This window comes from Sedimentisphaera salicampi (assembly GCF_002117005.1).
In the GTDB taxonomy this organism is placed as follows: Bacteria; Planctomycetota; Phycisphaerae; order Sedimentisphaerales; family Sedimentisphaeraceae; genus Sedimentisphaera; species Sedimentisphaera salicampi.
In genome coordinates this window covers 2652885-2883570 of sequence record NZ_CP021023.1, presented here as the reverse complement: position 1 = coordinate 2883570, position 230686 = coordinate 2652885, and the positions used below count along the sequence as shown (strand labels likewise).

At 46.9% G+C, this 230686-nt stretch carries 202 protein-coding genes, 8 tRNA genes, 2 rRNA genes and 2 pseudogenes (2 of these 214 only partly in view); 68 read left to right on the top strand and 146 right to left on the bottom strand.

What is annotated here, in order from left to right:
- Together STSP1_RS11155 and STSP1_RS11150 are read left to right on the top strand one after the other, a co-directional pair.
- Window positions 1–683, top strand: partial view of a CPBP family intramembrane glutamic endopeptidase gene (locus STSP1_RS11155; RefSeq protein ID WP_085756402.1) — the 3' portion only. 151 nt of this gene lie to the left of the window's left edge; only the last 683 of its 834 coding nucleotides appear in the window; its start codon lies off the left edge, out of view; the stop codon is at window positions 681–683.
- Window positions 684–836: 153 nt separating this feature from the next.
- Window positions 837–3962, top strand: coding sequence for an AsmA-like C-terminal region-containing protein (locus tag STSP1_RS11150; RefSeq protein WP_161491718.1), 3126 nt, complete (start codon window positions 837–839; stop codon window positions 3960–3962).
- Between the two features lie 71 nt (window positions 3963–4033).
- Here the strand turns inward: STSP1_RS11150 and STSP1_RS11145 are convergent, their stop codons facing one another.
- Together STSP1_RS11145 and STSP1_RS11140 are read right to left on the bottom strand one after the other, a co-directional pair.
- A complete protein-coding gene (locus STSP1_RS11145) occupies window positions 4034–4807 on the bottom strand; it encodes an OmpA family protein (protein WP_085756400.1) in 774 nt (257 codons plus the stop codon).
- A gap of 73 nt (window positions 4808–4880) precedes the next feature.
- Complete coding sequence (locus tag STSP1_RS11140; RefSeq protein ID WP_085756399.1) at window positions 4881–6077, bottom strand: helix-turn-helix domain-containing protein; 1197 nt, start codon at window positions 6075–6077, stop codon at window positions 4881–4883.
- Window positions 6078–6389: 312 nt separating this feature from the next.
- On the opposite strand from STSP1_RS11140, the gene STSP1_RS11135 reads away from it, so the two are divergent.
- Entirely contained in the window at window positions 6390–8333 is a 1944-nt protein-coding gene (locus tag STSP1_RS11135; RefSeq protein ID WP_085756398.1) for a sulfatase family protein, read from the top strand.
- 22 nt (window positions 8334–8355) lie between these two features.
- Here STSP1_RS11135 and STSP1_RS11130 read toward each other — a convergent pair whose 3' ends face one another.
- From STSP1_RS11130 to STSP1_RS11115, 4 genes are all read right to left on the bottom strand, one after another.
- Entirely contained in the window at window positions 8356–9147 is a 792-nt protein-coding gene (locus STSP1_RS11130; protein WP_085756397.1) for a class I SAM-dependent methyltransferase, read from the bottom strand.
- Between the two features lie 66 nt (window positions 9148–9213).
- Window positions 9214–11124: an ArnT family glycosyltransferase gene (locus tag STSP1_RS11125; protein WP_161491717.1), complete on the bottom strand. Its 1911-nt coding sequence runs from the start codon at window positions 11122–11124 to the stop codon at window positions 9214–9216.
- Between the two features lie 122 nt (window positions 11125–11246).
- A complete protein-coding gene (ltrA, locus tag STSP1_RS11120) occupies window positions 11247–12551 on the bottom strand; it encodes a group II intron reverse transcriptase/maturase (protein ID WP_226997484.1) in 1305 nt (434 codons plus the stop codon).
- 29 nt (window positions 12552–12580) lie between these two features.
- Complete coding sequence (locus STSP1_RS11115; protein WP_085755847.1) at window positions 12581–12955, bottom strand: hypothetical protein; 375 nt, start codon at window positions 12953–12955, stop codon at window positions 12581–12583.
- A 514-nt stretch (window positions 12956–13469) separates the two neighbouring features.
- Here STSP1_RS11115 and STSP1_RS11110 point away from each other — a divergent pair.
- From STSP1_RS11110 to rnhA, 4 genes are all read left to right on the top strand, one after another.
- On the top strand, window positions 13470–14090 hold the full coding sequence (locus tag STSP1_RS11110) for a PEP-CTERM sorting domain-containing protein (RefSeq protein WP_085756394.1): 621 nt from the start codon (window positions 13470–13472) through the stop codon (window positions 14088–14090).
- Window positions 14091–14347: 257 nt separating this feature from the next.
- The gene (lacZ, locus tag STSP1_RS11105; protein ID WP_123807043.1) at window positions 14348–17452 is read left to right on the top strand and encodes a beta-galactosidase, LacZ type; all 3105 of its coding nucleotides are present in this window, start codon (window positions 14348–14350) and stop codon (window positions 17450–17452) included.
- Window positions 17453–17653: 201 nt separating this feature from the next.
- The gene (murA, locus tag STSP1_RS11100; RefSeq protein WP_085756392.1) at window positions 17654–18922 is read left to right on the top strand and encodes a UDP-N-acetylglucosamine 1-carboxyvinyltransferase; all 1269 of its coding nucleotides are present in this window, start codon (window positions 17654–17656) and stop codon (window positions 18920–18922) included.
- 2 nt (window positions 18923–18924) lie between these two features.
- Entirely contained in the window at window positions 18925–19374 is a 450-nt protein-coding gene (rnhA, locus tag STSP1_RS11095) for a ribonuclease HI (RefSeq protein ID WP_085756391.1), read from the top strand.
- A gap of 280 nt (window positions 19375–19654) precedes the next feature.
- On the opposite strand, the gene STSP1_RS11090 is transcribed toward rnhA, so the two are convergent.
- The gene (locus STSP1_RS11090; RefSeq protein ID WP_085756390.1) at window positions 19655–20512 is read right to left on the bottom strand and encodes a type II secretion system protein; all 858 of its coding nucleotides are present in this window, start codon (window positions 20510–20512) and stop codon (window positions 19655–19657) included.
- 465 nt (window positions 20513–20977) lie between these two features.
- Between STSP1_RS11090 and STSP1_RS11085 the strand changes: the two genes are divergently transcribed.
- Window positions 20978–21949, top strand: coding sequence for an IS30 family transposase (locus STSP1_RS11085; RefSeq protein ID WP_085756389.1), 972 nt, complete (start codon window positions 20978–20980; stop codon window positions 21947–21949).
- Window positions 21950–22501: 552 nt separating this feature from the next.
- On the opposite strand, the gene STSP1_RS11080 is transcribed toward STSP1_RS11085, so the two are convergent.
- From STSP1_RS11080 to STSP1_RS12410, 4 genes are all read right to left on the bottom strand, one after another.
- Window positions 22502–22574, bottom strand: a tRNA-Glu gene (locus tag STSP1_RS11080).
- A gap of 4 nt (window positions 22575–22578) precedes the next feature.
- A tRNA-Met gene (locus STSP1_RS11075) sits at window positions 22579–22652 on the bottom strand.
- Between the two features lie 360 nt (window positions 22653–23012).
- Window positions 23013–25937 carry a vitamin B12-dependent ribonucleotide reductase gene (locus STSP1_RS11070; protein WP_085756388.1) on the bottom strand — a complete coding sequence of 975 codons (2925 nt, stop codon included), beginning with the start codon at window positions 25935–25937 and terminating at the stop codon, window positions 23013–23015.
- A 906-nt stretch (window positions 25938–26843) separates the two neighbouring features.
- Window positions 26844–27104, bottom strand: coding sequence for a hypothetical protein (locus tag STSP1_RS12410; RefSeq protein ID WP_123807042.1), 261 nt, complete (start codon window positions 27102–27104; stop codon window positions 26844–26846).
- 112 nt (window positions 27105–27216) lie between these two features.
- Here STSP1_RS12410 and STSP1_RS11065 point away from each other — a divergent pair, with 112 nt between their 5' ends.
- Window positions 27217–28839, top strand: a complete 1623-nt coding sequence (locus STSP1_RS11065; RefSeq protein WP_085755470.1) for an IS1634 family transposase — start codon at window positions 27217–27219, stop codon at window positions 28837–28839.
- Between the two features lie 231 nt (window positions 28840–29070).
- Here the strand turns inward: STSP1_RS11065 and STSP1_RS11060 are convergent, their stop codons facing one another.
- From STSP1_RS11060 to STSP1_RS11040, 5 genes are all read right to left on the bottom strand, one after another.
- Complete coding sequence (locus STSP1_RS11060; protein ID WP_085756387.1) at window positions 29071–29328, bottom strand: hypothetical protein; 258 nt, start codon at window positions 29326–29328, stop codon at window positions 29071–29073.
- Window positions 29329–29606: 278 nt separating this feature from the next.
- Window positions 29607–30782: a Rid family hydrolase gene (locus STSP1_RS11055; protein ID WP_085756386.1), complete on the bottom strand. Its 1176-nt coding sequence runs from the start codon at window positions 30780–30782 to the stop codon at window positions 29607–29609.
- Between the two features lie 20 nt (window positions 30783–30802).
- The gene (locus STSP1_RS11050; protein WP_085756385.1) at window positions 30803–33061 is read right to left on the bottom strand and encodes a hypothetical protein; all 2259 of its coding nucleotides are present in this window, start codon (window positions 33059–33061) and stop codon (window positions 30803–30805) included.
- A gap of 10 nt (window positions 33062–33071) precedes the next feature.
- Window positions 33072–34367, bottom strand: a complete 1296-nt coding sequence (locus STSP1_RS11045; protein ID WP_085756384.1) for a DUF1501 domain-containing protein — start codon at window positions 34365–34367, stop codon at window positions 33072–33074.
- A 24-nt stretch (window positions 34368–34391) separates the two neighbouring features.
- Window positions 34392–35942 carry a DUF1553 domain-containing protein gene (locus tag STSP1_RS11040; RefSeq protein WP_085756383.1) on the bottom strand — a complete coding sequence of 517 codons (1551 nt, stop codon included), beginning with the start codon at window positions 35940–35942 and terminating at the stop codon, window positions 34392–34394.
- Window positions 35943–36333: 391 nt separating this feature from the next.
- Here STSP1_RS11040 and gpmI point away from each other — a divergent pair, with 391 nt between their 5' ends.
- Both gpmI and mutL read left to right on the top strand, forming a co-directional pair.
- Entirely contained in the window at window positions 36334–37914 is a 1581-nt protein-coding gene (gpmI, locus tag STSP1_RS11035) for a 2,3-bisphosphoglycerate-independent phosphoglycerate mutase (protein ID WP_226997483.1), read from the top strand.
- On the top strand, window positions 37904–39862 hold the full coding sequence (gene mutL, locus STSP1_RS11030) for a DNA mismatch repair endonuclease MutL (RefSeq protein WP_085756382.1): 1959 nt from the start codon (window positions 37904–37906) through the stop codon (window positions 39860–39862). Before gpmI ends, mutL begins: the two co-directional genes overlap by 11 nt.
- A 7-nt stretch (window positions 39863–39869) precedes the next feature.
- Here the strand turns inward: mutL and STSP1_RS11025 are convergent, their stop codons facing one another.
- The 3 genes from STSP1_RS11025 to rpsT form a co-directional block, all read right to left on the bottom strand.
- On the bottom strand, window positions 39870–40985 hold the full coding sequence (locus tag STSP1_RS11025; RefSeq protein WP_161491716.1) for a phosphotransferase enzyme family protein: 1116 nt from the start codon (window positions 40983–40985) through the stop codon (window positions 39870–39872).
- A gap of 72 nt (window positions 40986–41057) precedes the next feature.
- Entirely contained in the window at window positions 41058–41303 is a 246-nt protein-coding gene (rpmA, locus tag STSP1_RS11020; protein WP_085756380.1) for a 50S ribosomal protein L27, read from the bottom strand.
- A 174-nt stretch (window positions 41304–41477) separates the two neighbouring features.
- A complete protein-coding gene (rpsT, locus tag STSP1_RS11015) occupies window positions 41478–41759 on the bottom strand; it encodes a 30S ribosomal protein S20 (protein WP_085756379.1) in 282 nt (93 codons plus the stop codon).
- A gap of 358 nt (window positions 41760–42117) precedes the next feature.
- Here rpsT and panD point away from each other — a divergent pair, with 358 nt between their 5' ends.
- Genes panD through STSP1_RS11000 form a run of 3 tightly spaced genes read left to right on the top strand, consistent with a single transcriptional unit; the run spans window position 42118 to window position 44332 of the window.
- On the top strand, window positions 42118–42474 hold the full coding sequence (gene panD / locus STSP1_RS11010; protein ID WP_085756378.1) for an aspartate 1-decarboxylase: 357 nt from the start codon (window positions 42118–42120) through the stop codon (window positions 42472–42474).
- A gap of 12 nt (window positions 42475–42486) precedes the next feature.
- The gene (lgt, locus tag STSP1_RS11005; RefSeq protein ID WP_085756377.1) at window positions 42487–43491 is read left to right on the top strand and encodes a prolipoprotein diacylglyceryl transferase; all 1005 of its coding nucleotides are present in this window, start codon (window positions 42487–42489) and stop codon (window positions 43489–43491) included.
- Window positions 43475–44332: a rhomboid family protein gene (locus STSP1_RS11000; RefSeq protein WP_085756376.1), complete on the top strand. Its 858-nt coding sequence runs from the start codon at window positions 43475–43477 to the stop codon at window positions 44330–44332. The genes lgt and STSP1_RS11000 overlap by 17 nt, the downstream gene beginning before the upstream one ends.
- A 46-nt stretch (window positions 44333–44378) precedes the next feature.
- On the opposite strand, the gene STSP1_RS10995 is transcribed toward STSP1_RS11000, so the two are convergent.
- The 6 genes from STSP1_RS10995 to STSP1_RS10970 form a co-directional block, all read right to left on the bottom strand.
- Window positions 44379–46112: a M3 family oligoendopeptidase gene (locus tag STSP1_RS10995; RefSeq protein WP_123807041.1), complete on the bottom strand. Its 1734-nt coding sequence runs from the start codon at window positions 46110–46112 to the stop codon at window positions 44379–44381.
- Window positions 46109–47086 (bottom strand): 3'-5' exoribonuclease YhaM family protein, encoded by a 978-nt coding sequence (locus tag STSP1_RS10990; RefSeq protein WP_085756374.1) that lies wholly within the window; start codon window positions 47084–47086, stop codon window positions 46109–46111. Before STSP1_RS10990 ends, STSP1_RS10995 begins: the two co-directional genes overlap by 4 nt.
- Window positions 47087–47090: 4 nt before the next feature.
- Window positions 47091–49364: a phosphoenolpyruvate--protein phosphotransferase gene (ptsP, locus tag STSP1_RS10985; RefSeq protein WP_085756373.1), complete on the bottom strand. Its 2274-nt coding sequence runs from the start codon at window positions 49362–49364 to the stop codon at window positions 47091–47093.
- A 164-nt stretch (window positions 49365–49528) separates the two neighbouring features.
- Window positions 49529–49795: a type II toxin-antitoxin system RelE/ParE family toxin gene (locus STSP1_RS10980; protein ID WP_085756372.1), complete on the bottom strand. Its 267-nt coding sequence runs from the start codon at window positions 49793–49795 to the stop codon at window positions 49529–49531.
- Window positions 49795–50055, bottom strand: a complete 261-nt coding sequence (locus tag STSP1_RS10975; protein ID WP_085756371.1) for a type II toxin-antitoxin system RelB/DinJ family antitoxin — start codon at window positions 50053–50055, stop codon at window positions 49795–49797. The genes STSP1_RS10980 and STSP1_RS10975 overlap by 1 nt, the downstream gene beginning before the upstream one ends.
- Before the next feature lie 60 nt (window positions 50056–50115).
- Window positions 50116–53211: a glycoside hydrolase family 2 TIM barrel-domain containing protein gene (locus tag STSP1_RS10970; protein ID WP_085756370.1), complete on the bottom strand. Its 3096-nt coding sequence runs from the start codon at window positions 53209–53211 to the stop codon at window positions 50116–50118.
- Window positions 53212–53512: 301 nt separating this feature from the next.
- On the opposite strand from STSP1_RS10970, the gene STSP1_RS10965 reads away from it, so the two are divergent.
- Genes STSP1_RS10965 through STSP1_RS10955 form a run of 3 tightly spaced genes read left to right on the top strand, consistent with a single transcriptional unit; the run spans window position 53513 to window position 57331 of the window.
- Window positions 53513–55114 carry a S8 family serine peptidase gene (locus STSP1_RS10965; protein ID WP_085756369.1) on the top strand — a complete coding sequence of 534 codons (1602 nt, stop codon included), beginning with the start codon at window positions 53513–53515 and terminating at the stop codon, window positions 55112–55114.
- An 18-nt stretch (window positions 55115–55132) separates the two neighbouring features.
- Window positions 55133–56548, top strand: a complete 1416-nt coding sequence (lepB, locus tag STSP1_RS10960) for a signal peptidase I (RefSeq protein WP_094760314.1) — start codon at window positions 55133–55135, stop codon at window positions 56546–56548.
- A gap of 6 nt (window positions 56549–56554) precedes the next feature.
- On the top strand, window positions 56555–57331 hold the full coding sequence (locus STSP1_RS10955) for an inositol monophosphatase family protein (RefSeq protein ID WP_085756368.1): 777 nt from the start codon (window positions 56555–56557) through the stop codon (window positions 57329–57331).
- 126 nt (window positions 57332–57457) lie between these two features.
- Here the strand turns inward: STSP1_RS10955 and STSP1_RS10950 are convergent, their stop codons facing one another.
- From STSP1_RS10950 to STSP1_RS10910, 9 genes are all read right to left on the bottom strand, one after another.
- A complete protein-coding gene (locus tag STSP1_RS10950; protein ID WP_085756367.1) occupies window positions 57458–57997 on the bottom strand; it encodes a PEP-CTERM sorting domain-containing protein in 540 nt (179 codons plus the stop codon).
- Between the two features lie 146 nt (window positions 57998–58143).
- Window positions 58144–59358 (bottom strand): CCA tRNA nucleotidyltransferase, encoded by a 1215-nt coding sequence (locus STSP1_RS10945; RefSeq protein ID WP_085756366.1) that lies wholly within the window; start codon window positions 59356–59358, stop codon window positions 58144–58146.
- Window positions 59359–59958 (bottom strand): 16S rRNA (guanine(966)-N(2))-methyltransferase RsmD, encoded by a 600-nt coding sequence (rsmD, locus tag STSP1_RS10940; protein ID WP_085756365.1) that lies wholly within the window; start codon window positions 59956–59958, stop codon window positions 59359–59361.
- A gap of 41 nt (window positions 59959–59999) precedes the next feature.
- On the bottom strand, window positions 60000–60917 hold the full coding sequence (gene argF, locus STSP1_RS10935; RefSeq protein WP_085756364.1) for an ornithine carbamoyltransferase: 918 nt from the start codon (window positions 60915–60917) through the stop codon (window positions 60000–60002).
- A 54-nt stretch (window positions 60918–60971) separates the two neighbouring features.
- Window positions 60972–62174 carry an aspartate aminotransferase family protein gene (locus tag STSP1_RS10930; protein ID WP_085756363.1) on the bottom strand — a complete coding sequence of 401 codons (1203 nt, stop codon included), beginning with the start codon at window positions 62172–62174 and terminating at the stop codon, window positions 60972–60974.
- Window positions 62175–62182: 8 nt separating this feature from the next.
- The gene (argB, locus tag STSP1_RS10925; RefSeq protein ID WP_085756714.1) at window positions 62183–63055 is read right to left on the bottom strand and encodes an acetylglutamate kinase; all 873 of its coding nucleotides are present in this window, start codon (window positions 63053–63055) and stop codon (window positions 62183–62185) included.
- A 74-nt stretch (window positions 63056–63129) separates the two neighbouring features.
- Window positions 63130–63201 (bottom strand) — tRNA-Thr (locus tag STSP1_RS10920).
- A gap of 140 nt (window positions 63202–63341) precedes the next feature.
- On the bottom strand, window positions 63342–65069 hold the full coding sequence (locus STSP1_RS10915; RefSeq protein WP_085756362.1) for a peptide-binding protein: 1728 nt from the start codon (window positions 65067–65069) through the stop codon (window positions 63342–63344).
- A 37-nt stretch (window positions 65070–65106) separates the two neighbouring features.
- Window positions 65107–66150: a hypothetical protein gene (locus tag STSP1_RS10910; protein ID WP_085756361.1), complete on the bottom strand. Its 1044-nt coding sequence runs from the start codon at window positions 66148–66150 to the stop codon at window positions 65107–65109.
- A 267-nt stretch (window positions 66151–66417) separates the two neighbouring features.
- Here STSP1_RS10910 and rpsO point away from each other — a divergent pair, with 267 nt between their 5' ends.
- The 3 genes from rpsO (at window position 66418) to STSP1_RS10895 (ending at window position 71010) form a co-directional block, all read left to right on the top strand.
- Window positions 66418–66684: a 30S ribosomal protein S15 gene (rpsO, locus tag STSP1_RS10905; protein ID WP_085756360.1), complete on the top strand. Its 267-nt coding sequence runs from the start codon at window positions 66418–66420 to the stop codon at window positions 66682–66684.
- 135 nt (window positions 66685–66819) lie between these two features.
- Complete coding sequence (locus STSP1_RS10900; RefSeq protein WP_085756359.1) at window positions 66820–68934, top strand: polyribonucleotide nucleotidyltransferase; 2115 nt, start codon at window positions 66820–66822, stop codon at window positions 68932–68934.
- Window positions 68935–69204: 270 nt separating this feature from the next.
- A complete protein-coding gene (locus STSP1_RS10895) occupies window positions 69205–71010 on the top strand; it encodes a WD40 repeat domain-containing protein (RefSeq protein WP_085756358.1) in 1806 nt (601 codons plus the stop codon).
- 81 nt (window positions 71011–71091) lie between these two features.
- Here the strand turns inward: STSP1_RS10895 and STSP1_RS10890 are convergent, their stop codons facing one another.
- Window positions 71092–71505 (bottom strand): acyl-CoA thioesterase, encoded by a 414-nt coding sequence (locus tag STSP1_RS10890; protein WP_085756357.1) that lies wholly within the window; start codon window positions 71503–71505, stop codon window positions 71092–71094.
- A gap of 76 nt (window positions 71506–71581) precedes the next feature.
- On the opposite strand from STSP1_RS10890, the gene STSP1_RS10885 reads away from it, so the two are divergent.
- Both STSP1_RS10885 and STSP1_RS10880 read left to right on the top strand, forming a co-directional pair.
- The gene (locus STSP1_RS10885) at window positions 71582–71770 is read left to right on the top strand and encodes a DNA gyrase inhibitor YacG (protein WP_085756356.1); all 189 of its coding nucleotides are present in this window, start codon (window positions 71582–71584) and stop codon (window positions 71768–71770) included.
- Window positions 71767–73086, top strand: a complete 1320-nt coding sequence (locus STSP1_RS10880) for a hypothetical protein (RefSeq protein ID WP_085756355.1) — start codon at window positions 71767–71769, stop codon at window positions 73084–73086. The genes STSP1_RS10885 and STSP1_RS10880 overlap by 4 nt, the downstream gene beginning before the upstream one ends.
- Before the next feature lies 1 nt (window position 73087).
- Here the strand turns inward: STSP1_RS10880 and STSP1_RS10875 are convergent, their stop codons facing one another.
- Both STSP1_RS10875 and STSP1_RS10870 read right to left on the bottom strand, forming a co-directional pair.
- Window positions 73088–74164, bottom strand: a complete 1077-nt coding sequence (locus STSP1_RS10875) for an RluA family pseudouridine synthase (protein ID WP_085756354.1) — start codon at window positions 74162–74164, stop codon at window positions 73088–73090.
- A gap of 82 nt (window positions 74165–74246) precedes the next feature.
- Complete coding sequence (locus STSP1_RS10870; RefSeq protein ID WP_085756353.1) at window positions 74247–74954, bottom strand: tetratricopeptide repeat protein; 708 nt, start codon at window positions 74952–74954, stop codon at window positions 74247–74249.
- 201 nt (window positions 74955–75155) lie between these two features.
- Between STSP1_RS10870 and STSP1_RS10865 the strand changes: the two genes are divergently transcribed.
- From STSP1_RS10865 to STSP1_RS10855, 3 genes are read left to right on the top strand one after another with little or no spacing between them, the layout of a single operon-like run.
- Window positions 75156–76946, top strand: a complete 1791-nt coding sequence (locus STSP1_RS10865; protein ID WP_085756352.1) for a SpoIVB peptidase S55 domain-containing protein — start codon at window positions 75156–75158, stop codon at window positions 76944–76946.
- A gap of 12 nt (window positions 76947–76958) precedes the next feature.
- Window positions 76959–79175 (top strand): SMP-30/gluconolactonase/LRE family protein, encoded by a 2217-nt coding sequence (locus tag STSP1_RS10860; protein WP_085756351.1) that lies wholly within the window; start codon window positions 76959–76961, stop codon window positions 79173–79175.
- Window positions 79172–80038 (top strand): fumarate hydratase, encoded by an 867-nt coding sequence (locus STSP1_RS10855; protein ID WP_085756350.1) that lies wholly within the window; start codon window positions 79172–79174, stop codon window positions 80036–80038. Before STSP1_RS10860 ends, STSP1_RS10855 begins: the two co-directional genes overlap by 4 nt.
- 6 nt (window positions 80039–80044) lie before the next feature.
- Here STSP1_RS10855 and holA read toward each other — a convergent pair whose 3' ends face one another.
- The 17 genes from holA to STSP1_RS10770 form a co-directional block, all read right to left on the bottom strand.
- Window positions 80045–81037: a DNA polymerase III subunit delta gene (holA, locus tag STSP1_RS10850; protein ID WP_085756349.1), complete on the bottom strand. Its 993-nt coding sequence runs from the start codon at window positions 81035–81037 to the stop codon at window positions 80045–80047.
- A 79-nt stretch (window positions 81038–81116) separates the two neighbouring features.
- Window positions 81117–82376: a M48 family metallopeptidase gene (locus tag STSP1_RS10845; protein ID WP_085756348.1), complete on the bottom strand. Its 1260-nt coding sequence runs from the start codon at window positions 82374–82376 to the stop codon at window positions 81117–81119.
- A gap of 54 nt (window positions 82377–82430) precedes the next feature.
- Window positions 82431–82736: a HigA family addiction module antitoxin gene (locus STSP1_RS10840; RefSeq protein ID WP_085756347.1), complete on the bottom strand. Its 306-nt coding sequence runs from the start codon at window positions 82734–82736 to the stop codon at window positions 82431–82433.
- A gap of 20 nt (window positions 82737–82756) precedes the next feature.
- On the bottom strand, window positions 82757–83038 hold the full coding sequence (locus STSP1_RS10835; protein ID WP_085756346.1) for a type II toxin-antitoxin system RelE/ParE family toxin: 282 nt from the start codon (window positions 83036–83038) through the stop codon (window positions 82757–82759).
- Window positions 83039–83082: 44 nt separating this feature from the next.
- Window positions 83083–83649, bottom strand: coding sequence for a LemA family protein (locus tag STSP1_RS10830; protein WP_085756345.1), 567 nt, complete (start codon window positions 83647–83649; stop codon window positions 83083–83085).
- A 31-nt stretch (window positions 83650–83680) separates the two neighbouring features.
- Complete coding sequence (locus tag STSP1_RS12595; RefSeq protein ID WP_085756344.1) at window positions 83681–84058, bottom strand: TFIIB-type zinc ribbon-containing protein; 378 nt, start codon at window positions 84056–84058, stop codon at window positions 83681–83683.
- 76 nt (window positions 84059–84134) lie between these two features.
- Window positions 84135–85100 carry an ATP-grasp domain-containing protein gene (locus STSP1_RS10820; protein WP_085756343.1) on the bottom strand — a complete coding sequence of 322 codons (966 nt, stop codon included), beginning with the start codon at window positions 85098–85100 and terminating at the stop codon, window positions 84135–84137.
- Between the two features lie 76 nt (window positions 85101–85176).
- Window positions 85177–86445 (bottom strand): ABC transporter permease, encoded by a 1269-nt coding sequence (locus STSP1_RS10815; protein WP_085756342.1) that lies wholly within the window; start codon window positions 86443–86445, stop codon window positions 85177–85179.
- The gene (locus STSP1_RS10810; RefSeq protein WP_085756713.1) at window positions 86432–87121 is read right to left on the bottom strand and encodes an ABC transporter ATP-binding protein; all 690 of its coding nucleotides are present in this window, start codon (window positions 87119–87121) and stop codon (window positions 86432–86434) included. Before STSP1_RS10810 ends, STSP1_RS10815 begins: the two co-directional genes overlap by 14 nt.
- A gap of 23 nt (window positions 87122–87144) precedes the next feature.
- Complete coding sequence (locus STSP1_RS10805) at window positions 87145–88623, bottom strand: efflux RND transporter periplasmic adaptor subunit (protein ID WP_085756341.1); 1479 nt, start codon at window positions 88621–88623, stop codon at window positions 87145–87147.
- A complete protein-coding gene (locus STSP1_RS10800; protein WP_085756340.1) occupies window positions 88620–89843 on the bottom strand; it encodes a type II secretion system protein GspD in 1224 nt (407 codons plus the stop codon). The genes STSP1_RS10805 and STSP1_RS10800 overlap by 4 nt, the downstream gene beginning before the upstream one ends.
- A 130-nt stretch (window positions 89844–89973) precedes the next feature.
- The gene (locus STSP1_RS10795; protein ID WP_085756339.1) at window positions 89974–90915 is read right to left on the bottom strand and encodes a DUF362 domain-containing protein; all 942 of its coding nucleotides are present in this window, start codon (window positions 90913–90915) and stop codon (window positions 89974–89976) included.
- The gene (locus STSP1_RS10790; RefSeq protein ID WP_085756338.1) at window positions 90912–91739 is read right to left on the bottom strand and encodes a hypothetical protein; all 828 of its coding nucleotides are present in this window, start codon (window positions 91737–91739) and stop codon (window positions 90912–90914) included. The genes STSP1_RS10795 and STSP1_RS10790 overlap by 4 nt, the downstream gene beginning before the upstream one ends.
- A gap of 27 nt (window positions 91740–91766) precedes the next feature.
- Window positions 91767–92573 carry a segregation and condensation protein A gene (locus STSP1_RS10785; RefSeq protein WP_085756337.1) on the bottom strand — a complete coding sequence of 269 codons (807 nt, stop codon included), beginning with the start codon at window positions 92571–92573 and terminating at the stop codon, window positions 91767–91769.
- A gap of 13 nt (window positions 92574–92586) precedes the next feature.
- Window positions 92587–93693 (bottom strand): Gfo/Idh/MocA family protein, encoded by a 1107-nt coding sequence (locus tag STSP1_RS10780; RefSeq protein ID WP_085756336.1) that lies wholly within the window; start codon window positions 93691–93693, stop codon window positions 92587–92589.
- Window positions 93694–93707: 14 nt separating this feature from the next.
- Window positions 93708–94118, bottom strand: a complete 411-nt coding sequence (locus tag STSP1_RS10775) for a dUTPase (RefSeq protein ID WP_161491715.1) — start codon at window positions 94116–94118, stop codon at window positions 93708–93710.
- A 52-nt stretch (window positions 94119–94170) separates the two neighbouring features.
- Entirely contained in the window at window positions 94171–95421 is a 1251-nt protein-coding gene (locus tag STSP1_RS10770; protein WP_085756334.1) for a serine hydroxymethyltransferase, read from the bottom strand.
- Window positions 95422–95695: 274 nt separating this feature from the next.
- Here STSP1_RS10770 and STSP1_RS10765 point away from each other — a divergent pair, with 274 nt between their 5' ends.
- From STSP1_RS10765 to STSP1_RS10750, 5 genes are all read left to right on the top strand, one after another.
- On the top strand, window positions 95696–97090 hold the full coding sequence (locus tag STSP1_RS10765; RefSeq protein ID WP_085756333.1) for a tetratricopeptide repeat protein: 1395 nt from the start codon (window positions 95696–95698) through the stop codon (window positions 97088–97090).
- Window positions 97091–97671: 581 nt separating this feature from the next.
- Window positions 97672–98094, top strand: a complete 423-nt coding sequence (locus STSP1_RS10760; protein WP_085756332.1) for a helix-turn-helix domain-containing protein — start codon at window positions 97672–97674, stop codon at window positions 98092–98094.
- A complete protein-coding gene (locus STSP1_RS12555) occupies window positions 98091–98261 on the top strand; it encodes a hypothetical protein (RefSeq protein ID WP_161491579.1) in 171 nt (56 codons plus the stop codon). The genes STSP1_RS10760 and STSP1_RS12555 overlap by 4 nt, the downstream gene beginning before the upstream one ends.
- Window positions 98251–99111: a helix-turn-helix domain-containing protein gene (locus STSP1_RS10755; RefSeq protein WP_085756331.1), complete on the top strand. Its 861-nt coding sequence runs from the start codon at window positions 98251–98253 to the stop codon at window positions 99109–99111. Before STSP1_RS12555 ends, STSP1_RS10755 begins: the two co-directional genes overlap by 11 nt.
- Entirely contained in the window at window positions 99111–100886 is a 1776-nt protein-coding gene (locus tag STSP1_RS10750; RefSeq protein ID WP_085756330.1) for an AAA family ATPase, read from the top strand. The genes STSP1_RS10755 and STSP1_RS10750 overlap by 1 nt, the downstream gene beginning before the upstream one ends.
- A 146-nt stretch (window positions 100887–101032) precedes the next feature.
- Here the strand turns inward: STSP1_RS10750 and STSP1_RS10745 are convergent.
- Window positions 101033–101106: transfer RNA gene (locus STSP1_RS10745), tRNA-Arg, on the bottom strand.
- A 622-nt stretch (window positions 101107–101728) separates the two neighbouring features.
- Window positions 101729–102709, bottom strand: a complete 981-nt coding sequence (locus STSP1_RS10740; RefSeq protein ID WP_085755790.1) for an IS110 family RNA-guided transposase — start codon at window positions 102707–102709, stop codon at window positions 101729–101731.
- A 432-nt stretch (window positions 102710–103141) separates the two neighbouring features.
- Between STSP1_RS10740 and STSP1_RS10735 the strand changes: the two genes are divergently transcribed.
- The 4 genes from STSP1_RS10735 (at window position 103142) to STSP1_RS10720 (ending at window position 106530) form a co-directional block, all read left to right on the top strand.
- A complete protein-coding gene (locus STSP1_RS10735) occupies window positions 103142–103762 on the top strand; it encodes a PEP-CTERM sorting domain-containing protein (protein ID WP_085756329.1) in 621 nt (206 codons plus the stop codon).
- A 538-nt stretch (window positions 103763–104300) separates the two neighbouring features.
- On the top strand, window positions 104301–104912 hold the full coding sequence (locus STSP1_RS10730; protein WP_085756328.1) for a PEP-CTERM sorting domain-containing protein: 612 nt from the start codon (window positions 104301–104303) through the stop codon (window positions 104910–104912).
- A gap of 387 nt (window positions 104913–105299) precedes the next feature.
- A complete protein-coding gene (locus STSP1_RS10725) occupies window positions 105300–105929 on the top strand; it encodes a PEP-CTERM sorting domain-containing protein (protein WP_085756327.1) in 630 nt (209 codons plus the stop codon).
- Window positions 105930–106149: 220 nt separating this feature from the next.
- Window positions 106150–106530, top strand: coding sequence for a GxxExxY protein (locus STSP1_RS10720; protein ID WP_085756326.1), 381 nt, complete (start codon window positions 106150–106152; stop codon window positions 106528–106530).
- A 653-nt stretch (window positions 106531–107183) separates the two neighbouring features.
- On the opposite strand, the gene STSP1_RS10710 is transcribed toward STSP1_RS10720, so the two are convergent.
- Entirely contained in the window at window positions 107184–108164 is a 981-nt protein-coding gene (locus STSP1_RS10710) for an IS110 family RNA-guided transposase (RefSeq protein WP_085755790.1), read from the bottom strand.
- An 815-nt stretch (window positions 108165–108979) separates the two neighbouring features.
- On the opposite strand from STSP1_RS10710, the gene STSP1_RS10705 reads away from it, so the two are divergent.
- The 8 genes from STSP1_RS10705 to rpoN all read left to right on the top strand — a co-directional run bounded on the left by STSP1_RS10705 (window position 108980) and on the right by rpoN (window position 117657).
- Window positions 108980–110365 carry a phage portal protein gene (locus tag STSP1_RS10705; RefSeq protein ID WP_085756324.1) on the top strand — a complete coding sequence of 462 codons (1386 nt, stop codon included), beginning with the start codon at window positions 108980–108982 and terminating at the stop codon, window positions 110363–110365.
- A 48-nt stretch (window positions 110366–110413) separates the two neighbouring features.
- A complete protein-coding gene (locus STSP1_RS10700) occupies window positions 110414–110815 on the top strand; it encodes a hypothetical protein (RefSeq protein WP_085756323.1) in 402 nt (133 codons plus the stop codon).
- A gap of 16 nt (window positions 110816–110831) precedes the next feature.
- Window positions 110832–111980, top strand: a complete 1149-nt coding sequence (locus STSP1_RS10695; RefSeq protein WP_085756322.1) for an SU10 major capsid protein — start codon at window positions 110832–110834, stop codon at window positions 111978–111980.
- A gap of 60 nt (window positions 111981–112040) precedes the next feature.
- Window positions 112041–112697, top strand: a complete 657-nt coding sequence (locus STSP1_RS10690; protein ID WP_085756321.1) for a hypothetical protein — start codon at window positions 112041–112043, stop codon at window positions 112695–112697.
- Window positions 112698–112708: 11 nt separating this feature from the next.
- On the top strand, window positions 112709–112957 hold the full coding sequence (locus STSP1_RS10685) for a hypothetical protein (RefSeq protein ID WP_123807040.1): 249 nt from the start codon (window positions 112709–112711) through the stop codon (window positions 112955–112957).
- Entirely contained in the window at window positions 112954–113535 is a 582-nt protein-coding gene (locus STSP1_RS10680) for a hypothetical protein (RefSeq protein ID WP_085756319.1), read from the top strand. Before STSP1_RS10685 ends, STSP1_RS10680 begins: the two co-directional genes overlap by 4 nt.
- 162 nt (window positions 113536–113697) lie before the next feature.
- Window positions 113698–116019, top strand: a complete 2322-nt coding sequence (locus STSP1_RS10675; RefSeq protein WP_085756318.1) for a glycoside hydrolase family 2 protein — start codon at window positions 113698–113700, stop codon at window positions 116017–116019.
- A gap of 168 nt (window positions 116020–116187) precedes the next feature.
- The gene (rpoN, locus tag STSP1_RS10670; RefSeq protein WP_085756317.1) at window positions 116188–117657 is read left to right on the top strand and encodes an RNA polymerase factor sigma-54; all 1470 of its coding nucleotides are present in this window, start codon (window positions 116188–116190) and stop codon (window positions 117655–117657) included.
- Window positions 117658–118120: 463 nt separating this feature from the next.
- Here the strand turns inward: rpoN and STSP1_RS12550 are convergent, their stop codons facing one another.
- On the bottom strand, window positions 118121–118261 hold the full coding sequence (locus tag STSP1_RS12550) for a hypothetical protein (protein ID WP_161491714.1): 141 nt from the start codon (window positions 118259–118261) through the stop codon (window positions 118121–118123).
- Between the two features lie 120 nt (window positions 118262–118381).
- On the opposite strand from STSP1_RS12550, the gene STSP1_RS10660 reads away from it, so the two are divergent.
- From STSP1_RS10660 to STSP1_RS10640, 5 genes are all read left to right on the top strand, one after another.
- Window positions 118382–119737, top strand: coding sequence for a TolC family protein (locus tag STSP1_RS10660; RefSeq protein ID WP_085756315.1), 1356 nt, complete (start codon window positions 118382–118384; stop codon window positions 119735–119737).
- A 91-nt stretch (window positions 119738–119828) separates the two neighbouring features.
- The gene (locus tag STSP1_RS10655) at window positions 119829–121004 is read left to right on the top strand and encodes an efflux RND transporter periplasmic adaptor subunit (RefSeq protein WP_161491713.1); all 1176 of its coding nucleotides are present in this window, start codon (window positions 119829–119831) and stop codon (window positions 121002–121004) included.
- Window positions 121005–121020: 16 nt separating this feature from the next.
- Window positions 121021–124134, top strand: a complete 3114-nt coding sequence (locus STSP1_RS10650) for an efflux RND transporter permease subunit (RefSeq protein ID WP_085756313.1) — start codon at window positions 121021–121023, stop codon at window positions 124132–124134.
- 14 nt (window positions 124135–124148) lie between these two features.
- Window positions 124149–124478 carry a P-II family nitrogen regulator gene (locus STSP1_RS10645; protein WP_085756312.1) on the top strand — a complete coding sequence of 110 codons (330 nt, stop codon included), beginning with the start codon at window positions 124149–124151 and terminating at the stop codon, window positions 124476–124478.
- 31 nt (window positions 124479–124509) lie between these two features.
- Window positions 124510–124659: an RNA polymerase factor sigma-54 gene (locus STSP1_RS10640; protein ID WP_117625030.1), complete on the top strand. Its 150-nt coding sequence runs from the start codon at window positions 124510–124512 to the stop codon at window positions 124657–124659.
- A gap of 158 nt (window positions 124660–124817) precedes the next feature.
- Here STSP1_RS10640 and STSP1_RS10635 read toward each other — a convergent pair whose 3' ends face one another.
- The 6 genes from STSP1_RS10635 to STSP1_RS10610 all read right to left on the bottom strand — a co-directional run bounded on the left by STSP1_RS10635 (window position 124818) and on the right by STSP1_RS10610 (window position 134618).
- Entirely contained in the window at window positions 124818–125732 is a 915-nt protein-coding gene (locus STSP1_RS10635) for a formylglycine-generating enzyme family protein (protein WP_085756310.1), read from the bottom strand.
- A 667-nt stretch (window positions 125733–126399) separates the two neighbouring features.
- On the bottom strand, window positions 126400–128631 hold the full coding sequence (locus STSP1_RS10630; RefSeq protein WP_085756309.1) for an alpha-L-rhamnosidase-related protein: 2232 nt from the start codon (window positions 128629–128631) through the stop codon (window positions 126400–126402).
- 251 nt (window positions 128632–128882) lie between these two features.
- The gene (locus STSP1_RS10625; RefSeq protein ID WP_085756308.1) at window positions 128883–129575 is read right to left on the bottom strand and encodes a type II secretion system protein; all 693 of its coding nucleotides are present in this window, start codon (window positions 129573–129575) and stop codon (window positions 128883–128885) included.
- 94 nt (window positions 129576–129669) lie between these two features.
- On the bottom strand, window positions 129670–132912 hold the full coding sequence (mfd, locus tag STSP1_RS10620; protein ID WP_085756307.1) for a transcription-repair coupling factor: 3243 nt from the start codon (window positions 132910–132912) through the stop codon (window positions 129670–129672).
- Window positions 132913–132971: 59 nt separating this feature from the next.
- On the bottom strand, window positions 132972–133832 hold the full coding sequence (locus STSP1_RS10615) for a CPBP family intramembrane glutamic endopeptidase (RefSeq protein WP_085756306.1): 861 nt from the start codon (window positions 133830–133832) through the stop codon (window positions 132972–132974).
- Between the two features lie 180 nt (window positions 133833–134012).
- The gene (locus tag STSP1_RS10610; protein WP_085756305.1) at window positions 134013–134618 is read right to left on the bottom strand and encodes a DUF2617 family protein; all 606 of its coding nucleotides are present in this window, start codon (window positions 134616–134618) and stop codon (window positions 134013–134015) included.
- Between the two features lie 691 nt (window positions 134619–135309).
- Here STSP1_RS10610 and STSP1_RS10600 point away from each other — a divergent pair.
- On the top strand, window positions 135310–136362 hold the full coding sequence (locus STSP1_RS10600) for a right-handed parallel beta-helix repeat-containing protein (RefSeq protein ID WP_085756303.1): 1053 nt from the start codon (window positions 135310–135312) through the stop codon (window positions 136360–136362).
- A gap of 34 nt (window positions 136363–136396) precedes the next feature.
- Window positions 136397–136999, top strand: a complete 603-nt coding sequence (locus tag STSP1_RS10595; RefSeq protein WP_085756302.1) for a hypothetical protein — start codon at window positions 136397–136399, stop codon at window positions 136997–136999.
- 207 nt (window positions 137000–137206) lie between these two features.
- Here the strand turns inward: STSP1_RS10595 and STSP1_RS10590 are convergent, their stop codons facing one another.
- From STSP1_RS10590 to STSP1_RS10440, 31 genes are all read right to left on the bottom strand, one after another.
- On the bottom strand, window positions 137207–137623 hold the full coding sequence (locus STSP1_RS10590) for an HIT family protein (RefSeq protein ID WP_085756301.1): 417 nt from the start codon (window positions 137621–137623) through the stop codon (window positions 137207–137209).
- A 9-nt stretch (window positions 137624–137632) separates the two neighbouring features.
- Window positions 137633–138211 carry a 50S ribosomal protein L17 gene (gene rplQ, locus STSP1_RS10585; RefSeq protein WP_085756300.1) on the bottom strand — a complete coding sequence of 193 codons (579 nt, stop codon included), beginning with the start codon at window positions 138209–138211 and terminating at the stop codon, window positions 137633–137635.
- Between the two features lie 66 nt (window positions 138212–138277).
- The gene (locus STSP1_RS10580; protein WP_085756299.1) at window positions 138278–139273 is read right to left on the bottom strand and encodes a DNA-directed RNA polymerase subunit alpha; all 996 of its coding nucleotides are present in this window, start codon (window positions 139271–139273) and stop codon (window positions 138278–138280) included.
- A gap of 106 nt (window positions 139274–139379) precedes the next feature.
- A complete protein-coding gene (gene rpsK, locus STSP1_RS10575) occupies window positions 139380–139760 on the bottom strand; it encodes a 30S ribosomal protein S11 (protein WP_085756298.1) in 381 nt (126 codons plus the stop codon).
- Between the two features lie 32 nt (window positions 139761–139792).
- On the bottom strand, window positions 139793–140176 hold the full coding sequence (gene rpsM / locus STSP1_RS10570) for a 30S ribosomal protein S13 (protein ID WP_085756297.1): 384 nt from the start codon (window positions 140174–140176) through the stop codon (window positions 139793–139795).
- A 25-nt stretch (window positions 140177–140201) separates the two neighbouring features.
- A complete protein-coding gene (gene rpmJ / locus STSP1_RS10565) occupies window positions 140202–140318 on the bottom strand; it encodes a 50S ribosomal protein L36 (protein ID WP_077540006.1) in 117 nt (38 codons plus the stop codon).
- Between the two features lie 39 nt (window positions 140319–140357).
- Window positions 140358–140573, bottom strand: a complete 216-nt coding sequence (infA, locus tag STSP1_RS10560; RefSeq protein WP_085756296.1) for a translation initiation factor IF-1 — start codon at window positions 140571–140573, stop codon at window positions 140358–140360.
- A 14-nt stretch (window positions 140574–140587) separates the two neighbouring features.
- The gene (gene map / locus STSP1_RS10555) at window positions 140588–141364 is read right to left on the bottom strand and encodes a type I methionyl aminopeptidase (protein ID WP_085756295.1); all 777 of its coding nucleotides are present in this window, start codon (window positions 141362–141364) and stop codon (window positions 140588–140590) included.
- A gap of 3 nt (window positions 141365–141367) precedes the next feature.
- Window positions 141368–142012, bottom strand: coding sequence for an adenylate kinase (locus STSP1_RS10550; RefSeq protein WP_085756294.1), 645 nt, complete (start codon window positions 142010–142012; stop codon window positions 141368–141370).
- Window positions 142009–143370, bottom strand: coding sequence for a preprotein translocase subunit SecY (gene secY / locus STSP1_RS10545; protein ID WP_085756293.1), 1362 nt, complete (start codon window positions 143368–143370; stop codon window positions 142009–142011). The genes STSP1_RS10550 and secY overlap by 4 nt, the downstream gene beginning before the upstream one ends.
- A gap of 22 nt (window positions 143371–143392) precedes the next feature.
- Window positions 143393–143842, bottom strand: a complete 450-nt coding sequence (rplO, locus tag STSP1_RS10540; RefSeq protein ID WP_085756292.1) for a 50S ribosomal protein L15 — start codon at window positions 143840–143842, stop codon at window positions 143393–143395.
- Between the two features lie 20 nt (window positions 143843–143862).
- The gene (rpsE, locus tag STSP1_RS10535) at window positions 143863–144369 is read right to left on the bottom strand and encodes a 30S ribosomal protein S5 (protein ID WP_085756291.1); all 507 of its coding nucleotides are present in this window, start codon (window positions 144367–144369) and stop codon (window positions 143863–143865) included.
- Window positions 144370–144393: 24 nt separating this feature from the next.
- On the bottom strand, window positions 144394–144759 hold the full coding sequence (rplR, locus tag STSP1_RS10530) for a 50S ribosomal protein L18 (protein ID WP_085756290.1): 366 nt from the start codon (window positions 144757–144759) through the stop codon (window positions 144394–144396).
- 36 nt (window positions 144760–144795) lie between these two features.
- Complete coding sequence (rplF, locus tag STSP1_RS10525; RefSeq protein WP_085756289.1) at window positions 144796–145362, bottom strand: 50S ribosomal protein L6; 567 nt, start codon at window positions 145360–145362, stop codon at window positions 144796–144798.
- 3 nt (window positions 145363–145365) lie between these two features.
- Window positions 145366–145764: a 30S ribosomal protein S8 gene (gene rpsH / locus STSP1_RS10520; protein ID WP_085756288.1), complete on the bottom strand. Its 399-nt coding sequence runs from the start codon at window positions 145762–145764 to the stop codon at window positions 145366–145368.
- Window positions 145765–145795: 31 nt separating this feature from the next.
- Entirely contained in the window at window positions 145796–145981 is a 186-nt protein-coding gene (locus STSP1_RS10515; protein ID WP_085756287.1) for a type Z 30S ribosomal protein S14, read from the bottom strand.
- Window positions 145982–145998: 17 nt separating this feature from the next.
- Window positions 145999–146538 carry a 50S ribosomal protein L5 gene (gene rplE / locus STSP1_RS10510; protein ID WP_085756286.1) on the bottom strand — a complete coding sequence of 180 codons (540 nt, stop codon included), beginning with the start codon at window positions 146536–146538 and terminating at the stop codon, window positions 145999–146001.
- 14 nt (window positions 146539–146552) lie between these two features.
- Entirely contained in the window at window positions 146553–146882 is a 330-nt protein-coding gene (gene rplX / locus STSP1_RS10505; RefSeq protein ID WP_085756285.1) for a 50S ribosomal protein L24, read from the bottom strand.
- An 11-nt stretch (window positions 146883–146893) separates the two neighbouring features.
- Window positions 146894–147283: a 50S ribosomal protein L14 gene (rplN, locus tag STSP1_RS10500; RefSeq protein WP_085756284.1), complete on the bottom strand. Its 390-nt coding sequence runs from the start codon at window positions 147281–147283 to the stop codon at window positions 146894–146896.
- Between the two features lie 17 nt (window positions 147284–147300).
- Window positions 147301–147561 (bottom strand): 30S ribosomal protein S17, encoded by a 261-nt coding sequence (rpsQ, locus tag STSP1_RS10495; protein ID WP_085756283.1) that lies wholly within the window; start codon window positions 147559–147561, stop codon window positions 147301–147303.
- Window positions 147561–147758, bottom strand: coding sequence for a 50S ribosomal protein L29 (gene rpmC / locus STSP1_RS10490; protein ID WP_085756282.1), 198 nt, complete (start codon window positions 147756–147758; stop codon window positions 147561–147563). The genes rpsQ and rpmC overlap by 1 nt, the downstream gene beginning before the upstream one ends.
- A 12-nt stretch (window positions 147759–147770) precedes the next feature.
- Window positions 147771–148193 (bottom strand): 50S ribosomal protein L16, encoded by a 423-nt coding sequence (rplP, locus tag STSP1_RS10485; protein WP_085756281.1) that lies wholly within the window; start codon window positions 148191–148193, stop codon window positions 147771–147773.
- A 44-nt stretch (window positions 148194–148237) separates the two neighbouring features.
- The gene (gene rpsC, locus STSP1_RS10480; protein ID WP_085756280.1) at window positions 148238–148960 is read right to left on the bottom strand and encodes a 30S ribosomal protein S3; all 723 of its coding nucleotides are present in this window, start codon (window positions 148958–148960) and stop codon (window positions 148238–148240) included.
- Between the two features lie 6 nt (window positions 148961–148966).
- Window positions 148967–149518 (bottom strand): 50S ribosomal protein L22, encoded by a 552-nt coding sequence (rplV, locus tag STSP1_RS12700; protein WP_226997481.1) that lies wholly within the window; start codon window positions 149516–149518, stop codon window positions 148967–148969.
- A gap of 38 nt (window positions 149519–149556) precedes the next feature.
- The gene (gene rpsS / locus STSP1_RS10470; protein ID WP_085756279.1) at window positions 149557–149820 is read right to left on the bottom strand and encodes a 30S ribosomal protein S19; all 264 of its coding nucleotides are present in this window, start codon (window positions 149818–149820) and stop codon (window positions 149557–149559) included.
- Between the two features lie 28 nt (window positions 149821–149848).
- Entirely contained in the window at window positions 149849–150703 is an 855-nt protein-coding gene (gene rplB / locus STSP1_RS10465; protein WP_085756278.1) for a 50S ribosomal protein L2, read from the bottom strand.
- Between the two features lie 22 nt (window positions 150704–150725).
- Window positions 150726–151004 carry a 50S ribosomal protein L23 gene (gene rplW / locus STSP1_RS10460; protein WP_085756277.1) on the bottom strand — a complete coding sequence of 93 codons (279 nt, stop codon included), beginning with the start codon at window positions 151002–151004 and terminating at the stop codon, window positions 150726–150728.
- Window positions 151005–151050: 46 nt separating this feature from the next.
- Window positions 151051–151668 (bottom strand): 50S ribosomal protein L4, encoded by a 618-nt coding sequence (gene rplD / locus STSP1_RS10455; protein WP_085756276.1) that lies wholly within the window; start codon window positions 151666–151668, stop codon window positions 151051–151053.
- Window positions 151669–151685: 17 nt separating this feature from the next.
- Window positions 151686–152345: a 50S ribosomal protein L3 gene (gene rplC, locus STSP1_RS10450; protein WP_085756275.1), complete on the bottom strand. Its 660-nt coding sequence runs from the start codon at window positions 152343–152345 to the stop codon at window positions 151686–151688.
- A gap of 47 nt (window positions 152346–152392) precedes the next feature.
- Window positions 152393–152707: a 30S ribosomal protein S10 gene (gene rpsJ / locus STSP1_RS10445; protein WP_077540027.1), complete on the bottom strand. Its 315-nt coding sequence runs from the start codon at window positions 152705–152707 to the stop codon at window positions 152393–152395.
- Between the two features lie 436 nt (window positions 152708–153143).
- Window positions 153144–153812 carry a glycoside hydrolase family 127 protein gene (locus tag STSP1_RS10440; RefSeq protein ID WP_085756274.1) on the bottom strand — a complete coding sequence of 223 codons (669 nt, stop codon included), beginning with the start codon at window positions 153810–153812 and terminating at the stop codon, window positions 153144–153146.
- A gap of 121 nt (window positions 153813–153933) precedes the next feature.
- Here STSP1_RS10440 and STSP1_RS10435 point away from each other — a divergent pair, with 121 nt between their 5' ends.
- Together STSP1_RS10435 and STSP1_RS10430 are read left to right on the top strand one after the other, a co-directional pair.
- Complete coding sequence (locus STSP1_RS10435) at window positions 153934–154350, top strand: hypothetical protein (RefSeq protein WP_085754961.1); 417 nt, start codon at window positions 153934–153936, stop codon at window positions 154348–154350.
- Window positions 154338–155165 (top strand): annotated as a pseudogene (locus STSP1_RS10430) (IS3 family transposase); the annotation flags it as partial. The gene STSP1_RS10435 and the pseudogene STSP1_RS10430, both read left to right, overlap by 13 nt.
- Here STSP1_RS10430 and STSP1_RS10425 read toward each other — a convergent pair.
- The 25 genes from STSP1_RS10425 to accB all read right to left on the bottom strand — a co-directional run bounded on the left by STSP1_RS10425 (window position 155129) and on the right by accB (window position 185465).
- On the bottom strand, window positions 155129–156427 hold the full coding sequence (locus tag STSP1_RS10425; RefSeq protein WP_085756273.1) for a beta-L-arabinofuranosidase domain-containing protein: 1299 nt from the start codon (window positions 156425–156427) through the stop codon (window positions 155129–155131). The pseudogene STSP1_RS10430 and the gene STSP1_RS10425 sit on opposite strands and share 37 nt — an antisense overlap.
- 213 nt (window positions 156428–156640) lie before the next feature.
- Window positions 156641–158812: a LamG-like jellyroll fold domain-containing protein gene (locus STSP1_RS10420; RefSeq protein ID WP_085756272.1), complete on the bottom strand. Its 2172-nt coding sequence runs from the start codon at window positions 158810–158812 to the stop codon at window positions 156641–156643.
- A 47-nt stretch (window positions 158813–158859) separates the two neighbouring features.
- Window positions 158860–160992: a LamG-like jellyroll fold domain-containing protein gene (locus tag STSP1_RS10415; protein WP_085756271.1), complete on the bottom strand. Its 2133-nt coding sequence runs from the start codon at window positions 160990–160992 to the stop codon at window positions 158860–158862.
- Window positions 160993–161333: 341 nt separating this feature from the next.
- Window positions 161334–162134, bottom strand: a complete 801-nt coding sequence (locus STSP1_RS10410; RefSeq protein ID WP_085756270.1) for a family 1 encapsulin nanocompartment shell protein — start codon at window positions 162132–162134, stop codon at window positions 161334–161336.
- Window positions 162135–162136: 2 nt separating this feature from the next.
- On the bottom strand, window positions 162137–162508 hold the full coding sequence (locus tag STSP1_RS10405) for an encapsulin-associated ferritin-like protein (RefSeq protein ID WP_085756269.1): 372 nt from the start codon (window positions 162506–162508) through the stop codon (window positions 162137–162139).
- Window positions 162509–162636: 128 nt separating this feature from the next.
- Window positions 162637–163857 (bottom strand): glycosyltransferase family 2 protein, encoded by a 1221-nt coding sequence (locus STSP1_RS10400; RefSeq protein WP_085756268.1) that lies wholly within the window; start codon window positions 163855–163857, stop codon window positions 162637–162639.
- Between the two features lie 12 nt (window positions 163858–163869).
- A complete protein-coding gene (locus STSP1_RS10395; protein WP_085756267.1) occupies window positions 163870–164724 on the bottom strand; it encodes a metallophosphoesterase in 855 nt (284 codons plus the stop codon).
- Entirely contained in the window at window positions 164717–165559 is an 843-nt protein-coding gene (locus STSP1_RS10390) for a serine/threonine-protein kinase (RefSeq protein ID WP_085756266.1), read from the bottom strand. Before STSP1_RS10390 ends, STSP1_RS10395 begins: the two co-directional genes overlap by 8 nt.
- A gap of 71 nt (window positions 165560–165630) precedes the next feature.
- The gene (locus STSP1_RS10385; RefSeq protein ID WP_085756265.1) at window positions 165631–168690 is read right to left on the bottom strand and encodes a ComEA family DNA-binding protein; all 3060 of its coding nucleotides are present in this window, start codon (window positions 168688–168690) and stop codon (window positions 165631–165633) included.
- Between the two features lie 22 nt (window positions 168691–168712).
- Entirely contained in the window at window positions 168713–169744 is a 1032-nt protein-coding gene (locus STSP1_RS10380) for a hypothetical protein (RefSeq protein WP_085756264.1), read from the bottom strand.
- Window positions 169745–169748: 4 nt separating this feature from the next.
- Window positions 169749–170519: a type IV pilus modification PilV family protein gene (locus tag STSP1_RS10375; protein WP_085756263.1), complete on the bottom strand. Its 771-nt coding sequence runs from the start codon at window positions 170517–170519 to the stop codon at window positions 169749–169751.
- Window positions 170519–171313, bottom strand: coding sequence for a hypothetical protein (locus tag STSP1_RS10370; RefSeq protein WP_085756262.1), 795 nt, complete (start codon window positions 171311–171313; stop codon window positions 170519–170521). The genes STSP1_RS10375 and STSP1_RS10370 overlap by 1 nt, the downstream gene beginning before the upstream one ends.
- A gap of 52 nt (window positions 171314–171365) precedes the next feature.
- On the bottom strand, window positions 171366–172217 hold the full coding sequence (locus tag STSP1_RS10365; RefSeq protein ID WP_085756261.1) for a type II secretion system protein: 852 nt from the start codon (window positions 172215–172217) through the stop codon (window positions 171366–171368).
- Between the two features lie 36 nt (window positions 172218–172253).
- On the bottom strand, window positions 172254–173213 hold the full coding sequence (locus STSP1_RS10360; protein ID WP_085756260.1) for a prepilin-type N-terminal cleavage/methylation domain-containing protein: 960 nt from the start codon (window positions 173211–173213) through the stop codon (window positions 172254–172256).
- Window positions 173214–173231: 18 nt separating this feature from the next.
- Window positions 173232–173849 (bottom strand): type II secretion system protein, encoded by a 618-nt coding sequence (locus STSP1_RS10355; RefSeq protein WP_085756259.1) that lies wholly within the window; start codon window positions 173847–173849, stop codon window positions 173232–173234.
- A 66-nt stretch (window positions 173850–173915) separates the two neighbouring features.
- Window positions 173916–174887, bottom strand: a complete 972-nt coding sequence (locus STSP1_RS10350) for a type II secretion system protein (RefSeq protein WP_085756258.1) — start codon at window positions 174885–174887, stop codon at window positions 173916–173918.
- 93 nt (window positions 174888–174980) lie between these two features.
- Window positions 174981–176234 (bottom strand): type II secretion system F family protein, encoded by a 1254-nt coding sequence (locus tag STSP1_RS10345; protein ID WP_085756257.1) that lies wholly within the window; start codon window positions 176232–176234, stop codon window positions 174981–174983.
- A gap of 10 nt (window positions 176235–176244) precedes the next feature.
- Window positions 176245–177993: a GspE/PulE family protein gene (locus STSP1_RS10340; RefSeq protein WP_085756256.1), complete on the bottom strand. Its 1749-nt coding sequence runs from the start codon at window positions 177991–177993 to the stop codon at window positions 176245–176247.
- 176 nt (window positions 177994–178169) lie between these two features.
- A complete protein-coding gene (locus STSP1_RS10335) occupies window positions 178170–179306 on the bottom strand; it encodes a type IV pilus twitching motility protein PilT (RefSeq protein ID WP_085756255.1) in 1137 nt (378 codons plus the stop codon).
- 47 nt (window positions 179307–179353) lie between these two features.
- Window positions 179354–181066, bottom strand: coding sequence for a GspE/PulE family protein (locus STSP1_RS10330; protein ID WP_085756254.1), 1713 nt, complete (start codon window positions 181064–181066; stop codon window positions 179354–179356).
- An 87-nt stretch (window positions 181067–181153) separates the two neighbouring features.
- A complete protein-coding gene (locus STSP1_RS10325; RefSeq protein ID WP_085756253.1) occupies window positions 181154–182377 on the bottom strand; it encodes a competence/damage-inducible protein A in 1224 nt (407 codons plus the stop codon).
- 64 nt (window positions 182378–182441) lie between these two features.
- The gene (locus STSP1_RS10320; protein ID WP_085756252.1) at window positions 182442–182729 is read right to left on the bottom strand and encodes an HU family DNA-binding protein; all 288 of its coding nucleotides are present in this window, start codon (window positions 182727–182729) and stop codon (window positions 182442–182444) included.
- 283 nt (window positions 182730–183012) lie between these two features.
- Window positions 183013–183447 (bottom strand): DUF6941 family protein, encoded by a 435-nt coding sequence (locus tag STSP1_RS10315; RefSeq protein WP_123807039.1) that lies wholly within the window; start codon window positions 183445–183447, stop codon window positions 183013–183015.
- Between the two features lie 150 nt (window positions 183448–183597).
- On the bottom strand, window positions 183598–184941 hold the full coding sequence (accC, locus tag STSP1_RS10310; RefSeq protein WP_085756250.1) for an acetyl-CoA carboxylase biotin carboxylase subunit: 1344 nt from the start codon (window positions 184939–184941) through the stop codon (window positions 183598–183600).
- Between the two features lie 14 nt (window positions 184942–184955).
- Window positions 184956–185465 carry an acetyl-CoA carboxylase biotin carboxyl carrier protein gene (gene accB / locus STSP1_RS10305; RefSeq protein ID WP_085756249.1) on the bottom strand — a complete coding sequence of 170 codons (510 nt, stop codon included), beginning with the start codon at window positions 185463–185465 and terminating at the stop codon, window positions 184956–184958.
- A gap of 230 nt (window positions 185466–185695) precedes the next feature.
- Between accB and rfaD the strand changes: the two genes are divergently transcribed.
- The 3 genes from rfaD (at window position 185696) to STSP1_RS10290 (ending at window position 188064) form a co-directional block, all read left to right on the top strand.
- Entirely contained in the window at window positions 185696–186676 is a 981-nt protein-coding gene (rfaD, locus tag STSP1_RS10300) for an ADP-glyceromanno-heptose 6-epimerase (protein WP_085756248.1), read from the top strand.
- Between the two features lie 97 nt (window positions 186677–186773).
- The gene (locus tag STSP1_RS10295) at window positions 186774–187181 is read left to right on the top strand and encodes a hypothetical protein (protein WP_123807038.1); all 408 of its coding nucleotides are present in this window, start codon (window positions 186774–186776) and stop codon (window positions 187179–187181) included.
- A gap of 37 nt (window positions 187182–187218) precedes the next feature.
- On the top strand, window positions 187219–188064 hold the full coding sequence (locus STSP1_RS10290; RefSeq protein WP_085756246.1) for a DNA-methyltransferase: 846 nt from the start codon (window positions 187219–187221) through the stop codon (window positions 188062–188064).
- Between the two features lie 506 nt (window positions 188065–188570).
- Here the strand turns inward: STSP1_RS10290 and STSP1_RS10285 are convergent.
- The 7 genes and pseudogenes from STSP1_RS10285 to STSP1_RS12860 form a co-directional block, all read right to left on the bottom strand.
- Window positions 188571–189071, bottom strand: coding sequence for a hypothetical protein (locus tag STSP1_RS10285; protein ID WP_085756245.1), 501 nt, complete (start codon window positions 189069–189071; stop codon window positions 188571–188573).
- Between the two features lie 408 nt (window positions 189072–189479).
- Window positions 189480–189851 (bottom strand): GxxExxY protein, encoded by a 372-nt coding sequence (locus STSP1_RS10280; protein WP_085756244.1) that lies wholly within the window; start codon window positions 189849–189851, stop codon window positions 189480–189482.
- Between the two features lie 204 nt (window positions 189852–190055).
- Window positions 190056–192653, bottom strand: a complete 2598-nt coding sequence (locus tag STSP1_RS10275; RefSeq protein WP_085756243.1) for a GLUG motif-containing protein — start codon at window positions 192651–192653, stop codon at window positions 190056–190058.
- 881 nt (window positions 192654–193534) lie between these two features.
- Entirely contained in the window at window positions 193535–194098 is a 564-nt protein-coding gene (locus tag STSP1_RS10265) for a phosphoribosyltransferase (RefSeq protein ID WP_085756241.1), read from the bottom strand.
- The gene (locus tag STSP1_RS10260) at window positions 194095–195069 is read right to left on the bottom strand and encodes an acetyl-CoA carboxylase carboxyltransferase subunit alpha (RefSeq protein ID WP_085756240.1); all 975 of its coding nucleotides are present in this window, start codon (window positions 195067–195069) and stop codon (window positions 194095–194097) included. The genes STSP1_RS10265 and STSP1_RS10260 overlap by 4 nt, the downstream gene beginning before the upstream one ends.
- A 181-nt stretch (window positions 195070–195250) precedes the next feature.
- Window positions 195251–196093 carry a bifunctional methionine sulfoxide reductase B/A protein gene (locus STSP1_RS12865; protein ID WP_418314536.1) on the bottom strand — a complete coding sequence of 281 codons (843 nt, stop codon included), beginning with the start codon at window positions 196091–196093 and terminating at the stop codon, window positions 195251–195253.
- A gap of 129 nt (window positions 196094–196222) precedes the next feature.
- Window positions 196223–196678: pseudogene (locus STSP1_RS12860) on the bottom strand (CIA30 family protein); the annotation flags it as partial.
- A 396-nt stretch (window positions 196679–197074) separates the two neighbouring features.
- Here STSP1_RS12860 and STSP1_RS10250 point away from each other — a divergent pair.
- The 4 genes from STSP1_RS10250 to rrf all read left to right on the top strand — a co-directional run bounded on the left by STSP1_RS10250 (window position 197075) and on the right by rrf (window position 200382).
- Window positions 197075–197148 (top strand) — tRNA-Ile (locus STSP1_RS10250).
- 11 nt (window positions 197149–197159) lie between these two features.
- Window positions 197160–197232 (top strand) — tRNA-Ala (locus tag STSP1_RS10245).
- Between the two features lie 146 nt (window positions 197233–197378).
- Window positions 197379–200187, top strand: a 23S ribosomal RNA gene (locus STSP1_RS10240).
- Window positions 200188–200278: 91 nt separating this feature from the next.
- Window positions 200279–200382 (top strand): 5S ribosomal RNA (gene rrf, locus STSP1_RS10235).
- Window positions 200383–200797: 415 nt separating this feature from the next.
- Here the strand turns inward: rrf and STSP1_RS10230 are convergent.
- From STSP1_RS10230 to pilM, 3 genes are read right to left on the bottom strand one after another with little or no spacing between them, the layout of a single operon-like run.
- Window positions 200798–202717: a hypothetical protein gene (locus STSP1_RS10230; protein WP_085756238.1), complete on the bottom strand. Its 1920-nt coding sequence runs from the start codon at window positions 202715–202717 to the stop codon at window positions 200798–200800.
- Window positions 202718–202753: 36 nt separating this feature from the next.
- On the bottom strand, window positions 202754–203941 hold the full coding sequence (locus tag STSP1_RS10225; RefSeq protein WP_085756237.1) for a hypothetical protein: 1188 nt from the start codon (window positions 203939–203941) through the stop codon (window positions 202754–202756).
- Between the two features lie 23 nt (window positions 203942–203964).
- On the bottom strand, window positions 203965–206214 hold the full coding sequence (pilM, locus tag STSP1_RS12645) for a type IV pilus assembly protein PilM (protein ID WP_085756236.1): 2250 nt from the start codon (window positions 206212–206214) through the stop codon (window positions 203965–203967).
- On the opposite strand from pilM, the gene mtaB reads away from it, so the two are divergent.
- From mtaB to STSP1_RS10200, 4 genes are all read left to right on the top strand, one after another.
- Complete coding sequence (mtaB, locus tag STSP1_RS10215; protein WP_085756711.1) at window positions 206102–207562, top strand: tRNA (N(6)-L-threonylcarbamoyladenosine(37)-C(2))-methylthiotransferase MtaB; 1461 nt, start codon at window positions 206102–206104, stop codon at window positions 207560–207562. The genes pilM and mtaB overlap by 113 nt on opposite strands.
- Window positions 207563–207594: 32 nt before the next feature.
- A complete protein-coding gene (locus STSP1_RS10210; RefSeq protein WP_123807037.1) occupies window positions 207595–207867 on the top strand; it encodes a hypothetical protein in 273 nt (90 codons plus the stop codon).
- Window positions 207868–208063: 196 nt separating this feature from the next.
- Window positions 208064–208426: a type II toxin-antitoxin system RelE/ParE family toxin gene (locus STSP1_RS10205; protein ID WP_085756234.1), complete on the top strand. Its 363-nt coding sequence runs from the start codon at window positions 208064–208066 to the stop codon at window positions 208424–208426.
- 2 nt (window positions 208427–208428) lie between these two features.
- Window positions 208429–208722: a helix-turn-helix domain-containing protein gene (locus STSP1_RS10200; RefSeq protein ID WP_085756233.1), complete on the top strand. Its 294-nt coding sequence runs from the start codon at window positions 208429–208431 to the stop codon at window positions 208720–208722.
- Between the two features lie 316 nt (window positions 208723–209038).
- Here STSP1_RS10200 and STSP1_RS10195 read toward each other — a convergent pair.
- The 13 genes from STSP1_RS10195 to STSP1_RS10135 all read right to left on the bottom strand — a co-directional run bounded on the left by STSP1_RS10195 (window position 209039) and on the right by STSP1_RS10135 (window position 222615).
- Window positions 209039–209112: transfer RNA gene (locus tag STSP1_RS10195), tRNA-Asp, on the bottom strand.
- A 26-nt stretch (window positions 209113–209138) separates the two neighbouring features.
- Window positions 209139–209212: transfer RNA gene (locus STSP1_RS10190), tRNA-Asp, on the bottom strand.
- Between the two features lie 88 nt (window positions 209213–209300).
- Window positions 209301–209798: a rod shape-determining protein MreD gene (gene mreD, locus STSP1_RS10185; RefSeq protein WP_085756232.1), complete on the bottom strand. Its 498-nt coding sequence runs from the start codon at window positions 209796–209798 to the stop codon at window positions 209301–209303.
- Window positions 209795–210622 (bottom strand): rod shape-determining protein MreC, encoded by an 828-nt coding sequence (mreC, locus tag STSP1_RS10180; protein WP_085756231.1) that lies wholly within the window; start codon window positions 210620–210622, stop codon window positions 209795–209797. The genes mreD and mreC overlap by 4 nt, the downstream gene beginning before the upstream one ends.
- A 49-nt stretch (window positions 210623–210671) precedes the next feature.
- Window positions 210672–211724 carry a rod shape-determining protein gene (mreB, locus tag STSP1_RS10175; protein WP_204845145.1) on the bottom strand — a complete coding sequence of 351 codons (1053 nt, stop codon included), beginning with the start codon at window positions 211722–211724 and terminating at the stop codon, window positions 210672–210674.
- Between the two features lie 92 nt (window positions 211725–211816).
- On the bottom strand, window positions 211817–211966 hold the full coding sequence (locus STSP1_RS12540) for a hypothetical protein (RefSeq protein ID WP_161491711.1): 150 nt from the start codon (window positions 211964–211966) through the stop codon (window positions 211817–211819).
- Window positions 211967–211987: 21 nt separating this feature from the next.
- Complete coding sequence (locus STSP1_RS10170; protein ID WP_123807036.1) at window positions 211988–212839, bottom strand: hypothetical protein; 852 nt, start codon at window positions 212837–212839, stop codon at window positions 211988–211990.
- 224 nt (window positions 212840–213063) lie between these two features.
- Window positions 213064–213324, bottom strand: a complete 261-nt coding sequence (gene rpmB, locus STSP1_RS10165; RefSeq protein ID WP_085756229.1) for a 50S ribosomal protein L28 — start codon at window positions 213322–213324, stop codon at window positions 213064–213066.
- Between the two features lie 120 nt (window positions 213325–213444).
- A complete protein-coding gene (gene lysS, locus STSP1_RS10160) occupies window positions 213445–214899 on the bottom strand; it encodes a lysine--tRNA ligase (protein WP_085756228.1) in 1455 nt (484 codons plus the stop codon).
- Window positions 214900–214945: 46 nt separating this feature from the next.
- Complete coding sequence (locus tag STSP1_RS10155; protein ID WP_085756227.1) at window positions 214946–216409, bottom strand: glycine--tRNA ligase; 1464 nt, start codon at window positions 216407–216409, stop codon at window positions 214946–214948.
- Window positions 216410–217350: 941 nt separating this feature from the next.
- On the bottom strand, window positions 217351–218694 hold the full coding sequence (thrC, locus tag STSP1_RS10150) for a threonine synthase (RefSeq protein WP_085756226.1): 1344 nt from the start codon (window positions 218692–218694) through the stop codon (window positions 217351–217353).
- A 203-nt stretch (window positions 218695–218897) separates the two neighbouring features.
- Window positions 218898–220358 carry a cryptochrome/photolyase family protein gene (locus tag STSP1_RS10145; protein WP_085756225.1) on the bottom strand — a complete coding sequence of 487 codons (1461 nt, stop codon included), beginning with the start codon at window positions 220356–220358 and terminating at the stop codon, window positions 218898–218900.
- Between the two features lie 1276 nt (window positions 220359–221634).
- Window positions 221635–222615, bottom strand: coding sequence for an IS110 family RNA-guided transposase (locus tag STSP1_RS10135; RefSeq protein WP_085755960.1), 981 nt, complete (start codon window positions 222613–222615; stop codon window positions 221635–221637).
- A gap of 734 nt (window positions 222616–223349) precedes the next feature.
- Here STSP1_RS10135 and STSP1_RS10130 point away from each other — a divergent pair.
- The 4 genes from STSP1_RS10130 (at window position 223350) to aroE (ending at window position 228225) form a co-directional block, all read left to right on the top strand.
- On the top strand, window positions 223350–224465 hold the full coding sequence (locus tag STSP1_RS10130) for an outer membrane protein assembly factor BamB family protein (RefSeq protein ID WP_085756223.1): 1116 nt from the start codon (window positions 223350–223352) through the stop codon (window positions 224463–224465).
- 107 nt (window positions 224466–224572) lie between these two features.
- Complete coding sequence (purH, locus tag STSP1_RS10125) at window positions 224573–226186, top strand: bifunctional phosphoribosylaminoimidazolecarboxamide formyltransferase/IMP cyclohydrolase (protein WP_085756222.1); 1614 nt, start codon at window positions 224573–224575, stop codon at window positions 226184–226186.
- A gap of 123 nt (window positions 226187–226309) precedes the next feature.
- Complete coding sequence (locus tag STSP1_RS10120) at window positions 226310–226705, top strand: hypothetical protein (RefSeq protein ID WP_123807035.1); 396 nt, start codon at window positions 226310–226312, stop codon at window positions 226703–226705.
- Window positions 226702–228225 (top strand): shikimate dehydrogenase, encoded by a 1524-nt coding sequence (aroE, locus tag STSP1_RS10115; protein WP_085756220.1) that lies wholly within the window; start codon window positions 226702–226704, stop codon window positions 228223–228225. Before STSP1_RS10120 ends, aroE begins: the two co-directional genes overlap by 4 nt.
- A gap of 5 nt (window positions 228226–228230) precedes the next feature.
- Here aroE and STSP1_RS10110 read toward each other — a convergent pair whose 3' ends face one another.
- Genes STSP1_RS10110 through STSP1_RS12695 form a run of 3 tightly spaced genes read right to left on the bottom strand, consistent with a single transcriptional unit; the run spans window position 228231 to window position 229725 of the window.
- Entirely contained in the window at window positions 228231–228611 is a 381-nt protein-coding gene (locus tag STSP1_RS10110) for a PH domain-containing protein (protein WP_085756219.1), read from the bottom strand.
- A gap of 34 nt (window positions 228612–228645) precedes the next feature.
- Entirely contained in the window at window positions 228646–229377 is a 732-nt protein-coding gene (ispD, locus tag STSP1_RS10105; RefSeq protein WP_085756218.1) for a 2-C-methyl-D-erythritol 4-phosphate cytidylyltransferase, read from the bottom strand.
- 30 nt (window positions 229378–229407) lie between these two features.
- The gene (locus tag STSP1_RS12695) at window positions 229408–229725 is read right to left on the bottom strand and encodes a hypothetical protein (RefSeq protein ID WP_204845142.1); all 318 of its coding nucleotides are present in this window, start codon (window positions 229723–229725) and stop codon (window positions 229408–229410) included.
- A 185-nt stretch (window positions 229726–229910) separates the two neighbouring features.
- Here STSP1_RS12695 and STSP1_RS10095 point away from each other — a divergent pair, with 185 nt between their 5' ends.
- Together STSP1_RS10095 and STSP1_RS10090 are read left to right on the top strand one after the other, a co-directional pair.
- Window positions 229911–230519, top strand: coding sequence for an RNA polymerase sigma factor (locus tag STSP1_RS10095; protein WP_085756217.1), 609 nt, complete (start codon window positions 229911–229913; stop codon window positions 230517–230519).
- A 122-nt stretch (window positions 230520–230641) separates the two neighbouring features.
- Window positions 230642–230686 carry the start of a hypothetical protein gene (locus STSP1_RS10090; RefSeq protein ID WP_123807034.1) on the top strand. It continues 840 nt past the right edge of the window, so 45 of the gene's 885 nt are visible here — the first part of the coding sequence; its start codon is at window positions 230642–230644; the stop codon falls past the right edge of the window.

Here is a 230686-nt window from a genome sequence, read left to right as displayed (position 1 = left end):
AAACTGAACACATCCCTGGAATTGTGGTTTCCTTTGAATGGGTGCGTAAATTTCTGCTCTGGCTGAATTTTTCTGAGATGCAGGCGTGGGTTGGCACTCCGCTTGTGGTAATAGCTGCTCTTGGGATAGTGCAGATAAAATCACGGGAGAAGATTGAGGTAGAATGGAGCGATCTTCCCATAATCTTTGCAGAGGCTACTATACTCACAATCCCCCTGCTTGTATGCAGTTCCTGCATAACCTACATTGCCGGCCAGCACGGCCCGGGATACTCGCCTGTACCTGCGGTGCCGGATATGTCTGCCGCCTTAGACTGGCAAACCCCGGGAGGTATGTTCGCTGTGAATATAGTATCGGGGATTGGCGCAGGGATTTTCGAGGAACTTGTTTTCCGGCTTCTTCTGATTTCCTTTGCCACACTGATCTTCGAAAAGCTTTTCGGTATGCCCCGTATTCGCTCCACTATAACAGCGGTAATTGTTTCGAGCCTTCTTTTCAGCCTCCATCACTACTTCTATATAATGGACTGGAGATTTGTTGCGGGCGAGCCTTTCCGAATATCCACGTTTACATTCAGGTTTCTTGCAGGGATATACCTTTCAATAATATTCGGAATAAGGGGTTTCGGGATTGTGGCCTCAACCCACGCAGCGCATAACCTGATAGCTGCCTGCCTGATGTAATGGATGAGCATAATGCCTTACACAGCAAAGAATCCATTAAGTATTCCATTGTGAACTGAGGAATTCATCTTGATATTAAAAAGCGGGTAATTATTATTCTCAGCGATGAAAAAATTAACTAAAACAGCTATAATCCTTCTTGCAGCAGCCGGCTTGGCGGCTGCACTGTACAGCTTCAGAGGCAGCTTAATCGACATATTAGAGGCAAGGATCACCCAAGGACTTGAAAACGCCTTCGGGGCAGAACTTGAGTATGAGGCAGTTGAGAAGCGGGAAAACAGCCTGATTGTAAGCGGGCTGGAAGGATCGGCTTCACAGTTCAATTTCTCGGCGGGGAAGGCAGTCGTTGATTACTCCCTTTTTGAAAATGGGTTCCTTTCTCCTTCAATTGAGAAAATAACAGCAGAAAAGGTGATGATTTATAAACCGGGTTCAGCAGAAACTGACCCGCAGAACGCTTATCCAAGATTTGTAAACTTCATTGAAAATATAAGCTCGCACCCTTTTTACAGCATATTCAAGTCTGGCAGTTTTCCTGATTTGGAGACTGGGAGGGTGGCAATCAAAAGTCCTGATAAAGGGGATATTATCCTGAGCAGCCTTAAGCTTTCTTCAAAAGGCAGTGATAATACATATAAGATTATGCTCAATACACCTGCCGGCGCCGCTTTCGGGGCATCATTTCTAAACGCAGAAATTAAAGCGGGAAAAAGAGGATTTATTCGCGTGGCTGGGAACTTGAACGCCAGCCTGTTCGGCAGCGAATGGATGACCAAAGATCTAAGCCTTGATGCCAGCTGGAAGCCCAGCAGACCTGTTAGATTCAAATTTAATGCCTCAACCAGCAAAACTGAGATCGAAGCAGAAGGTTCTGCTGATCTTTCAAAGAAGAACGCTCCTTACAGATTATCTTTGAAGACTGAAAATATTCTGCTTTCCTCCATCACAAAAGTGAATGCGGTTTACGAGAATGAAAAACTCTACAGCTTTATAGGCAAGGGTACAACAACTTTCCTGAAAGAATTCAATCCGGAAGGTAGAATGGATTCGGAGGTTAAGCTTTGGGGAAGCCTTTCACAAAAACCGAAAATGAGAGGCGAAATAAGACCGCAGAAAATGACTGCAAGCTACGTTTTTTTCCCTTATGAGGTTAAGGTGAGCGGTAAGATAGACTTAAGCTCAGAAAAATACCGATTCGACTTGAAATGCACGCATAAAGATCAGGAAGCAAAAATCACTGGCTGGCACGATATTAAATGCACAAGTCTGCCGGATTATCCAAACTGCGATATAATAATTCATTCCAATGAGGCTTATATAAACCACGATGTTTACAAAAGCCTTGACGCCAGGCTCAAGAAAATCTGGAATATGATAAATCCTTCAGGAGAAATGGCCTTTACATATCAGTATCTGCGGAACGAAAAAGGCAAGAGATACCTTATCGATATAAACCTAAAAAATGCTCAGGCTGAGCTGAGCAAGTTCCCGCTGCCTGCAAGTTCTATCACAGGGGATATAAATGTAAATCCCGAAGAAATAACGCTAACCGATATAAGAGGGACTGCCGGCGATTCCAACTTCAACATCAGCGGCACAATTGAAAATGCTCTTTTGAACGAACCTGATTACGACCTTGAAGTTTTCGCCAAGGGGCTCACCTTGGACAGCGTACTAATCAGCTCTCTGCCCAAAGACCCAGCCCGAATGCTGGATGATTTCTACATAGATGCTCAAAGCACACTTACGCTTGAGCTCAGCAAGGAAAACAGAGAAAATGATTGGAATCTTGATGCTGATATATCAGGAAATGAGATCGTTTACAAACCAAGTATGCTCACAATCACTGACCCGCAAATGAAGATAAGAGCCGGGAAAGGAAGCTGGAGAGCAGAGATGATCAAAGCCGAGATTGCAGGCGGAAGCTTCACTGCCAAAGCAGGCGGGGAAATAGTGAACAAAAGCCTCGGCGGCTTTGAGGGAGAGCTTTCGTGCGAGAATTTGGAGGCAGGGAGGTGTCTGGAGCTGCTTGGCGAAGATTATAAAAGCTTTCTTAAAGGCAAGCTCGGGATTGATGCAGATTTTTCCTCCGGGCAGGATAAGCCGCTCCAGATCACAGCTCTGGCAGAGCTGCAGAATAACACGGCCGAAATAGACGGGCTGAAGCTTGAAGATGTTTCAGGAACGGTTGATATAAAGGCAGGTACGAATAAACCCGCTGCTTTCAACTACTCGGTAAGCGGGAAAAGCGTGGATTTGCCTGAAGCATCAATCAAAGCAGACGGCAGAGTGAAATATGAAGAGGGGAAACTTGATTCCTTAAATAATATTACAGCAGAATCAGTTAATCTGAGCAATGCCGAATTTAAAGATTTATCAGGATTCAGCGGGAAAGCTGATTTTAGGCTTGAAGGGCTTGAATTCAGCAGCGAGAAGGAAGACATAGACATCGAAAACTTCCGCTTAGAATTTAAGGATTTATCAACCGGCTGGATCAAAGAAGCCCATTCTGCTGAAGGAAATCTAACGGGAAGCTGCAATCTAAGCAAAAACCTTGAGCTCCAAAAGGCTCAAGCAGATCTTTACTGCAGCCGCCTGCTCTACAAAGGAGCTGCCTTCAAAGAAGTATCTCAAAGCTTTAACTACTCCCTCGGGGCAATTTCCTCTCCGGAGAAGGGTTCGGCAAGCCTTTACGGCGGGGCAGCAAGCTTTAATTACCGCCTTATGCCTTCCGGAGATGCCCCGCCTGCATATGATTTCTCCCTCGATCTGAACAATGTTAATATCAGTGAGCTTCTCAATGACACCGTTGAGGAGAAAAACGGACGGCTCGCACTTTCCGGTATGCTCTCATCGCAGCTCAGCGTGGAAGGTGTAGCAGGCAGGCAAGAATTCAGAAAAGGACGGCTCGATATAGTTCTCAAGAACAGCCAGATCACATCAAAGAATCTTATCTCAAGGATTGTTTCTGCGGTGTTTTCAAGACAGCCGGCAGAGAAGAGAATCAAAACCGGGCTAATCAGCGGCTATATAATCAAAGACAGGCTGGTTATATCTGATGCTGTGATTCAGCTTGAAAGTCTCAAGCTCCAAGGGGCGGGTGAAATGAATCTTGAAAACCAGAAGCTTGATTTGAGTCTTCAGGTGTTTATGTTTGAAGATGAAACGCTTCGGGGAAAGCTGCTCAACACCATCGGGAAGCTAATAGCCGAGGTGCAGGTTAAAGGGCCTTTATCTGAACCCTCCATAAAGACTCGAACCTTTGGAATACCCCATTAAAAAACCCTTCCCGTTTATCTGAAGGAAGGGTTGGACAATCGAATATTCGTCTCAGCTGAGCTTTTCGCTTATCAGCCTTGGGGCACTATATAGATTTCCACACGCCTGTTCTTAACATTTCCGCCATTATTGGGCTTATTAGGTGCGACAGGCCTGTATTCGCCATAACCTCGCACACTGAGCCTCTCCGGGCTTACGCTCTCATTAAGCATACTCTGAAGAACAGAGATTGCCCTGTGAGCCGAAAGATGCCAGTTTGTAGGATGCTCACGCTTGGTAGAAGGCTTTGAAATCTTCATATCGTCGGTATGGCCGGCGATAACTATATCAAACTTCTCAGCCTGATCGGACTTAACAATCCCGCAGAATTTAGCGATAGCATTTTTAGCCTCAGAATTTATGTTATCACTGCCGGGAGAGAAGGTAAGATCGCTCTTGAATTTAACAACGCCTCGCTCGGAGTCGAAAGTAACGAGATCAGGATTGGCCGAAGCAAACTCCTCAAGCATCACATTCAGCTCTGCCGGGAGCTTAACCCCGCCTTCGAGAAGCTGTTTCTGAAGCTTTTTAACAAGCTCATTTTTCTCTTTGAGGGCTTCTTCAAGAAGTTTTATTTCTTCCTGAGCGGCCTGCTCACCTGCGTTTTCAAGCTCTCTTGCAGTTTCGAGCTTCTCCCTGAGCTGCTTGAGCTCGAGCTTGGCAGAATTATATTTGGATTCAAGCTCTGAGATCCTCTGGCTCTGGGTCTCATTCTTCATTTTAAGGCTGTCGTACGCCCCTTGTGATACGCATCCGCTAAGCATAAAAGCAAACGCAGCTAAAACCGTTATTATACCATACTTCATTGAGCAACCTCTCTTATCTACAAATTCAGAAGACGAAAGCTTCGCAATCAATTCCGAAGCAAACTTTCGCTAATTATTTCTTTTTCTTCTTCTTGCTCTTGGCTTTCTTTTCTTTCTTAGAAGACTTCTTGCCGCTGGATTTTTTACCGCTTGACGAGCCTCCGGAGAAAGCACCAGAAATACCTATTATAAAAGTAACCAAGGCAAGGCCGCCTGCAATATATACAAAGTACTGCTGAACGAAGGGGACAAAGAGCGGCTCTGAGCCATTAACAGCTACACCTGCAAGTATCACAAGCGTCATAACCACTGCGATGAAAGGCAGAAGCATTGCAAAACCGAAGCTGGTGCCTTCTTCTGCTGATGAGGCTGCCGCAGCGGCGGCTGGAGCACTTGCAGCGGCCGGTTCCGGCTCCGGCTCTACTTCCGGATAGCTCAAATCATCCTGTGCGGGGGTCTGCTCTGTCTCTGCCTCTTCCGGCTGAGGGGGCTGTTCTTGTTCGGTCTGCTGCTGATCCTGCTGTTCTGCTTCCTCAAGAGAGCCTACATCGAAATCGTCGAAATCGTCGTCTCCTCCGCCGCCTTCGGCTCCCGGGAGAATATCATCAAGAACAGCACCAAGCTGGGAATCATCCGCCTGAAGGGACAAGTCTAAAATTCCTGAACCCTCCTCATCTGAGCCCATATCCGCATCTGCATCTATCTGCTGCTCGCCCTGCTGGTCTTGCGAACTCTGCTGCTGTTCCTGCCCTTCTTCCTCAGAACCCTGCTGCTTAGAGCTTTCTTCATCCTGCTGCGCAGAGCCCTTGCTTTCCTCCTCGCTGGAGATCGTATCAGCCAGAGAGAGCAGGCTGTCGTCGGAGAAGCTTGCATCATCTTCCTTTTCCTTACCCTCAGATTCATCAGAATCCGAATCAGGAGAGTCCATACCCACTGCTGTATCGGCATCAGAAAGCTCGATCATCTGCTCCATATCTTCATCAATATTAACTTCCTCACCTTGATCTTCGTCAGATTTCTCATCATCAAGCGAATCAATCCCGCCAAGCGAGCTTTCTTCATCAAGACCAATTACGGAATCTTCAACATTGAGATTATCATCATCAACCTGCTGCTTGGCAAGTGAATCAATATCTTCTTTTTTATAGAAAATCTTGGAGCCGTCCCTCATTTCGCTGATGTCGTTAACCTTAGCTAACTCTTTAAGCTGCTCCTGGGTTTTTCCGAGTTTTTCAGCGGCTTGTTCAAGAGTATAATAATTTTCGGACATTGCAAATCCTTATCTTAACTACGTAGTTCGAATTACTGGCCAAACACAAAATAGCAATTATATAAATCGATTATAACTTTACAAATATATCTTGCAAGCTTTTAACAAGGCTTATTTTTCGCTTAGGCTGTTTTTGGTGTTCAAGTAAAGAATTATTCCTCTATCCTTAAAGATTCTGCCCCTAAAAGGCGAACAAAAAATCGCAGACAAACAGGAAATTAAAAAAAACGTAAATAATAATCTTGACAACCCGCAGCATTTTAAATTTAATCTGTTTGAGGCTAATTAGATTAACATATAGGAGCATTTACAATGAACAGGCGTTTATTTTTGAAATCCACCGGCAGCCTTGCTTTATCATTAGCTGCCGTAAATCCCGTTTCGTCTTTCGCAGACAATCATTCAAAGCAAAAACCAAACGTTCTATGGATAACTATTGAAGACACTTCCCTGTTTTTCGGATGTTACGGCGATGAAGTTGCCAAAACCCCAAACGTTGACAAGCTTGCAGAGGAAGGCACGCTTTTCACAAACGCCTTTGCCAACTCGCCTGTATGCTCGCCGGCGAGAACCGCTCTTATCACCGGTATGCATGTAGGCCAGCTCGGCGGAGGGAATCACAGAAGCGCAGCTGCTATCCCTGATTCAGTGAAAGGTTTTCCCACATACCTGCGTAAAAACGGCTACTACTGCACCAACAACAAGAAAAAAGACTACAACTTCAAAGACGCATGGCACTGGGCAAAACGCACTTGGGATGAAACAAGCGGAAAAGCGACTTGGCGAAACAGAAAGCCCGGACAGCCGTTTTTCCACGTACAAAACTTTCTGGACAGCCATCAGTCCCGAGTTTCGGTAAATTCTTATGAAAGATTCAAGAAAAATATTCAATCTCAGCTTTCGCCTGAAGAAATAACAAAACCTGAAGAAGTTAAGGTTCCGCCATTCTATCACGATACGCCTGAAGTGCGAAAAGCCTATGCGAGAATGTACGACTGCATAACCCTCGTTGACCGGCAGATAGGCGAGCTGCTTGATAAGCTGAAAGAAGACGGACTTTACGAAGAAACAATAATATTTTTCTTCGCAGACCACGGCGAAGGTATGCCGAGATTCAAGACAAATCCGCTTGGGCTCGGCCTGAGAGTGCCTCTGGTTGTGCGGGTTCCGAAGAAATACAGGGATCTTGTGAAGCTCAAGCCCGGAACCAAAACCGACAAGCTTATAAGCTTTGTGGATCTCGGGCCGACAGTGCTCAATATAACCGGCTCCAAGATTGGCGATAATATGTCCGGCGCGCCAGTGCTCGGGCCTGGGAAGATAGATAAAGAGTTCATTTTCGGAAGCACGAATATTGTAGGCACTGCCGAGCAGCACAGCAGAACGGTATCTGACGGAAGATACACCTATGTGCGGAATTATATGCCGCATCTCGGGTATGCCCAGCCTCAGAGATACTGCGACGGGGCAGAAATAATGCACCTGCTGCGAGATTACTACAAAGCAGGAGAGCTTGAAGAAGCAGCTGAGGAGTATATGTCTCCAGGAAGGCCGGCAGAAGCTCTTTACGACTATAAATTCGACCCATGGAATGTGCATAACCTCGCTGAAAAAACAGGGTATGAATCAATCCTTGAGAAAATGCGGTCTATAAACCAAAATAAAATCCTTGAAATTCGCGATCTGCACTTCCTTCATCCGTGGGAAATTGAAACCAGAGGCGGGAAGTTCACGCCTTTCGAATTTAAAGACTACAGCCGCGTTTATCCCCTTGAAAAGATAATGAGCGTTGCAGAGCTGGTAGGCAAGGGCAGGAAGGTATTGAGCAAACAGATAAAAGCTCTCGAAGATGAGGAGCCGGCAGTTAGGTACTGGGGGCTTATCGGGTTAGAATCGCAAAACTGGAAAAAAGATGATATCTTCCAGCACATTGAACCCCTGCTTGAAGACTCCGCTCCATACATAAGATATGAAGCAGCAAAGCTTACGCTTAAGAAAAAAGATTCGAAGAAAGCGAAGGATATCCTGATATCAGGGCTCAAGGAAGAACACTGCATCCTCGTTTTGAGCGCAATGAGAAATATTCGCCTGCTTGACAGAGAGACTGTCAAAGAGCTTCTGCCGGAAGTTAGAAAGCTGAAAAAACGAATCAGCGAGCTGAAAGGTGAGAGGCTCAGCGGAACTGTGGGCTCAGTGATAGCAAGCACAGAGGCCTTTGCAGCGGGCAAATATCCGCCGCCTGTGGACAGCTTCTAATGTGGAAACAGCTTAGATAGGATTAAGGAATCTCACCTAAATCAGTAACGTTTTCTTCACCGAGGCGGGTTTTCTGTGCGAATATAAAGAGCCCCTTATAGCCGGCGTGGTTTGTGTATCGCGAATAGAAATGCCGGCAGCCGGCTTCTCTTAAGTCTGCTGCTACTGAGTTTAACGGATAATTATTAAGCTGCATCATCGGGGCGTTCCAGGGCTTTCTTCTAAGAAGATTCAAGATTTTTTTAACCCCCGGGATATTTACCCGCAGCCAGTAAGAGACACGTTTCACGCAGGAGAGTTCATTGGCATATAGAACCTGCAGGGCTATAACTCCGCCGTCCTCGAGCTTATCGAGCAATTGGCCTATTATCTTTCGCCCCTCACTTGCGGGGATATGCTGGAATACGTAAAGCGAATGTACAAAATCGAATCTGCCAGGAATATTCGAAATATCGCTGCCGGTCTGCATAAGCTTTAGATTATCCGCCCCGCGAAGGGCCTTATTATTCTCAGCCTCCTTGAGCATATTCTCGGAAATATCCGCCGCCACAACTTCTTCGGCAATCTCTGAAAACGGTATTGAAGTTCTGCCCACTCCGCAGCCGAAATCCAGAATCCGCTTCGGCGCAAAATCTTTCACTAAATGGTCTCTGATTACAGCAAGCAGTCTTTCAGTGTACTGCTTTGCCTCAATGAAAAAATCATCTTTAACCTCATCGCTGAGGTTCTCATTCCTGTACTTGTAGTTTGTTGTAACTGAGTAATAAGCCTCTTTAACAGCCAACTTTTCCCAGTCGATTTTAACGTTTTTCATAAAATCCCCAAAGCCGAATAATTACTTATGCCCTTTTAAGAGGTAAAAAGCAAATTACCGCAAAATTTACTCTCTCCTGAAAACAACCATCTGCCCGAAACGTTTGCTTCGTGGGCCTGCTTTTGTGAATTGATAGCCGTCTTTATCTACGATTTGATAGTTTTCTCTTATATATTCTCTCAGCTCAGCGAACGCCTTAAACCGCTCAGCCTCTTCGGGCTCTATTCTCTCTGCCAGGATGTTTGAATAAGCTTTTTCGTAGCCTTGAACCGCCCTTTCGTTTGCAGGGAGGAAGCCGTTAGGGGTGGAAGGCCAGAATTCCAGCGGCGGGCGGTCGTGCGGGAAGTGCCTCTTGCGGGAATCCACTATATATTTGGGCTTGTGCTTTTCAAACTGGCGGATGAAATTCTCAGCCATCTTTTCAAGAGTTGAGGGGGGCAGTGTGTGCATATCGCTCTGGAAGGCCTTTTTGCATACTGAAAGCCTCTGGGCCTTGACATAAATCCCGGGATACCAGCCCCAAACGTAGGTGCGCTGGTCTGGGGAGGTGTTGTTTTTTATAAACAGCCCGACAATCTCCCAAGGTGCAATCCTGCCTTGGCGGTGCATACTTGCCTGCTCGATTCGCTGTACATATCCTTTTCGTTTAACGCCTTCGCCGTAGGATTTGCCGCTGTATGGGCTTTTGCTTATCCCTGCAAATATCGGCGAGCAGAATATCCAGAAGAGAACTGCCGAGAAAGCAAAGCCGCCGAGAGTAAACCGCATTCCTTTGCTTCTGCACCAGCCGAAGAGGCGATAAAGCACATATGCCCCAGCGAAAGCTCCGGAGGCAGTCAGCGGTATGTAATACTGCTCATAGGGGCGCGTGCTCACCCAAACAAGAGCCATATCCAGAACCCACCAGAAAACAAGCAGAACGGTAACCCTATCGGGGAGTGTGAGACGGATTTTGCTCTTTTTTGCAAGCCACGTCCTGAGAAACCGGATTTTTGCCAAAATCAGCGCCGCTATCGCCAAGCCGACAGGCAGGATAAGCAGGCGGTAGTATCGCAGCACAACGGGGGCATGTTCACTGTAGCTCCGGGCCTTTCTGGTTCGCTCTACATAGCTGCCGGCAGATTCCTCTTTTTTCTCAGAATCAGCCTTCTTCTGCGTCTCTCCTGAATGCTTCTGATTCTCCGGCACAGGGCTGTCTTTAGAGCTGAAATCCGGCATAACTCGAACTAATGCTGATTTATACGGCGTGCTGATTTGTGCGCCGGAGGCATTTATCCATATCCATACCGGGCCTGCAAATATCAGAAACCCCGCCAGCAGAAGCCCCGCCTTTATCAAAAGCTCCTTGAATGTTTTCCATTTGAAAATCAGACTGCACGCGAAAAACACTGCTAATGCCCCAATCGCCGAGAAGCCTGTAATCTTGAAAAGAGGAGCCCATGCAAGAAAGCCCCCTGCCAATACTGCAAAAATTCGTTTATCTGTTTTCAGATGAAGGACAAACAGGGCAATTCCAGCGAGCATAAAGGCCGTCATAAACTGCTCTTTTACGTTGCCGTATTTTGCTATAAGCGGGGCTGAGAGGAAAAAGGCGGCAGCGAAGGCGGAAAAGAATGCCGGCAAAACGCCGAAAACTCGCCTGATGCTGTAATACATTAACCCGAGGCCGATAAGCTGAAAGAAACCCTGCACTATCTTAGGGCCTAAATCATTGAAGCCGAAAAGCTTTACCCCCAGCATATTCATAAGCAGCGTACCCACCTGAGCGCTTGGGTCTTCTTCAACGCCGATCTGAGCCCCTTCAAGGATGTGCTTCGCTGAATACACGTTTGAACCGCTGTCAAATGGCCCGGGGATATTGAATTCGCAGTATTTACCGAGAATAAACGGTATAAGAATAATGATAATAAAAACTATATCCCTCAGCGGGATGGCCATAAATTTATCTATACTTTTCAGATTTTGTCGAGTAGACATAATATAGTTCCTTTCATCCATAAACTTAATTTTTTCATTTATTAAATGTGAGGAAACGTCAATGCCCCTCACAGAACCGGACTTGTGGATTTCCCACATCCGGCTCTTCGGTTTAACTCACTTTACACTTGCCGATTGTAAAAGCTATGCACTATTTCGGGTTTTGGCAAAGGATAGTGTTCAAGGTAATTACTAAACCGTTCCCAACTCATCTTTCGCTTTTGGCTACGCCTGTTCAGCCATTTCCGTACCATCCTTATCGTGAGTTTGTAAAAACTCCTGATACCGGCGTAGTTCTCACTTACGCCGTAATACTGATAATGGCCTCGCAGTTTGGCAACAAGAACTTTCCACCAGTCTTTAGTCTTGACGTGGTTTCGTATCGCCTTGAGCCAGTCATTCATCTCCCTGCACTTGGCAGAGAATTTCTTTCCGCTTGTCTTACGCCCGAGCTTAAATTTGCCTCGGCGTGAGATGTCGCAGTAATGCGTAAATCCTAAAAAGTCAAACGTGTTAGGCTTTCGGCTCTCTTTTACGGCGTTTTCCTTCTCAAAGCGACCAAATGTTATCCGGCGGCTCTTTGTAGGATGTATTTCCAATCCGTATTTATTGAACCTATTCTTCAACGCCTGCTCAATGCGTTCGGCATCGTCTGCGTAGCGAACTACGCATACAAAATCATCCGCATATCTCACAAGCTCACAGTAACCGGTCGTATGGCTTTTAACCGTAGCCTCAAACCACTCGTCCAGTACATAGTGCAGGAATATATTCGCCAGTATCGGGCTTAGAATACTTCCTTGCGGAGTACCCTTTTGCGATACTATTAGTTGACCATCGTCAACATAACCGGCTTTGAGAAACTTACCAATCAGCCCTAATAATGCCGTGTCATTTATCCTTATTCGAATAAACTCCAGCAGCTTATCGTGGTCAACATTATCGAAGAAGCCTTTAATATCGGCTTCGACAATATGGTTTACCGGCTGGTATGTTATCAGGTCGTTAAGTGTCTTTAACGCCTGATGACAGTTCCTGTTCGGGCGAAAACCGTAAGAACAATCCAGAAAATCCTGCTCATATATGCAGTTTAGTATGCGGGCAATCCCGCTTTCTACTATCTTGCTTTCTATCGCAGATATACCCAGTGGACGGGTTTCTTTATCGTCCTTGGGTATATATACCCGCCTTGCCGGTTTAGGCTTATACTTTTTACGTTTGAGCCTATCGACAAGCCGCCGGAGATTTTCATCCAGATTTATACCATATTCCTGCCAGCTTACATTGTCAATTCCTACCGCCTTATTCCGGTTAAGGTTCTGGTAGCAATCCCGAAGGTATTCTTCATCAAGTAGATGAGCAAGGCTCGTAAACTTGAATCCTCGTTCCCTTCGGGCGCGAGCGGATATGAGAAGCAACTTCTCCAAAGTTTTTCCAATCTCAGGGTATTGCATTGTTAAAATTCACCTCTCTGCGTTAAACCGCTAACCCCTTCGAGTAAGCTTATAGCCCCACAGGGCATTACCCCTGCTACACCTCTACTATGGGTTAGTCCGACTACCGAAACGCCATACCGCCTCATCACTTTTTCGGCTATTTGGCGGCTTCCTTTCGGAACGCTTCGGTTCTCCCAAGTTCCAATATGTACAGTTTGTTTGCCCGCTGCGGACTTAGACCCCGCCACGTCGATTACGCACTCACCTTTAACGTGCGCATCGATACTGGTTTCCAAGAAATGAAACCCTTGACCCAGTGAAATAAGGATTATTTCGGGGCTCGATACCTTCACTTGCGTTACGGCTGACAAACTGCCCTTACCGAAGCTTCGCATTACTCGTTACCTCGCAATACGTCCGGTTCAGTCCCGGGCTGGTGGTTAGCCTTTACCCGTGCCGGATTGTCCGGCTTGCACATATTAGCTTTGCTTGGCGCACTCATTATTCACCATAAATATTATTGATTGATTTACAGAAATCTTAATTCATTATCGTTAATTGAATGGAAATTTAAAGCATTTGAAAATACAAGTTTTAAAGCGGGGGAAATTATTACTAATCAAACGGCATTATTAAAAGCTGCGGTACTGAATGGCAGAAAACACAGCTGCTATCGCAAAAACAGCAATTTTACTTGAAATATGTGTTAGTATAAAAAAAATTTATATAACTTACAAACAGTCTTAGCCATAAACTACTAATAAATAAGAATTTACACTGACCTTCTGTTTTTAACACACCCACTATCATAAAATCTGTTTGTTTTTGGTGTTTGTTTTTATTAGGATGCATTTAGTTAGAAATATATCACGAAATTGCTTATGAGTTATTATATAGAAAGGGAAACTTATGAGAAAATGTATTATGTTAATGGCTGTGTTGGCCATTGCCGGTTTAGCGAGTGCTTTTGCGGTTTCCTACACTGAAGTTATTAACGATGGTGTAGACGCAGGCCTACAGCCAGGCCAGGATATCGATAAAATATCCATGGGAGAAGATGCGTTTAATTATTATTTCAAAATGGAAATGGTTGGTGCTATGAGTCTTACCGGCAATAATTTTGCTGGATACAACGGGCTATACTTTGACCTGGACCAAAACGCGGGAACTGGCTTTGACGGCAACGCCTACGACTATTTCCACAGCAGCCTTGACGGGTTTGAATTAGTAGCAGATGCTCACTTCGGCGGAACTGTAAGCCTCAGCAACACCGTTAATCACTATCATACTCTAACCAAGCCGAACGGGCTGTTTGCTGGCAGCAACATAACATGGGACGGTTCTTATACTATCGAATACAAGATAGCAAAAGGATTTTTTACCGGCGATTTCTGCCTCGCAGGAGCAACTGTAGAGGAAGGTTCAGAACCTGAAAACTATGACACTACCAGTTCATACTGTGTACCTGAACCGGCCACTATGGCATTATTAGGAGCCTTCGGATTCGTTTTAAGAAAACGCAAAAGCTAATTAATTGACAGATTAGTAAACAGCTCACAAAAGCCTTAATCTTGCCGATTGAGGCTTTTTTTTGGTTTAAATTCAGTTCTCAAAAAACACTTAAATTTAAGCTCCGCTTAAAAATTTATTTAAATCGTAAAAAAATTGACCGGCGGGGATATATACTTAGAATTTTTAACTGCATAAAAGAAACCGTAACTTTATCAAGGGAGCTTAAAGTGCTTAAACAAAAAACAGCAACACTTTTTCTATTAGGAGCAATCGCTTTGTGTTTTGGTCAGGACCGTCCGGAATGGGACAATCCGGAAATTATTCAGGTAAACACGGTTGAGCCGCACTGCTCGATGAGAGTTTACGACTCGTTCAAGGCCGCTAAAGAAGGCGGGGAATCCAGCCTCCGCAAAAGCCTCAGCGGCAAGTGGAAATTTCACATCACAGACAAACCCTCCGAAGCCCCGAAAGACTGCTTCGGCGCTGATTATGATGATTCAGGCTGGGATGATATAAGCGTTCCCTCGTGCTGGCAGATGGAGGGCTTCGATTTCCCTATCTACTCGAATGCAAAATACCCCTTCAAGAAGGATAAATTCCGCGCTCCCAGAGATTTCAACCCAGTTGGCACATACCGCAGGGAATTCACTCTCCCGGAAGGCTGGGATGAAAGAAAAGTTTATATTCATTTTGAAGGCGTTGAATCTGCGTTTTATCTTTACGTAAACGGGAAACAGGTTGGATACAGCCAAGGCAGCAGAACGCCGGCAGAATTCGATATATCCTCTTTCGCCAAAGATGGCAAAAATTCGATAGCCGTGCAGGTTTACCGCTGGTCGGACGGGTCTTATCTGGAAGATCAGGATTTCTGGCGTCTGAGCGGTATTTATCGCGATGTTTATCTCTACAGCACAGAGTCTGTTCACATTCGTGATTTCACTGTCCGCACCGATCTGGACAAAAACTACGAGGATGCAAAGCTCGAGCTTGCAGCAGAGGTTACAAATAGCGGGAGCAAGGAAAGAGAGCTTCGAGTCAGCGTTGATTTATTCGATGCCGATGGCAAATCGGTTACCTACCCAACTTCAAGAGACGCGGAAGTAAAGAAAAGTGAAACGGTGAGCTTTGATATCAGCGTAAACAGCCCTGAGAAATGGTCTGCCGAGAATCCATACCTTTACAAGCTCGTAATCTCTCTTCTGGACGAAAAAGGCAGAACAGTTGAGGCGATTCCTTGGCATATCGGCTTTAGAGAAATAGAAATCAGGGACAGCCGAATTCTTGTTAACGGCAAGCCGGTAATCTTCAAGGGCGTAAATCGTCATGAACACAACGCCGAACGAGGCCATACCATCACAACCGATGATATGCTAAAGGATATATTCACAATGAAGCGTTTCAACGTGAATGCCGTAAGAACATCGCATTACCCGAATATGCCGGAATGGTATAAGCTTTGCGATAAATATGGGCTTTATGTTATGGATGAGGCAAACATAGAAAGCCACGGCTTCGGCGTTGGTATGGACAGCAAGATAGCAAAGAATCCGGATTTCGATCAAGCCCATTTCGACCGCGTTGAGAGAATGGTAAAACGGGATAAAAACCACGCAAGCATATTCTCTTGGTCTATGGGAAATGAATTCGGCGAAGGACCCGGAATCATCAAAGCCGCCAACTGGGCACGCAAATACGACCCTACCCGGCCAATTCACTGCGAAAGCTCTTCAGCTCACGGTACAGGACAGGCGGCGGATATAAACAGCAGGATGTATGCAAGGCCTTGGGATCTTGAACGTATTGCTCAAAGCACGCCGGAAAAGCCTTTCCTTCTTTGCGAATATTCGCACGCTATGGGCAACAGCAACGGAACTCTGAAAGAATACTGGGCTAAGTTCTACAAAAACAACCGAGTTCAGGGCGGGTTCGTTTGGGACTGGATGGACCAGGGACTCACTCAGCCCGTACCCGAGGAATACCGCAACAGCTCCGGACTTGAAGAATTCTACGCATACGGCGGCTGGTGGGAAGATGAGCGGGACGTACATACGAACCGCGATTTCTGCATGAACGGACTTGTAGATTCAGGCTGCGAACCTAAGCCCGGGCTTCATCACCTGAAATACTGGCAGCAGAATGTTAAAGTTGAACCGGTGAATACAGCGGAAGGCGAGTTCAGCGTGAAAAACCGCTTCTACTTTACAAACCTCAATGAGATATATCAGGGCCAGTGGTCTCTTACAATCAACGGCGAGGAGCTTGCTGCAGGAGAGTTTGATATTGACATCCCTGCCCAGCAGACAAAGGAAATAAGCCTGAAAGTACCTAATATTGAACCGGACTACGGCAAGGAATATTTTGTAAATGTGGGTTTTGTGCTCAAGGAAGATAAACCCTACGCTCCCGCAGGCACAGAAATGGCTCTCGAGCAGTTCAGGCTGGATGAATACCTCAAACCTGAAACAATAGATTCAGGAGAATTCCCCGAGCTCAAATATCAAACCAAGGGTGATACAATACTTGTGGGCAACGAAGATTTCTTCCTTAAAATCAGCCAGAAAACAGGGCTTATTGAAGATTACACTTACGGAAGTCTCAAGCTCCTTGAACAAGGGCCGAGGCCATACTTCTGGCGTGCGCCTACAAACAACGACAGAGGCGCAGGCCTGCAGAACAAACTGAAAAAATGGAAAGACGCCGGCAAGAGCTTCAAGGCTGAAGAAGTTCGGGAAAATTTAAGCAGCAACGTTATGCAGATTGTCGTAAACGGAAAAATTGAGAAGGTGGAAGCAGACTGCAACATCCGCTACCAGATCTACGGCAGCGGAGATATAGCCGTTGATATAAAATACACCCCGCAAAACGAAAAAGGCAAGCTTATGTTCAGATTTGGAACGAGAATGGAAGCAGCCAAAGGGCTCGAGAGATTTTCTTGGTTCGGACGCGGCCCAGAGCCGAGCTACCCGGGCAAAACCGCTCAGCCTATCGGTCTTTTCTACTCCAAAGTAAGTGAGGAATGGGTGGAATACGCCCGACCTCAGGAAAACGGCAATAAGACAGCCGTACGCTGGGCAGCTCTTACTAACGAAGAGGGCTCAGGGATAATGTTCGCTGCAGGCGAAGATCTGCTGAGTGTAAACGCAAAACACTTCACCGACGAAGAGATGCAGAGCAATGAATACACCTTCCAGATGCAAGAGGCTGAGAATATTATTGTAAATGTTGACAGCAAACAGCTCGGTGTTGGCGGTATGAACAGCTGGGGAGCGATGCCGGCAGAGCCCTATAAACTCTACAACAAACCAAGGAGCTTCAGCTACCGGATATCACCGGTAGAAGGGGCTCAATTCGAACAAACCTACAACTACAGACTCGATTAAGCCTCGAGCCGAAAAAAAACTTGTTGAGGGCGCAGCTGAAAAGCGGCGCCCTTTTTTATTGAACAAATCTGAAGCCAATAAAAAAATGAGATATATTTTCAGAAAACTTTTATTAAAACGCAAAAATAGATTTGAACAGCCGGCTTAAATTTTGTAAAATACTTTTAAAGGATTTAATCTTTATACGAAAGGATTTGTATAATGGATGTTTTTAAGGTTCACGGCGGAACCTCTCTTTCAGGAAAGATTCGTGTAAGCGGGTCTAAAAACTCAGCTCTTCCACTAATGTCAGCCTCGCTTCTGGCTTCGGGGACTACAACAATCAAAGATGTTCCTGTGCTTTCGGATGTTTTGTTTATGCAGAAGCTCCTCGGCGAGATTGGAGCAGAATGCAGCAGAAACGAGCCGCATACTCTCAGCATTGATGCCGCCCGCATATACAAGCCCTACGGCGACTACGAGATAGTGCGAAAGATGAGGGCGAGCATTTGCGTCCTCGGGCCGCTTCTCGCCCGCTGCGGACGTGCTGAGGTTTCAATGCCCGGAGGCTGCTCTATCGGCACAAGGCCGGTTGACCTGCATATCAGAGGGCTCAGAGAGCTTGGAGCTGACATACGCATATCCAAAGGATACATCATCGCAAAAGCATCCAAAGGGCTTAAGGGCAAAAAGATATTCCTCGGAGGACCATTCGGCTCAAGCGTGCTGGCAACAGCAAATGTTATGATGGCTGCAACACTTGCAGAAGGGGAAACGATAATCGAATCCGCAGCTTGCGAACCGGAAGTGGTGGATCTTGCGAACTTTCTGAAAACGATGGGGGCAAGGATCTACAACGCAGGCTCGCCGGAGATGCGAATTGAAGGAGTGCCTGAGCTTCGGCCTACGAACTACCGCGTTATACCGGACAGGATAGAGGCGGGTACGTATATGGTAGCAGCGGGGATTACAGGAGGAGAGCTCGAGATAGACAACTGCCGGCTCGACCATCTCGGAGCAGTGAGCGACGCACTTGAGAAGATGGGGATGGTAATCGAAAAAACAACTGAAGGCTGCAGAATTAGCTCAGGGAAAGTGATAAGGCCGGTTGATATTACAACCCAGCCTTACCCGGGCTTCCCAACAGACCTTCAGGCACAGTTTATGGCGATGCTTTCAATAGCTCAGGGCAACAGCGTGGTTACAGAAAAAATCTTCCCGGACAGATTTATGCACGTACCGGAGATGACAAGAATGGGAGCCCTGCTCCGAAAAGAGGGGCAATGCACGATAGTTAATGGTGTGCCCGGGCTAACATCCGCTCCGATTATGGCATCTGATCTCAGGGCAAGCGCTGCTCTTGTTTTGGCTGGACTCGCTGCTGAAGGCGAAACTACCATAAACCGCGTTTATCATATCGACAGAGGGTATGAGAAAATAGAGGAAAAGCTTAACAAAGTGGGTGCGGAAATCGTAAGGGAAAGCGCTTAAATATGGATGAAGTGATTATCTATAGTGATGGGGGATGCAGTCCTAATCCCGGCCCGGGAGGCTGGGGGGCGGTTCTTATTTCTTCAAAAAAACCGGACAAAACCAAAGAACTCTGCGGCGGAGAAAAAGACACCACAAACAACCGTATGGAGCTCACAGCCGCTATCAAGGCTCTGGAAGCCCTCAAACGCCCGTGCAAAGTGCATTTCCACACAGATTCGCAGTATCTGCAGAAGGCGTTCGTAAACGGCTGGCTCGAGAAATGGCAGAAAAAGGGCTGGAAAACCGCCGGCAAGAAGCCCGTGAAGAATAAAGACCTCTGGGTAAAGCTGCTTGAACTTACACAGACGCATGATGTACACTGGACATGGGTCCGCGGCCACTGCGGAGTTGAGTACAACGAACTCTGCGACAGACTTGCTGCAAAGGGCAGGGAAAAACTGAACGGTTGAACTTGCCCCCGGAAACTGGACAGCAGTTTGCGGCAGGATTTAAGACCTAGCGTATCGGGCGGTAATTCGTGAAGACAAACACTGGATGCAAAAAAATTACGAGAGCTTTATGATACTTGGATCTTATTTTATGAGGTTCAGGTAAATCTTAAACGTATTCACTGCTCTTTTAAAAAGATTGTTGTTATCCACCTGCCTCCGTTTTATTCCAAAGCATAAAAACAGCCGCCTGAATCGCTAAAACTCAGACGGCTTATTGTCAACTGAAAAAGTTAATATTTTAGTTTGTAGTGTCTTCAATCCATTCTGGCCAGTCAATTTCATTGTCCTCTTCTGAGTAGCGGCCGTGCAGATCGAATCTTCTGTGCCATTTCTGGTGGTAGAGATCTTTAATGCTTAACTTGTTTACAGACCCATCCATAAACAAGAGATTCGTTCCCTTCGGATGCCTTCTTACTGTAAAGTGAGCCATTTCATAGCCAACATTAAAGTTATACACCTCTTGCGGAGCCTGACTGCCGTTGTAAGGCGTTGGCTGGATTGCGGTTTCGCCCGCTTCATAGTGAGGCCCGCCGCCACGCCATACAGCATCTGCAAAAAGCGGCACCATATTGGCACGTGATACTCTTGTTATATTACGCCAGTAATACTTTTGCTCTCTGCCTTGATATACCTCTGGAGGTGCTCCAGGCGGTTCGTCAAACGCCCAGCAGTTCATACCGTAGCTGGCATATTCCTGCACTTCGAGATCCTCTTCCTCATCCACATTGGTGTTGCCCATCCAGTATGCCTCGTCTAAATCTCCATAAGCGCCGTCTTCATTTGGAGTCTCGGCTTCAGGACATCTGAGGATATCAGTATTTGTTTCCCATTCATGGCGAAGCGGAATGATCCATGCGCCTCGAGGCCAATTGATATTGTATCTCTGCCGCATATCATATGCGCTTGGGAAATCGCCGCCGTATTTGCCTGTATAGACATTCCAGATAACGCCCCACTGCTTAAGACGAGTCTGGCAGACCGTGGACTTGGCCTGTTTTCTTGCTTTGCCGAGAGCCGGCATAAGAACCGCCATCAACAGAGCAATTATAGAAATCACGACGAGCAATTCGATAAGTGTAAAAGCCTTCTTTTTCATAACTTTTTCCTAATTAATAAAACCTTTCTTCAGGCCGCATTGATTGACAGCCTTATACTTAAAAACGAAAATTTTTACTTAAATTAAGACAGAACAAACCTGCCTCTATTGTATAAATGCCTCAAATTTAAGATTTTTACAAAAATTCTTAAAAAAAACAAACAAACTTGAATTTTAATTTGAAGCGCAACGCTTTGCTAATTTAATCAGCCCGCCTGAGGCGGGCAGGAGTTTATCGCTTTAGGCAAACCTGGGAATTAAATAGGCAAGGCGGTTTTTAGGCCGCCTTTTCCCAAGTTTGACAGTTGCAGCGCTCGGGTTGCTCTCCAGCAGAGCCCTATCCCCTGCATCAGCGATTTAATTATAACAGCAGAGCAAGCATAGAAAAGTAAAAAAAAGAGTGCCCATTACGGGTGTTTCCGATAGAATGTTTTTTACGAAAAATACTCTATTTAAGGAACCGCAATGGGCTACAAACATCTTAACATCAACGAAAGAGAATGCATACTAAAAATGCAGGCAAAAGGAAAAAATTTATCTCAGATTGCCGAATATCTCGGCAGAAACAAGGGCACGATAAGTCGAGAATTGAGTCGCAATGTCTCTTCAACCGGGGATTACAAACCACACCTTGCCTCTCGATATTATAACAAACGCAGAACCGCATCCAAACAGCCTTATCGCTTGGAGCAGAACGGCCGATTGTGCCGGCTTGTAATCAATAAACTTGAGCAATATCACTCGCCCGAGCAGATAGCCGCTCGCCTTAAAATTGATTATCCCTACGAGCAGGAAATGCGCGTAAGTCATTTAACTATATATAGTTGGATAAAGAGAGATAAAGCTGCTGGCGGCGATTATTATAAGTATTTGAGGCAAGGGCATCGTAAAAGGAGAAAGAAACACGGCAGCAGCGACAAACGTGGCCGGATACCGGAGAGAGCTCCGATCAGTGAACGTCCGGCTGTTGTTGATAAACGCAGCCGCATTGGCGACTGGGAAGGTGATACCGTAAGTGGCAAGGGGCACGGTTCGTTTGTTGCCACCCATGTAGAGCGGAAAACCCGCTACCTGCTGGTCGGTAAAATGGATGACAAGAGTGCAGCCAGTATGAACGTTACTACCAAGAGAATATTCAGGAAAATTCCTAAGTTCAAACGAAAGACGCTAACGGTTGATAACGGCAAGGAATTTGGCGGATTTAAGGAGATGGAAAGAATGGTCGGTCTATGCTGCTGCTTTGCTGATCCGTACAGCTCATATCAGCGTGGTACGAACGAAAATACCAACGGACTGCTGCGTCAGTTTTTTCCAAAAGGTACTGATTTTAAGAAAGTAAGCAAAGCAGAAATTGACAAAGCAGTCTCCTTAATCAATAATAGACCAAGGAAATGCTTAAACTATCGGACGCCCAATGAGGTACTCTGGAGCGGATAAAAATGTTGCGCTTCAGATTTTATTCTAAGCAAATTATATAAAAGGTTTCTTTGCCAGACCGCTGCAGCCGAAAGCTGGGAAGCAGTTCAAGGCGGAATGGATTCTTGTCAGAGCAGGGGTATATCAAAAAAGATTTCAGGCATACCGGAAACCTACGCAGTCAATCCGAAGCTTTAACTTTCTCCCACACTTCCCGCGAATACCCGAAGAGTGTGGGAAACTTTTAAAGTAAACCCCAAGGAAGACTTGAAAACAATTCCCTAAAGTTTCCGAATTAGGGGAATTAAAGGAAATTCTTCAGGGTAAAAACCGCAGGAAGAGAAGGAATTAGACATTATGCCCAGCTCACGGAAGCAGACCTCAGAGAGTCAGCCAAATTATCAGTCTTGAAGCCGGCTGAAAAGGCGGTGCAAAAAAGTCTGCACAAATCCGCTGTAAGCAGTTGTAAGGAAATGCAGGAAGGCAGGGCAAGCAGTGATGTAAACCCTTGTGATTGCAAGAGTTTGCAAAAGAAAAGCCCTTCCTTGCATAACCAGATAAAGAAGGGCTTATTACCCCCTAGGAGAATCGAACTCCTGTTTCCGGGATGAGAACCCGACGTCCTGGGCCACTAGACGAAGGGGGCATAATAGCGATGGGTGGAATTGAACCACCGACCTTAGGTTTATGAATCCTACGCTCTAACCATCTGAGCTACATCGCCTCAGGAAAAGAATTGAGAATTCTACAAAAAATCCGGCCGAGTTCAAGTGCAATTTAAATAAAATTCCCGCTCTGCTGCGGAGCAACGCCATAGAAGGACAGTCGCAGAGGAAATATATAATCCACAGATTACACAGATTACACAGATTGCACAGAGGTTTTCTTTGACAGGATTTACAGCCCCGAACCGCTTTGACTGCGGGGCAAGGATCTACAGGATTTTTGAATATGAGAGGCAGCCGCTAATCTGCGTTGATTTTTCGCTGATGATTATACTTCTTGCAATCCGCCGCTTGCCGCAAAAAAGAAGGGGCGTCCGTGCCCCGAACGCCCCAGAGAGATTGTCTTCTCTATTCAGTCTTTATGAACATCCCATAGAGTTTCCGCAGTTGTGGCATCTGTAGCAGGTTCCGTTTCTCACCGTGATAGACCCGCATATATCGCAGGCTGGTGCGTCGTCCTGGAAGTGGTCGAACTGTTTGTTGAACTGCCCTATAATGCTCAGCTTCTCTGCCGCCCCGTCAGTAGAGCTGGTTTCTGTAACAGAAAATGCGGGCTGCCGAGCGGTTTTCTCAGATGTTTTCGGATTCTCTCTGCCGGCCTGAGTGCTGCCGGCGCTGGGCTTTTTTTCCTGATTCTCCTCCGGCTGCTCAGTAAACGGCTTTGACAGGTCGATCGTACTGCTGCTTTTCTTGTGCGGCGTATTCTTTTCGGCGTATCCCGGGAGGAACTGGCATCCCAGCCAGCAGAAAATGTAGTCTATAAGGCTCTTTGCGAACGGCATATCCTTGTTTGACGTCATACCGGCCGGCTCAAATCTTGCGTGGCGGAATTTATCCACCAGCGTAACCAGCGGCACCCCATACTGCAGAGCCATCGATGTGCACGTTCCTATCACATCCATCAGCCCGCCTACGGTGCTGCCTTCCTTGGCCATCGTTATAAACAGCTCGCCGGGCTGGCCGTCGTCGTAGAGTCCAACGGTGAGATAGCCCTCGTGCCCTGCCACGCTGAATTTGTGCGTTATGCTGCACCGAGTTTCGGGGAGCCTTCTGCGGTAGGGCTTTTTCACAAGCACTTCCTTGACCTTCGTTTCTTCCTGCTTCTCTTCCTGCAGTCCAGTGTTGAGCGGCTGAGTGCGTTTAGACCCGTCCCTGTACACGGCAACCGCCTTGAGCCCCATCTTCCAGCCTTCGGTGTATGCCTGCATAATGTCCTCGTTGGAGCTTTCATTCGGCATATTGATGGTTTTGCTGATTGCCCCAGAGAGGAACGGCTGAGCGGCTGCCATCATCTTCAGATGCGCCTCCCACGGTATGCTCCTCTTCCCCTTTCGGGCTTTGAATGCGCAGTCGAAAACGGGCAGGTGCTCTTTCTTCAGTATTTCAGAGGTTTCGATGGTATCGTCTCTGTCGATTTCTTCTTTTATCTTCTCAATCTGCTCTTCGCTGTATCCAAGCTCATTGAGCGCCATAGGCACGGTTTGATTAACGTATTTGATCATCCCCCCGCCTGCGAGCATCTTGTATTTCACAAGGGCAATATCCGGCTCGATTCCCGTTGTGTCGCAGTCCATCATAAACCCGATCGTGCCCGTTGGGGCGAGAACGGTGGTCTGTGCGTTCCGGTAGCCGAATTTCGTGCCCATATCGTATGCCCTGTCCCAGGCGTTTTTTGCCTCTTCCACCAGATACCTCGGGCAGAGCGTTTCCTTCAGCTGGTATGCCTTGTCTCTGTGCATACCGATAACGTTCAGCATAGGCTCCCTGTTTGGCTCGTAGCCTTCGAATGCGCCTTTCTGCACGGCAAGCTCTGCGCTGACCTCGTATGCAGTGCCTGTCATTATCGCAGTGATGGCGCCGGCGAGCTCACGGGCGGGGTCTGAGTCGTACGGATGGGCGAGGCTCATCATCAAACAGCCCAGATTTGCGTATCCAAGCCCGAGCGGGCGGAATTTGTGGCTGTTGTCTGAGATCTTTTTCTCCGGGTAGCTGCCGTTGTCAACGAGGATCTCCTGAGCGATTATGAAGATCTTCACGGCCTTCTTGAAAGACTCCACATCAAAGCTGCCGTCTTCATTGCGGAATTTCATCAGGTTCAGCGACGCGAGGTTGCAGGCCGAATTGTTTACAAACATATACTCGCTGCACGGGTTGGAGGCGTTTATCGGCGCCTCGTTCGGGCAGGTGTGCCATTTGTTGATTGTGCTGTGGTACTGAAGTCCCGGGTCGCCGCACACCCTCGTGCCCTCGCAGATCTCGTTCATAAGCTCACGTGCGCTGTAAGTGTCGAGCTGTTCGCCTGAAGTAACCGCTTTGGTCGTCCATGTGCTGTCGGATTCGGCGGCCTTCATAAACTCATCGCTTACGCGTACCGAGAGATTGGCATTCTGGAACATAACGCTGCCGTAGGCCTCGCCGTTGAAATCGCCGGAATAGCCCTGCTCTATGAGTGCCCAGGCCTTCTTCTCCTCGCGGAGCTTGGCGTTGATGAAATCCTTGATGTCTGGATGGTCAACCATAAGAGACTGCATCTTTGCAGCGCGCCTTGTTTTTCCGCCGGACTTGATAACACCTGCAATCTGATCGAACACCTTCATAAAGCTAAGCGGCCCAGAAGGCACTCCGCCCCCAGATAGCTTCTCTCGAGAGCTTCTAAGCGTAGAAAGGTCGGTGCCTGTTCCAGAGCCGTGCTTAAACAGCATCGCCTCGCTGTTGGCAAGACGCATAATGTCTTCCATTGTGTCCTCAACGCTCTGGATAAAGCACGCTGAACACTGCGGGTAGGTGTATGTGTCCTCGCAGGGCACTGATTCGCCCTTCTCGGGGTCGTAATGGAAGTTGTGCGCGCTGCCGGCAACGCCGTACTGGTCTTTGAGCCCTAAATTGAACCATACCGGCGAGTTGAACGCTCCGTACTGATTTACGCAGAGATAGGCGAGTTCGTCGTAGAAAACCTCACGCTGCTTTTCGCTTGTGAAATACCCGTCTTTATAGCCGCGGTCCGCTACCGTTCGTGCCACGCGGTGGATAAGCTGCTTGATGGATTTCTCCCTCTGCTCTGTGCCTGCCTCCCCGTAGAAGTATTTGCTTACTACGATTTTAGCTGCAAGCTGGCTCCAGCTCTTCGGGGTTTCAATGTCCTCCTGCTTGAAGATTACATTGCCCTTTTCGTCTGTGATTACTGCCTCTCTGTTTTCCCATTCGATTTGGTCAAAGGGGTGTTTTCCTTCCGTGGAAAAGTATCTCTTAACGCTGATGTTTTTCGGCTGAGCCTTGCCTGCCATGATATAACTCCTTTATTAGTTCTCGAAAATATTAACTCTTTATAATACTATATGTAGTGCTTGTTTCTCCTGTCAGCACAATATAGCGGGCTTATTTACTAATTTAAAGTTTGAGGGCCTGATTTCAAGAAAGAAATTGCTGCAAAAATTTCGCAATCCTGTAAACCTTTTAATGACACGTCTCTACAAAGAAAAATTTTTTAATATTCTTAGAGGCAGGCTGTAGTTAGTGCCCTCTGAGCAAGGCTCATACTATATGTAGTTGCTGGATAGTCCGCCTGCGGCGGAATGCCCGTGGCAAAATCATCAGCGAAAAATTAGTGCTGATTAGCGGCTAAAAATCCCTCCTCTCCGTTTCCTCCGATAACTCTCCGCCACAGGCGGACTGGCTCTGTAAAAATCAATTTAAACATCAGAGCAGGATTATGTATTGCGTTTAAGCGTCCTTCCGGCAGAGAGCTTTCCCTCATTTATGAAAATGTTTTCTCTGATGTAAAAGAGAGTTAAACCGAGCCTGTCCGCCGGAGGCGGAGAGGAATCGGAGCAATCGGAGGAAGAAAATGATATATTTATTTAATAACCTATGTGTGCCTCTGACTCAGTCCGTAAATGCTGCGGCCAGTCTGTGATGAACGTCTGCTGTCCACTTATTTCGCCCCGCCTGCGGCGGGTCTTCATGCGTGGCTCGGTTTAAATATCTCGTTTTGTTAAGTTGCTGCGTATTACTAACGACAATCAGAGCCGTGCGTGGAGTCCGCCGGAGGCGGACGGAGCAAGCGGATAGATTCGTAGCTCGTAGCTCGTGGCAGAGTGGCTGAGCTGCAAGTCCGCCTGCGGCGGATGGCTCGTTGCAAAATCATTAGTGAAAAATCAGTGTTGATTAGCGGTTAGTTTAAATAGGGACAGTTACCCATTTATTAGTTTGGCTTTTGGAAGTGAGTAATCTTTCCCTCCCTTCAGCACAAAAGTATATCCGGAAGGCTCGTCCACATTACTCTTTTCTTTTCTTATTCTTTTATGGTCTAATTTTTGAACCGGTTTCGGTCTAATTTTTAGACCACTGCCGGTACAGTTTTTAGACCGGTCTAATTTTTGAACCGGTCTATTTTTTAGACCACTACTGGTGCAGTTTTCCTGACTTCGGCGGTTGTATTGCGGAAAACTCATCGAAAAGTGCGTTTTGAGGCTGTTACGGGTGGTGTTTTGGGCTGGCTTCCTTGTAGTGCCTAATTTTATTTTTATATTGACATAATATTTTTATTTCGTATAATCTGTGTTTATGTTTATACGAGTAAAAAAATCAAAAAACAGCCCAAAGAGATCTGTTCAGATTGTTGCGAGCTATCGCAACGAGAAGAATCAGCCTCGCCAGCGTATAGTACGTCATATGGGCACTGCCTTCACAGAAGAGGATGTTACCCGTCTCAAAGATCTCGCCGAATTCGAGAAGGCTAAACTTGAGGCGGAGATAACGCCGGCACTTTTCAAGCCTGAGCAGCTTGCAGAGGCTGCTATAGAAGCCCGCAAAAAGATCGATGATGAGCCTATAAACGTAAATCTGAAGGATATTAAGGAGCAGGCACGCATCACCACCGGCATCCATGAGGTGTTCGGAAGCATCTATGACGAGCTCGGATTTAACAATCTTTTTGATAAACGCAAAGAGGCTGCTCGCAGAAACCTTCGCCACATTACCATGGCAAGGCTTGCAAATCCGGTCAGTAAGCGAGGCAGTGTTCAGGATCTATCTAAAGACTTCGGCATCAGTCTCTCTCTTGACAGCGTTTACAGGATGATGGACAACATCACAGATGATATTATCAGCAAGGCTCAAAACCACGCTCACAAGGCTGCTAAAGGGCTTTTAGGCGAAGAGATAAACCTTCTGTTTTACGACTGCACCACCCTCTATTTTGAATCATTTACAGAAGATGAGCTCAAAAAGAACGGCTACAGCAAGGATATGAAGTTCAATCAGCCGCAGGTTGTGCTTGGCCTTCTCTCAACATCAGAGGGGCTTCCAGTTGGTTATGAGGTGTTCCCCGGCAATCAGTATGAAGGGCATACTCTGCACACTGTTATTCCTAAGATCAAAGAGAAATACAACCTCAAGCGTGTTATATTTACCGCAGACAGCGCAATGCTGAGCAAGGCTAATCTGGATTACCTTGAAGAGCAGAAAGTGGAATATATCGTAGCAGCGAGGCTAAAAAGCCTCACTGATCAATGGAAAGCAAAGATTACAGAATCCGTTGCTCCTCTCAGAAGCTTTGATTACGGCAAGAACAGAAGGCTAATTGTTACCTACAGCGACAAGCTCGCCAAAAAGAATAAACACGACAGGGACGAAGCTATAAGAAAACTTCGTGAGAAGCTTGAAAAGAGCAGTAACCCCAAATCCCTTATAAGCAACTACGGCTACAAGAAATTTATGCGAGTTACCGGCGAGGTAAACTGCGAGATAAATGAAGAGAAATATGCTCAGGCAGCGAAATTTGATGGCCTTCACGGCGTTATAACGAATGTTAAGGATATGGATGATTCGGCAGTAGTAGAGCATTACAAGCAGCTCTGGCTAATTGAGGAGTGCTTCAGGATCAGCAAGCACGAGCTGAAGATACGGCCGATATATCACTGGACACCGAAACGAATCAAAGCCCATATACTGATATGCTTTATCGCTCTAACCTGCGCGAGGAATCTGGCATACAGGGTTAGGCTAAGATTCGAGGCGATGTCTGTGGCAAGAATGGTAAATGCGCTAAACCACGTGCAGCTTAGCATCCTCTGGGATAAGAAAAGCGAATGCAAATATGTGCTGCCATCAAAGATTAACGAGGACGCAAGGAAACTCTACAAAACAGTTAATCTGAGCGCAGATACCACACCCTATAAGATGTAACACAGACCCTGAAAAAACTCAAAAAAACAGGGTTGTAGTGCCTGCGCAAAAAATCGAGTCCTTTATTGACAGGCACTTATGAAAATTTACCGCCGAAGTCAGGGGATAGATTCGTAGCTCGTAGCTCGTGGCAGAGTGGCTGAGCTGCAAGTCCGCCTGCGGCGGATGGCTCGTTGCAAAATCATTAGTGAAAAATCAGTGTTGATTAGCGGTTAGTTTAAATAGGGACAGTTACCCATTTATTAGTTTGGCTTTTGGAAGTGAGTAATCTTTCCCTCCCTTCAGCACAAAAGTATATCCGGAAGGCTCGTCCACATTACTCTTTTCTTTTCTTATTCTTTTATGGTCTAATTTTTGAACCGGTTTCGGTCTAATTTTTAGACCACTGCCGGTACAGTTTTTAGACCGGTCTAATTTTTGAACCGGTCTATTTTTTAGACCACTACTGGTGCAGTTTTTAGACCAGTCTGGTTTTTGAACCGGTCTCATTTTTGTACCGGTTTTATATGTGTTAGATTTGCCTCTGCCCGTTCGATTAACTTCCAAGTTTAAATAGGGACAGTTACCTATTTATTGATGCGTGGCGAGTGGCAGAGCTGCAAGTCCGCCTGCGGCGGATGGCAGAGTAGCCTGTGGCAGAGTAGCAAGTAGCAAAATCATTAGTGAAAAATTAGTGCTGATTAGTGGCTCATATATCTCAGCGGGGATTAGCGGCTGAAATATCTCAGCGGCTGTGCGAAGCGGGCTGGGTCATCCAAACTATGGCATCAAAAATCGGGCATATCCGGCTGATCTGCAGGAGTAACGGCAACTCCTTCAATCTCGACAAGCCATCCTGGCCGGCATACCGGAGCAACCACCAGCAGAGACGGAACTCCCGGGAAGCAGCTTTCAATGAGCCTTTCTGCGGGCACGCTGTCGGAGGGGTCGCGCAGGTATGCGGTAATTGCTGCGAGGTTCTGCCTTGAGCTGCCCGCTGCCTTCAGGAGTGCATCGATATTCTCGGCGGTTCTGTCAAACTGTCCTTCAAAATCGCCCGGGTGAACAATCTCGCCTTCTTTATCAATGCTTGCCGTTCCTGAGATAAGCGTATGGATCCTGTCTGCGTAGTTTATTGATGCTGCCCGTTCGAATGTAACGCCGTAGATATGCGTTGGGCTTAAATGTTCAGGGGCTGAGATATACTGCACCTGCCCCTCCGCGAGCTTGTCTATAGCATAGTAATCCAGAAGCACCTTGCAGGCGGGATCAGTCCAAGCCCCCTCAATTCCCGTACTTGCGATGAAGTGGGTGTCTTTGGTTAGGCCTTCCTTCTCGAAGATCTCCCTTCTTGCATCTACGAGCCCTTTATAATTTCCGTCCACGTTCTGAACATAGAACCACGTTCTCACTACATTGTCTTTGAGCGTCATAGAGTTTGCCTCCAGCCTGCCGGCGAGATCATCGAAAACTGCATAAGTCTGCAAATAAGAGCTTTCGGCCTCGGTGCTGCTGAGTGAGGCGCAGAAAAGGTGCTTCTGCTTATCGGGGGTAAAGCTTACGCAGGAACTGCCGAGCTGCTTAGCCGCAGGCGAGCCGTGCTTAACTGCGTGGTACGCCCAGAGGCACACCTTCGCCTCGCCGCAAGGAGGCTGGCAAACCTTTGATACCGCGCACCCAGCCCGGGCTGTATCACTGCTGGAAAAATCGAAACCTTCAAGCAGATCAGCCTGATTCACAAGATCACTGCATAAAAAACGCCTGAACAAAGCGCTTTGATTATCCAGCCCAAGCTCCCTCAGGGCGTCTTTGTAGGCAGCGTGAATCCAGGAGAGCTGCCGGCCTGCAGAGGCATAATTGAGCGGCTGAAAGGTGAGGTGGTATTCTTCAGTGCCGGATTTGTTTTTGAATTTTGAAACAGATATTCTGATGTTACTGCTGAAATCAAAGGTGATATATTCCATATTTCTCTCTTAAACAGTTTCTAAGCTCCCGAAACAACTTCGTATCTTATCGCCGGCAGGCAGCCGAGATTCCAAGTATTCACTTTTCCATCTTTTTTGCGGGGCTTGATTCTGGCCTTTGCCTCAAGGATAATATTGCCCTTATCGCCGGCCTTAATCCCTTCTCTTGCCCTGAACTTTATATCGTAGCCGTTTTTCTTCGGAATGATGTTTGCATAATCGATCGCCTCAGGGCCTTCTTTCTTGGACAGGATAATACTGCCGTATTTGCCCCGCAGGTGGCCGGCGGTTTTAATGCTCACCGTCCCTCCCCTGCCTTCAACAATCTTCACAGGCTCTTTCGATTCAACAGAAACAGGAAACACCCTTCTGCCCTTCCCGCGAAGCTCTGCAAGAAATGCCTCAGCGGGAACGAGATGATGAAGCACAAACGCCTGCGTGGTGTCGTCTGCTGGGGTTACGCTGCGGACAATTTTTCTGCCTCCGGCAGCGGCTTCAGCGATAAACTCAAGCTCTGCGAGCCTTTCCGCAGGCTTGGCGGGAGCGTGGAGAGTTGCGAAAACGCAGTCTTTCCCTTGCGGTATCACGGCGCCTTCAAGCGAATAGCCTGATTTTTCGTTTGAAACGCTTATCTCAATCGCCCCATCGAAACCATCCTTGCGAAGTGCGGAGAATTTGAGCATCTGGTAATCGCCGAGATTGTGTCTTGACGAGGAGCGGTCTGTAAACACCTTGAAATCGGGCATCGGCTCGGAGATCCTCAGGCGGTAGCAGTGCGAGCTGGAGCCCTCGCCCCGGGCATCTGTTATCTCGGCGAAAAGTGTGCCGCTCTGCTTGGCTTTATAGACCAAATACGAATCAGCGAAATGTGTAATCATTCCGGTTCGGGTCTTTTCGCTGTCGTCGTTGAAGGCAAGGATTTTGCCCTCTTTGTTTTTGATCCGCAAAAACGAATCGAGCGGGGAATTGAGCCTCGCTGCCCAAACCTCGAATACGTATGACCTGCCCTTTTCGGCATTGAAAGAGAACGAATCAACATCCCCGCCGGCTGCAATCTTGCCGTTTGCTGTTATCGGAAGCTCAACCGCCTGCGGGCTGTTTTTCGGGGTTTCTTTCTCGACCATCTCGGGCAGCCGGCCAACGCAGTATTTGAACTGATTCGAGATTAAGCCGGCCTTTCTGATGTAATCAGCCTTAACCCCGCACTCGTCGGTGCTATTGAAAGCTGCGCTCTTTGCAGGCAGATTCCAGCCTTCCAGCTTTGCTCGAACCTTCCCGCCCTTCTCGGCCCCGAGCGGGAAAACAGACTGCACAAAAGGGCTCTTATCTATTGAGATCCTGTAAACAAAATCCTCTCTGCCGCGGTAAATCGCATCCCTTATCTCGAGGGTGTATTTACCTGTGCTCGGGACATCAAAGAGGATTACCGGATCCGGCTGATTCCTGAAATCATCACAGAATGCTGCCTCCCTGCCGGCCTGATCTCTCACAGAGACAACCGCCTGAAACCACCCGGGAACAGAATCAGCGAGATAAGGAACGAGCGTTCGTGCCTGAGTTTTTATAACAAGCTTCTCACCCTTGCTCGCATTAAAGTAAAACTTGTCAACATCGCCCGGAGTAATCTGGCCGTTAATCACCGCCGGATGCTGGAGAACATCCCCCTTGCGGGGCTCTCTGGTATTGGGCTCGTATTCCCTGAATTCCTTATTAACGCCCACCATAAAGACCACCGGATTTGTTATCCCGTTTCTGCCCCTCAGGCGAAGCTGGTATCTGCCCGGGGCGGCATCCTCTGAAACCTTGATCTTCGCTATCACCTTCTGGTCTATCTGGTTTGTGCGCTGGAGTCTGTTCAGCCTTACAGCCGCCTCAACGAAGTGCTGGAATTGCTTTTTATTCATCTTTTCGATGCGGTTTATATACCAGTCGCCCTCTTTGCGGCCTTCCTTCTTGAGCATTTCCTTGCGTAGCTTTTGGATATGCTCATCGCTCTTGCCCTTATGCCTTGCCCTTACAAGCGGCATATAAACCCTTCTGCTCCTCGGGCTTCGGTGGTTTGCCTTGTCAACAAACTCCGCCTCAATATCCTCACAGCTCGAGAGCACCTCGTTCACGCTCCAGAGGGCCTGCCCGCCGAAAACTGCGGTAACCGTATCGCCTCTGCACGCACCTGCAGGATAAACATATCCAATCTGCGGGTCTGCAGAAAACCCGCTCAGGCAGATAAGCGAGACGGAAAAAAGCAGACACAATCTGAGCCTCAAAGTTTTATTCATTGAACCGCTCCTACATTATCTCTTTCAGGATGCCCTCGCCTTTTGCAAGAGGCATAACAATTTCATCAAGCCCTCTGTTGTTTGGCATCTTTGCGGATGGATCTATCCCGAGCAGCGTGTACATACTCGCAAGAAGCTGCTGAGGGCGCACGGGATTTTCTTCTACGGCAACGGCCTTTTTATCGGATTTGCCGACAACCTTTCCGCCCTGAAATCCGCCTCCGCCTACTACAACCGAGAAACATTTTCCGTGGTGTGATCTGCCGCCGTTCCATGGAGCCTGCCACTGCACCTTCGGTCCCCTTCCGAATTCCCCGCCCCACCAGACGATTGTCGAATCGAGAAGGCCGCGGTCTGAGAGGTCTGCAAAGAGAGTGGAAAGGCCGGCATCGAGCTCGGGGAGCTTTTGCTTCATCGTTTCAAAATGGCGTTTGTGCGTGTCCCATCCCTTGTAGTTTATCGTGATATACGGAACTCCATATTCAGCGAGCCGCCTTGCCATAAGGCACGACTGCCCGAAGGTGTTCATCCCGTACATCTGGCGGATTTCTCTTTTCTCGGTGGAAAGGTCGAAGATGTTCTTTGTATCCCCGAGAATCATATCGTATGCCTCTTGGCGGGCGTTTTGGGCTAACTTAAAGATATCCAGATTCGAAGCAGCCTTACCGAAGGTATCGAGCCTGCCGAGAAGCTGCCTGCGGGACTGCTGGCGTTTCTCGCTGATGCCTTTGGCGATGATCCCCGAAACCTCGAACGGGTCTTTGGCGGGATCTCCCCCCGTTGCAAAGGGCTTGTAATCGAGCCCGAGAAATCCGCACTCAGAGAACCTGCCCTGAGGCTCGGTGAGCACGATGTATGGCGGGAGCTTTTTCTCATAGCCCTTTCCCCTGCCCTTGAACAGCGATACTACCGCCCCTGCGCACGGATGCACGATCCCGGGCGTAGGCTGACGGCCGGTCTGGACGAGATAGGATGCGGTCTCGTGGGCGTTAGTGCCGTGGGTCATACTGCGGATGATGGAGTATTTGTCTGCCTGCTTGGCGAGCTTGGGAAGAGCTGCATTTATCCTGATTCCGTCAACGTTTGTATCTATCGCCTTGTCCAGAGGCCCGCAGTAGTCCTGGCCTGCTTGAGGCTTTGGGTCGAAGGTGTCTATCTGCGAGGGGCCTCCCCACATCCATATCTGTATCACAGACTTCGCCTTAGGCTTTGAGGCCAAGGCCTGCGAGTTAAGTAGATGCGGAGCGGCTAAACCTGCTGCACCAGCCTTTATCAAATCTCTTCTTGTAAATTCAAATCTGCTCATAATGATAATCTTTCACAATGAAAGTTAATGTTTATAGGAAAATTCCCTGCTGTTCGTGAGAGCCCATGCAATGTCCTGAGAGGCGTTAAGCAAATTAAGCCCGCTGCTGCGATAATAACCCAGAGCCTTCTTTGTCTCGCTTTCGCTCGGGGCTCTGCTGAGGATGGAAAGATAGATACCGGAAAGTATCCTCTTTCTGTTTTTCCTGTTATCTCGAACCAGCTTCTTGAGCTTCCAGCTTCTCGAAATTTTGTTGTTGATATAGTTGGAATTGAGCAAATACCTGCTCTGTGCTGCGGATGGCTCGGAATTCCGCTCAGCAAGGAAGCCTGTATCCCGTGAGGGCTTGCCGAAAAGGGCAAGGAACGGGCTTGTAATGCTGCCGTCCTGTATGGAAACAGCAGTTTTGTAGGCGGGGAAAAAGGTAAAGGGCTCGGGGATTCTGCTTATATAATTCCCGCTGCTGCCTCCGAATGTCTTGTCGAGGATATCAGAGAGCACTTCCGCCTCAACGCGCCTTACTTTGTAGCAGCCGAAATGCTTCAGGGTTTCTGCGGGCTTCTTGTCAGGGATCGAAGACTGCTGGTAGGTCTGCGAGGATGCTATAAACTTAATCAGATGGGCAACATCCCAGCCGGATGAAACGAATTCCTTCTTCAAGCAGCTCATAAGCCTCGGATTTACAGGCGTGCTTTGAGGCCTGCGGTCGTCGAGTTCAGTATAAATCCCGCTTCCCATAAGCCAGTACCACACGCGGTTGATCATATTTTCTGCAAAATAATCATTATCCTCTGAAATGAGCCAACTCACAAAGGGCTTTCTGGGGTCTTCTCCCGCTTCAATGGTTACCTCCCTGCCCCCGAAAGGCAGCGAGGCGGTAAGATTTGTCTCTGCGGCGGGGTCGTTGTATATGATCTGCTCTTTCCATTCCTTCGTGCCCTTATAGCAAAGCCTTGAGAAGAAGGGAGTTATGCACTCAGCGGTTTTTTCCGGCCAGTTTTCCAGCCTTATGCCCATAAATGTAAGCGCTGCTGCTGAGGCTATTGTTTGCGGCTCATTGCCCTGAATCGCCCTGTAGAAATTTACCGGCGGGGATCTGAAGTTGCTCCCGCTGGATAAGAGTATATCCTCTGCGAACTTATCGTACGGTTTGTTGTTCACAACGCTGCTGTGAACCCACTTGTAGTAGGCTTGAACGCCGTTCGGCCATAAATTAACCGGAAATTCAGCTTTAACCCTGAGCGTATCACAGAGCTTCATACTCCAGTAATCTGCATATTCAGGGCTGCCCAGAAGCTTATTGACAAGCTTCCGGCGTTTATCCCCGCTCTTATCGTTCAGGAAATCCCTCGCCTGCCAAAGATGTGGAGTTGTGCCGGTAAGGTCTAAATATATCCGTCTTAAGAATACAGAATCTGAACATTTTTCGGACGGCTTGAGCCCATTTGCCTTGAGCCCGCTTAAAACCGCCCTGTCAATGGGATTATCGGAATCGGATAAACAAGCAGAACCAGATTCATACAAGCCGGCAAAGCTTGATGAGACAAACAAAACAATAAAAACAAAAAGCCTCATTGGCTAACCCTTTCTGTTCCGCCTTGGGCGGGCGCCTTAGAATATTTTTTAATATAGACGTTTTATCTTCTTGGAATATTTCATTTTTCGAAATATTTACGGTCAAAATATTTTTCTGTTTCAAGCCGGCTCTCGCTCTGGTTTGAATAAACTTCTCTTATAAATGTATATGTACTCAAGCCGCCATTTTTTACTCAAAACAAAAGAAAAACTGAATATTTTTCTCAAAGCGGGAATTTTCAGACAAGCAAGCAAACATAACAGACCCGCTTTTAAGCCTGAATTAAACCCTTCACAGCAGCGTGAGTGTTTGACCTTGCCGGCTTTTTACTTAAAATCCAGTTTTCAACAAACCTTGAGAATTTTTAGCTTATTATGAAAGGTTAAATTGATGAGCTCTAAAAGTACGATAAGAAAAAGACCTTGCGTGATGATTATACGCGACGGCTGGGGACACAACCCCAACAGCGAAGATGATAAATTCAACGCTATAAAAATCGCCAACACACCAACAGACGATATGCTTATGAGCGAATATCCAAATACGCTTATGCATACCAGCGGGGAGATGGTAGGACTGCCGGACGGGACGATGGGCAACAGCGAAGTTGGCCATCAGAATATCGGAGCAGGACGAGTGGTTTATCAGGATTCAGTTCGAATCACACTGAAAATCAGGAATGAGTCTTTCTATGAAAATGAAGTTCTGCTTGAGGCGATGAACAGAGTTAAGCGGAATTCAAGCAAACTGCACATAATGGGGCTCTGCAGTGATATCGGCGTTCATTCACTGCTCGGCCATCTCTACGGCGTGCTCGAGATGGCAAAGCGCAGCGGCGTTGAGCAAGTGTATCTGCACGCCCTAACCGACGGACGCGACAGCTCCCCCACCAGCGGGCTTGGCTTTCTGAAGGATATTCAGGCAAAGATGAACGAACTCGGCGTAGGCAAAATTGCCAGCATCAGCGGCAGGTTCTACGCGATGGACAGAGACAACAGGTGGGAGAGGGTCTCCAAGGCCTACAACTGCCTGACCAAGGGCGAAGGCGGAAAGGCCTCATCATTTGAAGAGGCTATGCAGGAATGCTACGCAAGGGAAGAAACAGACGAATTCATCAAGCCCTTAAATATAACAGATGAGAACGGTGAGCCTCTGAGCCTTATAGAAGACGGCGATTCAGTAGTGTTCTTTAATTTCCGCGGCGACAGGCCGAGAGAGATTACAAGGGCATTTGTAGATGATGAGTTCTCAGGTTTTAAGCGGGACAAAAAGCTCGATCTTTACTTTGTCTGTATGACCCAGTACGACAAAACCATAAACGCACCTGTGGCATTCCCAAAACCCCCAAAGATGAAAAACATACTCGGACAGTATTTCAGCGAGCTCGGGCTCAAACAGTTCAGGTGCGCAGAAACGGAGAAATATGCCCATGTAACGTTCTTCTTCAACGACTACCGCGAGGAGCCTTTCGACAAGGAAGACCGGCAGATTATCCCCTCGCCCAAAGTGGAAACCTACGATTTACAGCCGGAAATGAGCGCATATAAGGTGTGCGATGCGGTAATGGAAAGGCTCGAAAAGAATGAGTTTGATGCGATTATCGTAAATTTCGCAAACCCCGATATGGTAGGTCATACCGGCGTTATTGAGGCGGCTGTTAAGGCCTGCCAGACGGTTGACGAGTGCGTTGGCAGAATTCTTACGAAAGTGAAGGATATGGGCGGAGCAGCCATAGTGTTCGCAGACCACGGCAACTCAGAGAAAATGGCTGAGGGAAACGCAGACAATCCGTTTACCTCTCATACCACAGGCGATGTGCCTTTTATAGTGTTCGACGAAGAGCTTAAAAATACCAAACTGGCAAGCGGAGGATGCCTCGCTGACGCAGCACCGACAATGCTCGATCTGATGGGAATAGAAAAGCCGAAAGAAATGACCGGAAGGAGCCTGATCCAGAAAAATGGCGGATAATACCACCAGCCGCCGGATACATATTCTCGATAAGAATATGGTAAATATGATCGCTGCCGGCGAGGTTATCGAAAGGCCGGCGAGCGTGGTAAAGGAGCTTCTTGAAAACAGCATAGATGCCTCGGCAGACAGGGTTCATCTGCACATTGAGGACGGCGGCAAAAAGCTCATCCAGATTACAGATAACGGCACGGGGATATCCGCTGAAGATATCCCCGACGCCTTCGAACCCCACGCAACGAGCAAAATCCGCACTGTGGAAGACCTCACCTCAATCCGCTCGATGGGTTTCAGGGGCGAAGCGCTTGCGAGCATAGGCTCTATTGCGAGCGTTAAGCTGACAAGCAGAACCAAGGATTCGATACAGGCCAACAGCATCAATATAGACTGCGGCGAAAAAGGCGAGGTAGTTCCGGACAGCTCCGATTACGGCACAACCATCGAGGTTCGCAATATCTTCTACAAACTCCCCGCCAGGCGAAAATTCCTCAGGACGGCCAACACAGAGATGGGGCACATTTCCGAACAGTTTACGAGGCTCGCCCTTGCCAACCCTCAGCTCGAAATGAAGCTCTCGCACAATAGAAGGGTTTTGCATAATCTGCCCAAAGGCCAAAGCATAGAACAGCGAATCGGAGAGCTCATCTCAAAGGAGATTAGGGATAATCTTATAAGCATTGAGAATCAGGAAAGAGGGATTATGGTGCGTGCTCAGATCTGCACCCCTTCAATCTCAAGGGGCACGAACAAATTCCAGTACACCTTCCTCAACGGCAGGTATATCAGGGACAAGTTCATCTCGCACGCCATTAAAGAGGCGTATCGGGGGCTTCTGGAGCCGGGCAAACACCCTGTTACTTTTATCTTCCTCGAAATGCCCTATGAGAGCTACGATGTAAACGTACACCCAACCAAAACAGAAATCAGATTCGATAATCCCAATCTTGTTCATTCTCAAGTGCTCGCCTCGCTCAGGGAGAAGCTCCTGAACGTTAAAACGGAAGTTCAGGGCAGCATCAGCTCAGCAGAATTTGACCGCTTCCCTTCGGGCGGAGAAAGCGGAAAATCAAATGCCGGAGCAGCCTTCCAGACAAGCGAGGGACTCGATGAGGCGATGAACAGAAACAGCAGTGAATATGCTGAGCGAATCAGAGAATCCATGCAGAATTTCTTCGAAAACAGCGGCAGCGGGGCAAGGAAAGACCTCCCCGGTTTCTGGAATCAAAGGCCGTCCGGCGGAGCAGGAATCCAATCCCCGAGAAGGCCTTTCGCCCCAGACGAGCCTTCAGGAAGGCGATTTGAGCGTGCAGCAGAGGATTTCAGCCTTCCGCCCATCGAAAATCGCCCCGAAACAGAGCTTCCGCTAAAGAAATGGCTCCAAGTTCACAACAGCTACATACTCAACGAAACAGAGGACGGTTTTGAGATAATAGACCAGCATGCACTCCACGAGAGAATCATCTATGAAAAGATGTATGCAAGGATCAAAGACCAGAGCACTGGGGCACTTGAATCCCAGAAGCTTCTGATCCCCGAAACATTTGAGGTTAGAGAGAAGGACAGGGAGATTCTGGAATCCAGTATTGAGCTGCTGGAAAAGCTCGGGATACACATCGAGCCATTCGGACCGGAAACTTGGGCAGTGCAGTCTTTCCCTACTCTCCTGCGAAAGGCCTCGCCCTCGGAGTTTATGTCTGATTTCGTTGAAAGGCTCTCAGACACCCAGATTCAGCCCGGCAGGGAGGAGCTTGTGCACTGCGTATTGGACACCGCCTCGTGCAAGGCGGCGATAAAGGCCGGACAGAAGCTCGGTGATGAGGAAATTCAGCACCTCTTGGAAGAGGCCGAACAAACAGAAAGAAGCTCAAGATGCCCGCACGGAAGGCCTTCTCGAATCCGCTTTTCGATAAAAGACCTTGAAAAGCAGTTCAAGAGAACTGGATTTTAGCCTGTATTCAAGCTAAACGGCAGGCAGGAGCGTATTTTCTAATCAGCTTATCTATCTGATCGCTCTGATTCTTTATAGACTTGTAAAGATGGAGATTATTGAGGGCTCTTGTGAGGTTGTGGTCTTCCCAGCGGATCTTGAAATAGACATCACCGTTGAGGTAGTCTGTGAGAAAACGCGTGCCTATCATAAGAGACAGAAGGCGAGTGGCCTGATTTATATGCTCTATCTCCGAGCTTACAAGAACATCCGAACCTGCCTGCATAAAACCTTCAAGCAGAGACTCGAATCTCTTGATATCCAGCGAAGCCGAACAGCTCAGTTCAGGGCTCTCCTCAGATACAGTATTCGCCGCTGAGCGTATCATATCCCCGAAATCAAACAGAACCGAACCCTTCATCACGGTATCAAGATCAATCACGCAAAGCGGCCTCCCCGTATCCCTGTCGAGAATAACATTATTAATTTTTGCATCGTTATGTGTGATTCGAATGGGGATAATACCTGAATCGATTTTCTCCTGCAGAGAAATCAAATCAGAGCTGTTTTCGAATATAAAATCAACCCAGTCCTGCACAGAAGCCAGCCTGTCTGCCCTGTCTTCTCTGCTCGCCTGCTCAAGCTGCCTGAGACGCCATCTTCCGTCGTGGAAATTCGGGATGGTTTCGTGCAGATCTTCCTCGAAATCTTCCATATGGGAGATGAAGCTGCCGTATGCATAGGCAACGTTGAAAAGTTTCTCAGGGTCATCAAGGCTTTCGTGAGTTTTTCCATCTATAAATAGATGACACCTCCAGCAGTTCCCGCTGCTGTCTGTATAGAAATAATCTCCCCTGCGGGTAGTGAAAACCGTGAGCACGCGCTTATGCAGATCTTCCACCCCGCACTTGGCCAACGCTCCGCGGTGGTGGTTTACAACACGCACCAGATTGTGCATAAGCTTATCCGGCTCAGTGAAAACTGAGGTGTTTATCCGCTGAAATATATAATTGTGTAAAACGCCTTCTTCCCGTGCAGTGATGTGATAGGTATTGTTTATATTACCATTCCCGCACCTTTTCGCACAGTCAAACTCACCCCTTATATCAAAAGCTTCGAAGGCCTCTTTAATTGTCTTCTGCACTTTTCCTCCGAAAACCAAAAGAGACGGCTCTGTTGAAGCCGCCTCTTGTTATTTGTTATTATGAACAGCCTTTCAGGCTTCAGGGCAGTCTATATGAACTCTCTTGCCCTGAAATCTCACCTTACCCTCTTTCAAGGCGAAAAGTGTATAGTCTTTTCCGAGACCTACATTAAATCCAGGGTGAAATTTCGTGCCGCACTGGCGAACAAGTATAGACCCTGCTTTTGCCTGCTGGCCTCCGTAGAGCTTAATCCCGCGATACTGGGGATTGCTGTCTCTGCCGTTTCTCGATGAGCCCTGACCTTTCTTATGTGCCATTGATAAATCCTCTTACCAAAAAAATTAGCAAATTATTTAGTTTATTTTCGTCTCAGCGAAAAGTGAATTTTATTACAATAATTGTAAATGTCCAGCATATTCTGCCGTAAAAAGAAGAAAACCTGCAATTTCAGAAGAGAAATGCAGGTTCACAGCTCGAAATTTTAAGAAACCTCAGCCGGCCTGCTCCTTCACCCGAAGGTCCTGAAGCTTTTTAGCCATACGAGCCTTGGTTCTGGAGGCAGTATTCTTGTGCATAGTTCCTTTAGCTGCCACCTTGTCAAGGCGTTTCTGCACTGAAAGGAAATACTGCTCTGCTTCTTGAACTTCGTGATTTCTCACAGCAAGCTCGAATTTCTTGATTGCAGTACGAACCATGCTCTTGCGGGCGCGGTTGAGCTGCCTGCGTTTGGCATTCTGCCGAACTCTTTTTTTGGCCGATAAAGAATGTGCCACTTATAAATCTCCCTGATATTCTATTTCTCAAAATCTTTCGACTGAGAGGTTATTCAATCTGTAATCTTTGAAACGTGGAATTATATGAGCTGCGGGGCTGATATCAAGAGAAAAACAAAAAAATTTTCAGGTTTCACAATAGCCGGAAATCAGCCTGATGATTCTGGTTCAGCCGATTCGGGCAGCAGAGCGGTGAAGACCCGGCCTCCCGGCAAGGCCGGATTCGGAGAATGAACATATTATGATATTTTTCGAAATAAAGATTGCTGGATTTTTTGTTTCGATTTTTTAAAATATACTCCTGAGTGTATAATCAGTTGAATAAAATGAAGCCGCAAAGCTTCTCAGGACAGATAAAATGTTTGTAAAAGCCTTAAAAGCAAAAATTCACAGAGCAAAAATTACCGATTCGCAGCTCACATACCCGGGGAGCATCGGAATAGACTCCGATCTGCTTGAAGCCTCCGGCATAGCGGCGAACGAGGCCGTTCTCGTGGCTAACGTAAATAACGGCGAGAGGATAGAGACCTACGTAGTTCCCGAGCCCGCAGGCAGCGGGAAGATTACAATCCTCGGCGCTGCTGCAAGGAAATTTGAACCTGAAGACGTAGTAATAATAATAAGCTTCGGGTTCTACAGCCCGGAAGAAATGAGAACCCATAACCCCAGAGTTGTCTTGGCAGACCAGAACAACGGCATCAAAGAAACTCGATAACTCAAGGAAATTATGTTCCCGGAACTGTTTAGAATACCTTTCACCGATCTGACGGTAAAAAGCTACGGAACTATGCTGGTTCTGGGTCTTTTCGCCGGCTTCTGGCTGATCAGGAAGATGTGTGCCAAGACGGGCAGAGGGGCGAATGCGGAAACGCTCATAAATGCAGGAATGTACTCGCTGATAGCTGGGATTATCGGTGCAAGGGCAATGTATGTCTTGCACTACAGGGTGTATGAAGAAGGGTTTATGGAGATATTCGCAGTATGGAACGGCGGGCTCGAACTGCTCGGCGGAGTAATACTGGCGATTGCATTTATTCTGTACTACCTCTGGAAGAAAAAATGCGATATGCTCACAAGCCTTGATATACTGTCCGTGGCTCTGCTTATAGGGATAGCGATCGGCCGGATAGGCTGCTTCCTGAACGGCTGCTGCTACGGGCAGGTTACAGAGCTGCCTGTGGGTGTGGTTTTCCCGTATGGGTCTATAGTTTACAACGCTCAGGCCCATCCAGACCCTCTTAGAGAAAGAGAAGAACCGTATATTGATCTGCCGGCCAACTTTTACGGGCTTAACACGCAGAAGGGATGGGTGCCGGCAGGCGAGGAAAACAAAGAAAAATACCCTCTAAAGCCAAAAGATATGCTTACTGAGGCAGAGAGAAAGCTGGTCAGCAGAGGCGGGCCTTATCAGGCAAAGCCCGTACACCCTACCCAGCTTTATTCAAGCGCTGCAAATGCTGTTAACTGCCTGCTGGCCTTTATCTTCTGGCGACGATACGGCTCAGGCAGAGAAAATAATGATAAAATGAGATGCAAAGGCTGCACGTTCAGCCTTGTTTTTATACTGTATTCAATATCCCGCTTTCTGGTGGAGTCTCTCAGAGACGACAACCCATACGAAGTTGGTATGCTGACGATCTCACAGCTTATCAGCATCGGGCTGTTCGCCGCCGGGGTTGCGGGACTGATCTACTACACGAAAAGGAATAAAGCTAATGGGCTTATACGATAGAGATTACGTGCAATACAATTACCGGCCGAGGCATTCAAGCCCGACAGGCTTTCCCTCGATTACGCCGATAGTGAAGATACTGCTGATTGCAAACATTGCGGCTTTCGCAGCAGACCAGCTAATGGGCGGGCAGATCAGTATGCTCTGCGCGCTGATAAACGAGCCGCTCACCAGATCGCTTGAGCTCTGGCGGTTTGCAACGTTTCAGTTTATGCACGCAAGCGTCGGCCATATACTGATGAATATGATCGGTCTTTATTTCCTCGGCACGCATTTCGAGAGCAAATGGGGCTCCCAGCGGTTTCTCGCCTTTTATCTCACCTGCGGAGTCGTGGGAGGGATATTTTTCTTCCTGTTTAAGATGGCAGGGATTATCGGCCCTGGCGTCCTTGTGGGCGCATCCGGAGGCGTGCTGGGCCTGCTTGCTGCTGCTGCAATACTATCCCCGCAGTTTGTTGTGTTTATATTCGTTTTCCCCGTACCGATAAGGATGGCGGCTATAGTAATTACGATAATGTATGGTCTGAACGTTTTATCAGGCGGACAGAACGCAGGCGGAGATGCAGCTCACCTTGGCGGTATGCTCGCTGGCGCACTTTACTGCTGGTGGCCGAAGATAAGGCGAACCAGATTCGGGCAGTTTGTAAGATCGAGCACGAAGGAATTTTCCTCGCATAAGCCCTTCCACTCGCACCCGGAACACCCAAATACGGTTACTCAGGCCGAGATTGACAGGATCCTCAAGAAGATACACGAGGAAGGGATTCATAAGCTGTCTCAGAGGGAGCGGAATATCCTCAAAAACGCCACAAAAAAAGAGCGTGAAAAAAACAGACATTAGTAAGCCCGGCCTCTCGGCAGGCCTTAAAAACAGAAAACGGAAGCGGTTAGCTCTTCCATAGCTCTTTTCGCACTGTCTCCACCAGCGGAGCTATATGATCTCTGGACATATCAAACCTCACCCCTGCTGTTTCAAAGAGCTCGGGCAAAGGCCTGGATCCGCCAAGGCTGAGGGCATTCCAGTAGTGTGAGAGGGCTTTTTCGGTGTCCTGAAAGCTGTTTTGCCATATTCCAAGAGCTCCGAGCTGGGCGATCCCGTATTCGATATAATACAGCGGCACCTTGAAGAAGTGCAGAATCCTCTGCCACTGCCTCGCAACAAGCTGCTCACAGCAGGAAATATCCAGCGGAGCTGGACGGAATCTTTTGTTCAAATCGAGCCAAATCTCAGCAAGCTCCTCGGGATCGGTGATTCGCTGTTCGTAAATTTTGTGCTGGAAGGCATCCACCATCGCAACGCTTGCAAGGATCTGGAGGGTTTTCTCGAGCTGAACCCGCTCTGCCCTGCTTCGCTCCTGCGGGTTTTCGTAAATCAATGAAAGATGCGGCATTACCAGCAGCTCCATACTCATCGAAGCAACCTCGCAGAATTCCATCGGCGCGTGGCGGTATTCGAAGATCTGCTCGTCTCGGCAGGCGAATGTATGAAATGCATGTCCGCTTTCGTGGAAGATTATCCGCAGATCATCATTCACGCCCACAAGATTGGCAAATATAAACGGTACTCCCGAATCGAACAGAGTTGACTGATACCCTCCCGGGGCCTTGTTCTTTCTGCTTTCAAGGTCGAACAGGTTTTCCATTCGCATCATATCAAATATCCCTGCGAGCCTGCCGTCAAGCTGATGGAACACGCTGGAAACCTTCGAGAGAAGCTCTTCTGTGTTCTCGAAAGGCCTCAGGGGCGGATTGCCCTCCGGATCTGCTGCAAGATCCCACGGGCGGAGATTATCCACTCCGAGCCGAAGCTTTCTGTCCTCATAAATCTCCGAAAGAGCCGGAACCACCACCTCTTCAACTGCCTCGTGGAATTCTTTGCAGTTTTCGGGGGTGTAATCAAAGCGGTGCTTCTGCTGAAACACGTATTCAAGATAATTTGAAAAGCCGGCGTTTTCTGCAATTTTCGAGCGAAGTTCAACCATCTCCGCAAAGAGCGATTCGAAGCTTTGCCTGTCTGTAAATCTCTTGCCCGCGCAGGCCCTCCAAGCAGACTCCCGAATATTCCTCTCAGGCCTGAGCTGATATTTAGCCATCTGCTGGAAGGTTTGCTGCTTTCCTCCAAACTCCACAAGCTGCGAGCCTGCGAGCTTTTCGTACTTCTGCACAAGAAGAGACTCCTCTGTAAAAAGAGGAACATTCTTCTCGGTGTATATCTGCAAATCTGTTTCCAAAGCCCTGCTGAGAACTTCAGATGCGCGTTTATCAAGCGGGTACTGTTTCAGCAGTCTGCTCGTTTTTTTGTCTATCTCATTGCTGAAGGCTATCACGAGCGGGCGGATTGCAGTTGTGAAATGCCTGTAAAGCTTTTCCACTTCCTTATCGCTTGTATCGCAGGTGAGCTTGATATGCAGCTTTGAGCCGTATTGATCCAAAGCGCTGAACAGCTCTGCCTTAAACCGCAGAAACCCCCAAACATCCTCCCCGCTTTCGGCGGGATAGTCAAGGAGCTTTTTGAATAGATTTTCAGTTTCTTCTTTGCTTGAAAAATCAGGGCTGTTTGGTATAAATTCCCTTTTTCGATACAAACCGAGTTTGCTGAAATCAGGCATTCTTCTGCTCACTTTCCAATGGCCTTTTTCTTGTAGAATTTAGTACCCGCAGACATATTGAATGATTTCCATGTGGTCCAGTCGTCCGGGGTTTGTTCGTTTTGGATAGCATCGTTGGCAAAGTTCAGCTTGGCGTCTAAATCGTCCAGATAGCTCACCATAAGCGCTTCAAGAGTTGAGGGCAGCTTAGGCGATCCGAATTCGTATTTTCCGTGATGCGATAAAAGGATGTGCATCAGGCTGTCAACAATTTCCTTATCCGGCTCAACGCCCTTCTCGAGCAGCACGTCTGCTTTCTGATCGAGCCATATAGCAGACTGCACAATATGCCCGACAAGCTGTCCGGTATTTGTATAGCCGAATCCGAGGGCGTACCTGAGCTCCTCTGTTTTGGCTAAGTCGTGCAGGAATATCCCCGCCACTACCAGCTCGCCCTGCACCTGCGGATAATAGGGAAGAATCCCTACAGCAGATTTGAGCATATTATTTGTATGCTCCAGCAGTCCGCCGAGATAGGCGTGGTGCATCTTCACAGCCGCAGGGGCCTTGCGGAAATTGTCCATAAGCTGCTCATCTGCGAGATACTCATCCATCAAAGCCTTCAAATAAGGCTCTTTAATCCTCGAGATAATCTCGCATACCTCATTAAACATTTTATCGATATCTTTCTCCGTGGCAGGGAGAAAATCTGCAACGTTCACCTCAGAGGCATCGATCACCTCCACCCTGTTAACAACTATCTGCAGGGCATCCTTGTAGAGCTCTGTTTTACCGTTAACTCGGATAAAACCCTCTTTAGGCAGGGAGTTGTAAGTTTCCTCAGATGCGTTCCACATCCTGCAGTTTACCTTTCCGGTTTTATCGGAGAGAAACATCGCTATGTATAAATCGCCTCTCGATGTATTTCGAAGCACAGGCTGGGTAACCATGAAGATGTCGTTCAGGGTTCGGCCTGGTTTCAGTTCTTTTATAAACTCGTGGGGCATTAAATCATATTCCTTTCTCAAGCATTTTGTCTATTTCGCTTGCCCTTGATTTGCTCAGAATTTCTTCTGCAAATTTTCTGCACTTTTCGCTGTCGAGCTGGGCTATCCTGCGTTTGAGCGGCGGGAGGGAAGCCGGCGTTACGCTCATATCAGTAAGACCTATGCCCACCAGAAACGCCGTCAGGGTTGGTTCTGCGGCCATCATCCCGCAAATGCTCACAGGCTTATCCGCCCTGCGGCAGGCATCGATAATCCTCTTCAATGCCCTGAGAACAGATGGGTGATGCGGGATGTAGAAATTTTCCACCATCTCATTTGTCCTGTCAACTCCGAGCATAAACTGCACGAAATCATTAGTTCCGATGGAGAAGAAGTCTGCCTCTTGGGCAAATTCATCAATCTGCTCAACAACACTTGGAAGCTCAACCATTATCCCAACCTTCGGGTTTGGATTATGCTCCAGCCCCTCAGCCTCCAGCTTTTCCCTGCATTCATTCACAATACTGCGGGACATATCAAACTCATCCAGCGAACTTATCATCGGAAACATAATCCCGACATCAGCTCTCGCCCCTGCGCGGAGGATAGCCCTGATCTGCTGAATAAATATATCCTTCTCTCTGAGAGAAAAGCGAATGCTTCTAAGCCCGATTGCAGGATTTTTCTCCGCTGCATCGTGGTAGTAGGAAAGCATCTTATCGCCCCCAACATCAAGCGTTCTGAATGTTACCTGCCTTCCCTTCATCTGGTCAACGAGCTTTTTGTAAACCACGAACTGCTCCTGCTCTGTGGGGAAGCTGCTGCGGACGATGAACGGGAATTCAGTTCTGTACAGACCTACCCCCGCACAGTTCATCTTTGCTGCAAGCTTAACATCGCTGAGCAGGTTTATGTTTGCGTAGAGGTTGATCCTCTTGCCGTCGAGGGTTTCAGCCCCGCGTCCGAGGTCTATCCTGCCCTCTTCTACAGCCTTTCTCGCAGAGATGCTCTTATTAAACTCCTCCAGCACTTCCTTATCAGGGTTTACGTAGAGATTCCCCGCATCAGCATCAAGGAGGATGTCGGTTCCGTCGGGAAGTTCGGTAAGTTCTGAGCGATTTGCGATAACCACCGGCATACCAAGCGAATTGGCGAGGATCGAAAGATGGCTTGTAACCCCCCCGCTCACCAGCACCACGCCGGCAGCATTCTCGCCGCTGAGACGAAGAAGATCGGAGGGGAAAAGATCCCTCGCTATAACGATACGACCGCTCAGATTGCTCTCATACTCCGAATCACTGAGCATATTGTCTATAATGCGAAGAGCTATATCCTCCACATCATTTGCCTTCTCGCGAATGAAGATGTTCTCTGAGCCGGAGAATATTTCGATATAGCTTTTTGATACCTCGACAACCGCTTCCGGAGCGTTTTGGCCGTCCTCGCTTATCAGCCTTTCAACCTTGCTTATAAAAGACTTGTCTTTCAGGATTAAAAGATGCGAGGAGAAAATCAGAGAGGCCGCATCATCGAGCCTGTCTTCAACCTTTTTCTGAAGCGTTTCAAGCTGCTGACTTGTGGCCTGAATGGCCTGACGAAAATCATCAACGGTAAAATTCTTAGCATAGTCTTTGGTTTTGAGGCTCTTAAAGCTTCTTTTCTTGTCAATAAGCTTAGACTTAGACCTGGCAAGCCCCTTGGATGCAGATTTTCCCTTTATGAAATGCTGTTTGCCGGAATCTTCAAGCCTCGGGGCGGCCTCCACAGAATTCAGGCTGCTGTCTGCTCCGCTGTCCATTGCCATAAGGAAGCGGGCATTTTCAATCATATTTCCAATCTGTGATGCAACAGCTGTGCAGGCGATCTGGTCTGCCTCGTCGAATATGCAGTCGGGCTTTCTCTGCAGGGTTAAAACACCGATCCGCTCTATGCCCCTGAGCACTGGAACTGCGAGAAAGCAGTCGAAGAACTCTTCGTTTATCCCCTCAAATGAACGAAAATCAGGGTGCTCTGAGGCCTTTGATACGTTTATAAGCTCCTTTTGCTCCAGGGCCTTGCCGGCAATCCCCTCGCCCAGAGAGAGCTTAACGGAGTTTATAGAGCTTTCCTTGAGCCCCACAGTAGCTTTGAGGGTGAGCACCTTCTCTGCATCATCATACAAATAGATGGAGCATACGTCGGTTTGGAGGTGCTTCTGCACAAGACTTACTATCTTCTGAAGGAAATTCTGCACACTCACGCTGTCCCTGAACAGGTGGTTCAATTCGCCTATGTCGCACAGAAGCTTTTTGTGATGCATTGATATACCCTGCCTTATGCAGCTATTGCTGCCAAGAAAAATAATACATAATATTCATAAGAAAAGCCCCGAGATTATACTCCCAGAGGCCTTTTTGTGCAATAGTATTCCTGTTTGCGATGCTATTGAATAGCTATGGAAAATCCTATAGACTCAAGCAAAGTTTATTCGAACAGATCGCTATGTGAACCGGTTCTTACTAAAAACAAAGTGTCTTTAGTCTTCTTGTATATTAGCAGCCAGTCGGGCTGTATATGTAATTCTCGGAATTCACCCCAGCTGCCTTTTAAACTGTGGTCTTTGTAATTATCAGGCAAAACGGCTTCACTGCAAATTAACTCAATTACATTCTCAAGCTTTCGAGGATCTTTACCATGCTTTGAAACTTTTCTAAAATCATTTTTAAACTGATTATGAAATGAAATTTTCATTAATCATTGATATCTTTCATAAGCCCTGAAACAGAATCTGAAGCAGTAAGCCCTTTGCCGGAATTAACTTCGTTCATAGCGTCTATTGTAGTCTGATTAGGTATCCTAACTTCAAAAGGCATACCCTTATGAAGCGTAACCTGCTTTAGAAAGAGGCCGACAGCCTCCGAAATAGACATATTCAGCTCTCCCAGCACCTCTCTGGCATCCTGCTTGATTTGCGAATCTATTCTGACTTGTATTGTTGAATTTTTGCTCATAATGCACCCTTTCAATGTAATTACATTGTAATGCACATTTTGTTCGCCTGCAAGCCGAAATTATTCGCAGGGCTGGATAACGAAGCCGTAATCTACACTCTGCGGCTTGAGGCGGTATTTCTCCAGAGGGAGCACATTCCCGCAGCTCTGATTGCCCACTGGAGCGTTTGCATAATCAACATTCACAAAGCATCTGTCCTGCTTCTCAAGCTCGTAAAGATGGCTTGCGGAGGTTAGATCCTCATCTGAGAAATGCGAAACGGTAACATTAAGTGCCTGCCTGCCCGCAACTTTGAAGCCTTGGCCTGCATCGTTTTTGAGCGTAAACCACCTCACAAGAGACTTATTCCCGAATTCCTGCGGTCGGGGATACGGGACAAACTGCTCCGAAACACTGCCTGAATATATCCCGAGCTTCTGACCTTCCTTTCTGTCCGGATAGCTGTGCATGGGGCCTTTGCCGTACCACTGGAAATTATCAAATCCCTTCGGGGCAATCATCAGACTGCCTAAACGGGGCAGGTTTTCGGGCATTTTGCCAAACGGCCTCATCTGCATATCCACCTGAATGCTTCCGCAGGGGTAAACGGTGTATTGCTCTTGGGTTTCCCAGCCAATTGGCTCTTTAATCTGAAGGTCTTCGCTGTACATAGCCTTCACAGTAACCACGGCCATCTTATCCGAAGGCACATAATCCACATCCAGCACTGTTCTCCTGAGCTTGTCGAGCCCTGCCTCTCGCCACTGCTTCTTGAACCCCTTATTATCATTATCTGTGGGCGCCCGCCAGAAATGGCCTTTCGGGCCTGTCTGAATCACCTCAGCGCCCTCGTAGCTCAGACTGCTCAAAATGCCCTCTGCTATATCAAAGCTCGCAGTGAAGCCCTCGCCTGACACATCAAACTCCTTGTCCAGAGCGCTGCATTCAAGCTCGCCCTGTTTTCCCAATCTGGGCTTAAAATCAGACCGCTGAACAACAAACTGCCCGAATGCGATCTCAAAGCCCTTATCCGCCCAGTTCATATCCTTCGCAGTGCGGGCTGAGAGCTCTAAAACATACTCACTGCCCTGCTTGAAGCCGGATGAATCAAAGCCCACCTTCAAAGGGCTTGTCTTTGTGTTCGGCTCTGCCTCAACGCCTTCAAGGATGCCGGCCTGAATCTGCCTGCCGTCTTCAAGGATGCGCCACCAGAAATCAAGCTCGCTTAAGTTTGTAAAGTCGTATCTGTTTTCGATCCTTATGAGCTTATCGCCAAGGTTCACTCCTTCAAAGATAATCGGCTGGAAGGCCTTCTTCACCTCCATCAGTTTGCCCGTTACGGAAAGGTCGGGCAGGATAACGCCGTTGATGCAGAAATTGCCTGAATTCGGCTTATCGCCGAAATCGCCTCCGTATGCCCAGTATTCCCGGCCGTTCTTCTCACGTGCTATGCCCTGATCTATCCAATCCCAGATGCAGCCGCCGATGAGGCGTTTGTGCTTTTCGAACATCTCGGTGTATTCTGTGAGACTGCCCATTGCATTGCCCATGGCGTGGGCGAATTCGTTGAGCAGGAACGGGCGTGAATCGCCGTTGAGGGCGATTTTCTTGAGCTCCTCGAGGGAGCGGTATCTCGGGCCTCCCAGCGTATCAAATACCTTCTGCTTGGCCTCAATATGGTAATGGGTAGGTCTTGAAGGATCGAGCCTGCGGGCGAGCTTGTCCATCTCGATGAGATTTCTGTTTGTACCCGCTTCGTTCCCGTGAGACCAGAATATAACGCTGGGATGATTTCTGTCTCGGTAGATAAGGCTTCGGATCCTGTCTAAATGTGCTTCTTCCCAGCTTGGATCAAGGGCGAGCTTGTTGTTGTGGAAGCCGTATTCATGGCTCTCAAGATTCGCCTCATCCACTACGTAAATCCCGTATTCATCGCAAAGCTCGCAGAGCTCTTCATTTGCAGGATAATGGGCGGTTCGAACAACGTTGATGTTATTGCGCTTCATAAGGAGGATTTCCTTTTTGAGCTGCTCATAAGAAACTTTCTTACCGCCTGTCTCGCTGTGCTCAACCCTGTTGACACCCTTAAATATCACAGGCTCGCCGTTAACGAAAACCTGCTGGTCTTTGATTTCAATCTCCCTGAAACCAATCTTAAGCCCAGCAAACTCCTTATCCTGCTGGGAGTTCAAAGAAGCAGTGAAGCTGTAGAGATTTGGCGTTTCGGCGGTCCATTTCTTCGGAGCCTCAACGCGGATGTATGTTTTTACCTCGCCTCTCTCTCCGGGCTTTATTGCAGGAACTGCAACCTTCGCCTCTGCGGCGGCCTCACCTTTTTCCCCGGTGATTTGAGCTTTTATCTCAGCGGGGCTGGAAGCCTTCTCGCCTGCGTTGAGTACTGTAAAAGACGCCTTTACCACTGCATCTTTGTAGAGCTTGTCCAGATCGGTTACAATGTTCATATCGGTTATGCTGAGCCTGTTCTGGGCGATAAGATATACCTTGCGGAAAATCCCGCTCATCCGCCAGCCGTCCTGATCTTCAAGGTATGAACCATCTGACCAGCGGAAAACCTTCGCTGATATTGTATTCCCGCCGGCTTGGACATAATCGGTGATATCGAATTCAGCGGGCGTCCAGCTGCCCTGACTGTAGCCAACCTTTTCGCCGTTTACCCAGAGGTAAAACGCTGAGTTTACACCGCCGAAATGCACAACAATCCTCTTGCCGGTCCAGCTTTCCGGCAGAGTGAATTCCCTGCGGTATGAGCCTACGGTGTTAGTATTATCGTATCTCGGTTCAATAAACGGGGGCTTCTTTTCGAATGGATAGCGGACGTTCGTGTATATAGGCTTGCCGAAACCCTGCATCTGCCAGCAAGAGGGAACTTCTATCTCATCCCAGCCTCCAACATCAAACTCGGGCTTAAAGAAATCCTTCGGGCTCGATTCGAAGGTTTCTGAAAGCTTAAACTTCCAGACCCCGTTGAGCGAGAGATACCTTTCGGACTTTTCCTCCTCAAGCTCTTGTGCATCCTGCAAGCTTGTGAACGGCACAATACCCGCCCTAGGGGCAAGCTTGTTAATTGAAATTACATTCTGGTTTTCCCAGTCGTTCTGAGCAAGACAAAGAAATGATACAAAAAGAACGGTGATTAAAGAAATCTTAAAACGCATAATTACCTCTAATTTTTTCTATAATTTAAATTTCCGCTTCGTAAGGTAATGTCGCATGAGGGATTATTTTGACATAAAAAATGTTTTTAGAAAGCATTTCGCTTTATGAAATTATATTGCCGGTTTCTTTAGTTTTTCCAAATTCAATTTGGGATTCAGTTGTTTTGAAAAAATCACGGCGACCATTTAACGGTTACAGGTCGTAATCAGATTTTAACGAAACTGCGGCTTATATAGTTTGACATATCCCTGCGGCGGGATAGAATTAGGTTTTACGAATCTTTAATTTAATTCGGCATAAATGCTCAAAATATTCGGCTATACAATTTTATCCGCTGCACTTGCCGCAGCGTTATTCGGAGAGAGTATTGAGCCTCGTTCATACGGGCTGATGGGCTTTGAAAGGTCCCGCTCGCCTGAGGATGTTAGGATGCTCCTTGTAGGCAGGTGCGCAGATATAAACAGCGGGCAGTCTAAGGATGATTTCATCCCGAACACCACGCTCGATATCTTCAGCACCTCAAACTTGAGCTGGTCTGACAGTATAGAGCCAACGGGCTTTTCAGAGCATATGAATTCAATCTGCTCATTAACAGCAGGCGAGGGGAGCTTTTTGGAGAACGGGGAGTTTATAGAATACAACGCCCCGCTGAGCAGCACATCGATTTTTATACAGGAATACTGGGATTTCCTTGCGGAGAATGTGGTAGAGCAGGAAATGAAAAAGCCGCCGGACGTGCTGAGCATAAGCTTTGGTACAACAGTTGAAAACTGGTGGACAAAGGGAGCGGAAAGGCTCCTGCAAAAATATGATATTGCGGGTTTTGCGAGCATTGGCAACGGCGAAAAAATGGGCAACAACTGCTTGTACCCCGCCGCATCGCAGAATTTTATCGGCGTTGGGGCAGCATCCGCTGAAGACTTCCCGAACTTTGATTCAAGGTTTCTGGGCAAGGCGGAATATTCCTCCTACAGCAGCGATAAGCGGGTAGTGAAGCCGGACTTCGTTGCTCCCGGGAATTTCCTCGTTTCCAACCTCCATGGGGAATTCGTTCATACCGGCAGCTATTCGAGCTTTGCCGCACCGGCGGCAGCTTCTGCGGCCTGCATACTCCTTGATAGCCTCCAGGATTATGAATATGCCCGAATTAAGGGAAATAAAAGCAATCTGATACGTGCCCTGCTCACAGACACAGCCCTGAAAGGCAGCTACTGGCACAAAGGCCAATGGGACACCTCCGACGACAGTACGGCTGTTTTCGACTGGCAGCAGGGAGCAGGGATGATAAATCTGGCCGGCGCCGAAACAAGGCTTGCAGCGGGCGGGCAGCGCCCGGGCGAGGTGTCTTCGGCGGGCTGGGATGCCGGAGTGATATCGGGCAAAAGAGAAAATCTTTATATATTCGAACCTGAAAAGAAAAACGGGTATATCTCAGGGAGCCTTTGCTGGAAGAGGTTTTTCAACGAAACATTCCCCTTCGATCCGAACGAAGCCCGCAACGCAAACCTGAAACTCGAGCTCTGGGGAATTAAACACAGCGGAGAGAAGGTGTTGGCGGCCAAGAGCGACAGCAGACATTCCAACGTTGAACATATATTCCACCCTATAAGCCAAAATTACAAATCCTACCGGTTTGCTGTGGTTTTCAGCGATGAAGAATCCGTTGAATCCGCTGATAAGAAGGTAAATTTCGCATTCAGCTGGGCAGAGCGGGAAGTTCCGGCAAACTGGAAAGGCTGGCTGGATGTTAATTCAGACGGTCTGCTTGATTTCGGCGATATAGAGCTGATGCTCTCGCGGCTCACCAGCGAGGAAGGCGGGCTCGATCTAAACAACGACGGCAGCGGGAATCTCATCGATATTATGCCCGCTATGGCAGAAATAATGAAGAAATATGAATAGTTCTGCGGAGCAGTAATCTTGAAAAAAACACCATTAGCAGCATTTGCAGGCGCCATTGAATGGATAGTAGTGGCTCTGGTATTTGCCCTTATTTTCAGGGGATTCGTTGTAGAGGCGTTCAAAATCCCTACCGGCAGTATGGCACCGACCCTCCGCGGCGACCACTTCCACCTCACCTGCCATCAATGCGGAAAGCAGTTTGACGTGGGCTTTCAGGCGGGGAGAAACAGAAACCCCAATATAGCAAAATTCACCAAGTGTCCGGTATGCGGGTATCTGCAGCGGGTAGCAGCACGGAGAACAGGCGGAGACAGGATTCTCGTACTCAAGAGCCTTTATCAATTCCGCGAGCCGGAGAGATGGGACGTATTCGTATTCAAAAATCCCACAGAGCCGAATATAAACTATATCAAAAGGCTTGTTGGCCTTCCCGGGGAAACCATACACCTCTACGACGGGGATCTGTTCATTGACGGGGAGATAGCAAGAAAGCCCGAGAGGGTTTTAGAGGAGATGTGGATGCCGGTTTACAGCAGCGATTTTCTCCCCGCAAGACCTGATCAGCCGAAATTCAGCAAGGACGGAGCCAAATGGGAAAGGCCGCTTAAAGAGGAAGGCGGAAATTGGAGCTATTCGCGGCAAGGCAGAATAATATCCTGCTCCAGCGAAGGCATCTCTGAGCTCCAATATGATTCAGATACGGGCAACGGCTTCGGCGCATACTACGCATATAACGCTTCACCCGCCTACCCGGGGGAAATATGCAGCGATTTGAAGATGGAATATCAGGCTCAAGTGAGCGGGGATACGCTCAAAGTTGGAGCGAGCATCAGGAAATACGGACGGGTTTACAGGGGGCTGGTGGATTTAGAGAAGCAGAAAATGTTTCTCATTAAGAGCTACAGCGGCAAGGAACAGGTGCTTGCGAGCAGAGACATACCGGAGCTTGAAGGGGAAAGATCAGTGCCTCTGAGCTTCAACAATGCGGACTACCGTTTGAGCCTCAGTTTTGGCGAATGCAGCCTTGAGCATATACTCGGCAGCAAAATCGGCGACATAGGCAAAGCAAGGGACAACAGAAAACCCCAGATATCACTGCTGAGCTCGGGAGATGCAGTATTCAGGCATATAAACATCTGGCGGGATATGCATTATATTACGTACGGCGTTAAGCGCGGGGATGAGCCCTTTGAGCTTGGCGAGGATGAATTTTTCGCTTGCGGGGATAACAGCCCCAGCAGCGCAGACTCAAGGCTCTGGGACATTGAAGGAATAGGCAACAACGGAGACAGATTCCCCATAGGCGTTGTGCCGAGGGAGTATGTATCGGGCAGGGCATTTATGGTTTACTGGCCGGGGAGCCTGAAATTCAAACCTGAAGGCAAATTGCCGATTCCCAATATCGGACAGATGCGTCTCATCTACGGCGGATAAAACAGATTGGAGAAAAGAGCTTTGCAGGATTTTCTGGAAGATTTATGTTTTGGGGCAGGCAGGCTCACGCTCAAGGCAAGAGAAAGCCTTTCCGGGCTGAAGATCAACGCCAAAAGGGATAAAGACTACGTTACTGAAACAGACGTTGCTGCAGAGGAGTATATAACCAGCAGAATAAAGGCTGAATTCCCTGAACACAGCATCCTCGGCGAGGAAATGGGACTCACAGAAGGCTCAGGCGAACGCTGGATAATAGACCCGATAGACGGAACAAACAGCTTTATGCACGGGCTTCCTTTCTACTGCATTTCCGTGGCCTTTGAGAGGGATGGAGAAGTTCAGCTTGGCGGGGTTTATGCACCTGTGCTGGATGAATTTTTCATAGGGATTAAGGGTGCCGGGGCATTTCTCAACGATAAGAAAATCAGCGTTTCCTCCACGAAAGATATCGGGATGTCTATGGCTGTTACGGGATTTGCCTGCCTTAGAGAAGGGAAAACCGAATACGGGCTGAGGCTTTTCAACAATGTTGTGCCGAATGTACGTGATATAAGAAGGCACGGGTCTGCTGCAATTGACACCTGCTACCTTGCAGCGGGCAGATTCGACTTGTACTGGGAGAACTTTCTGAATATCTACGACCTCGCAGCAGCAAAACTGATACTGGAAGAGGCCGGCGGGATACTGACAGATTTTTCAGGCACGGAGGAAAACCTGTACTCAGAGGTTGCTGCATCCAACAACCGCCTCCACAGCAAAGTTCTGGAACTTTTGAATAAATAAAACACTCACTTAACCAGCTTATCCACATGCAGCAAGCCCCATTTTCTTTACTTCTGCGCACGAAAAAGGCCTGCTTTCTAAATCTGAAAGCAAGCCTTTTCTGGTTTTAAAAGCAAACCAAGTGTCTTATTTTTTTCTCCGGATAAGACCTAAAGCTCCAAAACCAAGCAAGCCCATAGTGGCCGGCTCTGGAACAACTGTGATCTCTGTAGGCATTGAGGTATCAAGTGCCTGATCATACTGGGTTTCTGTGCCGGTGTAAAGCGTAGCGTCCTGTCCGATAGTACCGTATAGATACTTGTCATCAGGGGAATGGCCGTCGCTGCCGAAATCAAAGTCTGAATCGTCAACGAAAGACATTGACTCAATATCATAATCGATAGTGAACCAGTTGTACTGCTTTACCCCTCCGGTAACCTGTTCAAAGGTACCAAGATGGACATCAGAAGGGTCATAGAAACTGACCGTCATACTTTCCAGTGCTGAAAAGTCGTTGGTGGTTATGCTGGAAGCGCTGTCATCATAGACCATAGTTCCAAGCATATAAAATTCCTGATCGCCTTCCCATGAAAGGTCAACCTCAATTTGTGCGGCTGCAGCCTGCCCTGTAAAAACAGTCAACGTAAATGCAATAACTGCTGCAAACCTCAAAACACTTTTCGTCATTTGAAAACTCCCTCGAGATCAAACCCAAAATCGTTCAAGGCAACGCGCCTCGAACATCTAAATCATAATACGATTATAAAACTCAAAATTACTATTACAAGCTTTTTTTAAAATTTCGGCTCATTTTTAATTGTTTTAAAGGTAAATTAAAGCTCTATAAGGCTTTTTGCAAGTTTCAATGCCTGTTCTGGGCTTGAAACTTCAAAATCGAGCTGGGCGTTATACACTTTTTCGAGGACATCCCCGATTTCAGGCCCCGGATTAGCCCCGAGATTTATGACATCTCTGCCGTTTATGAAGGGTTTGGGGAGGATTTCTTTGCCTGCAAAACCCGCCTGCCTTTCTTTTATGATTTGCAGATTATCATCAGGCTCGCCGATAAAGGCCTGATAAGCCCTTCTTAACTCGAAAAGAAATCCAAACCTCTCATCAGCAATCAGCTTGCGGAATTTGTGCAGAGCCATATCCGGACAGTCCAGCTTGCTGTAGTTATCCCTGCACCACTCAATCAGCCCAAGGCTTTTGCTGCTCAGTTTGAGCCTGCGTGCAAATTGCTCTGCCTCCTGCCAATCGCTTATAAAAAGCAGCAGAATCCCCATCTCAAGGCTGACAGACCGGCCGTAAAAATCGAGCAGGCTTAAGCCATGGCTCTTTTCATTGAAATTATGCTGGAATATCCCGACTGAAAGACCTGTCTGGATAAGAAGCCTTATGCCTAAAGCAGGGCTCGGGCTTAAAAATATCTTCTCCAGCTCCACAGCGATCCTCTCACTGCTTATTCTGCTTATCCTTTCAGAAAATTCTGAAACTGCTTCTAAAGTTTGACCTTCTATTTCAAAGCCCAGCTCCGCAGAAAAACGCACCGCCCGAAGCATACGCAGAAAATCTTCTTCGAAACGCTCCTGAGGATTTCCGATGGTTCGGATAATACCCTTTTCAAGGTCTTCCCTGCCTCCTACATAATCAAAAACTCGGTCTTCTATCGGGTCGAAGAACATACCGTTAATCGTAAAATCTCTTCGTTTAGCATCTTCCTCAGGGCTGGTGAAAGTGATTGTGTCCGGTCTGCGTCCGTCTGTATAGCCCCAGTCGCTGCGGAATGCTGCAACTTCTATTTGATGTGCCTTGATCATCACAAGAACCACCCCAAACTGAGCCCCCACAGAGACGGTTCTTCTGAAAAGGCTTTCCACCTCTTCCGGGCGGGCGTCAGAAGCGATATCGTAGTCTTTCGGCTCCCTGCCTATAAGCATATCACGAACACATCCCCCTGCATAGAAGGCCGTGTAGCCATTGTTTCTGAGCCTTTTCAAAACTGTAAAAGCCGCTTTACGGGCGGTAATGTTTTTACCTTCCCCCACTTATTCTGTCTCCTGAGATTCCTCACCCTTGAGCTTGAAGAAGGTTTCTGTCATATTCCCCCAGCTGCGTCGCCGGCATACTTCGAGCAGGCCGTATTCATCATCCATCACCGTTCTTTTATGGGTTCGAACTAGTATGAGGCCGTCCTGCTTTATCTGGCCTGCAAGAATAATCATCAGCTTTCCAATCCTTGAGTTTTGGGAGATGTCTTTAGTGGTTGGGTAAGGCGGGTCCACAAAAACCAAATCAAACTTCTCCTCTGCTGAGAGCACGGGCGCGCCGCTGCGGAAAGCGTCTGCGCTTATAACTTCGCATCGCTCGCCGAAACGGGCTTTCTCGATATTCTGCTCAAGGATCTCGACCACCTGCTTATCCTGCTCAACAAATGCAACATAATCTGCCCCTCTGCTTAGGGCTTCAAGGCCGAGAGAGCCTGTCCCGCAGAATAAATCCGCTACCTTGCACTCGCCCGGCATAGAGCATGAATTAACAAGTATGCTGAAAACCGCTTCTTTAACTCGATCGGTTATCGGGCGTGTGCTCATAGATTTCGGGCTCAGCAGCTTCATGCCGCGTCTTTCGCCTGCAATTATCCTCATAATTCGCCCCGGCTTGAAATAACAATTAACAAAGCGTTTTCCTAACGGGCAAGCAGATATTTAATCAGCGCCCGCTGGAAATGCAGGCGGTTTTCTGCCTGCTGGAAGATAACAGACTGCTGCGATTCCATCACCTCGTCTGTTATCTCATAACCTCTGTATGCGGGCAGGCAGTGCATTACCCGGCAGTCTTTCGGAGCCTTTCCCAGAAGGCTGCCATTGACCTGATAGCCGCTGAATCTTTTGATTCTCTGCTGTTTCTCGCTTTCCTGCCCCATACTTACCCACGTATCGGTATATATCACATTTGCCCCTTCAACGGCCTTAAACGGATCGCTGCACTGGGATACAGAATCAGCCTTAATTGAATTAGCCTGCTGAACAGATTCCTCATCAAGCATATGCTCAGGCGGGGCTGCTATCACAAGCTCCATCCCCAGCTTAGCGCAGGCATTTGCAAGCGAGCGGGCAACATTGTTCCCGTCGCCGATATAGGCAAATTTAATCCCCTCAAGCTTATCAAACACCTCAAGGGCAGTCAGCACATCGGCCATCGCCTGACAGGGATGCGAGAAGTCTGTTAAGGCGTTTATCACAGGCACATCGCCCCATTCTGCGAGGCCTGTAACGGTGCTGTGAGCGTAAGTTCTTGCCATAATGCAGTCAACATAGCCGGTGAGAACTCTTGCAAAATCCTTCACAGGCTCGCGTTTGCCGATTCCGCCTGCATCTTCCTCTGTTTTAACGTAAACGGCCTGCCCGCCGAGGTCTATCATTGCGGTTTGAAAGCTCATTCTCGTTCTAAGGCTGGGCTTCTCAAAGAGCATAGCGAGAATTTTTCCTTCAAGGCAGAGGTCTCTAGCGCCGGATTTGTAGAGTTTTTTCAGATCAATTCCAAGCTCAAGCAGCTCTTCAAGCTGGTCGGCTGAACAATCTTTAATTGACAAAAAGTGATCCATAATCGATTTTCCGTATAAAGCATTTGGGAAACTGTTCTAAATCGTAAACTAAAACTAATCAGCATCCTCAGAATCTTTAATAAACTCACCCAGAGCCTGTTCGAAAATTTTCAGCGCTTCATCAATATTTTCTTTTGAGGCAGTCATTGAAGGCATAAACCGTATAACATTTCCCTGAGTGCAGTTTATCCTTAGCCCCTTCTCAAGGCATATATTCACAAGCTCGCTGCACTGGGCGGAAAACTGAATGCCAATCATAAGCCCCTTGCCGCGAACGGCCTGAATCACCGAATACTTCTCAGCTATATCGGTGAGCTTTTCGGCTGCATATTCGCCCATTTTTCTTGCATTTTCAAGGAGACCTTCCTCTTCTATCGCCTCGAAAACGGCAATTGATGCTGCGCAAGCGAGCGAATTACCGCCGAAAGTTGAGGCGTGTGTGCCGGGCACAAGAGATGCCGCTACTTCGCTTCGAGCTGCTATAGCTCCGATGGCAACGCCTCCGCCGAGAGCCTTGGCCAGAGTAATAACGTCCGGCTCAATGCCGTAATGCTGATAGCCGAACCACTCGCCTGTGCGTCCCATACCAGTTTGCACTTCATCGAGAATCATTACCGCCCCATGGGCTGTGCACAGCTCGCGGATTTTGAGCATATATTCTTCTGTGGCAGGGTTTATGCCGCCTTCGCCCTGTATTGGCTCCACGAGAATAGCTGCTGTTTCCTCATCGAACGTTTCTTCAAGGGATTCAATATCATTGAACGGAACATACTTGAACCCTGGAAGAAGCGGGAGGAAACCCTTGTGGTGCTTCGGCTGTCCTGTAGCTGAAACCGCTGCAAATGTTCTTCCGTGGAAGCTGTTGAGGGTTGTTATAACTTTATATTTATCCTTGCTCGTTGCAAGGCGTGCAAGCTTGAGAGCAGCCTCGTTTGCCTCCGCTCCGCTGTTGCAGAAGAAGCACTTCCCGCCGAAGCTCTTTGTGCTTATAAGTTCGGCAAGCCTTCCCTGCTGTTCGGTGTAGAAGGTGTTGTCTATGTGCAGGAGCTGATCGGCCTGCGATTTGATGGCGCTGGTAACTTTAGGGTGGCAGTGGCCTATCCCGCTTACTGCCCAGCCCGGGAACATATCGAGTATTTTATTGCCTTCTGAATCGTAGAGCCAGTTGCCCTCGCCCTTCACAATTACCTTGCGAACTCGGCCGTAATTTGCTATTACGTATTTATCGAATAATTCTAAAACTTCTTGAGTATCCATAATATTCCTTACTTGGTAATCTGTGTGCCGATTCCTTCTTCCGTGTATATCTCCAGAAGCAGAGAATGCTGAAGACGGCCGTCAATTATGTGGGCTTTGCCCACCCCGCCGTCTATGGCCTTCAGGCACGAATCTATCTTTGGCAGCATACCGCCAGCTATTACGCCCTTATCTATAAGGCTTTTGATTTCATCCTCGCTTATCGATGAAATCCTCGATTCTGGATCATCGATATTCTCGCGTATACCGTGGGTGTCGCTTAGCAGAACAAACTTTTCCGCCCCCACAGCAGACGCCACAACCCCAGCAACGCTGTCCGCATTGATATTGAGCTTCTGCCCGGCTATATCAATGCCCAGCGGAGCAAGCACTGGAATTGTTCCGGCACGGCAGAGCTTTTCGAGAAGCCTGCTGTTTACGCTTTCCACCTCGCCAACGTAGCCGAGGTCCAGCTTCCGGCCGTCTTCCCTGAGCACAAGAGGCTTGCCGGTAACAGCGCAGCTGCTCATTGAATGCAGCCCCATGGAATCGCAGCCCAGCTCGGTGAGAATATCGCAAAGGGGTTTATTAACCTCATTTATGAGCGTATGCTCTACAATTTTCAGGGTAATGCGGTCTGTGTATCGCCGGCCGTGAACCCATTCTGGCTCGATTCCGGAGGTTTCCATTGCTCGTGAGATGTGTTTTCCGCCTCCATGCACGAGCAGCGGCATTATCCCCACGGTATGCATAAATACCACATCTCTGAGCAGTTCACGCTGAAGCACTTCGTCGTCGAGAATACTTCCGCCAAGCTTTATAACGACAATTTTGTCTTTGAACTGGCGAATGTACTCCATCGCTTCAATTAAGGCTTTGGCTTTGTTTATAGCATTTTGCATAAAAGTTCCCCAGATTAAGCCTCTTGCCGGCACGCTTGAATCCGGCTGCGTACAATCTATTCATAAATGAAAAAAGCCAGCGGTGGGATTTGAACCCACGACCGCTGGTTTACAAAACCAGTGCTCTACCACTGAGCTACGCTGGCATTCCGGCTTTTTTCTTGAGAGAAGAGGAATTCTATAATTTCACAATATCTTTTCAAGAAGATTTTTGAGAAAAATCGCCCCCGATGAAATCAGGCGTTGTTTATGCGTTAATTTGCGGGTTTCAGGGAGTTAAAGCAGCTCAGTATTTTTGCAGCTCGCTTGGAATATACCACTCTTTAATGTTTACTCCGAGTTTATGCACCTTCACACCTTTAATTCGATTGTTCATAAACGCTATTGAGGGCCTCGCAAACATAAACGTATAAGGCTGCTCGTCGTTAAGGATTTTGTGAAAGCGGTGATAAAGGCGATTTCTTTTTTCATCATCAAGGGTTCTTCTGGCCTCTTCGAGAATGTTGTCAACAGTTTCATTCTTGTAACTGATATAATTCGAACCGCCCTTTGCTATCTGGCTTGAATGCCAAATCTGATATGGATCAGTTTCCACATCCCCCTGCCAAGCGAGGGTTGTTGCCTCGAAATCCCTTTTATGGAGTCTGTCGAGAAAGACCGACCATTCGAACGGATCCACCTCCATAATGATCCCCGCCTGAGAAAACTGATCTTTGAGGACTTTTGCTGTCTGCTCAGTAATGGGTGAGCCGCTGACGATCATCAGCTTAAACTTGAACTCTCTTCCGTTTTTATCTCTGATTCCGTTTCCGTTTGTATCTTCCCAGCCTGCCTCGCTGAGCAGCTCTCTTGCCTTATCGGGGCTGAATTCAAGCGGCTTAACGTTCGGGTTGCACTGCGGGCTGCCCGGACTGAAAGGCCCGCTCACAATCCTTACAAGGCCTTCCCAGATGTGGTCTTTAATCTTTTCTCTGTCTATAAGATGGGTTAATGCATTTCTAACTTTGCCGCTTTGGAAAAGCTCGCATTCAAAGTTCCAGGAAACGTAAGTGTAGCTGTTGTCAGGGATGAGATATTTGTATATATTGAATTTCTCCTTGAACTGCTCGCTGTCCTTATAGCTTGTGTACTGCTCGGGCAGAGGGGCCATCACATCTATCTGACCGGATTTCAAGGCAGTGAGAGCGGCCATATCATTGCTTATAAATTTATATATAAGCTTCTCGAAATTAACACCCTCGCCCCAGTAATTTTCGTTCTTCTCGAGTACAATCTTATCCCCTACATCCCACTGGCCGAAAACAAACGGACCGCTTCCGACAGGGTCTGAAATATTCGAGTTGAAATCCTGAGCATCTTCATACTCATAGACGTGCTTGGGGATAATCGGAGTTTCTCCGATCATACCGAATGCGAGGAAGTACGGACGCTTCATATTGAAAACCACTGTCCTGTCGTTCACAACCTCGCAGCTTTTGAAATCAACGAAATAATTCCTGATATTCGCAGCGTCAATTTCAACGTCCATAATTGTTTCGTAGGTAAATTTCACATCCTCGGCTGTTACAGGCTCGCCGTCTGAGAACCAGATATCATCCTTAAGGCGGAATTCTATTCTGAGCCCGTCATCAGATATGTCCCAGCTCTCTGCAAGGAGAGGCTCGTATTCAAGGCTGTCGCGGTTGCGCTTTACGAGGGTCTCGAATACAAAACAGTTCTTCGAACCGACAATCATATCCGCATAGGCATCTTTTGCGGTAATGGGGTTGAGGGTTGGCGGTTCTGCGCTTAGTCTCCAGATGAGCCAGCCGCCGTCCTTAGCGGCAGCTTCAGCCGAATCTGCATCAGAGGCCGGGCGATATACCCTGCTGCTTTTTCCTGAGACCTTTTTCTCAAGCTGATTTACCCTCTCAAAGAGCCTGTCGGACTGTTTCATCTCGAGCCCCTGGAGGAATACAAGGATAAGCAGAATCAATACTACAAAGAACTTAAAGACGCTGGATTTTCCCGCCATTTGAGAGCCTTCCTGTGATTAAATCAGTTGAGCCGATTCAGATGCTTAAGCTTTGAGGGGTCTGGCCGGCCTGATAAGTAAAACCAAGCTGCTCAGGGAGGAGCCCTTCTGAATCCTCGCCGCCGAATACTTTATTGTAGCTTTCCTGAAGTGCCTGATAATCCTGCTTTTGGATTGCCGAGGTTATAGAGGAATCGCTTACTCCTAATCCGGGCAGGATATTTTTCTCTATCTCACTTATAAGAGCTCCAAGCTGAGCCTTGCTTTTTTTATCAAGGGTGTTCTCAGGGCTTAAAGCGATGGAATATTTTTCAACAATGTAGGCAAAAGTCTGCGTAAAAGGGGCCTTGAGGCTGTCGTTTCCTGCCTCAATCCTTGAAGCGGCTGCTTTGAAGAGCTCAGCATCGCAATACTCATTCTTCGCCTCGCCCTTGGAGTAAACTTCCATTCTGCGGTTCATAAGGCTCTCAAGCATATCATCTGCATCGTCGTTATTAAGCTCAGAGCAGAGCTTTGAAACATTTCTCCCTACAAGAGCCGTATCTTCCTGAGCAGACATATCTTTCAGAGCGGCTAAAAGCTCTTCTGAACCCGCGCCGCCCTGCTTTATAGTGCTGAGATTATTTGGAGTGAGGCATATTTTAACTGCCCAGTATCTTGATGAGGGCTGGGAAGATTCAGAAAGTGAGCGGGCGAACTGGAAGAATTCAGAGCTGTCGAGCTGGGAGGCCATCCTCGCCATCATCACCTGAAAACCCGCTGCGAATGTTTTGTCTTCCCAAGTGTCAGCTACATTCATCACTGAAGCAATATTTTCTTTTAGCGTTTGGACGAACTGGCTCTTATACTGCTCCTGCCCCTCTTTGGGCTTTCTCAGAATTAGCTGGTCCATAGCCTTCACTGCTCCGGAGAGGTCGTCAGCATTAAGCATCTCATCAAACTGCTGGTCTATAAATGCGGCAAGTGTTTGAGCATCTTCATCGCTTAGAGAAGAAGCGGCGCGGATATCATCAATTTGTTTCGTTGTTACAGCAAATGAACAGCCTGCAGCGAGCAGGAGAATAATAAGTTTTCTAAACATCAGTTACCTCTTAAAAATTTTCCGGTAGTCCGGCTTATAATTATCAACTTTTATCTCTGTTTGTTAAGATATTTTATTTAATTCTTTGCTTACATCCAGAAAAAACCTCGGCTCTTCAGGCGAAAATGGCGTATTTTTGTTGCATTAGAAGGAATAAAAATTATAATTCTCCCACAGATAAGCAAGCTTTGAAGGCTTAGCCCGGCTCGGGCCTGCGTAACGCTCGGCCGGGGCGTATGTTTTTAAAGTATATATGAAAGGTTTCAAATGATAGATAAGGAAAAGAAAAGTCAAATTATTAACGACTACCAGACAGACCAGAAAGACACTGGTTCTCCGGAGGTTCAGATTGCCATTCTCACTGAAAGAATCAATGAACTGACTGAACATCTGAAAACCCACAAGAAAGATCACGCTTCAAGACGCGGGCTTTTGAAAATGGTGGGCACAAGGGCGTCTCTTCTGAAGTATATAGCCAACAAGGATGTTGAGAGGTACAGATCGCTGATAAAGAGGCTCGGACTGAGAAAGTAATGTCTGACTGGTAAAAAATAAATATGTAATAAGGCGCGTGCAGAGTTATATGTGGCTGCAGGCGCCTTTTCTGTTTGTAAATTTTTAAGTGCGGGATGTGTCCTGCAAAATGTATGTAAATTAAGGAATAAGTAAATGTTTGAAATTCACAAAGTTGAAAAAGAAATCGCCGGCAAGAAACTCTCAATCGAAACAGGTTTGCTTGCCAATCAGGCCGATGGTGCTGTTACAGTAACCTACGGAGAGACCGTAGTTTTTGCAGCAGCCTGCAGTGCAGACGCAAAAGAAGACGCTGACTACTTCCCCCTGATGGTTGACTACAGGGAGCGTCAGGTGGCTGCTGGGAAATTCCCAGGCGGCTTTATGAAAAGAGAAGGTCGTCCTTCCAACAGAGAAATGCTGACAGCCCGCTGCATCGACCGGCCAATCCGCCCCCTTTTCCCAGAGGGCTACTACGATGAAGTGCAGATTATGGTTAACGTATTGAGCGCCGATCAGGAAAACGACCCTGACGTACTTTCTATAATAGCCGCCTCTGCTGCTCTTACGATAAGCACTATCCCGTTCCAAGGGCCAATAGGAGCCTGCAAAGTGGGTATGCTGGACGGCAAGCTTGCTGCCTTCCCAACCGTTTCACAGATGCAGAATTCAGATTTAGACCTTATGCTCGGAGGCAGAGAAAACAATCTCAATATGATTGAGGTTGAGGCTGATGAGATAAGCGAAGAGAAGATGGCTGAAGCCGTGAAGTTCGGCCAGAGCATCAACAGCGAGATCTGCAGGATGATAAATGAGCTGCAGGAAAAATGCGGAAAAGAGAAGATTTGCAACCTCAGGGAAGAGAATCCCGATGTTGAGGCAAAAATCCGCGAATACGCCTCAGACAAGATCGCTGAAGCGAAAAATATTGAAGGCAAGCAGGACAGGCAGGAAGCTCTTGATAAGATTCAGGAAGATCTCATCGCTGAGCTCTGTGAAGGCGAAGAGCCCCTGAGCACAGAGATGGAAGTGAACAACCTGTTCGATAAGCTCGAAAAAGAAGTTACAAGAAAGATGATTCTCGAAGGCAAAAGGCCGGACGGAAGAGATTACGATACAATCAGGCAGCTGGACTGCCGTGTCGGGGTAACCCCGAGGGTGCACGGTTCGGCAATATTCACCCGCGGCGAAACTCAGGCACTTATCTCTGTGATCCTCGGAACAGGCAAAGATGAACAGATCGTTGACGGGGTTCACGAAGAATTCGGCCAGAGGTTTATGCTGCACTACAACTTCCCGCCTTATTCAGTAGGCGAGGTTCGCTTTATAAGAGGCCCCGGAAGACGTGAAATAGGCCACGGAGCTCTTGCAGAGAAGTCTCTGCGGTCTGTTATACCGTCTGAGGAGGAATTCCCTTACACGATTAAAGTGGTATCGGATATTACCGGTTCAAACGGTTCAAGCTCGATGGCGAGCATCTGCGGCGGGTCTTTAGCCCTTATGGATGCAGGCGTGCCGCTGAAAAAGCCGGTTGCAGGTATTTCTGTGGGAATGGTGAGCGATGATGATAAGTATCAGCTTATCACTGATATCCTTGGAGAAGAAGATCATTTCGGCGATATGGACTTCAAGGTAGCCGGTACTACAGAAGGCATCACTGGAATCCAGCTTGATCTTAAAAAGCACGAACTGCCTCAGGAGATTCTCGTTGAAACGCTGGAGAGGGCAAGGAAAGCAAGGCTCAGGATACTTGAAAGTATGGGAGCTACAATCGCTGAGGCCAGACCTGAACTCAGCAAGTATGCACCGAAGCTCACTTCAATGCAGGTGGATCCGGAAGTAATCGGGAAGATAATCGGCCCGGGCGGAGCTACAATCAAGGCTATCCAGGAAAGAACAAACACTAACGTTGAAATTGACGACAGCGGAAAAGTTACAATCAGCACAACTGAAGGCGATGGACAGATAGAAGCTGAAAGGCTCATAAGGGCCATCACCGAAAAACCTGAAATAGGCGCCCTTTTCAAGGATGCAGTGGTTGTGTCTATCAAAGAATTCGGCGTGTTTGTTGAGATTGCTCCGGGCGTTGAAGGCCTCTGCCATATCAGCGAGCTCAGCGACGGATTCGTTAAAAACGCCAAAGACATCTGCAAAATCGGTGATATTATGCCGGTTAAGTTAACCGAGATAGACAGACAGGGAAGGCTGAAATTCTCAAGGAAACAGGCCATAGCTGAAATTGAAGGCGAAAACAGCAGCAAAAAAGAATAGCAGCTGAAAACCTCTTCAACAGATACTTCAAAGGGCGGAATAATCCGCCCTTTTTAGTTTTAAATCCGGAAATTTTAAACTTCATAAATCTGCTAACCATTCTGCACCAAATACCATCAGTTTTTCAAACAGGTAAATACACTGTTTATTTTAAAATTTAATCGCCATTTTCCCCTTAAAAAGAGAAAAGTATTGAAACCCTTAAGCCAACAAGCTAATATAGGTATATGAGTTGTTTACTATTTGCTTAACTTTATAAGGGGAAACATTATGAAAACGTTAAAGGTTTCTGTCTGGCTTATGCTGATTGCAGCATCTTTGAGCTGGGCATCGTTTCAAATTTCACATCAATGTACATTTACCGCCACCTTCCCAATCAATCATGCAAAGATATCGGCGGCGGGCAATATCGCGGTTTTGGGCAGCGAGTTTAGCAGGAATATCAGAATATACGATGCATATACAGGGCAGCTTAACGGGCAATACACCCTGCCCGAAGATTGTGCAACCGAATCTATAGCCTTATCTGCTAATGGCCAGATTATAGCTGTAGGTGTCCAGGGAAGCGATGACATTTACATCCTAAACAGTTCTGGAGGTTTAATAAACAGCTTTTCAGTACCCACTCCCAGCAGTCAAGGCTGGAAAGTGAGCATTACCAATAACGGCTCAACTATCTACGCAGTGATATCTAACCAATTCATTAAAATGCGGGTGAGCGATGGTACAATTCTTCAAGACAAGACCATCGAAACCGACGGCTGGACGCTTTGGGGGATTTCGTTAAGCGAAACAGCAGGCAAGATTCTTCTGCGAACTAACAGCGATATTATCATAACTGATACCGCTGGAAATGTGCTTTCAAATTATGATATTGTCGAAGGGAATAATATAACAAGCGCTGCTATTTCCCCTGAAGGAGATATGTTTGCAGTTCAATACAACGAACCGGACGGAGAATACAGAAATGAGCTGTACCAAATAAACGGAACAGAGAAATGGAGCACAGCGAACACCTACTACTGCAGATATATATCGCTTGATTCTAACGGCTATACATATTTTACCGACTCTGATGATTATCCGTGTTTTTATTCAGAATACGGCGGCAGAGCAGCTCAGTACGGCGATATGTATTACGGGAACATTGTAGATTCTATTCCCAGCGGAATGAAAGTTCTTGCTACTTCTTCAAATAGTATCACAGCAAAGGTTTACAACATTTACGATAGTTGGACATCCTACGAGGATCTGCCACGGCCTGAATTCAGAATAACAGACTACTACCCTGACGGGCAGGTTAATATTGAGCTGCTGAACGCAGAAGCCTACCCAGATCAGATGTTTGAAGATGCTCCGGAGCTGGCGCCATGCGGACTTAATTACAACTCAAGCAGATCATGGGTGCTGTTTTACAATCAGGATGACCTTCAAATCTACGGAAACTGTGCAATTAATTCGGCAGAAGATTTCAGAGACTTGAAATACCCAATTAACAGAGAAGACCATGAAGCGGTTTATATGCAGATTTGGGACAGAAAAGCAGATGTGTATTACAATTCGAGGCTTCAATATATAGATGATATTCGCCCAGCTGCAGATGTGAACGGAGATTATCTCGTTGACCTCGGGGATGTTGCTTTGATGGCCAAAGACTGGCTGCGGGAGGTTCTTTCCTATGTTAATGTAAACTGGCGGGACATAGACGAAAGAACAAGTGAGCTTTCATCGGATTCTATAGACGCCTCAGACGGAAATCGGTTTGGTATTGATTCGTTTTTCATCTACGAGACCAACGAAGGCAGATACGGGAAATTTATAATAGATGATTACGACGAAACGGACAATCATGCTATTACAATCTCATGGAAGACCTACGATTACGACGGCAGCTTATACTCAGAGGGCTCAGGGCTTACGATAAGAGGAACCTACAACGCTGATATGGATGAAGGAGTTTTGCCGGGTTACGGCAGCGGGGATAGTGATTTCTTCTGGAATATGCTCAGCTCGGATACAAGATCTCTCACCCCTAAAAACGGAGCCTTATTTGATATCATATACAGAGCAGATTAAACTCCAAGATTTTCAGCCGAAATTCAAACGGGCGGATTTTCCCGCCCGTTTTTTATTCTTGAGCGAAAATATTGGTTGAGATTAGTCAGCAGGGTAGAGGAAATCCGGTATTTTCACAGGCTTTCCTTCGCCGTCAACGCAGGCTACAATTGTTTTGCCCTCAGCAACGGTTACCTTTGTATCATCCCTGAAAAGGGTGTATGTATGTTCAATCTTAGCCTTAGTTACATTAGTGCACTCAGTTCTCAAGGTTAGCTTCTGGTCGTAGTATGCCGGTTTGCGGAATTTAACCTGAATCTCAGCCACCACCATCCGGCAGTTATTTTCCTCTAAAAATGAATACGCCATACCGTTCTCACGCAGAAGCTCGGTACGGCCTATCTCAAAGTATATCGAGTAAACGCTGTTGTGTACTATCCCTCCCTGATCTGTTTCTGAATATCTCGGGATAATTTGCGTTTCACATATTGAATTTTGTAATTTTCTCTTAGTCATTATAATAAGTATTCTAAAATTGGGATTTACAGTTTTTTCTTGCCAAAAACATACAGAGTATGAGAGAATATATAAAATGAATAGTTATGCAAATAAAAAAGTGTTTTCCTGCAAGAAATGCGGGAAAGAAATTCGCGGCCTTAAGGAAAACCCTCATTTCCCATTCTGCAGCAAAAGGTGCAGATATATGGATCTTGGCAGCTGGCTCAGCGAGGAATACACAATGGAAAAGCAGGAATATTATGATACCGGAGAAGAATTATGAACAGCGAATCCGGCACGAACAGATGTCTCAGTGAATTTTTTAAGAACCTTTATTTCACCCAGATTTTCAAGGCATTCAGGATTGCCATAAACCCTTCAAGGCTCTTTATTGCCTTCCTCGGGGTAATACTGCTTATAGCTTCGGGCTATCTGCTGCAGCACCTTGAGAAGGGGGTGAATATAATTAACAAAAGTGAGGCCGAAAAGTTTCACCCTGAAGTGGCGGAAATTACTGAAGGCAAGTCCCCAATCACAGAGATAGATGTTTATCTTAACAAACCTCACGAACTGCATAAATTTAGGAATGCTGAATTCAGCAGGCAGATAGGAGTTTTCAGGGCGCTGGGCTGGAAGATCTCGGGCAGCATAAATTACATCACTCTTGAAAGCGTAAAACTAAATGCTCTCGGCATTTTTACGGAGCTGGGCAACCTTGCCAAAACAATTTTCTGGTCTATCAAATTTTATCCGCTCTTCGCAATCCCCTATTATCTTATTTCAGTTTGCGTGCTGGCCTTTTTCGGCGGAGCGGTATGCAGAAGCGCTGCGATAGAGCATTGCTCCGGCACAAAAACCGGCCCGGGGGCAGGCCTGAGGTTTGCATCTGAGAAGGTATGGGATCTTCTCTGCGCTCCTCTTGCACCGATAGTTCTTATGATATTTCTTGGCTTTATAATATTTATTGCAGGTGCAGCTGGGCGTCTGCCTGCTGTAGGAGATTTTATCTTCGGATTCTGCGCTGTTTTCGGGCTCATAATCGGATTTGTAATCACGCTTATTCTTATAGGCTTTCTTGCTGGGGTGCATATGATGGCGCCAACAATTACAATTGAAAATTCAGATTTCAACGAGGCGGTAAACCGCTCATACGGCTACGCTTATACAAAACCATGGTATCTGCTGTTCTATTCGCTAATAAGCGTATTCTATGGGGCAGTATGCTATATGTTCGTGAGGCTGTGCGCATATTTAATGCTTCGAATCACTTACGCCTTCTTTGAAGTTTCAGCAATAAGCGGAGACTGGGGTCTCAGAGAGCACTGGGCAAGGCCTGTATTTTTCAATCTCAGCGGGACGATGGGAAACGGGACAAATTTCGGCTCTGAGCACCTGCTTCTGAACATTGCCATACTCCTGATTATCAGCGTTATCGCAAGCTTTATGGTCAGCTTCTACTACTGCTGCTCCACAATTATATATACCCTGCTGAGAAAAAAGGCGGACGGTGTGCCGATAGAAAAGATCTTCCTCTTCTCAGAAAGCAGAAAACATACATTAGCTAAAGAAAATAATCAAAGCGGGCAGGAGGAAAGCTGAATCAGCGGTATGTTCTGAGCATATCGAGAAGGCTTGCCATATCGTGGTGTAAAGGCGCCTCAAAGCTCATTCTCTCGCCGGTACGGGGATGATTTATCTCAAGCCAGCCTGCATGGAGTGCCTGGCGGTTTATCAGGATGTCCTGCGGGCTCGGCAGTTCGTTTTTAATCTGCCAAGGATAAACAACCTTACCGCCGTACATTTTGTCTGCAACTATCGGATAGCCCAGATGAGACATATGAACGCGTATCTGATGCGTTCTGCCGGTGTGGATGTCTATCTCCACATACGCATACCCGTTGAACCGCTCAAGCACCTTGTACACCGTAATAGCCTTTTTGCCCTCATCTGAACGAACTGCAAATTTCTCCCGAACGGTCGGGTGGGGGCCTAACATATTCTTTATCATATCGCTGTCGAGCTCAGGGGTGCCATGAACTACAGCAAGATATTTTTTCTTTGTAGATCGGTTTTTGAACTGCTGGGCAAGGTTGTATTGTGCATCGTCGTTTTTAGCAACTATAATGCAGCCTGTGGTGTTTTTATCGAGCCTGTGAACAATCCCGGGACGCATCCTCTCACTCCCTGAAGAAAGCGTTTTGCAGTGGTATGCAAGGGCATTGACGAGAGTGCCGGTTTTATAGCATCTGGCAGGATGAACCACCATCCACGGTTTTTTGTTCAAAACGATTATATCATCATCTTCATAAATAATGTCAACAGGGATATCTTCTGGAACAACCTCCTGATCCACAGGGGCAGGAAGGGTAATCTGAATTATATCATCCTGATTGAGGCGGTGAGATATCTTCACCTGCTCATGGTTTACAAGAATCTCGCCCGAACGGATCAGCCTTTGAACGAGAGTTCTTGAAAAGCAGTTGAAACGTGAGGTCATATACTGGTCTATACGCCTGAACTTCAGATTCGGCCCTACCTTAATACAAATCTGCTCGCCGCCCTGATAATTATCCAAAAGATTCTGGAGCTCAGTGGCGTTTGCAAACCTGCCTTCAGGTGTCCAAATCTGGTTTTGATCCAAATCTGCCTGATTGTACTGCTTTTCACTGATATTCATAACTGTTTGAGGTTTGAATTAACGTAAATAAAATGCTCAGCGGCTCCCAAATGCCGCAGACACGCATAATTCTTACCTCAAATCAGGAACTTTGTTCATTTTGCTGATTCTGCTCTTTTTGTGCAGTCTCATTTTCCTGCTGTGCGGAATTGTTTTCAGCAAAATTAAAATCAGTTTTCAAATCTGAAATGAATTTGAGTCTTTTCTCTGCAAGTTCGGGTAAAGCGGTGTTAGAGTATTTTTCGCTTGTAACGAGCTTCCCGAGGATGTTTGAGGCCTGATCAAACTGCTCAAGATCTATCCGGCAAAGGGCAGTCCCGAATTTAGCCATCCCGTCAACAAGCGGATCTTCGGAAGCAGTTTCCTCGGCCTTCTGATACATCTGAAGAGCCTCTTTTATTTCGCTTTCTTGTGCGTCCTGCTTCCATATCGAAGCACGCATCGCATCAGCGGCCTTAACATAAGCAAAGCCCCTCTGCACAGGGGAAGTGAGGTTATCGGCCTTAGACAATGCTTTTTCTATCAGCGGGTCTATAGCGGCGGGCTCTGCCTCTCCCTGCCTGATTTCTCCGAGCTTGGTATTAACCTCCTGGAATATGTCATTAACCGCAGCCTGCTGCTTAACTTCCGGTCTTACAGGCTCCTCCTTGGCAAGCCACATAATTCCCGCTGCAACTATAAGGCAAATGCTTATTATTTCCCTTATATATTTCTTTATAAAACCCGGCGCGTTTTTGATAAATTCCTCAAAATCGTTACGCTTTAATTCATGGCGTTCTTCAGAATCCATTATTCAACCCTTATTAAACTACATATTTAAATTAGATTACAAAACGGACATTATAGAAACTTTGCTTTTGGCTTGCAATACTTGTTTAACACTTATAAAATTTAACTGGATTACAGATTACGAAAACGCTAAACCTCTGCAGGCTTTTTTCGTACAAATCGGCGGAAAAGGAATTTGCAGAATAAGCAACAGGAAATTGATATGCACAGAAAAAAATTTTTATTTATTGCCTTTCCGGCCTTATTGCTGGCTGCAGCAGTAAGCATAAGCGGAGCATCAGAGATAGACACTTCAAAATATATGCCTCTTGAAGAAGTTAAAGCGGGCATGGAAGGCTATGCCCTTAGCGTTTACAAGGGCACGGAGATTGAAAAATTTCCTATACGGGTTATCAGCGTAATGGAAGACTACCGCCCGGGTCAGGACGCCTTCCTCATTATGGGCACAGGCAAGAAATTCAAGCATACAGGTCCTGTTGCAGGCTGCAGCGGCTCCCCTGTTGTAATAGACGGGCGTATAGCCGGAGCACTTGCGTTTGGCTGGAGCTTCCCGAAAGACCCCCTTTACGGCGTTACGCCAATAGAGGAAATGCTCGCTATAGACAGGCGGAAAAAACAGCTTCAAATAATCGAATCCCCATCAAGCATAGCCAACCTCACCGAGAGCGAACTCAACTACAAGGCAATCTGCCGCAAAATTAACACAAAAGCCTCAAATCTGCTGGCAGGTCAGCAGAGCCTTGTATGCTCGTCATTCAAACCCAGCACTGTCTCCGGCTTGGAAGGGCTTTCTGCGGAGAATATGCTTTATAACGCAGCGGGCGGGGGCAGCAGTTCAAACGCACTGCCAAATTTTGAGCCCGGTTCTGTAATTTGCGTCCCGCTTGTTGACGGGGATATAAAAATGAGCGTAGTGGGCACATTAACCGCTGTTGAAGGCGATAAGATATTCGCTTTCGGCCATCCTTTCACAGGCGAGGGGAAGGTTGAACTGCCCTTCTCTGCGGGCATTGTGCATACAGTTGTTGCAAGTCAGCAGAGATCAATGAAACTGGCATCTTCAACTATGCCTGTCGGTACACTCACAGCGGATGAGGAAACGGGGATATACGGGGAGATAGGCAAAAAGCCTCCGCAAATTAAAATGACCTCCAAAATCTTTTCATACGATACCCCGAAAACAAAGGTTTATGAATGCCTGCTTGCAGACCATCGGTTATTCTCGCCTATGCTTGCTCAGAGCATTATCACCAGCACCGCCTCAAAAAATTCACAGCCCCCCGAATTTCACTCAGTTTATTACAAAGCTGTTTTGGATGTGGAGGGGATTGATGATATAGTTATTGACAACATATCCAGCGGGGCTGGAATGAGAACGGCTGCCTACGAGGTAGGCGGAATACTTGGCCTGCTTCAAAGCAACGAATTCCACAGACCCAAAATTCACAGCATAGATTTTACATCACGAATCGAAGATAAAAATATTCAGGCGAAAATCACCTCTGCGGAGGTTAGCGATTTGGAAATCCGGCCCGGAGATGAGGTAAACATTGACCTTATCCTTGAAAAGGAATTCGAAAATGAAAAGAGGGCTCAGATTTCTCTGGAGATCCCTGAAGATGCAGCCCCGGGAGAAAAGGAAATCCTTATATCGGGCACTTCTCAATACAAGGCCTTCGTGAATAAAATGGAGCCGGACAGGACTCTCTACGATGATTTCGATTCAATGGTAAAAGCAATCAGAAAAGATATGAGCTTCGGAAAACGCATCGGGCTCTATGCTTATATGAAAACTCAGCGCAGCGGGATAAGCTACGGAAAATTCAATCTGGCCAACCTTCCCGACAGCAGAGCGGCCGTGATAGCTAATCCGAAGCGGAATTATAAAGTGCAGCCGGTTTACGACTGGGTTAAGAACAAAATTGATGTTCCATACATCATCGACAACAGTATAAAAGTGAAAATTGAGATACTAAACAAGAGCGAAAAGTAACGGAGAACCTTAATGAAATACGCCGGAGAAATATTATTCTGCTTGGCTTTTGCTGCTTCAGCATTAGCTGTAAACTCAAAACTCTATAAATACGACACAGCAATGGATTTCAGTGCCGGAGAAACAGAGAACGTGGCAATAGATTCCGAGGGCACCCTGCACCTGAACAAAAAGCATAAACTCCTTGCTGAAAAGCTTGAAGATGTATGGGCAGTGAACGATATAGTTGTAATTGACGGCAAAATTTTCGCCGGTACAAGTCCTAATGCAGGGCTTTTCAGGATAACTGAAGAAAAGGCTGAAAATATTTACCGCTCTGAAAAGAAAGAGGACAAGCCCGTTGGGCCTGTTAAAGAAGAAAAGAGCGAAGAGAAAGATAAGGCTGAAAACAGCGAATCAGAGGAAAAAGAAGAGATCGTTAACGAGCATATCTTCGCTGTGGAGAAAGGCTTCAATGGGAAACTCACCGCTGGAATCAGCGGGAAAGAGTGCAGAATTCTGGAATTCGGGAAAGACCAGAGCAATCCCGAAACTCTCTGCAAGATAGAAGACGCTGCCTTTATATTCGACCTGCAATTTCACAAGGGCAGCCTCTATGCAGCTACAGGGCCAAACGGCAAGATTTTCAAGATATCCGCTGACGGCAAGACTGAAGTATTCTTCGACAGCATAGACCGCGGCATAACTGTAATGGCTTTTTACAAAGACAAACTCTATGCCGGCACAGATAAAAGAGGCCTGCTTTACTGCATAGATATGGAAACAAAAAAAGGCAAGGCTCTTTTCGACTCGCCGGAAATGGATATAACCTCAATAAACTTCGATGATGAAGACAACATCTACATAACCGCAGCAATTGAAGACCCGTCCGCTGAGAGCAAGAACGGCTCTGATATGCCCAGTTATATGCCCCCGCACCCCAAGGAAAGCGAAGACAAAAAGGAGGAAAAGCTTTTCACGCTCCAAAACGGAGGCCTGCGTTTGAAGCTCGCAGCCACTGCAAAGAAGGATATGCTTGAGCGGAAGGAAAACGGAGGCGATAAGAAAGAGAAGGTTAAAAGCGCTTTATATAAAATAGCTCCGGACGGGATCGTTTCGGTTCTCGGCAAGGGCAGCGGCGTTTTCCTCGATTCGATTATGCATAAAGGAAGGCTCTGGGTGGCAGACGGCAAAGACGCCTCTCTCTCCCAAATTGATACAGACAAGATAGTTATTGAAAATGTTTACAGAGACAAGATATCCTCTGAAATAACCTCACTCTACACCGCAGGCGGCAAGATCTATGCGGCCACAGCAAACCCGCCCCGCATAATTGAATTTCACGACGGCCTGAGCTCAGAAGGCTGGTGGCAGTCTGATACGATTGATGCAAAACAGCCTTCAAAATGGGGCTCTGTAAAGCTTGACGGCAAAATCCCCGAAGGCTGCAGAATCGAATTCTCTGCGAGAGGAACAAACGTTCAGAACGCAAGAGAAGAAGATTTCACTGAATGGACAAAACCTCTATCAGCCCAAAGCGAGGAGCCTGCAATTGAAGGAAGCCACAGATTCCTTCAGCTCAAGCTGATGCTCAAGGGCAGCGAAAATCGTTCGCCTAAGGTTAATGCAGCGGCAGTTGCAAGCGTTGTACGGAATATAAAGCCGGTAGTAGCGGCGCCTATGATAAAATCAGAGGAAAAGAAAACCGAGGCAGTTATAGCAATCCCAGCCAAAGACGAAAACGATGACGAGCTGATATTCAGTATTGACATACAGGGGGAAGACTCCGATAGATGGGTAAATATCGAAGAAGACCACAAGGAAAAGAAATTCAAGTGGGACACATCAACTGTGCCGGACGGGATCTACAAGCTCAGGGTTACCGCTAGCGATAGGCTCAGCAACGGGCCGGAAAATGCTCTGGAATCAGTGAGCACTGAAACTGAATACATAGTTGACAACACCCCGCCTGTGTGCTCAGGGCAAAATGTGGAAACTAAGGGCACTGAAGGGAAGGTGAAATTCACCCTCACAGACAAATATACCGTCATAGGCAAGGTAAGCTATACGCTCAACAGCAGCGACGACTGGAATACAGTTATACCGGACGACCTGCTTGCTGATTCGAAGAGAGAATCTTTCACTATTACCTTGAGCGGACTTGAAAAAGGCGATAACATCCTTGCTGTAAGATACGCGGACGAGGCAGGAAACAGCGCGTATGAACGTTTTGTAATGGAAGCCGAATGAGCAGGAGAGTTCAATATTCCCGTATTGTGCAGGCAGTGAGGCAGCTTTGTATAGACAGCTGCTATGAGCTTGGGGAAGACGTTTTGGAGGCTCTTCGTGAGGCGGAAAAAAGCGAGACGGCCCCGGCAGCAAAGGGCGTTTTGAATCAGCTTCTGCAGAATGCGGAAATCGCCTCAAATGAGCGGATTCCGATATGTCAGGACACCGGACTCGCTGTGTTTTTCGTTGAGCTGGGTGCGGATTTACGTATTGAACCGCCGGGGGATAACCCTCAGGCAACACTTGAAGACGCAATTAATGAGGGAGTGCAGCTGGGTTATACCGAAGGTCTTCTCAGAAAGAGCGTTGTGGCAGAGCCGCTTTTCAGCAGGGAAAACACAACCGATAACACCCCTGCCATAATACATTACAGCCATACTTCGGGCGATAAACTCGAAATATCCGTTATAACAAAGGGCGGGGGCTGCGAAAACAAAAGCAGGTTTAAGATGTTCAATCCCACCGCCTCAGCCGATGAGATAAGCCACTGGATCTGCCGAATAACTCAGGAGGCGGGAGCTAATGCGTGTCCGCCGTTTGTGATCGGCGTGGGGATTGGCGGAGATTTTGAGCTGTCTGCCATATTGAGCAAAAAGGCACTTCTTCGAAGCCTTAAAGACAAAAATCCAAACGAAAATTACGCACGGCTTGAAGATGACATTCTAGAAAAGATAAATCAGACAAACGTTGGGCCTCAGGGCTTCGGAGGAAGAACTACAGCCCTTGGCGTAAAAATTGAATACGCTCCCTGCCATATAGCATCTCTGCCTGTTTCGGTGAATATTGAGTGCCATGCACACAGGCACAAAATGACTAACCTTTAGAGCGGGCTATTTTTTCCTGTTTCTGCTTGCCGCCTTAACAACAAGCTGCTCGATCTCAACCTTCACCCTTGCCTGTCCGGTTTTGCTCTGGTAGTCTATCCTTCTAAGAGCTTGGATAACCTCTGCGATATTCACTAAAGGCCAATTTCTGAGCCCCCTGAAGAACTGATCGCTCTTATACCTTATTCCCAGCATTTGTCCTGCTCTTTGCTCGCTCTCGCCTTTGCTGAGCATAGCCTTGGCCTTGAACATACGCCTGAAATGAAATGCAAACGCCCCTACTGCGGTATATTCGGCGTCTTTGTCTGATGCGAACAGATTCCTCAGCCTGCTCACCGCCTGCCCCGCCTGTCCGCTGGACATCGCATCAATAACATTAAACACGCCGAAGGTTCTGTTTGCCCCGCAGAGAGCTTCTACATCCTCCTCTGTGATTTTATCCCTATCGCCCACATAAACAGCGAGCTTTTCAATCTCGTTTGCTATCATCTGGGGCTCTTCGCCTGCAAATTCAATAATAAGGCGTGCAGTGGAGCTGCTGAGCTTCTTGCCGCAGTTATTCTTGGCATACTCGGCAGGATAAAATGCCATCTCCCTGTACGAAGGCCTGCTTATCTGCTTGAGCCGGCCGGCAGATTTTATCTTCTTGGCAATCCTCGTATTACTCCTCAGGGCAGAGGCCGTGAGAACGAGAATCCCCTTAGAGGCCGGAGAATCGAGATATTTTATAAGCAGCTCTGAATTGGAGCTTATAAAATTATCCGCCTGCCTGATCAGCACCACCTTCCTCTCGGCAAGGAATGCCGGGGTTCTAAGCTCATCGAGAACGTGAGAGGCTTCAGTTTTATCCGGATCTAAAACAACAAGCCCCATCTCCTGCTGCTCTGGCGGTATAAGAGAATTAACCAGCTTTTCGCAATCCTTATTCACAAGGAAAGAATCCTTGCCCACAATTGCATAGACCGGAGGTATTTTTGTTTTGCTCTGAGTTTTTGCCATAAGGTAAATAATAATTGTTTGGCGTGCAGCCGCAACAATTTTCGTTCAAACGTTATTATCAAGCAGCGAAATGAATCCGCTAAACAGCAGCGGCCGCAGCGGAGGCGGCGGCTACGTTATGCAAAGTTCCGCATTTGGGGCACTTTACCTTTTCGTGTTTGTAGTCCGGCGGGATTTTCAGCTTCAGCCCGCAATTGCAGGTTAGGAAACGGAAGCTGTTTGCGGTCATAATCATATCGCCGATTTCCCTTGCCTTTTCTTTCCCGCTCATTTCATTGAGCCTCTCGGCGGGCGAGCGTTTTGAAACGCTCTGTTCTTTTTCGAGCTCTCCCTCTGGTATTAGGTTGGATTTCTTGCCCTCATGCGTCTGAGAATAAGATTTCTGATAATCCTTGTATGATGCCCCATGGCTCATATTCCGGAGGATTCTAATTCTCTCCTCGGTAGGCGGATGGGTGCTTGAGAGCGAGCTGAATTTCATCGCATTGCCTTCTTCGGGGTTGTAGATATACATCGGTGCTTTCACCTTGCTTGTTTTCTCCGGCACAACCTTGCCCCTTGAGATCTTTTCAAGGGCGTTTGCGAGGCCTTCGGGATATCTGGTAAGCCTTGCAGCGGAGGCATCAGCGAGATACTCACGTTTGCGTGAGATGGAGAAGTACATAAGCTGGGCGAGAATAGGGGCGAGAATCGCAAGCACGAGAGCCAGCAGAAGCATTGCAACCTGAGCTCCTCCGCCTCCTCCGCCGGAAGATTTGCTTCTTGAGGAATATCTCCCGCCGCCGCCGAGCATACCAAAACGGAATGTCCAGAGCAGCCCCTCAGAGAGGAAAACAATCGTTCCAAGCATAATCCCGCAGTATGTCATATAGAGGACATCTCGGTTGAGTATGTGAGACATCTCATGGGCAACAACGCCCTGAAGCTCGTCCCTGTTCAAACGGGACATAAGCCCTGATGTTACCGTAACGCAGGCGTTTTCGGGCTTTGTGCCTGTTGCAAAAGCGTTCATATGGTTTTCCGGTATTACATACACCTTCGGCATAGCGGGAAGGCCCGAGGCAATCTTCATCTCTTCAACCACGTTATAGAGCTGGGGGTAGTTTTCTTTGGTAACCTCAACCGCCCTGCTGCCGGCAAGGAAAACCTTACCGCCCGAGGCAGCAGCAATCAAAAACTGAACCAGCCATATCACAAAAGCCGCAAGGATGCCGAAATACCCGCCGTAAACGGGATCAATATACATACCGATAAACCAGCCGAGAAACAGCATAAAACCAAACATAACGGTTATTAGAAAGGCTGATTTTCGTTTATTCGCTCTGATAAGTTCCCACATCAAAAATATCCCTTAGACCGCTTCAAAAGCGTGCAATCCTGTTTAAATTAATTTTCATCCTGTAGATTTCACAATAGGCCCAACATCATAGATTCGGTTTTCCTGCTTTGCCACAGCCAAATCGTAAGTTATCTGCCCGTTGAGCCAGAACTGAGCCGTAGTTCCAAACGCCTGAGAAAGCAGCCATGCAGTTTGCGGGCTCACAGACCGCCTGCCTCTGCAAATCTCATTTACCCTGCGGAGAGGTACGCTAATATGTTTTGCCAGCTGCGTCTGGGTGATACCCAGCGGAGTTAGAAACTCTTCCTGCAAAATCCTGCCCGGATGAACCGGAACTGCCGGTATATTTAATGATTTCATTTTAACACCTCGTTTAATTACTAATGATAGTCTGTTAGTCTGAGATTAAATGCATAATTACCATGCCATTTGAAAACTAATCTCCATTGCTTGTTTACTCGAATACTATAAAAGCCTTCTAATTTCCCTTTAAGCGCCTCAAGATGATTTGAAGGCGGAACCCTCAAATCCTCAATCACTTCGGCAAAAGCAATCATATTCAACTTGTTTCTTAAAACATTAACTATATTTATGGGAATATTTCTTCTTTTATCTTCGAGCCAAAACAGCTCAAGCTTTTTATCTTGGAAACCGCCTATCATATTTACATTATACCGTATAACGACGTAGTGTCAATTGTTATTTATCAGAAGCTCACTTCTGGGGCCTGACGCTCCTGCTCGTTTTCCACCTCGAAGTAGTTCCATTTAGTAAATCTGAAGATCCCTGCCACAATGTTTGATGGAAACATCGAAATTTTGTTGTTGTATGTCATTGCCTGATCGTTATATCCCTGCCTGGCGAAGGCTATTTTGTTTTCAGTGCTCGTAAGCTCTTCCTGCAGAGCGAGGAAATTCTGATTGGCTTTGAGGTCCGGATAGTTTTCCACAGTAAGCAGGAACTGGCTCATAGCACCGTTGAGCTTCTGTTCAGCATCTATTTTCTCATTAACATTACCGGCTCCAAGCGCCCTGCTCCTGGCATCAACAACGCCCTGCAGGGTTTCCTGTTCGTGTTTCATATATCCCTTGGCTGTTTCCACAAGATTCGGGATAAGATCGTGCCTTCTCTTTAGCTGCACATCAATCTGAGACCATGCGTTTTTCACCTGATTGAGGAAACGTACAAGCGAGTTGTACATTCCAATCGCCCAGAAAATCAGCAATACCAGAACAACGCCAACTACAATAAGAACAATCTGCGAGGTACTCATCTTATTAACTCCTATTCATCAAACTATAAAACTATTTTGTTTTTTCGAGATTTTCAAACATACTTTTCAAAAGCGAGGCAATCCTGCTTTCAGCTCCGGAGGCCGAACAAATCACCTGATTAAGCTCGCCCTCATCAAACCACAGTCCGTGGCCTGAGGGGCAGGAATCTACAAGCACCTTTTCGCTGCCGATATACACCTTTCCCATTTTGCGCATACATATCGGGCAGCGGAGCTTTTTTTCGCTCACTTCGGCCTTCTCAAGGGCAAGGGATTCGCCCGCCTCGCCAAGCAGAAGCTCAAGCTCGCCGCTGTCGAGCCAGATTCCGCTGCACTCTGGGCAGTAGTCTATTTCAACTTCATCAAGCTCGAGGATAATCATCGGCTCTTTGCATACCGGACATTCCATATATAAGCCTTTTAAAATACTATATCAGTTTACTATAACAGAAATCTATTTCTATACGCCAAATACAAATTACAGTTCAACCCCAGATCTCCGAATCGTATCTGTACATCTTCAGCCCTGCCTGAAAACTCTCAGGGGCCTGGCTGATGCCTTGAGAAAGCTCCTGCATAATCCAGAGCGGAAAATCTGCGCCCGCCTTAAACGTAAGCGGTGCGCCGCCACCGAACCTTGCGTTTATCTCAATAAAATACAGCTCGCCGGCGGAAGTTTTTATAAGCTGCACAGTGAGAACGCTCAAGCCCGGACGAAGCATTTCTGCAAGAAGCCGGCACTGGGATATCATATCCTCGTCATACTCTGTTTCACCAATACTAACCTCGCCTGCCCGAACAGCAATCCTTTTTCGAGGAACAACGCACTTTACTTCATTATCTTTTGAGGTAAAAATATCGCACGTGTATTCCTGGCCGGATATGAACTGCTGAATGATGCTTTTGGGGATTTTATTCGCGTAAAACTCCAGCTCATCGCTGCCGGAGGCGAGAACTGTGTTTGTGCTTGCAGACCCGTCCCAAGGTTTAAGGAAAAATTCTTTCGCTTCTGATGCGAGTGCCTGCTTAAGCGTGTAGATTTTGGGGCACTTCAGCCCTGCGGATTCGAGGAAAGCAAGCGTTTTTCGTTTATCGCGTGCAATTTGAACAGCAGGCAGATTGGGCACAAAAACCGTGCAGCCGGCATTTTTAAATATCGCCCTGTTTTCAGCGAGCAGGATCAGATCCAGATCAATAGTTGGGACAAGCAGATTTATATTTTCCGCTCTCACGATTTCCAGAAGCTCATCGAGATAAGAATCCGCATAAACAGGGCTCACCTTGAATGCCTTATCGCTCTGCTGCCCTGCTGCACATTCTTGCCCGCGCATATCTGCTCCGTTTATCGCAGCCTTGAAACCGCCCTTTTCTGCCGCCTGCCTGAAAGAATTTAGAAGGGACACACGCCTTCCGCAGGAGGTGAAAAGTATATTAAAACCATCTTTGAGCATCACTAACCCTTAAAATCACTGTCAATGCGGGTTATTTTAGCTTTTTATGCCCATTTGGCAATATTGTAAAAACGGATTATTCTGCTCTGAGCACTTCTATAGGATTCTGCTTTGCTGCTTTCATTGCGGGGTATGTGCCGAAAATAATGCCGATAGAGCAGGCAATAGCAAATGCCACTACCATAATCCAGTAAGAATATATCACCGGCCAGCCGGCATAGTATGCCACAGACTGCGCAAGCCCTATGCCTGTTGCGATACCCACAATAGAGCCGAGGGCAGTTAGTGTAACTGTTTCCACGAGGAACTGAAGCAGGATGTCTTCCTTTTTCGCCCCAAGGGCTCTTCTTGTGCCAATCTCTTTTCGTCTTTCATAAACGCTTGCAAGCATAATGTTCATAATGCCCACGCCGCCGACGATGAGAGAAATCCCTGCGATTGAGCCCATAACTACGGTAAATATCTGCTGGGTTTTCTGTCTCTGCTTGAAAAGCGAATAAGGGACTATAACCTCCCAGTCTTTCTTCTCTTTATGCACCTTCACCATATAGTTCTTCAGCCTTCTGGCAGTGTTGTTTATGAATTTGAGCTCTTTCACCTTCGCTATTATCAAATCATAATGCACAACAGTAATGTTCACACTTCGCCTCTTCATATCATAGGAATATCCATCGTAGAGGTCGGAAACAGTTTTCTGAGGTGCAATGATCATATCGTTTATGCTTCCCAGATTTGCAAGCTCCGAGCCCGAAGGGTCTTCAATCTCCCCCACAACTCTCCAGATAGAATTTTTCGCCCTTATCGTTCTGCCTATAACATTCCTGCAGCTAAGGCCAAAATACTTGCGTTTTACGTTTTTGCCGACAACGCAAATTCTCGCCTGCGATTTAGCATCTACAGGGGAAAGCCATCTGCCTCTGATAAGCTCAGCTGATGTGGAATCTAAAAAGGTTTTATCCGCTCCCACCAGCTTCAAATCAAGCAGTTTTGTTCCTGAGAGAACTTCCATTCTGGTATCGGTTACAGTGGTGATTTTACCAACATTATCCATCATACGAAAATGCTGGAGGTCTTTATCCGTGATTCCGAACTGCTCAACCATGCTCTGATTCTGGCTCGAAGTTTCACTGCCTACATCAGAGGGCTTTTTGCTGTAAACGATGATATTTTCAATCCCCATAGACTGAATCTGTGCGAGTGATTCTTCACGTGCGCCCTCAGAAATTGCGAGCATTGCTATCACGCTTGCGGTTCCGAAGATTACCCCCAGAGAGGTGAGTCCGCTTCTTACCTTATGCTTGAAGAGATTGTGCAGAGAAAGTGCGTATAGATCACTGAGTTTCATAATCCGCTTCCACCTTCCCGTCTCTTAGATACACAACCCTGTCGAAGAAACTCTCGTATTCGGGGTTGTGGGTTACTGCAATGATAGTAGTGCCGTTTTCATTTAGCTCTCTGAACAGATCCATAACCTCGTTTCCGGTTTTCTCATCGAGATTGCCCGTAGGCTCATCAGCAAGGATGAACGTGGGGCTGTTGGAAAGGGCTCTCGCTATTGCCACTCTCTGTCTCTCGCCGCCAGAGAGCTCGTATGGACGGTGTTTGAGCCTGTGGCCAAGTCCCAAACGCTCGGCGAGCTGTTCTGAGATTGTCTGGCGTTTCTTTTTATTCATATTCCCGTAAACAAGAGGAACCTCAATGTTTTGGGCAACACTGAGATAGCCGAAAAGGTTGAAGCTTTGAAAGATGAAACCGATTTTTTTGTTTCTCAGCTCAGCGAGCCTTCGGTCTCCAAGTGTGCTTGTGTTTGAACCTTCAAGGCAGTAGCTCCCTTTTGTGGGCAAATCGAGAAGACCAAGCAGGTTCAGCAAGGTTGATTTGCCTGACCCTGAGGCGCCCATTATCCCCAGATACTCCCCTGAGTTAACAGAAAAGTTGATCCCTTTTAACACGGGGACGTTTCTCGTTTTGGAGATCTGATAGCTTTTATGAATTTCACTGAGCTCTATAACAGAGTTCATCATCTTCTCACAGTCAAATGGTTTTATTCAACAGGCTCAAACAGGCATACTTTATCGCCGGCATTAAGCCCTTTTTCTATGCTTACAAAATCATCGTCTGCAGGGCCTATCTCAACATAAACAACCTCGGGGCTGCCGTTTTTCGTTCGATAAACAAAGAGCCTGCCGTCTTTCTCGAAAACAGCCTCTATCGGGACAGCCAGAACATCCTTGAGCCTCTGAGAGATAATCTTCACCTGCACATTCATCCCCGTAACCATCCTCTCGTCTTTTTCCTCTTCCGGCACGGTGATTCTGGTTTCGTAAATCTTAGGCGATGCGGGATCCCAGCGGAGCTGATTGACGGGCAGAGGAGATATATCGGAAACTTCACCCTTAACAGAGAGCCCCTGTATAGACTCGACAGTAACCACTGCCTCATCTCCAATATTCACCCTTGAACGGTATATCTCCGGCAGGTCCATATCAATCATAAGCTGCGAGAGATCGGGGATCGTTAGAAGAACTTCCCCCCTGCGGACATCCATACCTTCGGTAGGCTCTTCGTCCCGCCATCTGTCATCTGTATCGCCGTAGAGAACCACTCCATCAACAGGGGATTTAAGTTCCATCATGGTGAGGTATTCCCTGTGGCGTTTGAGTTCTTTCTCGAGCCTCTCGATATCGTTTTTATGCCTCTGAATCTGATTCTGTTTTTGTATGAGGCTTGAATCAGCGCGAACCTGAGTTTTTTTCAGGTCCAGCCGGCTTTGCTCAAGGTTATTCTCCAAAGTAGTTATTCTGTTGCGGTATGTGTATCTGTTGAATATCTTGTCATCAATGAGAACGTTTTCATAATTGATCTGCTCACGTTCAATTCTGCCTTTCAGCGTTTCAAGATGCTCTTCTGCCTCGTTCTTTTCTTCCTGATTGTCATATACGGTTGACTGATGCTCTTCGTATGCCTCCTCATATGCCTGCTCAGCTTCATCAACCGCTTCACGAGCATTTTCCACTTCAACGGTCTGTTCGTCCCTGAGTTTTGGGCCTTCAAGCCTCAAAAACTTCGAAAGCTCCTCTTCGGCATCAGTAACCCTGTCTTGAGCCTGCCTGAGGTTTGCCTCGTTCTCACTCTTCTGGATTTCCAGCTCTTCCTTGGCAATGCTCAGCTCCTTCCTAGCATTCTCAAGCTGATTTTCAAACTCATCCACTTGGGAGACAAGCTCTTCATCATCAAATTTAACCAGCACATCGCCTTTCTCCACCTCAGAGTTTTCATCAATCACCCAGCTAATCTGAGTGCGGTAGGATGCCTCGTACCTTATTTTATGGTTCTTAAGCGAGTTTACTGTGCCGGATTCTTCCACCCCGATAACTATATCACGGGGCTCAACGGTGAAGTATCGGTCGAGGTGGCTTGAATCTTTGGAGCTCTTGCTGTGATTTTTTGCATCCTCGCAGCCAGACACTGAAATCAGCAAACCAGCTGCAAGAATTATTAAAGCAGTGGTTTTACTATTCACTTTTTCTCTCCGTTATCTTCTTCGTTTGTCCTGTTTGGGAAGAGTGCGCTGGAATTTCTTATCTGGTCTCCGGTTTTTCTGATAGCCTCTGCCTGTCTTTCGATATCGACAAAAGTTCCTACGGAATTCTGCACAACTTTAACTTTCATAACGAAAATCAGCTGCTTGATTATCTTTGAATCATCCTTCGACCTGAAAAGCCCGCCAATAAGCGGCAAATCTCCAAGGAAAGGAACCTTGCTGTCCTGCTTGAGGTCTTCTGTGGAGTACAGCCCGCCCAGCATAATAATCTCGCCGTCCTGAACGGTAAGCTCTGTTTCCACGTTCCTGATAGTAATCACAGGCGTCTGTGTGTTGTTGAATTCTTCGTACCGCGTTACCGTGCTCACCTCTGGGTTAACCTGAAGCTTAACGGTCTTCTCGTTGATTCTGGTGGGAGTAACCTCAAGGCGTATGCCTGTTCTTTTGTATTTAATATCAGTATTAACGGTGCTGCCTGTTGTGGATGTTGACTGAATCGGAAGGTCTTCACCAGTAACGATATTCCCACGTTTATTCAGCGATACAACCACATTTGGAGAAGACAGGATTTCTGCATTATTAGCTTTCTTGAGCCAGTTGGCAAGATAGTTGAAGGTGTTAATCTGCCCTTCCACGCCTACCGAATATGGCGAGAAATCCAGCATATCCGGCTTCTGTGTGTAGTTTGTGTCTGGGTCTGCTCCCGGCGGACGGAGAGATTTGGATTCCTCGTCGTAAACAAAACTCAGCTGCTGGCGGTAATCATCTCTTACAGAGACCTCTATAACCTTAGCTTCAACGAGTATCTGAGGTATCGGAACATCCATCGCAATAATCACCTCCTTGATCTGTTCAATCCGGTCGGTAGTATCGCTTACGATTACCATATTCTTCTCTTCGCTCTCTTCGATAAGCCCGTTTCGGCTTATAGCTGCTTCAAGTCCGTCTGAAACCTCTTTGCAGTCTGAATATCGGCACCTGTAAACAAGCGTTGAAAGCCCGTCCTTCCCGTCAACAACCTTGACATAAGGGTCTTCCTGAACCTCAGTGATATTGGTTTGAGGCTTGATTTCCTCGCTGAAGAGATTTTCAAGCTGCCTGATAACTTCCTGCTTGCCGTCTAAACCTTCATCAGCTGATGCAAAAACAAAGGAAGAGCTGATGAATAAAGACAAAATCAAAATTCGTGAAAATTCCATATTTACCCCGATATTAATTGTTATTTAATGCATTTGCTGCACTGACAATGTTGTACTAATTACCTAAAATTTCCTTAAGAGGCAATAAAAAGATTATGTTAAAAACTTAAAAAAATCTATCAAGTATAATCTACCTTTTTGCTTTTATTTTAAGCATAATCAGCAGCTGTTTAACTGCGCTTCTTGCAATTCGAGAAAAAGTAAAAGAAATTGGGATAATCCTTGCTTTCTGAAAATCACATCCTGCAACCAGCTCCGGGTTATCGCCAATCATATAAGCCTGCTTACCCTTAAAAGAGGGGTTTTGTTCGATATAATATTTTACAAGGGGCAATTCTTCTATGCTGTAATCAAGCAGTCGTGCGCAGGCAAGCTCGCAGCTCAATGCAGAACTTCCCGCTAACGTAATCCCGAGATTCCTTGCGTTTCCGTTGAGGGGACCTCTGCCCTCCATACATACTATTCCGTCTATGAGATTAAAAACGGGGGCAGTTTTCTCGTATATCCCGAGGATAATGGCTGCAAAGTCTTCAGGGTTTTTCCCTCGCTTGTAATGCCAGTAGGCCTTTCGCTTCCCGCATACAACTCCAAACATATTTTTGAACGCAATTGTTGCAGTGAGCTGCTGATGGGCCTTGAGCTTGGGGAGGTTTATAATTGCATCTGCTTCAAGAGCCTCCCTTGAGATATTAACGTCTATATCAGCAATGGGCAGGCGGGTTTTAACAGAATTGCTGAATGTTTTGATCTCAGCACCGATTTCCCTCAGCTCGCCGGCTGCTCCAAGCACCTCAAGGCAATGCTCAGCATTAGACCAAGCAGGAGAATCTGCCACGGTAACCTTTGCTCCATAATCTTTCAGCAGTCTTGCTGTTTCGATGATGAAGGCAGGGTGTGTCTGGCTCGGCCTTTCGGGCGGATGAGGGGCAATCAAGTTCGGCTTAAGAATCAACCTGTCTGAGCGGGATACGAGCTTGTCGAGCCCGCCGGCAAGTTCGAAGTGCTTTGCGATTGTTTCGCGGAGCCTCTCCCGCTGATAATCTTTGCAGTATAGAAATGATGCTGGTTTCATAATACGGCAGTGCAGGCTATAACATAAAAACTGAATCTGGACTCATCTTCGCTGTGCTGGAAGAGCTCTCTTGCAACGCTTTTATCCTGAAGCGGCAGGCTTTCGGGCATCATAAGGATAAAGCTGCCCCGCTCCATCCTGCAGCTTAGAGCGCAGCTCTCGAATTTTGTTTTGCCGGCGTTTTTGAGGCGTGGACGGATAATCTCAAGCGATTCAGCAAGCCCTGCTCCGTTATCAAAAAACGGCAGCAGAACAGCTATATCGCTTCCGCCTCGCCGGATGGTTGAAAGGGTGATACCGTATCTTCCCGAGCAGAGCTGCCTGTCCTTGGCCGTATTTCTTGAATCTACATAAATAACCGTTCTAAGACCGTGAACTTCACGAAGGTAAACATCGTCGCTTCCCTCCTGGTAAACCACTAAATACGTTCTGTTTTCTGTATCAGCGGATGCCTCTTTTACAGCATCTGAGAGGATCTTTAAATCCCCGCTGTCTCCAGCCTTGTAAAGCAGGCCGTTTCTTTGGGCATTTTTATCGATTTGAGTTTCAGGGCCTGCTTCAATCTCATTCACTGGTATTCGAAGCTTTGCAAAATTCTTCTTTTGTGCGCTGTATGTTATCACTCTGTATCTAATCTGAGATTCATTTCTCTTATCAGGCTTAACATCAGCAGGTGTTTTCATTCGTGAGAAGTCTGTTATCTTGAGTCCCTCATAATACCCTGCCTCCCTGCCGAGATTGACATTTGCAGTGCTGCATCCTGCAAGGGCAGCTGAGATAATTAGTGCTGTCAATAAGTGAAATAAGGCGTTATATATTTTCATATTTTGAATTACCGCCTGACGATAAAGCTACTGCTCTGCTGCTTGGATTTCTTCATTTTCTGTCCCTGTGATGATATTACTCACCGCCTGTTCGGCAGGTTCGTCTGTGAGGGCTCGAATGTAGATTATATCCGTACTCTCAGACTGCTCCGCCCATACCAGCGCATCACGGATCAATTCAAGCAGAGCCAGAAACATACCTGCCATTGACAGCCTGCTGGTTCGCCCGTCGAATATGTGTTCAAAGGTGAGAGGGCCTTCCTGCTGCAGCCTTCCGAGGATTTCCACTTCATATTCATCTATCGGGGTTTCATCCTTTATAAGGCTGTAGTCCCTGTATCGGCCGGTAGCCTTGAGCAGTGAATCAAAAGTTTCCAGAAGCGTCCAAACGCTCACCTCTTCCAGATCGAGCTCACGCTCCTCATCTGATGGCTGCAGCCGCTTTATGAATGTATCAGGCCTTTTATGCTTGCCCAGATGCTCTTGGGCTCTTGTTTCAAGGATATTTGCGGCATCCTTGAATCTCTTATACTCCAAAAGCTGCTTAACAAGCTTGTTTCTCGGGTCTTCCTCTTCGCCTCCCTCTTCCTCCGGAACAGTTTTAGGAAGAAGCATAGCGGATTTAATCTCCATCAGTGTTGCCGCCATAACGAGAAAATCGCCTGCAAGGTCTGTATCCAGTTTTTCCAGCATCTCCACGTAATGAAGATACTGCTCTGTAACCTCTCTGATGGGGATATCGTAGATATCTACCTCATCCTTCTTTACAAGATACAGAAGGAGGTCCATCGGGCCGGTAAAAATATTTTCAAGCTCTATATGATACTCAGCCATAATTCAATTCTCTTCAGGTTTCCAGCATAGAATAATCAAAACCGCTGAGCTCTATCATCTTATCGGGCATCTCAGGGGTTTGAGTTTTGCAGGATAAATACGCAGCCTCTATAACTGCCATAGTGTTTATAAGGCCCTTCTCTCTTGTGTTCACTGCCGCTGATTTTTCAGCAGCATCATCAATTTCAGCGTATTTGAGCAGTTTATAAACCACCCTCAAATTTTCTTCGATTGCCTTTTCTCGAGAGGCTTGTTCGCTTTTCATCTCGATCTGTCTTCCCTTCAAATCTGTAATGCAGAACATCTCAGGGCCTGCAGTAATTTTCATCTCCGGCAGATAGATATCAATCCGCTCTTTATGGTCAAACTCGTTTCTCGCAGCGCACAGCGTGCAGCCGAGATTTTCGCTGAATTTAACTGCCATTGAAATGCAATCTTCTGTAACCATATTCCTCTGCACGATATCGCCCGCCATATTGCTTTTCAGGGCATACACCGTTTCGGGGAGAGTGAAAAGCTCCACAAGTATATTTATAATCGAAAAACAATTTCGCAGAAGCACTCCCCCGCCTGCAAGTTCAGGGTCTTTAAGCCAGTGGGTCTCCTGCTCAGTGCTGCCTGTTGGGAAAAAGCCCCTTGCCTCTATAAGACAAGCCTTTTGCTTCAAGCCTTTGTTTTCTTCGAAAAACTCCATTAGCCTGCGATAGCCCGGGTAATTCCGGAAAGGGCTTGTTGAGAAGTAGAAGGCGTTATTTTTCTGCGCATCGCTTATAATGTTTGCGGCCTGTGAAAGAGAGAAAAACGGCGGCATCGTTCTCACCACAGAAAGCCCCTTCTGGAATGCCAGGGTAATAATACCTTCGTGCGGTGCGTGCTGTGAAGCGGCAAGCAGCAGTTCAGCCCCGCAGGAGAGGATCATCTGTCTTGGGTCGTCGTAATACCGGCATCCGTACATATCCGCAGTGTTTTCGGCGAGCTCTTTATTCTTGCCGCCGAGCCCTGCAATCTCAAACTCCGGCATCCGGCTTACAATCTCCAGCAGTTTCAAACCTGGCTTTGAGGTTCCAAGGAACGCTGCACGGAGCTTTCCGGCGGAAGTGCCGCTTTTATCCTGAATCATCGAGATATTCCGATTCAAAGATTAACTGTTTTATTATCGTCTTCGGTCTTCTCAGACATCGAATAGTTGTTATCCTGACGTGAATGGTTTACCCCGAGCTTCTGCTGATAGAGATTGTACACATCGTCTGCTGTAAGCCCAAGGCAATGGCAAAGACTAATCCAGAAGAACAGCATATCGGTAACTTCCACCCTTGCGTTCTGCAGGTCGTGGATTTCAAATCTCCTGCCCTCTCTGGCCTCTTTGCACCAGTGCTTCCAATAGGTGCAGTCTCTGAGCTCCTCAATCTCGCTGGACATAGCAGCAAGGTAATTATTGAGCCATTCGCCGCTTTCCTTGAGATCCATATTTTCGCGAACCTTATCGGCATCAAAGCCGACTCTCTTGTTGAGTTCGGCCTGTTTTTCGAACAGTTCCCTTAGCATTTGTTTCTCCATATAACGAAAAGCCCGCCCGTGAAGACGGGCTTTGAACTTCTTATTCCTCTGAATGAATAAACGATTTGGGCAGCGGGAATCGGCTGCAGAAAAATCTAACTCTCTTGCCGATCCTGTCTATTGCCTGAAGGTCTTCCAGATTATCTGCGGTATCATTTATCATCTCAGCAATTTCGCCCATATCGGATTCCTTCATCCCGCGGGTAGTAACAGCGGGAGTTCCGATTCTAACTCCGCTGGGGTTAAACGGGGGAGCAGGGTCGTTTGGAACGGTATTGCAGTTTGTAACAATGCCCGCCCTGTCGAGAGCCTTGGCCATTTTCTTGCCCGAGATATTTTTGCTTCGCATATCAAGGAGGAGAAGATGGTTGTCTGTTCCGCCTGTTACGAGCTTAAAACCGTATTCCTGAAGTTTTTCTCCAAGAGCCTTTGCGTTCTTCACTACCTGATGAGCGTATTCCTTGAAGGATTCTGTTCCTGCCTCTTTCATCGCCACTGCGATTCCGGAGATAGTGTGCATATGCGGGCCGCCCTGCATACCCGGGAATACAGCCTTGTCGATCGCCTTTGCAAACTCTTCCCTGCACATAACCAAAGCCCCTCTCGGGCCTCTTAGTGATTTGTGCGTGGTAGTGGTTACAACATCGGCAACCTCCATCGGGCTCTCGTGCGCCCCGCCCGCCACAAGACCTGCTATATGGGCGATATCGCACACAAGATACGCACCAACCTCATCGGCTATCTTTCTGAAGGCCTTGAAGTCTATCTTTCTCGGATAGGCGGAGGTTCCTGCGATGAGTATTTTAGGCTTGTTTTCTTTTGCAATCTCGGCTATCTGGTCGTAGTCAAACAGATCAGTATCATAATTCACAGGATACTGAACAGACTTAAACACCTTGCCGGTAGCGCTTACCTTCCACCCGTGGGTGAGATGGCCGCCGTCGGGAAGGGAAAGCCCCATTATCGTATCCCCCGGATCGGCAAGGGCGAGATACGCCGCCATATTTGCTATAGAGCCCGAATAAGACTGCACATTTACGTGCGGAGCCCTGAAAACATCGCCTGCTCTCTGCTTGGCAAGGTCTTCAATCAGATCAGTAACCTGCTGACCTTCATAATACCTCTTGTTTGGATAGCCTTCTGCATACTTGTTTGTCAGGCAGCTGCCTGTAGCCTGCATAACATTCTGAGATACATAATTCTCAGAAGGAATCAGACGTATGGTTGATGCCTGTCTGGCTTCTTCCTGTTTAATAAGTTCATTGACCTGAGGGTCATAATATTTCAGCATTATTAAATCTCTCCATTAAACTTAATTTAAGATTAGAAAATGTGAAAACCGGAATAATTTACCGTTGTTCGTATTATATTCGCCGCTGAACAACTTCGCCAGGGCGAACCTTATAACAAACTCGCCGCTTTCGGGCAAGTATTTTATTGACAACATTATAATCAAAACTCTATAATGTGAAACCGAAAATAATCAGCCTGAACCGGCCGAATATTTCTAATTTTAATTATCTGCCGGCAGGAATTTCTTTATTTATACTATTAAAAGAGTTTTTATGGTTGAAAACAACGATAAAAGGACTGCTGAAAGCGCAAGAGCATTCTTTAACCGCGCTGAGGAAGTGGCATCGGTAGATAATTACGATTATGCAGTGGAGCTTTATATCGAGGGAATCAGGCGATGGCCGGAAGCAGTTGAAGAAGGGCACAAACCTCTGAGAAAGCTCGCCCTGCTCAGGCAGGCCGACGGGGGCAAAAAGCCCGGGATAAAAGAACGCTTTTCTAAAACCAGCTTTAAGGATCCTGTTGAAGAGCTCACTCACGCTGAGTATCTTTTTTCAAAAGACCCCGAAAACGTTGGATACGCAGAGATGATAATAAAGGCCGCTCGCAAAGGCGGTTTTAATGAGGTTTTGGAATGGATAAGCAAACTGCTTCTCTATATTGTGAAGAACAAGGAGAAACGTCCATTCTCAACGCTTATGCAGCTTAAAGAGGCTTTTTCCTCTATTGAACATTACGAGGAAGCAGCTTATGCCTGCAGGCTTGCCAAACAGGCAAAGCCAGGGGATATGAATCTGGACGACGAGATTAAAAATCTCATGGCCAAGCAGACAATCCAGAAAGGCCGCTATGATACTGGCGATGACTACCGCAAGGCCGTTCAGGATATGGACAAGCAGGAAGAGCTCCAGCAGAAGGATGCTGTTCACAAAACCGACAGCTACAGGGTAAAAGAGGTTCAGCAGCTCGAAGAAAGGCTTAAACAAACCCCTGATTCACAGAATCTCAGGCTCGAATATGCAAAGAAGGCCGCACAGCTTGAAGACCCGAAGCTATTTATGGAGGTCTGCCAGAAACTGAATAACTGGCACAAGGAGACCAGAGACTTCGCCTATCAGCGTGCTCTTGGCGAGATAATAATAAGAGACCTCAAGGCAAAAATCAGACACACCAAAAGCGATATTGAAACGCACGGGAAAACGGAGAAAAATACCGCAAGGCTCAAAGAACTGGTGCAGAAGCTCTCAGAAGCAGAGCTGCAGCACTACACAGGGTGCGTGGAAAACTATCCCACAGAAGCAAACTACAAGTATGAGCTCGGCGTTCGCCTTATGCAGAAAAAGAAATACGACGAGGCGATACCGCTGTTTCAGAAGTCTCGAAACAGGCCTTCCCTGCGAATCTCCTCGCTGAATATGCTCGGTATGTGCTTTTTCAACAAGGGGTGGTATGCTGATGCTGTTGATATATTTGAGGAGGCCCTCAAGCAGCATACAAGCGATTATGACGATATCTACAAAGAGCTCAGGTACAACCTCGCAAGAGCCCTCGAACACGGCCGAAGATTCCAGCAGGCCTACAATATTTACAGAAAACTCGCCCAGCTGGATTATTCATACAGAGACGTTTCTACAAGGGTAAACAAACTCAGGGCTCAGCTTGAATAGCCGCACTGGGCATTTCACCTACCCATAAATATATTAACTGCGAAGAAACGCTGACAGACTCGGTAAAAATCAAATTCACATTGGAGGAGGACAGACGCATAAATGAGGGAAAGCTCTATGCCGGCAGGACGCTTCATCGCAATACATAATCCTGCTCTGATGTTGGAGATATTTTTTTACAGAGCCAGTCCGCCTGTAGCGGAGAGATATCGGAGGAAACGGAGGGGGATGTTTTTCAACCGCTAATCAGCACTGAGATTTATAAGCCACTAAGCAGCGCTAAGCAGCACTAAGGATTTACTAACCGCTAATCAGCACTGAGATTTATAAGCCACTAAGCAGCGCTAAGCAGCACTAAGGATTTACTAACCGCTAATCAGCGCTGATTTTTCACTAATGATTTTGCAAAGAGCTACTCGCCACTCTGCCACTCGCAACTTGCCACTCTGCCACGCATCAATAAATGGGTAACTGTCCCTATTAAAATTCCGCTGAAAAAATAAAAAACCCCGCCATCCCACCAAAAAACCCACCTAACACCCCCACTTGATACCCAAAGCAGTTGTTAAACTTTGGGTATTATGAAACTGAAAAATATAAACCAAATTGCAAATGAGCTGGACTTGCCGCTCAGCTGGATCAAAGAGCAAGTGGAGGCGGGGAAGATTCCTTGTCTCAGGATTGGACGCAAATACAAATTTGAACTGGAGGCAGTTAAAGCAAGCCTCGCTGAAATGGCAGCAAAGCGAAAGGAGGTGAAACCGAAGCAAGCTGAATCAGCAATGCTCACAAGCGGGCAAGTGCGGGCCAAATTGAATGTTGGTAAAACTCTATTCTACGAAATGCTCTCAGACGGCAGGATTGGCGTTCGCCCCCTGCGGGCAGGCCGCAAACTGCTTTTTCCGGCAGCGGAACTGGAAAGATGGTTTGAGGCAAGCATTGAGGCCGGCGGGTTTATCCCAGCCGACCGGTGGAGACAATACAAATCACGAGGTGGAAAATGAGGCGGAATAAAAAGAGCCCCCGAGCTCAGGCGGCAGCGGAGGCGAGGCAAAAGCGATTCAGGCTGATAACACCAGACAGATACGATTTCAACCTCTGTTTTGCAAATGCTGAGCTTCAGCAAAGACAGCAGAGAATAAAAAGGAGGCGGATTGAAGATGTTCTTTAAATTGGATGCCGATACAGCAGCACGGAAAGACCTGCGGGCAAGCGATAAGATAATCCTTGCGATTATCCAAAATTATGAAAATCAGGGCGAGGCTTGGCCGGGCAGGAGGAAGCTTCAGGAAAAAAGCGGGCTTGCCGCTGGAACTGTTTGCAGCTCCATAAACCGGCTGGAATCCGCTGGACTTCTGGAAGTAAATCGAACGGGCAAAGGCAAATCTAACACATATAAAACCGGTACAAAAATGAGACCGGTTCAAAAATCGGACTGGTCTAAAAACTGTACCGGTAGTGGTCTAAAAAATAGACCGGTTCAAAAATCGGACTGGTCTAAAAACTGTACCGGTAGTGGTCTAAAAAATAGACCGGTTCAAAAACCAGACTGGTCTAAAAACTGTACCGGTAGTGGTCTAAAAAATAGACCGGTTCAAAAATTAGACCGGTCTAAAAACTGTACCGGCAGTGGTCTAAAAAATAGACCGGAACCGGTTCAAAAATTAGACCATAAAAGAATAAGAAAAGAAAAGAGTAATGTGGACGAGCCTTCCGGATATGTTTTTGAGCTGAAGGGAGGGAAGGATTACTCACTACCAAAAGCCAAACTCGAAGAGTATGAAAACACCTTCGCAGAAGTGGATATTGACAGCGAGTTTCGCAAGGCTCAGCAGTGGCTGCGGGATAATCCTGCCAAACGGAAGACCGCAGCGGGGATGCCCCGTTTCCTCGGCAGCTGGCTTTCACGAGCTCAAGGCAGCCTGAAGCCAAAAGCTCAGCCTGCCGGCGAAATCTTCCAGCGCCGAGATCCTACGCCGGAAGATCTCGAGATTGCCTTCGGAAAGCGAGGGCTGGACTGATGGGCTTTGCAGACCTTCGCAAGAGGGACCGGACGGCTCTGGCCGCAGAGCTTGAGGCCGCCGGGGCTCAGCTTAAAGGCGATTCCTGCTGCTGCCCGTTTCACGAAGACAAGCACCCCTCAGCGGGCATTTACCAGAACGAGGCTGGCTTCTGGATGTACAAATGCCATTCCTGCGGCTTCTGCGGCTCTGTGTGGGACGTTGAAGCGAAGGGTAGGGGTGAGACTGCCCCCGAGCTGATTAAGGCTGCACAGCGAAACTCAGGGGCTGCGAACAGCTCAAAAAATGGGCGAATGGGAAAAGGCGTAAAAATATTTCCCGACATCGAGAGCTTAAAGGCAGCCTGCCCGGGAACGATTGAGGCGGTTTACAAATACACCTGCCCCGAGACAAGGCGAATCGAGATGGTAGTTATTCGTTCTCAAACTCAGCAGGGAAAGACTTTCCGGCAGGCGAGGCCGGCTGCTCAGGGCGGCTTCGAGCTGAAAGCCCCGCCGAAGCCTTGGCCGCTGTATAACCGAACGAGGATTCGGCAGGCGGATTCTGTGATTGTTGTTGAGGGCGAGAAGTGCGTTCATAAGCTCACAGAGCACGGATATATCGCAACCACGAGTCCGGGCGGAGCGGGCAAGGCAGCCTTGGCAGACTGGCAGCCGCTGGCGGGTAAGAACATAATCCTCTGGCCGGACGCAGACCAGCAGGGAAGGAAGCACGCTGAGCAGGTTGCGGAGATCCTCGCAAAGCTTGAGCCCGCCCCGAGGATATCGAAAATCGAGCCGCTTATGCTGGACATTGAGGGCAAGGGCGATGTTTGCGATTATCTGGAGATGGCCGTGAATCGCTGCAAGGCAAGCCCTGCCGAAGCGCTTCAGCACGCAGTGCAGTTCGCAGAGCCCGAGGGCGTTTCGAGCGGTGTTTTGAAACGGATTGAAGACACCATCAGCGGGAAGATTGAAGCGATTAGATGGCCGTTTGATTTGCTCTCACGGCTCACAAACTCGCTCATCCCGGGAACGGTAACACTGCTCTGCGGCAGCCCGGGGGCTTCTAAAAGCTTTGTGCTGCTTCAGGCTCTTTCATACTGGATTCAGTCCGGAGTGAAGGCCTGCGTTTACGAGCTGGAGGAGGACAGGGAATTTCATTTAATGCGGGCGCTTGCTCAGCTATCAGAGCTTCCGCAGCTCACAAATCCCGAGTGGATTAAAGACAACGGCGAACTCGCCCGAGAGGCGTATGAATCCGGCAGCGAGGCTCTGGAGGCGATTGGCCGCCAGCTCTGGACATCCCCGCAGCTGCAGCTAACCCTTCAGCAGCTGGCAGCTTGGACGCAGGAGCGGGCAAAGGCGGGCTTCAGGATTATTACGATTGATCCGGTAACTGCTGCTGCTCAGGCGTCAAAGCCTTGGATTGAGGACGCCGCATTTATGCAGAGGATTAAAGCAGCAGCAACAGATTTCGGCTGCTCAGTTGTGCTTGTAACGCACCCTGCAAAGACCGTGAGCCTGCCGGATTTGAATCAGCTTGCAGGCGGGGCCGCTTACGGCAGGTTTGCTCAAACAGCATTCTGGCTTGAAGCTCACGAACCGAAAGAGAGCAGGATAATCACAGGCTGCGGGGGCGCTGAATATCAGCACAACCGCACAATGCACATTATCAAGGCGAGAAACGGCAAAGGGCACGGTTTAGAGTTTGCCTGCGATTTCGACAGCGAAACCTTGAGCCTGAAAGAAATTGGCATAATTTCAAAAAAGAAAAAGAAAAAGAAAAATGCTTGACTGCTTTATTGAGGAGAGTGTAAGCCGTGAATATGGGTATTTACAAAACAATACTGCTAATTCTGCGAATATTCAGAAACACGAAACCGCCCCTGAGAGCCCCGTAAACCCCGTTTTCGAGGGCTTGAGAGGCGTTAAAAATCAAACACACCCGGCACGACTCGAACGTGCGACCTACGGATTAGAAATCCGTTGCTCTATCCTGCTGAGCTACGGGTGCAGCCCTGAACGCATAACTCTTGAGATAAATATCCGCTGAGCAATGCGAGAAAGGGGAATTTTATTAGATTCGCTGTCATAATCAAGAGTTTTTCGTCTTTCGGGAGGTTTTGGGCGTGCGGCAATTCTTTTGGGCAAAAGTACGCAGAGGGAAAGATACATTAACCACGGAGGGGAGATATTTTTTAGACAGGATTTACAGCCCCGAACCGCTTTGGCTGCGGGGCAAGGATTCACAGGATAAATATTTAATATAGGAAAAGGCGGAGAGAAAATTTTTTAACCGCTAATCCCCGCTGAGATTTATAAGCCACTAAGCAGCGCTAAGCAGCACTAAGGATTTACTAACCGCTAATCAGCGCTAATTTTTCACTAATGATTTTGCTACGAGCTACGAATCTATCCGCTTGTTTTCCGCCTTCGGCGGACAGGCTCTTCACCTTCGGCGGACTCCACGCACGGCTCTGATTGACATTAGTATTTCGCAGCGATTTCACAAAACGAGATATTTAAACCGAGCCACGCATGTAGGCCCGCCGCAGGCGGGACGGAATAAGTGGACAGCAGTACGCAGAGAAAATATACATATTAACCACAGAGTGACTGTGTTAAAAGTCAAGTATTTAAATAGATTTTTCTTGGGGCTCTGCCCCAAACCCCGCCTCTCCTCTTAACAATTTATTTTGCCAAAAGGTTTCGTTTTGCAGCATTGTATTCATGATACACACAAGTTTTCTCATCGTTGCGGTAAGGGCAACCTTCTTGGGTTTTCCCTTTTCAACAAGTCTTTCATAGAAACATTTCAATGCCGGATTGAACCTTACGATTGTTAAAGCCGGCATAAAAAGTTTATCCCTGACACCTTTTCTGCCGCCTCCCGTAGCTCTTTTGCCCCTCATTTTACCGCTGTCTCTATTGATTGGAGCAACCCCTACAAGCATGGCGATCTGCCTGCGATTAAGCGTTCCCAGCTCGGGCATAGCTGCAACAAGCATTGATGCAGTTTTCTCGCCTACACCCGGTATGCTGGTAAGTATTTCAGTTTTCTTCTTTAACCTTGGCACCTTTTCAATCAGCTCTGAGATAGTCTTGTCGAGGTCATTAATTTGCCTTTCAAGAAAATCAATTGTTGATTTAATACTGTTCAAAGTTGTCTTCTCAAACGCCTTATCTAATCTGTTTTTCTCTGCTGTACGCATCTTAACGAGCTGCTCTCTTCGAACTGTAAGTTCTTTTATTTCACGTCTTTGCTCGTCAATTTGAGAATTCTGCCTTGGTTTAACGGCTTCTGCAAATAGAGATATTTTTCTGGCACAAATCTTATCTGTTTTGGCTAAGATACCTAAAGATTTTGCAAACTCTTTAACCCTGCCTGGATTCACAATTGAAACAGGTAAGCCTTTGGCCATAAGCACAGAAGCCATCTTAAACTCATAGCCGCCAGTTGCCTCCATAACAACAAGTTCTGGTTCTTGTTTTTGGCAGTATTCAGCCAACTTATCAATGTCTGAAGCATCACTACTGTAAGAAGTGTACTCTTTAGTAGTTTTACAATAAACATCAAAACGATCTTTTGAAACATCAATGCCAATAATGTTTTTCATAATTTATCCTTTCTTGCAATTCGGGCTCATTATATAATGTCCCATGCGACTGTTCGGATTTTAACGAAGATAGCAGCGGCGGATCACACTCCGTACGGGCTTATATATCCCAAAGCACAAATCGAACTCACCGCTGCTGTTTCTTGGTGCGGCAGCTGCCGCACCAAGAAACCCGAACCATAGAACTTAAGCTTATTATAGCATCAAATAACATAAAGTTAATCATACAAGGCACACAGAGGGGCACAGAGGTTTTTTAAATATAATATATTAATCCTCCTCCGTGATCCTCCGATTCCTCAGTGGTAGAAAAAAAAATTGCGCAGAGGGAACAAAAAGCTTGGAGTTGAAGACTAAAAGCATATAATGGAGCGGAACGTGTATATTAACCGAAAACTTTTGCGGCGAGAGTAATTGTAAAGGCGGGCAGCTATGGCTTATGTTAATCAATACCCAGATATCGGATACGGTAATGAATACAATACAATAGACTTAAAATTCACAAACAACGATCCAGGTGCAATATACAATTCTGCTTCAGTCAGTAATGAAATCCTCGGCGATTTGGCGGAGCAGTTAGTCAGTTTAAGCAGCAATTCCGGCAAGACTGTTGAAGATGCCTTAAATGAATTCGAATTAACAGTTAGAAGCCCCCCAACTGGAGAGGTTTACAACGGCTGGGATGTAAGTAAGGACAGCCAAGGCGGATTAAGTTTGAATCATAATGCTGGTTGGGCTGGATTTGATTACGATGAATGGACATCCGACTCCGCAACAAATGATTTAGCTTTAACTGTTTCAGTTCCAACATCGTTATTAGAAACAGATGGAATCGAAGGTTACGATCCAGAAACTGATGCAAGAATAGTTCTGGGAGATACAGCAGTTCAGAATGCTTTTGTTGGAGTTTATAACCATAATAATCAATGGTCATCTTCTATGAACCAATACGAAGTAGTCCCGGAACCAATGACTGCTTTGATGTTCGGGGTTGGGGCACTGGGAGTTATGGCCAAAAGAGCAGGAAACAAAGTAAGGGCATACTTCAGCTAACCAGAAAAAACATCCGCCGCAGAGGGAAATATATATATTAACCACGGAGAGAAAAGATATATTAACCACGGAGGAAACGGAGGGGCACAGAGGGGAGATTTTTTTTGACAGGATTTACAGGATTCACAGGATAAATATTTAATATAGGAAAAGGCGGGGAGATGTTTTTCAGCCGCTAATTCCCGCTGAGATTTATAAGCCACTAAGCAGCGCTAAGCAGCACTAAGGATTTACTAACCACTAATCAGCACTAATTTTTCACTAATGATTTTGCCACTGGCCACTCTGCCGCAGGCGGACTTGCAGCTCTGCCACTATCTTTATCTCATCCTGTCAATCTTGTTAATCCTGTCTAATTTATCACATCCTCTCCGCTGTCTCCGAGTCCTCTCCGCCTTCGGCGGACAGGTTCAGTAGAGAAAAATTGCGCAGAGGGAACAAAAAGCTTGGAGTTGAAGACTAAAAGCATATAATGGAGCGGAACGTGTATATTAACCGAAAACTTTTGCGGCGAGAGTAATTGTAAAGGCGGGCAGCAATGGCATACGTTAATCAGAATCCAGATATCGGATACGGTAATGAATACAATATAATAGACTTAAAATTTACAAACAACGATCCAGGCGCAATATACAATTCTGCTTCAGTCAGTAATGAAATCCTCGGCGATTTGGCGGAGCAGTTAGTTAGTTTAAGCAGCAATTCCGGCAAGACTGTTGAAGATATAGTAAATGAAATTGGAGTGGGTGTTAGAAGCCATCCAACTGGAGAAGTTTACAATGGCTGGGGTGCAGCTAAGGACAGCCAAGGCGGATTAAGTTTGAATCATAATGGGGATAGAAATATGGATGAATGGACATCCGACTCCGCAACAAATGATTTAGCATTAACTGTTTCAGTTCCAACATCGTTATTAGAAACAGATGGAATCGAAGGTTACGATCCAGAAACTGATGCAAGAATAGTTCTGGGAGATACAGCAGTTCAGAATGCTTTTGTTGGAGTTACTACAACAGGATTTGATATTCCTTCTTCTATGCACCAATACGAAGTAGTCCCGGAACCAATGACTGCTTTGATGTTCGGGGTTGGGGCACTGGGAGTTATGGCCAAAAGAGCAGGAAACAAAGTACGGGCATACTTCAGCTAACCAGAAAAAACATCCGCCGCAGAGGGAAAGATATATATTAACCACGGAGGCTCGCAGAGGGGCACGGAGGTAATAAAATATGAATTATGAATTTAAAATTATAAATCCCCCTCCGTGATCCTCCGAGCCCTCAGTGGTAAAAAAACATTAAGCACGCAGACAAAAGATATATATATTAACCACAGAGGGACACAGAGGAGCACAGAGGTTTTTTAAATATAATATATTAATCCTCCTCCGTGATCCTCCGATTCCTCAGTGGTAGAAAAAAAATTGCGCAGAGGGAACAAAAAGCTTGGAGTTGAAGACTAAAAGCATATAATGGAGCGGAACGTGTATATTAACCGAAAACTTTTGCGGCGAGAGTAATTGTAAAGGCGGGCAGCAATGGCTTATGTTAATCAAAACTCACAGAATTTTCCAGCAGGAGGTAGCAATGTTTATTTAAACTTAACTGCTACAAACAACGATCCAGGCGCAATATACAATTCTGCAACATTTGATAAAGGTATTTTTGGAGATTTAGCACAACAACTATGTGAATTAGGTTGTAATTCAGGTAAAACTGTTGAAGATATAGTAAATGAACTACAAACTTCTATTATGAATCCCCCAACTGGAGAAGTTTACAATGGCTGGAATGCAGCTAAGGACAGCCAAGGCGGATTAAGTTTGAATCATAATGCTGGTTGGGCTGGATTTGATTACGATGAATGGACATCCGACTCCGCAACAAATGATTTAGCATTAACTGTTTCAGTTCCAACATCGTTATTAGAAACAGATGGAATCGAAGGTTACGATCCAGAAACTGATGCAAGAATAGTTCTGGGAGATACAGCAGTTCAGAATGCTTTTGTTGGACAAGAAGGAGGAACTTTCGGAAGAGACTTTTACTCTCCTATGCACCAATACGAAGTAGTCCCGGAACCAATGACTGCTTTGATGTTCGGGGTTGGGGCACTGGGAGTTATGGCCAAAAGAGCAGGAAACAAAGTAAGGGCATACTTCAGCTAACCAGAAAAAACATCCGCCGCAGAGGGAAATATATATATTAACCACGGAGAGAAAAGATATATATTGACCACAGAGGAACACAGAGGGGCACAGAGGTTTTTTAAATATAATATATTAATCCTCCTCCGTGATCCTCCGAGCCCTCAGTGGTAGAAAAAAAAGAAATTGACCACAGAGGAACACAGAGGGGCACAGAGGTTTTTTTTTAATTGAGGTTATTATGAGTGTCTTAAAACATGGAGAGCTTTCAGAGAAGGTTATTAGATGCGCGATGAATGTGCATAGTGTGTTAGGTCCCGGGCTTTTAGAATCAGCATATAATCAGTGTCTCTGCCATGAACTGCACATTAACGGCATCAGTTTTGAGAGGGAAAAGCCGCTGCCAGTAGTATATAAAGATTGCAGGCTCGACTGCGGCTACAGGATAGATATTATGGTTGAGGATAAGATAATTGTTGAGCTAAAAAGCATTTCAGAGCTAAAAGAAATACATAAAGCGCAGCTGCTGTCATATATGAAGCTCGCCGGCATAAATAAGGGGCTGCTGCTGAATTTCAACGTAACTCACCTGAGAAATGGGCTGGAAAGCCTTGTTCTGTAAATACTCTTTAAGAATATAATCCTCCTCCGTGATCCTCCGAGCCCTCAGTGGTAAAAAAAAAGAAATTGACCACAGAGGAACACAGAGGGGCACGGAGGGGAGATATTTTTTTGACAGGATTTACAGCCCCGAACCGCTTTGGCTGCGGGGCAAGGATTCACAGGATAAATATTTAAATGTGATATATCATTCTCTCCCTCCGATTGCTCCGATGTTTAACTCTCTTTTACATCAGAGAAAACATTTTTATAAATGAGAGGGAAAGCTCTCTGCCGGAAGAACGCTTAAAAGCAATACATAATCCTGCTCTGATGTTGGACAGTTTTTTTTACACGGAGGAAACGGAGGAAACGGAGGGGAGAGGAAAAAAATATGAGAGAGATGTTTTCAGCCACTAATCAACACTAATTTTTCACTAATGATTTTGCTACGAGCTACGAATGTATCCGCTTGCTTTCCGCCTTCGGCGGACTCCACGTGCGGCTCTGATTGACGTTAGTATTTCGCAGCGATTTCACGAAACTAATGTTTAAACCGAGCCACGCATGTAGGCCCGCCGCAGGCGGGGCGAAATAAGTGGACAGCAGTACGGAGGGAAAAGATATATATTAACCACAGAGGAACACAGAGTGACTGTGTTAAAAGTCAAGTATTTAAATAGATTTTTCTTGGGGCTCTGCCCCAAACCCCGCCTCTCCTCTTAACAATTTATTTTGCCAAAAGGTTTCGTTTTGCAGCATTGTATTCATGATACACACAAGTTTTCTCATCGTTGCGGTAAGGGCAACCTTCTTGGGTTTTCCCTTTTCAACAAGTCTTTCATAGAAACATTTCAATGCCGGATTGAACCTTACGATTGTTAAAGCCGGCATAAAAAGTTTATCCCTGACACCTTTTCTGCCGCCTCCCGTAGCTCTTTTGCCCCTCATTTTACCGCTGTCTCTATTGATTGGAGCAACCCCTACAAGCATGGCGATCTGCCTGCGATTAAGCGTTCCCAGCTCGGGCATAGCTGCAACAAGCATTGATGCAGTTTTCTCGCCTACACCCGGTATGCTGGTAAGTATTTCAGTTTTCTTCTTTAACCTTGGCACCTTTTCAATCAGCTCTGAGATAGTCTTGTCGAGGTCATTAATTTGCCTTTCAAGAAAATCAATTGTTGATTTAATACTGTTCAAAGTTGTCTTCTCAAACGCCTTATCTAATCTGTTTTTCTCTGCTGTACGCATCTTAACGAGCTGCTCTCTTCGAACTGTAAGTTCTTTTATTTCACGTCTTTGCTCGTCAATTTGAGAATTCTGCCTTGGTTTAACGGCTTCTGCAAATAGAGATATTTTTCTGGCACAAATCTTATCTGTTTTGGCTAAGATACCTAAAGATTTTGCAAACTCTTTAACCCTGCCTGGATTCACAATTGAAACAGGTAAGCCTTTGGCCATAAGCACAGAAGCCATCTTAAACTCATAGCCGCCAGTTGCCTCCATAACAACAAGTTCTGGTTCTTGTTTTTGGCAGTATTCAGCCAACTTATCAATGTCTGAAGCATCACTACTGTAAGAAGTGTACTCTTTAGTAGTTTTACAATAAACATCAAAACGATCTTTTGAAACATCAATGCCAATAATGTTTTTCATAATTTATCCTTTCTTGCAATTCGGGCTCATTATATAATGTCCCATGCGACTGTTCGGATTTTAACGAAGATAGCAGCGGCGGATCACACTCCGTACGGGCTTATATATCCCAAAGCACAAATCGAACTCACCGCTGCTGTTTCTTGGTGCGGCAGCTGCCGCACCAAGAAACCCGAACCATAGAACTTAAGCTTATTATAGCATCAAATAACATAAAGTTAATCATACAAGGGGCACAGAGGGGAGATATTTTTTTGACAGGATTAACAGCCCCGAACCGCTTTGGCTACGGGGCAAGGATTCACAGGATAAATATTTAATATAGGAAAAGGCGGAGAGAAAATTTTTTAGCCGCTAATCCCCGCTGAGATTTATAAGCCACTAAGCAGCGCTAAGCAGCACTAAGGATTTACTAACCGCTAATCAGCACTGAGATTTATAAGCCACTAAGCAGCGCTAAGCAGCACTAAGGATTTACTAACCGCTAATCCCCGCTAATTTTTCACTAATGATGTCAAGTCCTGATTTTGCCACTCGCTATCCGCCGCAGGCGGACTTGCAGCTCTGCCACGCATCAAGAATAAATCTGCTTTTCTCATTAAACGACCCTTAAAAAGGCCTTTTCTGCGATCAAGAAGAGGAAAAAATGAAAAAAGATTAAAATTCCCTTACCTCCTGCTAATCAGGCATTTACAGAACCTCTAATTCTCATCAAATCGAAAATTTTCCGCGCAAAAGATTAACATCAGCCCTTAGGGTGAAAGGGGTTTTTTTTTGAGCCCTGTTTTTAGAGGACAATTTTAGGAGAAGGAAAAATGGAATTTGATTTTTCAAAGCTCGGCTGCGGAGTAAACGCTGATTTCCTCCGCTGGCTGATAGAAAAATACCAGCCGGCAAGAGCGAGAGAATTCCGCAGGCTCTACGAGTATTACAGCAACCGCAGATACAACTCTGCCGCCGGCCAAATGCAGCAGGCACAAATTCAAGGCCTCCCAGAACGTATCCGTGGCAATTCAGAGAAGGGAATCAGACAAAAGGAGATCGTAATCGAAAACGACATCGGCTGGCGAATAAATTCGATGAACGATTTCCTCTTCGGCAGGCAGATTCGAATCAAAAGCCTTTCAGAAAGCAGGAATAAAGGCCGCCGAATCGAATCGCTTCTAAACGAGGTTTTTGAGGCAAACGGCGGGAGTGAATTCTTTATGAGCCTCGCCCTTCTGGGCAGCGTGTACGGCTTTGTTGATATCCTTCTGCGTCTTGAAGGGCTCTTCGAGAAAAATTCCGCCCCCAGAGACATAAAGCTGGATCTTGTGCCAGCTGAAAGGGCTCTGCCCATCCTTGAGGAAGGCGATTCAGGCAGAATCAACTGCTATCTGCAGAATTTCCGCATGGACGTCAATCAGGCCGGAAATTCTGGGGCAGGCGGGATAACTCGAAAACAGATTCAGGTAACAGAGCTTTTCAGCCCCGAGCTTCTCCAGCGGTTTCACAACGGCCGGCTTGTAAGCGAACTGCCCTGCCGGATTCCAGAGCTGCCGGTGGTACACATACAAAACATCAGCCGTCCGCAGAGCTATGAGGGCGCAAGCGATGTAGCGGAGCTTATAGCCCTGCAGGACGAGCTGAACACCCGCCTGAGCGACAGGGCATTCCGCGTTACGATGCAGTCTTTCAAGCTCTATCTGGCCAAAGGCCTTGAAGACCCTGGCCCAAAAGAGATTATGCCTGGGCGAATTTGGCACACTTGGAATCAGGATGCCACCATTGAACAGTTCGGGGGAGACTCCGCCTGCCCCGGCGAGGAGAGCCACATAGACCAGATACGTGCAGCAATGGACAAGATAAGCGGAGTAACCCCGCTGGCCGCCGGGGTGATACGCGGAAAAATCGGGAATCTATCCAGCGCGGTTGCCCTGAAAATGACGCTTATGGGGATGCTCAGCAAAAATGAACGCAGGAAAGCCGCTTACGGCGACGGAATAAAACAGCTCTGCCGCAAGCTACTGCTTGCATTTGATGCAGCAGGCATCGTTAAAACCAGCGAAGAAGAAAGGAAAGTGGAGGTCGTGTTTGCCGATCCTCTGCCCGAAAACACTACCGATAAGCTTAATGAAGCTATCCTCAAGAAAGAGGCAGGGCTTCCAGAGGAGGAGGTCTTTAGCGAATTTAAGGCTTATTCGGAAGAGAAAACGGGCTGAATCGCCGGCCTCAAAATCTAATAATTACAGTTAAGCAGGAGATTTATCATGGAAGAGAAGAACCAAAACAATCCGCCGGATGGCGGCAGCGAACTCAGCGGGAAGCTCAAAGCTGAGAACGAACGGCTGAAGTTTGAAAATCAGGCTGCCAGATCGCTCGCTGAAAATGGGATTATTGATCTTGATGCAGGGCTCGCACTTTGCAGAGAGAAACAAAAGCATAATCCCGAAATGAAGCCAGAAGAACTGGTTAGCGGGCTGAAGGAGAAAAAGGCCTATCTTTTCGGAAGCAGGCCCTCGCAGTTTCGGAGCAATGTGGCTCAGGCGGCTGAACAAACAGTAAACCAGCTCGACGGAGCTGCCCAAAAAGCAGCCCAAACCGGCAAGCCCGCAGCAGTTAGCGAATATATGAGGCTCCGCCGGCAGAAATCAGAAAAATCAAACTTTTAAAGCAAAGGAGTAAATTATGAGTTTTACAGGAAAAGCAGCTTTCTCAGCAGGAACAGGCCTTCCTGAAATAGCTGAAGACGTGTCTGATATTATCGGGATCGTTTCGCCTTATGAAACGCCTCTGCTCAGCGAAATCGGAGACCCGCAGCGAGAAGCCCGCAGCACATTTCACGAATGGCTTGAAGACAGCCTGCTGGCAAACAGTGATGCAGTAAACGATCAGAATATCACTATGCCCACAAGCTGTCCGGAATTCGATGTTGCTGATGTTTCAAAGTTTCGCGTGAACGATCAGATTCAGCTCGAAGGCTCTGCAGAGGTGATGCTTATAACCAGCAAAACAGGAAGCACGCTTAACGTTGCTAGAGGCTACGGAGGAACATCTCCTGAAGCAGTCGAAGACGGCCAGAGAATCAATATAATCGGCCCTTCGGCAGTGGAAGGCGAAGATTTTCCCGAAAGCCGCTTCACAAACAGGATAAGACAGGGCAACTGGACTCAGATATTCACCGCAGGCGTTGAGGTGAGCGGGTCTAATATGGCAGCAGACCACATCGGCATAGCCGAAGAGATGGACTATCAAAAGCAGATGCGTCTTCGTGAACTGCTCAGGGATCTGGAAAATACCGTGATAAACGGGGCTATGGGTCAGTCTTCCCCGGCAGGCAGCGCTTCAGAAGCAAGAACGATGCAGGGGATAATCCGCCATATTCAGACAAACGTGTTTCAGGCCGGCTCGCAGGAGGTTCCGGATGGAGACGTGCTCACTGAGAATATGCTCAACTGGGCTCTGCGTCAGATATGGGAGAAAAGCTGCGGGAATGTGGATATGATCGTAGCAGGCGGGGCTCAGAAGCGAAGGATAAACTCCTTCCTTGAAGGCTCACGCTGGTACGGCTCGGAGGAAACCAGAGTGCGCAGCGGTGTTCAGATGTACGAAAGCGATTTCGGCGTGTGCAGGGTGATTCTCTCCAGATGGGTTCCCAGCGGCACAATCCTCCTGCTCGATTCCTCGCGGATAAGCGTTCTTCCTCTAACCGGCAGAAGTATGCACTTCAAGCCGCTGGCCTCCAGCGGGGACTATGAACGCGGCGAGCTTATAGGTGAATACACGCTTGAACTCAAGAATCAGCAGGCGCACGGCATCATTACAGGCCTCGTATAATTTCAACCAGCCGCTTCGGGGTAAAGCCTCGGGGCGGCTCTTTAAGCAAGGAGATATAAAATGACAATGCTTTGCAAAGACCGCGACCTTCTGGCCCTTGAGAGCAGGATATTCAAAGCGGAAGGGCTTGAGCAGTTTATAATGGTGCGCGGGAGCGGAGCGAGCATATCGGGAAGCTCACTAACCTGCGGAGGCGTGGATTTTATTTCCGCAGGCGTTCAGGAAGGTTTCGCTGTTTACGTGAATGAACCTGAAAGCGGTTTTGAAGGCTATTTCAGCGTTTTGAGCTGCGACGGCTCAAACCAGCTCACAATCGCCCCGCCGGCCGCTCAGGGGATGCAGGCGGAAGAACTATTCAGCATAGGCTCTCTGAATCTTTTGATTGCAAGTTTCAGCGCGGTGATTGAGGCGGTTTCGATGGAGCTTTGCTCGCTTATGAGCATAAGGCCTGCAATCAGCGATGCGGAGTTTGGCATCGAAGATATTATCGATCAGAGGCTCGCTGCCAACTGCGCCGCAGCAGGAACTCTCTGCCAGCTTATGCTAAGCGCTCAGTGCGGCAATCCCGATGCGGATGAGGCTCTGCTTTCAGATAAGCGGGAGATGTACGAAGAGCTCTTCGAAAGAAGCAAACAGGCTCTTATTGTAGAAATGAAGAATGCCGAAGGCAAACAGCGGAAATATTGCTTTGCCTGCGGCGATCTTGAAAGGGGATGAGGATTATGTCTATGGCAAATATATTCTCGGCAGTGCGTACGGCCTGCCAGCTTATCGTCCTCGGCGGTCTGATAATCGGCACATGGAGCGACCTGCAAACAAGGATCACTTCTCTTCAGAAAGATGTGGAGATGATAAAGCTCCAGCAGCAAAGCTCCGCTGGGAAATTTGAGGTTCTCAGCAGGAGGCAGGCCGAACTGGGGGAGGAAATTGCAGTTTTAGAAAACGAGATTGAAATGCAGAAGGAGATGAGCAAATGAAAAAATCAACCGTAATCATACTGACAGCATTATTTGCAGGCGGCTGCGGGGCCTTCAGGCTCGCCCCGGGCGAGGTTCAGAAGCAAAACGCCCACCTGCTGGGGCAAACAATCGGACTCACAGAAAAACAGGCAGAAGCCGAAGGCAGCGAGAAAATCAAAGAGCTTGCGGCTCTTGCATCAAGGCAGCAAAGGGCAGTAGCGGAGTTTATGGGCACTCCGGAGAAACCCGCTTACGCGGAGAGCCCCGATTCGCTCAGATCCGGCTCGGCAGGCCTGATTGCCCAAGAAGCAAAGCTTCAGGCAGCCGCTGGAGCGGATAGCGGAAGCCTATTCGATCCGCTTATAAATCTGGGGATTGCCCTTTTCGGCATCTTCGGCGGGGCTGGTGCCGCAAAGGCAGCTGCTGCGGCTTCTGTGGTACGAAAGAAACTAAAGGCCCTTGAGGAAGTCGTTAAAGGCAATGAGATAATGAAGAAAAACCAGCCGCATACGAAAATACCGTTCAGCGAGGCGCAAGCAGCGCAAAGCAAATCCACAAAACAAATCGTGCGGCAGGTGAAAGACGCCGCCGAATAAGCAAAGGCGCAGGGCAGGCATTAATTTGCCTGCCTTTTTTTGGCACCTAACTTAGTTGGAGGGAAGTTATTGCTGAATATTTTTTTGGAAAAAATGTAAAAATCAAAGCAATAATGGTATAGTAGAGGTAAAGAAAAATAATTAACCAAGGAGACCTAAAAGATGGCTTTACCAAGGACCAATGTTTTGAATCAAATGCTTATTCTTACTTTTATTCTTAATCTGCTGCCGGCGGCGAAGGCAGATATGAATACCCCTGTCCAAACGCCTTGGGACAGTAAGGTAAGCAAGGATAATCCGCTTCCCGAATATCCCCGCCCCCAGCTTGTACGCAGTGAATGGAAAAATCTCAACGGGAAATGGGATTATGCAATAGCTCCAAAAGGTAAAGGCGAGCCGAAAGAATGGGGCGGAAAGATCCTCGTGCCTTTCTGCTTTGAATCGCAGCTTTCAGGCGTTCATAAGCAAATTACCCTTGATGACTGGATGTGGTACAAAAGGAGCTTTACCGTACCCAAAAGCTGGGGCGGCAAGAGTATAATGCTTAATTTTCAGGCCTCAGATTGGGAAACAGTGGTTTACATAAACGGAAAGAAGGTCGGCAGGCACAGAGGCGGATACAGCCCGTTTTCTTTTGATATTACAGATTTCATCAACAAAGATGACCGTCAGGAGCTTGTTGTTCGTGTTTGGGATAATTCGGGCATGGAGCTTTTCACAAGCTGCGGCAAGCAAGGCAATCCAAACCATTGGAATTCAAACTATCCAAACAGCAGCGGTATATGGCAGACTGTCTGGCTTGAGCCGGTAAATGAAGGGGGAGCTGTGGATTTAGACATAAACGCAAGCCTTAAGAAATCCATGGTGAGTATGTTTATAGAAACAGCGGACAGCCCGGCTTCAGAGACTAATGCCAAGATTAAAATTCTTGACGACGGGGATGTTGTCGCTGAAAAGAAAGCTCCAGTAAATAAAGAGATTAAATTGTTTATAGAAAATCCCAAAGGCTGGACACCGGATAATCCGCACCTCTACGATATAGAAGTTGCATTGGAAAGGAGCGGAAAGGTTATAGACCGTTTCGCAAGCTATTGCGGACTGCGTGATGTTTCGATAGACCCTACCCGCAAGGGCCCGCAAATACTTCTCAACGGCGAACCGCTCTTCCAGTTCGGCCCGCTCGACCAGAGCTACTGGCCGAGAAGCGTTTTAACTCCGCCAACAGAAGAAGCGATTGTTTTTGAACTCGAATACCTCAAGCAAGTTGGCTGCAATATGGTGCGTCTGCATATCAAACGCAACCCATCCCGCTGGTACTACCACTGTGACCGCCTCGGGCTTATTGTTTGGCAGGATTTTGTATGCAACAAGCCTTTCCCTAAGCAGAAAATTGATGCTCAAGAAAGCAAACGGTGGTTCAGCGAGCAGGAAGAGCTAGTTGATTCATTGAACTGCCACCCGTCAATTCTAAAATGGATTGTGTTCAACGAAGCCTGGGGGCAGCACGACACAGAAAGAATCGTGAAGAAGGCAGAGAGCATGCTTTCACCTGAGTATCTTGTTTCCGCAGCCAGCGGCTGGACAGATTTTGACAACCTCGGCGATATCAGAGACCTTCACGAATATTCCCGCTTCCCAGCTGCAACCGCCCCATCAGAAGAGAGTAAAAGAGCAGTTGTTATGGGTGAGATTGGCGGATTTAATGTACCAATTAAGGGGAATAACTGGGTGCAGTATCCAGAGCCTGCCCTGCCGGATAATCCGGACTTCAAGGTTGAAGGCAAAGACCGCAGGGGCGGAATGCGATCTAATACAGACTCAGCAGACAGGGACTTTGTAACCGATATTAAGCGACCTCTTTTTTCGCAGAAAAATATGGCAACACATTACCAGCGGTTCATCGAAACGCTCGCTCAGGAGCGTTATTTCGGGCTCTCAGGGGCCGTTTATACTCAGCTTACTGATATGCGGCACGAACAGAATGGCTGGCTCACTTTCGACAGAAAAGTGAGCAAGATTGATCCCGAAAGGCTAAATCAGATTCATCAGGTGCTTTATCAGCCCGTTCAGGAAAGGCAGAAGATTTTTTCCTTCCAGAGCGAGTGGAAACATAAAGGACAAAAGATTCAATTTCCTATCTCGGCAGACAGTGATGAGATCAGAAATCTATCTAAATACGAATCAGCGGTTTACTCAACAGAATTTGATGTTGATGAAAAACCCAAGCAGGCGGTTATAAATGTTAAGCTCCGCAGCGAGCATCAGAAAGACAAATTCGGCTACCTGAAGGTTTACATTGATGATAATCTAATATACGATGACCTCTCAAGGCACAAAAAGAAAGAAACCCGCATAACCTGCGTTCAGCTTACCGAACAGCAGTGCGGGCTTTTGAGCAAGGGCGGGCATAAGCTCAAGATTGAAGTTGACAGCACAATAAACTTTGAGCTTCTGGATGTGAGCATTGACAAAATAGTCAAATAATCCATACCATTTTTTGCACTTTAAACTGTGCTGTCTTTATTCAAAGGCAGCACAGTAATTTGTCTTATTAGAGACAGCCGCAGATTTTTTGCTTTCAGTTTTCCTTTGATTTAGAGCGTCTCAGGGGTAAAATCTGGTTGGAATCTAACTACACTGGAAGCATAAAAAATGGCAATGGAACTCCAACTAACAGGACAGCTCAAACAGGAACTCCAGATGAAGCTCACACCGGCGATGCTTCAGTCTATGGAGGTTCTGCAGATGCCGCTTATGGCCCTCGAACAGAAGGTTGCAAGCGAGCTGAGCAGCAATCCTGTGCTCGAGGTTGACAGCGCAGAGAGCGTTGATGCCCCCGAAGAGGTTCTTGAGCAAACTGAAGATTCCTTCGATGAAAAGGAGCTGGATGTATCCCCTGATAACACATCCGATTCGTTCGAAAGGCTTGATAGCTTATCGGGCGATTTTGACGGGGATGAGGAAAATTATGTGCCGGCGAAGTATGATTCGGATGAAGACCCAAAAATGGACGCCCTGCAAAACACAGCAGATTCTGGGATCTCACTTCAAGAACACCTGCTGGATCAGTGGCGGCTTTTCAATATAGACAGCGAAACGTTTCTGGCGGGCGAATACATCATCAGAAGCCTCGATGAGAGGGGCTATCTCAATACCGAGCTCGAGGAGATTGAAGATTCTACCGAATTCAGCTCTGAGATTATCCAAAACGCCCATGAGCTGATAAAGCAGCTCGAACCTGCGGGTGTTGGGGCGAGAAGCATCAGGGAATGCCTTCTGATTCAGATAGAGCAGGATGATTCGCCAAACCCTCTCGCTGAAAAGGCCGTGCGCGAGCATTACGATATGCTCATAGCCAACCATCTGCCCGAGCTTGCCAGAAAGCTCGGCTGCGAAATGGATGAACTGCAGGAGGTTATAAAATATCTCTCTCATCTTGATACAAGCCCCGGGCTTCTTTTCGGGCAGGAGATGGATAATGCCCCGATTAAGGCGGATATTATCGTAGAGGAAGACCCCGAGAGCGACGATTATATCGTGCGGCTTGCAAGCGGGGCTCTCCCGCCGCTGAATGTGAGCGAGTATTACGAGAAGATGGCGGCGGATAAAAACACGCCTTCTGAAACGAAGAAGTATCTTCAGGAGAATTTACGTTCGGCGAGATGGCTCATTGAGGCCATCGCCCAGCGCAGGGAAACTCTGCTTAAGATAGCTGCGTATATCGTGAAAAAGCAGAAGGATTTCTTCGTTAAAGGAAGGATCGCCCTTGTCCCGCTGTCTATGCAGGAGATTGCTGATTATATCGGCGTACATATCGCTACGGTTTCGAGGGCGGTTTCGGGCAAGTATGCGATGTGTCCCAATGGGATTGTCCCGCTGAGAGATTTTTTCAGCAGCGGCAGGCTTGAGGGCGTTGAAGACGGCGAGTCGAAGGGGGCTGAATCTGTGAAAGAGGTGCTCAAACAGGTTATCGAACAAGAAGATAAAGCTAAGCCGTTCAGCGATAAGAAGCTATGCGAGGAGATGGAGAAAAAGGGCATCAAAATCGCAAGAAGAACCGTTGCCAAATACCGTGATCAGCTCGCCATCCCGTCCGCTAAGATGAGAAAGCAGTACAAATAAGACGGTCTAAAAGTGTGCAGACAATGCGCATTGCTGCCAATTCGTAGCCCTCTCTTTTCTGAACTTTTCTTGACTTAAGCCGTTTCTCAAGCAAAATAGAGTTGTTCAGCTTGTTCAAGCTGCTTAACTTTAGGCAAATATTCTGCAAAATTATTATTAGCGGCGATTTATAATTTATGAAAACCAAAAGCATAAAAACTTACAAGATACAAATGCTTCTTCTTGTAGGTATTATGTTCATATTCAGCAATGCTCAGGGGTTTGTGCATTGTAAATCGCATGATGGCCACAGCAAGGTAGAATTTACTGTCAACAACTCTTGCAGCATCTCTAACACGGTCATTTCTATAACGAAGCCTCACTCATATTCCATACAACCATATTCATACAGCAATTCCAGCTGCGGTCCTTGTGTTGACACGCAAATTTTCAAAAAGTATATAAACACATCTGAAAAAGACAATCAAGTCAAATCTATAACCTCGGCGCTGCCTGTCTCTTTAGCTCCGACTCTCAGAAATTTCAGCTTTTCTAAATTCCAGCTTACTTCAGAGTTTTCATCTTCGGTTAACCCCTCCCTTACCTTCCTTCGTAAAATCATCATTTTAGCATAAACCCAAAATAGTTATTACATCTAATTAGCCTTAAAACTGCGGAGACACTTTACCTTCGCTGCCTTTTTAACGGCCGTGTATAGTTCGAACTACTATTTTGGGAGACCTTTATGGTTAAGATATTATTTCCATTGCTATCAATAATTTTGTTGGCCGGCTGCGGTGAATCCGCCAGTAAAGCCGTTTTTTCGAGGAACCAGTCTTTAGAGCAGAAAACAAATATTTCTAATGTGCTGCCAGAGAGCTCAGTGGATGATTCTGATGAGTATAAGATTTCTGAGCCAAATGATGTGTTGACTCTTAGAGATGCCCTTTCTTTAACATTGATGAAAAATCCAAAACTAAAGGCCTATTCATATCAGATAAGGGCAGATGAGGCGAGAGCTTTGCAGGCTGGCCTCTTGCCCAACCCTGAAGTAGGCGTAGAGGTAGAGGAAATCGGCGGCACTGGAGGCAAAAGCGGCTTTGATGCTGCTGAAACCGTTATTTCGATCAGCCAGTTAATAGAGCTTGCTGATAAGGCGCAAAAGCGAAAGAAAGCCGCTTCTCTGCAAAGAGAGTTGGCAGAATGGGATTATAAGTCTATACGGCTGGATGTATTCACCAGTGCCGCCAATGCCTTTGTGGAAGTATTAGGGGCGCAGAGAACTCTGTCTCTAAATCAGGAATTATTAACGTTATCTGAGAAACTTGTTGAAACAGTTTCTCAACGAGTAGAGGCAGGTAAAGATGCCCCGATTGAGCAGGAGAAGGCGAAGGTGTTGAAAGCAAAATTGGAAATTCAATACAATCAGGCTTTACAGAACCTGCAATCCTCTCGGAAAAAGCTGGTTTCGTTCTGGTCGGCAGACGCTCCAATTTTCACAAAAGCTCAGGGGCAGCTTGAGGGTATTGAACCAGTTCCCGCCTTTTCCAAGCTTAAAGAACAGATTGAAAACAATCCTGATATCGCCCGCTGGAAGACAAAACTTGACAGAGCAGACGCCATGATAGATTTGGAGGATGCTCGCGAGAGGAGGGATATTACTTTGAGCGCCGGAGTGAAACGTTCCAACGAAACAGGCGATAATTCCTTTTTCGTAGGGTTTTCTGTTCCCTTACCACTTAATGACAGAAATCAGGGCAATAAACTTGCTGCAATAAATGATAAGCTCAAGACGCATCAATTACAAAAAAACGCCGAGCTCCAAATCTATAGTCAGCTCTCTGAGACGTACAGCTGGTTGAGCAATTCTTATACTCAGGCAGTAAAAACCAAACAGGATGTTCTTACCGGAGCCCGAGCTGCCTTTCAAGCCGCAAGAGAAGCGTATGAACAAGGCAAGGCTGAATACCTTGTTGTGCTGGACACCCAGAGAACCTTATTCGAGGCTGAAGAATCTTACATTGATTCTTTAGTTTCTTATCACAAGGCAAAAGTAAATATTGAACGCCTTACAGGGCAAACAATTCATACGGAGAAATAATATGAAAGAACATTCGATTAAAAATACAATTATAACTGTCTTGGCTTTATTCTTGGGATTACTGCTGGGTATTGCAGTTACCTTTCAACTTATGAGACATTCCCAAAATGTTGAGAGCACTCATTCAGGCGAATCTGATATTGAGCACAGAGAACATAATGACCATGCCGAAAGCAGTGCAAACCATGACGAGCACGGCGAAGAAGAAGGCGGACATATCGAGTTGACCGATGCGGAGATTTCCGAATTATCGATTAAAACAGCAAAGGCAGGGCAAGGGAAACTGCATAGAAAAGTAAAATTGCCCGGTGAAATCAGACTCCATCCCGATAAGCTTGCGCATATTGTTCCCCGTGTGGGCGGTATTGTTAAAAAAGTGAATACTAATCTCGGTGATCATGTCAAAGAGGGAGAGGTTATGGCTGTGCTTGAAAGCAGAGAGCTTGCAGATGCCAAAAGCGCATATTTATCAGGGCTGCAGCAGCTCGAACTGACAAAGGCTGCTTATGACCGTGAAAAGAAGCTATGGGAAAAGAAAGTCTCATCCGAACAGGATTATCTTGATGCCAGACAAGCCTATGCCGAGGCAAAGATAAATCTTAATAACGCCGAGCAGCAGCTTTATGCTTTGGGATTTGATGAGGAATATATGGAGAAACTGCCAATTCTCCCTGATGCCAGTTATACCCAATATGAAATAACAGCTCCTTTTGACGGCACTGTAATTAATAAACATATTACTCGCGGGGAGCTTGTGGATACGAGTTCGGATATATTTGAAGTGGCCAACCTCGATACGGTCTGGGCTATTCTTACTGTTTACCAAAAAAATCTGGCAGATGTACAGAAAGGCCAGAATGTTACTATCCACGCTGATAAGATATCGGCAGAATTTCGAGGTGTTGTGGATTATCTCAGCCCTATTGTTGAAGAGTCAACGCGCACTGCATCAGCCCGTGTTGTGCTGGATAATTCAAGCGGCAAGTGGCGTCCTGGGCTTTTCGTAGTCGGAGAGATTAAAACAGCAGATACTGAGCTGGATCTTGTGATCCCCAAAACGGCCGTACAAAACATCGGCGAGGAAAAAGTTGTTTTTATAAAAGCCGAGCATGGGTTTAAGCCTAGCCATATTCAAACCGGCAGAAGCAGCGAAACGCATGTCGAAGTGGTTTCAGGCTTAGATCTCGGGCAAACTATCGCAGTTAGAAACACCTTTACTCTAAAGGCAGAATTGAACAAAGGATCGTTTGGCGGTCATAATCATTGATAAACAGGAGCAAGCAATGCTGAAGAAAATAATCGAAATGTCATTATGCAATAAGCTGCTGGTAGTATTGTCGGTTCTGCTGGCAGCAGCTTTTGGAATTAAAAGTCTCAATGAACTGCCTGTCGATGCCTTTCCCGATGTATCACCATCTCTTGTGCAGGTTTTTACAGTAACTGATGGGCTGGCACCTGAAGAAGTAGAAAAATACGTTACATATCCCGTGGAAGCAAAGATGACTGGGCTGCCAAAAGTTACCGAAATCAGGTCGGTATCAAATTTTGGACTGTCCGTTGTGAACATTTATTTTGAGGATGGAACAGATATTTATTTTGCCCGCCAGTTAGTCGGAGAAAAACTGCAAGAAGCTCGCGATGAAATTCCTGAAGGATTCGGAGATCCTCAGATGGGCCCGATAGCAACAGGACAGGGACAGATTCTTTACTATTACTTAAAAGATACCTCCGGCAAATACTCCCTGACTGAGCTGAGGACAATTCAGGACTGGATCGTTAAATTCAATCTTCAAACTGTCTCTGGGGTTACAGAGGTCTTAGGCATAGGAGGACATGAAAAGCAGTTCCAGATAGTCGTAGATCCGGATGCGCTGATTCGCTATGACTTGACTCTCAATGAAGTAATCAAACGCGTAAATGAGAATAATCTTAATGTCGGAGCGCAGTTTCTTGAACAGAACGGTGAACAGCTTATCGTGCGTTCTGAAGGGCTTGCCGAAGGTATTCCAGATTTAAAAAGCATCGTTGTCAAAACTGTCGACGGCAGACCGGTACACATTAGCGATGTCGCAGAAGTTAAGGTCGGCGGGGCTATCCGCCGCGGCCTGCAGACCCGGAATGGAACAGAAGAAGTCGTTGCCGGCATGGTGGTTAAACTGATCGGTACAAATTCATCCACTGTGATAGAACGCGTGCAGGAAAAAATAAGGGAAATCCAAAAGAGCCTGCCCGATGGAGTGAAAATTGTTCCTTTTTATGAACAGAAAACAATCGTTGATGCTTCTCTGGATACAGTCAGGAATGCTTTATTGCAGGGCGTAATTCTTGTTGTTATTGTTGTTTTTGTGTTTATGGGAGGCTTCAGGCCGAGTGTCATTGTTTCGGTTGCACTGGCCTTTTCTGTACTGTTTACTTTTATTGCTATGAAATATCTGGAGCTTTCGGCCAATCTGATGACTTTTGGCGGAATTGCAATTGCGATTGGGATGCTTGTTGACGGGACAATTGTAGTAGTGGAAAATGTTGACAGAATGTTAAGCGAGGCCGAACCGGATGAGCCGCGAAGGCACGTTGTTTCAAGAGCCTGCTTTGAGGTTGCCCGGCCTATCGTGTTTGCTATTTCGATTATAATTCTTGTTTTTATCCCCCTGTTCACTCTGCAAGGCGTGGAAGGCAAAACATTCCGTCCTCTTGCAGCCACAGTCGCTTTGGCGCTTTTGGGTTCTTTGATATATGCCGTTTTGCAAGCTCCGGCTTTGTGCAGTATCCTTATGAAACGCCCCGTAAAGAAGAAGGGAGAAAAATCAGCTGAAAAGAAAGGCGAGCCTCTTATTGTCCGAATTCTGCTCAAACCTTATCGGCCTTTGGTCAAGTTCTTCGTTAAATTCCGTTATATTACTGTAATTATAGCCGCCGCATTGCTGATTTTGGGCGCAACAATTTATCCGAAACTCGGCAGTGAATTTACTCCGAGGCTGCTTGAAGGTGATATTATGGTCAATCTAACTTTTGCACCTTCGGCTTCCATAAAAGAATCGAAACGTAATGTGATGCTTTTGGAAAAACGCTTTCTTCAGATCCCCGAAGTTACGGAAGTTGTAAGCCGGATTGGTCGAGGTGAAGTGGGAGCGCATTCAGCACCGGTAAATGTAAGTCATATGAACGTGATCCTCAAGCCCAAATCAGAATGGACAGATGCCCGAAACCAGCTTGATATTGAGGCGAAAATTCGAGAAAAGCTCAAAGGCTTTCCCGGCGTTCAGACCAACATTACCCAGCCCATACAGCTTTCAGTTGATGAGCTTATCGGTGGTGTAAAGGCTGAACTTGCAGTGAAATTATTTGGCGGCGAACTGGATACTTTGAAATCCAAAGGGGACGAAATCGCAGCAGTAATCAGAAATGTAAACGGGGCAGCTGATGTGCAGGTACAGCAAATGATAGGTGCCCCGCAGCTTGTTATTCGTCCTGACCGTCGAGCAGCAGCTCGTTATGGCATGAATATTAGCGAAATTCAGGAAGTTATAGAAGCGGCAGTTGGCGGGGTTGAAGCCGGGCAGATATTTGAAGGTATTCGGCGATTCGATATTTATGTCAGATATAAAAAGTCAGCCAGAGCCACTCCTGAAGCTATTCGAAATATAATTGCAGAAACTCCCGATGGGAAACGAGTTCCGCTGGATGAACTGGCGGCTGTCAAAGAAGTAATTGGTCCCCGGCAGATATTGCGTGAAAACAATCAGCGATATCTTTCGGTACAGTGTAATGTAGTCGGGCGCGATATAGGAAGTTTCGTTGAAGATGCGCAAAAGAAAATCAATTCTGAGATTAGTTTGCCTCCAGGCTACTTTATTTCATGGGGAGGCCAATTTGAATTGCAGCAGGAAGCAAACAAACGTTTAGCGGTTGTAATTCCGGTTACCTTGTCAATTATCGCTTTACTGCTTTATATTAATTTTAAAAGGATTTCAAATACACTGCTTATTCTTCTTAATATACCTTTGGCACTGGTTGGCGGGGTTGCTGCCCTGTGGCTTTTCGGCGAGAATTTTTCTGTTCCTGCTTCAATCGGATTCATTGCATTGTTCGGGATTGCACTGGAAAACGGGATGGTTCTGGTAACTTACCTTAATCAGTTAACGTCAAAGGGTTTGCCGATTGATGAGGCATCTGTTCAAGGGGCATGTATGCGTTTGCGGCCGGTACTGATGACTGCCGGAACCACTGCTCTGGGGCTTGTTCCGCTGCTTCTTTCTTCCGGGACAGGAAGCGAAGTGCAGAAGCCGCTGGCAATGGTTGTTATTGGCGGACTGGTAACTTCTACAATACTCACCCTGCTGGTAATACCGGCGTTGTATAAGTGGTTTACTCCGAAACAGATTATGGAATTGGAATAAAAAGGAGATTCGAAATGAAAATGATAATCGCTTTTGTCAAACCTAATATGCTGGATGCAGTAATTCTCGCATTACATAAAATTGAAGGTCTTACGGGCGCCAGCTCCACAGAAGTACAAGGCTTTGGAAGAGACCGCAGCATGAATGACCGAGAAATTTCGCTCAAAACAAAAACGCATATCAAATTGGAAATAGCCTGCCATGATGATTTAGTGGATAAAGTGCTCTCGGCAATTGCCAAAGCTGCCCATACAGGGCTTCGCGGCGATGGGAAAATTTATGTATTGCCTCTGGATGATGCCGTTCGAATCAGCAGCAATGAACGCGGAGAGAATGCCGTATAAATGGTTAATTTAAGGATAGAAAGGGAGTGCCATTATCTTCAATAAGCCCAAGCCGTTCAGCGATAAGAAGCTATGCGAGGAGATGGAGAAAAAGGGCATCAAAATCGCAAGAAGAACCGTTGCCAAATACCGTGATCAGCTCGCCATCCCGTCCGCTAAGATGAGAAAGCAGTACAAATAACGGCAGCTTGTATCTGGCAAATCCCAGTTTTCTCTAAACTCTAAAACAGCAAAAGAAAATCTTTACCCCGCAGGAGTATTGCTCCTATATATCCCGTCGAAAACTCCGTTTTATTCGGGGCGTGGCAAAGCCTATTTATCCCGTTGAAAAACCACTTTTCAATTGGGCAAATCAAGCACTACCCGAAACCCGAGAAAGCTGCTGGGATAGTGCGGGCTGCTGTTGTAACGGTACGAGACGGTGCAGAAGTAGTCGTAGTAGCGCCAGCTGCCGCCGCGGAGAACACGAAAGCTTCCGCTGTAGATAGAGTTTGTCCACTCCCAAGCATTTCCCGCCATATCGCACAGGCCGTAGCCGAAGGCTGGGTAATAGCCGACCGGGGTTGTATATGGATAGCCCGATAGGCCGAGCGGATTTGCACAGCCGCTATCGTAATAATTAGCTTTGCTTTGATTAATCGTTGTTCCGCAGCCGTAGGTATATGAGCCGTCGTAGTCTGCCGCAGCCTGCCACTCCCACTCTGTGGGGAGCCTGTAGCCGTAGTATTCGCAGAAGCCAATCGCTCCATACCAGCTTACCTCCACTACAGGATGCTCGCTCATGTCATACCCTTCTCGGGTTTCAACATAGAAAGAGCCGTTTGAGTATGAAATCTGGGCGTAAGAAGAGTCCATATCGTAGTAAATCTGGCCTGAATAACTCCCGCTGCTGCCGTAAACATCGCCGCCGGTTATGTCAACACCGCCCGAGGCAAGGGCATCGTTGAGGTACTGGCAGTACTGGGCGTTGGTCGTCTCATACTTGCTCATATAGCCGGTAAAGCCGCCGTGGCCGTCGATGGGATTGCCATCATAATCTTTCATATTAGAGCCGTCATCATCAATATAAACCCAGGTCATCCCGGCGGGATTAGAGTTCTCAGACTCCAGCCAGTGTGCGGCAAGCATGGCAAAATCGCCAATACCAATTACCCCGTTTCCATCGTGATCGAAGGCAGGATCCCACTCTGCAAAAGAACTGCACATTATTGAAATACACAGGAAAACGCTCAATAACACCTTTGAAAATCTCATTTTAAAACTCCTGATAAATTAAAATCTTCTTCCTCTTCAAAATTTACCAGCAAAAAAGTTAATTTCAAGTTAATTTTTAAAAAATCTTTAGCGGGTTTTCCGACGCAGGCGGAGAGATAGCGGAGGGAGATATTTTTCAGCCGCTAATCAGCTCTGATTTTTCACTAATGATTTAAGATAAGTTTTTTTGATGGAGAAAGCCAATTTAAAATTAATATGAAATCTTTATCTCATCCTGTAAATCTTGTTAATCCTGTCTAATTTCTTGTCTCCCTCCGATTGCTCCGATTCCTCCGATGTTTAACTCTCTTTTACATCAGAGAAAACATTTTCATAAATGAGGGAAAGCTCTCTGCCGGAAGAACGTTTCACCGCAATACCAAACTCTTCTCCAATGTTTAAATTGTATTTTTTACACGGAGATAGCGGAGGAAGCGGAGGGGAATATTTTTTTCAGCCGCTAATTTACACTAATTTTTCACTAATGATTTAAGATAAGTTCTTTTGATGGAGAAAGCCAATTTAAATTTAATATGAAATCTTTATCTCATCCTGTAAATCCTTGCCCCGAACCGCTAATCGGGGCTAATTTCCGCTTATAAAATGAAATTTTCCTACATCAAATCTGAGCAATCTGTGTATTCTGAGGAATGTATCAGATTAGCTGTTAATCGTTTTTTATGGTTATTTCATTTTTTCCCGCGCTTATTTCAACAGCCCCCTTTTCTGCCTTAATCTCCTTCCCGCTCAGGAAAACAGCCTTATTTTCAATATCATCAAGGCGGAATATTCCGTCGGTGTTTGCGGGGAGTTTGATTGAAAAATTCCTGCCGCAGGCGGTTTTCTCAAAGCTGCATTCAACGGAGCCTCTAATAGTGGGCATTTTGATTTTGGTTCGCTCCAGACCTGCAAGCTGCGGCTGGATTACCACAGACTCAAAGCCCGGACTGTTCGGGCGAATCCCCCATAGCCATCGCGGGATTACATTCGCCGGCGCTGCGCCCCATGCATGATTCCAATCAGCATTTGGCTTATACTTCAGGTCCCAAGCTTCGAGGGTTACTGTGGAGCCGGCTTCTATCATATTCCACCAGCTCCTGTCGGTTTTGGCTGTGATAAGGCTCAGGGCGTATTGAGATTTGCCCGCCTTGAAGAGCCCCTGCAGGAGATACTGAGCCCCGTAAACGCTGCACGCCATCCCCCTTGATTCAACAAATTCCGCCACAGACTTCTTATGCTCCTCGGGCACAATATCAAAGGCCAAAGGCAGCATATTTGAATGCAGCGAAGAATGCGTTGCTCCCTCGCCGTCAATGTATATCCCTTTATCTTTATCGAAGAGCTTACTGTTAATCGCCTCTTTCACCTTCGCAGCCATACTGGTGAAGAGCCTTCGGTCTTTTTTCTTATTGAGTATCTCGGCAAATTCCGCCATAATCTGCATATTCCTGCAGAAAAACGCATTCACCACCGTGTTAATCGGCAGCATCTGATGGCCGTCTCTTTCGCCCTGCTCGGTTGCGAGCTTCCAGCCGGTGTCTTTCTGGGCGGGCGGCCAGTCAACGATGTCTCCAAGGCCTTTTTCAGGAACCGGGTCGAATCCTATATCCCGCAGGAGCTGATCAGTTACTTTGCCAGTCTGAGTGGAGATAAGCCCGTCTTCCCTTGCCAAAGCTATAAGGCTCTTATGCCTTAAAATATCATAATAATTCTCTATCAGCTCGGTATCGCCTGTGTACATGTAATCCTGATAAACCATCATAGCAGTATGCAGTATCCACTCTGTAGGCCAAGTTGGGTGATCCATAAAATACTCGATCGTCTGTTTGGCCATTGCATACTCTCTGTCGGTGCAGTAATGGCTGAGCTGGTTAATATATGCATCCGCCTCGTAAGGGATTCTTTCTCTGTCTCCATCAACATACAGGCCTGCGAATGATGTGGCTTTTATGGAATATTTACACAACTGCCAAACCTTGTTGAGGGTTTTGCTGGAGCTGGAAAACGCGCTTGCATTATCTTGGAAGTAGTAGAAGAAGGCCTTCTGCCTGATATCATCCTCGGTAATTTCAGATGAAGCGCCGATAATCTCGCAATACCTGAACGGCATAACAACGCCGAAAGATTCGGGCAGCTTCACTGCACGGCTGCCGGTGTTCCGCGTGTCTGCGGGGAGCTCAACCTCATACTCCCTGCAGCCCGGAGAAACCTCGATCTCAACCTGCTTATAGCGGATTGAACCGCCCGGATTTGTATCCACCCTGCCGCCGGAGCTTTTCTCGCCGAGCCTTATTTTTAATGTTTCGTGCTTCTCTGTTTGGTATTTGAGAGTAACAGAGCCGAAGGCTGCTCTGGCGAAATCGAAAAAATATGTGTTGCGGGAGATTTTCTTCGAGGATTCAGGGGCTATATGTTCAATCTGAAAGGAATTTTGCGTGGAAACCGGCTCGCCTCTATCGCCCGCAGCGAACTTCTGCACGGGAGAATAAAGCGAAACCCGCCCCCTGCTGTCCCATATGCGAACCTTCCAGTAGTATTCAGAGCCCCGCTCCAGCGACTTGCCTGCGTGTTCGATATTTACACACTTATCGCTGAGAACTTTTCCCGAATCCCAGATATCGCCTTTGCTGCGGTTGATGCTTGGTATGCTTGAGGATACGATAATCTGATAGGCCTTCTGATATTGCGCCTCTTGCGGGACAATCCAAGAGTATTCGGGCTTTCGGTCTGATATCTGCACGCCTTCAGCCGGCTCGCGGATGTATTCAACAGTCTGCCCGCAGGGCTGGGCAAAGAAACCCTCCGCCCCAGCGGTACCTGCGCTGAAAATCAAAAGAAACGATGATGCAAAAAACAATACCCTTCGCCGGCTGGCCGGCATCTTGTAAATGGAGCTCATAATTAACCTTCCCTGATTCTAACCTGAAATATTTAACTACAATTTACCCAATCAAAGATAAATTGCAAACATCAAAGAAGCAGCTCTAAAGGTTCTCAAGCTCAGACAACCACGGGTGAGTTATTGAAAGCAAATGCAGATCGGAAAGGCATAAAAAGAAGTGGGTGAAAAATCAGCATTTTGAAAGCTCGAACGCGGTGAAGCTGAACCTCTGCCCGAACCCAGAACAATCCTCCCCTTACCAGGCGTCTCTACTTGCCCGTGTAATCAATGCCTTTGATGCCGTTTCTTGTAACGTTCGGGTCTGGAAGCTCGTCATTGGCTGTTTCGAGATCTTCTGCTCTAATAAAATCCACGTGCGTATCTGCGAAGAGGAAATTCCTCGCTCCATCCCAGCACCACCAGCCGCCGTCGTCGCCGCTTTCGATCTCTTCGTGATTGCTGTACCACTCGCCGAACATAATCTTCTGCGAGGGATGCGATGCGCTGCCGGCCTTCTGCGGCACCGCCTCAAGCTCACCAGACCAAGTGCCCGCTACGCTGGAGATGGAGTTGATCTGCTCGGGGCTGTGGTAGAAGCTCATTGAGTATGCGTAGCTTGTGGCTTCGTATTTATTCTCTGCTGTGCGGTCTCCCGGGCAGGAAAGAACGCTCGTTCTGCCTTCCTGATTATCGAGATAAGGCTTTACGTATCCCCTGAAGCCCCGCCCCATCCAGAGCCATACTCCTGAAGGCAGGGGATCTCCGCCTGCCATATATTCAAGCCCGTTGTCCTGCGTGTACATCTCCGAGCCTGCGGCAATCTGCCTGAGATTGCTGCTGCATACGGTTCGCTTGGCCACATCCCTCGCCTCAGCGAGCGCTGGAATCAGAAAACTCATCAGCAGGGCTATGATGCTTATTACCACAAGAAGCTCTATTAAAGTGAATCCTTTTTTGTGCATATTGCTGAAGTCCGGTTTAATTCGGTTTTGTTCTTTTGTTTCACAAAAACTGAGCGGGGTATCGTACTGAAAGCCTGAGCGGTGTCAATAAAATTCAGCAGCTGAAAAGCTTTCTGAGGAATGCGAGAATTGTGGGCGGTTCGAAGTGGTGTTTGCTCAGGCGGACATGCACGGTCTTCTTGTCAACCGCTGTAACCCTGCGCGAGGTTCTGTTGAAGATGTCGGCTGCTTTGGAGTCGTCTGCCTGCGGGCTGAATGTGAACACGAGATCCTGCCCCTGAGCCTTGATTCTCGCTATCAGGTTCTCAGATGCCCTGAGCTTAATCTTTGCCAGATCAATCAGCCAGACAGCCTGCTCTGGGAGCTTGCCGAAGAGGTCTTTGAGCTCTTTTTCAAGGAGGAGCAGGTCTTCAAGCGTTTCAGCTTCAGCGGCCTTTCGATATGCCCCGAGCCTCTGCTTATCTGAGGGGATGTAGTTTTTGGGGATGTATGCGCTGAATCCAAGATTGAGCGAGGTTTCTGGTTTGGGTATAGTATGGTCGCCTTTGAGCTGCTTTACCGCATTCTTGAGCATCTGGCAGTAAAGCTCATAGCCCACTGTGTCTATATGGCCGGACTGCTCAGCCCCGAGGATATTACCCGCCCCTCTTATTTCCAAATCGCGCAGCGCAATCTGGAAGCCCGCTCCGAGCTCAGAATACTCCTCAATCGCCTTGAGCCTTCTTGCCGCCACAGGTGTGATTGGTCTGTCCGGCGGGATCAGCAGCTCTGCTCTTGCCTTTCGTTTGAACCTGCCCACCCTGCCGCGGAGCTGATGGAGCTGGGCGAGGCCGAAGCGGTCTGCATTGTTTATCACGATCGTATTTGCGTTTGGTATATCAATGCCCGATTCGATTATCGTGCTGCATACGAGGATATCGATTTTCTTCATTGCAAAATCGAGCATTGACTTTTCGAGCCTCTTTTTGTTCATCTGTCCGTGGGCAACGGCTATATTCGAATCAGGGAAAAGCTCGCGGAGGAGGTTTGCGGTTTTGTCGATTGTTTTAACGATATTATGCAAAAAGAACACCTGCCCCTCCCTCGCAAGCTCCCTTGAGATAATCTGCTTTATGAGGGAATTGTCGTAGCGGTGGATTGATGTTGCAACGCTTCTCCTGTCCAGAGGCGGGGTGGAGAGCGTGCTGATATCGCGGATGCCCATAAGAGACATATGCAGCGTGCGCGGTATCGGAGTTGCTGAGAGCGAGAGGATATCCACATTCACCTTGAGCTTTTTGAGCTTCTCCTTATGCTCCACGCCGAACCTCTGCTCCTCATCGATAATCAGAAGCCCCAAATCGGCAAACGCGATATCTTTCGATAAGAGCCTGTGTGTGCCGATGAGGATGTCGATTCTGCCAGCTCTGCTCTGCTCGATTATCTCTTTTGCCCGTCCTGCGGAGATAAATCTGTTGAGCACCTCTATCCGCACAGGATAGCCGGCAAACCTGTTTCTGAAAGTGTTTGCGTGCTGGATGGTGAGGATTGTGGTTGGGGCGAGAAGAGCGGTCTGCTTGCCGGAGAGAACGGCCTTAAACGCCGCCCGCATTGCGATTTCTGTTTTACCGTAGCCCACATCACCGCAGAGGAGCCTCTCCATCGGCTTCGGGCTCTGCATATCGGCCTTGATCTCTTCTATGGCCTTTATCTGGTCGGGTGTTTCCTGATAGGGGAATGCATCTTCAAACTCCCGCTGCCAGTCGCAGTCCTGCGAGAAGGCAAAGCCCCCTGCCTCGTTTCGTTTTGCCTGAAGCTCAAGCATCTCCGATGCCATATCCATCACAGCATCGTAGGCCTTTTTCTTCTGGTTGAACCAGCGTTTGCCTCCAAGCTTGCTCAGCGACGGCTTCATCCCCCCCGAGCCAATATACTTATGCACGAGGCTTATATTCTCCACAGGCACGAATATCTTCGCTTCGTCTGCGAATTCGAGGATCATATGCTCCCTCGGGCACTGATTCTGCTCGATGATCTTTGTGCCGCGGTAGATTGCTATGCCGTTTGTAAGATGCACTACATAATCGCCCGAGGCGAGATCCGAAAGCGAATGCACGCCGGCAGACCTTCGAATTCTTGCAGCCCGCCTTCGAACAAATTCGCGTGCGAAAATTTCGTGATGACCTATTACCGTGAGCCCTTCCTGCCTGCTGGAGAAGCCTTCGCGAACATAGCCTATTTTTATGTGCAGATTTTCCGGCACAGAGCTTCGCTGGGATAAGATGAGCTGCTTAGTTCGTTTGATCTGCCCGGCTGATTCGCAGAAAAGCAGTACCTCCTCGCCGGTTTCTGCCTGCTCGCAGAGCCTGCCGAGCGCCTCCTGGCTTTTCTCAAGCACCGAACCTGCCTCAGCTTTGTATTTATCTATGCTCTCAACGCAAAGCTGGATGTGGTTTTCCTCCCCGCCTGCCGAGCCGAATCTGCTCACCTCAATCAGGCAGAGCTCCGAGGCGGCTTTGTAAATCTGGCTGAAAGTGAAGTATTTCCCGCTTCCCGATACCCTGCTCAAGTATGCCTGAAGCACCTCAGAGGCCTCTGATGGCTCTGCAAAGATAATCACGGCATCCTTTCTTAACAGCTCAAACACGCTCAATCCGCCTTCGGGCATCGGCTGAATACGTGAATAGATCTCCGCCTTCTGGATCTCCCCCTCGGATGTTTGGTTGTCCAGATTGATGTATCGGATTGTCTCCACCTCATCCCCGAAAAACTCAATCCGTATCGGCCTTGTTTTTTCTTCTTGGCCTTGGGCGTCTGTGATGCCGGCAGCGGGCGGGTAGATATCGAGGATGCCGCCGCGCTTTGCGAATTCGCCCGGAGCATCCACTGCTTCACAGGGCTCATAGCCCTGATCAGCGAGCCAGCTTGCAGCAAGCTCAGGTTCGAGATTTTTCCCGCAGCTTATCGAAAGCGCATCGGCCTCGAGACCTTCCGGATCGGGCAGAGGCTGGGATAATGCCTGCACAGAGGCGCACATCACATCACCTGCTGAAAGCTCTGGGATTTTCGCGGCGGCCTTGAGCCTCTCTGCCGCCGTTTCGCCTACAGAATCGCTGAGATCCTGCTCGCCTTCCCATGCAGGCAGAAACATGGGCTGCTTTGAGATGAAGGAGTGAATCTCATCGGCTGCGCAGTCTGAATCCTCTATGTGCGGGTGCACAATCAGAATTGGGCGGTCAAGCGTTTCAGAAAGCCTTCCCGCCAGCCAAGACGGATAGGCTCCCCAGCTTCCCGTGCATACAATCCGCCCTTTTACAGACTGGGCGGCCTCTATGATTTTCTCTTCGCAGGGATTCATATTAACCTTTAAGGAATAATATAAACATAATCATATTTTGCGAAAGAGTTTTCAAAAGTTTATCCGCCAGTGAGCTTGTATAGATCTCCAGATAAAAAGCTGAGCGAGAGGCTTATAAAATTGAACATCGAATGCAGGAGAATACACACCAGAAGGGAGCGTTTTTTCTCGTAGGCGTATCCAAGCACTAACGAGAACAGCATAAGCGCAGGCCAGTGCGTCCAAACGCCTGCCCCGTGAACAACAGCGAAAATCGCAGATGTAATCAATATCGGCAGCCCTCGCCTTCCCGTTGCTGAATTGAGCCCGCTTTGAACGAGGCCGCGGAAAATTGTTTCTTCCACAAACGGAGCCACCAACACAATATTAACGCCTGCCGCAATGCTCGCTATCAGGAAATTTCCGTCCTGCCTTTTTTGGAGCAGATCGTCTATGAAGGGGTGGTTCTGGGGCTGAAAATTATCAGTCAGAAGGCTTAACAGGTGGGTAGTGAGAACCACACTAAGAGAGATAAACGGATAAACTGTGAGGATGAATTTGCCGGCTGATTTAAATCTGCCCCAGAAATTACGAAAATCCAACCCAAGAGCAGATATGCCCTCAGACTGAAAAGATCGAAAGTATAATTCAAGAAAGATGATTGTAATTATCCCAGCAGAAGCCATCCCAATCTGCTGGGCAAGCATCTCATCTTCCAAAACCACCTTCAGTCCTTCGGAAAATGCCGAGGCGAGGATGATATAGCTGCCCGCAGCTAGAAGAACAGACCCCAGCGGCTGAATCCTGTGCCACGGCGGTAGCTTGCGCAAAGCTCGTACGCCCAGCCCGGTATCAAATGCCCATTTAATGCCGGCAAAGCCTGCCGCAGCTAGCCAGATTATGTAGAAAGATCCGAATATTGAGTAAACAGCGGAGTCCATTTATTATTTTCGCTTTCAAAAATTGTTAAATCCGGCTGATTATATACACTCCATTACCAGTTCAAAAGCACAAACTTTAACAGCCCCCTTCTCGAAAGTGATATAAAGCATTTGAAGTTAACACCACAAAGCAAACTTGCTGGGGCCGAACTTAGAAGCGGGAAAAATAAGCTTTTTCCCTTATCGCTGAATTTCGAATAGAGAGAGCGTCCTGAGCACCTTCATTTCCGCCGGGTAGCCGTGGCATACTGAAAGCTGCACCTTATCGGCAGTTTTCCAAATCGAGGCATACGAAAACGGCCTTACAAGCGTCCCGCTCTCGGAGTTGGTGTACATAAAAAGATTCCCGTTATTGGCTGCGGAATCCTTGAGCTCGTCTGCGATATAGGAATACACATTTTCCGATACCGATTCAATCCCGAATTCTGTCTGATATTTAACCAAACCCCCAGCGAGGCTGTAGGAGTGATATTTAGTTCCTTTGAGCCGGAAGCTGTCAATCTCGCCGGCGGGGAGTTGTTTCTGTCTTGCAGTGCCGAGGAATTCGGTAACGCAGAATTTATGCCCGTGCAGACTTATCAGGTGAGAACAGCCGGTGATCCAGAGGTCGATCCCGCAGGCTGGAGATTGTTCCATAATACGCCTGCGCACATCGAAAAGCTCCGGATGAAGCGGCTTTTCGTAAAGCCTGAGTTTGAGCTTGTTTACTTTTAAAGTTTCTCTTGCTAAAGCCTTCAATTCTATACCTCTTGTGAAATTAGAATGCGGAATTATACATTTCGCCAATTCAATTTCCAGTAAATTTTAGACTCATGGGTGGATGTGAGGAATTATTTTTCGGCAAAATGCAAATAATCATGCTGCAATGCTTTGCAGAATTTATTGCTGTCTATTCACTGAGCCAGTCCGCCGAAGACGGAAAACTCGCTAAGGATTTTTTGTCTGCGGGTTTCGTTGGCGAGTAGGGGCGAACCTGCGCGAGCGCCCGCCTGGGCAGCGTAAAAATTCTGCGAAAAAAACTTTTGCCTATTCCCTTCTCATTGCCTTTTGTCCACTTATTCCTCCGCCGAAGGCGGATTCATGCGTGGCTCGGTTTAAATATTTCGTATCGTGAAATCGCTGCGTAATACTAAAGACAATCAGAGCCGTGCGTGGAGTCCGCCGAAGGCGAAGAGCCTGTCCGCCGAAGGCGGAAAACAAGCGGATAGATTCGGCTTTAAAAAGCTTTGCCCAAAAATATTGTCTCTCAAAGAACCTCCGCAAAAGAAGTAATAAGAAATTGCTTGAAATGAACATTTGAATTTGATACACTTAGTTTGGCTTTAGATGTTGTTTAACAGCTCCACAGTATTGGTTAAATCTACATCTTTCTGCACTCTGATTGATGACACCAAAATCAAAAAAGAATATAGAATTTGGTTTGCAGTAAACAGGCTGCTGCAGATTTAATAGAGTTGTTTTATGAAAGGGTATTAAAATGAAAATGTTATGTAAATCGGCAAATCTCTTTTTATCTCTTCTTTTGTTGAGTTTCCCAGCAGCTTTGTCTGCCGGCGAGCTTGAGCCCTCCGCACCTCCCTCCTCGGGGACAATGAAAACCCTTGATGAGGTTGAGCCGCGAATCCCAATCCCGGGCTCAGAAACTCCGGTTGATACATTCGATATCTACGAATCGGGCTCCTACTACCTAACCGGCAATAGAGTATGCTCCTCAACCGGCATCTATATTAGCTCAGGCGTTAATAACGTTACAATTGATCTCTGCGGCTGCACGCTATCAGCTGAAGAAGGTTCTACAGGTATCAGCGGAATTATAATGCAGAGCTGCCGGAATGTTAGCATATCGAACGGAACTGTTACAGGCTTCTCTGCCCGCGGAATAGTCGAGCACAACAGTGATTCAAACGCTGGAGGACACAGAATATCAAATGTCCATATTTCAAATACCGGTTCGGGGCATTATAGTTGTAATGCAATTACTCTTTACGGCAAGGGGCATACCGTTGAAAACTGCATAATCAGAGACAACAGCAACGATGGTATTGTGCTCCACGGCGGAGGAACAGTAAGGAATAATATATGCACCGGAAACGGAGGTAAAGGAATATTTACCTATGGCAATGATTTAATAAAAGGAAACAGATGTTGTGATAACGGAGAGGATGGGATACTAGTTAATAACGGCAATTCTATTTTGATAGATAATGTATGTACAGGTAATGAAGAGCATGGAATTACAACTTCATCTGCAGATGCTTGCAGAATTGAAGGTAATGTTTTTTCTTCAAACGAGAGAAACGGGATTCACGCAGGACAGGGGTCAGTGATAAAAAGCAACACTGCCAGGAATAATGGAATGGCCGGGATACAAAGCGGAGGCAACAGCCTCATTATTGACAATACTGCCTTCGAAAATGCCACTTATGGAATTTTCTGCCAAAACGGCTACATAGACAGCAATTGTGCCGTGGGCAACAACAACAATATATATTCCCTAGGCAGTACGGTTGGGACTAATCATGCACCTTAATCCAGCAAAGCTAATTAGATAGAAAGGAACTTAAATGAATACTTATGTAAAAAGTTTTTCTGTGATTGCCTTTCTGTTTTTCTCTGCTGGGCTGCCTGTTTCTGCTGAAAATATAGACCCATACGACGACGGCAGTCAGTATGCATGGAGCGAAAACGCAGGCTGGCTGAATTTCCAGCCCGCTCAGGGCAGCGGTGTTCACGTGTCTTCTGATTCGGTTGAAGGGTTTGTTTGGGCGGAGAATATCGGCTGGATCAACCTCTCGCCCTCAAGCTATGGAGGCATTGAAAATGACGGCAGCGGGAATCTTTCAGGCTTCGCATGGGCTGAGAACGCAGGCTGGATCAATTTTGCACCAACCCACGGCGGAGTAACCATTGATACGGAAGGTGAGTTTGCCGGCTGGGCTTGGGGAGAGAATATCGGCTGGATAAATTTCTCTGTGCTCGATGCCGTGCAGGCGTGCAGAGTGTGTAATGAAGATCTGCTGAATATGGCAGATAACTGGCTGAGCGGAGCAGCTCAAGCAGATCTGAACAACGATTTTAATGTCGATATGATAGATTGCGCAATTTTAGCAGACTACTGGCTGGACTACTGCCCAGACGCATGGCCGCTGAAACAGTCTCTAAACTGAGTTTTTCTATGCCTTTTTGAACAGAGAGTCTTTTATTGGCTCAGGGAAAAAATTTTTAAATTAAAGAAAAAGCTTTTCCGCTTCGCCGCAGAAAAGCTGTAATTGTCTTTAAGAAAGGGTATTAAAATGAAAATGTTAACCCCGCTAACTTTAAAGAAACATCCTATATTTTGGGCTTCTATGAGATGGCTGTGACTTTTTTCTTATTCACTCAGCATCGATCAGGGTTTTGATTTTCTCTGCGGCCTGCTGCGCCTTCTCTGGGGCGAGCTGTTTTGCAGGCCATTCGGTGAACACCCCGTCGTTCTCGAATCGAGGAATTATATGGAAATGTATATGCGGTACTGCCTGCCCGGCGGCGGAAGCATTGTTGTTGAGCACATTGCACCCATCGCTGCCTGAAGCCTTCTGAACTGCCCTGCTTATCTTAGGCAAAGCCGAACCAATGGCCGCTGAGAGCTCGGCCGGGCAATCCCACAAAAACTCAAAATGCTCTTTCGGTATTACGAGTGTATGATACTCAGCGAGCGGATTGATATCCATAAACGCAAGCACGTTATCATCCTCATAAACCTTGCTGCAGGGTATCTGCCCTGCAATGATTTTACAGAATACACAGTCCATAAGGTCGAATCAGCTCTTGTCTTCTTTGCTTTCTTCTTCGGCCTGTTCTGAAGTATCTGCCTGCTGGTCTTCAGCGAGCTCTTCAGCCGTAGGCGTTTCAGCTTCAACGGCCTGAGCCTGCATTTGAGGTTCAGCCTGTTGGGGCTGAGATTTTTTTGGTGCCGATTTTTTCTCTTTGAATTCAAGCTCTTCTTCAACGAGCTGAAGATAGCAGAGGCTTCCGCTGTCTCCAAGGCGTCTCTTTGCGAGCTTGATAATTCTTGTATAACCGCCCGGGCGGTCTATGAATTTCGGCCCAATATCGCTGAACAGCCTTCCTACAACAGTACCCACTCTCTGATTTACGCCGTCTTTCTCTTCGAAGATATTTCTATCGCCCAGAAGAGAAATCGCACGCCTGCGAGAGGCGAGGTCGCCCTTCTTGGCAAGCGTAATAAGCTTTTCTGCAAACGGTTTTACCTCTTTGGCTTTTTCCAGAGTAGTGCATATTCTGCCGTGCTCAAAAAGGGAGCTGGCCATATTTCTACGCATCGCTGTACGGTGCTGGCATGTTCTGCCTAAATGACGTCCTGCTACACGGTGACGCATTGTTCTGATCCCTTATATCTTTATAACTTCATTATTATATCAAAACGCTAATAAGAGGCTCTGCTCTTATACTTCCATTCCAAGAGACAAACCAAGCTCTTCAAGCTTTCTCTTTATCTCTCTTAGCGAGGTCTTCCCGAAGCTTCGAACCTTGAGAAGATCGCTTTCGTTATACCGAACCAGATCTCTTACTGTCTGGAGCTTTATAGACTCAAGGCAGTTACCTGCACGCACAGACAGCTCAAGATCGCCGATCGGCATATCAAGCTTCCTGTTGAGCTCTTCATCCTCACCCTTTTTCTCAGAATCCTGAACCACGAGCTCGCCGTCAACGACCTCTTCGCCCGGAATACTGAAATGGGTGAACGGGTTAATATGTTTGCGAAGAATTTTGGCGGCCTCAATAACCGCAAGCTGCGGAGTTGTCGTACCGTCTGTCCAAACTTCGAGGATGAGCTTATCGTAATTTGTACGCTGGCCAACTCTTGTATCTTCAGTATTGTAGCGCACACGTACTATCGGGGAAAAGAGGGCATCAACTTCAATATTACCCACTTCCTGATCAAACCTGTCCAAATCAGCGATCCGGTCTTTAACAGCCCAGTATCCTCTGCCCTTTTGGACTGTCATTTCCATTTCAACCTCTTTATCTTCGGTTAGGTTGAAAATCACGTGGTCTTTATTAACTATTTCCACGTACTGATCGGTTTCGATCATTTCTGCTGTAACAGGGCCTTTTTTCTTGGCAGTGAGTTTTATTTTTCTCTCGCCGCTGCCCTGAAGCTTGAGGACAATCTTCTTGATGTTGATGATGATGTCGGTAACGTCTTCGAGAACGCCCGGTATAGTTGTAAACTCGTGATCCACTCCGTGAATCTTTACACGTGTTACCGCTGCTCCCTCAATCGAGGAAAGCAGAACACGCCTCAGGCTGTTACCGATTGTAGTACCGAAGCCTCTTTCAAACGGCTCTACGACAAACCTGCCGTAATACACATTCGATATTTCTTTGTCAATCTCGAACTTTGTAGGCAGTTCGATGCCTCTCCAAGTTATACGCATATTATTGCCTCTTCAAACAAGGTTCCCGCATAACCGGTCGGCAAACCGGAAAATGCAATCTGTTACTTGTAATCCATATTTTTAATAAAGCTTTATTTGAACCACCTTACACGCGGCGGCGTTTCGGAGGACGGCAGCCGTTGTGCGGTATAGGTGTTACGTCTTCAATAGATGAAATTCTGATCCCTGAGCTTTGAATCGCAGTAATAGCTGATTCTCTTCCCTGCCCCGGTCCTTTCACCTGAATTTCAACATCTCTAAGCCCGTGCCTTTTTGCTTCAGTAGCAGCCTTTTCAGCGGCCTTCTGAGCGGCAAAAGGTGTGCTCTTTCTTGAGCCCTTGAATCCCATCTGTCCGGCTGAAGCAGCGCAGAGAGATGCGCCTTCCATATCGGTGATAGTTACCACGGTGTTGTTGAAGGTAGATTTAATATGCACCACACCCTTAGGTACATTTTTTCTTGTTTTTCTTTTAGTAGCTTTAGCCATTTAAATATTATCCTGCTAATAAATTCACAGATTCAGCGTAACGCCTTAACACTCTTCTTGCCTGCAACTGTTTTCTTCTTGCCTTTACGCGTGCGGGAGTTGCACTGTGTCTGCTGTCCACGGCAGGGCAGGCCTCTTTTATGACGGAAGCCCCTGTAACAGCCAATCTCTTTGAGCCTGTTAATATCTTGAACAACTTTCCTTCTGAGCTGGCCTTCAATCTCATACTTATCAGTGATAAGCTGAGAGAGTTTCGTGAGCTCTTCATCAGTAAGCTGGTCAGCCCTGCGGGTTGGTTCTATACCAACCTTTTCAAGGACTTTCTTCGAATAATGTTTCCCGATTCCGTGTATATACAGAAGAGAATAGAATATTTGTTTATTGTTTGGTACATCTACACCGACTATACGAGGCATAATTGCTCCTTACGAAATTAAAGGGTTAGCCCTGTCTCTGCTTATGACGCGGATTGGCAGAACAGACTACTCTGATCACGCCCTTCCTCTTTATAATTTTGCAACTTTCACAGATACGCTTTACTGAACTTCTAACTTTCATATCAGCACCTGTCCGCTAAATGGCCGCTTATGCGGCGTTCTATTTTCTTAAAACAATACGACCTTTACTTAAGTCGTATGGACTCATTTCTACTACTACAGTATCTCCGGGAAGGATACGAATAAAATGCATCCTCATTTTACCTGAAACATGCGCCTCAATCTGATGTCCATTTTCAAGCTCAACCTTGAAAACAGCATTCGGCATAGCTTCAAGCACTTTACCTTCGATTCTTATTCCGTCGTTCTTACCCATAGTAACCTTTTCAGTTATCCAGTCATCACTTCACATCCGGAGGCTGTAACAGCTATAGTGTGCTCAAAATGAGCGCTTGGTCTTCCATCTCTGGTTACCACTGTCCAGCCGTCTCTTAAAGTTTTAACTGCGCCTCTGCCGGCGTTTATCATCGGCTCAACAGCTATTACCATCCCTTCTCTAAGGGTGAAATCGTTGTTGAGCGTAAATCTATCAACAAAATTCGGCACCTGCGGGGGTTCGTGCATTTCCTTGCCGATGCCATGGCCTACAAGCTCTTTCACCACGGAAAACCCCTCAGACTTGGCCTTTGCCTGCATCTGAGCAGCTATCCCGCTCCATTTCTTCCCGGGAGCCATATTATTTATAGCAATATCCAAAACTGCTTTAGTAACGTCCATCAGTTTACGCTTGAGAGCGGAAACCTCGCCTACGGCAATCGTAACGGCTGAATCTCCGCAATAACCATCAAGCTTTACGCCGAAATCAACGCTCACAATATCGCCCTCAGAGAGCTCAACCCTGCTGGAGGGGATGCCGTGTACTACCTGCTCGTTTACCGAAGCACATACAGCACCGGGAAACGGCTTGGGAGTATGCGGAGATTTCTGCCCTTTAAAGAGCGTTGCCGCACCTACTTCTTCAGCAGTTTTAGCAGCTATTTCATCAAGCTCTGCGGTTGTTACACCGGGCTTGCAGATACTTCTTACATTTTCAAGAGCCTTGCGGACAATTCCGCCTGAAACTCGCATTTTTTCAATTTCGCTGCTATTTTTAATGGAAAAACCCATTCCCTATGCTTCTTTCAACCTTTGAGCGATATCATTAGTTATCGCTTCGGGCCGCTGTGAGCCATCTATTTCAATATAAGCAGCAGACGCATCTTTGTAATGCGAGATGATCGGTTCAGTCATTTTATGATAAGTTTCGAGTCTTTCAAGAACAACTTCCCTCTTATCATCATCCCGCTGGATAATTTTGCTGCCGCATTTATCGCATATCCCATCCTGCATTGGAGGCATAGTTTCAAGGTGATACACAGCCCCGCAGTCTGGGCAGACTCTGCGTTTGGAAATCCGCTGGACAACTGTTTCGTCGTTGACAGCGAGCTCAATCACAGCATCAATTTTGGTATTTTCCTTTTCGAGAGCTTTATCGAGCTGCTCCGCCTGAGGCAGAGTTCTCGGGAATCCATCGAGAATGCAGTTGTAATCGGCATTCTTAACGGCTGAAATCATCATATCTATAACAAGCTCATCGGGCACAAGCTCACCTTTGTCTATGTGCTGCTTGGCCTTCTGGCCGAGGTCTGTTTTGCCGGCAATCTCGCTTCTGAATATATCTCCGCTGGAAAGGTGCTTCATATCAAACTGTTCAACCAGTTTCTTGCACTGAGTTCCTTTTCCTGCTCCCGGCGGACCTACGAGTATTACTATCATCTTCTTGCACCTTTAATCTTACCTGAATCGGAGAATCCTTCATAATTATGCATTACGAGCTGGGATTCAATTCTCTGAACAAGATCAAGCGAAACACTTACCACAATCAGAAGACCGGTACCTCCGAGGAAGGAAGCTACTACCCAGTCAACACCCATAAGGATTGTAACAAGCTGAGGTACTACAGCAATCACTGCGAGGAAAGATGCCCCGTAAAATGTAATTCTTGTCATCACCTTCTCAAGATATTCTGCGGTTCTGTGCCCCGGGCGAAGCCCTGGCACAAAACTGCCCTGATCACGAAGGCTTTTCGCCAAATCTTTCGGCTGGAACTGTACAGTAGTCCAGAAATATGAGAAAGCAAAGATCATTACAATATAAACGAAGTTGTATGTCCAGGCCTGCGGAGTAAACGCACCTGCAAGGTACATCATAACCGGACTTCCTCCCAGCGTACCAATCTTGGCAATCTGATCTATTATGATTCCCGGGAACATCATCAAACTTGAGGCAAAGATAATCGGCATTACGCCGCCGTGATTAACACGCAACGGCAGATAATGGCGAACTCCGCCAACCATCCTGCGGCCTCTCATCTGACGTGCCTGCTGTATTGGTATTCTTCTCTGTGCCTGAGTAATGAGGATCGCCCCCGCTACCACAAAGAGGAAAGCGGCAACAATAAACATAATCTTGCCAGGCCCGTACTGGCCTTCGATAGCCCCCACCTGTAAGGTAGAATTTTGAGCGACCTGAACCACTGTTCCCGGCATTCTCGAAAGGATACCAGCCATAATCAAAAGACTGATGCCGTTTCCAATACCGTATTCATCTATCTGTTCGCCGAGCCACATCAAAAAGAGTGTGCCGGCGGTCATACCTATAACCCCGAGCAGAGTGGTAGAAAACTCCATTCCGGGATATATACCGCCCATCGACCTTAGCCACGTCATTATCATAAGGGCCTGAATCACACACAAGGGCACCGTGAGATATCGGGTGTACTCCTGTATTTTTCGCTGCCCCTGCATACCTTCCTGCCTGAGCTTTTTAAGCGGTTCCCAAACTTCCCCCAGAAGCATCAAGATAATTGAAGCAGAGATGTAAGGCATAATCCCAAGCCCGAAGAGTGAACTCCGGCTCAGCGTACCGCCTGTAAACATCTGCATCGTCTCGGCCATTCTGCCGAGAGGCGAAGAAGAATCCCTGCTGCTTGTCTGCTGCTGAATCACTTCATTATCTGTTCCGGGCACGTGGATATGGAATCCTACCCTGTAAATGCATAGCAGCATTATTGTAAACAGTATCTTCTTGCGTAGGTCAGGTATCTTGAAAACGTTTACTAACTTGCTGAACATTACTCACACCTCATTTACAGCCTCAGGCCACGACACTTGCCGTACCGCCGCAGCTGGATATTTTTTCCTGTGCACTTTTGCTGAATTTATGCGCCTGTACTGTCAGTTTCTTAGTAAGCTGTCCATCACCAAGAATCTTGACCCTGCTTGCAGAACTTCCAACAAGACCATGCTCTGCGAGCTGCTCCACGCCAACGGTAGAGCCGTCTTCGAAGTACTTCTCAAGCTGAACTACATTCACAATTTCGTAGTTATTAGCAAAATGATAATTGCTGAAGCCAACTCTGGGAAGCCTGCGGAATACAGGTATGTTACCGCCGGCAAACATTGCCTTGCGGGAGTGCCCAGATCTGGATTTCTGTCCTTTATGTCCTCGGCCAGCAGTTTTTCCATTTCCACTGCCTCGGCCTCTTCCAATACGGGAAGGAGCCTTATTTTTGCCGGCATTTTTCGTTATCTCGTGACTCAACATAGCGACTTTCACCACCTTTTTCAGATTTCAAGTTCCACACCGCGAAGAGATTTTACTTCTTCTCTGCTTTTGAGTTTGCACAACCCGTCGAGAGTTGCTTTAACCACGTTCTTGGGAGAAGTGCTCCCATAAATCTTAGTTAGAACGTTGTGGACACCTGCAAGCTCGAGAACAGCACGGCTGCTCAAACCTGCAATAACTCCAGTACCCGAGCTGGCAGGGAGCAATCTTACTTGCGTTGCCCTGCATTTCCCGACAACCTCATGGGTTATAGTACCTTCGTTCAAAGCCACTTTCACCGTATTCTTACGGGCTTCTTTAACGGCCTTCTCTACCGCATTCGGCACCTCATTTGCTTTACAGTAGCCGATTCCTACTGTGCCGTTTCTGTCTCCAACGACGACAAGTGCAGCAAAACTGAACTTACGGCCGCCTTTAACAACTTTTGCACAGCGGTATATCTTAACCACCTGATCTTCAAATGCCGAATCGCTTTGTGCTGTATAATTATCTGATGCTTTAGCCAATTTATATCTCCGCTAACGTTAAATTCAGAATACAAGTCCGGCTTCTCTGGCAGCATCAGCCAAAGCCTTAACTCTGCCATGATATCTGTATGCACCGCGATCGAATCTTACAAGCTTAATCCCCACTTCGGAAGCACGCTTAGCCAGAGTTTCGCCGACAGTCTTCGCTGCTTCGGCGTTGCCGCCATGACCAATGTCTTTTTTCAAAGCTTCCTGCATGGTGCTCGCAGATGCGAGGGTAACCCCGCTGCGGTCATCAATTATCTGAGCTGTAATATTTTTATTTGAGCGATACACAGAGAGTCTAGGGCGGTCAGAATCACCTTTAACCTTCTTCCTTACTCTGTATTTACGCCTTCTATTTGATTGCTTAAGTCTTTTATATCTCATTTTTCAAGCCCGAAACAAATTTTTTAACCTGCCGAATTAGGATGCAAATGCCTTGCCGACCTTGCGGCGTACAAATTCATCAGCATAACGCACACCTTTGCCCTGATACGGCTCCGGCGGACGTGCCGCTCTAACGTTTGCGGCAAACTGACCAAGCTGCTGCTTGTCAATTCCGGAAATAGTAAACACAGCGGGAACATCATTACCTTTTGTGGCTGCGGTTTTGATCTCAATCGATATGCCTTTTGGCACAGGTATATCAACAGTATGGCAGTAACCAACATTGAGGATAAGCTTGCCGCCCTGTTCCTTAACATTGAAACCAGTACCAAAGATCTGCATTTCTCTTGAAAAGCCATTGGTAACGCCGGTAATCATATTGTTTACCAGAGCCCTCATTGTTCCAAACATCGCTTGCAGTTTTCTGTCTGCAGGATTCGTGTTTTCAAAAACAACACTGCTGTCTTCAACTTTAATGTCTATGCCCGAGTAAGCATTTTCCGAGAGCTCGCCTTTAGGCCCTTTTACTTTGACCTTGCCCGAGCCAACTTCTACACTCACTCCGGAGGGTAAATCTATAGGTTTTCTTCCGATACGACTCATAATTCAGCTCACCGTACAAAGAATTTCGCCGCCAATTTTATTCTTGCGGCAATTAACATCACTCAACACGCCTTGGCTTGTTGAAACGATTGACACGCCCAATCCGCCAAGCACTCTGGGCAGATCCTCAACGGAGCCGTAAACCCTTTTTCCCGGGGTGCTGACTCTCTGCAAATCAGTGATAACCGGTGTGCCCAGCTCAGAATATTTCAATTTTATGCGCAGAATACCCTGCCCTGTGTCTTCAATGCGGTCATATTCTTTTATGAACCCTTCACTCAAAAGCACCTGGGCAATACCCTCGCATACTTTACTTGCTTTTACGGTTACTTCATTTTGCTTCACCATAACAGCATTTCTTATTCTCGTCAGCATATCAGCAACTGGATCGCTTAAGCTCATCTATAAAACTCCGTAGTGGAATAATTCTGCATTACCAACTTGTCTTTTTCACGCCAGGAATTTTGCCTTCATTGGCAAGCTTCCTGAAACAAATACGACAAATCTTAAACTTTCTGTAAACAGCTCTGGATCTTCCGCAGAGCTCACATCTTGTGTATCCGCGTACCCTGAATTTGGGCTTCTTTTTTACTTTGTTTTCAAGTGCCTTTGTTGACATCGATCACTCCGTTAACATTATTTTTTAAAGGGCATACCAAACATCGTAAGCATCTCACGACACTCCTGATCGGTATCCGCTGTGGTAACAAAAGTTACATTCAGACCCTGAGGGGCAAACATATTCACCGAATCAATTTCGGGGAAAATGCTCTGCTCTGCAAAACCGATAGAGTAGTTGCCTCTCCCATCAAAGCTTTTTGTGCTCAGACCGCGGAAGTCTTTCACTCTTGGAATTGCAAGGTTTATAAGCCTGTCAAGGAATTCGTACATCCTCTCACCTCTGAGAGTTACCTTGCACCCAATCGGCTCACCTGCACGGAGCTTGAAGTTTGAAACGCTGATCTTGGCCTTGCATACCAGCGGCTTCTGCCCCGAGATCGAAGTAAGGTCTTTCACTGCCTGATCGAGGTACTTCTTGTCCTGAATTGCGTTGCCCACACCCATAGACAAAACTACCTTCTCGAGCTTCGGTATTGCCATAACAGACTTGTAACCGAATTTCTCCTGCATTTGTGCAGCAATTTTAGATTTATATAGATCTTTCAGTCGTGCCATTTACGTACCTATCTTTAAGCTTTCGGCTTGCGTACTACACCAAGCTCAGTTCCATCGAGAGCAACACGCTTTTTGCCGCCCTCTTGTTCAACGAATCTTACTCGAGCACCTTTTTCTGTAGTCGGGTTCACAGGCATCACATTGCTGATGTGAATCGGCTGTTCAACAGTTATCTGTCCGCCCTGCGGGTGCTTCTGAGATGGGCGAACGTGCTTTTTAGCAAGATTCACGCCTTCAATAATCACTTTCTCAGAATTCATAACCCTGAGCACTTCGCCCTTGCGGTCTTTATTAGTGCCGCTTATTACTACTACTCGATCGCCTTTTTTAATACGTGCTGCCATATTTGTATCTCTTAAACTACTTCACTGGCAAGTGAAATTATTTTCATAAAGTTCTTCTCACGAAGCTCTCTGGCTACCGCACCAAAGATTCGAGTACCGATGGGATTGTTGTCCGCATCAATCATAACCGCTGCATTGCTGTCGAAACGTACATAGCTGCCGTCAGGCCTGCGTAAAGGTGCTTTTGTCCGAACAATCACACACTTGTAAACCTTCTTCTCGTTGAGCTGACAGGTCGGCAGGTGTCTCTTAACAGTAACGCTAACGATATCACCGACAGAAGCAGCAGGCCTTGTATATTTGCCTTTGCTTGTACCGCTGTGCCCAAGGACTTTGATGCACTGAGCAGTTTTCACGCCGCTGTTATCGGCTATTTCCAACATTGTCTCTTGCTGTATCACTTGAGTGTCCTCACCGATTATTTAATGTTTGCTTGTTCAACGAGGCCGACAAGACGCCAGCTTATGGTCTTGCTGATTGGCCTGCACTCAACAATATCGACAATATCGCCTACACTGGCTGCGTTTTGTGGATCGTGAACGCCGAGTTTAGTGCGGCGTTTTACGTATTTGCCATATACTGGATGCTTGACATTATAATCAATCTGCACCCTTATAGCCTTATCACCGCTGCGGCTGACCACCGTCCCGCGTCTAGTTTTAAATACCTTGCCTTCCATCATTGAGCCTTCAACTGATTTTTTCTAATAATTGTCTTAACTCTGGCAATATCCTTGCGACATTTTGATATTGCATATTTATCTTCAAGGTTCTCTGTAACAGACTGCATCCTCAGCTCGTAAAGTTTCTTCTGAAACTCTTTGAGCTTTGAAGGCAAATCTTCTGTCTTTAGTTCTCTTAATTCTGAAGCTTTCATCTGCATACCACCTTACGCCATTGAGTGTTTTCTTTGAGCGAATCGACACCTTATAGGCATTTTCTGAGCTACCCTGGCAAGAGCTGCACGGGCAAGTTTTTCATCAACACCTGAGATCTCGAACATCACTGTACCGGGCTTAACCACAGCTACCCAGCCCTCAATATCACCTTTACCTTTACCCATACGAGTTTCAAGAGGCGTTGAGGTGAAAGACTTATGAGGGAAAATTCTAATATGGATAGTTCCCTGTCTTCTCAGGTAGTGAGTAGCGGCAACACGGCCGGCCTCAATCTGCCTTGCAGTAATCCAGGAATGCTCCAAAGACTGTATCCCGTATTCGCCGAAAGCAACTGTATTGTTGCGTGTGGCGTTTCCTCTATTTTTTCCCCGCTGCTGCTTGCGGTATTTAACTCTTTTCGGCATTAAAGCCATAGCAATATCCTCGCACTGTAATAAGTGTTAGTTTCTATCTAAAATCAGCCGTTTCTTTTCGGTTTATTTCTTCTTCCGCCGCCTTTGCCGCCTCTGGGCTTGCGTCCTTTGTTATCCGGCTGAATCTCTTCGCCAAACTTTCCTTTGAAAATCCACACCTTAACGCCGATAGTACCGTATGTTGTACGGGCGATAGAGTTGTTGTAATCAACATTGGCGTCGATTGTCTGAAGCGGAATAGAACCCATTTTCTGAGTTTCTCTTCTTGCCATTTCAGCACCGCCCAGACGGCCGGAAACAATAATTTTAACGCCTTTCGCTCCGGCATTCATTACCGCCTCACACTGCATTTTCATTACTCGGCGGAAAGATGCCCTTCTGCTAAGCTGCATCGCTATTGAATCTGCAACGAGCTTTGAATTGAGCGAGGCTTCCTTGATTTCCACTACATTCACGCTGACTTTCCTGTTGATCAGCGCTTCGATCTCTTCTCTAACCTTGTCAACCTCAGCACCCTTCGGGCCAATTACCATTCCCGGCCTTGCAGTATGCAGAGTTACCTTCACTTCATTGCGTGTTCTTGCAATTTCAGTTTTCGCTACGGCTGAGTAAGGAGGCTGATTATTGAATCGTTCTTCAACAAATTCTCTTATTTTGCAGTCTTCGACGATAAAATCGCCGTAGTTTGCTTTAGGGGCAAACCACGTGCTCTGCCAATCAAGCCTAATTCCCGTTCTGAAACCAACTGGTGATGTTTTCTGACCCATACTAATCTATTCCTCTGTTATTTGAGCAACCGTAACGTGAATATGACAAGCCTCTTTCCTTATAGGATGGGCTCTACCGCGGTCTTTAGGTATAAAACCCTTCGTCCCGATTCGTCTTCCAGCCCCGTCAACCCGGGCCTCTGCAACGTAAAGGCTTTCAACATCGGCTTCTGCCTCATCTGCATTTGCCACTGCACTCTTAAGCACCTGAAGAACCATTGCAGCAGAACGCTTGGGGGTAAATTTGAGAATATCTTCAGCATCACGCACATGCCTTCCCCTGATAAGGTCTGCGACAAGCCTAACCTTGCGGGCAGACTGCGGGGCATATCTCAACGCTGCTTTCCAAGCCTTCAGCTCAGATGCATCAACTTCCAGTTTGTTTGCCAGCGCATCAATATCATCATCCTTAGGCTGGGGCTTCATAAGCCCTTTTTTCCAGTTTTTAACAGCCTTAACTGGAGAACATGCTGCATTGATATCCAGAGTGGAAGCAAAATCTTCCACTTCCAAAGAGCTGTCATCGATTATTTCGTTTAGTCTTCTAACGTTTAACATAGCAAACCTTAATGTATATCTCCGGTGTAAACCGAATATTATTGACGAGTACCATGGCCTTTGAAGGTTCGAGTTGGAGCAAACTCACCAAGCTTATGCCCAACCATATCTTCTGTTATGAAAACCTTTACAAAGCTGCGTCCATTATGCACTTCGAAGGTATAGCCTACGAACTCAGGAATAACTGTTGACCTTCTAGACCATGTTCTAACAGGCTTTTTTGTTCCAGCTTCCATCTGCTGTGCGACCTTCTCAAGGAGATGGTCATCTACAAAAGGACCTTTTTTCAGCGATCTTGCCATTAAACTTCACCTTTTTATCACTATTGGATTATAGAACCAACTGCTCGCCGCGGTTGTTCTTACGACGCCTGATTATTCTTTTACCGCTCTGTTTCTTTTTATGGCGGGTCTTTCCGCCCTTGGCAAACCTGCCGGTTGGAGAACAGGGATGACGCCCACCGTTACTCCTGCCTTCACCACCGCCCATCGGGTGAGAAACAGGGTTCTGAGCCTTGCCTCGTACGTGAGGTCTGCGTCCCATATGACGTTTTCTTCCGGCTTTGCCGATACGCACATTCTGATAGTCGCTGTTTCCGAGCTGGCCGATTGTAGCACGGCACTCAACACGTACCATTCTCATCTCGCCGCTGGGGAGGATAATGGTTGCCCAGCCGCCTTCTTTAGCCATAACTCTTGCTGTGCCCCCGGCACTTCTAACGAGCTTGCCGCCCTGACCGGGATTCATCTCTATATTGTGAACAGCAACGCCTACCGGTATATTTTTCAGTGGCATAGCATTGCCCACTACCGGTTCAACATTCTCGCCGCTGATAATCTTTGAATTCACATTCAATCCGCGTGGAGAAAGTATGTATCTTTTTTCCCCGTCTTCATACTCCACCAGAGAGATAAAGCAGTTTCTGTTCGGGTCGTATTCAACGCTCTGAACCTCTGCGCTGATGCCATCTTTATCACGGTTGAAATCGATGAAGCGGTATATCCTTCTTGCGCCGCCGCCTCTGAAGCGGCAGGTTGTTCTTCCGTGATGATTTCTTCCGCCGCTTTTACGCAATCTTTTACAGAGCGTCTTTTCTGGTTTGTCTGTAGTCAGAACAGCTCTGTAATCAATTACAGAAGAATACCTTCTTCCCGGACTTGTTGGTTTATATGTTTTAATAGCCATAGTAATGCCTTAATCCACTTTTTTAGTACAGGTCTATTCTGTCTTCCTCATTTAGAACAACCACAGCCTTTTTCCAGCTTGCAGTCATCCCGAAACTGCGTCCTCTTCTGCGGGCTTTGCCCTTGCGGTTCATCGTGCGAACCTTTTCAACTTTAACGCCATAGATATCCTCTATAGCTTTGCGAATCTGTAATTTGTTCGCCTTTTTATTAACCTCAAAGGCATAGGCATTTTTGCTCGTAGCAAAATGCATACTCTGTTCGGTTATTATCGGCTTTATGATTACGTTGCAATAATCCACTTTTTCACCTTGTCGAATCAGGTTTATACGTGTTCAAATCTTCCGCTCAACCATTAAGCAGCTTATCAAATGCCTCTTTAGTAAAAAGGAGCTTCTGCTTATTGCAGATCTCGCCGGCATTTAAGTCTTTCAGGGCAGCTACATCAATTTTCTGAATATTTCTTGCTGACTTATACACATTCGTATCATAATCCCCGAGTGTAACAAGGCAGCTTCTGTCTATGTTTAGATTCTTCAGTATGCCGGCCATTTCCTTTGTTTTAGGTTCGCTGAAAGAGAGCTCATCTATCACAGACACTGAACCGGACTGAAGCTTTGCGAGCAATGCGCTTTTGCAAGCGATATTCCTCTGCTTCTTAGGCATTTTCTTGCCGAAATCTCTAACACTTTTGGCAAATGCTACACCGCCGCCTACTCGCTTGTGGGTTCTCATATTACCAACACGTGCATTACCGGTGCCCTTCTGCCTGAAAAGCTTCTTTGAAGAACCAGCAACCATACCGCGGCTTTTGGTTGCCGCAGTACCTACGCGTTTGTTAGCATGGTACATCACGATTGCCTGCTTCAGCAGCGGATAGCGAACCTCGCCACCAAACGATTCTTCGCTTACCGAAATCGTATCTACCTGCTGGCCGTCTTTATTGTATACAGTAACGTCAATCATTTTATCGGCTTCCTGTTTTATTGCTTATTCTTAGCGGTCTTGGCTGTTTTCACAATTACATATCCGCCTGAAGGGCCTGGAACCGCCCCTTTTACTACAAGCAGATTCTTATCTGAATCAATGCTCACCAGCTCGTGGTTCTTTGTAGTAACTTTGACGTTTCCGGTATGGCCGGACATTTTCTTACCTTTTTTGATGTTTCCGCCTTTACCGGCATCACTGGCAAAACTTGCGAGCGAGCCATTGGCACGGTGTTTTCTTTCAGTACCGTGTGTAGCTGGGAAACCGCCAAAGCCATGCCTTTTCATACCGCCGGCAAAACCCTTACCTTTGCTAGTGCCTACAACATCAACGTATTTTGTTCCGTCGAAAACATCTACCTTGATCTGCTGTCCAAGCTCAAAGTCGGATCCGGAATCACCTTTCAGCCTCATCTCACGAACAAACTTCTTCGGAGCTGCGCCGGCCTTTTTATAATGACCAACCATAGGCTTCTTAGCTCGTGAAGGCTTTATATCATCAAAACCAATCTGCACGGCTTCGTAGCCGTCTGTCTGCTCGGTTTTTACTTGTGTAACAATACAGGGGCCGGCTTCTATGACTGTTACGGGCTTGATGCTCCCGTCATCATCATAAATCCTTGTCATGCCCACTTTTTTTCCTAGCAACATTGTCATTTTACGTTTCCTTCAGTTCTCAGCCTTAAGTAAAGCTTGTTTTCTCTTTAGGCCTTGATCTTTACAAATACACCCGCTGGAACGACCAATCTGTTGAGAGCCTCTACAGTTCTGCTGTTGGCTTCGAGAATATCGATAAGCCTTTTGTGAGTACGAATCTCAAACTGCTCACGAGCTTTTTTGTTCACGTGAGGACTGCGAAGAACGGTGTAGCGCTCTATCCTTGTAGGAAGCGGAACAGGGCCGGATACCTTTGCATTTGTCCGCCTCGCCTGCTCAACAATCTCTTTCGCAGAGCCGTCGAGGGCTTTGTGGTCGTATGCTTCCATACGGATACGTATTTTTTCAACTTCAGCTGCCATAATTTTCCTTAGAATTTCAGCTTAATATATGCCGGAGGCATTAACTAAAAGTAAAAATTTTCTTCTAACTTCAGCCAAGCGCACCGTAAGGTCTGGTAAGTAAGCGGGGATGATATAAGCCTGCAAGACTGCTCAGCCCTGCGTGCAAATAGCCCCACTCGATACGCACAGTATTACTAACTGTGCTCGCTTCGGCTGTGAAGAGCTAAGATAATATCGACAGGGGCGGAGACAGTCAAGGATAAAAATATAATTTTTTGAAATTTTGCTGAGTTTATTAAAACATTCTTCCCTGTGCGGGAAAATCAACCAACATTAAGCCTTTTAATGAAGCGATTAGCCAAAGGTGAAATTATACAAAATAAAAAACTGCCGCAAGCTCTCACCTGCGGCAGCATTATTTCTAATAGAATTTGCTTAGAACTACTCAGCTTCCTTAATCCTGCTTTGATTCCATTGGAAAGCTTGTGCGGCGAAGGACCGTTGAACCGATTGGCTTTAGATTCACATTAACAAGCTCGCCCTCTTCATTAAGCATTTTGCCTGAGAGCTGAACAGACGGCTTTGCCCAAGGGTGCAAATAATCGCCCTGAATCTTCTCACAGAAGAATTCCGGTTTGCGGGGAAGCTTATAATTCCACCCTGTTCGGTCTGTCGCCTTTGTGTCATACACCTTGCCCTCCGGCAGAAGCTCCATCTCATAGTCAATGGGCAGAACATAAACAAGGGGACCTCTTTGGAAATAATACTGTGAATCGGGATCATCCTTGATAATATCTATCGGAAAATCAAACGAAACAGTAAATTTATCGCCGCTTTCCCAAGTACGCTTAATCGTGAGATAATTGCCTTTACGGTGGAACTGCTTCGCGCCGGAGATCTTCACTCCTTCGGCTGCTTCAGGAATACGCAGAGACAGAGCAAACTCAACAGGTTTCTCAGGAGAAACAGCAAACTCAATCTTATCAGAGAACGGATAAGCCGTTATCTCTTTAACCTGCACCTTCGTTCCCTTCACAGATGTATTAACAGTGCATGGGCCTAATAGCTGGGCAGTGAGCCCTTCTTGGCTTCTCATCCACATACCTTCAACATAATAAGGCATAAGGCGTCCTGCATTGAGGGTGCAGCAGGCAGCAACTTTATGGAAGGATGCGTATGCTGTCTAGTCCTGAGTATAGTTGACAGATATCAGAATAGATGTTAATTAAATTTCAGGAATATTTATGAAAGACAAAAGACCTACAGGCACTCGTTATAGTGAAGCATTTAAGTTGCAAGTGGTAAATGAGCTTGAATCTGGTAAACTCTCATGTATAAATGAAGCCAATATTCGTTATGGAATAGCAGGAAGCCACACCGTTAAGCGTTGGCTTAAGAAATACGGCCGAAACCATTTAATACCAAAGAGGATACGCGTGGAAAGACCAGATGAACATGACCGGTTAAAGCAATTAAAAGCAGAGAACAAAGAGCTGAAAGAAGCTCTCGCAGATGCTTATTTAGAAAAGCTTGTAAGTGATTCTCGATTTGAAGTTACCTGTGAGCAGTTTGGCTTGGACAGTGAAGAAGTCAAAAAAAAACTAGATACGAAACGGCACACAAGGCTTACAAAAGGGCTTCAGAAAAGGAAGAAAAAGTAACCATAACTGAAATATGCTGCGCATCAGGCATAAGCCGCCAGTATTTTTATAAGACTCGTAAAGTGCGTCAAAAGCAGCTTATTGATGAGGCTTTTATAATGGATTTGGTAAACCAGGAGCGTTCCTTGCAGCCTCAATTAGGCTGCAGAAAGCTCTTGTCGCTGATATCTGAGGACTTATCAGAAGCGGGGGTTAGTATAGGTCGAGATCGGTTTTTCGATTTGATGGGCAAGTTTAATAAGCTGATCAAGCCTAAAAGACGCAGCACCTCAACGACTAACAGCCGGCACAGGTTTCGGGTCTATAGTAATAAGCTTAAAGATATGAATCTGCAAGGCCCAAATGAGGCAATTGTAAGTGATATAACTTATATACGCACCGATCAGGGTTTTGTCTATCTTGCTCTTGTAATGGATGCCTTCAGCCGCAAGGTCATAGGTTATGATTGCAGTGATAGTCTTGAGGCCGAGGGTTGTTTAAGAGCCTTGAACCGAGCATTGAAGCAGATCCCCACCTCAGCAAAGGCGGTTCATCATTCCGATCGAGGCTGCCAGTACTGCTGCAATGCTTATATTGATATGCTCCAAGAAGCTGGTATTGGTATCAGCATGACAGAAGATAAACATTGTTATGAAAATGCTAAGGCAGAGCGGCTTAACGGAATAATGAAACATGAATATGGTTTGTGCAATACCTTTGCGAAAAAGGAACATGCCTATGAGGCAGTAAAACAAGCGGTGTTGCTTTATAATACCCGCCGCCCGCATGCAGCATTAGGCTATCGAATACCAGAGGCGGTGCACTTGGCAGCGTGATATATTCCTCCGTTCCGGTCGCCCTTCGGGCTCCCTCCACTACGGAATATATCGTTAAATCGTAATAGAAAAGAGAAAAGAAAAGTGTCAACTTTAAACCAGGACTTGACAGCATGGCGCTGTCCGTGGCCCTCTGGGGATGCGGCAATTCTGTTATCCGTACTTAAATAAGAAACGCCTTTTAGAACAGGCAAACGAGCCCCCTGACCTGCGTTTAGTGTCATTTCTTCTGCAATCTGAGCAACTTCAGCCTTGCCTGTTAAGGCAGTAAGTTTTGTGAGCGACTGGACTAATTCAGCAATCCCGCAGTACTCATAGCCGGCATCCGCTGTGCCGGGGCTGCCTTTAACATTCTCCGCACATACCATCGCCCCGCTCGGGGTGAGGTGGTATTTGAGCTTCTCAAGAGCCCTGTCTGCGGCCTTATCATACTTCTCATAATCAGTTAGAGAAGCGATAAACTGCGGAACAAAGAACCCCTCTGCTATATGAGCTCCGTGTGTTTGGAAATATTTGTTGCTCAGGAGGATATCGGTTTTGAGGTCATCGTCTCGGGGCGTGCCTGTATTGAAATCGTTGTAGAGCTTTACAGCGTAAGAGGAATATTTCTCATTTCCTGTTTCATTATGGAGATACCAGAGCGTATCAAAGAATCCAACTCCATGGCTTGCACCCCCTTTTTTTGCATTAAAATAGTTTCCGGGGTCTTCGGCTATGGTTAGATCAACAGCCTTTTTTACCGCATTAAAGTATTTCTGATCTCCTGTAAACTCATACCCTGCTATAAGAGCCTGAAAAATTCGGCTCTGAGTCCAAAGCTCACCATTCAATCCGGTATGATTGAAACGGGTATTCGGCTCGTTTCCTGCCTTGTAGATCCCGATGTATTGGTCTTGAGCCGCCACGATCTCATCAAGCCATTCAATCGCTTTTTCCTTGTAGGCATTATGACCGGAAAGGAAGGCCATACGCAGAACACCGTCTTTCCAGTAGCCCTCGTGCTCGCCGCTCCACCAGCATTTAAGGCCGTAATATCTTTCTCCGCTGATTCTATCCTTTTTGACAAACAGATTATGGGTAACTGTATGGTTGACCTTGTCATACTCTCCGTAATACCCTTGTTCAAGGTCAAGACGCATCTGCTCTTTTATCCAGCCTTCGGGCTGAATTTCGCCGCCTTCCAGAAAATCCAAGTCGCCAGCAAAGCAGGGCATCATCAGAGAACACAAAACAAGAATAGTTAGCTTTAATTTTGCCGCCATTTCATAAATCCTTTTTATTAAACACTATTAGGTTCACATTACGACACTTAAACCGCATTTCTATCTTACTCTCTATATCCGCTGAATTAGTGTTTTTACGAAATGCTTAAAAAATATTCCGAAAGAATCTTGTACTGTTTATTATTTGGATACAAAAAAGAGCCCCCTGCTTAGAGGGCTCTTTTAATGTTGTTAAATTATTTTTGGCAAGAGTTAATCGAGCTGGGGATAAAGGTTAGATTCGTTCCAGTCTATGGCCATCATAGCGAAATCAGCCAAATCAACCTTGCAGTCTCCATTGAAATCGAACTGAAGCTCTTGAGAATACGGATCCTTACAGAAACCATCCTGACCTGTAATATCGTAATACTCCTGAGCAATCTCTTCGGTTGTGAGTGCGTAGTTGTACATCTTGATCTCATCGAACACGCCGTAGGTAGGACGCCAAAGAACGCCTTCCTCATCACGCCTATCACTCATAAGCTGAACGGGAAGTTCAGCCCTGCCAGTTTTGTAAGGCTCGCCTTCTACAACCAGAGAACCGTTAACATACAGCTTACCCTGCATATCTTCGTTGTTCACTAATGCTACATAAGCCCATTCACCTGATGTAAGATAGTGTGCTTCAGGCGCAGTAACAGGGTTGTAATTGGGCTGATTGATATTAACCTGCCCATCAGAGCCGAGACCAAACCACCAGTTATCTTCAAAATCAAGATGTTTTGAACAAACAAGGCCTGTCCAATCTGTAGGAGTTATCTCAGGGCCTGCCCATTTGAGCCACAGAGTAATGGAAATTTCATCAGTAAACTCTGCTGGAACAAATGGCTCAGTCTCAGCTGCCACGAGCGCATTAGGCTCTGTATCAAGTGCCTGCCCTGTCATATCAGGGTTAACGCCGTCAACCCACTGACTTGCCAGAGGCGTGGTGTTCGGGTCTGCGTGATGTTCATCGCCAGAATAGTCCAGATAATCGCCGTCGAGAGGCCAGTAGCCAATCATACGCTTCACGCCAAGTCTGGCAGAATCAGAATCGGCATTTCCGTCAGCGTTGCTCGCGCGGCAGAAATATTCGCCCTGATCGGCCTTTTCAATATTCCCAATAGTAAGAGTTGAAGTGTAATTATCACCGTGCTGGCCGCTGGTTATAGTTATATCGGGGTCGCTGTCATTGAGGAGGATTTCGGGATCTCCTGCCTTCACCCATTCAACAGAGGCAGCCGATTTGCTGGTAAATGCAGCATTGAAAGTTAGCTCAGAGCCCGGGAAGTCTGCGGCGTCCTCAGGTGAGGCTGTGATAGCAGGTATCGCAGGTAGAGCCTCGAAATGCCAGACAGGGCCAAGGATGTTGCTCGCAGAGCCCTCTGCTGCCCCGCTGATCTGCTCTTCCACCTGCCAGTAGATCTCCTCGCCCAGGGCGAAAGATATTGGAACCTGCATCGGATCGCTGCCGGCAGGGATAAATGCACTCACCGCTTCAACATTATTACTCGGGTCTTGTGGGTCGTAAGTGGAATATGCTGTAACAAAATGGCCGGTAACATCGGGATTGGGGTTAGAAGTGTCAGCCGGGTCGCCGGCAGTATCAAACTGAAGCGAAGTAACAGCAGCGGGGTCAACATTTACTGCCCCGTTTGCAGGCACAGGATTCCTCGGAAGCTGCTCCATATCGATAACATCATTAAAAATCTGTCCTCGCATTTCCATCCCGGAGGTGCCGGCTAATGTGTCAGAATTACCCTGCACAAGCAGCTCAGGTATGGGGTCTTGGGGGTATCCAAGGCCGCCGTAATCAAAGCAGTTTCCGCCGCCTACCGGAGTAGAACCAAGGAAAGTTACAGAAGTATCGCCTGAGAGATTCGCAGTGCCGGATGTTCCGGTAATTGTTTCGGTATAAAGCCGGCCGTTGATTAGCACAATCAGCTCGCCTGTATTTGTGTTGAAAGAAGCCACAACCTCTGTTTCAACATCCGGATAAACAGGAGCCATAGCAACTGCTGCTGTATTGTCTGATGCGTCGGTATCATACAGGCCGTCGATTGAACTGCCTGTCCCGCCTATTCCGTTAGCACCCTTTGAGGCGAACGTAAGCATACCATCACAGATATAGATTCCGTTGCCATAATGCACGCCGCCTACCTCAAGTATAACGACAGGGCCGTCTGTTTTAGTGGTATCAGATTCGGACGGGGTGAATTTCGCAGCAAAAGTGATTGTGCCGGAGCCGGTTATGCCCCCCATATCATCGGCGTTGCCGCACTGCCTTTCTGTATAATCGACCATAGCCTGCGCATCATCAAATCCGGGAACAATCGCCCCTGCAAAAAGTGATGATGAAACAGAAAGACAACATATAAATACAAGAATTTTATATATATTCGTCATTTTATATTCTCCATAAAAAAGTTAGTATTTGCTATCTGAACCGCCGATTACTCAGCCGCTGCAGTGAATAACATATTATTCAGCCAGTCAACTGATACCGCAGCCAGATCTTCAAGCCCTACCTCACAATCACCGTTTATATCGTAAGCGAGGTTTTCAGCGTCTGGATTAACGCAAATCTGTTCGCCGGAAACGTCGTAATAGATTCCGGCAATATCTTCAGGGCTCATTGCATAGTTGTACAGACGGACATCATCCATAACAGCCTCAATCATATTATCTAAAGAATTTTGGAAGGTACAGCCAAGTATAACAGGGCGGGAGGTATCGTTGATGCTGTATCTTCCCGGAACTGTCTGGGCTACCTGAGAGCCGTTAATATAGAACGTTCCCACTTCGTCTGCTGAAGAGGTGAATGCAATATGCACCCACTCATTCGGAGAAATCTGGGCGAACTGATAAGCATCATATCCAGGAGCATTTACCCTGAGCAGGCCGTTTCTGTTGTCCAGCTCGAGAAACCAGTTGTTGGCTGAATCATCATTAGAGCAGAAAATACCGCGCCAGAGCTCACCGTAATCATCTGTGCCAGGCCACTTAAGCCAGAGAGATGCGGTGATTTCATCTGTATATTCAGCAGCATTGAAGGGCGCAGTTTCGCCTGTTGTTTCCCTGTTGTCAATTGTGCTTAATGCTTGACCAGTTTCAGATAGAACTACTCCATCAACCCACTGCGAAGGATCGGGATCTACGTAAGGGAAAATGTCATGGCCTTCGCCAGAATAGTCCTGATAGTCTCCATCAAGAGGCCAGTATCCAACCATCCGCTTAATACCAAACGCCGCAGAACTGGATTGGGTATCGCCCTCAGCATTAGATGCAAGGCAGTAGTAGTAACCTTGGTCTGCAATTTCGGCATTATCAATTGATAGAGTTGAAGTGTATTCATCGCCGTTTTGAGCGAGCTGAATCGTTACATCCGGATCGGAATCAAGCAGCTCGGTATCAGGGTCGCCCTCCTTGTACCAAGAAGCGCTGGCGGCTGTTTTGCTTGTAAAGGTAAATTCAAATACCGCCTGTTCGCCCGCAAACACAGCCTGATCTTCCGGCTGAGAAACAGCAGCAGGTACAGGAGGAAGCGTTTCAAAGCTCCATACAGGCCCTGCTATATTAGCTGAATCACCTTCTGGGGCTCCGCTGACCTGCTCTTCAACTCTCCAGAAAACCTCCTGTCCGAGAGCAAGCTCGAATGTTTCAGGGGTATTGATGGGCACAGTAATAGGATCAGTATCTGCTGGAACAAAAGTTTCGTACAGCGGAGGAAGCCCAAGATTTGGATCGCCGTTCATGCCTTGATAGAATGTAACGAAATGACCTGTTACATCGGGGTGCTGCGAACCAGCATTTGCCGGATCTTCAGCAGAGTCAAAGCTCACCTCTGAAATAATATCAGAATCGATATTAACAGCTGATGTTGCAGGAGATGGATCGTTAGCCATAAGATTCGGGTTTATATCAATACCAAAAATCTGGCCTCTCACGGGCGCACCGGGAACACCATCAAATATCCAAGTGTTATCGGTATTAAGCAGAGGATTATCAGGGCTGCTTAGCCCGCCCATATGAACAGACAGAGACTGATCTCCAAGAAACGCCACTGTCTGATTTCCTGTAAGATTATCAGAACTCACGCCGTTGACTATGTAGCGGATTTCGCTGTTTCCGTTTACAGAAGTCAATACCATACCTGTTTCCAGATTCAGCGAGGCATAAACATTATTTTCCTGCCCAGCTATCGCTTCTCCCATCTCTACAGAAACAGCCCCGTCACTTCCGTCTAAGTCGGTCAGGGGTCGTGCCCCGTAAGAACCGCCTGTTCTTAGAGCAAATACAAACTCACCGTTGCAGATGTAAATACCGCTTCCGTGGAGAGTTCCGCCGGTTTCGATTATTACAACCGGTCCGGATTCTTCGGTAACATCCAGCTCGGAAGGAGTAATCCGGGCTGCATGCGTGATAGTGCTGCCGGGATTTAATGAGGTAATATCCCCATTTGCACCGTCTTTAGCAGCGGTGTAATCCACGAGAGCATCGCCGTCATCGAACCAAGGGACGATATCCCCTGCCATGGCGGATGCCGCAAATAAACAACAAAGAAAGGTTAAAAGCACTTTTTTCATAATGAATGCCTCCGAAAATAATTTAATATTAGAATTAAACAGCGCTTCTGCGCCGCACCAATCATCTGTTTGAATGAATAGCTGAGGATTAGCTTCTTATTGTAAGCAAAACAAACCAACTTTTTAGATTCTTTTTTAAGATTAGATTTAGTTTCCCAAAAGACTTATCTGTCTTCCCTAAGTATAAATCACTAACAAAGCAAATTTTTTGCAATTTTTTTTATTTTTTTCACAGAAAGAAAGAGGGCATAAAAAGAGCCGTTAATTTTGGATTTTATGCGCATAAAAAAAGCTGCCGAATTTTCTCCGACAGCTTAGAATTTCTGTAAAGATGTTTAGATTCAGCCGAGCACTACAGCAGCCTTAGGTTCAAGAACCCTGAAGGTAAAAGATTCTGTTATAAAGAATTCTACATCGGTTTTATTGTGGCTTGCATATCCCACAGCAAAATCCTTTCCTACAGTGAGCTCAAAATCCCCGCCTCTTCCAGAAAGCAGAATCCCGCCTTCCACGGCCTTGGATAGTATAATCTCTCCGCCATCGAGAAGGTCTGAAACTGTTCTGTGAGGTGGATAGCCGCCGCCGGCAGCTCCCATCAGCTCGTAATACTGATCAGCAGAAAGCACGAGATTGAACGGGCCGGTAATACCTGCTGATGTAAGGGCCTTAACAGCCTTCGCTGCAGCGGCAGGGTATTTAGAAGCAGATTCAGGAAGTTTGATTTTATCGTGCTCGCTTGCATCGATAATGCCGGTAATGCCGGCTTCTTTGAATCCCTGATAAATCACTTTATCCTCAAAAACTGCTGCCTTTGACGCCACTTCCTGTACAGGGTCGAGGTCAACGTCGCTTGAGCCGCGGGTAAGGTTATCGATCTCCATCTGCTTCAAAACAAACGGCTCACGTACCTCTATGAGGCTCTGTGTTTTTCTGATTCCCCAGCAGAGCTGATCTTTGCCTTTGCTTTCAAGCTCCAGCCTGCCTGTGTTTACTGCACCAAGCTCCCAGCCGTATGGGCCGTTGAAATCCACCACTCTTCTGCTGGTGATCACGTTTCTTATAGCATCTGCTGCTTCGCTGTCTATTTCAGCCCATGCATTTTCGCTAACGGGCGCAAATTCTCTTTTTAGTATAGTAGGCATAATTAACCTCCGTTCTTCATTGAACCAATATTAAGGCTTGAACCATCACTCTTTGCTGCCTGCTGGTCTGCCCCTTCTTCTGCATCTTCGATTTGTGTTACAGGTGCAGTTGTGTTGAGGTAGGTTTGAAGCTCTTCATCAAAGGCAGGAATCTTCCTTCTGAGCCACTCAGTAAGCATAGCGGCATGCTCGAGCTCTTCATTTCTGTTGTGTTCAAGAATTTCTTTAAGCTCGGGGTCTTTCGCACAAGATGCCCTTTCGCCATACCAGTGCGCGGCTTCAAGCTCTTCCATAAGGCTTGAGATAGCTCTTCTCTCCTCAAGGATTTGCTCAGGTAAATTTTCCACAGGTTCGTGGAGACTTTCCAGCGCCATATCTTTCTCCTTTTCCAAAAATTTTTTTAAAATTAGTTGTTTTTCAATTAAATAAGGTTACCAAACCTGTATTTACAGTCAACAAAATTACTTCAAATCAATAATTTTTGTTCAAAAAAAACAGTATTCTAATTTCTAATTCTCTTTGCCCTGTATGCACTAATCATTTTATAACGAACCCCCCTCCATGTTATAGTTCGCCCGAAGGCAGATACAAAAAGGAATACAATCATAAAAAGCGAAACTATGCTTGAGAGGGTGATATCATAGATTGAGTATTTCTGTATATCCTCGCGGTATCTGTAGAGCAGGTTCTGCATTGTTTTCTGTCTCCAGTATGCCCGAACTGACATCGCAGCGAAAAAAATCAGTGATGTGCCGAGGGCATAGTAAGCTGAAGGGAGCGAGTTTGCAAGGCCGTATATCCCGTATATAAGAGCCCCCCAAGAGCCGCAAACTGAAAAGAGCGAAGCTATAACACCGAGAAACCAAACAATAGGTGAGGTAACGCGGGTTATCATCAGCTGCCTGTAGATGAAATCGAAAAGCCTTTTCCAAGTGAATGCCTCGTATGAGGCAACCATACAAAGCGGGCTGTATCGGATTCGGTATCCAGCTTTGAGCACTTGAAGACTTAGGGTTAGGTCGTCGCTTACGCAGGTCTGCCAGATTTTATGCAGATCAAGCTTGTAGAACAGGTCTTTACGGATTGCCATAGACCCTCCCCATGCCTGATTGAATCTGCTTTTACCGAGAATCTGAGCAACTTTCGCATTCAGTATTGAGAGAAAAAGCACAGGAATGTTCCCATCTATTGGAATAAACCAGCGATAACCGGTACTGGCGCCCACCTTCTTCTCCTGCTTGAGCGGATGAACAAGGCTCCCGAGCCATTCGGGAAGAGGCCTTGCATCTGAATCAGCAAAAGCGAGCACCTCAGTATCTTCGGGCACAAACTTCAGGGAATGAAGCATATTGTGCGTTTTCTGACAGGCATTTTCTGATACCCCCGCAACTCCCACCTGCACACTGAGTGCTTTTGTTTGGCCTGCAAATTCCCTTTTCAGCCTGCTGAGCACAGGGAAAGCCGGGTCATCTTCGCTTTCCACTACAAAAGAAAGGTGATAGTTTGGGTAGGCCAGTTTAAAGAATGCAGAAATATTTTTCTCGAACTCAGTATCAAGCCCCTTGCAGGGGATAGTGAGGTAAACATTGGGGCGGTAATCGTTCAGGCTGTCCTTATCCTTTCGCTTGAGGTTATGCTGATTGTTTCTTCTGATAAACTCAAGAAAATAGAGCTGCGTAATCACAAACACCAAAGAAACAGTCTGATACCATTCTATGTGCACACTTTTACCTCATTAAAGGTCGTTCAATCTTTTTACAGATTCGACAACTTCAGAGAACTGATATTCTCTCGCCAAATCCAATTCGCAAATACAGCCGCTGCTGTGTTCAGTGGTAATAATAACGGCATTCGGCGGAGAAATCAAATACCCTTCTGGGTAGTTTTGGTGTCCAAGGATGAAAAATTTCGTATTTAATTTTTTTGCGAGCTCTGTAAGGAATTCTGTAGAATGCTTTTTGCCCCATGTAAGAGAGTAAACAGAATTCGGCCTGTTCATATCAGAGATAAGCAGAGGACGGGAGAATACATCCTGCTCGAATTCATCCTTAAATCTTTCCATAGGCAGAGAATGGCTGATAAAAAATCCATTCTCGGTTCTAACAGCAATAGACTGATAAAACAAAAGCTGCTTTATGGCAAGAAGCACATCCTCCCATTGTTCGGAGAAGGTGTTTTGGAGGCCTTTTTCGAACCGCTTGCGCATCTCCTCGCCTGCCTTTAGGACATCCGAGCCTGTAATTGTGGAACAGTCGTGATTGCTGAGAATCATATGCACATTTTCGGGGAAGGCTGTTTTCAAATCGCACACCTTTTTGAGCAGCCTGAAAGACAATCCGCCACCTGAGGCATCCTTCGGGCCTCCGTGGACGATCTCCTGAATGACAAGATGCGTATCGGGATTATTCTCGAGATCCGCATATTTCTTTATTTTGTCAAAAGCGGGGTCGTAGCCGTGGAGATCACCCGCCACAATCACGCGGCCTTTCTCAGGAAGCTTTATTATATTCCCGTCTCTCACTGCCTGATGCCTGTTGAGGGCGCAGGCCTCTTTGAAAGACGCTATATACTGCTGAGCGGATTTATGCATTTTTGCCGTTCCTGTTTGCAGCTACTGTTTTTATCATATCATCGAGCCTCGAAATCAAAAGGTGCATACCTGAAGGCCTGTCTGCAGGGTTGGCATTAACGCAGTCCATAATGAGATTCGAGAGGGTCATTGGAATTTTCCTGTAAATCTTGCTTGGGCTTTCAGGCTTTTTGGATTCCTCAAAACCAACGCCAGCGGCAATATCGTTTTGCTTTGGCAGAACAGTAGGCACTTTTTTGCCCGTTAAAACCCAGTAGAAAGTTGCGCCGAGATTGAAAACGTCTGTACGGTGGGTAATAGGCTGCTTTCGCACCTGCTCAGGTGCGATATAGTCCGGCGTGCCCTGCACTCTCGCTTTCACTGTGCCAACTGGGCAGGACTGGCCGAGGTCTATAATCTTTATCTCGCCCTTGCCCATATTTACGAGGATATTGTTTGGCTTTATATCGCAGTGTACGAATCCTGAGCGGTGCATCTCGTTTAGACCGATAGCGGCCATACGGAATATAAGCATCACATCTATAAGGCTCAGCCTGTTCATACTGTCCAGAGGGAGGCCGTCGAAAAGCTCCATTGTCATAAGAACTTCGGTGGTTTTCAAGAGCTTGCGTCTTTTTATCACCCTGTAGCATTTTCTTATGTATTGATGGTCTATCTGCGATGCAACCTTGAGCTCGGTATCCACCTGCTCGACAAAGCGCATATCATCATTCTGCTCCACAAGGACACGTTTCAGTGCTACGACATCGCCTGTCTGGTTATCCTGAGCTTCGTAAATAGTGCTCTTGGCACCTGTGCCGAGAGTTTTTCTTATAGTGAATCCGGGTATTCTCATATCAATGAACCAGAAAAATCCGAAAAGCGGGAAATTATACCCGGCTTAACGGAGGTGTCAATCTGTTTGCCTCACTGTTCAACATCTTTTATAAATATTTCAGGTTTGTCTGTACTGTCCCAAACACTGCTTCTGTCTATTATGCAAACCTTACGCTTCTGAACGCCTGAAATACCCTCTCTAACCAATATGTACGCCGTAAACACATCACTGCGAACAGTGGTGATATTCGCAAGCCTTTCGAGGATTATATTTCGTTCTTCAAAATCATCCATCACAGAGCCTTCGGTGAGGTCTATGTGGGGATAATCTGAATCTGAAAGCTTCTGGTCGTCTTTGGCGAACTGCTGGAAATCGTAATCAGTCAGGCCGGCATCGTTTGTAACGTTGATGAGCTCATATACTGAGCTGAAGCCTTTTTCTCCTGCCCTGTCATCCCTGCGGCTGGTATTGCCTGCGGAATAATCGGGGGCATCGGATTCGCCAATGCCAACGCCTGTCATATCGCGGTATGCGATTATCGCCTCTGCGAGCTCTTCATCCACCCACGGCAGCGTCATAAGCACTGCTTTGGGGGCGGTGTTTATATTGATTAGGCCGTAGGATACTGTTTCTCGGTACCGGGCAGAATCTTCGTCTTGGTCGTCTATATTGCCGTCGCCGTTGTTGTCTAAGCCGTCGTTTAATGGATCATCTGTTGTGAGTCTTGCGCCGTCATTGTTAATTCCGTCATATGCGGGGGCTGTTTCGTAGTAATTAGTGCCGTCGCTAAATGTGGTTAGAGCAGTGAACGCGTCTGCAAGGGCTGCATAGCGATGGTCTGCAAGGTCGAAGCGGCCGAAGCTGTCGAATATTGATATGCCGTCTGCTCCGAGCGAGCCTGCCCTCTGCTGGTGAGTTTGTATCCCGCCTGCAAATGTCTGAGAATCGTTTGGGTCGTTTTGATTTGTAAAGGAACAAACCGCCGGCGCCATAACAATCTGGGCAGGAGAGAAGATCGGTTCATTTGAGGGTTTGAGCTGCATCTGGATATTATTCAGCTCGCCTGTAAGATCCATCCCAATCAAAGCAAAGGCATTAACCTGAACGAAAGATTCAGGGAGCAGGAGGCCGGTATTCTCGCCGTCTTCATCAACGAGCTGGCCTTCCTTCTTCTGGAACTTCTCTGCATCAGGGGCAACTGGGGTGTTTATCTTAACCTCTGCCCAGTCAACAAGGAGAATATCTCCTGATTCAGGGAAGTCCTTTTTATAAACCTTTACAATATCACCGTTCTGCAGGGAGAGGGCTGGGTAGGAGTAGTAATCGAAGGTATCCTTGAAGATCTCTTCTGCATCCTGCTCATCTGCAAGGTTTGTTACTGCGGCAAACCCTTCTGCGGGGATATCATCAGTTACTACATCTGAAAAATTAAACTCATTAACAACAGATCCGCCTCTGACAACCCGAATTTCATATTCATTTGCAGGGGCCACAACCATACCTCCTTCGTGGTAGAATTCAAGCAGATAGTATGTGCCCGCAGGAACAGTGCCTGCATTTTGCGGGTCTGTATGCTCATAGATACCAACTCCGCTGCAGTGAAGCGTTATATCCTTGAGCTCCTCAGCCCCGTCATAACCGTAGTAAAGGGTTTGGGAAGAGGTTACGTAATGCTCCCTGCCTTCGGTGTCGGAGTCTTGCCAGTCGAGGAGGTTCAGGGCAAACTGATTGCTGAGCTTTGCTGCCGGATACCCCGCTCCGAACTCTTCGTGGGGGTTTTGATTTAATACGCTGAAAACAGCCTGCCTGATATTATCAAACTCGAAATCGGCAACGCCTTCTTCATTTCCGATTTCTTCGGTGAACGCCTTTGCTTTCATATCAGGCGTAATCTGGCGAGATTTGCTCAGGGTCGTAAAGAGATGGCGTCTTTCGGGATTAACGGTTCTCACGCCGCCGCCTGAATCGATCTCGCCTCCTCCGAAAATACCCACATACCAGCTCTCGAGCGCATCAACTCCTGAAACACGGGTGTCAACGCCGTACATCTTGTACATATCGCCCCAGTAGTTGTCATTTGCGGGATTATCCTCGTCTGCTCCAATGGTTGCCGGAAGCAGTGATTCAAAGCGTGATGTAAAACTTGAATTTATGCAGAAGCGGTGCCTCAGCTCAAACTCATCATCAAAGCTGTATGGACGATAGTAGTTAAGTCCGCCTGAAGCGGTGTTTTCGAGCCTTACCGCTGCGTTTTGAGTATAGCCGAACCATCCATCAGGGATTACCGGGCTGCATCTGGAATTGTGGAAATCATCTATATTATCGGCTTCTGGAACAACTGCTGCCGACCAGAAAGGCTCGCCGTAAGTATTGTCATTGGTATTGAGCAGGAAATTCATTCCAACGCATAGCGGAGACTCGCCGGAATATTTATATTCCTCATTCCCGCTAATTCTTTCAATGTCATTATAGTAAGCGGTATTCACGTTGACCATAGCGGAGTTGTCTATAATCCGCACTGCTGCGAAATAGCTCTCCCCTGCTTGCGTTTTCATATTCGGGATTTCAAACCACCTCGCATCGGCCACGCCGTCTCCATCAGCATCTGCGGGGAGCCCCTTTATGTCTTCCGCTGTAAGCTCATCGTATTCTCCTTTGCCGGGAATGAATTTGTAAAACTCCTGATAGTCCGGGATATTTTTCTCATCTCCGGGAGGGTCAACATTAAAATCGTGAAAATCTTGCTGAGAAGCCCCGCCGAATTCTGCGAAGCTCAGCTTGCTTATCTGCCGCCATTTTACAACGTCTCTGCCGGACTCGTTTTGATACTCCGCAGTATCGCCGGCGCCGCTTAGGTCTTGGCCGGAATAATACGGCTCAAGGCTTGCAAGCCACGGGTCGGCGGCGCTCGGATAATCAAACGGTTCGCTTGAAGCTGAGCAGTCCTGAGCGATCTCATCTGAGATAAGCTCAACCAGCACATTCGAGGCGGTTTCAGTGTAGCTGTCTTTTTTCTCTGCTGTGAGCTTTAGATTGCTAATCCTCGCAACAGAGAGCATTGTAAGGCCTACAGCTGCAAGAACTGCCATAAGAACCAGCACAATAATCATCGCTGAGGCTTTTTTATTTTCTTTGCGATAGCTCATCATATCACTCACTTAATCAAGGCAATCAGTCTAAATAAACTGTCTGGCTGAATGTTTTCACGTTTCCTGATTCGTCCGATTCGTTTTCAAATGCAAACCGGAACCTGACGGCTCTCGGCTCCATGCCGGCTTCTATTGGAGCAGATTGAGCGGAATTGCCGCTGAGCTCTGTTCGCTCGAGCTCCCCATCGCCCGGTGCGTACCAACCTTCGCCTGTAAAATCGATATCAGGCATATTTAAGTAAACGCCGAATTCACCGCCCATCAAATCGAAATCCGAATCATTTCCGGAATGGGAGGTGTATGGGTCTGAATCGGGGAACCACCTTGTTATATACGGCTCGCTGCCGTCTGCGAGGCGGTCTTTCTCTGCTCCGAGGCCTATTTGGATCTCGAAGCTCTTTACGCCGTCGAAAAGAAGGATCGGCCAGAATTTACTGTTCCACTCTGAATCCGCCATCTCAGGCGAAAACAATTCAGTATTAAAATCACGCAGATATCCGAGGAACGCCAATACATTAAAGTCATTCTGCAGAAGCGAACGCCAGCGAAGAAGGGCAATACTGTCGTAGCCCTTTTTATGGCTGTCAAAAAGGCTCTGGGGTGCTATCATCGGCCCGTTTATTGTAGGAAACGGGTCTGCGTTAGTATGCCCGAGGTCGTATTGATACTGATCGATTATGTTTACCTGCCGGATAAGCTTATTATTCGCTGCATCTATCGAATAAAGAATCCTCGCAGACGAGCCTTCTATCTCCTCAGCCTCGGCAAGCGGGTTTGCATATCCGCTGAAGCCTGCGGCAGAGAAGAACTGCATTCGGGCATTCCCGTTTTCACTGAACCACACGGCAAACGGGGCATCTTTTATCAGAGCTTCAAGGTCGTTTGATAAAACGTCTTTAGAAACGCTGAGTCTGTCCATAACAGAATTCACGTGCGAGGAGGCCTTCTGAGCTCTCGCCGCCTCGTGAAACACCGCTGCCCCCGTGGCAAGAATAATAACCACCAGAGCCGCTGATATAAGCATTTCAACAATTGTCATTGCTTTTCTGTTCATATTCTCAGCTTTCAAAATTCAAAACTGTTTCGTAAACGCTTATAGCGGGCGAACGCATACCGCCGTTCGCTGCGGGAGGAACTGTCCAGATACTGGTAATATCTTCCCTCTCGGAATCTCCAAGGAACTCATCTATCCTTAGATAAACATCTGAGCCTTCCGTGAAGATTTCTTCTATCTCATAATCATTTCCTGTGTTATCGGCTATAATAATGGCCTCTTTCACCAAAAAATCTCTCCAAGAAGGGTCAGTTTCTCCGGCAAAGGCATTATCGAGCTTCAGAAGATTGCCCGGCCTTGAGTCGTCTATATCCTTATCAAGAGCAAGGGCAACGAGGTTCGGATAATCTGAGAAGTCATCCGTATTTTGAGAGAATTTGTTATCATTAGTTCTGTAGAGGCTGTTTTCAAATATCTTCCTGCACGGAACGATTATAAGCCTCCTTGCATGACCGCTTGGCGGACTCAGAAGCGCAGCTATAAGATACTCGCTTCTGCCTTCTTCATCTTTTACCCTGTATTCGAAAATATCCTCGCTTAGATTACTGAATACATCTCCAAAATCAGCAGCAGTTGACTGCTTAGCGAGGATCTGCATATCCGCCTTAAATTTATCAGCGGCGAGCGAGCCGACAGTTTTCTCGGCATTCTTTGCGGTAAGCGAGATTCCGAGCGGGAAAACGCTTGCAACAAGAGACATACCTATCACAAAGATACCCATAGACATGAGAACCTCAGTGAGAGTGAATGCCTTTTTGTTTGTTCTTTTGCTCATCAGTTCACCGCTTCTGTTTTAAGAAGGCCGCCTGTCCATGCGTTGATCCGGTATTTAGGCAGCTGGAACAAGAAACCGCCCTTGTTTTCAGCCTTCTGGTAGTCGAGATTTTTGAAAACAGTTATTCTGCTCAGCCTGCTTTCTTCGCCGCCGTAGCCGTTTGCTGCGCTGTCATCTGCGCTGAGAAGTATCTTTGATTCCTGCAAATTGCCCTGATTGGAATAATCGTCGTAACCTGCGAAGAGAATATCTTCTCGGTCTGTCTTTCGGTAATCAGGGAAGATACGCACCTTTCTGACAACCGCTTTGCCCGCTGGGCTGAAGCAAACAGTGAAGGTGGTAGTATCGTTCAGGTTCTTGGGTTCAACTGGATTTGCAAGCGGAACACTACCGTATATCGTTTCGTTTGAATAATTGCTTCTTTTGCGCATATCGCAGATTGAATAACCTGCTGGGAGCTCTACGGGCTTCCTGCCCGGAACGGGCTCGAAGGCATACTGCCTGCTTGAGTGCATACCTTCAATATCGCCTATAAACTGCACGAAAACCATATACTGGCTCCCGTCTATGCCCCGCTGGAACCGCACGCCGACAGGCCTTCCCTCGCTGACTGCACGCGCACGGGCATTTGCAAGGGCAGATTCAACCGTATTAACAACGATACCCTCGGAGATGAAGGAATCCTTGAGTGCGGCTGCCGGCGGGATTGCCAGAAATGCCAAAACGAGCATCAATGACAGAACCACCAGGAGCTCAACGATTGTATAGGCTTTTTTGTTCAAATTTATATCCATCTGCGGCCTCTGCTTCTCAAGCTAAAACCAAGCGCACCAGCCGCTTTAGTTTCTACTGATTTTGGCTGAAATTCGTTATATCGTCTTCCGTCCCGAATTTCCCGTCTTTGCCCGCTGTAATGAGAAGGAAAGACTGCGGGCGGTATGGTACGATTTTACTGTCATCCGCTGAAGAGATAGACTCATTCTTAATGTACTGACTGAACACTTCCTGATTGCTGATAGCCCCGTCCGGGTCTTCCCAAGGGTGTTCAAGGCCATTAAAGAACTGAGAGTAATTTGAGTTGTCCGTATCAAAAGGCACATTGCTGTCGCTCACATCATAAACGCTGGCAGCGCCTGATGCTCGCTGGAGCTTGTTGTTTGTATTAGCCCTGTAGTACAAAACGGGCATACCGTATTCGGCGGAGTCTCTCTTGAATACGTCTGCGATATAGTATCCGCCTTCCGCTAAATCCAGAGCGTCTTGGGTATTGCCTGATTCAACTGGGTTTATCTTATCCGGCTCAATGTATGGCCCGGAGCGGGAGTCCAGATTTAGCACATTCCCGTCATCGTCTGCATAGAGGTTATTATCATCATCTCTATCGAATTGAGGGAGCGCATCAGCGTTCAAGCCTAGCATATCATAGCCGAGAAGGGCTTCTGAGAGCTTCTGGCTGCCGTAATAAGCTTCGCCGTCTCTGTCATTATTACCAGAATCGGGGTACTGGCCGAAATCGTTGCTGAAGGTTTCAAGGGCAACTGAGATTGTTGTTAGCTGGGATGTCTGCCTTACCTTCTGGCCTACATTTGCCACCTGATTCAGAGCAGGAATCAGCAGCACCAGCAAAACAGCAATTATTGATATCACCGTTAGAAGCTCAGCGAGCGTGAAAGCCTTTGTTTTATTTATCTTTTTCATATTTCAATCCTCTAAAGAAAAGCCTTGCTTTAAGCCTTAATTATCAAAATTCGTGATATCATCATCGGTACCGAAAGCACCGTCATAGCCGGCAGAAATTATTATGTATGTATCTTTTCGGACAGGCATATCATAAGAACCGACCTTTCGGCTTGTAATAAACTCGTAGAATTCCTGCTTGCCGTCTTTGCCGTTTCCGTCTGCATCACCTTCTGCGAATCTGTGGGGCTCTTCGGGGTTCTTGAGGTTTTCCATTTCGAAAAAGCCGATATTGTCGTAGTAGTTGTAAACCGAATAGCTGCACGCCTCTTCGTCCATGCTCGTCCAGCTTGTGTTTTCACCCGGGCGGAAATATTTTGCGGAAGGATTAGACCTGAAATAAAGAACAGGTGTTCCGGCCTGAACGACCGAGCCGCTCTCCAGCTCCACACGCTTCATATTGTAGTTATCGCTGATTACGGGAGCTCGCAGATATCCATTGCTGATGCTGTGAGAATCTGCGTTATACTGACAGTAGATTCCGCCGTCTGCGTAATCATCGTAAAGCTGGCTTGGCTCTACAACGTTTATGCTCTCTCTGTCTATATTCAGGTACGGGCCTACCCTGTTGTTCCGGCTCTTTTCCTCTTCAACATCGTAGTATGTGGGCTCGTTATCAATTCTTTTCTGCTCTCTTGAGGCAACGTAGAAGCCGGAATCCTCATCAACACCTGCAAGGTCTCTGCCTACAAGCCCCTCAGCAAGCTGCTGGGCTCCGTAAACATAACTCCCGCCCAGAGGCATACGCGTGGAATCGGGGAAAAAGCCGAATTCCTTTTCGAAAAGCTCCAGCCCCACTCCCATAGAATGAATATTTGCGGCCTGCTGCATATTCTTGGATACAATCCGCACCCTTCCAGCAGCCACTCCAATCACAGACATCAGCATGGCGATAATTGAAATCACCACGAGAAGCTCAATGATTGTAAAACCTTTATTTTTCTCAGGAGCTTTCATTTGAAACCTTCCATAAAATCATAAATTACTTATATCATCTTCGGTATTGAACTCACCGTCCGGCCCCGCTGAGACAATCCTCGGGAACGTCCATCCAGCTTTGTAATAATACCTAAGCTCATTGCCCCAGGAGTCTATTATCCTCGGGAGTATATATTCCCTGCCGGAATAAACCGCCTTGATCGTTTCACCCGAGAATTTCGCTGTGAGCATATCAGAGGAAATCCTTTCGAGAAACTCCTCCGAATCGGGACATCTTGAAAGCACAAAATACAGCGCTTCCGAGCCGGCAAAACCGTTATGATCGGTTGGATCGGGCAAAAGATCAACCGCATCGCCGTCAGGGGTCGGATTTCCCGAAATTTCGGCCTCAATAATCTCTTTGAGGTCTTCTGGCCCTGTAAGCTTAATATTCCCTGAATCATCTACTGTTGCAAAAGGGGCTTCGCCTCGTGCATTCTGATAACGCTCAACCGCATCGGCAAGAACCGTTACAAGTGCTTTGGTATCCTTAAGCTTAAACTGATTCTTCACTTTGACAGAAAACGGCACCGCCACGCCTGCAATGATAAGCAGAACCGCTGATACAATCAGCAGCTCAACAATCGTAAAAGCTTTTTGTTTGCGTGGGCGCATAAGACATTCCTTTCCTGCAGTGAGCCGGCCGCAGGGAGCGGCCGGGCTTATTAAATCAAAACAGGATTATTCTTTTTCGTTGTCAAAGTTTGTAAGGTCGTCAGCAGTTCCGTAGAGCCCGTCTTTTCCGGCAGACCAGAGGATGTATGAATTTGCTCTGTACGGTCTTTTGATTGAATCAACCTTCTCGTTGAGGATGAGATCCTCAAGCTTATCTTCGCTGTATGTTTCGTCTGCTTCGTAGATAAATGGATGATCCTCATTCTGTGAACCGGGAACGCCTTCATCTATAAGTGCATAGTTGTCGATAGAATAGTAGATGTCGTCCTGATATTCATCGAGGTCGTCTTGGTCGTTCTCGTCGTGCTCGTAGTCCTGACGGCTAAACTGGGTTCTTGCCTTGAAATACAGAATAGGCATACCGGTTTTCAGCCCGCTGGCTCTTCTTGTCTTTGCATAGATATCGCAGAGAACCAGAGAATCAGCAGAAAAGTTAGTTGTATTTTCGTAAACATCGCTCATCTGGAAAGCGTTGGCGTTTTCAAGATCGAGATACGGGCCTGTTCTTGCATCAAGATTTTCTTCTGCTGTCTGCCAGTCCGCAGTGTCTGTTTCTGCACTGTAAACCTCTTCAAGCCCTCTTGAGCCGTCATCATATCTTACGCAGGCTTCTCCATCGCTCCAGAAACCTGATGATGGATGGAAGCCAAGCATATCTAAGCCCATCATAGCCTCAGCAAGCTTATTAGCACCAACATAATGATTTGTGTCTTCCTGCGAGCTCCCTTGGCAGGTTCTCTCAGGAGTGAGGTCGGTATTGTCTTCATTGATGTTGTCGTATGAATCCGGCATCTCGCCGAAGTCCGACTGGAAAAGCTCAATGCCCACTTCAATGCTGTGGAACTGAGCCTTCTGCTGGATTACCTTGGAATAGTCGCGCACCTGCTGAAGTGCCGGAAGAAGCAGACTGATGAGAATCACAATGATCCCCATAACGGTAAGCATCTCCACGATTGTGAAACCTTTAGACCTTTTCATAATTCCTGTCCTTTCGATATTACTTTTTTTAACAAGCCCGGCTTTACTGGCCGGCCGGCAAACGGCAATTCAAATTCATTATAATTTTTAAGATTATCCCATAAGAGCTGTAATGATAGTTACAATCGGCAGGAACATAGCGAGAACGATTGTTCCCACGATAAGACCGAGACCTACAATCATCAAAGGCTCAATAAGAGACATCAACGAACCTACAAGCACATCCACGTCTTCGTCGAAGTTGTCTGCAACCTTGTAGAGCATTTTATCGAGATCGCCAGTTTCCTCGCCCACATCAATCATATTGACAACGAGCGGGTCAACGGCTTTAGTTTTTCTAAGCGGATTGGCAAATGTATCACCCTGCCTGATGGCCACATGCACCTTATCAAGCACTCCTGCATAGACTTCGTTGTTAGCAGTGTCCCTCGTAATATTTATCGCATCGAGAATCGGAACACCTGCACTGATAAGCGTACCAAGCGTTCTCGTCCAGCGTGCAACACATATCTTGTATGAAAGAACGCCCACAACGGGGAGTCTGAGCTTTATCTTATCGAGAATCAGCCTTCCATACCTAAATTTTCGTACAAACTTGAGGAAAATCTTGAATGCTATCGGAAAGGCTACAACATAAACCCAGCCGTACTGATTTGAGATCCAGTCGCTCAAGTCCATAAGAGCGAGCGTGATTGCGGGCAGTTCGGCCTTTCCGTCAGTCATATCTACAAGCACCTCAGCAAACTGAGGAACAATAAATTTCATCAAACCAAGAAGGATTATAATTGCAATCGCAAGAACTACCGTAGGATAAGTAAGAGCACTTTTCACCCTTGATTTGAGCTTTTCGGCTGATTCATAGAAATCTGCAACACGATTGAGAATTACATCGAGAACACCGCCGAGCTCGCCGGCAGCAATCATATTTACAAAAAGGGTGTCGAAGCATTTGTTGTATTTCGCCATTGATTCAGAAAGGCTCAAACCGCCTTCAATATCCTCAGACATAGCAGCAATGATCTTCTTGAGCGGCTTACCCTTCTTCTGCTGCTCTTCAAGAATCTGAAGAGAACGCAAAACCGAAAGACCTGCGTCCTGAAGCGTACTGAGCTGCCTTGCGAACTGCGTAACGGCTTTTGTGCCGACCTTTTTATTAACACCGAACCGGCCTCTTCGCCTGCTGGTATCAACTTTAACCTTCTTTGCCCCGCCTTTGGCCTTTACCTTGGTGGGGTAATTGCCCTGATTGCGGATCTTGCTCCCGGCTTCCTTGCTGTTGAGGGCTTCAATCTCGGCCTTGAATTCCTTGCCGTTGGCATCAAGCGCTGTATATTCAAAAACTGGCATTTCTCACTCCTTACTCTTCATCAGCTATAGTCTCTTTGACAACTTCTTCAATGGTCGTAAGGCCATCGTATATTGCCCTGAGCCCGCTTTCTCTAAGTAATCTCATACCGCCTTTTCTTGCAGCGTTCCTGAGAACGGCAGTGGAGGCGTCGTTCATAATCAAATCACGAATTTCATCGTTAAAGGCCATAATTTCAAAAATGCCGAGCCTGCCTTTATAGCCGGTGTTGTTGCAGACATCGCAGCCCCTGCCCCTGTAAAACTTTTTGCCCTTTACATCCGACGGTGTGAGGCCGAGTTCCATAAGCTCTTCTTCTGCAGGCTCATATTCCCTTTTGCAGTTCTGGCATACACGCCTTACAAGACGCTGGGCTACAATTGCCTCTACAGTTGCAGTAACGAGGAATTTCTCAAGGCCGAGGTCTAAAAGACGTGCTACAGCACTCGGGGCGTCGTTTGTGTGAACCGTGGTTAAAACGAGGTGTCCTGTGAGGGCGGCCTCTGCAGAGATCTGGGCTGTCTGGAAATCTCGAATCTCACCAACCATTATCACATCGGGGTCCTGCCTTAATATTGACCTCAGACAGGCGGGGAATGTAAGGCCGATATCCGTTCTTATCTGAACCTGATGAAGCCCTTCAACGTCGTATTCCACAGGATCTTCAGTTGTTATTACTTTTCTTTCAATGCTGTTGAGCTCTTTGAGACCTGCGTAAAGGGTGGTTGTTTTTCCGGAGCCGGTTGGGCCGGTAACGATAATAATCCCGTTCGGCCTCCCGATAACCTGCTCCATAAGATCAACTTCTCTCGGCCCGAGGCCAAGTTCGCTCATTGTAAGCTCAATCTGAGAGCGGTCTAATACACGCAGAACTACACTCTCGCCGAATACGGTGGGCAGAATGCTCACACGCATATCCACCTGTCTGTTGTTGAGAGTAAGCGAGATACGTCCGTCCTGCGGAAGCCTTCTTTCGGAAATATCCAGATCCGCCATAACCTTAACCCTCGAACTGAGAGCTACAGCAATATGTTTCGGCGGCGGAACCATCTCGTAGAGAACACCGTCTATACGGTATCGCATACGGTAGCTCTCTTCAAACGGCTCGAAGTGGATATCGGAGGCCTTGTCGTTTATAGCCTGAATCAAAACAAGATTCAAAAGCTTCTTAACAGAGCTGGATTCTGCGAGCTCGGAGATTTCATCGAGGTCGATACTCTCATCGCGGCCTTCCATACTTGTAAGGAAGGAATCTTTTTCGATTTCTCCGATAATTTCGTTGATGTTGCCCTTGTCTTTAGAGTAGTATCTATCCAGCACCTGATCAAGTGAGTTTTTCGATGTTACCACAGCCTTGACATTATACCCCATCAAACTTTTGAGCTCATCTGTAGCCCTGAAATTGTTCGGGTCGTCTATTGCTATGGTGAGAAGATTGTCAGACTTGCTGAAATCCACAGGCACGATCCTGTATGAAGTTGCCATTTGCTGGGGAATCGTGCTTGCCACCTCATCGCTGAGCTCCATACCTTCGATCTCGGTGTACTCCATCCCCCGCTGCGCTGCCAATGCTACATTGAGCTGCTGCTCGGTGATGTGCCCCTGAGATATCAGGATCTGCCCAAGCTTTTGTCCCGCCATCTCGGACTTCTGCAGCTTGATACATTCATGCAGAACATTCCTTGTAAGGATGCCCTTTTTGATAAGGACCCTTCCAAGGTATCTTCCCCTGAGTTGATCTAATGGGACTTCTTTAGCCATAATTAGCTTTCTCCGTCTTCTTTATGAAACTCGAGCATAATTGAAGCTCTAACATTAATATAACACTGAAAAACGGTATTACAAGCAATAAAAAGGCTGGACACTTAGTAAATGAAACAGCCTTTTTGTAATTTTCCCATATTTCAGTTTTTGATAAGACCAAAAAAAGGAATCTATCAGGTCTGTCCAAGAGCCTGCATCTCTCCGATAATCGGCCCCATTTTTGCGTGGTCGGGGTCTTTCGGGAAGTTTTCCCTTGCCTTCTTGAGCATCTCTGCGGGATTTCTGGATTTGTCAACCAGCTCCATAAGGGAAATCTGCCCCTTCTGATAGAGCTCCCAGAGGTGGTCATCAAGGAGCCTCATCCCCAGATTTCGGCAGGTCTGAATGGTTGACTCAATCCTGTAAGTCTTGTTTTCCCTGATAAGGTTTGAAATAGCAGGGGTAACAAGCATAAACTCGTATGCAGCTACCCTGCCCTTTGCATTTTTAACCGGACAGAGCGTCTGAGAGAGCACAGCAATAAGGTTCGTACTAAGCTGCACCCTGATCATTTCCTGTTGATTTGTAGGGAATGCGTCGATAATCCTGTTTACTGTTCCCTGACAACCTGTCGTATGGAGTGTTCCAAATACCAAGTGTCCAGTCTCCGCTGCACTGATAGCAGCCTCTATAGTATCAAGGTCTCGAAGCTCACCCACAAGAATAACATCTGGGTCCTGCCTGAGCGACCTCTTCAGTGCTTCGGCAAACGTTGGAACATCAAGCCCAACCTCACGCTGATTTATAACCGCCCTTTTGTGGTCATGATAATATTCAATCGGCTCTTCAACAGTAATGATATGTGTATCAAGATTTTCATTGATGTAATTGATCATACTGGCGAGCGTTGTCGTTTTACCTGAACCTGTAGGGCCGGTAACGAGGAAAAGACCTCTCGGACGCCTGCAAAGGCTGGCCGTAGGACCGGGAAGACCGATCTGATCAAAGGACAAAAACTTTGAGGGAATAAGACGAAGAACCATCGAGATATTGCTCTTCTGTCTGAACACAGCAACACGAAAACGCCCGTAATCACCGAAAGCGAAACCAAAATCGCAGCTTCCGTCTTCCTGAAGCTGCTGCTGGTTTTTCTCCGGTGTGATACTTTTCATAAGCGCTGTAGTGTCTTCGGAATCTAACACTTTTGTGTCCAATGATTTGAGAGAGCCGCTTATACGGAGTGTCGGCGGACGGCCTACCACAATATGTATATCTGAGCCCCCCATCCTGATACAAGCGTCAAGTAACCTGTCAATTTGTATAGTTGCCATTTACGTAAGTCCTGTAATTATATAATGATACTAAAATAAATTCTTTATTATTCTATCACAATCTCATCGCTCTGAGCCACTCTTGCAACCTCTTCAGGAGTTGTGTAGCCGGCGAAAATCTTATTTATACCGTCTTCCACCAGCGGCCTCATTCCGCTTGAAAGCGCAGCTTTTCGAAGTTCCTGAGTCGGAGCGCAGGCAAATGCGAGTTCTCGAAGCTCGGTATTCATCTCAAGGAGCTCGAAAATTGCCATACGTCCCTTATAACCAGTTCCGTTGCACCTGCTGCACCCCTGTCCCTTGTATATTGGCTTATCTGCAAGGTCTTCCTTTTTGAGGTTCAATGCACGCAGATATCTTGTATCTGGTTCTTCATCAATCTCCTTGCATTCAGAGCAGATCCTCCTTACGAGTCTCTGAGCCATAATAGCCTGAATTGAACTCGCTACGAGGAAAGGCTTAACGCCCATATCAATCAAACGTGCTACAGCACTTGAGGCGTCGTTTGTATGCAGCGTACTGAAAACAAGGTGTCCTGTGAGAGCTGCCTGAATAGCGATATCTGCCACCTCACCATCTCGAATCTCACCAACCAGAATCACATTCGGCGACTGCCTAAGCATAGACCGCAGGATAGTGGAAAAATCAAGTTTGATTTCAGTATTAACCTGACACTGATTTATCCCCCCTACCATATACTCAACGGGGTCTTCAGCAGTAATAATCTTCTTATCCGGACGATTAAGCTCTTTGAGGGCGGAGTAGAGGGTTGTTGTTTTACCTGAACCTGTAGGCCCTGTAACAAGGAAGATGCCGTTTGGACGTTTGATGATTCTTTCAAACCTGCTGTAAAGCTCGTTGTCGAAGCCGAGAGCCTGAATACCAATATTGACATTGTCCGGACGCAGAATACGAAGCACAATGCTGGGGCCGTGGTAACCGGGAAGGCAGGACACACGAAAATCGATCTGAGTGCCTTTGTATTCCCTCTTAATACGGCCGTCCTGAGGTATTCTTCTTTCAGCAATATCCATATTGGATAGGATCTTAAAGCGGGCGATGAGAGGATTCTGCATATTCTTGGGCACATCGCTTCTCTCTATGCACACGCCGTCGATTCTGTAGCGAACTCGCACCCTTGATGCCATCGATTCAATATGGATATCCGAAGCACCCATATTAACCGCCTCATCAATAATCAGGTTTGCAAGCTTAATCACAGGCCCGTCATCGTCGGCCTGTGCAGCATTCCCTGCAATCTTGATTGTGCTCTCGATCGTTTCACCCTCTTCGAAGAGGTCTTCGGTAGCCTTATCGATGCTGTCTCGAATTACATCTGTAGCCTTATTGATGTATTCGCGTATTCGAGTGGGACTGCCTACATAGCATTCGAGGTCTTTATTAAATTTGAAGCGGAGGGTATCGAGAGCCTCGAGGTTTCGAGGGTCTGAGATGATTATTTTCATCTTCCCGTTTTCTTCGCCGAACGGGATTGCCTGTAGTGATTTTACGATATCCTTGGGGAGATAAGTCTCTACGTTTTCAGGGAGCCTGATCTGATCGAAATCGGCGTATTTCATTCCTGCCTGCTTGGCAAGCGCCGAGGCCACATCATCCTCGGTTACCGCGCCCATTTCCACAAGCACCTCACCTGTAAGCCGGTCTGACTTCTGAGCAGTTTTCACTGCTTTCGCCAGAGGCAGCTTTTCAACGAGGTTTCTCCCGTAAAGAATTTCTCCAATTCTTTTTTTCTTAGCCATTGGATTTAAGCCTGAATTGAATCGTTAACAAAATTAAAGCCTGCATTTTTGGAATTATATAAAGGCTTTGTTTTTAGTCAAACAAAGCTATAAAAATTCTCTGCGGAGAACGTCGAGTGCTGTAAGGGCTGTTCTAAGCCTGCATGCTTTTCTCCCTCCAGGGTAGAATAGCCTCCTTACAACAGATTTTTCTTTAGAAGCAACGCAGATATATACCGTCCCAACCGGTTTTTGTTCACTCCCGCCTGATGGGCCTGCAATCCCTGAAACAGATATAGAAAAATCTGCCTCTGAGATTTTCAGTGCATTTTCCGCCATCTCACTAACAGTCTGCTCGCTCACCGCTCCATATTGTTTTAGTGTTTCCGAGAGGACACCGAGCTGACGGGACTTTGCCTCATTGGAATAGGTAATCCAGCCGTTTTGAAAATAGGCGCTTGAACCGGAGATATCAGTGAGCAGCTTTGCAATCAGGCCGCCTGTGCAGGATTCTGCGGTGGTTACAATTTTGCGAGAATCAAGCAGCTTGCGGGCAACAGCTTCGGGAAGGCTTATATCCTCATCCGCATAAACGCACTCACCCAATAGAGATTTTGCCTTATCAACTGAAAGATGGAGCAATTTTTCAGGATCCTCACGGCCGGCCCTTGCCAAAAACGAAAGGGTTATAACGTATTCTTTTACCGTGCAGTTGATTTCCGGGTTGGAGCCTCTGTTCATCATATCTCCGAGCAGCTCTGCTGCGCTTGATTCGCCGAGCCCGAAAACCTTGAGCGTTTTTCTAAAAGCAAAGGCTTTACCCGAAATCTCAGGGGCGATATGCTCTTCGAACATCGCCTTCATCTCAGAAGGCACGCCCGGAAGCGAATATAGGACAAATGAATCGGAGGTGATTTTTATACCCGGGGCAGTTCCTTGATTATTTAAAAGCGGCTCACTGCCTTCGGGAATATATGCCTGCACTGAGTTTACCCTGCTCATCGTGCGGCCGCGTTTTTGGAAATATTCTGCAATGCGGGCATAGAGGTCATCCCTGTAAACCAGCGGTTCGCCTGCGAATAGCGAGAGGGCTTCACGCGTGATATCATCTTTGGTTGGACCTAAGCCTCCAGTGATTATGCAAACATCGGAAAACTCAGAGGCATATTTAAGAGCCTTCGCCACACACTGCTGTTCATCAGGAAGTTTGATTGAAAGTGAGAGCTCAAAGCTCAGGTCTATAAGCTTAGACTTAAGCCATTCGGCGTTGCTGTCATAACAGCTGCCGTTAATGAGTTCGTTTCCTACAGATATTAACGCCGCTTTTTTCATAAAAATAAAAAAAGCCCCGCGGCCGAAAGGCCGTCGAAGCCTTATAATCTAAACTAAAAGCCTTTTAATCGCCGGAAACCTTATTTTTCATCATTCTTCCGGGCTTAAATTTCACTGTCCTCTTTGAAGGCACCTGAACTTTCTCAAGAGTTTTGGGGTTCTGGGCTACCCTCTGAGCTCTCTTTTTTGTTTCAAACACTCCGAAATCACGGAACTCAAGCCTGTTGCCCTGTTCGAGCTCTTCAACAATTTCGTCAAGGAATGCCTGTACTACAACCTTGACCGCAACTCTTTTCTCGCCAGTCTGTTCTGCTATTCTGTCAATCAACTCTTTTTTGGTGACGGTATCCATTAGACCCTCTTCAGTAATGTATGATCTTAAAATCAGCCATCTTTTCTTCTACAAAGCCAAACGCGGCAAATAACTATAACGCAAAGACTTCCAGTCGGCAAGTAAAAAACCTTAACTTTTAAGCCTGCTTTTAATTTTTATTGTTAATTAAGATTGTGTTAATCAAAATATACCGTTAAAAACTCCCCTTTCAGAGAGCAAACAAGCTAAGCATACATCTTACCGCGGCTGCCCATAAAAGCCATAATCACTCTGAATTCACAAACCTTCAATGGTCTTAGAATTAAAAACTCACGCCGCCGTCTGCATCTTTCTGAGGCGGCTTCTCAACCTTCCGGCAGACAATCCTCCTCTCGCCGAGCATAGTGCCGTTGGCGTAAATCTGGAAGCGGTATTCGCCGGGCTCAGGGAAAACTACGCCCTGCATTTTGAGGGCGAGGGTGAGTATGTGTCTTACATCGCGAAATTCGACAGTCTTTTTCTGGTTGAACAGGATTTTGTCGTCTTCTTCCAAATCAACCAGCACTATCTCAATTTCCGTCTGCCCATGGCCATTTGTAAGCTCGCAGAAAAAAACGAGCTCGGAATGACGCAAGGGAAAGTTCACAGAATTCACTACCTGCACAATATTTATAATGCTCGGCATTCCGGATATCCGGTCAAAAATCACCCTGTCGCAGGTAATCGCTGAGAGCATGACTGGAGGTACTTCCGACATTATCAATCCATCCTTTTAAAGTAAAAAATCTGGGAAAGAAAACCTTAGAAATCGAAGGTATTCTAACATAAAGCCGCTGATTAACAAGTCAATAATACCCGATTAAAAACAGGCCTAAGCAATTTGCTGCTCAGTTTTTATTAACCTATATCAAAATTCCATTTCGCTTTCAAGAAAGCCGGTGTCAATCTGGTTGTTTCTATATGATGGATGATCAATTATCTTTAGAGAAGCAGGTATTGTGGTTTTAATCGGAGATATCTGAAATTCCTGCAATGCCCGTTTCATAGTTGCAAGTGCAGTTTCTCTGTCAGGCTGGTGAACGAGGAGCTTGGCAATCATTGAATCGTAATTCGGAGAGATAAAATCGCCCTGCTTTAGGAAAGTTTCCACTCGCACTCCAAATCCGCCCGGCACAAAAAAATCATCTATAGGACCTGGGCAGGGAGCGAAGTTCATCTCGGGATTCTCTGCATTTATCCTGCACTCTATAGCGCAGCCATTGAGCTTGATCTCGTCCTGCGAAACAGAAAGCGGCAATCCCGCTGCCACGAGAATCTGATGCTTGATAAGATCCTGCCCTGTAACGAGCTCAGAGACGGGATGCTCAACCTGTATTCTTGTATTAACCTCGATAAAGTAAAAATTGTTATCCTTATCGAGAAGGAATTCAACCGTAGCAGCATTGTGATAGTTCGCCTCTTTGAGAAGCCTCTTTGCAGCCTCGCAGAGTTTCTCCCTTGTTTCTGGCATTATAACCGGACAGGGAGCTTCTTCTATAAGCTTCTGATGCCTTCTCTGCACGGAGCAGTCTCTTTCGTAAAAATGCACTGCATTTCCGTAAGTGTCTGCCAATGCCTGCACCTCAACATGCCGCGGGCGTTCAATGAACTTCTCTATGTACACCTCATCATTCTTGAAGGCAATCTCTGCCTCGCTCTTGGCAGCTGTGAGAGCGTTTTTGAGGTTAAGGTCGTTGTGGACAACCCTCATTCCCCTGCCCCCTCCGCCTGCTGAGGCCTTAACGATTACTGGAAATCCAATCTCTCTTGCAAGCTCGAAAGCCTGCGCTTCAGATTCAATCGCTCCATCAGAACCCGGAACAACCGGCACTTCGGCGTTCAGAGCAATCTCCCTTGCCTTAACCTTATCCCCGAGCTGTTTCATCGATTCCGGCGAAGGGCCGATAAATGTAATCCCGCAATCTGCGCAGATTTCTGCAAACTCTGCGTTCTCTGCAAGAAAGCCGTAGCCCGGATGGATAGCATCAACATCTGTGATTTCCGCCGCGCTTATAATAGCCTGCACGTTCAGATAGCTCTTTGCAGGCTGGGCAGGGCCGATGCAGACCGCATGATCTGCAAATTTTACGTAGGAGGCGTTTCTGTCGGCCTCAGAAAACACAGCTACCGATTCTATGCCAAGCTCTTTACAGGCACGAATTACCCTCAGGGCGACCTCGCCCCTGTTTGCAATCAAAATTCTTGAAAACATATCGAAAGCCCTTCTTAGTCGGGTTTAACCTTAAACAGCTCCTGTCCGTACTCAACTGATTCGCCGTTGGATACAAGAACCTTCTCTATAACCCCTGAAGTTTCCGCCTTGATTTCATTCATCACCTTCATCGCCTCAACGATACATACTACGGTTTCGGGGGTTACCCTGTCGCCAATCTTAACGAAGGGCTCCGCCTCCGGGGTGGGCGCTGTGTAAAAAGTTCCCACAATCGGGCTTGAAACAGCATCCATTCCGGAATCATCCTGCTCTGTCTGCCCTGCGCTGACCTGTTCTTGCTGGGAAGGAGCGGGCTGAGGCGTCGTCTGAGGTGTCCCTTGGGCAGGGTTCACAAACTGCGCAGGCATTTGCTGCACGATCTTCTCGGACTGAGGCTCCGGCCTTCGCAGATGGATAGTTTTCTCTTCGTCTTTTAGTTTTATTTCTACAAGCTCGTTTGTTTTCATCATTTTAACGAGCTCCCTAACGACCTTCACATCGTCCCTGTTTATTTTCTCTGACATAATAGCAACCTTTCAATTTTAACGAGGTAAACCGTTGCGGAATTATAACTAATTGCTAAGTTCATTCAAACAAAATCAATACAAGAAACTATACGCCTGTTAATTTAATGCAGGGCAAACAAAAAACAAAAATCGGCAAATCTTCTTTGCAAACTAACCTTTAATTCTTGAAACAACACTCTTCTTACGGATAATAGCCAATCATATGTCTTTCTAAAAGGATTGTAAAAATGATAGCAGTAACAGGTGCGGCAGGGTTTATAGGTTCCTGCCTTATAGCAGAGCTCAACAAACGGGGCGTTGAGGATATTTTAGCTGTGGATGAATTAGGCAGTGATGAGAAATGGAAAAACCTCAGACGCCTCAAAATAAAAGACTACCTCGAAAAGGACGATTTTCTAAGCCTTCTTCTGGATGATGATGTTTCGCTGAAGAAAAACATATCAGCAATTTTGCATATGGGAGCCTGCTCGAGCACCACAGAGACAGACTGCACCTATTTGATAAAGAACAATTTCGAATACAGCAAAATACTTTGCAAATGGGCTTTAGAAAATGCTGCACGGTTTGTATATGCATCCAGCGCAGCCACTTACGGAAATGGAGAAAACGGCTTCAGCGATGAACACAGCATTATTAATTCCCTTGAACCGCTGAATATGTACGGTTTTTCAAAGCATTTATTCGATAAATGGGCACTTGCCTGCGGAGCACTGAATTTTGCAGCAGGATTCAAATATTTTAACGTTTTCGGCCCAAACGAATACCATAAGGGCTCTATGCAGAGCTTCGTCCTTAAGGCGTTTGAACAGATCAGGGATACAGGGAGGGTTCGGCTCTTCAAAAGCGAGAACCCCGATTACGGCCACGGCGAGCAGCTCAGAGATTTTGTTTACGTAAAAGATATAACTGATATGACACTCTTTGCTCTGGAGCGAAGGGATGTCTGCGGGATATTCAATGCAGGCACAGGCGAGACAAAGAGCTGGAACAGGCTCGCAAAGGCCGTGTTTGCTTCAATGAACAAAGAGCCTGAAATTGAATACATTGATATGCCGGAGAATCTAAAAGGCAAGTATCAGTATTACACTAAAGCAGATATGAAAAAACTCAGAGATGCCGGCTGCAGCAATGATATCACCGAATTCGAAGAGGCTGTAAGAGACTACGTACAAAATTACCTGCAGAAAGGGAACTACTATCACAGCTAAAAAGAAAAAAAACCATCCATATACCAACGATGCAAAGAAATATCTGGCAAAAAGGGGCTATAAAACCGAAGAGCTCGGCACTAAAGAGCTCGAGGCTGTGCTTGATCACGTGCGAACGCACTTGCAGGAAAAAATTGCCTTCTGGATACTCGGTGTTTCAATCATCCTCCTGATTCCGATTCTTTATCTCAGTCATAATATGATTGAACAGAGGGTCGCTTCTGTAAACACTGAAGACGCTCTGCTTTACATCACCGTAACTGACTCAAGCGAGATAAGCTACCAACCCGGACAGCTTCAGGCAATGCTTGGCTATTATACCAAGGAGTGTATAATGTTCGGCTTCTACTCCGGACTCGGAATTGCCTTTATACTTCTGCTGCTGGCTTACGGGCAAAGCAGAAGATCGAGGCGTAAATTCGTAGAAGCCCTGCTTCCAGAGAAAGATCAAACAAAATCAGGAGGACAATCTGAGCTCAGCGAAAAACAAGACGATAATCCTTGACCTCGGAGAGCAGAAAAAGCTCTATGAGCGGGTTGAAATGCTCAGCAGACCCGCTGATAAAGATGACCTGAACGGAAAAACATTTCATCAGAACATTTTTGATGCAAGCAGTTTTCTGCCAGAGGCTTTTGTTGACCTTCTAATCGCAGACCCGCCCTACAATATGCGGAAATGCTACAACGGAACAAGCTTTTCAAGACGCACGGAAGACGAGTATGAGGAATATACCGAAAGATGGATAAGCTCGCTGAAGCATACCCTGAAACCAAACGCCTCTGTTTATATATGCAGTGAATGGCAGTGTTCCGGTGCTGTGCAGCGGGCTGCTTCAAGGCATTTCAGCATTCAAAACAGAATCACATGGCAGAGAGAAAAGGGGCGTGGAGCAAAGAAAAACTGGAAAAATTCAAGCGAAGACGTCTGGTTTTGCACTGTGGGCAGCAAATACACATTCAATGTTGAAAGCGTGAAACAGAAGAAAAAGGTAATTGCGCCTTACCGTGATAATCTCGGCGAACCTAAAGACTGGCAGAGGGAAGGAGAAAATGCCTTCCGGCTCACACATCCTTCCAACATCTGGTTCGACATCACTGTTCCATTCTGGAGCATGGCTGAGAATACAGAACACCCCACACAGAAACCTGAAAAGCTCATTGCCAAGCTCATTCTTGCAAGCAGCAACGAGGGCGATTTTATATTCGATCCATTCCTCGGGAGCGGAACAACCAGCGTGGCCGCAAAAAAGCTGGGGAGAAAATTTGCAGGTATTGAGCAGGAAGAATATTATTGCTGCCTTGCCGAGAAAAGGCTTGAAAACGCAGGAGAAAGCCAATCTATACAAGGCTATAAAGACGGCTGCTTCTGGGATAGAAACTGCCTTTAGTAAATGCCTGAGCCGTTAAAACAAATTATCAAGGTTGAGTTTTTTCAGCCGCTAACCCGCGCTGAGATTTATAAGCCGCTAAGCTTCGCTAAGATGCACTAAGGGGATATTTTTGACAGGATTATTGAATATGAGAAAGATGTTTTCAGCCGCTAATCCCCGCTAATTTTTCTCTAATGATTTAAGATAAGTTCTTTTGACGGGGAAAGCCAATTTAAAATTAATCTGAAATCTTTATCTCATCCTGTAAATCTTGTTAATCCTGTCTAATTTATCACATCCCTCTCCGCCTTCGGCGGACCTCCACGTGCGGCTCTGATTGTCGTTAGTATTACGCAGCGATTTTACGAAACTAATGAATGTTTAAACCGAGCCACGCATGAATCCGCCTTCGGCGGAGAAATAAGTGGACAGCAAATATCCATCACAGTCTGGCCGCAGCGAATGCCTAGCGTATCCGCCACGGCGGACGTCGCACCGCTTGCTGCCCCTGCGTAATCTGCGGATTATATCGTGTTTTTTCGCTTCTTCATAGCGAGGCCGGCGAGTGCGAAAAACCCGATCGTTGCCGGCTCTGGTACTGTCTGGCCTTCGTAGAGCGTTTCGAACGTATTGGGATTGACTATCTCGAAGCTCTGCTGCGCAGGTGAGCTGCCGGCATAATCAAACTCCAGCGAAAACCCGCTCAGCTCCCCGCCTGCTGTTAGCGGGGCAGATATATTCAGCAGATCATATCCAGCCCCCGATTCGGTTAACGGCTCGGGCTCGATTATCAGCTCATCCCAGCCCTGCGGGTCTGCGGTAGTGATCTCGAAATTCGCATAGTCCTCATAAGCAAACCATATAGTAAGCTCGCTGATCTGCTCTGTGCCGCTGTTGTATATCGCATACTCCGCCTCCCACCGGCTGCCGCTGATGTTTGAGTAGTCTGCCTGTATTTCCGCTATCATCTGGCCGCTGCAAGCCGCTGCAGACAAGAAAATCAAAATTGCTGATAAAGATTTCATTTGTTCTCCTTGAAAGTATTATTGTAAGTATTCAGTTTTAAGTTTTAAGTTTTAAGTTATAAGTCGTAAGTTTTAAGTTTTAAGTTTTAAGTTTTAAGTTATAAGTCGTAAGTTTTAAGTTTTAAGTTTTAAGTTGTAGGCCAACCGATATTTTATTTCTGACAGGATTTACAAGATTGACAGGATGAGATAAATAGATTGGCTTAATTTTTCAGCATTGTCTCAAACATAAATGCTAAGCCCCGATAATCATATCTTTATCTTACTTTAAAAAATCTCATATTAAAATAATCCTGTAAATCCTGTCCAAAAATCTCATATCTCATATTAAAAACAATCCTGTAAATCCTGTTAATCCTGTCCAAAAATCCCATATCCCAAATTAACAATAAACATGTTAATCCTGTCTCATTCAAGCTTTTTCACTTTCCTCTTCACATCAACACCCTCAGGCCCGAAGTTTATCAAAAGCCCTACATCCTTGCCGGTAGCTGAGAGATAGTTCACCAGCTGCACACTGTGCGCATCTGCAACCGTCGTTACAGACTTCAGCTCTACAATAACCTCATCCTCCACAAGAATATCAGCCCAAAAATCGCCAACACAAATGCCGCTGTAATAAACTTTAATCGGGCTTTGGCCGGCGGCTTTTATGCCCTCTTTTTCAAGCTCTATCAGCAAACATTTCTCATAGACCGATTCGAGAAAGCCGAATCCCATCTCATTATATACCGTATAGCAGCAGGCAATTATTTTTCGCGTTAGGTCTTGGTGTTTCATTTTTATTTCCGACAGGATTTACAAGATTGACAGGATGAGATAAATAGATTGGCTTAATTTTTCAGCATTGTTTCAAACATAAATCCTAAGCGCCGATAATCATATCCTTATCTTACTTTAAAAAATCCCACATTAAAAACAATCCTGTAAATCCTGTAAATCCTGTCTAAAAATCTCTTATCCCAAAATTAGAAATAATCCTGTCTAAAAGATCTCGTCTGCGAAGTTTTCGAAATCTTCCATATCCAGTCCATCGCCGATGATTGCGAGGTCGATATAGTTCACCTCCCCGTCAAAGTTTACATCGGCAATCCCTTCGCCGAGCCAGCTCTCTGCAAGCTCCATAAGCTCCGGCCAGCCGAGGCCCGCTTCGCCGAACAGCTCCGGCTCAAAGCTGCACGTTACAACCTCCATCGATGCCGGCCCCGGCCCGCGGCTGAGCTCTGCCTGCCATGTGAGCCGGCTCTCGTCCGTTCGCACGGAGCGGTCTATCCGCAACGTAAGCTCGCCCGTGGAGAAGCCCGCCTGCCCGCCGGCAAGAGCGCCGAGACCGAGCGAACCGCCCGCCGCTATCTCGATATTCGCAGGCGTTGCCGCAAGGCTTATCTGCCCCGAGCTGATATCCCCGCCCCCGTTCACCAGCTTTAGCGTGATGTCGTATTCAAATTCGCTCCGGCCAACCCGCCGGCGATCGGCAACAGCGAGCTGGGCAATCTCAATCCCGTCCTTCAAATCCGTTACGCCGTTAAGCAGCGGATAGCTCCCCGCCGGCATAAACCATATATCTTCCTCGCCGTTAGCCGCTTCGCCCGCAAAATCCCAGCCGGCATCGGTAAACGTACTCTGCGCCTGCATTTCGGCTGTAGTAAGCCCCGTTCCGCCCGCACTGGGATTCATTCCGCTTGCCTCTTTATCCCAGAAGGAGTTCATAATTGTGCCATAATTCTTTGCACACAAACCACCAACGTAATGATCTCCCGAAACAGAGCCCGTTGCATAGCAATTCATGATTGTGCCGTCATTATTAAATCCACACAGGCCGCCAAGATAATCTGAATCATCGCCTCCGGAAACAGAGCCGATGGCATAGCAGTTTGAGATTGTACCATCATAATTTCTGCCACACAAACCGCCGAGGCCATTTGAATAATCTCCCCCTAAAACAAAGCCAGTCGTGTAACTGTTCGAGATTGTACCAGAATTTTTTCCGCATAAGCCACCAAGAGAACTGGAATTTTCCCCGCCCGACAAGTTGCTTTTTGCATAGCAACTATCAATTGTGCCACTATGATTCAATCCGCAAATGCCGCCAAGGTAAGTCTTCCCCAAAACAGAGCCTTTAGCGTAGCAGTTTGTAATTGTGCCCGATGAATTGTATCCGCATAAACTGCCGAGGCGATATTTGCCTGAAATATTACTATTAGCATAGCAGTTCTTAATTAAGCCACCTTCTTTTCTTCCACATAAAGCTCCTATATAGCGAGAATTTTCGTCGCCTATAATATTAGCACTTTGTATTTCTATGTTTCGAACTTCTCCTCCATATATTTCACCAAAAAGGCCGAGATAAGACCTTAGACCTATATTTTCACTCTTAATTTGTAGATTAGAAATTTTAAATCCGCTGCCGTCAAAACTGCCGCTGAAAGTCGTTATAGGATAATAATTTATGCCCTGCATATCTATATCATTGGTTAAAACGAAATGTTTATCCCAGTCTGGCAAGCGATTGCTGAGGCAGACTAAATCCTGAGAATCAGAGATTTCGAAAGGCTTTTCTTCTGTCCCTTCGCCGCTGTAAGTTTTAGTTGGTAAGCCTGTAGTAATAACAGAACCTTGAGCATTTTCCCATGCAAGGCGGGGGTGATCATTGCCTTCATCTATTGTCCAGCTTCCATCATTCCAGCCTATAAAAGTAGTCATAGTTTTCATTTTATCAATGGATTTAGGCTTCCCGCCATCACTTGTAATCATCCCGCTAGCATCTCTATCCCAAAAGGAATTTAATATTGTTCCATTACCATTATATCCGCACAGGCCGCCTAGGTTGTCCGCATCATCTTCGCCTGAAACAGAGCCGGTCGCATAGCAGTTCTCGATTGTGCCGTTCGAATTCCATCCACAAAGGCCGCCGAGACTATCACCTCCCGAAACAGAACCGGTCGCATAACAGTTCTCGATTGTGCCTTCATAATTATATCCGCACAGGCCGCCTAGTTTATAATCTCCCGAAACAGAACCGGTGGAATAGCAGTTTGTGATTGTTCCGCCATTATACCCACATACGCCGCCGAGATGCGAGCCGCCCGAGACAGAGCCGGTTGCATAACAGTTCTCGATTGCGCCGCCCGAATTCATTGCACACAGGCCACCGAGATGGCCTGAATCATCGCCACCAGTAATCAGGGCATTTTCAATACCAAAATTTACAACTTGTCCATCAATTTTTCCAAAAAGGCCGAGATAGCCGGGATAATTTTCTGTTACGTCTAATGTGTCAATTGTGAGGTTCAAAATCTTGTAGCCCGCCCCGTCAAATGAGCAGGAAAAGGATGTGCCGTTGAAACCAGCATCGCTGTAATCGGTGTCCGGTGCGATAACAGCTCGTTCGTAGGTTCTTCCCGAGAGGTCGATGTCATTCGTCAGGACGTAATGGGCGGAGAGGTCGTTGTTCACCGCTTCGAGGTGGTCAGGGGTGGAGATTTGGTATGGGTTGTTTACTGTGCCGTCGCCTGCGGCGAAACCGAATGCAATGCCTGCTGCGGCAATAGCTGCAAGAAGGGAAACTCTAAGGGTACACATATTTATCTCCGGATAAAAAAATATTAACTTTTTATATCATCCCCAAATAACGCCAGTTACCCTTTCCGGACTGAACTTACCGAATTCGCGCGGAGAATTCAAGGAAAAAATAAAATTTCCGCCGATTTTTTTAATTTTTTTGAAAAATTCGTATTAAACCACGAAGGACGCGAAGGATGAGAAGGGAATTTTCAGCCACTAATCCCCGCTAATTTTTCACTAATGATTCGGAGGAGGCGGAGTTTTATTTTTTAGACAGGATTTACAGGATCTACAGGATTATTGAATATGAGAAAGATTTTAAGCCGCTAATCCGCACTAATTTTTCACTAATGATTTTGCCACGAGCTACTCTGCCACGAGCCACAGGCCACTATCTTTATCACATCCCTCTCCGCCTTCGGCGGACAAGCTCGGTATAAATCAAATTTACATTGAAGGGGGACAGGCACATAAATGTGGGAAGGCTCTCTGCCGGCAAGGACGCTTCAACGCAATACACAATCCTGCTCTGATGTTGGAGATATTTTTTTACACGGAGCTATCGGAGGAAACGGAGGAGATATTTTTTTGACAGGATTTACAGCCCCGAACCGCTTTGGCTACGGGGCAAGGATTGACAGGATAAATATTTAATAGGGAAAAGGCAGAGAGGGATTTTTAGCCGCTAATCGGCACTAATTTCTCGCTAATGATTTTGCCACGAGCCGCTGGCTGCTTGCCACAAGCCAACTTGCCACGAGCCACGAGCTACTCGCCACAGGCCACAGGCCACACAAAATCCGTGCAATCTGCGTAATCTGCGGATTATATCTGATTAGTTTCGTATTGATCGGCGCTGGCACTGGTTCGCCTCGGAAGCTGCGTACAAATTGCCTGAATCACTCAATAGCGGCTATGTAAGGCAGTTCCCTGAGCAGGCCTTTGTAGTCCAGCCCCACGCCGGCGAGATATTCTTTTCTCTGGGTTTTCAGGCCGGCCATATCTGCCTTGATATTTACATCCCGTTCGATATCTCGTTCAATCAGTACGCAAATCTGCACCTTAGCGGCACCATATTCAAGCATACGTTTCCTCAGGGAGCTCATTGTTCCGCCTGTATCGAGTATATCATCTATCAATACAACCGTTTTCCCTTTTATTTGATCTTTCTGAATATGGTCGTCCTCAATATTCACTACCTCGCTGGACTGAGTGGTTTCTTGGTAGCTTGAAGTTCTTATGGGTATAAGCTCTTTTTCAATCCCCGCTCTGAGCAGTCTTTTTTCCAGCATCTGAGCAAACGTCCTGCACCCCTCGAGCATATAAAAAACCAAAACGCCTCTCTGAGTTTTGATTATCCCGCCAAGCCATTCAGCGCAGCGATCAGCTGCCTGGTTTACCTGTTTCTCGGTAAAAAGCACTTCCCTTACCAGCTCTTCATTATTCTCTTTGACATCCATCATTCGCCTGCCGATGAAAACTGTGAAGGCTGCCCGATTGAAGTTATTCTCTCGTATCTTTTTTCGAGCAGCTGGTCAATGTTTTTGTATTTAAGTTCGTTCAGCTTGCTTAGGATAAAACTCTCAACATTGTAAATAGCGGTGTATTTATCCCTGTGCGCGCCGCCGAGCGGCTCGGGAATTATATCCTGTATTACGCCGAGGTTCTTTAAGTCTTTCGCTGTGAGTTTGAGCTCTTCTGCTGCCTGGTCGGCTTTGCTTCCGTCTCTCCAAAGGATAGCTGCGCACCCCTCGGGGGATATAACGGAATAATAGGAGTATTGAAGCATAGCGAAGCTGTCGCCAACGCCTATGCCCAAAGCACCTCCGCTGCCCCCTTCTCCAATGACGATCGATATAACAGGCGTGCGAAGGCGTGCTAATTCCATAAGGTTTTGAGCTATCGCCTGAGCCTGCCCCCTTTGCTCTGCCCCTATACCGGGATAAGCCCCGGGAGTGTCGATCAGTGTTACAACAGGGACGCCGAATTTTGCCGCAAGCTTCATATTTTTCAGCGCCTTGCGGTATCCTTCCGGATTTGCGCAGCCGAAATTGCATTCAACCTTGTCTTTAACGTCCCGCCCTTTTTTATGGCCAACAATCAGCACCCGTTCCATACCGATATGACCGAATCCGGTAACTATTGCCTTATCGTCTCCGAAACACCGGTCGCCATGCAGCTCGCTGAATTCCTTAACCATATTTTTGAGATAATCGCTTAGTATAGGCCGATTCGGATGACGGGAAACCTGCACTGTCTGCCACGCACTGAGCTCGTTGTATGTTTCCTGAAGCAGCTCTACCTGTCTCTTATGGAGACTGTATATCTCTGAGCTCTCGGCATTCTCTGCTTTGAGCTTGTGGAGCTGCCTGTCTATTTCCATTATCTCCTTTTCAAACGGGAGATAATTGCTTTCTTTGAAAGTTTCAGTCATTACTACCTTTTCGCGTAACCCTTAATTAGTCTTTCAGAGCATTCGGGCAAACACGCCGCCTCAGCCCGCTTTTTTAACTGCGGCGCAGAGAGGTATGTTAATAAAAACAGCCCTTTTATCAATACAAAACCTGTCCGAAGCGACTGCGAAATCCCAAGAGAAAGAAAGCTTTTCGGCTGATTTAATCGAACTTTTTCTGATAAATGTGGCAGTATGGAGTTTTGCCGTTCTTTTTGTAGTAGTGTTGATGATAATCTTCAGCATCCCAGAATTCATTCGCTTTGCTCAGCTCAGTTGCCACATCAAGCCCTTTTTCTTCGAGTCTTTTTATGAGCTTCTCTGCGGTCTGCTTCTGCTGCTGTGAAAAATAGAATATCTCGCTGCGATACTGTTCTCCGATGTCCGGCCCCTGCCTGTCCACCTGAGTTGGGTCGTGCGTTTCGAAGTAGATTTTTGCGATAGTCTCGTAGTCTGTCTTGTCCCTGTCGAACTCTACCATAACCGCCTCAGCGTGGCCTGTATCTCCAGAGCAGACTTGCTTGTATGTAGGATTATCTGTCTCGCCTCCTGTATAGCCAACTTTCGTAGCAAGCACGCCGTCAATCTTGTGCAGATGGTGCTGAACGCCCCAGAAACAGCCTGAAGCAAATACAGCCCTTTCTATTCTGCTCTCCGGCACAAAATCCATTGAGATAGAATTTACGCAGTGTCTGGTATTCTTCTCTGTGAAGCCTTCTCCCCTGAATACGTGCCCTAGATGGCCGCCGCAGTTTGCGCAGGTGATTTCGGTTCGCATCCCGTCTGCATCAAGAGACTCCTTCACAGCTCCTTTGATAGAATCGTCGTAGCTTGGCCAGCCGCAGCCGCTTTTGAATTTGCTCGAAGAGCGATATAAAGCCGCCCCACAGCGCCTGCAGGTATATATCCCGTTTTCATAGTGGTCGTTGTATTTGCCGGAGAAAGGTTTTTCAGTGCCCTTTTCCAAGATCACCCTCTTCTCCTGTTCTGTAAGTTCATTATACATATCTTGCTCCCTGTAGAATCCTATTCCTTCAACTACAATATCAGCCTGCATTTTCTCGAAAGCCGCCGCAACTGCAATATATTTAATTTTGGAAGGATCAAAGCCTCTCCACGTCCCGTATTTTTCGAAATCCTCAAAAGGAAGGTAATGCGTTTCGCTTTTTTCGCCGGCCTCAAAATCCTGCTTAAAGAACTCCCATGGAAACCAGTTTACAGAAGTTCTGATGTGAACTGAATAATCCTTCCCGTTACCGCTCGCAGATATCCATACGCCATCATACCCGCTGGCATCACAGTATCCTTTATCAGTCTTGAGTTTCTTACGGACTAAAATGAATCCTCCGTTATTCTCCAGTGAAACACTGCCCTGCATCCTGAGCCTCCCCTCTTCCGGCATGCTCATTTTGCCCTCAGAAACGCCGCCCATAACCTGATCAGTAAAAAACCGCCAGTTATTCTGCCCTCCGGAGAAATCGTCTATTATATACCTGTCATTTTCGGCATCAGGCTTATACTGTTTGGAGCAGCCTGCAATCAATGCCGCCGAAAGACAAACAACTGTAATTATCAATATCCTGTAAAACATCTCTTTCCCCTTTCAGGTTTAAGTCTTACTTATTATTAACTTACGATTAAGTTCTGCTGCTCGATTGATTTTGTTCTAAAAAATTATTGTTTTTTCAGCTTGCCGCCCCTCTAAGAAGTATTTTAACCAGCTTTTAACAGATTTTTCATAAAAAAACCAAAACTTTGAAAAAATGTGATTGACTCATAGATATGTGTTCCTATAATTCGCCGTTCCCTCGTTGATAGAGGCAGGTTACGGGAATCCGAGAAAATAAAAAACAAACAACTTTCTTGACATTACCCGCGGCTTAGCTATATTAACGTTTCTCGCTGTATTGCGAGGATTTCGGGAGCTCTTTAATAAACGGATACTGAATCGAGCTTTTGGGTTAACCCCTTGGGCTCATAGAGATATGGGCTCGTAGCTCAGCCGGCTAGAGCGTTCGCCTGATAAGCGAGAGGTCGAAGGTTCGAGTCCTTCCGGGCCCACTACTTATCAGGGGGCTGTAGCTCAGCTGGGAGAGCATCTGGTTTGCATCCAGAAGGTCGTCGGTTCGAATCCGTCCAGCTCCAATGTTCTTTGACAATTTAATAGAGATAGCGAAAAGGTTAATTGTACCCATACAAATAAGCGGTACAATTTCACTGTAGATTAACACATATACCTAAGTTAGTTTTTTCAATAAAGGCGAACACATTAGTCAGTTAATGATTGATGTGGTCAAGTTACTAAGGGTATGTGGGGGATGTCTAGGTGCCGAGAGGCGAAGAAGGACGCGGCAGGCGGCGAAACGCCCGGGTTAGGAGTCAAGCATCCGATTACCCCGGGATATCCGAATGGGGAAACCCAACAGGGCCGGGCAACCGTACCCTGTAATCATCATCTGAATGCATAGGGTGATGAGGCGAACGTGGAGAACTGAAACATCTAAGTACCCACAGGAAAGGAAATCAACCGAGACTCCGTTAGTAGCGGCGAGCGAAAGCGGATCAGCCCGTGCCTTATCCGTATATTAGTCAGGCGAATGTTTCTGGAAAGCTGAGCCACAGAGGGTGAAAGCCCCGTAGTCGGAAGCTTATATACGGATTGGCACATACGAGTATCACGGAACCCGTGGAACTCCGTGTGAATATGGGGGGCCCACCCTCCAAGGCTAAGTACTCCTCGGCAACCGATAGTGCAAAGTAGCGCGAGTGAACGATGAAAAGTACCCCTACAAGGGGAGTCAAAAGTACCTGAAACCACATACCTACAATCAGTGGCAGCCCATTAATGGGTGGCCGCATGCCTTTCGCATAATGAGCCGGGGAGTTACTGTCTATGGCATAGGTTAAGTCCTTCAGGGACGCAGCCGCAGGGAAACCGAGTCTTAATAGGGCGATTCAGTCATAGGTGGTAGACGCGAAACCAGGTGATCTACCCATGGCCAGGTGGAAGGGAGTGTAAAAATTCCTGGACGACCGAACCCACCAACGTTGAAAAGTTGGGGGATGAGCTGTGGGGAGGAGTAAAAGTCTAATCAAACCTGGAGATATCTCGTTCTCTTCGAAATAGCTTTAGGGCTAGCCTCAAGTAATACCCGTCGGGGGTAGAGCTACTGATTGGGACTGGGGGGCCACCAGCCTACCCACCCCTACCAAACTCCGAATACCGTCGGGCTTATCTTGGGAGTTAGACTGCGGGTGATAACATTCGTGGTCAAGAGGGAAACAACCCAGATCGCCGGTTAAGGTCCCAAATTTCTGCTAAGTTACAAAGGAAGTCGGTTTGCACAGACAATCAGGATGTTGGCTTAGAAGCAGCCACCATTTAAAAAGTGCGTAATAGCTTACTGATCGAGCAATCCGGTGCCGATAATGAACGGGAATAAGCAGAAAACCGAAGCCGCGGACAAGCAATTGTGGTAGAAGAGCGCAGCATTCAGCGTTGAAGCGATACGGAAACGAGTCGTGGAGCGTATGCTGGCGATTATCCCGGCATGAGTAACGATAAAGCAGGTGAGAATCCTGCTCGCCGAAAACCTGAGGTTTCCTGGGGAAGGTAAATCCGCCCAGGGTTAGTCGGTCCCTTAGTCGAGGCTGAAAGGCGTAGACGATGGAGAAGCAGGTTAATATTCCTGCACCGCGTTGTATGACACAGGCAGTGACGTATTCTTTAAGGCAGTCCCGTGAGTAGTCGAGCGGGTCCCGCAAGGGCGAGGGCGATTTACGATCCCGAAGCTGCCGGCGAGAGTACCGAGAAACAGCTGCTGCAGACTGATTACAGCGTGTCCGTACTAAAACTGACACAGGTAGGTGAGGAGAATATCCTCAGGCGCTCGAGAGAACCGTCCTTAAGGAACTCGGCAAATTGACCCCGTAAGTTCGCGATAAGGGGGCCCTACCCCGCTTCGGCGGGAAGGGGACAGAAAAGTAGCTCTGGCGACTGTTTACCAAAAACACAGTTCTCTGCTAACACTTAAAGTGGATGTATAGAGAATGACGCCTGCTCGGTGCCGGAAGGTTAAGGAAGCTTGTTCACGCTCGCGACTGAAGCCCCGGTAAACGGCGGCCGTAACTATGACGGTCCTAAGGTAGCGAAGTTCCTTGTCGGGTAAGTTCCGACCTGCATGAACGGCGTAACGACTGGAGCACTGTCTCAAGGACGGACTCGGTGAAATTGTATTTGAGGTGAAGATACCTCATACCCGCGGCAAGACGGAAAGACCCCGTGAACCTTTACTGCAGTCAGGTATTGGCACCTGGCATATCATGCGTAGGATAGGTGGGAGATTATGAAGCGGCCATTCTGGTGGTCGTGGAGTCATCCTTGAAATACCACCCTTGGTGTGTTAGTTGTCTAACGGTGTTCCTTGAATCAGGGCACCGGACCGTGCTTGATGGGCAGTTTGACTGGGGCGGTCTCCTCCTAAAGAGTAACGGAGGAGTACAAAGGTACACTCAGCATGGTTGGCAATCATGCGAAGAGCGTAAAGGTATAAGTGTGCTTGACTGTGAGAGTTATCGCTCGAACAGATGCGAAAGCAGGTCTTAGTGATCCGGTGGTTCCGAGTGGAAGGGCCATCGCTCATCAGATAAAAGGTACTCCGGGGATAACAGGCTTATCTCCCCCGAGCGTCCATAGCGGCGGGGAGGTTTGGCACCTCGATGTCGGCTCATCACATCCTGGGGCTGTAGGCGGTCCCAAGGGTTCGGCTGTTCGCCGATTAAAGTGGTACGCGAGCTGGGTTCAGACCGGCGTGAGCCAGGTCGGTCCCTATCTGCCGTGGGCGTAAGAACCTTGAGAAGATGTTTCCCTAGTACGAGAGGATTGGGAAGCACTGACCGCTGGTGTACCAGTTGTGCTGCTAAGTGCATTGCTGGGTAGCTAAGTCGGGACAGGATAACCGCTGAAGGCATCTAAGCGGGAAGCCAACTTCAAGATTAGGGTTCTACAGTTCCCTGGAAGACTACCAGGTTGATAGGCCGGGTGTGTAAGTGTAGAAATACATTAAGCTAACCGGTACTAACGAACAGATACTTGACCATATCAATCATTGATTGACTTAACGTTGGTATACGTTAATCCGCTGTCTCTTTTTTATTGAATATAAAGCTCAATCGAGCTTAAAATAAACTTGCTGGTGACTATACTGAAGGGGAAACGCCTGATCCCATTCCGAACTCAGAAGCTAAGCCCTTCAGGCCGATGATAGTCTAAGCGAAAGTAGGTGATCGCCAGCTTTATGAAAGCTCCTCAGGGAAACTTGAGGAGCTTTTTTTGTGCGCTATGTTAGAAAATATGAATGATACTGCGGCTGTGCCTCTCCCCTGTCTTTTGAACAATCGAGACCGGAGACCGTCCCAATTAGTGTGTCTAAAGCTGTGGCAGTGCCCCAATATCGGGACTGGCGGAGGAGCTGTACGCTTGCGCTTCTGTACTTGAATTTTTCGTTCATTGCTGAACAGCGAAAGCTCTGAATCGCCCTTTAAGGAGCTTGCAGCTAAAAATCTAATCCGTCAAATCGAGGGCTCGAATCTAAAAGTTCTGAAGCATACAAATTCAGGAGAAACCTGAAAATAATCTTACTAACCTATAAAAAAAGGCCTGCTCACTTTGAACAGGCCCTCTTACATTGTCATACATAAAGTTTTGACGCTATCTTCCGCCTCCGCCGCCGAACGGGTCGAACCCTCCGCCGCCGAACGGGTCGAAGCCGCCCTGGCCTTGCCCGCCCTGCTGACCGCCACGATTAAACCCGCCTGAGCGTGATTCTTTCACTGTAACCTCTCGCTCAGCTTCTGCGGTTATTGTCTTATAGGCCTTTGTCATAGAGGAGCTCCAGTTGCGGTTTCTAATCGGAACAACATTAACCTCCTGATCCTGAATATATACCATACTCTCGTACTGCTTTTCTACGAAGTTTCCAAGCAGCGACCAAGTGCTGGTATCCACGGTGTCAACGTAAACAGCTCCTGTGGAGTAATCAAATTCTTCAGGCTCTGTTTCTTCTTCCTCCTCATCTTGTCTCTGGTCTGGACGGCGGCGTCTGTCGTCCTGCTTTTCTTCTGCCAATCCTCCAACGCTCTCGCCGGGCTTAACAAAGAAATCGTGCAGATGCCACTGGCCAAGCTCGAGCTTTGCAACTTTGCAGAGAACACCGTTGGTTTTCCCGTCTGAAGGGAATATATACTGCGTTTTCAGTATTTCGAAGGATTTAGTGGGCTCTGTGAATTCGCTCCATAGAACCACATCATCATTATATTCGCTGTAATCCTCTTTCAGCCAGTCTTTTCCTGCAACAGGATTAAACACGCCGCATCTCATTCTGTAGCGATAGGTTTGCCCGGGCGAAACTGTATCATCGTGCGACCATACATTTATAACGCCGGAAAGTTCTTCAAGCTCTTGCCCCTCTTCAATCAAAAGCTTCTGATATTCTTCTTCCAAATCCACCTGCGGTCTCTGGGGAGTTTCTTCTTCCTGTCTTTCATCTCTTCTGCGCGTCCTTCTGTCGCGGTTTGTATCCGGCTGGTTCATACCGGGATTGAAGCCGGCACCTCCGCCGCCGCCTCCGCCAAATGGATCAAAGCCGCCCCCGCCGATGTCTTGAGTGTCTCTCTGCGGCCTTCTTCTTCTGGTATCTCTCTCTTCGCTTTCCTGCCTGCGTGATTCTCTGAGTTCTCTGAGCTCTTCACGCCTCTGCATTTCCATCAGCTTTTCATACTCATCATAAAGCGACGGGGGATACCATTTCTCATCAACTACTGCAATATCATACATCTGCGGCTGCAGGGCATTTCTCCAAACATCCGAGGTTTTGAACTGGGGCATAAGAACATTGAGCTGATTAGCCTTCTGCACATCATAGGCCTGCTGAATAAGCTCTGAATACTTGTCCACCTTAGGCCTTTCAACTGTCTGCCAGTCGCTCCAGCCTGTGGCAGTGAGAACCTGCCTCTGCATTTCGATTCCGGCAAAAACAGGGCTTGCAAGGGTCTGGTCTCGCCATTCGGCTTTGATTCCGCGGCCTGCGAAAGTTCTTTTGAAGCTCGCCAAAAGCTCTGAAATATCAAACTCTGCCTGCAGAGTTACAACATCAATATCCCTCGGCTCTACTTCAGCCTGAGAATAATCATTGGCCGGCTCAAGCTTGCTGAGAGGCATAAAACCGACTGTACGCACCTTTTGAGCTTCGAGATTTGCAAGGCGAGGTATATCAGGCAGTGCATACTCCCTGTCTCCCTGAATCGCATCAAGATCTGTTGCAGGCACTCCAATCGGCTGGAGGTCGAGTCCGCCGAGGCTGCTGTCCATCATAGATTTGAAATCATCCAGCTTTGCTGAATACTGCGTCTTCGGCTGCGGCGAGGATTCAAGTTTATTCTCAATAGTCTGGGTATCCTGAAGTATTTCTCTGTCAACGTTTGCAGGTGAAACCTCCTGAGAACCATACTTTAAGGTGTTAGGCCCCATAATTACAAAATAGAGCAGCACCGCCAGAGAAAACAGCGCTGAAACACCCAGCACTATCCAATGCACAATACGTTCTATAGGACTTTCTTTAGATCTACTCATTATCTCTTCCCGTTAATTCTAAGAGGGTTATTTCTTTTAATCTTCTTCGCCCTGCATTTTTGTTTTAATGCTTTCAGGGATAATTTCTTCGTATGCTTTTCGGGCAAATATATACTCGCATGAAGCTGTCCACTGTACTACAGATTTATCACCGTACCTGTAATATTCGTGTGCCCTGTCATCTCGAATGATCGGCATAGAGCTCCAGTCGAGTATTGTAATCTGATTGCCCTGATAGGTTTTTTCTTGCTGATTCCCGTCCCAGCCGTAAAACTTGTGCATCTTTTCCGAGCAGAGCTCTTCTACAAATTCAGGTATCTTGCTCTTTTCTATTACCACAGAAACGCTGAAATGTATTACATCCAGAGTTTCGTTATCGCCCACCCTGTTTGTAACGGAGCTGGCAACAAGAATTGGCTTGTTATTTTCAGTAACGTAGTAGGGCTCGTCTATAATCTTGGATTTTCCTGTCCCCCTTGAAACGTAATCAACATTGTCCGCTCTTTTCTGGAATCTCACGGCAAGCAGCCTTTTAACAGGAGAGGCAAACACGCTCTGGGCATCAGCATTTGCCGTTTTAACAGACTTCACTACGTCCTTATACACCCATAAAGCAACCTGCGAATTCCAGCAGTCCTGAACGGCAATATTCTCAGATACAAACTCGTACTTATGCCAAAAATCGTACCACGGGAAATTTCGGGGATTCATATAAACCGGATTTGAAGCAGCCTTGTTCCTGCAAAGGGCTTCAACAATCGGATCCTCGCCCTCTTCGGTTCTGGATCTTCTCTCGCGGGCAGCCTTAACATTTTTTATCTCCTGCTCGCTGGGCGCATCAACGCCGCCTGCATCTTCCACCATCTTCTCAACCGCTGCTCTGTACTGCTTGGAGTAGTCAGTGAAAAGCTGCCTTGAAGTATCGTCCGGCTTGGGAAATATCTGATAGCTTATGAGCTCTTTCATAGTGGTCTGAAGGAACATATTTTCAATTGTTGCCGCATCTTCTTCATGCATCTTCTGATAAGAAGCCTCCACCTTGTACTGCTCAGCAGAAGGCGTTTGAGAGGACAGTCGGCGAACCTGCGAACCCATTGAAACGCTGTCCTGCATTTTTTCTTTCAAAGCTGAATTCGAAAGCCATGTAAGCACGAGGACAACAAGGCCTGCCAAAGCGATAGCAGACGGGATGATTATGGTTAAGTATCTTTTTAGGAAATTCATTAAATTCTCCAGCTAAGCATCTATTATTCAGAAACCTCTGTTTCAGAGTCGGCTTCGGGGGCATCCTTCCAAAGGAACTTGAACTTGAGTTTGAACCAGTGGTCTCTTATAACATACTCTTTCTCGCCGTAGTCATCGAATTGGATAACACCGCTCTGGTCTGTCTTTACCACCTTGCTCATCTCTTCCCCTGTAACCGGGTCAATGAGAACTGTTTCTTCTTCAAGTATCTCTTGGCCGGCCTTTGCCTTGCTTTCTTCAGGGTCTAATCTTTCAACAGTTTTTTCAATCCCGATTCCTACAGGCATCTCACTGCTTTCGGGGGAAACCGGGCCTGTTTCATATTCAAAGTGATTCGAGGATTCTTTCTGGTACAGCTCTATGTCGTACCTTTCGAAAACTTCCTTGAAATTCTCAAGACGTGTAACAAATCCCCATTTATCCTTGTTATCGCCCACGCCGACAGGGTCCATAATCTTGCCTATCTCGCTGTAAGGCGAATACCCTTCAACCACAACCACAAATCCGGGGCCGTCTTCTTCTGTTTCCTCTTCGTCGGTTCTTTGCTCGCCCTCTGCGCCGGTCTGCATACCGCCCATGGTTCCTCCGCCTCCGCCGAACGGATCAAAACCGCCTCCGCCTCCGCCAAACGGATCGAAGCCTCCGCCTCCGCCGAACGGGCTTGCAGTTCTGTCTGTCCCGCCTCTATCGGTCTGCTTTCTTGTTTCAGAAAAGGCGGTGGTTTTAATGCTGTCTGTATAATCAATAACGAGACTTGATACGAAGATCTGCTTTCTTTCAGAGCGGGGAGTCTGTTTAACTTTTTCAATATTACCGTTCTGGAAGGCCTCATAGAGTTCGGACTGTTCGGGGTTGTTCTCGGCATTCGGCATACAAAAGCCTATCCCCTGCACAACAGAGGGTATAATATCCCTGTTGTCGAAGTAATCCATATACTTGCTGATCTTCTCTTCAAGCTTTTCGTCCTTCTGCTTCTGCTGTTCGAGTTTGCTAATGGCATCCTGAGCCCTGTCTATTACAGCTCTAACCTCTCTTCTTGTGTCCTGATTTGCGCTGTAGGCAATTTTGTCTGCCATGCTCTTTCCGAATGCTGCTATACAGGCTATGAGGAATATGAAAGCCGCTGCGTACATATAAACAGATTTCTGCTTCCAGGCCATAGTTCTGGCTACGTTGGTTGGCAGAAGATTTGCATTTATCGGGGCCTTGCCCAAGGCCTGAAGACCGATGCCGTAAGCCACGCTGTTATCTAATATATTCTGATGGAAGCTTGCTGCTGAAACCCCTGAGCTGAGCCTTACCTTCTTGAATTCGGTAGGCATAAACATCTTAATCCCGAGGCTCTGCTGGAGATACTTTGCAAGCCCCTGAAGCTTAAAGCCCCCGCCGAGGCCTATAACACGCACAAAATCCACTTTATGGGCATCAGAATAATATCCCAGAGACCTTTGTATCTCTTCTGAGAGCTCTGTGTAGGTTCGCCGCATCGCCTGGAATATCTGTTTTGCATACTTGCTCGACTGTGAATTCCTTTTGAGCTTTTCTGCCTTCTCGAAATCAATCTTGAAAGCGTCTGATACGGCTTCTGTAAAATCGTTGCCGCCCATTGGTATGCACCTTTGCCATACCGAATTTCCGGAACATACTACGAGGTTTGTATTGTCTGTTCCGATATCAAGCAGAACTATTGCCTTGCCGGGATTCTTGAGCACATCGGGGAATTCATAGGCGGCATAGTTGTAGATAGCCATAGGAGCCATCTGAACATAATTAACACGAATTCCGGCCTCAGTGTAATGAGAAAGAATAGACTCAACAAGCTCATTCTTGATTGCAAAAATTCCAATGGAGGTATCCGGAGAATCCTCCTCGCTCATAAGCTCATAATCCCACTCAACCTCATGGATGTCGAAGGGAATCTGCTGAGCAGCCTCGTGCCGCACAAGCTTTGTAAGCTGCTTTTTATCTACAGGCGGAAGCTTTACGAACCTTGCAAAGCTTGTCTGCCCAGGCACTGATATTGCCACCTCTTCGCCACGCAGATCGTGCTTGGAGGCGAATTTCTTTATAGTTTCTGCTGCGTACTGCTCCTTTTGCTCTTCGCCCACTTCAGGAGCGCTGAGCAGATGCCTGTGTTCGATGAGTTCTGATTCAAGAACTTCAACGGTTTCGCCGTCTAACCTGAGATGCAGTGCTCTCAAGGCTCGACTGCCCACATCTAAAGCCCATACGTATTCGCTGCCAGATGCCATATATCACAGTCTCCTTAGCCGCCCTGAAAAAGCAGGGCTTGTTTTTGGTTACAATTTTTATATCTTCTGGAGTATGGTAACATTTTATATAACTACGCTGGGATGTAAAGTAAACCAGTACGAAAGTCAGCAAATTAGGCAATTTTTGCAGTCCATAGGGCTCAGTCAGACGTTCAAACCCGAGAATGCCGACATAGCGGTGGTAAGAACGTGCTGCATCACCCGAAACGCCTCATCCAAGAGCAGGCAGGCGATAAAACGAATACACAAAGCCAATCCGGAGTGCGTTATTATTGCCAACGGATGCCTTATAGACTCAGAAACAGAAGAGAAACCTCAGGATATTGAGAGTCTGGTACTTCAGAGAGAGAATCAGCAGCTTGAAAAAATATTAGAGCAGGTTTGCGGAAAACTGAAAACCGAAGAAAGGATTTTTGAGAGCGGACTGAAAAACTACGGCCGGCAAACAAGGGCATTTCTGAAGGTGCAGGACGGATGCGACGGATTCTGCAGCTATTGCATAATCCCAAAAATCAGAACTGATATCTCATCAAAGCCCTTGGAAAATGTTTTGAATGAGGCTCAGGAGCTTGTGGATTCAGGGCACAGGGAGATTGTGCTTACGGGCGTGTTTCTCGGGGCATACGGCAAAGAAACCGTAAAGAGAAGCCGCTGGAGACAGAGCGTGAACCGTGAATTTCTAAAGCTCGTGGATTCTGTCGCAAAAACGCCCGGTCTGGAAAGGCTCAGGCTAAGCTCTGTAGAGCCGGGGGATATAAGCGAAGAACTGATGGAGATTTATAAGAGCCGAACCAATCTCGCTCCGCATTTCCATATCTCGCTTCAGTCCGGCAGCAGCCGAATACTGAAGCTGATGAATAGACAGTATGACAGCGAAACCTTTCGGCAGAAAATCGACTTAATCAATGAGAGTCTGCATAAACCAGCAGTAACCACAGATATAATTGCCGGCTTCCCGGGAGAAACCGAGGCAGATTTCAAAAAATCTATTGAGATGTGCAGATATTGCGGGTTCTCAAAAATCCACGTTTTCAGCTATTCATCCCGAAAGGGCACAGGAGCTGAGAATTTGAATGGGCATCTGCCCGCCGGCGTGATCAAGCAAAGAGCCGCAGAGCTGGCAGAGCTGGGAGACAGGCTCGCTGAGAAATACCGTAATTCTCTTGCAGGCCAAGAGGCAGCAGTAATTATTGAAAACGAAAACACCCAGAGCGGCAAATGCGAAAGATACCTCGATATTAAACTCACTGAAGGCAATTTCAGAAGAGGCCAGCTCGTTCTGGCAAAAATCCTCCCCAGCGGCAAAGAAGCTGCTCCCTGCCGATGATTTAGAAATATTTCACGTGTGTGACAATTTTTTTGGGCAAAATGCAAATCATCATGCTGCAATGCTTTGCAGAATTTACTGCTATTTATTTACTGAGCCTGTCCGCCTGCGGCGGAAAACTCGCAAAGGATTTTTATTTGCGGGTTTTGTTGGCGAGCAGGGGCGAACCTGCGTTTTCGCCCGGCTGGGCAGCGTGGAAATTCTGCGAAAAAAAACTTATGCCTTATTTTCCCTTCTGCATATTCTCAATTGGTCTGTATCCACTTATTCCGTCCGCCGAAGGCGGACTTCTTGCGTGGCTCTGATTGTCATTAGTATTCCGCGGCGATTTTACGAGGCGAACATTTAAACAGAGCCGCACGTGGAGTCCGCCGGAAGCGGACGGAACACGCGGATAGATTCGGCTTTAAAAAGCTTTGCCAAAAAATATTGTCGCACACAATTCACCAAAACCAAACAATTTTCTTGCCGAGGTGTACCAAATATAGTACAATGCTTTAGATGGACTCGGGCAAAAATATAAAAGTACGTTTTTATCGCTCACCTTCAGGCAATGAACCTGTTCGTGATTGGCTTAAAAGCCTTTTGCCAGAAGAAAAATTGAAAATGGGAACTGATATTAAAACAGTAGAATTTGGATGGCCTATTGGATTACCTGTTTGCCGGAGCCTCGGAGAGGGTCTTTGGGAGGTACGGTCTAACTTCCAAAATAGGATCGGGCGCGTTATTTTTTATATTAAGGATGATACAATGTGGCTGCTTCATGGCTTTATAAAAAAGCAGCAGAAAACGCCTGCGAGTGATTTGGACACAGCCAAAAAAAGAAAAAGAGAAATCCAGATTGCGATCTGGAAAGGAAGATAAATATGGAAGAAAAAGAAAACAAAAATCCCCTTGGTTCTTCTTTCGATGATTTTCTTCAGGAAGAAAATATCTACGAAGAATCAACGCTCTCTGCGGCTAAAAGAGTGCTGGCGATGAAAATTTGCGAAGATATGGCAAAGCAGCGAATTTCCAAAACCGCAATGGCAAGGCAAATGAACACTTCACGCAGCTCGTTAGACCGCCTGCTCGACCCGGCTTGCAAATCCGTTACTCTGCAGACGCTGGACAAGGCGGCAAAAACGCTTGGAAGAAGGCTTAAAATCGAACTGATTTGAAAAATACAGAGGAAGATTGAAAATTGCTTTAGCGGTAATTCACATCAGAGATCTTTACTTCTGTATTTTCATCCCATCCCTTTTTCTTTTTTCCTGACTTCGGTGTTAACTCGCATAAATTTCTTGTAGCCGCAGCTGCTTATAAGGGATTTGGGGTTACTGCACTTTTCAAACTTGGCCTTCTCGAATTCGGCAAGATCTTTGAGACGGGCAACCTCTTCTTCTGTGAAGGCAGTGCCAATATGACGTACTATACGCTGTGGAGGCAGAACAAAAAACGCCCTGAAGGAATCTCTTCCCGCAGAGCGTTATGAAACGAGGCCGAAGGGACTCGAACCCTCAGCCTTCGGATCGACAGTCCGATGCTCTAACCAATTGAGCTACGGCCCCATTTCTTTTCTATTAGCGGTGATAAGCGAGGCCGAAGGGACTCGAACCCTCAGCCTTCGGATCGACAGTCCGATGCTCTAACCAATTGAGCTACGGCCCCGTCACCAATAATAGAACCGGTATGGTAATAAAGAGATGAATTAAGTCAATCATATTTTCGCAAAAAACGGCAGTTCAGCGGGAAAAAATCATCGTTTTCTTTTGACGCCGAAAAGTCCTGCGGCGTATATATTTATCTGCCATATTACTGCACCGATTACAGCGGTATATACAGCCTCGGCCGGCAGTGTCAGATGCGGTTTTATTATCTGCACTTCTGTTTTCAGCCCTGTTAGCGGAATCACGAGAATATCAATAACTATAGCGAGGAAGAAAATAGCAGCAGCGCGGTTTCGAACCCTGTCCATACTCAAAAACTCGCGGGCATTGGAGAAGAATGTCCCTGCCACAAGAAAAGCGAGCGTATGAGGCCCCATCGTAATGCTTGAAACATCAGCAAGAAAGCCCAGAGCGAAGGCGGCTGTGATGGCATCCCGCCTTGAGAGCGAATAGCAGAAAAAGCCCAGCAAAGGCACCATAAGATCGGGACGTATATCGAACCTGCTGATTTCGATATAGCCTATAGCAGCGCTTGAATTGAGCAAAACAGCAATTCCGGCAGTGATTGAGAAAAAGAGCCACTTCATTTCTGCGAAACCTCCTGAGCCGGGGCAACCACTATCACCGCCACCTTCTTCAATTTCTCAAAATCAGCTGAGGGCTCAACTGTAATATCCCAAATGAGCGGGTCTTCCATATCTTCCACCACAGTTTTAACAACGCCTGCTATCCTCGGAGTTTCCAGATACTTCTTCTCGGGGCTTGCATAGACATAGTCTCCGGGCTTTACATCCAGCTCAGCTGAGATATATGGGATTTTGCAGGCATCCAGCCCGTTGCCCACCATATTCGCCCTGATGTACTCCTCTCTGCCCGGGCGGACAATGTGCACAGGGACCTGAAGCGTGTTGTTTGTAATGAGGGTAACCCTTGCCCAAGAGCTGGATATATCAGTAACTTTGCCAATTATCGCCCCCTCTGCGAATGCATACTGCCCCTTCTCAACTCCATCAATTGAGCCTCTGTTGATGAGTATTTTCTGCCCCTGCTCGCGTTTGATTATATCAGCCATAACGAACATATCACCTGTTTTGGGCATTGAGCTGCGGAATTTAGTTGCCTCCTCGAGTCTCTTCTGGGCTTCGAGAAGGTCTGCATAGAGGTTCTGGTATGCCGCCCAGAGGTGGTCGTATTCGCTTTTTGAAACATAATCGCCTGATGAGTGAAGCGAGCCGCCTGAGGGCTTGCCGGGCAGCTTTATATCGATTCCAATAACTGGCCTGAACAGCTCAATGAAAAATGAATTTAGATTTCGAGTAATCTTATGCGGCAAAATAAGCAGGGCAACCCCGGCAAGGAGCAAGCTGCAGAAAATAGCGCTGTTGCTCGAGTTTTGTTTGCGTTTTGCCATATAACTCTGCTTTTATATAAAGACCTCCGGCGATTTGCCAGAAAACGGGTTAATCCCAGTTATAGCTGTCCTGATCGATGCTTTCCCTGAGGCTCTCGAGGTTTTCAAGGAATACGCACGTGCCTCTGGCTACGCATGTAAGCGGGTCTTCAACGAGATTCACATTCAGCCCTGTAGCGTTAGCAAGCACTTTATCCATACCTCTGAGTATAGCTCCGCCTCCGCAAATGTGAACTCCATTATCAATCAGGTCTGCTGCGAGTTCGGGTTCGGCCTTTTCAAGAGTTTGGGTAACACATTCAATAATAGAAGATACCGGCTCCTTTAGAGCCTCTCTTATCTCCTCGCTTGTTATCACAATCTTCCTGGGAAGGCCGGATATTGTATCCCTTCCCGCTATTTCCATGGTCATCTCTTCTTCAAGCGGACCGGCAGAGCCGAGCTCAATCTTCACCTGCTCAGCGCGCGACTCACCTATAAGGAGATTGTATGTTCTTTTGAGGTGGTTGATTATCGCTTCGTCGAAATCGTCCCCGCCAACTCTAAGGCTTGTGCATGTGCTTATATCGGCAAGAGACATAATCGCAACTTCTGTAGTTCCACCGCCTATATCCACAATCATTGAAGCGGTCGGCTCGGTAATCGGAAGACCTGCCCCGATGCCCGCTGCCATTGGTTCGTCGATCAGGAACACTTTCCTCGCACCTGCCCGTTCGGCGCTGTCTCGCACAGCTCTTCTCTCAACGGCAGTGATCCCGCTGGGAACAGATATAACAACCTGCGGCCTGAGCAGACCGCCCCTGCCGTGAACCTTGCGGATGAAGTAGCCGAGCATAGCTTCGGTGATTTCGAAATCACTTATAACACCGTCCTTGAGCGGACGTATTGCAGAAATGGAGCCGGGGGTTTTTCCAAGCATATCCTTAGCCACAAGCCCAACTGCTTCGCCGTTGTTCAAAACTACGTTTGTGCCTTTGCGCACTGCGACAACAGAAGGTTCATTCAGCTTAATACCCTCACCTCGTACAGTTACCAGGGTGTTGCATGTCCCTAAGTCTATACCCATATCTGTACTGAACCAGCCAAGAATTGTATCAAGTATCACAGATTGACCCTTTCAGAAGGAAAAAGATATGCTTAGCATAATTAAAAAGGCACGGGTATCCTTCCCGTGCCTTAAATAACGAGCTTATATCAATTAAACTTCAGCAGGTTCTCGGCACCGAATGTGTTAATACATTCCATAAGCACAATTACTGCTGTTGTAAGTACAAAAAGGAAAGCTATTCCGAGAAATCCTGTATAAATATCACTTTGAGCCGTTTTTTTAACTTTTTTAGCCATTTAACTGCTTCCAGCCTTTCCTTACAGTTCTGTTGAAACGGTATCGCCCACTTTCGGCGCAGATTTCTTAAGCTTAATTACGCCGGCAGACTTTTCGACATCCACATCTGTAATTTCAATATCACAAACAAAGCTCTCGCCTCTTGTAATATGAAGCTTCATACCCTTCTTAACCCCGTCTGAACTGCCGACGCTCACAGAAATGAGCCTCTCGCCCACTTCTGAAACGAGGCCTGTAACAGGTGCATAAGAACGAGGCTCCAGAGCCTTGGCCTTATCTTCCACTACAGTAACCGCCTGCGCCTGCTGGGGGGCTTTTTCCTTTTGCTCAAACATTTTCTCCATAGAGGCCATTTGCTCCTTGAGCCTTCTCTTTTCAGCTTTGAGAGACTGCACCATCACGATGTGCTCATCCAGAGCGGTAGTTTTCTCGTTGAGCATATTTGAGAGCTTGAGGGTTTTCTCCTGCTCTTTTTGCAGCATATTTCTTGTTGATTCGAGGGATGCGTGCATTTCGCTGATAGTCTGCTCAAAATCTTTTACAATTCCTGATAGACTGTTCACTCTGTCCTGCCATTTAACAGCCTTATTCTGAGCGTTTTTCAGATCGAGCATCGCCTGCTCCTTCTGCTGATTGAGCTCGCTGACCTTGTCTTTAAGCTTGTCAATCTGCTGCTGCATCTGCATTTTCTGCTCGTTAAGACTTGAAACAGCCACATTCTTGCTGTCCTGAAGGACTTTATAATCGCTCTTGAGCTGATCGTAATCAGCCTTCACGTCGTTTGTCTTAGAAACGTAAATGAACACAGCCCCGCAAAGAAATATCGCTGAAACTGACAAAAGTACTGCTAAAGTTTTTGTTAAAGTACTCAAAGCCTTGCTCCTGATATCGATTGTTTTTATTAGCAACTATAACCGCCGGCATACCCGACGAATTAGAACCAGTCAGATTTTAGTTTTGAAATTGTAAAAGGTCAAGCATTTTGTTAGTATTAGAAAAGTTTTATAAACTTTTAAATGCTTTTGTGGGATAATCAAAAGTAAAAAAGCGAGACTCACTCAAAAAGCCCCGCTCTGAACTTCGATTAAGCCGATAATCAGCCCTGTGCTGCCTTATTATACTTTCTCTTAGGCGGCTTGACTACCAGACCGCTTTTCACGGCTTTGGCAGAGACAGTTATCTTTTTGACCTGACCGTCCACCATAACCCGCATTTTCTGGGTATTCGGCTTGAATTTTCTTTTGTTCACTCCGCGTATGTTCAAACCTACACCGCCGAGACGTTTTGGCTTACCATGACGGACAATACTGCGTCCGACAGAGGTCTTTCTTCCTGTTAGCTGACACTTTCTTGACATATCTGTTCTCCTGCAATAAAGAGTTCACAGTTTCTGATTTTTATGAAGACGAGTTATTTTAGAGAAGTAAGCAATGCTTTCAAGAAAAAAATCTCACTTATCCCGCCTCAAATTATAATTTTACGAGTTTTCCGCCTGCGGTTTGAGTGCGGGAAAGAGTATTACATCCCTTATGCTGGGCGAATCGGTAAGGAGCATAATCAGCCTGTCTATACCAATTCCCAGCCCGCCGGCCGGGGGCATACCATACTCAAGCGCTGTGAGGAAATCTTCGTCCATCTTGGCCATTGAATCCTCTTCGCCCCTGAGCTGGCTCATAAAGTTTTTTCTCTGCACTTCCGGATCGTTGAGCTCTGTATAAGCATTGCCCACCTCCATTTTAGCGCAGAAAAGCTCAAACCTCTCTGCTGTCTCGGGGCTTTCGGGCTTTGTTTTGGTAAGCGGGCAGATAGCTGCAGGATAATCCATAACAAACGTTGGATTAACCAAATGCTGCTCTACGGTCTGTTCAAAAACCTCATTTATCACAACAGCATCATCCATCCCTGCCTCATTTATCCCAAGCTCGCCAGCCTTTTTGCGAACAGCCTCAACATCATCAATATCGCAGCCGGAATATTCCTTGAGAAGATCGGCGTATCTCGCCCTTCTCCACGGAGTGCTGAAATCAATTTCCATATCGCCGTATGTGAGCTTTGAGCCTTCGCAGTGTTTTTCGATAATATTGGAAACAAGCTCTTCTGTAATATCCATCATACCAAGATAATCGCTGTATGCCTGATAGAGCTCCATCATTGTAAATTCAGGGTTGTGGCGGGTGCTGAGGCCTTCGTTTCGATAGCTTCTGTTAATCTCGAAGACCTTCTCAAATCCGCCAACCAGAAGACGCTTCAGGTACAGCTCGGGGGCAATCCTGAGATACATATCTATATCAAGGGTGTTGTGGTGGGTTATAAACGGCTTCGCTGCCGCCCCGCCTGCAATAGACTGCATCATCGGCGTTTCCACTTCATAAAACCCCTTCTCAATCAGCATACTGCGGATTGAGGCGATTATATCGCTGCGTTTCTTGAATTTCTGCATCACCTCGGGATTCGCCCAGAGGTCAACATACCGCTGGCGGTAGCGGAGGTCTCTATCCTGAAGGCCGTGGAATTTTTCAGGCGGCTGGATGATGGCCTTAGAGAGGATTTTTATTTCTTCCGCCCAGATCGTAAGCTCGCCTGTTTTTGTTCTTCCAAGCTGACCGTCTGCAAAGAGGATATCGCCAAGATCCAGAGATTTTGCAACAGGCCACTGATCCTCCTGCACGCGCTTTTTGCTCAGGCCGATTTGAATAGTGCCGGAAGAATCGCGGAGAGTTATAAAAATAAGTTTCCCAATATCTCGCAGAAGCACAATCCTGCCTGCGGCCTTTGCCTTCTGGTCTTCGCTGTCTTCAATGTATCTGTCTCTTATGCCCGCTGAAGGCTCAACACCCTCAACTCTGCTGCCGTAGGGATCTACACCGAGCTCACGAAGCTTTGCGAGCTTGGCCTTTCTCTGCTGGGTAAGCTGATCAACAGATTCACTCATTGTATTAATTCCTTGAATACTAAAAAATAATTTGAAACGGAGCCGGCTATTCTTTTCCCCAGCTATTCATTTTCTCAAAGAGGTATGCCGGAAGCTTATCCTGATGCACCCTTTCCTGCGCCATTGTATCTCTGTGGCGAACGGTTACAGTGCCGTCTTCTTTCACCTGCCCGTCAACTGTAATGCAGAAAGGCGTACCTGCCTCGTCCTGCCGGCGGTATCGCCTGCCGATTGCGCCCTTTTCGTCGTAGAATACGTTCCAGTTTGCACGGAGACTGTCAACGATATTGTGGGCAATCTCGGGCATCCCCTCCTTCTTCACCAGCGGAAATACCGCTGCCTTTATCGGAGCTATGTCTGGATGGAAACGAAGGAGGTTGCGTGTTTCGCCCTTCACCTCTTCTTCGTCGTATGCATCCACGAGAAAAGCGAGGGTGCTTCTATCCACTCCGGCGCTGGGCTCGATTACATACGGGATGTATCTTTGCTTTTTCTGCTCATCGAAGAAAGAAAGCGGGCCTTTGTGGTAGTCGGGCTGCTCGTCTTTGAGCTCCACTTTGGCAAGGTCTCTGCCGGCCTCGATGAAGTTGTTCATACTCCTCATCCCCTGCTGATGTCTGCGGAGGTCGTAGTCGGTGCGGTTTGCAACGCCTTCGAGCTCCTGCCACTCGCCGCTGCCGAACGGGAATCGGTATTCAACATCAACGCAAGCCTTTGCATAATGAGCGAGCTCGTCTGCATCGTGGTCGCGCATGCGGAGATTGTCTTTGTTTATGCCGTATTCAACATACCAGTTGAAACGTTTCTCTTTCCAGAATTCGTACCACTGCTCGTCTGTTCCCGGCTCGCAGAAGAATTCCAGCTCGGCCTGTTCAAATTCGCGGGTACGGAAGATGAAGGCCTTCGTTGTAACCTCGTTCCTGAAGCTCTTGCCAATCTGGGCAATTCCGAACGGGACTTTCACACGCGTGCTGTCTAAAACGTTGCGGAAATTCGCAAAGATCCCCTGAGCGGTTTCAGGACGCAGATAAACGGCCATCGTATCATCGGAATTTGCACCCATCTGAGTTTCAAACATAAGCTTGAAGGCCATCGGCTCGGTAAACTCGCCTGCCGCACCGCAGTTTGGACATACCTTATCTGAGGTGATTCTGGGATCCTGCCCGATATCCTCGGCCTTTTTGCCCTCTTTGTTGAGAAGGTGGTCTATTCGAGTTCTTGTATGGCATTTCCTGCATTCTGTTATCAGATCAGCGAATTTGTCTGCATGGCCGGAGGACTTCCATACCATCGGGTGCATAAGTATGCTGCTGTCTAAGCCTACAACATCATCACGCATCTGAACAGTGCTCTTCCACCACGCATTGCGGACATTACGCTTGAGCTCGCTGCCGAGCGGGCCGTAGTCGTAGCAGCTTGCCAGACCGCCGTAGATTTCGCTGGACTGGAAAATAAATCCGCGTCTTTTGCAGAGTGATACAATATCTTCAAGTTTGTTAAGTTTTGCCATATTAAACCTTTAATTCTCATTCGATTGGGCGGCTTCAACAATACAACCCGCCAAGGGGCTCGCAAAAATGAGCATTATAATTGCAGTAGTATTGATTACAAGATTTTTGTAAATGAGGCCTTACGCTCAGCCGCTGAGCAGCTCTGAAATATCTCAGCCACTGAGGATCGATAAGATTCACTAAGGGGTATGTCGAACCACTAATTCCCGCTAATTTTTCACTAATGATTTGGAGGAGGCGAAGTTTTAATTTTTTAATCCTCTCCGTTATCTCCGCTTCCTCCGATATTTAACTCTCTTTTACATCAGAGATTAGACCGCCTCCGGCGGACAGGCTCGGTATAAATCAAATTTACTTTGGAGGGGGACAGGCACATAAATGAGGGAAAGCTCTCTGCCGGAAGGACGCTTAAACGCAATACATAATCCTGCTCTGATGTTGGAGATATTTTTTTTTGACAGAGCCAGTCCGCCTGCGGCGGAGAGTTATCGGAGGAAGCGGAGAGAAGATGTAATTTTGACAGGATTTACAGGATAAATATTTAATATAGGAAAAGGCGGAGAGAAAATTTTTCAGCCGCTAATCTGCACTAATTTTTCACTAATGATTTTGCCACTCGCAATCCGCCGCAGGCGGACTCCACGCACGGCTCTGATTGTCATTAGTATTACGCAGCGATTTCACAAAACGAGATATCTAAACCGAGCCACGCATGAAGACCCGCCGCAGGCGGAGAGCCTGTCCGCCGAAGGTGGAGAATAAGTGGACAAAAGGACGCAGAGGAAATATATATAATCCACAGATAACACGGATTACACAGATGTTTTTAAATGTAATATAGTTTATTCCTCCGAGAACTTCGTGGTTTAGTGAGTAATTTTCCTACCACAAAGTTTTTTATAAACAAAGGAGCAACTGCACCCTATAAAGCCCAAACTGCTTAAGCCTTGATTATATCGATAATTTTATCAAGATCATTCGGCACTTCCACAGGCGGATTGCTCAGCACGCCTTCCCGCTTTGTATGGTAATTTACGGTTATATCGGGGTCTTTGAGGGCATGTCCAGTGAGCACGCACGCCACCTTCTCGCCCGGGTTGATTGTCCCGTCCTGCACGAGCCTTCTCAGCCCTGCAACCGAAGCAGCTGAGGCCGGCTCGCAGCCGAGGCCGTATTTGCCTATCATCGCTTTGGCGTCTTTGATCTCCTCGTCGGGCAGGTCTATAACGAGCCCGTCGCAAATCTCGATTGACCTAAGGCACTTCTTGAGGTTTACCGGCCTTGAAATTTCGATAGCCGATGCGATAGTATGCGGCGAAAATTTCTTCGCTGTAAAATCAGTGTAGAGCGAATTGATTTCCTTTGTCTCCACCCATCCACTGTTCCACTTGAGGCCTCTTTCATTTACCAGATACGAAAGCGTATCAGCGCCGCTTGCATTGATGATTGCAAGCCGCGGGATTTTATCGATTAGGCCGAGGTCTTTGAGCTCTTTGAATGCCTTCCCGAAAGAGCTGGAATTTCCGAGATTCCCGCCCGGCACAATGATCCAGTCAGGCACCTGCCAGTTGAGCGATTCGATAATGCGGTACATAATCGTCTTCTGCCCTTCGAGGCGGAATGGGTTGAGCGAGTTGAGCAGGTATATATTGAGCTTCGTGCAGACATCCTGCACCTGCTTCATGCAGTCGTCGAAATCGCCTGCAATCTGGATTGTCTGAGCGCCGTAGTCCATCGCCTGGCTGAGCTTGCCGAAGGCGATACGCCCCTGCCCGATGAAAACTGTGCATTTCATCCCGCAGCTGTGGGCATACAGCGAAACCGCTGCGCTGGTATTGCCGGTTGATGCGCAGGCGCAGCTCTTCGCCCCCACGAGGCTCGCATGGCTGAACGCCGCTGTCATACCGTTATCCTTGAAAGAGCCGGAGGGATTGAGCCCCTCATACTGCAGATGCACGTTCCCTTTGTCCATACCCAGCTCTTTGGCGATAAAATCGTTCTGCTGGAGGATGGTCTGCCCCTCGCCTATGCTCACTTTATGCTCGTCTTCGCAGAAGTTCAAAAGCTCGCGGAAACGCCATACGCCGGAAAAATCCAAACGCTGATTGCGATTAGCCCACCGCTTGCTGAAATCTTCCATCTTCGCCGGCAGCTCCGCCCTGGACCAGTCGTACTGAATATCCAGCAGGTCGCCGCACTTGGGGCACTTGAATATCGCTTCGGTGCGGTCGAATTCTGCACCGCAGTCCGGATTTATACATTTTTGATAAGCTGTAATTGCCATTTTATGCTCCTGTTGGCTCACTTTTCGGGTGAAACGGTAATTTGTCTTTAGCATTCAGGCCACGAATTATATTTTTAACGGGCCGAAAGTACATAAAAATTTGCAGAACAATACTTGCGTTTGCTATAAATGAATTTCTAAATTTATCCTGATTGCGGCAAGATAAAATATGCCTGCCCGAATTTGCCTGCAAACACAGGAGATTAAAAAATTGAGCCGAGGAAGTCTTCTGAGTTTTTCATATGCGTTTTAAATTTTTCAACGCTTTGTGAATCCAGAAGCTTTGCCATTATCTTCATCCTTGGATTGTTTTCGAACACCTCACGATGGCTGCTGACGAATCTCCAGTACAGCCCGTCCCAAATCTGGCACCACTGCCCGCGAGGGTAATGGCTCATTTTTCTGATATAGTTCGAGGAGCTGATATACGGCTTTGTGGTTATGAGTCCGCCGTCTGAATACTGGCTCATTCCGAATACATTAGGCACCATCACCCACTCATAAGCATCAATAAACATCTCCATAAACCAGCGGTAAACCTCAAGCGGTGCGATACCGCAAAGGAGCATAAAGTTCCCGAGGATCATCAGCCTTTCGATGTGGTGGGCGTATGCGTTTTGATGCACCTTTCTTATTGAATCGTCCAAGGGCGGGATGCCCGTTTGGGCGGTATAAAAGCTTGGCGGGATTTTTCTCTCAAGCCCCCAGAAGTTGGAATTTTTCTGTTTGCTGCCTTCAATGAGGTATATCCCCCTCATAAATTCACGCCAGCCGATTACCTGCCGGATAAACCCTTCAAGACTGCTTATCGGCAAGGTCTCCGGCTGAGGTTTGTATTCGGGGAGCCGGCTTAGAATTTCCTCCGGGGTGATTAAGCCGGCGTTTATCAGCGGCGAGAGGAGAGAGTGGTATATTATGAGCTCATTTCTGGATATGGCGTCTTCATATGGCCCGAAAAGGCTCAGCCTGTTTTCGATAAAGTCATCAAGCCAGTTTCTGCTGTCCTCAAAGGTAATGGGGTAGAAGAAATGCCCCGTTTCGCCCGGATTATCAGGGAAATTTTCGCTTACGTATCCCTTCGCTTCTCTTACAAAGCTGTTCTCTACGGGAAAGCTTATTTTTGGGAGTTTGCAGCCTTTGGGAAGCTTCTTCCTGTTTTCCGGATCCCAGCTCCATTTCCCGCCTGCTGGTTTGCCATGGGAATCTGTGAGTATGCCGGTTTGTTTCCTGCGTTTGATGTAGTAGCTGGTTAGGGAGTATTTCTTCCCGCCGGCCAAATCGTTTTCTACCTGCTGCTTTGTCTGGATGAATGCGGGACTCGGCGTAAATGACAGGGCTATACCATGCTCTGACAGGGTCGCCTTGAGCCTTTCTTCCAGCGATGTGCTGTTTATCTCGCAGGTTTCCGCCTTGCTTACCCCGCGGCCTGCAAGAATTGCCGCAAGCGAATCTGAATCTGCTGAATCGATATAGAGCGTATTCAGCCCGCTGGATTTGAGATAATCCTCATAGAACTTCATTGAAGCCCTGTGAAAGATGAGCTTCTTTTTATGAAAGCTGAATTTGCCGAAGAACTCGAAATCTTCAATCAGAACATACAATTCGCAGCCTTCACCTGTCTGTTCGAAAAGCTGATTGGGAAATATTATCTTTGCCTTCGCCAAAATATACCGCCTATAATTGAGCTTATGATAAACCACAAAATCTTTCGAATATTTTATCCGAAAGGGTGTATTTAGATTGCGTAGTTTTTTGGATAAAAATCGCAGCCATCACCACAGAAGATTAAATATAAGTAGTTTTTGAAAATAGCGGGATATGAGTTAAACTAATTTCGACAAACTAATTAAAAATTAGCAGCAATTCATAAAACCCGCCAAACATCAATATACCATTCTGAGGCAAATATGACAACATATTACTGCTCATCTTTTTTCAAAATGCGTGCGACATTGTTTTTGGGCAAAGCTCTTTAAAGCCGAATCTCTCCGCCTGCGGCAAGCAGACAGAGGATTGAAGATGTTCTTTAAATTGTATGCCGACACAGCAGCACGGTATCGGGTAGTCAAACTTTTACAAAACCTGCCCGAAAACCCGACCGGTAGGGAAAACCGACCAGTCCGAAAACCAGGCAGGTACCTGCCCGAAAACCAGACAGGAACCTGTCCGAAAATTAGACCATAAAAGAATAAGAAAAGAAAAGAGTAATGTGGACGAGCCTTCCGGATACACTTTTGTGCTGAAGGGAGGGAAGGATTACTCACTTCCAAAAGCCAAACTCGAAGAGCATCAAAAAACGTTCACTGCAGTGCGGGAGAAACTCCCACACCTCCAACGTCTGACTGTGGGAAAAACTTCCAAGGCAGTGTGGGAGAAAATTCCACACCCCCAGCGTCTGACTGTGGGAAAAATTTCCAAGGGAGTGTGGGAGAAAAGTTCACAGCAGCGTGGGAGAAAATCCCACACCCCCAACGTCTAACTGTGGGAAAAACTTCCCATCGGTGTGGGAAAAACGTACACAAAAGTGTGGGAGAAATTCCCACGTAAAAGAAAAGAACTATTAAAAGAGTAATGTGGACGAGCCTTCCGGATATGCTTTTGTGCTGAAGGGAGGGAAAGATTACTCACTGCCAAAAGCCAAACTCGAAGAGTATGAAAACACTTTCACAACTGTGGACACATATAATCCACAGATTACACAGAGTTTTTTTAAATATAATATATTAACATCCTCTCCGTTATCTCCGCCTCCGGCGGACTCCACGCACGGCTCTGATTGTCGTTAGTATTTCGCAGCGATTTCACAAAACGAGATATTTAAACCGAGCCACGCATGAAGACCCGCCGCAGGCGGGGCGAAATAAGTGGACAGCAGTACGGAGAGAAAAGATATATATTAACCACAGAGGCACACAAGTGACTGTGTTAAAAGTCAAGTATTTAAATAGATTTTTCTTGGGGCTCTGCCCCAAACCCCGCCTCTCCTCTTAACAATTTATTTTGCCAAAAGGTTTCGTTTTGCAGCATTGTATTCATGATACACACAAGTTTTCTCATCGTTGCGGTAAGGGCAACCTTCTTGGGTTTTCCCTTTTCAACAAGTCTTTCATAGAAACATTTCAATGCCGGATTGAACCTTACGATTGTTAAAGCCGGCATAAAAAGTTTATCCCTGACACCTTTTCTGCCGCCTCCCGTAGCTCTTTTGCCCCTCATTTTACCGCTGTCTCTATTGATTGGAGCAACCCCTACAAGCATGGCGATCTGCCTGCGATTAAGCGTTCCCAGCTCGGGCATAGCTGCAACAAGCATTGATGCAGTTTTCTCGCCTACACCCGGTATGCTGGTAAGTATTTCAGCTTTCTTCTTTAACCTTGGCACCTTTTCAATCAGCTCTGAGATAGTCTTGTCGAGGTCATTAATTTGCCTTTCAAGAAAATCAATTGTTGATTTAATGCTGTTCAAAGTTGTCTTCTCAAACGCCTTATCTAATCTGTTTTTCTCTGCTGTACGCATCTTAACGAGCTGCTCTCTTCGAACCGTAAGTTCTTTTATTTCACGTCTTTGCTCGTCAATTTGAGAATGCTGCCTTGGTTTAACGGCTTCTGCAAATAGAGATATTTTTCTGGCACAAATCTTATCTGTTTTGGCTAAGATACCTAAAGATTTTGCAAACTCTTTAACCCTGCCTGGATTCACAATTGAAACAGGTAAGCCTTTGGCCATAAGCACAGAAGCCATCTTAAACTCATAGCCGCCAGTTGCCTCCATAACAACAAGTTCTGGTTCTTGTTTTTGGCAGTATTCAGCCAACTTATCAATGTCTGAAGCATCACTACTGTAAGAAGTGTACTCTTTAGTAGTTTTACAATAAACATCAAAACGATCTTTTGAAACATCAATGCCAATAATGTTTTTCATAATTTATCCTTTCTTGCAATTCGGGCTCATTATATAATGTCCCATGCGACTGTTCGGATTTTAACGAAGATAGCAGCGGCGGATCACACTCCGTACGGGCTTATATATCCCAAAGCACAAATCGAACTCACCGCTGCTGTTTCTTGGTGCGGCAGCTGCCGCACCAAGAAACCCGAACCATAGAACTTAAGCTTATTATAGCATCAAATAACATAAAGTTAATCATACAAGTTAATCATACAAGGGGCACAGAGGGGAGATATTTTTTTTGACCGCTAATCAGCACTAATTTTTCACTAATGATTTTGCCACTCGCAATCCGCCGCAGGCGGACTTGCAGCTCTGCTACTCTGCCATCCGCCGCAGGCGGACTTGCAGCTCTGCCACTCGCCACAGGCCATATCTTTATCTCATCCTCCTCCGTGATCCTCCGAGTCCTCAGTGGTGGAAAAAAAATAGAAATTGACCACGGAGGCAGCGGAGGAAACGGAGGGATATATTTTTCAGCCGCTAATCAGCTCTAATTTTTCGCTGATGATTTTGCCACGAGCCATCCGCCGCAGGCGGAGAACTAAGTGGACAAAAGGCAATGCTCTGAAAAAATGGGCATAGTTTGGGAAATATTTGGCCTGATACTGTTAAATTTTAGTTGAAATTTACCTGCGTTGCGGTTAGGATTTCAGCGTTTACCCCAAGGAATTTTTGATTTTAGCCTATTTCAAAGAGGTTTTTATATGATCAGTCGAATAGTGCTTCTTCTCTCGGCGGCAGCTCTTCTGGCCGGCTGCCAGGAAAACAGCAATATGTACAAGCAGTCTGCTGATGTAAGCGGTCTTGATATGGTGCCGGTGCCTGTTTTAGAGGAAAACGGCTATGAGCTTGAGTGGCAGCGGGATATGCCTATCAAGAAAAACGAAGAGATTAAATTCGTGTTTCGCAATCCGGGCTATTTCCTCACCCTTACAAACAAGAACGTAATCCTCTGCTACAACATCGAAACCGGCAAGCAGCATTTCATACGCAGGATTTCGCGCCCCGGGCTGCCTCTTACAGAACCAAGCGAAAGAGAAGGAATACTTTACACCACAATAGGAGACGTGCTTTGGTCTATAGATGTTGAATCTGCCGATATTGGGGTAGTTAGCGAGCTTGAATCCCCCACCAGAAGCCCTGTTGTTTTCAACAGCTACGCCGCATACGTGATTGGGCTCGATAAGAGAATCTCCTGCTACAGCCTTGAAGACGGCGTTCTGAGCTTTCAGGTAACAGCGGATAATGATTCAAAAATCACTACAGCACTTGTAAATGATGAGTATCTGTGGTTTGCCACCAAACAGGGCAATATATACTGCAGCAGCGCAGATGAGGCAAAAAGGATTTGGGCTTTCGATGCAACAGACGAGATAAAAGCTGATATGGCAGCCAGAGGCGACTATATCTACACCGCTTCAATGGACACTATGCTCTACAAACTCAACGCCTATACAGGCTCGCTTCAGTGGAAGGCGCACCTCGGCTCGCCGCTGTTAAGCAAGCCCGTAGTTTACGATGATGTAATCCTGCAGCAGACCTCAAGAAACGGACTCTGCGCAGTAAAGGCAGATAACGGCAAACTGCTCTGGATGGTTAAAGACGGCACCAAATTCCTCTCCCGCAAGGGCGACAGGGTGTTTGTTCTTTGCGAGGGCGGAATCGTGAAGAAAATGAGCCTCCGTGAGCAGGAATGTGTTGGCAAGATGAAAGTTGAAAATCTCGACACGGCCTTGGAGAACACTATAGACAGCCGAATTTTCCTTGTTAGCAAGGGCGGCCGGATATACTGCCTTGACGCAATAAGAACGGTTGACTGAATTTAAGCACAGCAAATTACAGAGACGCATTTACGGGTGCGTCTCTTTTTAAGTTTTACGAACAGAGCGGCCTTTGCCGCAAATGATTACAAATTACGAGTTTATAAATGGATATTAAAATCAAAACAGCTCTGATTAGCGTATCAGATAAGACAGGCGTGGCTGAGTTTGCAAAAGAGCTCAGCGAGATGGGAGTACGGATCATCAGTACCGGCGGAACTGCAAAGAAGATTCAGCAGGCCGGAGTGGATGTGGTGAGCATTGATTCTGTTACCGGTTTTCCGGAGATGATGAACGGGAGAGTTAAAACTCTCCACCCCATAATTCACGGCGGGCTTCTCGGCCTTCGGGACAACGACGAACATACAGCCGCAATGAGCGAGCACGGGATAGACCCGATAGATCTGGTATGCGTAAACTTGTATCCATTTGAAAACACTGTTGCAAAAGAAGACTGCACGCTTGAAGATGCTATCGAGAATATCGATATCGGCGGGCCAAGTATGGTTCGGTCTGCTTCGAAGAATTACAAATTCGTTACGGTAGTTACAAACCCATCCGATTACGGCGAAATAATCTCACAGATGAAGCAGAACAGCGGCAGCACCACCTTCCCTCTGCGTGAGAGGCTTGCAAGAGAGGCCTTCGCCCTCACTGCCGGCTACGACGCTGCGATAAGCAAATACCTCTCGGGAAGAGCCGAAGAGAGATTCCCGAAGAAGGTATCAATCCCTGTTGAGAAGGTTAAAGACCTTCGCTACGGCGAAAACCCGCATCAGCAGGCAGCTTTCTACCGCGCAAGTGATTCAAAAGAGGTTTGTGTGGCGAATGCTGAGATTATTGAAGGAGGCGAAAAAGACATAAGCTTTAACAACCTGCTTGATGCAAACGCTGCATTCGAGCTGGTAAAAGAATTCGATGTCCCAGCTGCGGTTGTTGTAAAACATCTCAACCCTTGCGGATGCTCATTTGATGAGGACATCAAAGAGGCCTACAGAAAGGCTTATCTTGGAGATGTGGTGAGCGCTTTCGGGGGTATTATCGCTCTGAACAGGCCTGTAGATAGAGAGCTTGCAGAAGTGATTATGGAATCATACTCCCGGTTCGGTAAAGAAAACGGGGCCAGCGGCTTCTTCGCTGAGGTTATCATAGCCCCCTATTACGAGCAAGACGCCCTTGAAACAATCCGCACCCTCAAGGGATGGGGCAAAAGGGTGAGACTGCTCAAAACAGGCGAGGTGAGCAGGGAAAACATAAACGAATCAGAATACGATGTCCGCTGCATTACAGGCGGGCTTTTGCTCCAGCAGAGAGACCTTATCGGCTGGGAACCTGAGCTGATAACATATCCGACAAAGCTCAAGCCCACTGATGCCCAGATGGAAGACCTCAAGATGGCCTGGATCTGCGCAAAGCATGTAAAGAGCAATACTATAACGCTTGTGAACGGCCGCAGGCTGGTAGGCTGCGGCGCAGGCCAAATGAACAGGGTAGAATCAGGGCTTATTGCATTCAAGAACGCAGGAACGCTTGCTCAAGGAGCAGCTCTCGGCTCGGATGCATTCTTCCCGTTCCCCGATAATGTGGAAAATGCGGCTCAGGCAGGCGTAAAATGTATTGTCCAGCCGGGCGGTTCGAAAAAAGATGATGAGGTTATCGCGAAAGCAGATGAGCTTGGTATTGCTATGATTTTCACAAGCAAGCGGCATTTCAGGCATTAAACCGAATTTGCTCAAAATACGGAAAACTACGCGGGCAGAGTTTGAAGATATCCGCTTCGCTGTTACAATATACTGCTGAAACGACGACCTTGCAAATTTAATAGCTGTTTCAGGGATTGCGATATGTACAGGGTATTTTGTTTTCTATCAGCGGTATTTCTCGTTATGTTTATTCTGGCAGGCTGCTCAGACAAGCTCCCGGCCAATGCGGTTAACGTAGATACCTCCAAATCACTGGATCAGGTTCGGGCATTGGCGTCCAGAATGAACGACAAGCAGCTCTCAAAGGCCATCTCAAACTACAAAAAAGCCCTAGATAAAGAATCAGAAAAGCTTCGCATTGCCACAGAACAGCTCAAGCAGCTCCCTGCCGACAAGAAATTGAGCGAAGATGCCCATAAACTTCAAGATGAAATTTCGCTGACAGTAGAAAGAATCAGTAAAATCAGCGAGAGAATGCAGGTTTATATCGAACAGCGAAAAAGCAGAAAAAATCAAGAGGAAGCGAAAACTTTATGAGCTATCTTACAGTTCCGGTTTGCGAGAAAAAGAAAAAGGATTTTTCCAAACGCATAGACAAACTCGCCTCAAGCGGAGCAGAGGCTTTAGAGCTGCGGTTTGACTTCTTATCTAAATTCGACCTTGATGATGTGCGCAGCTTCACACGTCAGGCAGCGGATACCGGGCTGAAAGTGATATGCACCTGCCGAGATCGGCGGGAAGGCGGAAAAAACGGGATGAGCAAAGAATTTCGGGTGTCTGTGCTTCGAGAAGCAGCCCTTAGCGGAGCGGATTTCGTAGATTGCGAGTTCGCAAATTTTGAAGGCGATTTCAAAAATCTGCTGCAAACTGCTGAAGCTGAATCCGACTGCAGACTTATCCTCTCAGCGCATAATTTTGACGGCAGATTCGAGAGCCTTCGAGGCCAGTACGACAAGATGCAGCAGGCAGCTCCGGATGCCGTTATAAAAATTGCATATCAGGCGGATAATATCAACCAGTGTTTCGAGTGTTTCGATGTGCTCAAGGTGAGAAGGGCAGATGCCGTAATACTGGCAATGGGCGAGGCTGGAAAGATTACAAGAATACTCGCTCCCAAGATCGGCTCATTTTTCTGCTATGCAAGCAAAGGCGGGAAGCAAACTGCCCCGGGCCAAATTCCGCTTAAGCAGATGAAAAAGCTCTACCGCTTCAATGAAATAAACGAGCATACAGAACTCTACGGAATTATCGCTTCCCCTGTAGAACATTCAATGAGCCCGCTGATATACAACAAGACATTCAAAAAAGAGGGCTCAAGCAGTGTTTTTCTCCCGCTTCTGCTTGAGGAAGGCACTGATAATTTTAATGCTTTTCTCGATAACGTGCTCTCAAGGCCGTGGCTTAGCTTCAAGGGCTTTTCCGTTACTCTCCCCCATAAAACAAACGCCTTCGACTATGCCGCCCGCAAGGGAGAACTCACAGAGAGGGCGAAGAAAATCGGTGCTGTAAATACGCTTAAAACTAGCTTCCTTATTGGCGAAAACACCGACTACAGCGGAGCTCAGAGGCCGCTTGAAGAGGCTGCTGGAGAGTTAAACGGAATGAAAACAGCCGTTCTGGGAGCAGGCGGAGCCGCTAAGGCGGTGGTTGCTGCGCTCACAGACAAGGGGGCAGAGGTTACGATATTCAACAGAACACTCAGCAAGGCCGAGGCCCTCGCAGAGCAGTTTGGCTGCAAGGCCTGCCAGATTGGGTATTTCCCAATGGGCGAGGCTTTTGAGGTGGTGGTGAACTGCACGAGCCTCGGGATGAGCCCGAAGGTGGAGGCGTGTCCCATAGATACCACCTTCCTCCAGAAGGGCTGCATCGTATTTGATACCGTTTACAACCCGCCTGAAACAAGGCTGCTTAAAGAGGCAGAGCAGGTTGGCGCAAGGCCCCTCGGCGGGATTGAAATGTTTGTTCAGCAGGCAGTTGAGCAGTACAATTTCCTTACCGGCAGAGAAATGAACAAGGACTATATCAGGAAAAAAGTGCTTAAGAAGATTAAGCAGTAGCTTCCTCATCCCAGAACAAAGCCCGCAAGAACCTTCTGCAGGTCGTATATGTTCACCTTACGGTTGAATTTCTTGTCTATCGTGGGTGTATCCTCGCCGGAGAGCCAAATCTTCAGCTCTGCATCAAGGTCGAAATGGCCTGCGGTTTCAATGCTGAATCTCGAAACCCTGTTGTAACAAATCGAAAGATACTGCGTCTTTTTTCCCGTAACGCCCTGCTTGTCGATTAGAATCATACGCTTGTTGGTGAAGATATACGTATCACGAACGAGCTTGAAACCAACCTCAATTTTTTCGTTATCGGTGAGCAGCTTGCCGTAGTCCTCTTCGAGCTTCTCCGGCGGAACGACGCCCGCATTACCTATTATACCTGAAATAATACCCATATTTTCTCCTTCGCATAAAATTCATCTGAAACTTCTACCACATCTGATCTTCTCGGAAAGGGTGAATTGTTTTGGGGCTTTTCTTCTCGCGTGAGCTTATAATCGCATTGGCAATCGCTATATCGGACTTTTTGGTAACTTTTATATTCGTATTGTCGGTTTCTACGATATGCACCTTTGCCCCGATTTTCTCTGCCATCATAGAATCATCGCTGAACTCAGCGGGATTTTCGCATTTATCAAGAGCCTCTGCAAAGAGCTGCCTTGAGAAAGCCTGCGGCGTCTGGGCGCTGTAAAGCGAGCTTCTGTCAACAGTTTCGCAGATTATCCCTTCCTCAGAAACCCGCTTAAGCGTTGAGGTTACAGGTGAGGCAAGTATTGCCGCCCCGCTCTGATAGGCCTTCTGAAGGACATCTCTTGCCCAATTTTCAGTAAGACAGCACCTTGCCGCATCGTGCACAGCTGCAACATCAATATCCTCCCTCACAAGCTCGAATGCTTTCGCAACAGTTTCGCCCCTTGTATCTCCGCCGGCAGAAAGCTCAGCGCCAGCAAAGGCAAGATTTGCCTCCCAGTTGATCTTTATCTTCTCGTGGTCCTGCTCTGCGGCTGCGAGGATAATCTGAACCACTTCCTCCATCTCGGAAAACAAATTTACTGAATGCAGGAACAGAGGCTTGCCCGCCGCCTTCTCAAAAACCTTCTTTGTTTTCCCTTCAAATCGGGTGCTCCCGCCTGCTGCGCATATTATTACTGCTGCTCTCATAATCACTCCTTTAAGCGGTTAATTCAAATGTCAGTTTGCCAAAAAGTACTTCTCAATCAGCAAATATTCCCCAAAAACTGCCGCTGCGCACGTTGCGAGGAAATACAAAAACTTGATCTCGCCCCACGCATCATCGTAGTATTCGCCTCTCAATGCAGAAATCCAGTCGCTGGTAACTATATACTTCACAGAATCAACGAATCCTTCCCAGTCGTCAAAAATCACCCAGCCAAGAAAAAAATATACCGGCAGATTCAAAACCGCAAGGATTATAAGAATCTTCTCGCTGAATACTATCCCCAGCACCCACGGTGGATCGCACAAACTTAAGAAATAATCACCAAACATATTCTCACCTTAAAAAACATAATTCAATGGTTATGATAGGTTTATAAAATATAGATTCAATTAAATTTTGAAAAAAATACACTTATCCATATAATCACCCGCTGTGAAGGTCTTCCCGCTTTTAGCCGGGCAGACCCAGAATGGACTACTTCTTGGGAACTTAACTGCCCGGGGCTGTTAAAATAATGACCAAATCCGCAAATAAACGGGAAGAAAAAGAACTGCTCAGAAGATTCTGCTCAGGCGATGAAGCAGCGTTCAGGGATATTGTGCAGGAATACAAAGATCCTCTGTTCAATTTCCTGAGGCGGTTTGTGGGCAATCAGGACCTCATTGAAGATGTTTTTCAAGACACCTTTATGCAGCTTTATCAGTCCAGAGAGTCTTTCGATCTCGACCGACCGCTGAAACCATGGCTTTTTACAATAGCAGCGAACAAAGCCAAGGACTTGTTACGTAAGAGAAAACGCAACAGCTCTATCTCGGTAGGTTCGATAGCGGATGATTCTGAGTCGTCTATAGAAGACGTTTTCAGCTCAGTTTCCTCTGAAGACACTACACCGCTTGACCACTACATAACCGAAGAAACTGAAGAGAGAGTAAGAGAAGTTGTGGAAAATATGCCAGAGAAATTACGTGAAATTTTACTGCTGGCTTATTTTGAGCAATTTTCATACAAACAAATGGCCGAAATGCTGAGTATACCTATAGGAACAGTTAAAAGCAGGTTGCATTCAGCGGTGGCTCGTTTTGCCAAAGACTGGAAAAATGTTGAGCCTGATTTTGAAAGGTAAAAGATTTGAATCGTATTAGTGCAATTTTCGATTATTTTTTTGGCTCCTGTCCTGACCAGGACAAAGAAACTATTAGAAAAAGCATAGAACAGCGCAGTGACTGTTCAAGATTTTACAAAAACTTGAAGAAATCACTGGAGCCTCTAAACACACTAAAAGAAGAGCCC

What these genes read in the sequence shown, in the direction of transcription:
- STSP1_RS11045 (WP_085756384.1), bottom strand. Translation starts at nt 34,367, where the DNA reads ATGAGCAGATTTGAATTTACAAGAAGAGATTTGATAAAGGCTGGTGCA.
- STSP1_RS12595 (WP_085756344.1), bottom strand. Translation starts at nt 84,058, where the DNA reads ATGGAATGTCCGGTATGCAAAGAGCCGATGATTATCCTCGAGCTTGAT.
- STSP1_RS10760 (WP_085756332.1), top strand. Translation starts at nt 97,672, where the DNA reads ATGAAACTGAAAAATATAAACCAAATTGCAAATGAGCTGGACTTGCCG.
- STSP1_RS10890 (WP_085756357.1), bottom strand. Translation starts at nt 71,505, where the DNA reads ATGACTAAGAGAAAATTACAAAATTCAATATGTGAAACGCAAATTATC.
- STSP1_RS11090 (WP_085756390.1), bottom strand. Translation starts at nt 20,512, where the DNA reads ATGAAAAAGAAGGCTTTTACACTTATCGAATTGCTCGTCGTGATTTCT.
- STSP1_RS10915 (WP_085756362.1), bottom strand. Translation starts at nt 65,069, where the DNA reads ATGGCGGGAAAATCCAGCGTCTTTAAGTTCTTTGTAGTATTGATTCTG.
- STSP1_RS10880 (WP_085756355.1), top strand. Translation starts at nt 71,767, where the DNA reads ATGAACAGCGAATCCGGCACGAACAGATGTCTCAGTGAATTTTTTAAG.
- STSP1_RS10130 (WP_085756223.1), top strand. Translation starts at nt 223,350, where the DNA reads ATGATCAGTCGAATAGTGCTTCTTCTCTCGGCGGCAGCTCTTCTGGCC.
- STSP1_RS10580 (WP_085756299.1), bottom strand. Translation starts at nt 139,273, where the DNA reads ATGCGTATAACTTGGAGAGGCATCGAACTGCCTACAAAGTTCGAGATT.
- STSP1_RS10910 (WP_085756361.1), bottom strand. Translation starts at nt 66,150, where the DNA reads ATGTTTAGAAAACTTATTATTCTCCTGCTCGCTGCAGGCTGTTCATTT.
- rpsS (WP_085756279.1), bottom strand. Translation starts at nt 149,820, where the DNA reads ATGGCAAGATCGCTGAAAAAAGGTCCTTTTGTAGATGACCATCTCCTT.
- map (WP_085756295.1), bottom strand. Translation starts at nt 141,364, where the DNA reads ATGGGTTTTTCCATTAAAAATAGCAGCGAAATTGAAAAAATGCGAGTT.
- accC (WP_085756250.1), bottom strand. Translation starts at nt 184,941, where the DNA reads ATGTTTTCAAGAATTTTGATTGCAAACAGGGGCGAGGTCGCCCTGAGG.
- rpsO (WP_085756360.1), top strand. Translation starts at nt 66,418, where the DNA reads ATGATAGATAAGGAAAAGAAAAGTCAAATTATTAACGACTACCAGACA.
- rplR (WP_085756290.1), bottom strand. Translation starts at nt 144,759, where the DNA reads ATGAGATATAAAAGACTTAAGCAATCAAATAGAAGGCGTAAATACAGA.
- infA (WP_085756296.1), bottom strand. Translation starts at nt 140,573, where the DNA reads ATGGGTAAGAACGACGGAATAAGAATCGAAGGTAAAGTGCTTGAAGCT.
- STSP1_RS10230 (WP_085756238.1), bottom strand. Translation starts at nt 202,717, where the DNA reads ATGAGTAGATCTAAAGAAAGTCCTATAGAACGTATTGTGCATTGGATA.
- STSP1_RS10285 (WP_085756245.1), bottom strand. Translation starts at nt 189,071, where the DNA reads ATGAAATCTTTATCAGCAATTTTGATTTTCTTGTCTGCAGCGGCTTGC.
- lgt (WP_085756377.1), top strand. Translation starts at nt 42,487, where the DNA reads ATGTTCCCGGAACTGTTTAGAATACCTTTCACCGATCTGACGGTAAAA.
- rplF (WP_085756289.1), bottom strand. Translation starts at nt 145,362, where the DNA reads ATGAGTCGTATCGGAAGAAAACCTATAGATTTACCCTCCGGAGTGAGT.
- STSP1_RS10290 (WP_085756246.1), top strand. Translation starts at nt 187,219, where the DNA reads ATGCTCAGCAGACCCGCTGATAAAGATGACCTGAACGGAAAAACATTT.
- STSP1_RS10840 (WP_085756347.1), bottom strand. Translation starts at nt 82,736, where the DNA reads ATGAAATCATTAAATATACCGGCAGTTCCGGTTCATCCGGGCAGGATT.
- rpsJ (WP_077540027.1), bottom strand. Translation starts at nt 152,707, where the DNA reads ATGGCAGCTGAAGTTGAAAAAATACGTATCCGTATGGAAGCATACGAC.
- argB (WP_085756714.1), bottom strand. Translation starts at nt 63,055, where the DNA reads ATGCAAAATGCTATAAACAAAGCCAAAGCCTTAATTGAAGCGATGGAG.
- STSP1_RS10355 (WP_085756259.1), bottom strand. Translation starts at nt 173,849, where the DNA reads ATGCGCCCACGCAAACAAAAAGCTTTTACGATTGTTGAGCTGCTGATT.
- STSP1_RS10750 (WP_085756330.1), top strand. Translation starts at nt 99,111, where the DNA reads ATGGGCTTTGCAGACCTTCGCAAGAGGGACCGGACGGCTCTGGCCGCA.
- STSP1_RS10690 (WP_085756321.1), top strand. Translation starts at nt 112,041, where the DNA reads ATGACAATGCTTTGCAAAGACCGCGACCTTCTGGCCCTTGAGAGCAGG.
- STSP1_RS10730 (WP_085756328.1), top strand. Translation starts at nt 104,301, where the DNA reads ATGGCATACGTTAATCAGAATCCAGATATCGGATACGGTAATGAATAC.
- STSP1_RS10600 (WP_085756303.1), top strand. Translation starts at nt 135,310, where the DNA reads ATGAAAATGTTATGTAAATCGGCAAATCTCTTTTTATCTCTTCTTTTG.
- STSP1_RS10395 (WP_085756267.1), bottom strand. Translation starts at nt 164,724, where the DNA reads ATGCATAAATCCGCTCAGCAGTATATAGCGTCTTTCAAAGAGGCCTGC.
- STSP1_RS12695 (WP_204845142.1), bottom strand. Translation starts at nt 229,725, where the DNA reads ATGTTTGGTGATTATTTCTTAAGTTTGTGCGATCCACCGTGGGTGCTG.
- STSP1_RS10755 (WP_085756331.1), top strand. Translation starts at nt 98,251, where the DNA reads ATGTTCTTTAAATTGGATGCCGATACAGCAGCACGGAAAGACCTGCGG.
- STSP1_RS10990 (WP_085756374.1), bottom strand. Translation starts at nt 47,086, where the DNA reads ATGCCCCACGAGTTTATAAAAGAACTGAAACCAGGCCGAACCCTGAAC.
- murA (WP_085756392.1), top strand. Translation starts at nt 17,654, where the DNA reads ATGGATGTTTTTAAGGTTCACGGCGGAACCTCTCTTTCAGGAAAGATT.
- STSP1_RS10120 (WP_123807035.1), top strand. Translation starts at nt 226,310, where the DNA reads ATGTACAGGGTATTTTGTTTTCTATCAGCGGTATTTCTCGTTATGTTT.
- STSP1_RS10855 (WP_085756350.1), top strand. Translation starts at nt 79,172, where the DNA reads ATGAGCAGGAGAGTTCAATATTCCCGTATTGTGCAGGCAGTGAGGCAG.
- STSP1_RS12550 (WP_161491714.1), bottom strand. Translation starts at nt 118,261, where the DNA reads ATGATGATTTTACGAAGGAAGGTAAGGGAGGGGTTAACCGAAGATGAA.
- STSP1_RS10330 (WP_085756254.1), bottom strand. Translation starts at nt 181,066, where the DNA reads ATGGCTAAGAAAAAAAGAATTGGAGAAATTCTTTACGGGAGAAACCTC.
- rpmB (WP_085756229.1), bottom strand. Translation starts at nt 213,324, where the DNA reads ATGTCAAGAAAGTGTCAGCTAACAGGAAGAAAGACCTCTGTCGGACGC.
- STSP1_RS10740 (WP_085755790.1), bottom strand. Translation starts at nt 102,709, where the DNA reads ATGAAAAACATTATTGGCATTGATGTTTCAAAAGATCGTTTTGATGTT.
- STSP1_RS10705 (WP_085756324.1), top strand. Translation starts at nt 108,980, where the DNA reads ATGGAATTTGATTTTTCAAAGCTCGGCTGCGGAGTAAACGCTGATTTC.
- STSP1_RS10630 (WP_085756309.1), bottom strand. Translation starts at nt 128,631, where the DNA reads ATGAGCTCCATTTACAAGATGCCGGCCAGCCGGCGAAGGGTATTGTTT.
- STSP1_RS10980 (WP_085756372.1), bottom strand. Translation starts at nt 49,795, where the DNA reads ATGAAAATTTCATTTCATAATCAGTTTAAAAATGATTTTAGAAAAGTT.
- rplQ (WP_085756300.1), bottom strand. Translation starts at nt 138,211, where the DNA reads ATGCGTCACCGTGTAGCAGGACGTCATTTAGGCAGAACATGCCAGCAC.
- STSP1_RS10615 (WP_085756306.1), bottom strand. Translation starts at nt 133,832, where the DNA reads ATGGACTCCGCTGTTTACTCAATATTCGGATCTTTCTACATAATCTGG.
- rplD (WP_085756276.1), bottom strand. Translation starts at nt 151,668, where the DNA reads ATGATTGACGTTACTGTATACAATAAAGACGGCCAGCAGGTAGATACG.
- STSP1_RS10795 (WP_085756339.1), bottom strand. Translation starts at nt 90,915, where the DNA reads ATGAAACCAGCATCATTTCTATACTGCAAAGATTATCAGCGGGAGAGG.
- STSP1_RS10645 (WP_085756312.1), top strand. Translation starts at nt 124,149, where the DNA reads ATGAAAATGATAATCGCTTTTGTCAAACCTAATATGCTGGATGCAGTA.
- rplC (WP_085756275.1), bottom strand. Translation starts at nt 152,345, where the DNA reads ATGACAATGTTGCTAGGAAAAAAAGTGGGCATGACAAGGATTTATGAT.
- rpoN (WP_085756317.1), top strand. Translation starts at nt 116,188, where the DNA reads ATGGCAATGGAACTCCAACTAACAGGACAGCTCAAACAGGAACTCCAG.
- STSP1_RS10550 (WP_085756294.1), bottom strand. Translation starts at nt 142,012, where the DNA reads ATGATAGTAATACTCGTAGGTCCGCCGGGAGCAGGAAAAGGAACTCAG.
- holA (WP_085756349.1), bottom strand. Translation starts at nt 81,037, where the DNA reads ATGGCAAAAACTCAGAGCAAAACAAAAATACCTCCGGTCTATGCAATT.
- STSP1_RS10425 (WP_085756273.1), bottom strand. Translation starts at nt 156,427, where the DNA reads ATGGCGGCAAAATTAAAGCTAACTATTCTTGTTTTGTGTTCTCTGATG.
- STSP1_RS10625 (WP_085756308.1), bottom strand. Translation starts at nt 129,575, where the DNA reads ATGCACAAAAAAGGATTCACTTTAATAGAGCTTCTTGTGGTAATAAGC.
- STSP1_RS10350 (WP_085756258.1), bottom strand. Translation starts at nt 174,887, where the DNA reads ATGAAAAGGTCTAAAGGTTTCACAATCGTGGAGATGCTTACCGTTATG.
- STSP1_RS10800 (WP_085756340.1), bottom strand. Translation starts at nt 89,843, where the DNA reads ATGGAATTTTCACGAATTTTGATTTTGTCTTTATTCATCAGCTCTTCC.
- STSP1_RS10205 (WP_085756234.1), top strand. Translation starts at nt 208,064, where the DNA reads ATGGACTCGGGCAAAAATATAAAAGTACGTTTTTATCGCTCACCTTCA.
- STSP1_RS11060 (WP_085756387.1), bottom strand. Translation starts at nt 29,328, where the DNA reads ATGAGACCGGTTCAAAAACCAGACTGGTCTAAAAACTGCACCAGTAGT.
- STSP1_RS10700 (WP_085756323.1), top strand. Translation starts at nt 110,414, where the DNA reads ATGGAAGAGAAGAACCAAAACAATCCGCCGGATGGCGGCAGCGAACTC.
- STSP1_RS10380 (WP_085756264.1), bottom strand. Translation starts at nt 169,744, where the DNA reads ATGAACAGAAAAGCAATGACAATTGTTGAAATGCTTATATCAGCGGCT.
- aroE (WP_085756220.1), top strand. Translation starts at nt 226,702, where the DNA reads ATGAGCTATCTTACAGTTCCGGTTTGCGAGAAAAAGAAAAAGGATTTT.
- STSP1_RS10405 (WP_085756269.1), bottom strand. Translation starts at nt 162,508, where the DNA reads ATGGCGCTGGAAAGTCTCCACGAACCTGTGGAAAATTTACCTGAGCAA.
- rpmJ (WP_077540006.1), bottom strand. Translation starts at nt 140,318, where the DNA reads ATGAAAGTTAGAAGTTCAGTAAAGCGTATCTGTGAAAGTTGCAAAATT.
- STSP1_RS11135 (WP_085756398.1), top strand. Translation starts at nt 6,390, where the DNA reads ATGAACAGGCGTTTATTTTTGAAATCCACCGGCAGCCTTGCTTTATCA.
- STSP1_RS10345 (WP_085756257.1), bottom strand. Translation starts at nt 176,234, where the DNA reads ATGCCAGTTTTTGAATATACAGCGCTTGATGCCAACGGCAAGGAATTC.
- STSP1_RS10775 (WP_161491715.1), bottom strand. Translation starts at nt 94,118, where the DNA reads ATGCTAAGGGAACTGTTCGAAAAACAGGCCGAACTCAACAAGAGAGTC.
- STSP1_RS12410 (WP_123807042.1), bottom strand. Translation starts at nt 27,104, where the DNA reads ATGAGTTTTCCGCAATACAACCGCCGAAGTCAGGAAAACTGCACCAGT.
- rpmA (WP_085756380.1), bottom strand. Translation starts at nt 41,303, where the DNA reads ATGGCACATAAGAAAGGTCAGGGCTCATCGAGAAACGGCAGAGACAGC.
- STSP1_RS10655 (WP_161491713.1), top strand. Translation starts at nt 119,829, where the DNA reads ATGAGACATTCCCAAAATGTTGAGAGCACTCATTCAGGCGAATCTGAT.
- rplB (WP_085756278.1), bottom strand. Translation starts at nt 150,703, where the DNA reads ATGGCTATTAAAACATATAAACCAACAAGTCCGGGAAGAAGGTATTCT.
- rfaD (WP_085756248.1), top strand. Translation starts at nt 185,696, where the DNA reads ATGATAGCAGTAACAGGTGCGGCAGGGTTTATAGGTTCCTGCCTTATA.
- STSP1_RS11130 (WP_085756397.1), bottom strand. Translation starts at nt 9,147, where the DNA reads ATGAAAAACGTTAAAATCGACTGGGAAAAGTTGGCTGTTAAAGAGGCT.
- panD (WP_085756378.1), top strand. Translation starts at nt 42,118, where the DNA reads ATGTTTGTAAAAGCCTTAAAAGCAAAAATTCACAGAGCAAAAATTACC.
- STSP1_RS11145 (WP_085756400.1), bottom strand. Translation starts at nt 4,807, where the DNA reads ATGAAGTATGGTATAATAACGGTTTTAGCTGCGTTTGCTTTTATGCTT.
- STSP1_RS10725 (WP_085756327.1), top strand. Translation starts at nt 105,300, where the DNA reads ATGGCTTATGTTAATCAAAACTCACAGAATTTTCCAGCAGGAGGTAGC.
- STSP1_RS11040 (WP_085756383.1), bottom strand. Translation starts at nt 35,942, where the DNA reads ATGAGGCTTTTTGTTTTTATTGTTTTGTTTGTCTCATCAAGCTTTGCC.
- STSP1_RS10735 (WP_085756329.1), top strand. Translation starts at nt 103,142, where the DNA reads ATGGCTTATGTTAATCAATACCCAGATATCGGATACGGTAATGAATAC.
- STSP1_RS10950 (WP_085756367.1), bottom strand. Translation starts at nt 57,997, where the DNA reads ATGACGAAAAGTGTTTTGAGGTTTGCAGCAGTTATTGCATTTACGTTG.
- STSP1_RS10965 (WP_085756369.1), top strand. Translation starts at nt 53,513, where the DNA reads ATGCTCAAAATATTCGGCTATACAATTTTATCCGCTGCACTTGCCGCA.
- STSP1_RS10320 (WP_085756252.1), bottom strand. Translation starts at nt 182,729, where the DNA reads ATGGATACCGTCACCAAAAAAGAGTTGATTGACAGAATAGCAGAACAG.
- STSP1_RS11115 (WP_085755847.1), bottom strand. Translation starts at nt 12,955, where the DNA reads ATGCGAAGCTTCGGTAAGGGCAGTTTGTCAGCCGTAACGCAAGTGAAG.
- STSP1_RS10415 (WP_085756271.1), bottom strand. Translation starts at nt 160,992, where the DNA reads ATGAAAAAAGTGCTTTTAACCTTTCTTTGTTGTTTATTTGCGGCATCC.
- STSP1_RS10325 (WP_085756253.1), bottom strand. Translation starts at nt 182,377, where the DNA reads ATGAAAAAAGCGGCGTTAATATCTGTAGGAAACGAACTCATTAACGGC.
- ptsP (WP_085756373.1), bottom strand. Translation starts at nt 49,364, where the DNA reads ATGCATCACAAAAAGCTTCTGTGCGACATAGGCGAATTGAACCACCTG.
- rsmD (WP_085756365.1), bottom strand. Translation starts at nt 59,958, where the DNA reads ATGAGGATAATTGCAGGCGAAAGACGCGGCATGAAGCTGCTGAGCCCG.
- STSP1_RS10860 (WP_085756351.1), top strand. Translation starts at nt 76,959, where the DNA reads ATGAAATACGCCGGAGAAATATTATTCTGCTTGGCTTTTGCTGCTTCA.
- STSP1_RS10720 (WP_085756326.1), top strand. Translation starts at nt 106,150, where the DNA reads ATGAGTGTCTTAAAACATGGAGAGCTTTCAGAGAAGGTTATTAGATGC.
- STSP1_RS10370 (WP_085756262.1), bottom strand. Translation starts at nt 171,313, where the DNA reads ATGGATATAAATTTGAACAAAAAAGCCTATACAATCGTTGAGCTCCTG.
- STSP1_RS10835 (WP_085756346.1), bottom strand. Translation starts at nt 83,038, where the DNA reads ATGATAGGCGGTTTCCAAGATAAAAAGCTTGAGCTGTTTTGGCTCGAA.
- STSP1_RS10390 (WP_085756266.1), bottom strand. Translation starts at nt 165,559, where the DNA reads ATGAGAATACCCGGATTCACTATAAGAAAAACTCTCGGCACAGGTGCC.
- STSP1_RS10385 (WP_085756265.1), bottom strand. Translation starts at nt 168,690, where the DNA reads ATGATGAGCTATCGCAAAGAAAATAAAAAAGCCTCAGCGATGATTATT.
- STSP1_RS10820 (WP_085756343.1), bottom strand. Translation starts at nt 85,100, where the DNA reads ATGCTCAAAGATGGTTTTAATATACTTTTCACCTCCTGCGGAAGGCGT.
- rnhA (WP_085756391.1), top strand. Translation starts at nt 18,925, where the DNA reads ATGGATGAAGTGATTATCTATAGTGATGGGGGATGCAGTCCTAATCCC.
- rplO (WP_085756292.1), bottom strand. Translation starts at nt 143,842, where the DNA reads ATGTTGAGTCACGAGATAACGAAAAATGCCGGCAAAAATAAGGCTCCT.
- STSP1_RS10265 (WP_085756241.1), bottom strand. Translation starts at nt 194,098, where the DNA reads ATGATGGATGTCAAAGAGAATAATGAAGAGCTGGTAAGGGAAGTGCTT.
- STSP1_RS10865 (WP_085756352.1), top strand. Translation starts at nt 75,156, where the DNA reads ATGCACAGAAAAAAATTTTTATTTATTGCCTTTCCGGCCTTATTGCTG.
- STSP1_RS10710 (WP_085755790.1), bottom strand. Translation starts at nt 108,164, where the DNA reads ATGAAAAACATTATTGGCATTGATGTTTCAAAAGATCGTTTTGATGTT.
- STSP1_RS10515 (WP_085756287.1), bottom strand. Translation starts at nt 145,981, where the DNA reads ATGTCAACAAAGGCACTTGAAAACAAAGTAAAAAAGAAGCCCAAATTC.
- STSP1_RS10110 (WP_085756219.1), bottom strand. Translation starts at nt 228,611, where the DNA reads ATGGGTATTATTTCAGGTATAATAGGTAATGCGGGCGTCGTTCCGCCG.
- STSP1_RS10815 (WP_085756342.1), bottom strand. Translation starts at nt 86,445, where the DNA reads ATGAAACTCAGTGATCTATACGCACTTTCTCTGCACAATCTCTTCAAG.
- STSP1_RS10595 (WP_085756302.1), top strand. Translation starts at nt 136,397, where the DNA reads ATGAATACTTATGTAAAAAGTTTTTCTGTGATTGCCTTTCTGTTTTTC.
- accB (WP_085756249.1), bottom strand. Translation starts at nt 185,465, where the DNA reads ATGTCAGAGAAAATAAACAGGGACGATGTGAAGGTCGTTAGGGAGCTC.
- rplP (WP_085756281.1), bottom strand. Translation starts at nt 148,193, where the DNA reads ATGGCTTTAATGCCGAAAAGAGTTAAATACCGCAAGCAGCAGCGGGGA.
- STSP1_RS10200 (WP_085756233.1), top strand. Translation starts at nt 208,429, where the DNA reads ATGGAAGAAAAAGAAAACAAAAATCCCCTTGGTTCTTCTTTCGATGAT.
- STSP1_RS10695 (WP_085756322.1), top strand. Translation starts at nt 110,832, where the DNA reads ATGAGTTTTACAGGAAAAGCAGCTTTCTCAGCAGGAACAGGCCTTCCT.
- STSP1_RS10635 (WP_085756310.1), bottom strand. Translation starts at nt 125,732, where the DNA reads ATGAGATTTTCAAAGGTGTTATTGAGCGTTTTCCTGTGTATTTCAATA.
- STSP1_RS10095 (WP_085756217.1), top strand. Translation starts at nt 229,911, where the DNA reads ATGACCAAATCCGCAAATAAACGGGAAGAAAAAGAACTGCTCAGAAGA.
- STSP1_RS10830 (WP_085756345.1), bottom strand. Translation starts at nt 83,649, where the DNA reads ATGAGTACCTCGCAGATTGTTCTTATTGTAGTTGGCGTTGTTCTGGTA.
- STSP1_RS10375 (WP_085756263.1), bottom strand. Translation starts at nt 170,519, where the DNA reads ATGAGCAAAAGAACAAACAAAAAGGCATTCACTCTCACTGAGGTTCTC.
- rpsM (WP_085756297.1), bottom strand. Translation starts at nt 140,176, where the DNA reads ATGCCTCGTATAGTCGGTGTAGATGTACCAAACAATAAACAAATATTC.
- mreD (WP_085756232.1), bottom strand. Translation starts at nt 209,798, where the DNA reads ATGAAGTGGCTCTTTTTCTCAATCACTGCCGGAATTGCTGTTTTGCTC.
- thrC (WP_085756226.1), bottom strand. Translation starts at nt 218,694, where the DNA reads ATGGCAATTACAGCTTATCAAAAATGTATAAATCCGGACTGCGGTGCA.
- STSP1_RS11085 (WP_085756389.1), top strand. Translation starts at nt 20,978, where the DNA reads ATGGGCTACAAACATCTTAACATCAACGAAAGAGAATGCATACTAAAA.
- STSP1_RS10410 (WP_085756270.1), bottom strand. Translation starts at nt 162,134, where the DNA reads ATGCCTACTATACTAAAAAGAGAATTTGCGCCCGTTAGCGAAAATGCA.
- STSP1_RS10360 (WP_085756260.1), bottom strand. Translation starts at nt 173,213, where the DNA reads ATGAAAGCTCCTGAGAAAAATAAAGGTTTTACAATCATTGAGCTTCTC.
- mtaB (WP_085756711.1), top strand. Translation starts at nt 206,102, where the DNA reads ATGAGTTCTGATTCAAGAACTTCAACGGTTTCGCCGTCTAACCTGAGA.
- STSP1_RS10685 (WP_123807040.1), top strand. Translation starts at nt 112,709, where the DNA reads ATGGCAAATATATTCTCGGCAGTGCGTACGGCCTGCCAGCTTATCGTC.
- STSP1_RS11055 (WP_085756386.1), bottom strand. Translation starts at nt 30,782, where the DNA reads ATGGAATATATCACCTTTGATTTCAGCAGTAACATCAGAATATCTGTT.
- STSP1_RS10970 (WP_085756370.1), bottom strand. Translation starts at nt 53,211, where the DNA reads ATGCGTTTTAAGATTTCTTTAATCACCGTTCTTTTTGTATCATTTCTT.
- STSP1_RS10875 (WP_085756354.1), bottom strand. Translation starts at nt 74,164, where the DNA reads ATGAATATCAGTGAAAAGCAGTACAATCAGGCAGATTTGGATCAAAAC.
- pilM (WP_085756236.1), bottom strand. Translation starts at nt 206,214, where the DNA reads ATGGCATCTGGCAGCGAATACGTATGGGCTTTAGATGTGGGCAGTCGA.
- STSP1_RS12555 (WP_161491579.1), top strand. Translation starts at nt 98,091, where the DNA reads ATGAGGCGGAATAAAAAGAGCCCCCGAGCTCAGGCGGCAGCGGAGGCG.
- STSP1_RS11000 (WP_085756376.1), top strand. Translation starts at nt 43,475, where the DNA reads ATGGGCTTATACGATAGAGATTACGTGCAATACAATTACCGGCCGAGG.
- STSP1_RS10900 (WP_085756359.1), top strand. Translation starts at nt 66,820, where the DNA reads ATGTTTGAAATTCACAAAGTTGAAAAAGAAATCGCCGGCAAGAAACTC.
- STSP1_RS10895 (WP_085756358.1), top strand. Translation starts at nt 69,205, where the DNA reads ATGAAAACGTTAAAGGTTTCTGTCTGGCTTATGCTGATTGCAGCATCT.
- mreC (WP_085756231.1), bottom strand. Translation starts at nt 210,622, where the DNA reads ATGGCAAAACGCAAACAAAACTCGAGCAACAGCGCTATTTTCTGCAGC.
- STSP1_RS11050 (WP_085756385.1), bottom strand. Translation starts at nt 33,061, where the DNA reads ATGAATAAAACTTTGAGGCTCAGATTGTGTCTGCTTTTTTCCGTCTCG.
- STSP1_RS10260 (WP_085756240.1), bottom strand. Translation starts at nt 195,069, where the DNA reads ATGACTGAAACTTTCAAAGAAAGCAATTATCTCCCGTTTGAAAAGGAG.
- rpsQ (WP_085756283.1), bottom strand. Translation starts at nt 147,561, where the DNA reads ATGGAAGGCAAGGTATTTAAAACTAGACGCGGGACGGTGGTCAGCCGC.
- STSP1_RS10275 (WP_085756243.1), bottom strand. Translation starts at nt 192,653, where the DNA reads ATGTGTACCCTTAGAGTTTCCCTTCTTGCAGCTATTGCCGCAGCAGGC.
- STSP1_RS10440 (WP_085756274.1), bottom strand. Translation starts at nt 153,812, where the DNA reads ATGCCTTATTATGTTGAAGGTATGTGGATGAGAAGCCAAGAAGGGCTC.
- rplE (WP_085756286.1), bottom strand. Translation starts at nt 146,538, where the DNA reads ATGGCACGACTGAAAGATCTATATAAATCTAAAATTGCTGCACAAATG.
- STSP1_RS10590 (WP_085756301.1), bottom strand. Translation starts at nt 137,623, where the DNA reads ATGGACTGTGTATTCTGTAAAATCATTGCAGGGCAGATACCCTGCAGC.
- ispD (WP_085756218.1), bottom strand. Translation starts at nt 229,377, where the DNA reads ATGAGAGCAGCAGTAATAATATGCGCAGCAGGCGGGAGCACCCGATTT.
- STSP1_RS10335 (WP_085756255.1), bottom strand. Translation starts at nt 179,306, where the DNA reads ATGGCAACTATACAAATTGACAGGTTACTTGACGCTTGTATCAGGATG.
- STSP1_RS10280 (WP_085756244.1), bottom strand. Translation starts at nt 189,851, where the DNA reads ATGAAACACCAAGACCTAACGCGAAAAATAATTGCCTGCTGCTATACG.
- STSP1_RS10845 (WP_085756348.1), bottom strand. Translation starts at nt 82,376, where the DNA reads ATGTGGGAACTTATCAGAGCGAATAAACGAAAATCAGCCTTTCTAATA.
- STSP1_RS10135 (WP_085755960.1), bottom strand. Translation starts at nt 222,615, where the DNA reads ATGAAAAACATTATTGGCATTGATGTTTCAAAAGATCGTTTTGATGTT.
- STSP1_RS12865 (WP_418314536.1), bottom strand. Translation starts at nt 196,093, where the DNA reads ATGTATAATGAACTTACAGAACAGGAGAAGAGGGTGATCTTGGAAAAG.
- STSP1_RS10315 (WP_123807039.1), bottom strand. Translation starts at nt 183,447, where the DNA reads ATGTCGGAAGTACCTCCAGTCATGCTCTCAGCGATTACCTGCGACAGG.
- STSP1_RS10680 (WP_085756319.1), top strand. Translation starts at nt 112,954, where the DNA reads ATGAAAAAATCAACCGTAATCATACTGACAGCATTATTTGCAGGCGGC.
- STSP1_RS10770 (WP_085756334.1), bottom strand. Translation starts at nt 95,421, where the DNA reads ATGCTGAAATATTATGACCCTCAGGTCAATGAACTTATTAAACAGGAA.
- rpmC (WP_085756282.1), bottom strand. Translation starts at nt 147,758, where the DNA reads ATGAAAGCTTCAGAATTAAGAGAACTAAAGACAGAAGATTTGCCTTCA.
- STSP1_RS10365 (WP_085756261.1), bottom strand. Translation starts at nt 172,217, where the DNA reads ATGAAAAAGATAAATAAAACAAAGGCTTTCACGCTCGCTGAGCTTCTA.
- lysS (WP_085756228.1), bottom strand. Translation starts at nt 214,899, where the DNA reads ATGAGTGAATCTGTTGATCAGCTTACCCAGCAGAGAAAGGCCAAGCTC.
- STSP1_RS11110 (WP_085756394.1), top strand. Translation starts at nt 13,470, where the DNA reads ATGAGAAAATGTATTATGTTAATGGCTGTGTTGGCCATTGCCGGTTTA.
- STSP1_RS10780 (WP_085756336.1), bottom strand. Translation starts at nt 93,693, where the DNA reads ATGATTCAGGATAAAAGCGGCACTTCCGCCGGAAAGCTCCGTGCAGCG.
- STSP1_RS10435 (WP_085754961.1), top strand. Translation starts at nt 153,934, where the DNA reads ATGAAAGACAAAAGACCTACAGGCACTCGTTATAGTGAAGCATTTAAG.
- rplX (WP_085756285.1), bottom strand. Translation starts at nt 146,882, where the DNA reads ATGGCAGCACGTATTAAAAAAGGCGATCGAGTAGTAGTAATAAGCGGC.
- STSP1_RS12540 (WP_161491711.1), bottom strand. Translation starts at nt 211,966, where the DNA reads ATGGCTAAAAAAGTTAAAAAAACGGCTCAAAGTGATATTTATACAGGA.
- STSP1_RS10810 (WP_085756713.1), bottom strand. Translation starts at nt 87,121, where the DNA reads ATGAACTCTGTTATAGAGCTCAGTGAAATTCATAAAAGCTATCAGATC.
- gpmI (WP_226997483.1), top strand. Translation starts at nt 36,334, where the DNA reads ATGAGCTCTAAAAGTACGATAAGAAAAAGACCTTGCGTGATGATTATA.
- STSP1_RS10930 (WP_085756363.1), bottom strand. Translation starts at nt 62,174, where the DNA reads ATGGATACTCAAGAAGTTTTAGAATTATTCGATAAATACGTAATAGCA.
- rpsC (WP_085756280.1), bottom strand. Translation starts at nt 148,960, where the DNA reads ATGGGTCAGAAAACATCACCAGTTGGTTTCAGAACGGGAATTAGGCTT.
- STSP1_RS11070 (WP_085756388.1), bottom strand. Translation starts at nt 25,937, where the DNA reads ATGGCAGGCAAGGCTCAGCCGAAAAACATCAGCGTTAAGAGATACTTT.
- purH (WP_085756222.1), top strand. Translation starts at nt 224,573, where the DNA reads ATGGATATTAAAATCAAAACAGCTCTGATTAGCGTATCAGATAAGACA.
- argF (WP_085756364.1), bottom strand. Translation starts at nt 60,917, where the DNA reads ATGGATCACTTTTTGTCAATTAAAGATTGTTCAGCCGACCAGCTTGAA.
- rplV (WP_226997481.1), bottom strand. Translation starts at nt 149,518, where the DNA reads ATGTTAAACGTTAGAAGACTAAACGAAATAATCGATGACAGCTCTTTG.
- STSP1_RS10765 (WP_085756333.1), top strand. Translation starts at nt 95,696, where the DNA reads ATGGTTGAAAACAACGATAAAAGGACTGCTGAAAGCGCAAGAGCATTC.
- STSP1_RS10420 (WP_085756272.1), bottom strand. Translation starts at nt 158,812, where the DNA reads ATGACGAATATATATAAAATTCTTGTATTTATATGTTGTCTTTCTGTT.
- STSP1_RS11125 (WP_161491717.1), bottom strand. Translation starts at nt 11,124, where the DNA reads ATGTCTACTCGACAAAATCTGAAAAGTATAGATAAATTTATGGCCATC.
- STSP1_RS10660 (WP_085756315.1), top strand. Translation starts at nt 118,382, where the DNA reads ATGGTTAAGATATTATTTCCATTGCTATCAATAATTTTGTTGGCCGGC.
- mutL (WP_085756382.1), top strand. Translation starts at nt 37,904, where the DNA reads ATGGCGGATAATACCACCAGCCGCCGGATACATATTCTCGATAAGAAT.
- STSP1_RS10790 (WP_085756338.1), bottom strand. Translation starts at nt 91,739, where the DNA reads ATGAAAATATATAACGCCTTATTTCACTTATTGACAGCACTAATTATC.
- STSP1_RS11140 (WP_085756399.1), bottom strand. Translation starts at nt 6,077, where the DNA reads ATGTCCGAAAATTATTATACTCTTGAACAAGCCGCTGAAAAACTCGGA.
- STSP1_RS10650 (WP_085756313.1), top strand. Translation starts at nt 121,021, where the DNA reads ATGCTGAAGAAAATAATCGAAATGTCATTATGCAATAAGCTGCTGGTA.
- secY (WP_085756293.1), bottom strand. Translation starts at nt 143,370, where the DNA reads ATGTTCAGCAAGTTAGTAAACGTTTTCAAGATACCTGACCTACGCAAG.
- rpsH (WP_085756288.1), bottom strand. Translation starts at nt 145,764, where the DNA reads ATGAGCTTAAGCGATCCAGTTGCTGATATGCTGACGAGAATAAGAAAT.
- STSP1_RS10155 (WP_085756227.1), bottom strand. Translation starts at nt 216,409, where the DNA reads ATGGCAAAACTTAACAAACTTGAAGATATTGTATCACTCTGCAAAAGA.
- STSP1_RS10785 (WP_085756337.1), bottom strand. Translation starts at nt 92,573, where the DNA reads ATGGCTGAGTATCATATAGAGCTTGAAAATATTTTTACCGGCCCGATG.
- STSP1_RS10675 (WP_085756318.1), top strand. Translation starts at nt 113,698, where the DNA reads ATGGCTTTACCAAGGACCAATGTTTTGAATCAAATGCTTATTCTTACT.
- STSP1_RS10340 (WP_085756256.1), bottom strand. Translation starts at nt 177,993, where the DNA reads ATGGCTAAAGAAGTCCCATTAGATCAACTCAGGGGAAGATACCTTGGA.
- STSP1_RS10225 (WP_085756237.1), bottom strand. Translation starts at nt 203,941, where the DNA reads ATGAATTTCCTAAAAAGATACTTAACCATAATCATCCCGTCTGCTATC.
- STSP1_RS10885 (WP_085756356.1), top strand. Translation starts at nt 71,582, where the DNA reads ATGAATAGTTATGCAAATAAAAAAGTGTTTTCCTGCAAGAAATGCGGG.
- rpsK (WP_085756298.1), bottom strand. Translation starts at nt 139,760, where the DNA reads ATGGCTAAAGCTACTAAAAGAAAAACAAGAAAAAATGTACCTAAGGGT.
- STSP1_RS10975 (WP_085756371.1), bottom strand. Translation starts at nt 50,055, where the DNA reads ATGAGCAAAAATTCAACAATACAAGTCAGAATAGATTCGCAAATCAAG.
- STSP1_RS10870 (WP_085756353.1), bottom strand. Translation starts at nt 74,954, where the DNA reads ATGGATTCTGAAGAACGCCATGAATTAAAGCGTAACGATTTTGAGGAA.
- STSP1_RS11065 (WP_085755470.1), top strand. Translation starts at nt 27,217, where the DNA reads ATGTTTATACGAGTAAAAAAATCAAAAAACAGCCCAAAGAGATCTGTT.
- mfd (WP_085756307.1), bottom strand. Translation starts at nt 132,912, where the DNA reads ATGAATCCCTGCGAAGAGAAAATCATAGAGGCCGCCCAGTCTGTAAAA.